Genomic DNA, 230,187 nt, shown 5'->3' on the forward strand with positions numbered 1-230,187 from the left:
CGCCGCAGGTCAGGGCGCTCAATACCATGCAAGAGCAGACGCGGCGGATGGATGGCCTGGTGAAGCAGCTGCTCACGCTCTCGCGAATCGAAGCGGCCGCGACCATCAATCTCAACGAGAAGGTCGACATTCCGCTGATGCTGCGCGTGTTGCAGCGCGAAGCGCAGACGCTGAGTCAGGACAGGCACGAGATTGTCTTTCGCGTCAATGAACAGCTGATGGNGTTCGGGAATGAAGAACAGCTGCGCAGCGCCGTCTCCAATTTGGTGTATAACGCCATCAACCACACGCCGGAAGGGACTCGGATTGAAGTCACCTGGCAGCGTACGTCTCAGGGGGCGCAATTCCAGGTCAGCGACAACGGGCCGGGCATCGCGCCGGAGCATCTGCCCCGGCTAACGGAACGCTTTTACCGCGTGGACAAGGCGCGTTCGCGTCAGACGGGAGGCAGCGGTCTGGGGTTGGCCATCGTCAAACATGCGCTTAGCCATCACGACTCTCGACTGGAAATTCTCAGCGATCTGGGAGCCGGTTCCCGGTTTTTATTCACGCTGCCTAACCGTCTGATTGTGACGTCGCCTTCTTCAGAGCCCCATTCGACGCCTTCCTCGTTGTAGCCTGTCAGGCCATCATTGTCCGATGGCCTGCTAAACGCCCCCCCTGCTTCTTTTCTCCTCTGTGCAACGCTGTTACGCGGAATGAAAACTATTCTATTGTCGTAGGGCGCAATTCATGTCAGGATGAAATCACTATAGCCGTCTGGATGTCTGGTAGGGTGCGATAGTCCACGGTCTCTCATTAACCCTGTCTGTTGCGGTCAGCCACCGCCAGCAGCGACTCAGGAGTCAAATATGACACAACCTAAACCTCCGTTCCGTGCTGATGTTGTGGGCAGTCTACTGCGCCCGGCGGCGATCAAGCAGGCGCGTCAGCAATGGCTGGCGGGTGAAATCGATGCGGCGCAGCTGTGCGAAGTGGAAGATCGCGAAATTCTGCACGCCGTCGAGCGTCAGAAAGCGGTAGGGTTGCAGGTGGTCACCGACGGCGAATTTCGCCGGTCTTGGTGGCACTTCGACTTCTTCGAAGGGCTGGAAGGGGTTGAAGGCTATGAAGCCGACCACGGTATCCAGTTCAACGGTATTCAGACCAAATCCCGCAGCATCAAGGTCACGGGGAAAGTCGGGTTTAATCCGCGCCACCCGATGCTAGACGATTTTCGCTATCTGAACAGCATTGCGGGAGACGCCGCCGCTAAAATGACGATCCCGAGCCCTAGCGTGTTGCACTTCCGGGGTGGCCGCGCCGCGATCGACAGCACCGTTTACCCGACGCTGGACGCTTATTTCGACGACCTGGCTCAGACCTGGCAGGACGCCATTCAGGCCTTTTATGATGCGGGCTGCCGTTATTTACAGTTGGACGACACCGTGTGGTCATATCTCTGCTCCGAGGATCAGAAACGCCAGATCCGCGAACGCGGTGAAGATCCTGAAGTCCTTGCCAGCACGTATGCGCGGGTGCTGAATCAGGCGCTGGCCAACAAACCGGCCGATTTGGTCATTGGTTTGCACGTGTGCCGGGGGAATTTCCGCTCCACCTGGATCGCTGAAGGCGGCTATGAGCCCGTGGCCAGCACCTTGTTTGGCGGCGTGAATGTGGATGAATTCTTCCTGGAATATGACACGGAACGGGCCGGCGGCTTCGAACCGCTGCGCTTTATTCGTCCGGGCCATCAGCAGGTCGTGCTGGGGTTGATCACGACCAAAACCGGTGAGTTGGAGGCGGTGGCCGACGTGGAGAAACGGATCGCAGAAGCCGCGCAATATGTCGCGCTGGATCAACTGTGCCTCAGCCCGCAGTGCGGTTTTGCTTCTACGGAAGAGGGGAATACCCTGTCCGAAGCAGAGCAGTGGGAGAAGCTGAAGCGGGTCGTGGAGATTGCTAAACGCGTGTGGTAACGCCGTGTGACCGTGGTTTTTTATAACGCCGATAGTGAATATCGGCGTTTTTTATATGAATAAGTTTTGTTTATGACTGCATTTAGCGCAGAGCGGCATGAAAGTGCCATATTATTGCTCTGGATGGGGCTTAAATGCACAAATCATGTGTTAGCCAATAAAGAAAAACTAATCACATTCACTAGATAATATAAATAATTTAGTTCGATATTCTGCTTTTATAATCTCGCCTTGTATTTTTTCGCTATAAACGGTTTACTTAGCCACCACAAACGCTGTGTGGAAAATAACCATTCCTATACTTCTGCGCACCATCCGAAATCAAGAGCGGATTCATACCGGCGACGACCCCGTTCCGGTCTCTTTTCAGTTCGTTTTACAGGCAACACGACATACGTTATGAATTATCGTTTAAAAACCAGAGATATCGTGGCATTAGGTTTTATGACCTTTGCCTTGTTTGTTGGCGCGGGTAACATTATTTTCCCGCCCATCGTCGGACTGGAAGCGGGTCCTCACGTCTGGATCGCCGCTCTAGGCTTCCTGATCACCGCCGTGGGTCTGCCTGTGATCACCGTCGTTGCGCTGGCGCGCGTGGGCGGCGGTATCGACGCCCTGAGTACGCCGATTGGCCGGAAAGCCGGGATCGTGCTGGCGACAGTCTGTTACCTCGCCGTGGGGCCGCTGTTTGCCACGCCGCGCACGGCGACCGTTTCCTTCGAAGCCGGTATCGCCCCGCTGGTTGGCTCCGGCGGCACGCCGCTGCTGATTTATAGCCTCGTCTACTTTGCCATCGTCATCGGCATCTCCCTGTATCCCGGCCGTCTGCTGGATACCGTTGGACATATTCTGGCGCCCGTCAAAATCATCGCGCTCGGCATCCTCGGGGTTGCTGCGCTGCTGTGGCCGGCTGGCTCGTCCATCCCGCCTGCGGAGGCTTATCGTTCCATTCCTTTCTCCAGCGGTTTTCTTAACGGCTATATCACGATGGATACGCTGGGCGCGATGGTGTTTGGTATCGTCATCGTCAATGCCGCGCGTTCTCGCGGCGTCAGCGATGCCAAGCTGCTGACGCGTTACACCATTATGGCCGGTTTGATTGCTGGTATCGGTCTTGCGCTGGTTTATCTGAGCCTGTTCCACCTGGGAGCGCATAGCGGTCAGCTGATCCCGGAAGCTCAGAACGGCGCAGAAATTCTGCATGCCTACGTGCAATACACGTTCGGCAACATGGGCAGCGCGTTCCTGGCGATACTGATTTTCGTGGCCTGTCTGGTGACGGCGGTGGGGCTGACCTGCGCCTGCGCGGAGTTCTTCGCTGAATATCTGCCGCTCTCATACCGTACGCTGGTCTTCGTGCTGGGGCTGTTTTCGATGGTGGTGTCAAACCTCGGCCTGAGCCATCTGATCCAGCTGTCTATTCCGATTCTGACCGCGATTTACCCGCCGTGTATCGTTTTGGTGATGTTGAGCTTCACCCTGCGCTGGTGGAACAACAGCAGCTACATTGTCGCGCCCACCATGCTGATCAGTCTGGTCTTCGGCGTGATTGATGGCGTAAAATCGTCGGCCTTTGCTTCCTGGTTGCCTGAGTGGGCGAACTATCTGCCGCTGAGTAAACAAGGGTTAGCTTGGTTGTTGCCGTCTCTGGCCGTGTTGCTGGTGGCTGCCGTTTACGACCGATTGATCGCTCGTCAGACGTCTGCTGCGCGCACTTAGTACGGCAAAGGGATTTTCACCACAGGCGCCTGCCTGTGGTTTTTTCGTTTGTAAAACAGGGTTGCTTTAAATATGGAACAAGAGTCCAAGCTCAAGCGTGGCTTAAGCGCGCGGCATATCCGTTTTATCGCCTTAGGTTCGGCGATAGGAACCGGTCTGTTTTATGGTTCCGCCAGCGCCATCCAGATGGCGGGCCCCAGCGTGCTGCTGGCTTATCTCATCGGCGGCGTGGCGGCGTATATCATCATGCGTGCGCTGGGAGAGATGTCGGTCAACGATCCTCAGGCCAGCTCCTTTTCCCGCTATGCTCGCGACTATCTCGGCCCGATGGCTGGCTACATCACCGGATGGACCTACTGCTTTGAAATGCTGATCGTGGCGATTGCCGACGTCACGGCGTTCGGCATCTATATGGGCGTCTGGTTCCCGGCGGTGCCGCACTGGGTGTGGGTGCTGAGCGTCGTGCTGATCATCGGGGCGATAAACCTGATGAACGTGAAAGTGTTCGGCGAGCTGGAGTTCTGGCTGTCCTTCTTCAAGGTCGCGACCATCATTCTGATGATAGCCGCGGGTATCGGCATCATTATCTGGGGGATTGGCAACGGCGGCGAACCGACCGGCATCCATAACCTCTGGACCAACGGCGGCTTCTTCAGTAATGGGGTGATGGGGATGATACTGTCGCTGCAGATGGTGATGTTCGCCTACGGCGGCGTGGAAATTATCGGTATTACCGCCGGTGAAGCGCAGGATCCGCGTAAGTCCATTCCACGCGCCATCAACTCGGTCCCCTGGCGCATTCTGGTGTTCTACGTCGGGACGCTGTTCGTCATCATGTCCATCTATCCGTGGAATCAGGTGGGTACCAGCGGCAGTCCGTTCGTGATGACCTTCCAGCACATGGGAATCAATGCCGCGGCCGGTATTTTGAATTTCGTCGTGATCACCGCGTCGCTGTCGGCGATTAACAGCGATGTGTTCGGGGTAGGGCGGATGCTGCACGGCATGGCTGAACAAGGTCATGCGCCGAAAGTTTTCATGCGCCTGTCTCGTGGCGGCATTCCTTGGGTGACGGTCGTGGTGATGATGGTGGCGCTGCTGGCGGCGGTGTATCTGAACTACATCATGCCCGAAAAAGTATTCCTGGTGATTGCGTCGCTGGCGACCTTCGCGACGGTCTGGGTATGGATTATGATCCTGTGTTCCCAAATCGCCTTCCGCCGCAAGCTCACCCGCGAACAGGCTAAAGCGCTGGCGTTCCCGGTGCCGGGCGGTGCGGTAACGTCCGCGGTAGGGATTGTTTTCCTGGCATTTATCATCGGCCTTATCGGCTACTTCCCGGATACGCGTATCTCGCTGTATGCCGGTTGCCTGTGGATTGCGCTGTTGCTGGCGGGTTACTTCGTCTTCCTGCGACGTAAAGCCGCCTGATGACCGCAGGCCGGATGACGTGACCGTGTTGCTCGGTCCGGCTTGAATCTCAGTCAATAAAAAACCCCGCGGCCATCACCGCGGGGTTTTGACGTTACAGGCCGTTGAATTACAGCTTGTTGGCGTTCTGAGACAGGTATTTGGCGACGCCGTCTGGAGACGCGCCCATGCCTTCTTCTCCCTTCACCCACTGCGCCGGACAAACTTCTCCGTGCTCTTCATGGAACTGCAGGGCATCAACCATACGCAGCATCTCGTCAACGTTACGGCCCAGCGGCAGATCGTTGACGACCTGATGGCGCACGATGCCATTTTGGTCGATCAGGAAAGAGCCGCGCAGTGCGACGCCCGCATCCGGGTGTTCGATGCCGTAGGCTTTCTGAATTTCGCGTTTGATGTCTGCCACCATCGCGTATTTCACTTCGCCAATGCCGCCTTTATCGATAGGGGTGTTACGCCAGGCGTTGTGAACGAACTCGGAGTCGAAGGAGACGCCGACGACTTCAACGCCGCGCTTCTGGAACTCTTCGTAACGATGGTCGAAGGCGATCAGCTCTGACGGGCACACGAAGGTGAAATCCATCGGCCAGAAGAAGATGACGGCCGGTTTACCGTTGATGTGCTCTTTTAGGTTGAAATTTTCAACGATCTCTCCGCTGCCTAAAACGGCGGCGGCAGTGAAATCGGGGGCGGGACGAGTGACCAGAACCATAATAACTCCCGTGGTGTTAAATGAGTAAAGCGGAGGGATATAAACCCTGTCGAGTATAGGTATTTCGCCAGGGTGAATAAAGGGATGGTCGGCCAATCAATGAGATAGGTTCTGCCTATTGCATCAATTGGTATTAGTTTACGAATCCGTCCTGTTAACGCGGGGCAGACGATGACAGTTGTCCGCTTTTGGCGCTCTCCATCATGACGGGATAAAATTGCCAGAATAGGACTTCAAGCTGATGATAGTGGCGCTCAATATCCTCGAAAGAGCCCGCCAGCGCCGCCAGTCGAGGGCGACGTTGCGCCATGCGGTACAGGACTTCGCCGATAAAAGGCAGCTCGGCATAGCGCTCTAGCCAACGTTCGGTCCACAGATAGTTGTTCAGATTGCGGAAACGCTCAGGGGTGTGCGGCAGATGAGGCTCTATTTCCCGGCGGGCGTCGGCGACGAACTGCGCCAATGTAACGTGAGGGGCCAGTCTCGACCAATGCAGAGCCAGAAAATGGTCCCACAGCACGTCGAGCGTAATCGGCGCGACGCGGCGATAATCAGGGCTGAAATAGCGGCACGCGGCACGGACTTCCGGCAGGCTGTCCGTCAGGCTGTCGATTCGGCGATGCAGCCGAATACCGGCGACGATCTCATCGGGAAAAACGCCGTCGGGGTTGCCGCGCACAAAGTCAGCCATCAGGTTTCCCAGCAGGGAGCTATCGGCCAGCGCGGCTAGATGGAGATGGGCGAGAAAATTCATCCCGGCAGTATAAGTGCAATTCCTCTTGCAGACCGCTTATTTCTTGCAGCCGGTCGTTCCCGGCTCTAGACTAGGCCGCCTCTTTTTCCCTCTGTCAGATAGCTAAGTGAATAGTCATGCGTGTTGCCGATTTTTCGTTTGAACTCCCTGAGTCCCTCATCGCTCATTATCCCCAGGCGCAGCGTAGCGGGTGCCGTCTGTTATCGCTGGATGGGCCGAGCGGCAAGACCTCACTGGGCATCTTTAGCGATTTGTTGGATAAGCTGGAGCCCGGCGACCTGCTGGTTTTCAACAATACACGCGTGATCCCAGCTCGCCTGTTCGGACGCAAAGCGAGCGGCGGTAAGCTGGAAGTCCTGGTGGAGCGGGTACTGGACGAGCATCGCGTGCTCGCGCATGTCCGCGCCTCGAAGGCGCCTAAGCCGGGCGCTGAGCTGGTGCTGGGCGAGGATGAAAGCGTGGCGGCCACGATGCTGTCCCGTCAGGACGCGCTGTTCGAAATTCGTTTCGACGATCCGCGCGACGTCCTGACTATTCTCAACGACATCGGCCATATTCCGCTGCCGCCCTATATCGACCGTCCTGATGAGGATGCCGACCGGGAACTGTATCAAACTGTCTACAGCCAGCGTCCCGGCGCGGTGGCGGCGCCGACCGCCGGTCTGCACTTCGACGAGCCGCTGCTGGCCGCGTTGCGCGACAAAGGGATTGAAATGGCCTTTGTCACCCTGCATGTGGGCGCGGGGACTTTCCAGCCGGTGCGGGTCGACAGCATCGAAGATCACGTTATGCACGCCGAGTATGCGGAAGTCCCGCAGGACGTTGTGGATGCCGTGCTGGCGTGTAAAGCCCGTGGCAACCGGGTAATCGCCGTCGGCACAACGTCCGTCCGTTCACTAGAGAGCGCCGCGCAGGCCAGTTCGGATGCCATTATTGCCCCGTTCTTCGGCGATACCCGCATCTTTATTTATCCCGGCTATCACTACCGCGTCATCGATGCGCTGGTCACCAATTTCCACCTGCCGGAGTCCACCTTGATCATGCTGGTCTCCGCTTTCGCAGGCTACCGTCACACCATGAACGCCTATCGCCAGGCTGTGGCGGAGCAGCTACGCTTTTTCAGCTACGGCGATGCGATGTTTATCACGCGCAATCCCGAGGCGGAACAGGAACATGTCGGCGAATAAACCGATGATTACCGGCGGCGAATGCCGTCGGCAGCAGTAACTTTTATAGGCAATCAACAACGACATCAGACTGTTTCTCTGGTGCTGGAGGTTAAGTGAAGTACGAATTGTATACGACGGATGGTCGTGCCCGCCGCGGACGACTGGTGTTTGAGCGTGGCGTGGTAGAGACCCCGGCTTTTATGCCGGTGGGGACTTACGGCACGGTCAAAGGCATGACGCCGGAAGAAGTGAAAGAGACGGGCGCGCAGATCATTTTGGGCAACACGTTCCACCTGTGGTTGCGGCCGGGGCAGGAGATCATGAAGCTGCACGGCGACCTGCACGACTTCATGCACTGGCAGGGGCCGATACTGACTGACTCCGGCGGCTTCCAGGTATTTAGCCTGGGCGATATCCGCAAGATCACCGAAGAAGGCGTTCATTTCCGTAACCCGATCAACGGGGATTCGATCTTCCTCAGCCCGGAAAAATCGATGGAAATTCAGCATGACCTGGGATCGGATGTCGTGATGATCTTCGACGAATGTACGCCGTATCCCGCCGACTGGGATTACGCCAAACGCTCAATGGAAATGTCGCTGCGCTGGGCGAAGCGTTGTCGTCAGCGCTTCGACGAGCTGGGTAACGGCAATGCATTGTTCGGCATCGTACAGGGCAGCGTTTACGAAGATTTACGAGATGTGTCGGTAAAAGGGCTGGTAGACATTGGTTTTGATGGGTACGCTGTGGGCGGCCTGGCGGTCGGTGAGCCGAAAGCGGATATGCATCGCATTCTGGAACACGTCTGCCCTCAGCTTCCGGAAGACAAACCCCGTTACCTGATGGGCGTTGGGAAGCCGGAAGACTTGGTGGAAGGCGTGCGACGCGGCGTAGATATGTTCGACTGTGTGATGCCGACCCGCAATGCCCGCAATGGTCACCTGTTTGTGACCGACGGCGTGGTGAAAATTCGCAACGCCAAGCATAAGGATGATACCGCGCCGCTGGATGCCGAATGTGATTGCTATACATGCCGCCATTACAGCCGTGCTTATCTGCATCATCTTGATCGCTGTAACGAAATACTCGGCGCGCGTCTCAATACCATCCATAATTTGCGCTATTATCAGCGGCTGATGGCAGGTTTACGTCAGGCTATCGAGGACGGTAAATTGGATGACTTTGTCACCGCCTTTTACCAGCGTCTTGGTAAGCCGGTTCCGCCGGCGATCGACGCAGCATAAGTCGTATAAGCAGTATGAGGGCGGCGGCGGACGTCGCTCCCTTGACGTTTTTTGGTTTGATCACTTTTTCGTTTTTATAAAGAGGAAACTTACATGAGTCTTTTCATTTCCGATGCCGTTGCAGCAACAGCGGGGGCTCCGGCGCAGGGAAGCCCTTACTCTCTGATCATCATGCTGGTTGTGTTCGGTCTGATTTTCTACTTCATGATCCTGCGTCCTCAGCAAAAGCGCGCCAAGGAACACAAAAAGTTGATGGATTCCATCAGCAAAGGGGATGAAGTGCTGACCAACGGCGGCCTGGTAGGTCGTGTGACTAAAGTCTCCGAGAATGGCTACATCGCCATCGAACTGAACGAAAACAACGAAGTCGTGATCAAACGTGATTTCGTCGCCTCCGTGCTGCCGAAGGGTACTATGAAAGCCCTGTAATTTTTGCTTCTTCCCAAAGGGAACTACCGTGTTAAACCGTTATCCTTTGTGGAAGTACATCATGCTGATCGTGGCTGTTCTTATCGGTCTGCTGTATGCGCTTCCTAACCTATATGGTGAGGATCCGGCGATTCAGATCACTGGCGCGCGCGGTGTCGCCGCCAGTGAATCTACGCTGGTCCAGGTCCAAAATGTCTTAAAAGAACAGAATCTTTCCAGCAAGTCGATTGCGCTCGAAAACGGCGCGATACTGGCTCGTTTCTCCAACCCTGACGTACAGCTCCGCGCTCGTGAAGCGCTGCTCGGCGAGCTGGGCGACAAGTTCGTCGTTGCGCTCAACCTGGCTCCCGCGACCCCGCAGTGGCTGAGAGTGCTCGGCGCTGAACCCATGAAGCTGGGGCTTGACCTGCGCGGCGGCGTGCACTTCCTGATGGAAGTGGATATGGATACCGCGCTGGGCAAGCTGCAGGAGCAAACCATGGACTCCCTGCGCAGCGACCTGCGCGAGAAAAACATTCCTTACGCGTCCGTCCGCAAGAGTGATAACTACGGCGTCGAAATTCGCTTCCGCGACGGTCAGACTCGCGATCAAGGCGTCAGCTACCTGACGTCCCGCCACCGCGACCTGGTCATTAACGCCAATGGCGACGCGACGCTGCGTGCGGTCATGAGCGATGCGCGATTGAGCGAAGCCCGCGAGTATGCGGTACAGCAGAACATCAACATTCTGCGTAACCGTGTGAACCAGCTGGGCGTCGCGGAGCCGTTAGTTCAGCGTCAGGGCGCCGACCGTATCGTCGTCGAGCTGCCGGGTATTCAGGACACGGCGCGCGCGAAAGAAATTTTGGGCGCGACGGCGACGTTGGAGTTCCGTCTGGTCAACGCTAACGCGGACTCCACGGCGGCAGCCAGCGGCCGCGTCCCGGGTGACTCGGAAGTGAAACAGATGCGCGAAGGCGGTCCTGTCGTACTGTACAAGCGCGTAATCCTGACCGGCGACCACATCACCGATTCCACGTCCAGCTCCGACGAATATAACCGTCCTCAGGTCAACATCTCTCTGGACAGCGCCGGCGGCAATATCATGTCCAACTTCACCAAGGACAACATCGGCAAGCTGATGGCGACGCTGTTCGTGGAATATAAGGACAGCGGTAAGAAAGACGCCAACGGCCGTTCAATCCTGGAGAAACAGGAAGAGGTCATCAACGTCGCGACTATTCAGTCTCGCCTGGGTAACAGCTTCCGTATCACCGGTATTAACAATCCGAACGAAGCTCGTCAGCTGTCGCTGCTGCTGCGCGCCGGTGCGTTGATTGCGCCGATTCAGATCGTCGAAGAGCGGACTATTGGCCCGACGCTGGGGATGCAGAACATCACTCAGGGGCTGGAAGCCTGCCTGTGGGGGTTGATCGCGTCCATCGTGTTCATGGTGGTCTACTACCGCAAATTCGGGATTATCGCGACCACGGCGCTTATCGCTAACCTGGTGCTGATTGTCGGGATTATGTCCCTGCTGCCCGGCGCGACGCTGACCATGCCGGGGATTGCCGGTATCGTGCTGACGCTGGCGGTGGCGGTTGATGCGAACGTGTTGATAAACGAACGTATCAAGGAAGAGCTGAAAAACGGTCGAACGGTGCAACAGGCGATTCATGAGGGTTACAAAGGCGCGTTCTCCAGTATCGTGGATGCTAACGTGACGACCCTGATCACTGCCGTGATCCTGTATGCGGTCGGTACCGGCTCGATCAAAGGCTTTGCCATCACCACGACGATCGGGGTTGCAACCTCGATGTTTACGGCGATTGTCGGTACCCGTGCCATCGTAAACCTGCTTTACGGCGGTAAACGCATTAACAAGCTGTCTATCTGAGGAGTGCGTTGTGGCACAGGAATATACTGTTGAGCAACTCAACTACGGCCGTAAAGTCATCGACTTTATGCGCTGGGACAATCTGGCGTTCCTGATCTCGGGGATTCTGCTGGTGATTTCGCTGGTGCTGATTGGCGCCCGCGGCTTCAACTGGGGACTGGATTTCACCGGTGGTACGGNGATTGAAATTCACCTGGAAAAACCGGGCGATCTGGACGAAATGCGTCAGGCGCTGGAGAAAGCCGGCTTTGCCGATCCGCTGGTTCAGAACTTCGGCAGCAGCCGTGACGTGATGGTGCGCATGTCGCCGAACGTCGGCAACTCCGGGCAGGAACTGGGCAATCAGGTGTTGAACGTGATTAACCAGAGCACCTCCCAGCACGGCGAAGTCAAACGTATCGAGTTCGTTGGACCGAGCGTCGGTAACGATCTGGCGCAGGCGGGCGGCATGGCGCTGCTGGCGGCGCTGATCTGCATCCTGATCTACGTTGGCTTCCGTTTCGAATGGCGGTTGGCGCTGGGCGCGGTTATCGCGCTGGCGCATGACGTCATCATCACGCTGGGCGTGCTGTCGCTGTTTCAGATCGAGATCGATCTGACGATTGTGGCCTCGCTGATGTCGGTCATCGGCTACTCGCTGAACGACAGCATCGTGGTCTCCGACCGTATTCGTGAGAACTTCCGTAAGATCCGCCGCGGTACGCCGTATGAGATCATGAACGTGTCGCTGACGCAGACGCTGAGCCGTACCATCATGACGTCCGCCACCACGTTGGTGGTGGTGCTGATGCTGTATATCTTCGGTGGTGCGATGCTGTCGGGCTTCTCGCTGGCGATGCTGATTGGCGTCTCCATCGGTACGGTGTCTTCGATTTACGTCGCGTCCGCACTGGCGCTGAAGCTGGGTATGAAGCGCGAGCACATGATTCAGCAGAAAGTCGAGAAAGAAGGCGCGGACCAGCCGTCGCTGTTACCGTAACGTCCTCTTTCGAACCGCAAAAAACCCGCCTGCTACGGCGGGTTTTTTTTGGCTTACGCCACGGCGGGCGGCCGAAATGCGGGGGGAACGATGCCCGCTTACCGGCGCGGCTCGTCAGCGCGCGGGCGGAGAAATGTGGTCCGTCTGTGGCGCAGGGGCGGCGACCTTCTCGATATCATACAGGCGAATAAAACCCAGCTGTTCGGGGGATAGGCCGGTCAGGCGCAGCGCGATCGCGGCCTCCCATTTAGGGAGCAGCGTTTGCGTCACCGCGAAGGATTGGGTCTGCGCGCCCTCTGTGAGCGGCTTACCCGACGCATCCAGCTCGCCCCAGTCCAGATGGGCGCGGAAATTAGGCAGTGTTCCACCGTCGAGCAATCGGATATGCAACTGGGCATACGTCCCGCTGGCTTCCTGTGACACATGGCTGAGAGAGACGCTGAGTCGGCCTATCGCGCTGTCCACCAGTGCATAATTTTTTGCTGCCGGCAGCAAGTAAACGCCTGCGTTGGAGTGTGCGTTGAGGGTGTTCTGGCGCTCGAGCGCCACGGCCTGTTCAGCCAGCGTCTGCAAGCGCTGGTTCAACTGACTAATCTCTTGCTGCACCTGGGGCAGCTGTTGCTGATGGGCGCAGCCTGCCAGCGCGATCAGGGGCGGCAGCAAGGTCAACAGACGGAAGCGGACGGTCATGAAAGAGTCTCCTTGAGGAACGGCGCGTACCTCCTGAAGGCAGGGAAGCGCCGTCGCCGGTTAAGTGTTCTGCGACAGATAATAGCGGATGTGGCACAAAAACGGGGGAAGAGAGAAGAAGGCTGCGCCCGCGGGACGGGGCGCAGCGGTTGAGAGGGTCGCTTATTGCCAGCCGTAGCGGCGAGCGAAGAAGCCTTTCATCGCCTGCGTCAGCATCATGTAGCCGCAAAGAATGGCGATGAGCCATGGGAAATAGCTCAGAGGCAGCGGCTGCAGTTCCAGGAACCCGGCCAGCGGTGAAAATACCAGCGCGATCCCCGTCGCCATAATCAGCAGCGTCATCATTGCCAATGGCCATGACGGACGGCTCTGGAGAAACGGAATTTTACGGGTACGAATCATATGCACGATCAGCGTCTGCGACAGCAGCCCTTCAATAAACCAGCCGGACTGGAACAGCGTCTGCATTTCCGGCGTGTTGGCCTGGAATACCCACCACATCAGGGCGAACGTCGCCACGTCGAAAATAGAGCTGATCGGCCCAAAGAACACCATGAAACGACCAATATCTCCAGCATTCCAGCGCTGCGGACGGCGAATCTGCTCATCGTCCACGTTATCGAACGGAATGGCGATCTGTGAAATATCGTACATCAGGTTCTGGATCAGCAGATGCAGCGGCAGCATGGGCAGGAACGGGAGAAACGCGCTGGCGATCAGAACGCTGAACACGTTGCCGAAGTTCGAGCTGGCGGTCATCTTGATGTATTTCAGCATGTTGACGAAGGTTCTACGCCCTTCGATAACCCCTTGCTCCAGCACCATCAGGCTTTTTTCCAGCAGGATGATATCGGCGGCTTCCCGGGCGATATCCACTGCGGAGTCGACGGAGATGCCAATGTCCGCCGCCCGCAGGGCAGGGGCATCGTTAATGCCGTCGCCCATGAAGCCCACGACATGGCCCTGCGCCCGCAGCAGACGCACAATCCGCTCTTTGTGCATCGGCGTCAGTCGCGCGAACAGCGTGGTGGTCTCAGCCTGAGTCGATAGTTCCTCATCGGTCATTTCGTCGAGACGGCTGCCGAGCAGCGTCTGCGAACAGTCGATGCCGACATCGCGACAGACCTTGGCGGCCACGAGTTCACTGTCCCCGGTCAGGATTTTGACCGCGATCCCACTGTTGTTCAGCGCTTTTAACGCAGGCGCGGTGCTCTCTTTCGGCGGATCGAGGAAGGCGATATAGCCTTCCAGAATCAGGTCCGACTCATCGACGCGGGAATAATCCCGCGGCTCGGCGTCGACCCCCTTGCTGGCGACGGCCNCCACGCGCAGGCCCTGGCGATTCCAATCGTCGGTGAGGTGGCGGATCCGCAGCAACCGATCCTCATCCAGCATCATGGTTTCTTCGCCGATGCGTATGGAAGAACACACGCTCAGCATTTCTTCCAGCGCGCCTTTACAAATCAGCCAATGCTCCCGGTCGTTTTCGGCGACGACGACCGACATCCGGCGGCGTTCGAAGTCGAAGGGGATCTCATCCACCTTGCGCCAGCGGGAGAGGACGTCGTGCTGCTCTTTATCGGAAATGCCTTCCAGTACGGCCTGATCGAGCAGATTGCGCAGCCCGGTTTGATGCGCGCTGTTCAACCACGCCAGACGTAGCACCTTTTGGCTGCAGCGCCCGAACGCATCGGTATGACTTTCCAGCGCAATGCGATCCTGCGTCAGCGTGCCGGTCTTATCGGTGCACAAAATATTCATCGCGCCGAAGTTCTGAATGGCGTCCAGACGTTTGACGATCACTTTCTGACGAGAGAGTTTTACCGCGCCTTTCGCCAGCGTTGAGGTGACGATCATGGGCAGCATTTCCGGCGTCAGGCCGACGGCGACCGACAGCGCGAACAGCGCCGCTTCCCACCAGTCGCCTTTGGTGTAGCCGTTGATGACCAGCACGATGGGCGTCATCACCATCATAAAGCGGATCAGCAGCCAGCTGACGCGGCTGATGCCCTGCTGAAAGGCGTTTTCCTGCTCGGGCTGATTCGTCACTCGGTCCGCCAACTGGCCGAACCAGGTGTTGGCGCCGGTGCCAATAACTATCGCCTGCGCCGTACCGCTGATCACGTTGGTGCCCATGAAGCACAGCGTGTCGCTTTCCAGCGCCGGGGCGTTTTTCGCCAAGCGACTTTGCGCGACTTTTTCGACGGGCAGCGACTCACCGGTCAGCGATGCCTGACTGATAAACAGATCGCGCGCCTGCAACACGCGCAGATCGGCCGGGATCATGTCGCCGGCCGCCAGCTTGACGATGTCGCCCGGCACCAACTGATCCATCGGGATTTCCTGATACTCGCTGCGTCCGGTCTGGTCATCGCATCGCAGTACGGTGGCGGTATTGCTGACCATCGCCTTCAGCGTATCCGCGGCTTTTCCTGAACGGGCTTCCTGAATAAAGTGCAATAGCGTCGAAATCAGCACCATCAGCCCAATTACCAGTGCCGCGGTCAGATCTTCCGTTGCGTAGGAAATTAGCGCCAGCAGCGTCAGCAACAGATTGAAAGGGTTGCGATAGCAGCGCCACAAATGCAGCCACCAGGGCGCGGCCTGTTCGCCGGGGATCTGATTTTCACCGTAGGTCAGTCGTGCCTGCCGGACTTCATTGGGCATCAGCCCTTCGGGGTGGCTGTCAAAAGCCTGATAGAGCGCTTCTTCACTTTGCCAGGCGTAGTGATGACACTGACGGGCGAGACGCTCCGGAATCGCATTCGCCTGGCCGTCCGGCATGGGTGAGCGATGAAACAAACGAGAAGGCAGATGGCGGCTAATTTGGGCGAGCCATTGCCGGGTGAGGCGTGTAAATAGCATAACAGTCCCTCCGCCACGACGGAGTGACGTCGCGGCGTGCTGACGCGCAGGGGTCATTCACCGGCGCATCGGTTTTTAACAACAGCAGGGACGATTTATGAACGTCGCTGCCTTACTGATCGGTCGGTAAGGCAGCGAGAAAAGCGCGGGCTGCCTTACCGAAGAAGTCCTGCCTGCGCAGGGTGAGGTTCGGGTTCCATTCAATTTCTCCGGTGGTCGATGCCATCCCGTACGACGCGATTGTGCGGTCGGGAGGCGAGTTTCAGCTCAGGCGAAAGCCGTAAACGGCAGGCGCCATTATGCGGAGTCACAACTTAGCAGATCAATCCTCAACCCAATCTAAACCGATGTCTGGAGGGCGCATATGGCCGCGTCGCGCCATATGGAGGCTGGGTTAGGCGCTGAATTCAGGGTAAACTATTCTCATGATAAACGGAGGGAGCGGGAAAGGTTATGCATTGCCCATTTTGTTCTGCAGTTGATACCAAAGTGATTGATTCCCGGTTAGTTAGTGAGGGAGCACAGGTACGTCGACGTCGTCAGTGTCTGGTCTGCAACGAACGTTTTACCACCTTCGAAGTGGCGGAACTCGTGATGCCTCGTATCATCAAAAGCAACGATGTGCGGGAGCCCTTCAATGAGGACAAACTGCGCAGTGGTATGCAGAAAGCGCTGGAAAAACGGCCGGTGAGCTCCGATGACGTTGAGATGGCGATTAACCATATCAAATCGCAGCTGCGCGCCACCGGAGAACGAGAAGTTACCGCCAAGATGCTGGGTAATCTGGTGATGGATGCGCTGAAAAAGCTGGATAAGGTTGCCTACATCCGTTTCGCCTCGGTTTACCGCAGTTTTGAAGATATCCGAGAGTTCGGGGAAGAGATCGCCCGTCTACAGGATTAACCCCGTCATGCCGCGCAGTCGGCGCTGAAAAGAGAGGCTGGGAATGACATTACCGTCGGATGAGTTTTATATGGCACGGGCGCTGGAACTGGCGCGCCGCGGGCGTTTCACCACCGCGCCCAATCCCAACGTAGGCTGCGTCATCGCCCGCGACGGCGAAATCGTCGGTGAAGGCTATCACCAGAAAGCGGGCGGTCCCCATGCGGAAGTTCACGCGCTGAGCATGGCCGGTGAGCGTGCGCACGGCGCAACGGCCTATGTCACGCTGGAACCCTGTAGCCATCACGGGCGGACGCCGCCCTGCGCGGATGCGCTGATCGCCGCCGGCGTCAAGCGGGTGGTGGCCGCCATGCAGGATCCTAATCCACAGGTGGCCGGGCGTGGGCTGACGCGATTGCATCAGGCCGGCATGGATGTCAGCTACGGGGTAATGGCGGCGGAAGCGGAACAGCTCAATCGCGGTTTTCTCAAACGCATGCGCACCGGACTTCCCTACGTACAGCTCAAGATGGCGGCGTCTCTGGATGGCCGCACGGCGATGGCGTCCGGAGAAAGCCAGTGGATCACGTCGCCGCAGGCGCGCCAGGACGTGCAGCGGTTTCGCGCCGAAAGTGCCGCCATCCTGAGCAGCAGCGCGACCGTGCTGGCGGATGACCCCTCTCTGACCGTGCGCTGGGAGGAGCTTGACCCGGATACGCAGCGCGCCTATCCGCAGGATCAGCTACGTCAGCCCGTACGGGTGGTCGTCGACAGTCAGGAGCGGGTCACGTTTCGTCATCGCCTGATCCAGCAGCCCGGCTCAACCTGGCTGGCGCGCCAGAAGGCCGATGCGCAGGCCTGGCCGTCGTCTGTCGAACAGTTGGCGTTGCCGTTGCAAGGCGAAGGGATCGATCTGGTGGCGCTGATGATGCTGCTGGGCAAACGCGAGATCAACTCGGTGTGGGTCGAGGCAGGCGCACGGCTGGCGGGAGCGTTGCTACGCGCCAACGTGGTGGACGAAGTGCTGCTCTATCTCGCGCCGAAGCTGCTGGGAGAGGCGGCGCGTCCTCTTTGCGTCTTGCCGGGATTGTCCCAATTGTCCCAGGCGCCGGAGTTTTCGCTGGCTCAAGTAGCGCAGGTTGGTCCCAATCTGCGTCTGACCCTTAAACCGCAGTCCTGAGGCCGCGGTACGCGCGTCGCGTTGTACAAAATATCGGCTGACAAAACCGGACACGACGCCGGAAGAATATGATAGAATCCGCCCCCCTGCGGGGCACTTAAACCAGTCAAAGGAAAGCTATGAACGTTATTGAAGGTGTTGTTGCTACTCCTAATGCCCGCGTGGCGATTGCAATTGCCCGCTTCAACCATTTCATCAACGACAGCCTGTTAGAAGGCGCCGTTGACGCTCTGAAACGCATCGGCCAGGTGAAGGAAGAGAACATCACCGTGGTCTGGGTGCCGGGAGCCTACGAACTACCGCTAGCGGTACGCGCGTTGACCAAAAGCACTCAAAACGGCGGTTACGATGCCGTGGTGGCGCTGGGAACGGTGATCCGTGGTGGAACAGCCCATTTTGAATTTGTGGCTGGCGAATGCAGCTCAGGTTTGTCGCAGGTTGCCATGAACAGCGACATTCCCGTGGCTTTCGGCGTACTGACGACGGAAAGCATTGAGCAGGCTATCGAACGCGCCGGCACCAAAGCGGGTAATAAAGGCGCAGAAGCTGCGTTGACCGCGCTTGAAATGATTAATGTATTACACGCTATCAAGTAAGCCTGATTAAGTAAGGGGTATTTCCGTGAAACCTGCTGCTCGTCGCCGCGCCCGTGAATGTGCGGTTCAAGCGCTTTATTCCTGGCAGTTATCTAAAAATGATATTGCCGATGTTGAACTAGAATTCCTGAGCGAGCAGGATGTCAAAGGCGTTGACATCACCTATTTCCGCGAGCTGTTGACCGGGGTGGCGACGCAGGCCGAGCGTATGGATGAGTTGATGATGCCATACCTGTCCCGCAAGCTGGAAGAACTGGGTCAGGTGGAAAAAGCGATTCTGCGTCTGGCGGTTTTCGAACTGAGCCGACGTGATGATGTGCCTTATAAAGTGGCCATCAACGAAGCCATCGAACTGGCTAAAGTGTTCGGCGCTGAAGACAGCCACAAATTTGTCAACGGCGTGCTGGATAAAGCGGCCCCACACCTGCGTAAGAAATAAGTTATTCGGGACCGGATTACCCGTCCCGAAAGTTTGAACTTCGGGACGGTCTGGACGAGATATGGTTGCTGGTGAATTCGATCTGATTGCCCGTTATTTTGACCGGGTGAGAACAACGCGCCGGGACGTTGAACTGGGCATCGGAGACGACTGCGCGCTGCTGACGGTGGCTGATAAAACGCAGCTGGCGGTCAGTACCGACACGCTGGTTGCCGGCGTACATTTCCTGCCGGACATCAATCCGGCGGACCTGGCCTACAAATCTTTGGCCGTCAATCTCAGCGATCTTGCCGCTATGGGCGCCGATCCGGCGTGGGTGTCCCTTGCCTTGACGTTGCCGTCTATCGACGGCGGCTGGCTGAAGGCCTATAGCGACAGCCTGTTTGAACAGATTGACTACTACGATATGCAGCTGGTCGGTGGAGACACCACCCGCGGTCCGCTGAGTATTACCATGACGATTCAGGGGCTGGTGCCCGCCGGACGTGCCTTGCGGCGCGACGGCGCGCATGTCGGCGACTGGATCTACGTCACGGGGACGCTGGGCGATAGCGCTGCGGGTCTGGCTATTTTGCAGGATCGCCTACAGGTCGAGGACGACGAACGGCGACGCTACCTGCTGCAACGTCATCTGCGGCCTCAGCCGCGCATCCTGCAAGGGCAGGCGCTACGCGGCCTGGCTCATTCCGCTATCGACTTGTCCGACGGTCTGGCTTCCGATCTCCGCCATATCCTTGCCGCCAGCCAATGCGGCGCGCACATCAATCTGGATATGCTGCCGTACTCCGAAGCGCTGCAACAGTCGGTAGATGCCGACTGCGCCAGACGCTGGGCGCTAGGCGGGGGAGAGGACTATGAGCTTTGCTTCACCGTGCCCGAGCTGAATCGGGGCGCGTTGGATATGGCGCTCAGCCACCTTGGCGTGCGCTACACCTGCATCGGACAGATGTGTCCGGCAGCCGAAGGGCTGCGTTTCTTCCAACACGACGAACCTGTCGACATCGATCTCAAAGGCTATGACCACTTTGGTGAGTGAAAATAAAGGCTCGCGTGAGGCGAAAAGCCGCCTGCGAATGCTGAACCCGTGGCATTTTCTGGCGACTGGGCTGGGAAGCGGACTCTCACCCTGGATGCCGGGAACGGCAGGGTCATTGGCGGCGATCCCGCTGTGGTATCTGATGATTTTGTTGCCGTGGCAGCTGTACTCGCTGCTGGTCATGCTCAGCATCGGCATCGGCGTTTACCTGTGTCAGCGCACCGCCAAAGACATGGGCGTTCACGATCACGGCAGTATCGTGTGGGACGAATTCGTCGGGATGTGGATTACGCTGATGGCTGTGCCGTCAATGCACTGGGGATGGGTGGTTACAGGATTCGTGCTGTTTCGGCTCCTCGATATCTGGAAGCCCTGGCCCATTCGCTGGTTCGACCGAAACGTGCATGGCGGAATGGGGATCATTGTGGACGATGTGATTGCCGGCGTTGTGGCGGCGGCCCTGATCTACCTGTTGGGCCACTCTCTGCCGTGGTAAGCGTGCGCCACCGCGCGCACACGTTCTTTTGCTCCGCCGTTTCCGATTGAGACTCCGGATATTCCCCACCTGACGCAGTGATGTCGGCGGGGAATCTGCGCTAAGTCTGAGATCAGGCCAGCCATTCCCGAATGCGTTGTTCGATGCCCGCCGCATCCAGTCCCAAGTCGGCGCGGATTTCCTGCTGCGACCCCTGAGAAATAAAGCGATCCGGCAGGCCCAGATTCAGAACCGAAACGGGGCGGCGATTCGCCATCACCCATTCGTTCACGCCGCTGCCGGCTCCGCCCATCACCGCATTTTCTTCCAGCGTCACCAGTGCGTCGTGGTTTGCCGCGAGCGTGTCCAGCAGCTCGACGTCCAGCGGTTTGACGAAACGCATATCGACCAGCGTCGCATTCAGCTTTTCCGCCGCCTGACGCGCTTCAGGCAGCAGCGTCCCGAAGTTGAGAATAGCCAGCTTTTCGCCTTCGCGGCGCATAATGCCTTTGCCGATAGCGATGGACTCCAACGGCGTCAGTTCTACGCCCAGACCGCTGCCGCGCGGATAGCGAACGGCGACCGGTCCATCCTGATAGTGATAGCCGGTGTGCAACATGAGGCGACACTCGTTCTCGTCGCTCGGCGCCATGATCACCATATTAGGGATACAGCGCAGGAATGAGAGGTCGAACGCGCCCTGATGCGTCGGCCCGTCGGCACCGACAATGCCGCCGCGGTCGATGGCGAACAGCACCGGGAGCTTTTGAATGGCGACGTCATGAATGACCTGATCGTAGGCCCGCTGCAAGAAGGTGGAGTAGATTGCGACGACCGGTTTGTAGCCGCCAATCGCCAGTCCGGCGGCAAAAGTGACGGCATGCTGTTCGGCGATCGCCACATCGAAATACTGTTTGGGATACTGACGGGAGAACTCGACCATCCCGGATCCTTCGCGCATGGCTGGCGTGATCGCCATCAGCTGACTGTCGCCCGCGGCGGTTTCCGTCAGCCACTGGCCGAAGATTTTGGAGTAGGTCGGAAGCGCTTCCTTGCTCTTCGGAAGCATCCCGCTGGCAGGATCGAACTTGGGCACGGCGTGCCAGCTGATAGGATCCTGTTCGGCGGGCGCATAGCCACGGCCTTTCTTGGTCATGATGTGCAGCAGCTGCGGCCCTTTCAGGCTACGCATGTTTTTCAGCGTCTGCGTCAGCACGTTGACGTCGTGACCGTCGATGGGACCGATGTAGTTGAAGCCGAGCTCCTCGAACAGCGTGCCGGGCACGACCATCGCCTTGAGATGTTCTTCGGTGCGGCGAACCAGCTCTTTGATGGGGGGCATGCCGGACAGCACTTTTTTGCCGCCTTCGCGCAGTGTGGAATACAGCTTGCCGGACAGCAGCTGCGCCAAATGGTTGTTCAGGGCGCCCACGTTTTCGGAGATCGACATCTCGTTGTCGTTCAGCACCACCAGCATATCCGGGTCGATATCGCCCGCATGGTTCATGGCTTCAAACGCCATCCCCGCGGTGATGGCGCCGTCGCCGATCACGCATACGGTACGCCGCCCCAATCCTTCACGGTCGGCGGCGACCGCCATACCGATCCCCGCGCTGATCGAGGTGGAGGAGTGGCCGACGCTCAGCACGTCGAACTCGCTTTCCTCACGCCAGGGGAACGGGTGCAGGCCGCCTTTCTGCCGGATGGTCGCAATACGCTCGCGTCGGCCGGTCAGGATTTTGTGCGGATAGGCCTGATGGCCCACGTCCCAGATCACGTGATCAAACGGCGTGTTGTAGACGTAGTGCAAAGCCACCGTCAGTTCTACCGTACCGAGACCGGAGGCAAAATGCCCGCTTGAACGGCTGACGCTGTCCAACAGGTATTGCCGAAGCTCATCGCACAGTTTCGGCAGACTTTCTTTGGGCAGCAGGCGCAGTTCGTCCGGGGTTTCTACCAGCGCCAGCGTGGGGTATTTCGCTATATCAAGGGTCATCGGATACTCATTAAGCGGTGTCTTATGTTGAAATTATTTATCGCGTTCAACGATGTAACTCGCCAGCGCCCGCAGCGGCGCAACGTCCAGCGTAAGGGAACTGACTTTGACCAGATCGTCCAGCGCTTCCAGAGAGTCCTGATAGAGGCGCTGCGCCTTGTCTTTCGCCTTGTCCAACCCCAACAGCCCTGGGTAGGTGCTTTTACCCAGCTGCTGATCGGCTCCCTGGCGTTTGCCGGTGGTGGCGCTGTCGCCGATGACATCCAGAATGTCATCCTGTACCTGAAAAGCTAATCCGATGGCGGCTGCGTAACGGTCGAGACAGGGCAATGCCTGTCGGCCCGCTTCGCCTGCGGCCAGAGCGCCCATCCGTATGGCGGCCCGGATCAGCGCTCCGGTTTTGTGACTGTGAATCTGTTGCAGCGAGGCTAAATCGACCTGATGCCCCTCGGCGACCAAATCCAGCGACTGGCCGCCGCACATGCCCGCGACGCCGCTGGCCTGCGCCAGCTCGGAGACCATCGCCAGACGATCGCGGTCGCTCACCTGCGGCATCGGCGCATCCGCCAGAATCGAAAACGCCAGCGTTTGCAGCGCGTCTCCAGCGAGGATCGCGCTGGCTTCGCCGAACCGAATGTGGCAGGTCGGCTGCCCGCGGCGCAGATCGTCGTTGTCCATAGCAGGCAGGTCATCGTGAATCAATGAGTAGGCGTGTATACACTCGACGGCCGCCGCTGGCGCATCCAGACTTTCCAGCGTCAGGCCGAAAAGCTGTCCGGTCGTATAGACCAGAAACGGACGTAGCCGTTTACCCCCCAGTAATGCCCCATAGCTCATGGCGTCAACCAGCGGAGTATTCTGAAATGGCAGGGCGGCGATAAACTGACTCAGCGTGGCGTCCGTGCGCTGATGGTGGGCACGCAGTTGCTCAAAGAATTCTGTCATAGCGTGACTACTCGTTGTCCGGGGTAAAAGGCGTCAAGGCCGCTTCGGGTTCATCGTTGAGCAGGATTTGCACGCGCTGTTCCGCCTGCTGCAACTTCAACTGGCCTTGACGCGCCAGCTGAATCCCTTGTTCAAACGCCTGCAGCGCCTCTTCCAACGGCAGCTCTCCCGACTCGAGACGGGCGACAATCTGTTCTAGCTCGCTCAGCGAACTTTCGAAACTCACGGGTGATTCGTTTTTTTTCGGCATAGTCGGTTTTGGGTCCTGTTCCTACGTATCGGAGCGCAAAAGGGGGCTGTAGCTCGTCGTTCCGCATGGTGCATTTGTGCGGTTAAGACACGCCGTATGCCGCAATTAAGTGATATACTCCGCGCCCTGGATGCTATTGGTAAGACCGCCGGAGCAACGTCGATATTACCGATAACGTGATTTTAGCCTTAGGGTAAAATTGTTTACGCCTTTACGATCAAGTAACGACAGCCACCATGAAGTTTATCATTAAATTGTTCCCGGAAATTACCATCAAAAGCCAATCTGTGCGGTTGCGCTTTATTAAAATCCTCACAGGGAACATCCGAAACGTTTTAAAACAGTATGATGAAACGCTGGCGGTTGTCCGTCACTGGGATCATATCGAAGTTCGTGCTCAGGACGAAAGTCAGCGCGCCATTATACGCGATGCCCTGACGCGTATCCCGGGGATTCACCACGTCCTCGAAGTGGAAGAGCACGACTATACCGATCTGCACAATATCTTCGAGCAAACGCTGGCCATGTACCGCGATCAGGTGGAAGGCAAAACTTTCTGCGTGCGGGTCAAACGTCGCGGCAAGCACGACTTCAGCTCTCAGGACGTTGAACGCTACGTGGGTGGCGGCCTGAACCAGCACATCGAGAGCGCGCGCGTCAATTTGACCTCGCCGCAGGTCACCGTGCATCTGGAAATCGAACAGGATCGCCTGCTGCTGATTAAAGGCCGCTACGAAGGGATTGGCGGCTACCCGATCGGGACGCAGGAAGATGTGCTGTCGCTGATTTCGGGCGGCTTCGACTCCGGCGTGTCCAGCTATATGCTGATGCGTCGCGGTTGCCGCGTGCACTATTGCTTCTTCAATCTGGGCGGCGCCGCGCATGAAATCGGCGTTAAGCAGGTGGCGCACTATTTGTGGAACCGCTTCGGCAGCTCGCATCGCGTTCGCTTCGTCGCCGTCGATTTTGAACCGGTGGTGGGCGAAATTCTTGAGAAAGTCGACGACGGCCAGATGGGCGTTGTGCTGAAACGCATGATGGTTCGGGCGGCCTCGAAAGTGGCCGAACGCTATGGCGTACAGGCGCTGGTGACCGGCGAAGCGTTGGGACAGGTGTCCAGCCAGACGCTCACCAATCTGCGGATGATCGACAACGCGACAGACACGCTGATTCTGCGTCCGCTGATTTCGCACGATAAAGAACACATCATCAATATGGCGCGTCAGCTGGGCACTGAAGACTTCGCCAAGACCATGCCGGAGTATTGCGGCGTGATCTCCAAGAGTCCGACGGTTAAAGCGGTCAAAGCAAAAATCGAGCACGAAGAGAGTCACTTCGACTTCGATATTCTCGATCGCGTTGTGAGCGAAGCGCGCAATCTGGATATTCGTGAAATCGCCGAGCAGACCACGCAGGAAGTGGTGGAAGTCGAAACGGTGGACGCGTTCGCCGCCAATGACATCCTGCTGGATATCCGTTCGCCGGATGAACAGGACGATCGTCCGCTGACGCTGGAACAGGTCGAGATCCGGTCGCTGCCGTTCTATAAGCTGGCGACCCAATTCGGCGATCTGGACCAGAGCAAAACCTATCTGCTCTACTGCGAACGCGGCGTGATGAGCCGTCTGCAGGCGCTTTATTTGCGCGAGCAGGGTTTTAATAATGTGAAGGTGTATCGCCCCTGATTGGGCGAAGTGATGTAGGTAAAAAAGGCGCTTCGGCGCCTTTTTTAATGCATGAAAATCAGTCCTGATAATTGTAGATGCCGGGGGGCAGCACCAGCTGAGCGGCAACCTCGGCCGCCTTTGCCTTGCCGATTAGCAGGTCAATCAGTTTCAGGGCGAAATCGATGCTGGTGCCCGGCCCCTGGCTGGTCAGCAGGTTGACGCGCGGGTCGAAGGCGACGCGTTTGTCGAGCCATTTCTCTTCAGGGATTTGCGATTTCAGCCCCGGATAGCCGGTCATATTCCCTACCGGGAATAGCTGATGATACTCCAGCACCACGGCGGGGGAGGCGCAGATCGCGGCGACGATGTTACCCTCCAGATGCGTCTGGCGCAGGCGTTCGATGAGCAGCGGGCTGTCGCGAAAGCACTCAGCTCCTTCCAGTCCGCCCGGCAAGACCACCGCATCGAAGGCGCGGTCAGCCACGGCCACCAGCGGGACTTCCGCCAGAATACGGACGCCGCGCGAGCAGATGATGTTCAGATCGCCGTCGCCGGCGACGCTGGCGGTCGTCACCTGAATCCCCGCTCTGACCAGCAGGTCAATGGTAGTGACCGCTTCGATTTCCTCGCTACCAGGGGCCAGGCAAACCAGTACCGATGCGCTCATATTCACTCTCCTTTTGCTTAATCTGTTCGAACAGGCGGCGGTTCTCCGGCAGCGTTAAGCCGTGAGCTCGTCCGCGTTTCAGCAGGTAGCCGGTAATGTAATCAATCTCGGTGTGCCGCTGCGCCAATATATCCTGCAGCATTGAGGAGGTATTGGCCGCCGTGTTGTGGATGATCTGATGGATATAGAGTAACAGGCTTTCGGTCGAGGTGTGCAGGCCCTCCCGGTCCATGACCTGCGCTATCTCCTGACACAGCGACGTCAATGCCGGCTCATGAGACGCCAGCTCACCGTTGGTGCAGCGATACAGTGCGGTCAGCGGATTGATCACGCAGTTGGCCGCCAGCTTCAGCCAGCAGGTAGCGGTGATGTTGTTATGCCAGGCCACGTCCGGCAGGGCCTGTTGCAGGATTTCCGCCAGCGAGCTCTGGTCGTCAATGGCATTGACGCCGCCGATACTGACGCGGCCGATATGGGTCGTACCTGCGGCGATATGGGTGACGGCCGTGCGATCGCGGCGTGCGGCGTGGGTGGTGATGCCGGCCAGCACCGGTTGGGTTAACGTCGGAAGTTCTTCCAGTGTTCCCATGCCGTTGTGCAACAGCAGGATCGTACAGTTCGGACGCAGACGTGGCAGGAGGGAGGAGACGGCGTCGGAGACCTGCCAGGCTTTGAGCGTCACCAGCAACAGCTCACTTTGCGCCAGATGTTCGGGATCATTAGCGGTGAGATTCAGGTTGCGGTGTTCTCCGTCGAGCGTGATCACATTCACCGGGCAGTAAGGGCGGGGGATGCGAAGCCAGCCTTGTACGTCGTGCCCTTGCTGATGAAGCGCGGCGAGCCAGAGTTGCCCGATGGCGCCGCAGCCGAGGACGGTAATATTCATGCCTCTCTCCCAGGGTAAAATGAAAATGTGATCTGCATCACTTTATACATGATAAGGCATCGCTCATCGTTTTGTCCGCCGTATTCGCCGCCTGCAGTTAGCGGTCTGTGCCATGCCGGCGTCCATTTTGCTTATGACTGGCGAGCAGGTATCATGCTCGGCAGCCTTTTTGTGTCAGGAGATAAATCATGCCATCTTTCGATATTGTTTCGGAAATTGATATGCAGGAAGTCCGCAATGCGGTGGAGAATGCGTCACGCGAGCTGAGCACCCGCTGGGATTTCCGCAACGTGCCCGCCAGCTTTGATCTGAATGAGAAAGCGCAAACCATCAAGATGGCGAGCGAGTCCGACTTCCAGGTGAAGCAACTGGTGGATATTCTGCGGGAGAAGCTGGCCAAACGCGGCATCGAAGGCAGCGCGGTAGAGGTGCCTGAAGAGTTGGAGCACAGCGGTAAAACCTACAGCGTGGAAGCCGGGCTGAAGCAGGGAATCGAGACGGCTCAGGCGAAGAAACTGGTCAAGCTGATCAAAGACAGCAAGCTGAAAGTTCAGGCGCAGATTCAGGGTGAGCAGGTGCGTGTGACTGGTAAGTCCCGTGACGATCTGCAAAGCGTGATGGCGCTGGTGCGCGGCGCAGATCTGGGTCAGCCTTTCCAGTTCAACAATTTCCGCGACTAAGCGGACTTCTCCCAGAAGCAAAAGGCCAGCTAAGCTGGCCTTTCTGTTTTAAAGCGTCATTAGACGCGTATTGCCTCCCGCCGCCGCCGAATTGGTGCAGACTGCGCGCTCAATCAGCAGGCGCTCAAGCCGAATGGCGTTGTCTCCGCTGCTCAACCCCTGCACCGACACGATCGGGCCGTGTCTGGCGGCCAACTGAGCACAGACGCTCTGTAGCGAAACGGCATTACCGTGATGAATAACCGCGTCGAAAGGCTGTTCGTAAAGCGTCGAGGCGGGCGCGATGTCGATAGCCGATTTAACGTCAGCGGGCAGCTTTTCGTAGAGCGCAATGTTCATGGAGGCGTCCGGCCACAGCATTTTGCCACCCACGCTGGCGACGGCCGCCAGTTGGATCAGCAAATCCTGTGGATTCAGCGCCAGCCCCAAAACGCGTTCTCGGGGCAGAAGCCGGTAGTCGTTATCTTCGCCGGTGGGACCGGGAAGCGCGCTAACGGTATATCCGGCGCTGTTTTCTCTAAACGTTTTGCAGCAGTGTAGCAGCTCGTTGTTTTGCTGCTGCTCCGCCCATGCTTTCAGAGCCGTAAAGGCGTTGAAGGTGCCAGGCTTCGTTGGCATGGCTTCCGGTCCGGCGACCGCGGTGTAGCGCAAGCCTTGCAGCGAGGCATCGGCGGGGCACTGGCTCAGCAGACGATACAGGTACAGCGGCCCGCCCGCCTTGGGGCCGGTGCCGGAGAGTCCCTCGCCCCCGAAGGGCTGAACGCCGACCACCGCGCCCACCACATTGCGGTTGATGTACACATTGCCCACTTTGATGTTTTCCGCCACTTTGTTAATGGTGCGGTCGATGCGGGAGTGAATGCCGAAGGTAAGGCCATATCCCAATGCGTTGATTTTATTCACCAACTCCGGCAACTGACGGCTGTCGTAACGCAGTACGTGCAGCACGGGGCCGAACACTTCTTTTTTCAAATCCTCGATCGCGTTGATTTCGATGAGCGCGGGTGTGATGAAGTAACCGTGCGCGTCGTCTGCGGCGTCGCTCATCGGGGTATGGCTGGCCTGAAACACGGGGAAGCCTTTGTCCCGCATCGCGCTGATGTGCGCGCGGATTCCGCCCATGGCTTCTTCATCGATGACCGGGCCGATATCCGTGGCGAGCTGTTCAGGGTTGCCCATCTGATATTCGACCATCGTGCCGCGCAAGGCTTCGAGCAGCGGCTCGGCGACGTCATTCTGGATACACAGCAGTCTTAACGCGGAGCAGCGTTGACCGGCGCTATCAAACGCGGAGGTCATGCAGTCGATAATGACCTGCTCCGGCAAAGCGGACGAGTCGACAACCAGGGCATTAATGCCGCCGGTCTCCGCAATCAGGGGGATCGGGCGTCCAGCGTCGTCCAGGCGTCCCGCAATTTTTTGGTTGATCGACAGGGCGACGGCGGTAGAGCCAGTAAACATCACCCCTTTAACGTTCTCGTCGGCGATCAGCGGCTCACCGACGGTTTCGCCTCGTCCCGGCAGCATCTGCAAAACGTCTTTCGGAATACCGGCTTCATACAGGATGTTCACGGCGAGGTAGGCGATAAGCGGCGTTTGCTCGGCCGGTTTGGCAATCACCGTATTGCCGGTCGCCAGCGCGGCGGCTATCTGGCCGGTGAAAATGGCCAGCGGGAAATTCCAGGGGCTGATGCAGACGACGACGCCCAGCGGTACGTGGCTGTCATTTTCGAATGTCTGCTGAACCTGCAGGGCGTAATAGTTAAGAAAATCCACGGCTTCGCGCACTTCGGCGATGGCATTGCTGTAGGTTTTTCCGGCCTCTCTGACCAGCACGCCGATGAGTTCGCCGATGCGTTGCTCCATCAATTCGGCGGCACGGATCAATATTTCCGCACGGTCCGAGGGCGCAACGGCGGACCACTGATGCGTCGCCTGTTGCGCGGCAGCCAGCGCATGGGCGACATCGATGTCGGTCGCTTCGCAGACGGTGCCTAGGATATCGCGCGGGTTCGCCGGATTGATGATATCGATCGGCGTCCCAAGTGGGGAGCCTGTCGCCGTGAGCGGCTGCGCATGGATTTTCTCCTGCGAGCTGTGCGTCAGGGTTGTGAACAGCTCGTGCAAACAGACTTCGCTATACAGGTTGAGTCCCCGTGAGTTCTCTCGGGATGCGCCGTAGATGTGTCGCGGCAACGGGATGCGGGGGTGCGGCAGTCCGAGCTGGTTCTCCGTTTTCGCCAGCGTGGAGACGACATTGATAGGGCTCGCGACCAGGCTGTCGAGAGAAACGTTCGGGTCCGCGATCTGATTCACGAACGAACTGTTGGAGCCGTTTTCGAGCAAACGTCGGACCAAATAAGGCAGCAGGGTTTCGTGCGAGCCGACCGGCGCATAGATGCGGCAGGGACGGTTCAGGCGCTCTTCGCCCACCACTTCCCGGTAGAGCGGAACGCCCATGCCATGGAGGCACTGAAACTCATACTGGTGCGGCGTAAAGGTCTCACCCGCCAGATAAAAGATGGCCGCGAGCGAGTGAGCGTTGTGCGTAGCGAACTGGGGATAGAACAACGTCGGCTCGGACAAAAGGGCCTTCGCGCAGGCCAGATAGGAGACATCGGAGTAGACCTTGCGCGTAAACACCGGGTAAGCGCTAAGCCCGGCGACCTGCGCGCGTTTGATTTCGCTATCCCAGTAAGCGCCTTTGACCAGGCGCACTCGCAGGCGGCGTTGGGTTTGGCGGGCCAAGTCTTTCAGGTAGTCGATCACGCTGAAACAGCGCTTCTGGTAGGCCTGGACGACAAAGCCGATGCCGTCCCAGGACTGCAGTTCCGGCTCTTCACACAGCCGGGTCAGTAAATCCAGCGAGATGTCCAGCCGGTCGGCCTCTTCGGCATCAATGGTGATCGGCACATCATAGGATTTGGCGAGAAGCACCAGCGACTTCAGCGTGGGATACAGTTCGCTGAACATCCGTTCATACTGGTGCAGCGTATAACGGGGGTGCAGCGCCGAGAGTTTGAGTGAAAACTCCGTGCCGTCATAAATGCCTTTTCCCCGGCTGTGCTTGCCGATGGCGTGCAGCGCGTCCTGACAGCGTTGAACGTAGTTGTCGGCGTCTCGCTGGGTCAGCGCCGCTTCCCCCAGCATATCAAAGGTGTAGGTGAACCCGGCTTTCTCGATGGGAGTGATCGACTGCAACGCCTGCGAAATGGTTTCTCCGGTGACGAAATGCTCGCTCATGACATGCATGGCGACGTCCATCGCTTTTCGGATCAGCGCGGAAGAGGCGGTAGCGATAATTGTGTTCACGCTGTTTGACAAGGCGTGTTTGTCGCCGTAACTGACGACCGACCCGGTGACGAGCAGTCCCCACGTCGCCGCGTTGATAAATAGAGACGAGTTTTTGCCCAGGTGAGACTTCCAGTTTTGTCCCGAGAGCTTGTCGCGAATCAGCAGGTCGCGGGTATCGTCATCCGGGATACGCAGCAGGGCTTCGGCCAGACACATCAGCGCTACGCCTTCCCGTGAAGACAGGGAGTACTCCTGCAACAAGTTCTGAATCATTGATTCGCGATTTTTACTGACTTTCTTTTTGCGCAACGATGAGGCCAGGGTATAGGCCAATTGATGGATCTTTTGGTCGATGTCGTCAGGTATATTGAGGGTCTCAAACAAAGAGGACACCACTTCCTGCTCAGGCTGGTCCCAGACCAGCGTGATGGCTTGTCTCTTGTGATCTCTGGAGGTCCAATGCGTAGATAATTCAGCGAACGGCGAAACTTTTTCTCTGTCCATAACATCATCTCTTACGATATCGATAGCCATAGTAAACCTCACGTTACTTAATCTTAGTCTACGGCGGGAAAGCAGCCGCTACGGTGAATTCAGCCCGTCCATCGTTCTTGGCGTTAAAGCGCGAGTGTCGTCAGTGCACTCTTCTGATTATGGAGAAATTTCACTAATCTCTCGTCCGTGGAATGCAGGATGTCATTCGGGGAGCCGACGGCGAGAATCTCGCCCTCTTCCATAAAGACGATGCGATCGGAAATTTTGAATGCGAAGGACATTTCGTGCGTCACGATCACCATCGTCATTCCCTCGTTAGCGAGGTCTTCAATGACTTTCAGCACATCGCCGACCAGCTCCGGGTCCAGCGCCGAAGTCGGTTCGTCGAACAGCATGATGGAAGGCGTCATTGCCAGCGCACGGGCGATCGCCACGCGCTGTTGCTGGCCGCCGGAGAGCTGGTGGGGGTATTTGTGCGCGTGTTCAAGCAGCCCGACTTTCTTCAGCAGCGTTAACCCCTGAGCCAGAATGTCGTCTCTGGCGCCGGTGTGATGGTAGAGCGGCGCGAACATGACATTCTCAAGCGCGGTCATGTGTGGGAAGAGATAGAACCCCTGGAAAACCATGCCGATTTTCTCTGCCTGCTGGTAATAATGTTGTGTCGGCCTGCCGTTATCCGTGGGGTGAAGGAACGGCTGGTCATCCAGCAGGATTTTCCCCGCATCGAGCGACTCCAGACCGTTCATGGTCCGGATTAACGAGGTTTTGCCTGAACCGGATGGGCCGATGATGGCGATCACTTCGCCTTTTTTAATCGCCAGATTGATGTTTTTCAGCACCGGTTTATTGCCGTAGCGTTTACAGATGCCTTCCAATGCCAGGGTCACGCGGTGCTTGTTGCTGGCATATTTGCGGGCGGACTGCGGCGCGGGAGCGGGCGGTTTCGCCTGTAGCAAGGCGAGTTCGTGATCGCTTAATCCTCGGGCTTTCCTGCTGCTGGTATCGAGCCATTTTTCCAGTGCGGTCACCAGCCGGTCGAAGACGGTCACGATGAAGATGTAGTAGCACGACACGGCGAGCAGCGTTTCGATGACTTTGAAATTCTGGGTATACAGTCGTTGTCCCACCAGAAGAATTTCCCCTAATGAAATCACGGACACCAACGACGTCAGTTTGACGATGACGATGAATTCATTCGCCAACGCGGGAAGCGCGATGCGCATCGCCTGTGGAATGATGATGCGCTTCTGTATGCCGGCGTAATTGATATTGAGGGATTTCGCTGCTTCCAATTGCCCTTTATGCACGGACATCAACCCGCCGCGATAAATCTCGGCGATAAACGCGGATTCGCATAGCACCATCGCGATCAGGCCGGAAATAAAGGGCGATGACAGAAGATCTGACGTCGACGTAAAAAATTGCGGCAGGTTGTAAATCAGGATAATCAAAACCAGGAGCGGCAAGCTTCTGAAAAACCAGATATATAACTTGGCGAGAGCGCGTAGCGGCAGGAAATGGGATTGTTTCGCCAGCGCCAGAACGAGGCCCAGAATATTGCCGCCAATCCAGGAGGCCACGCTCAGCGCAATTACGACGAGCGTGGCTTGCCAAAAATCAGAATAAGAGAACAGTTCAAAGAAATAATGAGTATCAAAATCCATAGTTTATCCTGTGAAGAAATTGACGCTGGCATTAGCGATCATGCATCTGGATGCTCACCGGAATAACACACAAGGTGAATAGCGACGCCCGTGCTTTCTGTTCGCAATGATGTGACGATGGCGAATCGGCGACGTCCTGTTCGCTACGTCGGCGAGCGCCGTAAATCCGGTCAAGGCGCAGAGGGAGCCTGACTGATGATGCTCCTTCCCACACGGTCAGACCTCTGCACGTGTGGGGAAGGGGACGGGATGATGATCTATTGCAGCGTGCCGTTTAACGCCGCCTGCACTTCGCTCGGGGAATAGGCCTTCAAATTGTATTTTTCCAACAGCTGCTGGTATTCCGGCGACTTGATGACCGTCTGGACGGCGGTATTCAGACTGCTGAATTTCTCTTGGTTGCCTTTTTTCACGCCCAGTCCAATCAGAATCGGATAGACGATGCCGCTGCTGACCGTCAGTTTTTGGGTTTTTTGGGCGACGTCGAAAGCCACCGCCGCATCGTCAAACTGAACGTCTACCGCGCGCGACAGTACAGCCTGACTGGCTTCGGGCGCGGTGGGGAATTCCCGGATATCGATAGGTTTTAGCCCTTTATCCACGCACAGCGTCTTGGAGCCCTGCGACATTTTTAACACCCACGCCGCCCCGCTGATTGAACTGACTTTTTTACCGCATAGCATGCCGAGTTCCGTCGGTTGAAACGGGTCGCCTTTTCTCGCGATCAGGACGCCGCCGGTTTTGACGTAGGGAATAAAATCTATCTGTTTGGCGCGTTCGGGCGTGATGTAAAGTGAAGAGGCGATGACGTCAAATTTGCCTGTATTCAGACCCATAATGAGGTTAGCGAAGCGTGTATCGATAAACTCGGGTTTGGTGTTGAGTTCTGTGGCCACGAGCTGGATGAACTCGGCATCGAACCCTGCGGGCTTGTGATTATCAAGATAGTTGTAGGGAGGATAGGTGAGGTCGGCGCCGACTTTCAGCGGTGCGGAAAAAGCCGGGGCGTTCGCCAGGGCGCCGAGTGCGGCGCAGAGATACAGTGCCTTTCTGAACGTGAAAAAAGCGGAGTTGAACGGTTTTTTCCCAGTCATATTGATTTCCTTATTGTGCGGTAAGCCAGCCTGCTGTGTGGGTGCGATTCCTATTTGTTAAGCATATACCGTGCCATTTTCCCGCAACGGTGCTCAGTGCGGCTCCTTTGCCTGCGATACGGCCGACGAAGAGCGACAACACAGCGCCTGTGGTTAGGGATTGTTAAGAAAAATTAATTAATCCGGTGTGCGGCGATCCTCGGTGCGTCGGGCACGCAGGGGAGAGGGAATGACGTCTCTCTCCGCCGTATCGTGCAAATGAGCTGTACTTGGAGGAAGGGGAGATGTCTCTTCGTTGTGCGTCTGCACAAAGGCAGTGCATAGGATGGTGCAACGGCTGGACAAGGAAAAGGTGCCTGAATTAACGGGTTTTTTGGCCTGATGGGGTAGGGCCGCCCCTCGATAGACGGGGGCGTTTAACGTTTAGTCGCGAGGAGGCGATGGGAGCATCGCCTTGGTCAGCACAGGGGTGTTAGACCGACGCCGAAGCCGTATCGAGCCACTGCTCCAGCGTTTTGCGGTTGGTCTGTTTGTTGTCGATTTTGACATAAGCGCTGAGCTCGTGGGGCACGATGATGACTTCGGCGACGCCCGGCAAGTCGCGCATTCTTTGCTCGAGCTGGGGGCTTTGCAGCGCTTGATCAGACAGGGTAATCCGCAGGCTGCTGAGATAAGGCGGTTCCTGCATCGTAAAGCTGAGTATCAGCCAGCCTAGCGCGATGATAGCGCCGGCGCTGAAGACCAACGCGGCGCCGTGCAGGTCGAACAGCGCGCCGCCCAGACTGCCGCCAATCGCAACGCCGATAAACTGCGTGGTGGAGTAAACCCCCATGGCGGTGCCTTTATACCCGGCTGGGGCCTCTTTACTGATGAGTGAAGGCAGCAAGGCTTCCATCACGTTGAATCCCAGCAAAAACAGTTGAATACCGATGATGATCCGCCATAGCTGGCTGGCATCCGCACTCAGCAGTACCAGTTCGGCGGCAATAAGAATGACGATGCAGAGGATGAATACCTGCTTCATGCGGCGCTTCAGCTCGGCATAAATGACAAAAGGCACGACGGCGACGAACGAAATCAGCATCGTCGCCAGATACACTTTCCAGTGATCCTGCGGCGGAAGTCCAGCTTGCTCCATTGCTCGCGGCAGCGCGACGAAGCTCGACATCAGCAGAATATGCAGGCACATGATGCCGATGTTCAGCTTTAGCAGTCGGCTATTCGCCAACACCTTTCTAACGCTGCCGCGTACAATCGCCGACTCACGATTAAGGACATGCTGGGAGGCGTTCGGGATAAACGCGATCGTGATGATTATTGCGATGACGGAAAGAATCGCGATACCCCAGAAGAGCGCATGCAGACCCAGAGCATGGGTGACGATAGGTCCGACTACCATCGCAATGGCGAAGGTGATCCCAAAGCTGACGCCGATGAATGCCATCGCTTTGGTGCGGTTCTGTTCACGCGTCAAGTCCGACAGCAAGGCCATTACCGCGGCGGAGATCGCCCCCGAGCCTTGCAGGGCTCGGCCAAGAATGATGCCCCAGATAGTGTCGCTGAGGGCGGCGATGACGCTACCGGCGGTGAACATCAGCAGGCCGCCGACGATGAGTGGTTTGCGGCCGATGCGGTCCGACATCAGCCCGAATGGGATCTGGAAAAGCGCCTGCATCAGGCCGTAGATACCGATGGCGACGCCTATCAGGAATTCGCTGGCGCCCTGCAAGGCCATACCGTAAGTGGTTAACACCGGGAGGACCATGAACATGCCCAGCATGCGAAGTGAAAAGACCGTGCCCAGTCCCCAGGTGGCCCGTAACTCGGCAGGCGTCATTCGGTTATCGTTCATCTATACCTCGGATGTTTTTCTGGCGCTATTTTAGAGCCTTGAACGCACGCGCGTAAATGTGCGTTTTGTTACCTGATTTGGCGGAGTGGGGGAGAAATAAAAAAACAGACGGCATGCCGTCTGTTTTTTTCTGATAGCAGGCGCGTCGTTAACGCAGGTAGGTCAGCATCGCGTCCTGAGCCGGGGTGATGGAGTCGATTGACATCATCACGCTCAGCGAGGTGATGGCGACAATCGAGAACACGAACAGCTTTTTGGCCCAAAGGCGATCGTCGTTCAGGTTTTTATACCCGGACAGCGCCATGCCCAGCCACCACAGGCTCACCGCCGCCGCAACGACCAGATATTTATACCCGGCGTAGCCGCCCAGGGAGAGCATCAGAGTAGCGATCATAAACGCCAGAATGTACAGCGTAATATGATGCTTCGCGACGGAGATCCCTTTCACCACCGGCAGCACTGGAATATTCGCGGCCTGATAGTCTTTAAAGCGGAAGATGGCGATAGCGTAAGAGTGGGGCATTTGCCACAGGCTGAAAATCAGCAGCAGGATCAGCGCGCCAGCGTCGAACTGGTTGCTGACGGCGCAGTAGCCGATGACCGGCGGAGCCGCGCCAGACAGGCTGCCAATCAGCGTGCCGTAGACAGAATGCCGTTTCATGTAGAGGCTATAGACGCCGACATAAACAACGAAGCCAATCACCGCCAGCCACATGGCCAGCGGATTGGCGGCGACATACAGTAAGGCAAAGCCCGCAATACCCAGCAGCGCGGCATAGGCCAACGTCACCTTCAGCGAAATCAGCCCTTTCACCAGAACGCGGTTTTTGGTCCTCTCCATTTTTTTGTCGATATCGCGGTCGATCACGTTGTTGAAAACGCAACCGGAAGCCACGACCAGCGACACGCCGAAGAGTGTCGCTATAAACAGGGGATAATCAATGCTGCCGTTGGCCGCGAGTAAAAATCCCCCGATGACAGAAATCAGGTTGCCAAAAATAATGCCCGGCTTGGTGACCTGTAGGTATTGCTTAATCATCATGGTGACGGTCCAGTTACTGAATCATCATGTTGTGATGGGTGTTCCACATAATCCATATAGAACCCCCAACTACAATCGCGATAATCAGGGCGGTAAAGACAAGCGCGACAACGTTCCAGCGCTCTTGCGACGACGTGTTCAGGTGCAGGAAGTACACCAGATGGACCAGAATCTGTACGACGGCGCAGCCGACCACGGTCAGCATAATGATGTGCGTCGCCGCGGCGCCGGTCATCACCATCGCGAAGGGGATCACGGTGAGGATGATCGACAGGATAAAGCCGGTCAGATAGGACTTGACGGTGCCGTGGCTGGCACCCGCACTGTCATGCGTAGAATGGCTCATTACATCGCCCCCATCAGGTAAACAACGGTGAAGACGCAGATCCACACCACGTCCAGGAAATGCCAGAACAGGCTGAGGCACATCAGGCGGGTTTTATTGGTCGCGGTCAGACCGCGGCGTGAGACCTGAATCATCATGATAACCAGCCAGATCAAACCGCTGGTGACATGGATACCGTGCGTGCCGACCAGAGCGAAGAAGCCGGATAGGAATGCGCTGTGATCCGGTCCGTATCCTTCCGCAATCAGGTGATGGAACTCATAAAGTTCCATACCGATGAAGATCAGACNAAACAGGAACGTCATCGCCAGCCACTGGTTAACCCGCGACTTATCGCCCTTGTTCATGGCGATCATCGCCATGCCATAGGTGATGCTGCTGAACAGCAGGGCAAAGGTTTCGACCAGTACGAACGGCAGTTCGAAGATCTCTTTGCCCGTCGGGCCGCCGGCGACGCCATCGACCAGGACGGCGTAGGTGGCGAACAGCGAGGCGAACAGGATACAGTCGCTCATCAGGTAGATCCAGAAGCCGAAAACTTTCGTCGCTCCCGCATCGTGATGCCCATGCTCTGCATGGGCGGTATTCGTGTGACTCAAAGTATCAGTGGACATTTTTCACGCCTGCCTTGCTGAGTTTCTCGAAATTTGCGTTTTCTATGCGCTCGATTTCTTCCACGGGAACGTAGTAGTCCACGTCCTGATTGAAACTGTGCACAATCCAGGTCGCTATCATGCCGACGAAACCGACAGCGGCGAGCCACCAGATGTACCAGATCATGGCGAAACCGAACACCAGGGCGAAGGCAGAGATGACCAGGCCCGCGGCAGTGTTCTTAGGCATATGAATCTCTTCATAGCCGCCGTTCGGTCGGCGATAGGCCTCGCCCTTCTCTTTCTCTTCCCAGAATGCATCACGGTCATGAACCTGCGGGACGACCGCAAAGTTGTAGAACGGGGCAGGGGAGGATGTCGCCCACTCCAGTGTACGCGCATCCCATGGGTCGCCGGTCAGATCGCGGTTCTGTTCGCGGTCGCGGATACTGACGACGAACTGAATCAGCTGGCACAGGATACCCAGCGCGATCAGTGCGGCACCGGCGGAAGCGACCAGCAATAGCGGGTGGAATTCCGGATTGATCTGCTGGCTCAGGCGGCGAGTCATGCCCATGAAGCCCAGCGCATAAAGCGGCATAAAGGCGACAAAGAAGCCGATAATCCAGCACCAGAAGGCACGCTTACCCCAGGTTTCGTTCAGGGTGAAGCCGAAGGCTTTCGGGAACCAGTAGGTGATCCCTGCGAAGCAGCCGAACACCACGCCGCCGATAATGACGTTATGGAAGTGGGCGATCAGGAACAGACTGTTGTGCAGCACGAAGTTCGCGCCCGGTACGGCCAGCAGTACCCCGGTCATCCCGCCGATAGAGAAGGTGATGATGAAGCCGATGGTCCACAGCATCGCCGAGTTAGGCTGAATACGGCCCTGATACATGGTGAACAGCCAGTTGAAGATTTTCACCCCGGTCGGGATGGAAATAATCATGGTGGCGATGCCGAAGAAGGCATTCACGTTCGCGCCAGACCCCATCGTAAAGAAGTGGTGCAGCCACACGATAAACGACAGCACGGTGATGGCGATGGTCGCCCACACCAGAGACGTATAGCCGAACAGCCGTTTACGGCAGAAGGTTGCGGTCACTTCGGAGAACACGCCGAAGACCGGCAGCACCAGGATGTACACCTCAGGATGGCCCCAGGCCCAGATGAGGTTGATATACATCATCATGTTGCCGCCCATATCGTTGGTGAAGAAATGGGTGCCCAGATAACGGTCCAACGTCAGTAACGCGATGGTGACCGTCAGGATGGGGAATGCGGCGATGATGAGAACGTTGGTGCACAGTGACGCCCAGGTGAACACCGGCATCTTCATCATGCTCATGCCGGGCGCGCGCATTTTCATGATGGTGGCGAAGAAGTTCACGCCGGTCAGCGTGGTGCCCAGCCCGGATATCTGCAGACTCCATATCCAGTAGTCGACCCCGACGCCGGGACTGTACTCCTTACCCGAAAGGGGAGGATAGGCTACCCAACCTGTCTGAGCGAATTCGCCCACGCCCAGCGAGATATTGACCAGGATGACCCCGGCGACAAACATCCAGAAGCTGAGTGAGTTTAGGAAAGGGAAGGCAACGTCACGAGCACCGATTTGCAGCGGAACGACCAGGTTCATCAGGCCGACCACGAACGGCGTCGCCACGAAGAAAATCATGATCACGCCGTGCGCGGTAAAGATCTGGTCGTAGTGGTGAGGAGGCAGGAAACCTGCTTCACCTGCCGAGGCCAGCGCCTGTTGAGTACGCATCATGATGGCGTCGGCGAAGCCACGCAGCATCATCACCAGCGCGACGATGACATACATGATGCCGATTTTTTTATGGTCAACGGACGTGAACCATTCAGTCCACAGCCATTTCCATTTACCAAAATAGGTAATCAGGGCCAGCAGCGCTAGCCCACCTAGAATGATTGCTGCCACGGTGACCATGATAATAGGTTCATGGTACGGAACCGCATCAAGAGTTAATTTTCCGAACATCGTATTATCCCTCGGCTCCTTTAATGAGAGGAGTGCTCGCTCATGTCCATGCCTTCATGAGACTGCATGCCTTCATCTTTCGGCGCGCTTTCCGCATGGTGCTGCATGTGCATTTCGTTGCCAGTAAATTTAGTAATCACCTGTCGGAACAGGTTCGGCTGTACCTGCGAGAAGTACTCGACGGGATGGTATTCACTAGGGAGTGCCAGTTTTTCAAATTCGCCCATGTTGCTCAGCGTATGGGAAGACTGACGCACCGTATTCACCCACTGGTCAAACGCCTCTTGATTCGGCGTCGCGATAGCGGTGAATTTCATGCCGGAGAAACCTTTGCCGCTGTAAGCACCGGAAATACCGTCGTATTTGCCGGGTTCATTCGCAATCAGGTGCAACTGCGTCTGCATACCGGCCATGGCGTAAATCTGCCCGCCGAGGCGAGGGATGAACAGCGAGTTCATGACGGAGTCAGAGGTGATTTTGAACGAGACGGGAACGTTGGCCGGGAAGGCAAGTTCGTTCACGCTGGCAATACCCAGATCCGGATAAATAAACAGCCATTTCCAGTCAAGCGATACGACTTCGACGTTGATAGGTTTGACGTCGGAATCCAACGGTTTGTAGGGATCAAGCTGGTGGGTTGTCTTCCAGGTGATGGTAGCGAGGATGACGATGATGATGATGGGTACCGTCCAAACAACGGCTTCGATCTTGTTGGAGTGTGACCAGTTTGGCGTGTATTTAGCCTTATCGTTGGAAGCTCTGTACTTCCTGGCAAATACGATCGTCATAATGATCACGGGGATGACAACGATCAACATCAGCCCGAGGGCAGTCAGTATTAGCGAACGTTGTTCAAGCCCAATTTGTCCTTTGGGGTTCATCAGTGCCATATCACAGCCGTTAAGGAGCAGGGTGGCTGCAAATAAAGAGAACATCCCCAAAAATTTATTGTATTTCCTGAGTCTCATCTAGCGACCTCAATGACAAGGGGCTCTATCTATTATTTCACGCGAGCGGGCATTTTACGGGAAGGTTACCACACTGTAAACATGATTAAAGTGTTGTCAGTGGCTTGTTGCTCTGATTCTCTCTTTGTGTCACCAATGTGGTAGTTTGTAAAAAAATATATTAAAAAACAGTGGGTAATAGTTTCTTCAGGGAATGGCATGTCCGTATGGAAAATGACAACGCGTCCTCAAAAATTATCGTGCCACTGTTATTAAGGTCTAGTGCGAGATGACGGTTTGTCAAAGTAAAAAGTCAGGAAAAAAGGAGATGACGACGGCCGAAAAACGACAATCATGCGAGGGCGGCTGTGGATAACCTTGGTCGTTGGATATGAGTAATAAGGAAGGAATAGGCTGCTGTGACACAGCCCATGTGTTTTGTTTACGTTCGTTTGAGCGATAGGTAATCCAAGAGACTACCCAGAGTGAGTCCGATCGCGGCCAGCGCCACGCCCACGGTCATTAACGTTTCAGCCGCGGATACGCTTTGCAGCCATCCTAGTCCGAACATACCCCAAATCGCCGCGCCGAGCGCGAAGCATGCGGCGCCGGAAAACAGCGTACGTACTGCCAGCTTATATCCGCGCGAGTATGCGCTTCGCGGCAGAAAATCTTCGTGAGTCTGGGTGTATTCCAGCGTGCGGCGGCACAGTAAGAGCAGCAGCAGACCGGGGAAAGAGATCCCGACAGAGAACAGATAGAACCAGGCCCAGCCGTAATCCTCGACGAACCAACCGGCCAGCGGACCGACATAAACTCGGCCCACGGAGGCCAGAGCGGACAACAGGGCGAACTGTGTGGCGGAGAACGACTTGTTGCACAGGGCCATCAGCAGAGCGACAAACGCCGCCGTCCCCATACCGCCGCACAGGTTTTCGATGAAAATGGCGGCGCCCATAGAGAATAAATGCTTGTCCGTGATCGCCAACAGCCAGTAGCCCGCATTGGAGACGGCCTGCAATAGCCCGAAAATCATCAGCGCCCGAAAAAGCGACCAGCGCTGCATCAGTATTCCGCCGTATAACGCGCCGACGATGGTGGCGAAGAGGCCGAGCGTTTTATTGATAAGGCCGACATCGCCAGCATCAAAGCCCACGCCGCGAATAAGGAACGTGGTGCTCAGGCTGACTGCGAAGGCATCGCCGAGCTTATAAAAAATAATCAGCAGCAGAATCAGCCAGGCGTTATTACGACCGAAGAAATCCCGCAGCGGCGCCATCACGGCCTGCTCCAGTGAGCGCGGCGCAGGCTGGGTATTGTCCGGCTCCGGGGCCAGCCAGGTCGCCAGCGTACACAGCAGCATCAGACCCGCCATCAGCCAATAGGTTGACTGCCAACCCAGCAGGCGGTCGGCAATCCACAGCGCCAGCCCGCCGGAGACCAGCATCGCCAGCCGATAGCCCAGCACGGAGACCGCAGCCCCACTGCCGCGCTCCTGTGGAGGCAATAAATCTGTTTTATAGGCGTCGAAGACAATGTCCTGGGATGCGGAGAAGAAAGCGATAACGACGGCAAGCGCCGCCAGCCACCAAAGATCCTTCGCGGGGGTTAATGTCCCGATGGCCGCGATGGCCGCCACGAGGCCCAATTGCGTGAGCAGCAGCCAGCCGCGACGTCGACCGAAGAAAGACGGCGTATAGCGATCCATCATCGGCGACCATAGGAATTTAAAGACATAGGCTTGGCCGACCAGNGAAAAGAAGCCGATGGTTTTGAGATCGACGTTTTCCACGGTCATCCAGGCTTGGAGCGTGCCGGAGGTCAATGCCAGAGGGAGGCCCGAGGCAAAACCCAGAATGAGCAGGATCAGAGAATTACGTTGCTTGAAAAGCGTGTGGAGCTGACTAGGCATGCAACATCCTTTTGCTTGCCCCGGTGACGGGGCAAGGGGAACTGCGTAAAATTAGCGTGCGTTGGTCTTGATGAATTCGTTGACGCTGGTGTCTTGCGCCATGTCGCTGATGACATCGCCTAACACCTGATTCACCGCGGTGGTGATCTTGTTGTTGGTGGCCGTCAATGCGCCTTGAACATTGTAGGTGGAACGGTAGTTTTTGACCTGCTTATTGCCGTTCGCGGCCTGCGCGATGATCGAAATATCCGCTTTGGTGGTGATGGTGTAACGCAGGTTGCCTTCAGTGACGTCCGCATAGAGCGTGTTCACCACGATCTGCAGCGCGACCGGACCGCCGGTGCCAATCATGTAGCCGCGTGCGGACATCTGCTTCTCTAACGCTTCCTGCAACAGGAAACGCAGATCGCGTGAGGGGACCAGCGTCACTAACTGACTGTCGCGGTTCACTTTGGCCAGCGCCTGATCCTGACGCTGATCGGCTCCGTTAATGCTGATTGTCACGCCCATCAGGCTAGGATCCTGAGAAGGCAACGCGATGTTAGGGTTGATATTCAGCGTATTACCTTTGCCTGCGCAGCCCGCCAGCGCCATGATGGCGAGCAGCGGAAAAATAAATTTTTTAAACATGCGAATGTTCTCAGTAATAATAAGAAAGTTAATCGTTAAAAACGCGCGATATCATACCAGTGCCTCAGGCAAGAGAAAGAGCGGAGAATCGCTCGCGTCGCAAGTTCTTCGCCTGTAGGACAACCGATTCTGTTTTTATCACAACTTCCCGAAGAAAAGATATGCCACACCCTGTCGGAGTCCCCTTCGCACCGGCATTAGCGGATTATTCTGCATGCTGTTGCCCTGTGAAAACATAGCGCGGTATCGTCGCCAGCGAGAGAAAATTCCCGTGATCGCTCACACCGGTCATGTAAAAATGGCGCCTAACTTGCCCGGTTCCCAAACTCTTATTTAAGGTTAATCCATGATCCGTGAAACCATTGAATCCAAGCTGCACGCCGGATTGGCGCCGGAATACCTTGAGGTCATCAACGAAAGCCATCGCCATCGGGTGCCCGCGGGGTCGGAGAGCCATTTCAAAGTGGTGTTGGTCAGCGATCTTTTCGAAGGTAAACGCCTGATTCAGCGCCATCGCGCGGTCTACGAGCTGCTGACTGAGGAGATGGCCGGCGCCGTGCATGCGCTCGCGCTGTACGTTTACACTCCGCAGGAGTGGCGCGATCAGCACCAAACCGCCCCTACATCACCGGCCTGCGGCGGCGCGGGAATCGACCGTTAACGCCGGTGATGGTACGGCGTAAAGCCTCCCTGAGCACATTCGAAACCGGTCATTCACCTTGCGGCAATACGCTGGTGACTCTCCTCGACTCGGTCAGCCTATGCCGCTATAATGCCGCGTCTTATTTTTCCTGAATGTATTCGGGACGCTTCTGACTACAAGGAACGGGTCTGGTTCGCGAGGCCGTCCTGGTGATGTGAGTCTGTGATCAGAAAGCTTGCCTTCGGGCGCTTTGTGAAAACGGCTTTTGAGGTTGACCGAGCACTGTGATTTTTTGAGGTAACAAGATGCAAGTTTCAGTTGAAACCACCCAAGGCCTTGGGCGCCGCGTAACGATTACCGTTGCTGCTGACAGCATCGAGAATGCTGTTAAGAGCGAGCTGGTCAACGTGGCAAAAAAAGTTCGTATCGACGGCTTCCGTAAAGGCAAAGTGCCGATGAATATCGTTGCTCAGCGTTATGGCGCTTCCGTGCGTCAGGACGTGCTGGGCGACTTGATGCAGCGTCAGTTTGTTGATGCGATCATCAAGGAAAATATCACTCCTGCTGGCGCGCCGAAGTATGTTCCGGGCGAGTACGATGCGGGATCTGATTTTACCTACAGCGTTGAGTTTGAAGTGTATCCAGAAGTAGAACTGAAAGGTCTGGATAGCATCGAAGTCGAAAAACCGCTGGTGGAAGTTAAAGACGAAGACGTCGACGCCATGCTGGACACCCTGCGTAAGCAGCAGGCGACTTGGAAAGAGGTTGAGCGCGCAGCAGAAGCTGAAGACCGCGTAACCATCGACTTCAGCGGTTCTGTCGACGGCGAAGAGTTTGAAGGCGGCAAAGCCTCTGACTTCGTGCTGGCGATGGGCCAGAACCGTATGATCCCGGGCTTCGAAGACGGNGTTGTCGGCCACAAGGCGGGTGAAGAGTTCACTATCGAAGTCACCTTCCCGGAAGACTACCACGCTGAAAACCTGAAGGGTAAAGCCGCTCAGTTCGCTATCGTACTGAAAAAAGTCGAAGAGCGTGAGCTGCCGGAACTGACTGCTGACTTCATCAAACGTTTCGGCGTTGAAGATGGTTCTGTCGCCGGTCTGCGTACCGAAGTGCGCAAAAACATGGAGCGTGAGCTGAAATCCGCTGTGCGTAACCGTGTGAAAACTCAGGTTATCGACGGTCTGGTTGACGCTAACGATATCGATGTTCCGGCTGCGCTGGTCGACGGTGAAATCGACGTACTGCGCCGTCAGGCTGCACAGCGTTTCGGTGGCGATGAAAAACAGGCTCTGGAACTGCCGCGCGAGCTGTTTGAAGCTCAGGCTAAACGTCGCGTTGTTGTCGGTCTGCTGCTGGGTGAAGTCATCAGCACCAATGAGCTGAAAGCCGATGAAGACCGCGTTACCGCGATGATCGACGAAATGGCCGCTGCCTACGAAGATCCGCAGGAAGTGGTTGAGTTCTACAAAAAGAACAAAGAAATGATGAACAACATGCGTAACGTCGCTCTGGAAGAGCAGGCGATTGAAACGCTGTTGTCTCAGGCTAAAGTGACTGAGAAAGAAGTTGGGTTCAACGATCTGATGAACCAGACTAACAACGCGTAATCGCGTTAACCTTTCGAGGTTGTCAGTCTGATAATGCCCGCAGTTTTAACGCTGCGGGCTTTTTTTTCTGCCTGATTATGTGACGGTTTCTCCTGAAATTACGACTGCTAAGCATTTATTTGCACTATCATTAATCTTAGCCGTGAACCGAATCCTCAGCGCTTCTTTCAGAGTAATGCCGGGTTAATCGAAAATAATCGGTGGTGTAAGCTTGAAAATCGACACAAGACGCCCAATTGTCCGATAATTGATGACGTATCGCTGGATATTCTGAGGGCTCGAGGTAGGGCAACCACACAGGGTCTGGACGTGGTTTTCACTTCGTATCTCAAGTAGAATCGGGCAATATGCGCCAAATGCATTTTATCTAGGAGACGTTGATGTCATACAGTGGCGAACAAGTAAAACAGGCTCCGCATATGGCCCTGGTGCCAATGGTCGTAGAGCAGACTGCACGTGGGGAGCGTTCTTACGACATCTATTCCCGCTTATTAAAAGAGCGTGTGATCTTCCTGACTGGTCAGGTCGAAGACCATATGGCGAACCTGATCACGGCCCAGATGCTGTTCCTGGAAGCTGAAAATCCTGAGAAAGACATTTATTTGTACATCAACTCGCCGGGCGGGGTGATCACTGCGGGAATGTCCATCTACGACACCATGCAGTTCATCAAGCCGGATGTAAGTACTATTTGTATGGGACAGGCGTGCTCAATGGGGGCGTTCCTGCTGACTTCCGGTGCGGAAGGCAAACGTTTCTGCCTGCCGAACTCGCGCGTTATGATTCACCAGCCGCTGGGCGGTTATCAGGGACAGGCGACGGATATTGAAATTCACGCCAAAGAAATCCTAAAAGTGAAGTCACGGATGAATGAACTGATGGCTAAACATACGGGACGGTCTCTTGAAGAAATAGAAAGAGACACGGAACGTGACCGTTTCCTCTCTGCCGATGAGGCAGTAGACTACGGATTAGTCGATTCTGTATTGACTCATCGCGACTAAATCCATTTGATGATGGTCGCTCTATATAGCTGTAGACGGTGTTCGGCCGATAGTCTTTTGTGCGAGTGTGATTGCGCTTATTGGCTATAAAATAGTGGCGTTCGCTGTGGCGCTATCGCTGTATGGTTAGCCTGCGGGCAAGAGACTAAAGAAGAGGTTTACTGATGACAGATAAGCGCAAAGACGGTTCAGGAAAGTTGCTGTACTGCTCTTTCTGCGGCAAAAGCCAGCACGAGGTTCGTAAGCTGATTGCCGGGCCGTCAGTGTATATCTGCGATGAATGTGTTGACTTGTGTAACGACATTATTCGCGAAGAGATTAAAGAAGTGGCCCCGCATCGTGAACGCAGTGCGTTGCCGACCCCGCACGAAATTCGTCATCACCTTGACGATTACGTGATTGGTCAGGAGCAGGCCAAGAAAGTTCTGGCCGTGGCCGTATACAACCACTACAAACGTTTACGCAACGGTGACAGCAGTAACGGCGTTGAGCTGGGCAAAAGCAACATCCTGCTCATCGGCCCCACCGGTAGCGGTAAAACCTTGCTGGCAGAAACACTGGCTCGATTCCTTGACGTGCCTTTCACCATGGCTGATGCCACGACGTTGACCGAAGCGGGTTACGTGGGCGAAGACGTTGAGAACATCATCCAGAAACTGCTGCAGAAATGTGATTACGACGTACAGAAAGCGCAGCGCGGCATCGTTTATATCGATGAAATCGACAAAATTTCCCGTAAGTCGGATAACCCGTCGATTACGCGTGACGTTTCTGGCGAAGGCGTGCAGCAGGCCCTGCTGAAGTTGATCGAAGGGACCATCGCCGCTGTTCCGCCTCAGGGCGGTCGTAAGCATCCGCAGCAGGAGTTCCTGCAAGTGGACACCTCGAAGATCCTGTTCATCTGCGGCGGCGCGTTCGCGGGATTGGATAAGGTTATCGAGCAGCGAACAGACACCGGTCGCGGTATTGGCTTCAATGCGACGGTAAAAGGTCTTTCGCAGAAGGTGACCGAAGGCGAGTTGCTGGGGCAGGTAGAGCCGGGCGATCTGATCAAGTTTGGTCTGATTCCTGAGTTTATCGGTCGTCTGCCGGTAGTGGCGACGCTGAAAGAGCTGGATGAAGCGGCGCTGATTCAGATTCTGCGTGAGCCGAAGAACGCGCTGACCAAGCAGTATCAAGCGCTGTTCAAACTCGAAGGCGTTGAGCTGGAGTTCCGTGACGACGCGCTGACGGCCATTGCGAAAAAAGCCATGGCGCGCAAGACCGGAGCACGTGGCCTGCGTTCCATCGTGGAAGCGGCACTGCTGGAAACTATGTACGAACTGCCTTCTCAGGACAGTGTGGATAAAGTCGTGATCGACGAATCCGTCATCGCGGGTCAATCCGAACCGCTCCTGATCTACGGCAAGCACGAAGCGCAACAAGCCTCTGGCGAATAATTCGCCTAAAAATCATCATCGAAGAACAAAATGGGGGGTGTTAGCCCCCCATTCCTTTTTCAGCGCGATCTATCGTTGAATGTAGGATATTTATCCCCATATACTCGAATACCTAGAGGCGAAACCGTGAAGAGCCTGTTTCACGAGATTCCCTTAACCTGGCGGAAATGAAACTAAGAGAGAGCTCTATGAACCCTGAGCGTTCCGAACGCATAGAAATCCCCGTATTGCCGCTGCGCGATGTGGTGGTTTATCCGCACATGGTCATTCCGTTGTTTGTTGGTCGGGAGAAGTCAATTCGGTGCCTTGAAGCCGCAATGGATCACGATAAAAAGATCATGCTGGTTGCACAGAAAGAGGCCTCAACGGATGAGCCAGGTGTTAACGATCTTTTCTCGGTTGGGACGGTAGCCTCCATTCTTCAGATGCTGAAATTGCCTGACGGTACCGTTAAGGTACTGGTCGAAGGCTTACAGCGAGCGCGTATCACCACGCTGTCTGACAGTGGAGAGCACTTTGCCGCGCAGGCTGAATATCTGGACTCGCCTGAAATTGAAGAGCCTGAGCAGGAAGTGCTCATGCGCACGGCGGTCAATCAGTTTGAAGGCTATATCAAACTGAACAAAAAAATCCCGCCTGAAGTCCTGACGTCGCTGAACAGTATCGACGACGCTGCCCGTCTGGCTGACACGATTGCCGCACACATGCCGCTGAAACTGTCCGACAAGCAGTCGGTCCTGGAAATGTTTGACGTGACGGAACGTCTGGAATACCTGATGGCGATGATGGAGTCGGAAATCGACTTGCTGCAGGTGGAAAAGCGCATCCGTAGCCGCGTCAAAAAGCAGATGGAAAAAAGCCAGCGCGAGTATTACCTGAATGAGCAAATGAAAGCCATTCAGAAAGAGCTGGGCGAGATGGATGACGCGCCGGACGAAAATGAAGCGCTGAAACGCAAGATTGAAGCGGCTAACATGCCGAAAGAAGCCCGGGAAAAAACCGAGGCTGAGCTGCAGAAGTTGCGGATGATGTCGCCGATGTCCGCGGAAGCTACCGTCGTGCGCAGCTACATCGACTGGATGGTGCAGGTTCCCTGGAACTCACGCAGTAAAGTGAAAAAGGATCTGGTCAAAGCCCAGCAGATGCTGGATAGCGACCACTATGGTCTGGATCGCGTAAAAGAGCGCATCCTTGAATATCTGGCAGTACAGAGCCGTGTCAGCAAAATCAAGGGGCCGATTCTGTGCCTGGTAGGGCCGCCGGGGGTGGGTAAAACCTCTCTGGGACAGTCCATCGCCAAAGCGACCGGACGTAAATATGTCCGTATGGCGCTGGGCGGCGTGCGTGATGAGGCGGAAATCCGCGGTCATCGTCGTACCTATATCGGTTCCATGCCGGGCAAACTGATCCAGAAGATGGCGAAGGTTGGGGTCAAAAACCCGCTTTTCCTGCTGGATGAGATCGACAAAATGTCTTCGGACATGCGAGGCGATCCGGCCTCTGCGTTGCTCGAAGTGCTCGATCCGGAACAGAACGTGGCGTTCAACGATCACTACCTGGAAGTCGATTACGATCTCTCGGACGTCATGTTCGTGGCGACGTCCAACTCCATGAACATTCCGGCCCCGCTGCTGGACCGTATGGAAGTGATTCGTCTGTCTGGCTATACCGAGGATGAAAAACTCAACATCGCGCGGGAACACCTGTTGCCGAAGCAAGTTGAGCGCAACGCCCTGAAGAAAAACGAGCTGAAGGTGGATGACAGCGCGATTATCGGCATCATCCGTTATTACACCCGCGAAGCGGGGGTACGTAGTCTGGAGCGTGAACTCTCCAAGCTGTGTCGTAAGGCGGTCAAATCGCTGCTGATGGACAAGTCCCTCAAGCACATCGAGATTAACGGCGACAATCTGAAAGAGTTCCTGGGCGTTCAGCGCTTCGACTACGGTCGTGCGGACGATGAGAACCGCATTGGTCAGGTGACCGGCCTGGCGTGGACCGAAGTCGGCGGCGAGCTGCTGACGATCGAAACCGCCTGCGTGCCGGGTAAAGGTAAGCTGACTTACACCGGTTCTTTGGGTGAAGTCATGCAGGAATCGATTCAAGCCGCATTGACCGTGGTACGCGCGCGCGCTGACTCTCTGGGTATCAACTCAGACTTCTACGAGAAGCGCGACATCCACGTTCACGTACCGGAAGGTGCGACGCCGAAAGACGGTCCGAGCGCGGGTATCGCCATGTGCACCGCTCTGGTCTCATGCCTGACGGGGAACCCGGTACGAGCCGACGTGGCGATGACCGGTGAGATTACGCTGCGGGGTCTGGTGCTGCCCATCGGCGGCCTGAAGGAGAAGCTGCTGGCGGCTCATCGCGGTGGTATCAAAACCGTGCTGATTCCAGATGAAAACAAGCGTGATCTGGAAGAGATACCGTCAAACGTGATTGCCGATCTGGAGATCCACCCGGTAAAACGTATTGAAGAAGTGCTGGAGTTGGCGCTGCAAAACTCGCCTCATGGCATGAAGGTGGTGACTGCGGCGGCGAAATAGTGACCCATCGCAAGAACCATTCATAAAATAAAGGCTGGTAAGTGTAATGATGCTTGCCAGCCTTTTTTTGTGCGGCTAAGTTAGAGCACTGTTAATCGTACGGGTAACCTCCGTGGATTTAACTGAATGTTAAAAAGCTACTGCTGCGCCAGAAAATAAGGGATGCAGCCACAGGATTTCAGAGGGGATGAAAGAGTGAACAAGTCACAATTGATCGACAAAATTGCTGCAGATGCTGATATTTCCAAAGCGGCGGCAGGACGTGTGTTGGATGCAATTATTGGGTCTGTTACTGAATCTCTGAAAGAAGGGGATGACGTTGCTTTAGTTGGGTTCGGAACATTTTCGGTACGTGAGCGCGCAGCGCGCACAGGCCGCAATCCACAGACCGGTAAGGAAATCAGTATTCCTGCCGCCAAAGTACCGGGCTTCCGCGCAGGTAAGGCGCTGAAAGACGCCGTGAATTAATTGTCTTAGGGGAGAATCTCTCCCCTAAACATTACCTGACGTCACGATGTGGGTAAGGTAAGATATGGGGCGCATCATTCAATGATGTGCCTTTTTTTACCGGAAATCCGGACTACTATCATCAGGCAGTTGCCTGAGTGCGCCCTGGCCGTTTTGCGGCTATAGCATCGCAAGGAAGCATGGCTGCGGCCTGCGCAGGGAGTTTCATCCATTCTACAGCGGAGTGTTGTCACATTATGATGGACAATTTACGCGCGGCCGCGAATAACGTCGTGCTTAAAATTATTCTGGCCCTGATCATCGGTTCATTTGTGCTGACCGGCGTAGGTGATTATTTGATTCGCGGGTCAGGTGATTACGCAGCGAAGGTCAACGGGCAGGAAATTTCCCGTTCCCAGTTGGAACAGGCTGTGCAAAACGAACGTAACCGACAGCAGCAGATGCTGGGAGAAAACTTCTCTATTCTGGCGAGTAACGAAGGCTACATGCAGCAGTTGCGTAAGCAGGCGTTGTCACAGCTGATCGATGAAACGTTGCTGGACCAGTATTCTCACACGCTGGGTTTAAGCATCAGCGACGAGCAGATTAAGCAGGCCATTTTCGCTATCCCCGAATTCCAGACCGATAACCGCTTCGATAACGAAAAATACCTGACCCAGGTGCGTCGTCTTGGCCTGAGTCCAGATACCTTTGCCCAGATGCTGCGCAAGCAGCTGACCACTCAGCAGTTGGTCCGTGGTCTCGGAGGCACCGAGTTCCTTCTGCCTCAGGAGCTTGATCGCCTTGTACAGCTGGCAGCGCAGGATCGCACCATCCGCACGGCGACCATCAATACCGCCGACCGCGCCCAGTCGCAAACGGTCAGCGATGCTGAAGTTCAGAGCTTCTACGATCAGAACAAGAGCCGCTATCTGGCGCCTGAACAGTTCAAGGTCAGCTACATCCTGCTGGATGCGGCCGCTATCATGGACAAAACCAAGGTGGATGATGCGGCTATCGCCGCCTATTACGATCAGCACAAAAACGATTTCACTCAGGGCGCACGCAAAAAATACAGCCTCATTCAGGTAAAAACAGAGGCGGAAGCCAAAGTTGCTCTGGATAAACTGCAGCACGGCACCGACTTCTCCGCGTTGGCTCAACAGATCTCAACCGACGTCGTTTCTCGCCGCAACGGCGGCGACCTGGGCTGGATGGACGACAATTCAACCGTGGACGAACTGAAGCAGGCAAAACTGACCGAAAAAGGGCAGCTTTCCGGCGTCATCAAATCCTCGGTGGGTTACTTGATTGTTCGTCTGGACGATATGCAGCCGCAGCACATCAAGCCGCTGGCTGACGTTCGCGCTGAACTGGCTGAGAAGGTGAAACACGAAAGAGCACTGGATGCGTTTTATGCGCTGCAGCAGAAAGTCAGCGAAGCGGCCAGCAACGATAATGAGTCGCTGGCTTCCGCAGAACAGGCTGCCGGCGTTAAATCAGTCCAGACCGACTGGTTTAGCCGGGATAAAGTTCCCGCCGCGCTGAATTTCCAGCCGGTTACCCAGGCCATTTTCGGCGGTTCTCTGTTAGGCGAAAATGGCGCCCCGGGCAGCAATTCGGATGTGATCAGCGTTGATGGCGACCGTGCTTTTGTCGTGCGCATCAGCGAGCACAAACCGGAAAGCACCGAAGCGCTGGATCAGGTGCGCGATCAGGTTGTTCAAACCTTGAAACGTCAAAAGGCGGATCAACAGGCGCGTCTTGAGGCTGAGAAAATCCTCGCCGATCTGAAAGAAGGGAAGATGGACAGTCTGAAAGCCGCTAATCTGACTTTCAGCGCGCCAAAAACACTTTCTTCCCTGAACCAGAACGAAGTGATGGCTGAATCGATCTTTGCTTTGCCAATCCCGCAGAAGGACAAGCCATCTTACGGCTTATCGAAGGATCAGGCGGGCAATGTGGTGATTGTGGCGTTGGACAGCATTCAGCCTCACACGCTGCAAGATCAGCAGAAACAGCAGTTTGCTAATCAGGTGAAACAGAATGGCGTCGGCTCTCTGTTTGACGTCTTGATTACCAGCCTGCGCAGTGAAGCGAAAATCAAGCTTGGGAATGCCGCTCAGCAGCAGGAATAACCCTCGCAAGAGAATGTAACGCACTGCAACAGACAAAGGCCGCTTTCGCGGCCTTTTCCACATTTGAACACCGCGCATTGTTGCTGATTTCCCCTTCAGGCAAGGTGGACGTGCTGTCAAACACAAGGAGATAACAGCATGAAAAAATCAGGAATCAAGGCAGTGTGCTTCGTCGTAGGTCTGACCCTGTCGAGCCTGCCAGCACTTGCTCAGGCCGCCACAAAAGTGGATACCAACAAAGCAGTGGCGACTTTACAGCAGGACGCGGCGGGCAAAAAGTTGGAACAGGCCATACCATCGGCCAGCGATGAAGAAAAAGTGAGTATCAACTCGGCGTCTGCGGAAGAGCTGGCCGATATTCTCAACGGTGTGGGGTTGAAAAAAGCGCAGGCTATTGTCAGTTACCGGGAGCAAAACGGTCCTTTCACGCAGGTTGATCAGCTACAGGAAGTTCCGGGGATCGGCGCTTCGCTGATTGAACGCAATCAAACCCGCTTACGACTCTGACGCTACGCTAAAACGGGACGGCCGTTATGAGGGAGGATGCTTTGGGGCAGGGGCGACGTGAGTTGAATCACGCCTTCGAAGTCGTTCTTGCCACAGGGCGGAGTTAGCGGCCGGAACGTGTTTCTGACGAGGGGAGAGTATCGGCACGGCGCTCGCTCTATCTCGCAATGAGTCTGTCCTGTGTCGGTAAGCAGAAGCTGACGGTGGTTATTCGTGCGTTCGTCGATGGATAACCACCGGTCAGCAATGCGCTTGCGACGTGGGTTACTTCAGCCCGGTTTTCTTGGCCAGAGATGCTCTGACGCTTTCGGGGTTCTGCTGATAGTGCTCTAACCCTTTTTGGCGCAGATGGCAGGCGGCGCATTGACCGCAGCCGTCGCCTTTAATGCCGTTGTAACAGGTCAGCGTGTGGTGACGAATCGTGTCTAACTGCTGGTAGTGGTCGGCCAACGCCCAGGTTTCGGCTTTGTCCAGCCACATCAGCGGCGTCACGAACCGGATATCTTTGGCCAATCCGAGCGCAACACCTTTGTTGAGTGCTTTGACAAACTCGTCGCGGCAGTCCGGATAGCCGGAAAAGTCGGTTTCGCAGACGCCGGTAATCACCGTGTCGGCACCGACCTGGTAGGCATAGATTGCGGCCAGCGTGAGAAAAAGAATGTTGCGACCGGGGACGAAGGTGCTAGGTAGACCGTCCTGGTTCTCGTCGAAGTCCGGCACGGGGATGTTGTCCCTCGTCAGGCTGCTGACGGCGAGTTCATTCAGCAAACGAACGTCCAACACTTTATGAGCGCATGCGCCTAAGCGTTGAGCCAGTTCGGCAGCTACGTCGATTTCAGCCCGATGACGCTGTCCATAATCGAACGTCACGCAGTGCACGTGATCGTATTGCTTGAGTGCCTGTATCAGGCAGGTTGTGGAATCCTGTCCACCGCTAAAAACAACTACTGCGCTTGTCATGCTGGTTCACCTTAATGAGCAGGGCCGTACATCTAGACTACGGCTTAACATGTCACGAAGGGGATATGGTAACTCAAATCTGTCCTCGCTTCAGCGCAGTAAATGACATCATGCCGGGCAGGGCGTTAGGCTGTCTTGCTGCTGTTCTGAGGCAAGCTGTCGGGTGTAAGGCGCCAGATTACCGATGTGCGCCGCTACCCACTCGGGGTTGTAATAAGTGTCCAGATAGCGCTCGCCGCTGTCGCATAGCAGCGTCACAATGGCGCCTTGACGGCCTTCGGCTTTCATTTTCTCGGCTAGTTGCAGCATGGCCCAGACATTGGTGCCGGTCGAGGGGCCGACTTTGCGGCCAAGGACGCTCTCCAGCCAGAGTAGGGTCGCCACGCTGGCGGCATCGGGCACTTTAATCATGTCGTCTATCACACTGGGAATGAAAGACGGTTCCGCGCGCGGGCGGCCAATACCTTCGATTCTGCTGCTGCAAGCGGCGGTCAGCGAACGGTCCTGCTGACGATAGCAGTCGTAAAACACGGAGTTTTCAGGGTCGGCAACCACCAGTTTCGAATCCAGGCCTTTATAGCGAATATAACGCCCGAGGGTCGCGGAGGTTCCGCCGGTGCCCGCGCTCATCACCAGATAGTCAGGAACCGGGAAAGGCTCTCTGGACATTTGGTGGTAAATACTGTCGGCGATATTGTTGTTGCCGCGCCAGTCAGTCGCACGCTCCGCGTAGGTAAACTGATCCATATAGTGGCCGTTAAGGTCGCGGGCCAGCTGCTCTGACGCCGCGTAGATCTGTCCAGACTGCTCGACAAAGTGGCAACGGCCGCCATAAAACGTAATCTGCTCGATTTTACGTTTCGCCGTGCAGGCAGGCATTACGGCAATGAAAGGCAGTCCCAGCAGGCGAGCAAAGTAAGCTTCGGAGACGGCGGTACTGCCGGAGGAGGCTTCAATGATCGTCGTGCCTTCCTTAATCCAACCGTTGCTGAGGCCATACAGAAACAGCGAGCGTGCCAGCCGGTGTTTAAGGCTCCCGGTGGGGTGGGTGCTCTCGTCCTTCAGATAAAAAAAGATGCCGGGGTAGGCGGGTAGCGTCAAGCGCATGAGGTGCGTGTCTGCGGAACGTTGAAAATCAGCTTCAATCGCGCTGACGGCATTTTTAACCCATGAGTGAGTCATAAGAGAACTTCCGTTGCATCTGAAGGATGCGCTTAGACTACCGTGGTGGCGAGGAAAAAATATTGCATAATTTTCTTTATTTGGACTAAATAGTAGAAAATTTTTCTATGGTTATCCCATATGCTAGATAAAATCGATCGCACTTTGCTCTCTCTACTACAACGTGACTGTACGCTCTCGCTGCAGGCATTGGCCGAGGCTGTCAATCTCACATCGACACCGTGTTGGAAAAGGCTGAAGCGTTTGGAGGAGTCTGGGTATATCAAGGCGCGTGTCGCCCTGCTGGATAACGAACGGCTGGGGTTGGGCTTAACGGCTTTTGTGCTCCTGAAAACTCAGCAACATAATAGCGAATGGTATCGAGACTTCTGCCGTTTCGTTTCCGATATGCCCGAAGTGTTGTCCTTTTATCGCATGGCCGGTGAGTATGACTACCTGATGCAGGTTCGAGTAGAGGATATGAAAAACTATGACAACTTCTACAAGCGTCTCGTCAAAGGTATTCCAGGTTTAGTGGACGTCACGTCCAGCTTTGCGATGGAAGAGATAAAACACACAACGGCATTGCCGATTAAGGTCTAAATTTATCCATCAGGGCAATCATGTATACTATTGTTCTGCCCGCAATAATAATGATGCTACTAGCTTTGGAATGAAGACCGCGTGAGACTTTTTGCTCAACTAGGATGGTATTTCCGCCGTGAATGGAAGCGTTATCTGGGGGCGGTGATCCTCTTAATCGTTATCGCGATACTGCAATTGCTGCCTCCGGCTCTTGTCGGGATTGTCGTCGACGGCGTAACGCAACGTGAGATGCCTGCTGCTACCGCGATGGGGTGGATTGGGCTCATGGCGCTGTCCGCGGTTCTGACCTACCTGCTGCGATATTTCTGGCGCGTTCTGCTGTTTGGCGCGTCATATCAATTGGCGGTGGAATTACGTGGCGACTTTTATCGTCAGCTGAGCCGCCAGCATCCTGCCTTTTATCTACGTCACCGCACCGGAGATTTGATCGCGAGAGCCACCAATGATGTCGACCGAGTGGTGTTTGCCGCTGGTGAAGGCGTGCTGACGTTTGTCGACTCTCTGATGATGGGGTGCGCCGTCCTAGTGGTGATGTGCACACAGCTCAGCTGGCAGCTGACGCTGCTGTCGTTGGCGCCGATGCCGATTATGGCCATCATCATCAAACATTACGGCACGCAGTTGCACCACCGCTTCAAAGCCGCTCAAGCCGCGTTTTCTATGCTGAATAACCAGACGCAGGAAAGCCTGACCAGCATCCGCATGATCAAATCGTTCGGACTGGAAGATTATCAGTCTCAGCGTTTCGCCGAAGTCGCCGCCGACACGGGGGCCAAAAATATGCGAGTGGCACGCGTGGATGCGCGGTTCGACCCAACGATTTATATTGCTGTCGCATTGTCCAATCTGCTGGCGATCGGCGGCGGGAGTTGGATGGTGATCCACGGGACGATGACGTTGGGCGAACTGACCAGCTTCGTCATGTATCTGGGCCTGATGATTTGGCCGATGCTGGCGTTGGCCTGGATGTTGAACATCGTGGAACGCGGCAGCGCTGGCTACAGCCGTATTCGTCAGCTCCTGTCCGAGAAGCCGGTGGTGATCGACGGTGCTCAGTCTTTGCCGGACGGACCCGGTACGTTGGTAGCCGATATCCAGGCATTCCACTATCCGCAGCATAGTCAAACCGTGCTGCATGACGTCAGTTTCAGTCTGCAACCCGGCAGAATGCTGGGGCTATGTGGCCCCACCGGCTCCGGGAAAAGCACGCTGATCGCTTTGTTGCTACGTTCTTTCGACGTGGAAGAAGGGCGCATTTCTTATCATGACCTCCCGCTCAAAAGTATTCGCCTGGATGACCTGAGATGCCGGTTCGCGGTCGTTGGACAAACGCCGTTCCTGTTTGCCGATACGGTCGCGGGCAATATCGCCTTGGGTCGTCCGGATGCGACGGAAGCGCAAATTCAGGAAGCGGCGCGTCTGGCTCATGTTCATGACGATATTCTGCGTTTGCCGCAGGGGTACGAGACCGAGGTGGGCGAGCGCGGCGTCATGCTATCCGGTGGGCAGAAGCAGCGTATCGCCATCGCCCGCGCGCTTCTGCTAGAGGCTGAGGTGTTGGTGCTGGATGATGCCCTGTCTGCTGTGGACGGACGCACCGAACACGAAATATTGAACAACCTGCGTGAGTGGGGTGAAAGGCGCACGCTGATCATCAGCGCACACCGGCTTTCCGCCTTGGTCAACGCGGATGAAATCCTCGTGCTGCAACAGGGCCAGGTGGCTCAGCGCGGCAATCATCAGGCGTTGTCACTCGAATCAGGTTGGTATCGGGACATGTATCGTTACCAGCAACTGGAAGCCGCATTGGACGAGCCGACGTCGATTGAGGAGGTCAAAGGTGAATAATTCACATCCGCTCTGGCCGACGCTGAAACGTCTACTGGCCTACGGCTCACCCTGGCGCAAGCCGCTGGCGGTAGGCATGGTGATGCTCTGGGTTGCGGCGGCGGCTGAAGTCGCAGGACCCATACTCATCAGTTATTTTATCGACCATCTCGTCTCAAAAGGGCACTTCCCGCTGATGTTGGCCAGCGGTTTGGCGGCAGTTTACGTGTTGCTGCAACTCCTCGCCGCATCACTGCACTACCTGCAATCGTTGACCTTTAATCGGGTTGCAGTGGGCGTCGTACAACAATTGCGCATCAATGTGATGGACGCCGCGTTACGTCAACCGCTGTCGACGTTCGATACCCAGCCTGTCGGGCAACTGATTTCCCGGGTGACGAATGATACGGAAGTGGTCCGGGATCTCTACGTGATGGTGGTGGCGACGGTGCTGCGCAGCGCGGCGCTCATCAGCGCCATGATGGTGGCGATGTTCAGCCTTGATTGGCGTATGGCGCTCGTCGCGCTGACCATTTTTCCGGCTGTGATGGTGGTGATGGTTATTTACCAGCGCTATAGCACGCCCATCGTGCGCCGTGTGCGGAGCTATCTCGCCGATATCAACGATGGCTTTAACGAAGTCATCAGTGGTATGAGCGTCATTCAGCAATTTCGTCAGCAGGCCCGGTTTGGCCAACGCCTGAGTGAAGTCAGCCAAAAGCACTATTTGGCGCGAATGCAAACGCTGCGTCTGGAGGGGTTCCTGTTACGTCCGTTGCTGAGCCTATTTTCTGCGCTGGTGTTGTGCGGGCTCCTTCTGCAGTTCGGTTTCAGCTCGGTCGGCTCGGTGGGCGTCGGCGTGTTGTACGCTTTCATCAACTACCTTGGACGGCTTAACGAACCTTTGATTGAGCTAACGACTCAGCAGTCGATGCTTCAGCAAGCCGTCGTGGCCGGCGAGCGTATTTTCGCGTTGATGGATGGCAAGCGTCAGGATTATGGCGACGATTTAGATCCCCTGACTAGCGGACGCATCGATATCGACGACGTGACCTTCTCATACCGCAGCGGCAAGCCGGTATTACGTAACATCAACCTGCAGATCCCTGATAAGGGATTTGTCGCGCTGGTGGGCCACACTGGCAGCGGCAAAAGTACGCTGGCGAACCTGCTGATGGGGTATTACACCCCCGAACACGGCGTTATTCGGCTGGATCAGCGCCCGCTGCCGACGTTGTCCCATCAGGTTCTGCGCACCAATGTGGCGATGGTTCAACAGGATCCGGTAGTCCTTGCGGACTCAGTCTATGCCAACGTCACGTTGGGCCGTGATATTGATGAAGAGAGTGTGTGGCGCGTGTTGGAGATGGTGCAACTGGCTGAGCTGGTTAGGGATATGCCCGAGGGCATCCACAGTCGTATCGGCGAACAGGGCAACAACCTTTCCGTGGGGCAAAAACAGCTGCTTGCGCTCGCCCGCGTGCTGGTGAATTCGCCGAAAGTGCTGATTCTCGATGAAGCGACCGCCAATATCGACTCCGGGACAGAGCAGGCCATCCAGAAGGCGTTACGCTTGATCCGCGCTCAAACTACGCTGGTGGTTATCGCTCACCGGTTATCGACGATTGTCGAGGCGGACAACATTCTGGTACTCAACCACGGCGAAATGGCTGAGCAGGGGACACACACGCAATTGCTGGCTCAGCAAGGGCGCTATTATCAGATGTATCAGCTACAGCTGGCAGGGCAGGCCCTTGCAGAGTCAAAACGCTACGATACCGCTGAGATGACCTCCTGAATCCCCTTGTGAACTACGCCTGATTTTCGGCACGCACCATAACCTAGCAGAGATTTTCCTGCTAAGAAGGTAAGGTGCACTGGAATCAGGCGTGGTGCACGAAAATGGTGCGCTGGTTGTGTGCGCTTTGATTCCTGATTGTCCATTCTTTATTCAAGCGCGATTTGCGCGATACGCGCATTCATCACCTTTCACCGCTTTTCCATCGTCTAATCATTTATGGCACATCAATTGCTTTCAATGATGTCGTATAGACATTTGATAGTGACGGCGCAGGCCTGAACTTAACGGGTTAGGGGGATGAGAATGAAACTGGTGACTGTGGTAATTAAACCGTTCAAGCTGGAAGATGTGCGCGAAGCCCTTTCTTCCATTGGTATTCAAGGCCTTACCGTTACAGAGGTGAAGGGGTTCGGACGCCAAAAAGGCCATGCGGAATTGTACCGCGGCGCAGAATATAGCGTGAATTTCTTGCCTAAAGTAAAAATTGATATCGCTATCGCCGACGATCAGCTCGATGAAGTTATTGATGTGATCAGCAAAGCCGCCTATACCGGCAAGATTGGCGACGGGAAGATCTTTGTCGCCGAACTACAGCGCGTCATTCGCATCCGTACCGGCGAAACAGATGAAGCTGCACTATAACAACTACCTGATTTAGCCTTATAAATAGGGATGAATGAAATGAAGAAACTATCCTTCTTGTCTGGTCTGGGTACCGCAGCCATGCTCCCGGCCTGCGCCATGGCAGACACTGCAGCACCAGTAATCGATAAAGCCGATAATGCTTTCATGATGATCTGTACCGCTTTGGTGCTTTTTATGACCATTCCTGGTATCGCGCTGTTTTACGGCGGTCTGATTCGTTCCAAAAACGTGCTGTCCGTACTGTCTCAAGTGGTTGTCGCCTTCGCGCTGGTTTGTCTGCTGTGGGTCATTTATGGCTACAGCGTTGCGTTTAGCTCCGGCAACGCATTTTTCGGCAGCCTGAGCAACTTCATGCTGAATGGTATTGATATTAACTCGCAGAGCGGCACGTTCTACCAGTACATCCATGTTGCTTTCCAGGGCTCCTTCGCGTGCATTACCGTTGGCCTTGTGATTGGTGCTCTGGCGGAGCGTATTCGCTTCTCCGCAGCGCTGATTTTTGTGGTCCTGTGGCTAACATTATCCTACCTCCCTATGACTCACATGGTATGGGGCGGCGGCTATCTGGCCGCTGACGGCGCGCTCGATTTCGCCGGGGGCACGGTAGTGCACATCAACGCCGCGGTTGCGGGGCTGGTTGGCGCAACTTTGTTGGGTAAACGCGTCGGCTTCGGCAAAGAAGCATTCAAACCCCATAATCTGCCGATGGTGTGTATCGGTACCGCTATTCTGTATATCGGCTGGTTCGGCTTCAACGCGGGTTCGGCTAGCTCAGCCAACAATATCGCGGGTCTGGCATTTTTGACGACCGTGATCGCTACGGCGGCAGCGATTCTGGCCTGGGTCGTCGGCGAATGGGTTCTGCGTGGCAAGCCTTCTTTGCTGGGCGCATGCTCCGGCTGTATCGCCGGTCTGGTTGCCATTACGCCTGCGGCAGGTACGGTTGGCGTTGGCGGTGCGATGGTTATCGGCTTTGCGGGCGGCTTCGCTGGCCTGTGGGGTGTAACCGTGTTGAAACGCTGGCTGCGCGTTGACGATCCCTGCGACGTCTTCGGCGTTCACGGCGTCTGTGGTATCGTCGGCTGCATCCTGACGGGCGTCTTCACCTCGTCTTCGCTGGGCGGCGTGGGGTACGCGGAAGGCGTCACTATGGCTCATCAGGTTTGGGTTCAGCTGTTCAGCGTGATCGTTTGTATCGTATGGTCTGGCGTGGCCGCATTCATTGCCTTCAAAATCGCTGATATGGCTGTGGGTCTGCGCGTGCCGGAAGAGCAAGAACGCGAAGGGCTGGATGTTAACAGCCACGGCGAAAACGCTTACAACCAATAATCAGTATCCTGGGGCGTGTGATACACGCCTCGACCGGAATAAAAAACCACCCGTGAGTTCGCTGCGGGTGGTTTTTTTATGGGAAATCACAAGGTAGAACGGCTAAGCGCTGTGTCGCCGAATAACGCCTTCTTGCATGCTGGAGGCGACAAGTACGCCTTCTCTGGTGTAGAACTGACCTCGAACCAACCCTCTAGCGCCGGAGGCGGATGGGCTGTCGACAGCATACAGCAGCCAGTCATCCATTCGGAATGGTCGATGGAACCACATGGCGTGATCGATCGTGGCGACCTGCATGCCGGGTTCGAGAAAACCTACGCCGTGAGGTTGGAGCGCCGTCAGCAGGCAGTTACAGTCGGAGGTATATCCCAAAAGATACTGGTGAACGCGTTCATTGTCAGGCAATTTACCGTTAGCTCGACACCAGACGTGGCGGATTGGCGGCTCAACCTCCCCTTTAAGCGGGTTATGAAATTTTACCGGCCGCATTTCGATAGGACGCTCTTTGGTGAACGTTTCTTTCAGCTGAGGCGGCAGCAAATGGGCCAGGCTCTGAGCGATGTCTTGCTCCGACGGCAAATTTTCGGGCATCGGCACTTGCGGCATCACGCTCTGGTGTTCGAACCCCGACTCGGGTTGCTGGAATGAGGCGGTCATATGGAAAATAGGGCGGTCATTCTGAATAGCATCTACGCGTAGGGTGCTGAAGCTCTTACCTTCTCGTAAGGTCGCAACCTGATAGATAATTGGCTTATGACTTTCTCCTGGCAAGAGAAAGTAACAGTGAAAAGAGTGCACGCTACGCTGTTCGGAAACCGTCTGTTTCGCCGCCGAGAGCGCCTGACCGACAACCTGGCCGCCAAAGACCTGTCTCAGCCCTAAATCCTGACTTTGACCACGAAATAAACCTTCCTCGATTTTTTCCAGATTCAGCAAATCGAGAAGCTGTTGTAATGCCTGACTCATCATTATCAGCCTTGTCGGTAGTACGCCATGTTGCGGGTCCTTGTGGCGATGACCACGTGACCCCNCTTTTTGTTTTGGTCCTTTCTGTCATCCCTTATGAAAATATCAAGATATTGAACCATAATTAAAACGCCGAGTGGTTCTTGCTACTTAGCGGTCATCGGTTTTCGCCGAAGGCCATATAAATGATAAAGGGAGACTTACCAAATGAAATTATGGCATATCTTGGGCGGTATCATGGTATCGATCGGCTTGGTTGGGTGTGCAGATAAAAGTGATAGTGGTGTAGCTCCGGATGTCAGAGGCCCTATCCCGGCAAGCGGCAGCTATCTGCCCGGCATTGCGCAGCCCTCCGTAACCGGTACGGTGAATATTCGACAAAAAATCGCACTGCCAGCGGATGCTGAATTGACGGTGACCGTATCAGATGCCTCGCTGGCCGACGCTCCGTCGAAAATCATTACCCAACGGGTGACGTTAACTCACGGAAAACAGTCGCCTTTCCACTTCGTTCTGCCCTACAACCCGAATGATATCCAACCTAACGCGCGTGTGCTTTTGAGTGCTGCGGTTACCATCAATCATCGCGTCACGTTGATTACGGAGCGCGTAGTGCCTGTGATCACCAATGGCGTTCGTTCCGCCGAGTTGACTTTGGTTCCTGTGGAGTCTGTGCCTGTACCGGCTAACCCGTCAGTACCCTTAGCGGCGGGGACGGATGTCCATAGTGGAGCGACGGTCCCCCCTGTTTCAGGTTCGGCCGTTTCCCCTATACAGTAATCAAGGGGTAACCAATGGCGAGCGATCAGATTTACGCCGTTGGTTGCCAACGAAACTGGTTGAGGTCGATTTTACCAGCCAAATTAAATCTTACTCCTTCCGCAACCAGCGCCAGCTTTTGGCGCTGGTAATGGGGCCCCGTCAAAGATAGCTCGCCCTTTCGATTAATCACACGGTGCCAGGGGAGCTTGGTTCCCTCAGGCAGATTGCGTAATATGGCGCCGACTTGGCGCGCAGCGCGGGGCGAACCGGCTAAAAGCGCGATGTCTCCGTAGGTTGCGACTTGACCACAGGGGACCGCCTCGATGACCTGGAACACGCGTTGTCGAAAATTATCTTCATGTGGCGACATAGCCGTAGGGAGTCTCCTGTTTGCCATGAGATTTATCGATAGCGCATGGTATCAAGTCAGTAGTGGGTAAGAAAACGGCGGTTAGGCCGTGTCGGCTTGCAATTGGGCAGACCATCGCTGATAATGCCCACCGCTTCGCAGTGCGGAGCCGTCAATGGAGGCCCTGTTGGTTCTCCCGCAACACTAACCTGTGGNCTCGGTCAGGTCCGGAAGGAAGCAGCCGCAGCAGGCGACGTGTGTGCCGGGATGTAGCTGGCGGGGCCTCCACCATTTCAGATGTTTCTTACCCCTTTTTGCCCTTCTTATTTTTTATTTTTGCTCCCCGGATAATCTTTGTTTAAGAATCTGGCGTCGTCTCACGTTTTATTTATTCGACGTCATCGAGTTTAAGCATTGAACGCCATTGGGGGTAAGTTTATAAAAAGACTTATCTCTATAGGTAGGGAGTTGTTTAATAAAATGGGTGTTAGGTTATTTCTGATGAATTAAGGCGGAAATATGTACATATGAGTTGTTACTGATTTTAGCATATTGCTTAATTTTTCTAATAAGACAAAGGCCGATCATGATATCGGCTCAATGTACTTTCAGCTCGACCTTAGGGATTAATACGTATTAACGTACATATTTCCATACAGCGGTAGGGACTTTGTCGTAGAGCTTATTCATGGTCAGCTCGGCCAGACGATGGTCGGCAGCGGAATAGAACATTTCTAACTCATCGTTAGAGAGTTCATACTTGTTTTTTTCAATAACGCGTTCAAGGGTGTCAATGGTTGTGCATTTGCGCAAACGCATCAAGTAATCTATTTTTTTCATAATAACCTTTATGAATTTTCCTGGGTTAAAATAAGTATAAGGCAAATAATTGCTTAAGTTCTTACTGTTGCATAGCTGCTCTTTTCTGAGAGCATTCTGAATAATTGTGACTTAGATTTTTGCCATCTCCGCAGCTCCGCATCATTAATGCCGTAATTGCTGAAAAGAATATAAGTATCGTCTAAATATTTTTCAACCCGCATGTACAACTCTTCATCATCCGGGTATTTAATTTTATAGGTGCCAATAAAGGCCGCAATATGCTCAATAAGTTCATTGAGCTGAAGATTTATTGCGGAGGTCGGATCATTCACCCAGCCGTGATTGCTGTCACCTAGTGTCGCGATACTTTCGTCGCGCAGATTCTCACACAAGAATCTGAGTTGGGCAATATCATAATGTTTAGGTGAGTACTCATCCATTTCAATCCCTCCGTTAAGCCATGGTTCAGTCTTACTTAGGGTTTACTCCTGCTGGAGCAGGTAACGTGATGAATTGCATAAGAGAGATTACACTCTGCTGTCCTCAAATAGACCAACCAAGGATAACACGGTGAATGTAAAGAATGTCCTCACGTCTTTGTAAAAATCATTCTGCATCAACTATAGCAAAGAACGCCTCGGTTCGCACAGCGCGGACATTTTCTGTAGCTATTGCTGCTATCGAACTCATCGTTCAAATTTTGTAATGTATTAATTGAATCATAAGACTATTAAACGTCTCTTTTTAAACGTCCCGCTTTTACTATGTTAATTAGTTTTTCCAGAATTGGATGTAAGCTATCCATATAAAATGTAACAAAAATAGCATCAACCAATCTGAAAGGTCTTGACCGAACGGCGGGTGGGATAGGGCAGGATGCTCCCCTATAGCGGCCAAAAGCCAGGCCGCTTTTAAAGGTGATAGAACGCAATACGCCGAATCACTAACACTCAGTGAGTTACCTAAGTGTTAAAGCCTGTTTAAATCCGAAAAGGGGAGAAAATTTCTTTCAGGCTTAATTGTTTGTTTATTGATGACGGCGTAAAGGTCCGATGAGTTATTCATTAGTATTTTTTCTTTTTCCGGCCTTGAACCGCATTAAAGCGAGGATGTGTTTTACAAATAACGTAAATTCTGCCGCGTCGTTTAACGACGATACAATCCTTGTGGCGATTTTTGGCGCTACGTAGTGAGCTTAATACCTGCATAAAGCATTTCTCCCGTCTTTAAGATTTAAGAAAATGGCCGAATCTTTTCTGAAAGCGTGCTGCGCTTCCCTCTTTTGAATACTCTTTCTGCTTGCCCGTGTAGTAGGGATGCGAGGCTGCAGAAACTTCAACGGTGACATAGGGATAAATTTTCCCCTCATATTCGTGGGTTCTTTCCGTCGCGATCGTGGATCCGACGGTATAGAACGTGTTTGCGCTGGTGTCGTGGAAAAGGACGGTGCGGTAGTGAGGATGTATATTGGGTTTCATAATACGCCTGTGCTTTATGTTATAACATAACATTATTTTGCGCTTTTTTTACTCGTCGATCAACAATGGTTTGCATGAATGGGTGAGTGGTGGGCAAAAAAATAGGCCGCTCGCGCGGCCTATTTTTGACTAAGGATGTGAATTAGTGCTGGTCTGGCTGATGTTCCGTATTCTCAGCGCTTTTCTTTTTACTGAAGCGTCGGCTGACGACGACATAAAAGACGGGCACGAAGTAGATAGCCAAAATGGTGGCGGTCAACATCCCGCCCATGACCCCAGTCCCGACTGCGTTCTGCGCGCCGGAGCCTGCGCCAGAGCTGATGACTAGCGGCACGACGCCCAAAATAAAGGCCAGGGAAGTCATCAGAATGGGGCGCAAACGCATCCGAACGGCATCGAGCGTTGCTTCCACCAAACCTTTTCCTTCTTTTTCCATCAGGTCTTTCGCAAACTCAACTATCAGAATGGCGTTTTTGGCGGATAGCCCAATAGTGGTGAGCATCCCCACCTTAAAGTACACGTCGTTTTCCAACCCGCGCATGCTGGCAGCGACCACTGCCCCCAGAATCCCGAGCGGTACAACGAGCATGACGGAGAAGGGGATAGACCAGCTCTCGTACAGTGCGGCAAGACACAAGAATACGACGATAGCGGAAATGACAATCAGCGCAGGCGCCTGATTGCCTGCCAGACGTTCCTGGTAGGACATGCCCGTCCAATCGAAGTTGACCCCTTCAGGCAGCTGCGAAGCCAGTTCTTCCATCATCGCCATGGCTTCACCCGTACTTTTTCCTGGTGCGGCTTCCCCCAGAATCTCCATAGAGGGTAACCCGTTGTAGCGTTCCAGACGGGGTGAACCATATTCCCAGTGGGCCGTACCGAAGGCGGAGAACGGAACCATCTGGCCGGCTGTACCGCGAACATACCAGTTCTGAATATCGCCGGGCAGCATACGGAACTTCGCATCCGCCTGAACGTATACTTTTTTCACCCTACCGCGGTCGATGAAGTCGTTGACGTAACTTCCCCCCAATGCGGTCGCCAGCGTCGAGTTGATTTCATCCAGCGTGACGCCCAGTGCAAGCGCTTTCTCCTGGTCGATATCCAGACGATATTGCGGTGTGTCTTCCATGCCGTTCGGACGTACGCTCACCAGTGTATCCGAATGCTGCGCGACCAACCCTAACAGCTGGTTACGAGCCTGCATCAGCTTGTCATGGCCCAAGTTGCCTTGGTCAACCAGCTGGAAGTCGAAGCCGCTGGCGGTACCTAGTTCAACGATGGCGGGAATGTTGAACGGAATGACCAGCCCTTCTTTTATCTGAGAGAAAGCGGCATAAGCTCGGCCGGCGATAGCATCGACCTTATTGGCCGCTCCGCTACGTTCATCCCAGTCTTTCAGGCTGGCAAAGGCGATCCCCATGTTCTGCCCGCGTCCGGCGAATCCAAAACCGTTGACGGTAAAGACGGAGTTCACATTGTCTTTTTCATTATTCAGGTAGTACGAATCCACTTGATCCAGCACTTTTTGGGTGCTTTCCTGCGTGGAGCCGACAGGCAGCTGCACCATGGTGAGCAGTACGCCCTGGTCTTCCTGAGGCAGGAATGAACTAGGCAGACGCAGGAACATCAGACCGAGGCCAATAACCAGCAGCAGGTAGATCACGACATAGCGACCGGTGCTGCGAAGAATGTTGGCAACGCTGTCGGTGTAGTGATGCGTACTCTTTTCGAAAAGACGGTTGAACCAGCCGAAGAAGCCCTTGGTTTTGCCGTGACCATGATTATCAACAGGTTTAAGCAGCGTGGCGCACAGGGCTGGGGTCAGGATCAATGCCACCAGGACAGACAGCACCATGGAAGATACGATGGTAACCGAGAACTGACGGTAGATGGCCCCGGTTGAACCGCCGGAGAAGGCCATCGGCACAAATACCGCGGACAGCACAAGCGCGATCCCCACCAGAGCGCCCTGAATCTGGCCCATGGATTTTCGTGTTGCTTCTTTTGGCGATAGTCCTTCTTCCGCCATGACACGTTCGACGTTTTCCACCACGACGATGGCGTCATCCACCAGAAGACCGATCGCCAACACCATGGCGAACATGGTCAGGGTATTGATGGAGTAGCCAAATGCCGAGAGGATGGCGAACGTCCCCAGCAAGACGACCGGCACCGCGATGGTCGGGATCAGCGTCGCGCGGAAGTTCTGCAGGAACAGATACATGACCAGGAACACCAGCACGATAGCTTCAATCAGCGTTTTCACCACTTCGTTAATAGAAATCTTAACGAACGGCGTGGTGTCGTATGGATAGACCACTTTCAACCCTGAAGGGAACTGCGCCTGCAGCTTAGCCAACTCGGCTTTAACGGCGTTGGCCGTATCCAGCGCATTAGCCCCGGTCGCCAGTTTGATGCCAAGACCAGACGCTGGCTGACCGTTATAACGGGCAACAACGCTGTAGTCTTCACCGCCCAGTTCGATTCGGGCGACGTCTTTCAGCCGAACCTGTGAGCCGTCCTGGTTCACGCGGATCAGGATATTGCCGAACTGTTCGGTATTGTTAAGTCTTGTCTGGGCGATAATTGACGAGTTCAATTTTTGCCCCGGCACTGGCGGCGTTCCGCCTAACTGACCGGCGGCAATCTGCGTGTTCTGAACTGTAATCGCCGAAACCACGTCTGACGTGGTCATCTGATAGTTGGTCAGTTTGTTGGGGTCAAGCCAGATACGCATGGCGTACTGCGCGCCAAACAGCTGAGTATCACCAACACCGGTAACGCGGCTGATGGGGTCTTTGACGCTGGAGCCGACGTAGTCCGCAATATCCTGCTGGGTCATGTTTTTATCATCGCTGATAAATCCGACGACCATCAGAAAGCTGCTGCTGGACTTCTGCACGCTGACGCCTTGCTGCTGAACTTCCTGCGGCAAAAGCGGCATGGCGAGCTGCAGCTTGTTCTGCACCTGTACCTGCGCGATGTCAGGGTTAGCTTTGGAGTCAAAGGTTAATGTGATCTGAGCGTTACCGGACGAGTCGCTGTTCGATGACATGTACAGCAGATTATCGATGCCGCTCATGTTCTGTTCGATGACCTGCGTGACGGTATCCTGCACCGTTTTGGCGTCTGCGCCCGGATAAGAGGCGGTCACTTCAACCGACGGCGGCGCAATGCTCGGATACTGGGCTACCGGCAACTGCGTTATCGCCAATAGCCCGGTCAGCATCACCATAATGGCAATGACCCATGCGAAGATGGGGCGATCTATAAAAAACTTAGCCATTGATTACCGGCTCCTGTTAAGACTTGGCGGGTTGGGTTTGGGGCTGCTGAGTGCTGTCAGATTTGACTTCCTGCGCTGTCACCACAATACCGGGTTTAATCTTTTGCAAGCCGGAAACAATCACGCGATCGCCGGGTTTGATACCTGAAGTCACCACCCACTTGTCGCCGATAGCCTGAGCGGTGGTGACCGAACGGACTTCAACTTTGTCGCCTTCACCCACGACGAGTGCGGAAGCATCGCCGCGCGGAGTACGGGTCACTCCTTCCTGAGGGACCAGAATCGCGTTTTGATTAACGCCAGCATCCAGACGTGCACGGACGAACATACCGGGCAGCAGGTTGTGTGAGGGGTTCGGGAAGATGGCGCGCAGAGTGATGGAACCGGTGGTTTCATCTACGGTCACGTCGGAGAACTCCAGCGTACCCTGCTGATCGTATTCGGTACCATTTTCAAGCAACAGACGGACGTTGGCTTTACCGTTGGTCGCCTGGATTGTGCCACTGTTCAAATCGTTCTTGAGCCGCAGAAAATCGTTGCTGGACTGCGTCACGTCCACATAAATGGGATCGAGCTGCTGAATTGTGGTAAGTGCAGTCGTTTGAGCGCTGGAAACCAAGGCGCCTTCGGTGACGGTGGACTTACCAATGCGGCCTGAAATCGGGGCTGTGACTTTGGTGTAATCGAGGTTGATTTGGGCGGAGTCTACGGCGGCTTTGCCGGAAACGACGGTTGCGTCGGCCTGACGGGAGGTCGCGACGGCCTGGTCGTATTCCTGCTTGCTGATGTAGTTGGTGCCTAACAGCGGTTTGTAGCGGTTGACGGTCAAACGCGCGACCTCGGCGTTTGCTTGCGCTTCCGCCAGCGAGCCTTTCGCGCTATTGAGCTGTGCCTGATAAGGCGCCGGGTCGATTTGATACAGCGATACGCCAGCCTGGACGTCGCCGCCTTCCACGAAATTACGCTTGAGGATAATGCCACCAACCTGAGGACGGACTTCCGCCACCCGGAAGGAATTAGTGCGCCCCGGCAGTTCGGTGATGATATTTAGAGGTTGTGCTTTTATGGTGACAATATCTACCGATGGCGCGTTTCCTGCCGCATTGCCTTGGCTTTCACCCTTATTATCACATCCAGTGAGGACTAAGCCGCCAGAAAGCATCAGCACCGCCGCCAGAGGCAAAAGCCTTCTGTTTTTATTCATAAAATAAACCTCAAGATTCCGATTCGAAAATGGATCAATGGATAACAAGCCCAAACCCATTGCTGCGATAATGTTCAGTTCATGCTATGTTACATACATACACGAATGTATGTAAATCACACCTTTCAGTTAAAATAATGCTATGGCACGAAAAACCAAAAAACAGGCTGAGGAAACCCGCCAGCACATTATGGAGACGGCATTACGCCTCTTCTCCGAGCACGGTGTTTCCGCGACGTCATTGTCTGACATAGCGGTCGCTGCGGGTGTAACACGAGGTGCTATTTATTGGCATTTCAAAAACAAAGCTGAACTGTTTGCTGAAATTTGGGCGCGTTCAGAAACAAAAATTGCTGATTTTGAAACTGAGTATCATGCAAAATTTCCGGATGATCCACTTCATGTTATGCGGGAAGTCCTTATTTATATGCTGAAGCAGATCGAGTGCGACGGCGATTGGCGCGCGATGATGGAGATTATTTTCCATAAATGCGAGTTTAGCGGCGAAATCCGCTCGTCCTGCCATGGACGCAAAGAAATTCACCTTGATTGTTACAATAAAGTGGATGTTTTGTTGAGCCGCTGCATTCTCTCCGGCAAGCTGCCCGAGGATATTGATGCCCATCGGGCGGCGATTGCCCTGCGAGCCTACCTGTCTGGCGTGATGGAAAATTGGTTATTTATGCCGGAAAGTTTCGGATTGAGTCATGAAGCGCCATTTTTAGTCGATGGCCTTATCGATATGCTTCGTTTCAGCCCTGCGATGCGTCAGGTCCATTGACCTGAAAAATGTTGTTAGATCGTAAATACCGTTACGTTTCCCCACGGATTCACATATCTCGGCTCGACCGAGGCATGATAAACTTGGCCTATCTCCGCTTATACGATGATGTGCCATGAGTTCCAGCTTCGCTATTTTACGCCATTTTTACGCCTCTTTTTCTCGCGTGTCGCATTCCGCCTTGCGTTCGCTGTCGGCACTTCTTCTCACGATGTGTCTGGCGCTGGCCGTATGCGCGCCAGCGTTGGCGCTTACCAATGATTTGCCGGCCCGAAGCGATATTCAAAACCGTCTCGACACGCTGAATAAACAAAAAAGCCAGTCCCCGGCCGATAAGCTGGTTATAGAGGATTACACCAAAACGCTTGACGTTCTGGACGCGATAGAACGGGTTAAGCAGGAGACCGCTCAGCTGAAACTTCAGGCGGCGCAAGCCCCGGCCAAGCTGCGGCAGACCAGCGATGATCTGGCGGCGTTGACTTCGTCGTCGGAAGTTTCACTCGCGTCACTCGAATCCTTATCGATTAAACAGTTGGAATCACGCTTAAATGATACGTTGGCTGGCCTGCAGTCGGCGCAGGAAAACCTGTCTAATTACAATAGCCAGCTCATTTCGCTGCAGACGCAGCCGGAAAGAGTGCAGAGCGCCATGCTGACGGCTTCGCAGCGCAGCCAGCAACTGCGCAACCAGCTCAATGGTTTGGAGCCGGAACAGGCGACGTTGCGGCCGAGCCAGCAAACGTTGCTGTTGACGGAACAAGCGCTGTTGAGTGCTCAGATGGAGCAGCAGCGCAAAAGTTTGGAAGTGAACACGACGTTGCAGGATCTGCTGCAAAAGCAGCGTGACTACACGGCGGCCCAGATTAATCAGCAAGAACGCATGGTGCAGGCGCTGCAAAATGTAGTCAGCCACAAACGTCTCAACCTGTCGGAGAAGACAGCCAAAGAGGCGCAGACATCCGGCGAGTTGCAGCGCATTCAGGAAAACCCACTCGTTAAGACGGAAATGGAGACCAACCGTCAGCTCAGCCAGCGGCTGATTGCCGCGACCGAAGCCGGAAATACGCTGGTGCAGCAAAGCATTCAGGTAAAAAACTGGCTAGACCGCGCCACGCAGTCCGAGCGTAATCTGAAAGAGCAGGTCACCGTACTCAAGGGCAGCCTGCTGTTGTCGCGCATCTTGTACCAACAACAGCAAAACCTCCCTTCGGCAGATGAACTGAGCGACATGAGCACGCAGATCGCCGATCTGCGCCTGGAGCAGTTCGATATCAACCAGCAGCGCGATGAGCTGTTTCGCGGCGATGAATATATTCAGAAGTTGCTGGCGCGCAGCAATACGGCCTCCGATGACGAAGTGACCGACGCGCTGGAGCAGATTTTGGACATGCGCCGGGAGTTGCTCGATCAGTTGAACAAGCAGCTCGGCAACCAGCTCATGCTCGCTATCAACCTGCAAATTAACCGACAGCAGCTCGGCAGCGTGAATGCCTCGCTGCAAAGAACGCTGACTCAGCAGATCTTCTGGGTTAACAGCAANAAGCCGATGGACTGGAGCTGGCTGAAAGAATTTCCGTCCTCGCTTAAACAACAACTGCACGGCATCCATATCGGGGTTAAATCGGAACAGTTTGTTCAGGGGGCTTTACGCTCTTTGCTTTATGTTGTTCCGGCGATGCTGCTGGTGGGGCTGATCTTCTGGCGTCGAAAATCTATCGATCATTATCTCGACACATTGTCCAAAGACGTCGGACAGCTCAAACGCGACAGCCAGCTCCATACCCCGCAGACGATTCTACTCCTGCTGATTAAGGTGCTGCCCGGCACGCTGATATTAATGTGCCTGGGACTGTGGCTGGAGCGCTCCGGGGGGCAACTGGGCGAATTTGCATGGCTGCTAAGTCAGGATCTGGCGCTGTTCTGGCTCGTCTTTGGGCTTGCCTGGCAGGGGCTGAAGCCCGAGGGAATGTTCGAACGGCATTTCAACTTAGCGCCTTCGTTAAGCGCTCACTATCGCAGGCAGACGCTACGTCTGGGATGTGCGCTGCTGCCGTTGATTTTTTGGTCTGTTATCGGCGAACAGATCCCGTTGTATCTGGTAGACGACGTGATCGGGCAGTTGGTGATCGTCCTCAACTTGGTGCTGCTGTCGGTGCTGGTCTTTCCGCTTTGCCGAGATAGCTGGCGAGACAAAGATCGTCATACGATGCGTTTGATCGTCGTTACGGCCATTGCGCTAATGCCGCCGTTTTTGATCGTGCTGATGTTTAGCGGCTACTTCTATACGACGTTGCGCCTGTCCGGGCGCTGGATCGAAAGCCTGTATCTGCTGATTATCTGGAATGTGGTCTACATGGCGACGATCCGCGGGCTGAGCGTCGCCGCCCGACGCCTGGCCTATCGCCGTGCGCTGGCCAGACGGCAGAACATGGTGAAAGAGGGCGCGGAAGGGAGCGAACCGGTGCCTGAAGCGCCGCTGGCGCTGGAACAAATCAGCCAGCAGTCATTACGATTGACCACCATGGTCCTGGTTATGATCTTCTGCGGCGCTATCTACGGGATTTGGGCGGACCTGGTGACGGTGTTTTCCTATCTCGATAGCGTCACTCTGTGGCACTACAACGCGTCCGTGGGCGGCAGCAACGTCCTGCAAGCGGTAACGCTCGGCAACCTGCTGCTATCGCTGGCGGTGATTGTGATTGCCTACGTCATGACCCGCAACTTGCCGGGGCTACTGGAAGTTCTGGTGCTTTCCCGACTGCAGTTGCGGCAGGGGACCTCCTATGCCATCACGACGATACTGACCTACCTGATTACGTCCGTCGGCGCGGTGACCGCCCTCAGCTCGCTCGGCGTATCGTGGGATAAACTACAGTGGCTGGTCGCGGCATTGTCCGTCGGGCTCGGCTTCGGTTTGCAGGAGATCTTTGCCAACTTCGTCTCCGGTCTGATCATCCTGTTCGAACGCCCCGTGCGTATCGGCGATACGATCACCATCGGTACGTTTTCGGGAACGGTCAGCAAGATCAGAATCCGAGCGACGACGATTACGGATTTTGACCGTAAAGAAGTGATCATACCCAACAAGGCTTTCGTGACGGAACGTCTGATCAACTGGTCGCTGTCGGACACGATTACGCGTGTGATCATCAGTATTGGCGTGGCCTACGGGTCCGATCTCGATAAGGTGAAATCCGTCTTGCTGCAGGCCGCGCGTGAGAACGCCCGTGTGATGACCGATCCGGAGCCGCAGGTGTTTTTCCTCGCGTTCGGCGCCAGCACCCTCAATCATGAGCTGAGGTTGTATGTGCGCGAACTACGCGATCGCAGCTACACGGTGGATGAGCTGAATCGCGCGATCGACCGACTCTGTCGGGAAAATGACATCAATATCGCTTTCAACCAGCTGGAAGTGTATTTGCATAACGAGCAGGGTAAGGAAGTGAAAGAAGTGTCGCGTCAGCTGCCGGACAATCCATCGCTCCTGTAAGTTTCGACGACGGGAATAGCCGGAACAAACGTTTGAAACGTCTGTTCCGGCCGAACAACCGCTAATCGGTTGAGAGATCGCCCTGTCCCTGGGTCTTGTGCAGATAGTCCTTACGTACAATGTCGAGTGCGGCGAGTACCACCTCAGGTTCAATCTGGTTGGTCTCAAGCAACATGATGAGATCCACCGCCAGTTTGACTTCGGGAGCTGCATTTTCCAGTGACATAGTGGGTTCACCTTCCCGTTCGCTCGGAATCAACGTGTAGATATAGCAGATATCACCGCGAGCAACGAGTTTTTAGGAACCTTGTTCCCGTCTTTCAATCTGACGTTCCAAACGGGTGAGCGCCTGTCGACAGCGCGCCAGCCGGCCTTCCAGCGCCGCCAACTCTTTCTGCAACCGCTGTTTTTCGTCAAACGCCGTTTGCTGGATAAGTAAACTTTCCCGATCCTGAATCATCGCTATCAAACGTCGTTCATAGCCCTGATGTTCGGCCAGCTTGTGGTAGAGGTCGGGCGGTGTTGGGGCAGCGGGGCTCTGCTGCCGCATTTTCCAGGTACCCAGTTCGCGCTGTAGCGCCGTAATCTGAGCCAGCAGTTTCTCTGCCATAAACGCCACCCGATCGGTGCGATTTTCGGCGACATATTGCTGCAGGTGCTGATGATTTTTTTTCACTTCGGCCAGATAGTCGCCGAAGCGTGTGCCGTAACAGCCAAACAGCTGGCGGTCGAAACGGGAGCGGGCTGTCGTCATCCCTATAACCGGCGCTATCTGCTCGGCCAGGCTGGCGATCTGATGGTCTAGCGCTTGTAACAGCGTAGAGGTGCTCATTCGGTTGCCTCAGTCATTAAGCGGTGAAACAAAGAGGCGGGCTGCCATCAAACACGGGGCTTGCCGCTATGAAATTTGAAATCGTCATCAGGCGAGACGATCAGGTTGGCCTCTATACCGGCAAAGAATGCAATCCTGGGTGAAATGTCCCGGTCGGAAATTTCACGGGCCAGCGTAAGATAGTCCTGATAGTGGCGGGCCTCAGACCTTAGCAGGGAGAGATAAAACCTCTGTAATTGCGCGCCCAGGTACGGAGCCAGTTTAGCAAAGCGCTCGCAGGAACGGGCCTCAATAAATGCGCCGATAATCAGTTTATCGACCAGCATATTCGGCTCGTGCGTTATTACGTGTTGTAGCATACCTTTGGCATATCGGCTGGCTGGCAGGCGCTGATAGACGATCCCCAGCGAACCCATAATTTCCAGCACCTGATGAAAATGGTGCAGCTCTTCTTTTATCAACAACACCATCTTGTCGATCATATCCTGCCCATAGCGGCAGCCCGCTCGGATACCTATCTGCTTCGACACGGGGCTTTTCGTCTCCAGTTCGGCCAATTCACCGCGGTCGTGGTAAGCGAAGTTTTCATACGGCGTGAGCCAGTCTACCAGTTGTCGCTGGCCGGACTCATCCACGGCGTAGCGCCGCAGGAGATGCGCCGCGTTTTGCGCCGCTTTCAGCTCGCACAGCGCGTGGTCGCGTAAAATGGTCGGTAGATTATCGGCTTTTTGTGCCTCGACAACCCATTCATCAGGCGTCTCAGCCGTCAAAAATTGATAGATTGGGGTAAGAATAGCGCGATCGATCATGAAATAAGCACGGTACAACGGTGGGTTAAACGTGACGCCATGATACCTGCTTTGACGGCATTTGCGATCCTGTTCCGCGATGGTCAAATCAGCGTTATACCCGTTACTATGTACGGGCAACGGTTTGGCGACATCTATTAGCGGGAGTGTGGTGTATGTATCGTGTGGTCTTGATCGTGTTGGGATGGATTGCCGTCGTGTTGGCAACGCTGGGCGTCGTGCTTCCGCTTTTGCCCACCACGCCGTTTCTGCTGTTGGCCGCCTGGTGCTTCGCCCGATCGTCACCGCGTTTTCACCACTGGTTGCTACATCGGTCATGGTTCGGCGGCTATTTGCGGCATTGGCAGCAGCACCGGGCTTTGCCGCCGGGCGTCAAAGTCAAAGCGCTCGTGGTGATCGTCGCCACCTTCGCCTTATCGATATGGATGGTCAATATTCCGTGGGTGAGGGGATTATTACTGGGGGTGATGGCCTGCCTGCTGATCTTCATGTGGCGGCTGCCGGTGGTTGATCGGGAGCAATAAAAGTAAGCGACCAGACGCAGCGCTGTTGCATTTGTCAGTCAGTTTGACTAGATTTGAGCGTTTTCGTGCGCGTCCCGCCTCTATTCCTTTCCCGGCGAAGGGCGCGTGATGGCCGCCAGAGCTACAGCGGGCGTCCGTTATTCACTGAACAGATTGTTTTATCAGGCACAGGATTATGACCGTAACACAGCCAGAATTAATTAAAAACAGTATCAAGAGCGTTCCCGACTACCCAAAGCCGGGCATACTGTTCCGTGACGTCACCAGCCTGTTGGAAAATCCGCAGGCCTACGCGGCCAGCATTTCCCTCCTGGCAGAGCGTTATCGTCATGCTGGCATCACCAAAGTCGTTGGAACCGAAGCGCGTGGCTTTCTGTTCGGTGCGCCGGTGGCGCTGGCGATGAACGTCGGCTTCGTACCGGTGCGCAAACCGGGAAAACTGCCGCGGAAAACGCTGAGCGAAAGCTATGAGCTGGAATACGGCACCGACACGCTGGAAATCCACGAAGACTCCATCACTGCCGGCGACAAAGTGCTGGTTATCGACGATCTGCTGGCGACCGGCGGCACCGTCGAAGCGACGGTAAAACTGATCCGTCGTTTAGGCGGCGAGGTCACTGACGCTGCCTTTGTCATCAACCTGTTTGACCTCGGTGGTCAGCAGCGCCTGGAAGCCATGGGCGTACAGTGTTTCAGCCTGGTCGACTTCCCCGGTCATTAAGCACATCGGTCTCGCCGACGGCGGCGAGACTGTGTTAGCATCACCACCTCAATAACTCAACTGTTGCGGTATTGATGAGCTATCAGGTTCTTGCCCGTAAGTGGCGCCCTCAAACCTTTGCCGATGTCGTCGGTCAGGAACATGTCCTGACCGCGCTGGCTAATGGTCTCTCGCTAGGCCGAATTCACCATGCCTATCTGTTTTCCGGCACCCGCGGGGTGGGGAAGACCACTATCGCGCGCCTGCTGGCGAAAGGACTGAACTGTGAGACCGGCATCACGGCAACGCCCTGCGGTAAATGCGAGAACTGCCTTGAGATCGAGCAAGGCCGCTTCGTCGATCTGATCGAGATCGATGCCGCTTCCCGCACCAAAGTCGAAGATACTCGCGACTTACTGGACAACGTGCAGTATGCGCCGGCGCGGGGCCGCTTCAAGGTATACCTCATCGATGAAGTGCACATGCTTTCCCGCCACAGCTTCAACGCACTACTCAAAACGCTGGAAGAGCCGCCGTCGCACGTTAAATTCCTGCTGGCGACCACTGATCCCCAAAAGCTCCCGGTGACTATTCTGTCGCGCTGCCTGCAGTTCCATCTCAAAGCCTTGGATGCGGAGCAGATCCGCGCCCATTTGCAGCACGTCTTGCAGGAAGAGCAGTTACCCGCCGAGGCGCGTGCGCTGCAACTGCTGGCGCGTGCGGCGGAAGGCAGCCTGCGTGATGCGCTCTCGCTGGCCGACCAGGCTATCGCCATTGGGCAGGGGCAGGTCACGACTGAAACGGTCAGTCAGATGCTGGGAACGCTGGACGACGAGCAGCCGCTGGCGTTGATAGAGGCGTTGGTGAAAGCCGACAGCGCGCAGGTGATGACCTTGCTGCAACAAGCAGCGTCGCGCGGCGTGGATTGGGAATCGCTGTTGGTGGAAACGCTCACCTTGCTGCACCGTGTCGCGATGGTGCAAATGCTGCCTTCGGCGCTGGGCGATGAATACAGCAGCGTAGCGCCACGCCTGCGGGATCTGGCTCGCNCCGTCCCGCCTGCTGAAGTGCAGCTCTATTATCAAACCTTGTTGATTGGCCGCAAAGAGCTGGCCTATGCGCCCGATCCGCGAATGGGCGTGGAAATGACGTTGCTTCGCGCGCTGGCGTTTCATCCCCGCCAGGTCATTGAGGCGCCCACGCCCGTTACCGTCGCTGCGCCAATAGTCGCTCCACAGGCGCCGTCAGCGCCGACGAACACCCCTGTGCCGCCGGTACGGCAGTCCTCGGCTGCGCCGTCCGACGAGGCGGCTCAAGCGTCTCCACAGCAGGCGGAGCCCCCACGGCCGCCGGAGTCCGCTCCGCAAACGGCGAGCCATTTACCGGACACAACCGCGCAGTTGTTGCAGGCGCGCAGCCAACTATTGCAGAAACAGGGAACGTCTCCGCCAAAAAAGTCTGAACCGGCAGCGTCAGGAAAAACGCGGCCGGGAACGTCAGCGCTGGAACGACTGGCCTCAGNGAGCGAGCGCGGTCAGCAGCGGATGGCGTCAAAGGCGGAAGAGAAGCGCGAACCGAAGAAGCCGGAAGCCTACCGCTGGAAGGCGCAAAATACGGTTCCACAGGAACAAAAAGCGGAAGTGGCGACGCCCAAGGCGCTGCGTTCCGCATTAGAACACGAGAAAACGCCAGAGCTGGTCGCCCGGTTGGCGGAAGAAGCCAAAGCGCGCGACGAGTGGGCGGCTGAAATCGATCATCTGACGCTGCCGAAACTGGTGCAGCAGCTGGCGCTGAACGCGTTTAGAGAGAGGCCAACGGATAGCGAGATTCATCTGCATCTGCGATCCTCTCAACGTCATCTGAACACCAGCGCAGCGCAGCAGGCGCTGGCGTCTGCGCTATCTGCGTATCACGGGCGCGATATCGCGCTGACGGTCGTGGAAGACGATAATCCGGCGGTTCGCACGCCGCTGGAGTGGCGACAGGCCATTTACGAAGAAAAACTGGCGCAGGCGCGTCAGTCGATCATGACGGATAATAATATTCAAACGCTGCGGCGATTCTTCGACGCGGAATTGGATGAAGACAGTATCCGACCCGTTTAACTGCTGCTGTAGCAGCCCGAGTGATAGAGAGAACGATATGTTTGGTAAAGGCGGTTTAGGCAATCTGATGAAGCAGGCTCAGCAGATGCAGGAAAAAATGCAGCAGGCTCAGGAAGAAATTGCCAATCTGGAAGTCACTGGGGAATCCGGTGCCGGGCTGGTTAAAGTCACCATCAACGGCGCGCACAACTGTCGTCGCGTTGAGCTGGATCCCAGCCTGCTCGAAGATGACAAAGACATGCTGGAAGACTTGATCGCGGCCGCGTTCAACGATGCGGCTCGCCGCATTGCGGAAACGCAGAAAGAGAAAATGGCGGCGGTTTCCGGNGGGATGCAGCTGCCGCCGGGCTTCAAGATGCCGTTCTGATGCAAACCAGTCCGCTTCTTGAATCACTGATGGAGTCCCTGCGCTGTTTACCCGGCGTAGGGCCGAAATCAGCCCAGCGAATGGCCTTTCATCTGCTGCAACGCGATCGGAGCGGCGGGATGAAACTGGCGCAGGCGCTGACCCGGGCCATGTCTGAAATCGGCCATTGCGAAGACTGCCGCACCTTTACCGAACAGGACGTCTGCAACATCTGTGCAAACGCCCGTCGTCAGGAAAACGGCCTCATCTGCGTAGTGGAAAGTCCGGCCGATATTCATGCCATCGAGCAAACCGGCCAGTTCGCCGGTCGCTACTTTGTCTTAATGGGACACCTTTCGCCGCTGGACGGCATTGGTCCGGATGATATTGGTCTGGGGCGACTGGAAGAGCGCCTGGAAACGGAAAGCATCCAGGAAGTGATTCTGGCGACCAATCCGACGGTCGAAGGCGACGCTACCGCGAACTACATCGCCGAGCTGTGCGCCGAGCATGGCGTGATGGCCAGCCGTATCGCCCACGGCGTGCCTGTCGGGGGCGAGTTGGAAATGGTGGACGGCACCACGCTGTCGCATTCACTGGCGGGACGCCNCCCCTTCAAGTTCTGATGCTTTGACTGCCGAAAAAATCGGCAGTCGCACCCCATTCCCCTTTTTTTCGCCCATGAGCGCCATCATCCCCCCTTGAAATCCCGGCGTCTGACCCCACCTGTTGCTTATCTGAGAATAAAACAGCCTGAATAAAACACGTTTTGAGGTAAGTCATAATGAGTATGAAAGGCCAAGAGACCCGCGGCTTCCAGTCTGAAGTGAAGCAATTACTGCACCTGATGATCCATTCATTGTATTCCAACAAGGAAGTGTTCCTGCGTGAATTGATCTCCAATGCGTCTGACGCGGCGGATAAACTGCGTTTTCGTGCGCTGTCGACGCCTGATTTATATGAAGGCTACGGGGATCTGCGTGTACGCGTCTCCACCGACAAAGAAAAGCGCACGCTGACTATCTCCGATAACGGTATCGGGATGTCTCGCGAAGACGTGATTGAAAATCTTGGTACTATCGCCAAATCCGGCACCAAAGCGTTTCTGGAATCGCTGGGTTCCGATCAGGTAAAAGACAGCCAGCTGATCGGCCAGTTCGGCGTGGGCTTTTACTCCGCGTTTATCGTCGCAGATAAAGTCACCGTGCGTACTCGCGCCGCTGGCGCCAGCGCCGATCAGGGCGTTTTCTGGGAGTCTGCCGGTGAAGGCGACTACACCATTGCCGATATCGACAAGCCGGAACGCGGTACTGAAATCACGCTGCACCTGCGTGAAGGCGAAGACGAATTCCTCGATACGTGGCGTGTACGCTCCATCATCAGCAAATACTCCGACCACATCGCCCTGCCGGTAGAAATTCAGACCGAAACGGAAAGCGAAGAAGAGGGCGGGGAAAAAACCGTTACCTGGGAAAAAATCAACAAGGCGCAGGCGCTGTGGACGCGTAATAAATCCGACATCAGCGACGAAGAGTATGTCGAGTTCTATAAACATATTTCTCACGACTTCGCCGGTCCGCTGACCTGGAGCCACAACCGCGTGGAAGGGAAGCAGGAGTACACGAGCCTGCTGTACATCCCTTCTCAGGCACCGTGGGACATGTGGAACCGTGACCATAAACACGGTCTGAAACTGTACGTTCAGCGCGTGTTCATCATGGACGACGCGGAACAGTTTATGCCGAACTACCTGCGCTTCGTTCGCGGTCTCATCGACTCCAACGATCTGCCGCTGAACGTATCGCGTGAAATCCTGCAGGACAACCGCGTCACCCACAGCCTGCGTACCGCGCTGACCAAACGCGTATTGCAAATGCTGGAACATCTGGCGAAAACCGACAGCGAAAAATATCAGACGGTTTGGCAGCAGTTCGGTCAGGTCCTGAAAGAAGGGCCGGCCGAAGACGGCGGCAACCGAGAAACTATCGCTAAACTGCTGCGCTTTGCCTCTACCCATACCGATAGCGCGGCGCAAACCGTCTCGCTGGAAGACTATGTCAGCCGTATGGTTGAAGGTCAGGACAAGATCTATTACATCACCGCCGACAGCTATGCCGCCGCCAAGAGCAGCCCGCATCTGGAACTGTTCCGTAAGAAAGGTATTGAAGTGCTGCTGCTGTCCGATCGCATCGACGAGTGGATGATGAGTTACCTGACCGAGTTCGACGGTAAATCCTTCCAGTCTGTCAGCAAGGCCGATGAAGCGCTGGATAAACTGGCGGATGATGCCGACGAAAGCCAGAAAGAAGCGGAAAAAGCGCTGGAGCCGTTCGTTGACCGCGTGAAAACGCTGCTGGGCGATCGCGTGAAAGAAGTGCGTCTGACGCATCGTCTGACCGATACCCCGGCTATCGTCACTACCGGGGCCGACGAAATGGGAACGCAAATGGCGAAGCTGTTTGCCGCCGCAGGCCAACAGGCCCCGGAAGTGAAATACATCTTCGAACTGAATCCGGAGCATGCGCTGGTCAAACGCGCTTCTGACACCACCGATGACGCCCAGTTCGGCGAGTGGGTTGAGCTGCTGCTGGATCAGGCGCTGTTCGCTGAACGCGGCACGCTGGAAGATCCTAACCAGTTCATCCGTCGTATGAACCAGCTGCTGACGGCATAATTTCTTTTCTTTCCCGCCCCGGTTCTCCGGGGCTTTTTTTTACAGGCGCGACTGCCGTTTATTTCCGTCAGGATGATGGCTGAACCGAGCCCGTTCCTTGAGGATGGCGAGACGGAATGGTATGGTTTAGCGTTTTTTCAATTTTGTTCAAATTTTCGAGGGGATCTACGCGATGCGTATTATTCTGCTGGGCGCTCCGGGCGCAGGCAAAGGCACTCAGGCTCAGTTCATCATGGAAAAGTATGGCATTCCGCAGATTTCCACGGGTGACATGCTGCGCGCTGCGGTGAAAGCCGGCAGCGAGCTGGGTAAACAGGCCAAAGAGATCATGGATGCGGGTAAACTGGTGACTGATGAATTGGTCATTGCCCTGGTCAAAGAACGCATCGCACAGGAAGATTGCCGCAATGGCTTCCTGCTCGACGGATTCCCGCGCACCATCCCTCAGGCCGATGCCATGAAAGACGCCGGCATCAACGTGGACTATGTGCTGGAATTCGCCGTACCGGACGAGCTGATCGTCGAACGCATCGTCGGTCGCCGTGTACACGCGGCATCAGGCCGTGTTTACCACGTTAAATTCAACCCGCCGCAGGTTGAAGGTAAAGACGACGTCACGGGTGAAGATCTGACGATCCGTAAAGATGATCAGGAAGATACCGTACGCAAACGTCTGGTCGAGTACCATCAGCAGACCGCGCCGCTGGTCAGCTACTATCAGAAAGAAGCCGATGCCGGGCACACTCAGTACCACAAACTGAATGGCACCCGCAGCGTGAGCGAAATCAGCGCGGAATTGGCTCGCATTCTGGGTTAAATGCCATCGCCCGTAAAGGCGATGATGAAAAAATAAAAATGCCAGACTTGCTCTGGCATTTTTTACGTCTGTCGTAGGCGTTGGACCTTGGGCTGGGGCGTCCATTTTGTCGGCATTGCTTCCGGCGATTGCTGATATCGGCACGAACCTCGCTACCGGTCCCAATTCAGACTGGTTTTTTAGCTACAATAAGCGCCTGATCCAGAATGAATGGCGGAACTTTAGCCCGCCGTCGGAATGAGGAAAGCATCAATGAAAGAAGAAAAACGCGGTGTGCTGTTGGTTAATCTGGGCACGCCTGATGCGCCCACCCCCCAGGCGGTGAAGCGCTATCTGGCCGAATTCCTCAGCGACAGGCGCGTTGTCGATGTGAATCCCTTGCTGTGGGCGCTAATCCTGCGCGGCGCTATCCTGCCGTTCCGCTCGCCGCGTGTGGCCAAACTGTATCAGTCCGTATGGATGGAGGGCGGATCGCCGCTGTTAGTCTTCAGCCGCCGTCAGGAAAAAGCATTGGCTGAGCGCCTGTCCGGCACGCCGGTGGCGCTGGGGATGAGTTATGGTTCTCCCAGTCTGCGTTCGGCGCTGGATAGCCTGATGGCGCAGGGGGTGACGTCTCTGACCGTCCTGCCGCTGTACCCGCAATACTCCTGTTCCACGACGGCCGCGGTGTGGGATGGCCTCGCTAACCTTATGAAGTCGACTCGACGGATGCCGGGCATCCGCTTTATCCGCGATTATGCCGAACATCCCGCTTATATCGCGGCGCTGAAACATAGCGTAGAAACCTCGTTTGCCCAGCATGGCGTGCCTGAACGGTTGGTCATGTCATTCCACGGTATTCCTCAGCGCTATGCTAATGAGGGCGATGACTATCCGCTACGCTGTGCCGCCACGACGGCGGCATTGACGGCGGCATTGGGATTACCTCAGGACCAGGTGATGATGACCTTCCAGTCGCGTTTCGGACGTGAGCCTTGGCTGACGCCGTATACGGATGAAACCATGCAGGCATTGGGCGCTCAGGGCGTGAAGGATATTCAAATCATGTGCCCCGGATTCGCCTCCGACTGTCTGGAGACGCTGGAGGAAATTCAGGGAGAAAACCGGGAGATCTTCCTGCATGCGGGGGGCGAGCGGTTTAACTATATTCCTGCGCTGAACGACGATCCGCTGCATATCGACCTGTTAGCTCAGCTGGTCAGCGCTCCAGAAGACGTGGAATAACCCACATAAAAATAGCCAGACTGAGTCTGGCTATTTTTTACTCTCGCCCGTGTCGGGCGGGGGCTACCGCAGCTAAATCATGTCCGTCAAATCGGACATTCCCTCGCGGGCATATCCGGGGTGATGTTCAGCATGGTAATCATGGTGTCTGCGATTTCTCTCTCTCCCATTACCACATGATCGGCGCCGTGTTCGGCGATATAGCTGACTTCATCGTCGTAGTGCGCGCGCGCGATGATTTCGAGATCCGGACGGCGTGCACGAGCGGTCGCGACGATTTCTCCGGCTTCGTAGCCGTTAGGAATGGTCAGCAGCAGCCAACGTGCGCAGTCGAGACGGGCGATGTCCATAATCTCCGGCTTGGTGGCGTTGCCCAAAACGGCTTTGATGCCCTGTTCACGCAGGGCGTCGACGCGGGCGCGGGAGGTTTCAATCACCACCATCGGTATGCCGGCCTCATGCAGCTGAGCGCCAATCAGGCTGCCGACGCGGCCATAGCCCACCAGGCAGGCGTGGTCGCACAGGTCCACCGGGATCTGTTTTTCCTCCTCGATGGCCTCTTCCACAATCTGTTCTTCGATGGTTTCGTTCTTGGCTAGATAGCGCTCCAGCAGCGAGAACATGAGCGGGTTGAGCATGATGGACAGAATAGCCCCGGCCAGCACCAGATGGCGGCCGTCTTCGGTGAGCAGCCCGAGGTAGATCCCGAGCCCCGCGAGAATAAAGGCGAACTCGCCGATTTGCGCCAGGCTGACGGAAATGGTTAGCGCCGTACGTTTCGAATGACCGAACAGTCGGACGATGGCGAAGGCCGCCAGCGATTTGCCGAAGACGACGATCAGGAGCGTACACAGGACGGCAACCGGTTCGTTTATCAGGATCATCGGGTCGAACAGCATCCCGACGGAGACGAAGAACAGCACGGCAAAGGCGTCCCGCAGGGGCAGGGTGTCATGGGCGGCGCGCTGACTCAGCTCGGATTCGTTCAACACGACGCCGGCGAAGAAGGCGCCGAGAGCAAAGGAGACATCGAACAGTTTGACTGCGCCGAAGGCGATACCCAGCGCCATAGCCAGCACGGCCAGCGTGAACAGCTCGCGGGAACCGGTACTGGCGCTTTTCGCCAGCACCCAGGGCACCAGGCGACGACCAACGACCACCATCAAGGTGATGAAGGCAACGACTTTACCCAGCGTGAAAGCCAGATCCTTGAGCAGCTTGCTGGTATTGGCCGTTTCCGAACCCAGCATATCGCTGAAGGCGGGCAATAGTACCAGCGTCAGCACCATCGCCAGGTCTTCGACTATCAGCCAACCGATGGCAATCTGACCGCGCTGACTGTCGATAAGCTGGCGCTCTTCCAGCGCGCGCAGCAGCACGACGGTGCTGGCGGTGGACAGGCACAGCCCGAACACGAGCCCGCTTTGCAGGCTCCATCCCAGCAGTGAGGAGAGCCCAAGCCCGAGCAGCGTCGCGACGACGATCTGGACGATGGCGCCGGGGATGGCGATCGATTTGACGGCCATCAAATCGCGCAGGGAGAAGTGCAACCCGACACCGAACATCAACAGAATCACGCCCAGCTCGGCGATTTCCGGCGCCAGCTTGGTGTCCGCAACGAAACCGGGGGTGAAAGGACCCAGCAGAACGCCCGCCAGCAGGTAGCCGACCAGGGGGGAAATACGCAGGCGATGAGCCAAAATACCCAAAAGAAAGGCAAGGACCAGTCCTGCGGCCATTGTGGAGATTAACGGGGTGGTATCATGCATTCCGACTCCTTTGCTAGGGTAAAGTGAGTGAGCGGATGTTCCTGAGCCTTGCTTCGTCCGGGCGGGAGCCTGCGACTCTTGAACCCTGGCGGCCCTTATTATTACGGGCTCTGCCTCTATACTTATGCGCTTGTGTGACAAACAGATAAATCAATTTATATAAATAAAGCCCGCGTGAGGCAATGGGTATTTTTGTGGAAATATCGGGCCCCGTCCTCTTATGAATCGGAATGTGCCTTTTTTTATGATAGTTAGGTTTTATATTTGATATAAAAGAATAAAAATCACGATAAAAAGCATAAATGTCGGGTTTAAGGCTAATGGGTACGGCGATCAGCCTGTTTATATTTGCCTGATGTATCTACTATGCCACAAAATAGTCACTTATGGGGGGAGACGGAGAAAATTTCATCTAAAACGTCTTTTTTGCAAAATACAAAACCGACAGGTGTCATTCCCTCAACGTCTCACCACTGACATCAACGGCTGTTATAACCGGTTTTTTCTAGGCAAATGACGGAGGTCAAAAGCCAAAAGTTAACTTATGTTAATGTATTTATCGGTTATTAGCTGTGAATAACGTCTAAATAGCGATAAGTACACTTTAGTTATAAGTATTTTTAATGTTTAAATTGTGGAGATTTGCCATGGATTTTTCTAAAAAGGCATTGGGCTGTGCGATCGCACTGACGCTGGCGCTAACATCGCCTTTTGCACAGGCATGGGAAAAAGATAAAACCTATAACATTACTATTCTGCATACCAACGATCATCATGGCCGCTTCTGGCAAAATGATGCCGGGGAGTATGGTTTGGCCGCGCAAAAAACGGCGGTGGACGCTATCCGCCGCGAAGTACAGCGGAAAGGCGGGAGCCTGCTGTTGTTGTCCGGCGGCGATATCAACACCGGCGTGCCGGAGTCCGACCTGCAAGATGCCGAGCCAGATTTTCGCGGTATGAATCTGGTAGGCTACGATGCGATGGCCATCGGCAACCATGAATTCGATAATCCGCTTTCCGTCCTGCGTCAGCAGGAAAAATGGGCGAATTTCCCGCTCCTTTCCGCCAACATTTATCAGAAAAGCACCCAGCAGCGATTGTTTACGCCTTACCGTCTGTTCAACAAACAAGGTGTGAAAATCGCGGTTATCGGCCTGACGACTGACGATACCGCCAAAATTGGCAACCCGGCGTTCTTTACCGATATGGAATTCCACAAACCGGCCGAAGAAGCCAAACAGCTGGTGGAAGAACTGCGCAGCCAAGAGAAGCCGGATGTCATTATCGCCACAACGCATATGGGCCACTACGACAACGGCGAACACGGCAACAACGCGCCCGGCGACGTTGAAATGGCGCGCAGCCTGCCAGCCGGTTATCTGGACATGATCGTTGGCGGACATTCGCAAAACCCCGTGTGCATGGCGAGCAGAAACAAGAAAAACTGGGATTATGTGCCGGGCACATCTTGCACGCCGGATCGTCAGAATGGCGTATGGATCGTGCAGGCGCATGAGTGGGGGAAATATGTGGGTCGCGCTGATTTCACTTTCCGCAACGGTAAACTGACGCTGAAACACTATCAGCTGGTCCCGATCAACCTGAAGAAGACCGTGACTCAAGATGACGGTTCGACCAAAAGTGAGTACTACACGCAGGAAATCAAGCAAAATCCTGAAATGCTGCAGCTGCTGACGCCATTCAAAGAGAAAGGCAATGCCCAACTGGAAGTGAAAGTCGGCAGTACGCTGGGGCGTCTGGAAGGGGATCGCAGCAAAGTCCGCTTTGAACAGACCGATTTGGCCCACGTGGTGCTTTCCGGCATCGCGGAGCGTACAAACGCTGATTTCGCCGTGATGAGCGGCGGCGGTATTCGTGACTCCATTGAAGCGGGAGATATCACCTATAAATCGATTCTGCAGGTGCAGCCCTTCGGCAACACGGTCGTGTATGTCGAGATGAAAGGCAGCGACGTCGAGCAATATCTGGCGACGGTGGCGAACTTCAAGGTGGATGCCGGCGCTTACGCCCAGTTTCTCAACGTCAGCCTGGAAGCTGACGGCACCAGCGTGAAAAACGTCAAGATCAAAGGGGAACCGCTGCAGGCGGACAAGGTCTATCGTATCGCGATGCTGAGCTTTAATGCGGACGGCGGGGATGGTTACCCGGTCGTGAGTAAGCGCTCTGATTTCGTGAATACCGGCTTTGTCGACGCTGAAGTGCTCAAGGAGTACATCGCGCAACACTCGCCGTTAAATCCGGCGGACTATGCGCCGAAAGGCGAGATCGTTTATCACTAAGACGGTGATGCGTGAGAAGACGGGCGACGTGGGTGAAAACCGGCGTCGCCCGTTTTGTTATGCGGGCCTATGAGGGTCAGTCGCGTTTGGCGATATCGGCGAAGTCGGCGTTGAGCAGTGAAGCCAAATCTGAGGCCGCCAGTTCAATGTCCAGTCCGCGTTTGCCGCCGGAGATAAAAATGGTGTCGAAAGGCTCCGCAGCGATGTCGATGGCCGTCGGCAGACGCTTTTTCTGCCCGAGCGGGCTGATGCCGCCGNCCAGATAGCCGGTCACGCGCTGGGCCAGCTGCGGGTCGGCCATATCCGCTTTTTTGGCGCGGAAGGCCTTAGCGACTTTTTTCAGATCCAACTGACCCGCCACTGGCGTCACCGCAACGGCCAGATTTTTAGCATCGCCGTTCAGCGCGACCAGCAGCGTTTTGTATATTTGCTGCTTATCGACCCCAAGTTTACGGGCAGCTTCTTCGCCGAAATTGGTTTCATCGGCATCGTGATGATAGCTGTGCAAAGTGAAGGTGATTTTGTGCTTCTCAAGCAGCTTGACTGCGGGTGTCATGATTTCTGTCCTTACGTACTGTCAAAATGAGTGCGCCCGCAATAGGGCGGGCAAATTATCCTCGCCAAACAGGTGCAGCGCGCCTACCGAGATCACATAGTTTCCCTCGGGTAATGCCGTCAGCTGTTGCTGCCAGCGTCGATTGCGCTGCTGCATCAATATTTCCGACATGGCATTGCTGAAACTGTCGGGCAAATTGTCCACGCGCAGGGTTTTATAATCCAGCCATCCGTTAATCATGGTTTGCAGCAGGCGAGCGTTGCTGTGCCAGTGGGTCAGGGTATCTTCCAGCAGCGGCAGTCCGCCGCGAGGCAGTTGCTGGAGGAGTTCCACCTGCGCCTGCTGGCCCTCAAGTTCAATGATGGGCACGCCCCGCTGCCGGGCGATGTTGATCAACTGGAAATCGATACCGTATTGCGGGCGCAAGCCTAGCGAGGTCGCCTGTCTGGCCTGCAACATCAATGCGATCTGCCAGGCTGGGAGGCGGTCGAGACTGTCATAGCTGAGCGCCAGTGAATGGCAACACTGTTGCAGTTGATTTAGCGCTTCGGCGTCCAGTCGCTCAGACAGCGGCGGCGCGTCTTGCACCGGAGGGAAGGGCGAGTGGCTGTCTGAAATATCCGCCTCCACGACCAGCGCCGTCGCCGTGTCCAGCTGCTTAAGCAGTGCGTCCGGCAGCGGCGACATGTCCACCGTCCCCATGTGAATACTTCCGACCAAATGATAGCGATGACCCGCGAGTTCGATATCGACCGCGGGATAGCCGTGGCTGCGCACGGAGATCAAGCCGAGGAACGTTGCGATGCGGCGTAATAAAGGCTTCATAGCGTCATCTCCGGAGATCAATACGTTATGCTAAACGCTTCGCGGGAAAAGTTGTATCGGTAATTGCGGCGACCGACGGTGTGCGGCGATAAGCTGGTATAGGCCAGCGCTCGGGTCGTTGGTCCCCGCTCTGGGCCTGTCCGAAAGAGGCGCCGGGAGCGCGGGCAAGCCAGGATGGAACGAAAGCGACCTGTACTGGCGACATGGGGTAGGCGCGAGAAACAAGCGCCATCGCCGTGGTGACGATGGCCGAGGTTTTAAAGACAGTCGTGCGGTCTCTTGTCGCACGGCGAGCCGAAGGCGACCCGTGGACAGGAAGACGGCGACACTTAACGGGTTTGCGGGCGAACGCGCAGCGTAATACCTTCTATCGCGACGATTTCGACCGGCGTTCCCGCGGGCAGGTCGCCGTCAGCCGAGACTCGCCAACTGCTATCGCCAAGGATGATGCGGCCTGACCCGTTGACGACGGGCTCGCTCAGGTTAGCCTTGCGTCCCACCAGTTGGAGTCCGCGCTGATTGAGCGTCGAAGCCGGGCCGCGCAGCGTACGCTGACGCAGCCAATACCACCACAAACACGCCGTGAGCACGGTGAGGAGCGCGAACGCTACACCTTGTGCCGGTAGCCCCAACGGCAGAAGCCAGACCAGCACGCCGACCAACAGCGCAGACACGCCGCTCCACAACAGATAACCGCCTGCGCCCAGCATTTCCGCCGCGAGCAGCAGTCCGCCGAGCGTCAGCCAGAACCAGCGTGCATAGGTCATCAGTAGATCGGTCATCATTATGCTTTCCGGCCGGACTGGCTTTCTTTTATCAGTTCGCTAATTCCGCCAATGGCGCCCATCAGGTTGCTGGCATCCAGCGGCATCATAATGACTTTACTGTTGCTAGCTGAACCGATGTTCTGCAATGCGTCGGTATATTTCTGCGCGACGAAGTAGTTGATAGCCTGAATATTCCCGGCGGCGATAGCTTCAGACNCCATCTGGGTCGCGCGGGCTTCGGCCTCGGCGGAACGTTCGCGGGCTTCCGCTTCCAAAAAGGCGGACTGACGCTGTCCTTCGGATTTCAGGATCTGCGACTGTTTTTCCCCTTCCGCTTTCAGAATCGCCGCCTGACGCACGCCTTCGGCTTCCAGAATATCGGCGCGTTTATTTCGTTCGGCTTTCATCTGCGCGTTCATGGCTTCAATTAGCTCTGCCGGCGGGCGAACGTCGCGGATCTCAATACGGGTGACCTTGATTCCCCAAGGGTTGGTGGCTTCATCCACGATGTGCAGCAGGCGAGTATTGATGCTGTCGCGTTGAGACAGCATTTCGTCCAGCTCCATCGAACCCAACACGGTACGAATGTTAGTCATGGTCAGGTTGATGATGGCCAGTTCCAGATTGCTGACTTCATAGGCAGCCTGCGCGGCGTCGATGACCTGGATAAAGCACACGGCGTCGATGGTGACGTTGGCGTTGTCTTTGGAAATGATCTCCTGCGACGGGATTTCCAGCACCTGTTCCATCATGTTGATCTTACGACCCACCCGGTCCATGAACGGCACCATCAGGTTAAGGCCGGGCATTAATGTGCGGGTGTAACGACCAAAGCGTTCTACCGTCCATTGGTAGCCCTGAGGAACGATTTTGATGCCTGACCAAACGATGATCAGCGCAACGAGAATAATGACAGAAATAAAAGTTAGCATTGAGTTCACTCTCCCTGAGGTTTTATCCGAACAGTGTAACCCATGTTGTCTGGCGATATGGGGGGATGAGGCGTGATTTTCGTCGCTTTATCACGGACCCAGTGCGGCGCTGGCCGTGGGGTGAAGCCCGTCGTTGCGATTGGGCGATAAGATGAGGTTATGGAGTGACTGTGCGTGTTTTCGAGGGGGTGAGAGGTGTAGGTATGCCGCGGTAGCTGTGCTCAGGCGGCTTTATGATAGCGCGGCGACACGCACTCATCCCTGGAGAATATTTGTCGGTCTGGCACCCTGCATCAGGAACAAAATTATCAGGAACAAAACGGGCGGACGAACGCGGGGACAAGGCCGGGAGGGCTGGTGGAGGGAAAGTGCCAGCGGCGTGAGCCGGCTGGCTAGATGTCCAACTCTACATCGCTAAGCGGTTTGCAGCAGCAGGGCAGGATTTCGCCCGGCAGAAAGAATGCCAAGGGCGTCTGCGCATAGATGACCTCGCCTTTGAGAAGGCGCATGCGACAGGCGCCGCAGTACCCGGAACGGCAGTGGAACTCCACGTTGATCCGCTGCGTTTCTAACGCCTCCAGCAGCGTGGCGTCTTCCTCTTCGCTGTACTCAAACTGCGCACCGGACGTGCGCAGGGTGATGGTGGGCGTACTCATGATTACAGCTGGAAGTCGCTCAGGTCGTCGGCATTGATTTCCGAGTCGATTTGTCCGACCAGATAGGAGCTGACTTCCACTTCCTGCGGGGCGACCTGCACGTTGTCCGACACCAGCCAGGCATTAATCCACGGAATCGGGTTGGTGCGGGTTTCAAACGGCAGCGGCAGTCCGACAGCCTGCATGCGGATATTGGTGATGTACTCAATGTACTGGCACAGAATATCTTTGTTGAGGCCGATCATGGAGCCGTCGCGGAACAGGTATTCCGCCCACTCTTTTTCCTGCTGCGCAGCCAATACGAACAGGTCGTAGCTCTGCTGCTGGCACTCTTCCGCCACCTTCGCCATTTCCGGGTCATCATGGCCTGAGCGCAGCAGATTCAGCATGTGCTGCGTTCCGGTCAGGTGCAGCGCCTCATCACGGGCGATCAGCTTGATGATTTTGGCGTTGCCTTCCATCAGTTCGCGTTCCGCGAAGGCGAAAGAGCAGGCGAAACTGACGTAGAAGCGGATCGCTTCCAAAGCGTTGACGCTCATCAGGCACAGGTACAGCTGTTTCTTCAATTGGTACAGGTTGATCTCGATGGTTTTACCGTTCACCTGATGCGTGCCTTCACCCAGCAGATGGTAGTAATTGGTCATTTCGATCAGATCGTCATAGAACCCGGAGATGTCTTTGGCGCGTTTGAGGATCTCGTCGTTGGTCACGATATCGTCGAACACCAGAGACGGATCGTTGACGATGTTTCGAATGATATGCGTGTAAGAGCGGGAGTGAATGGTTTCGGAGAATGCCCAGGTTTCCACCCAGGTCTCCAGCTCAGGAATCGAAATGAGCGGCAACAGAGCCACGTTAGGGCTGCGGCCCTGAATGGAGTCCAGCAACGTCTGATACTTCAGGTTGCTGATGAAAATGTGCTTCTCGTGATCCGGCAGCGCCTGATAATCGATGCGATCGCGAGAGACGTCGACTTCTTCCGGACGCCAGAAAAAGGAGAGCTGTTTTTCGATCAGTTTTTCGAAAATCTCGTATTTCTGCTGGTCATAACGCGCCACGTTAACCGGCTGGCCGAAGAACATCGGCTCCAGCAGCTGATTATTTTTGTTCTGTGAAAAAGTGGTATAGGCCATGGTATCTCCAAAAAAATGCCGGAGCATTTTTCAACGCCGTTTGAGGCGACCTCGGACGGAGTGCGTATCCGTCATAGAAAAATCAGAAAACTGCCGTCGGGAGGACGGCAGTTTCTATTGAGTTTACTGATAACCCGGCGATGACGAAACGATCATTCGACAGAATGAAAATCCTTTCGCGCGCGGTTTAGATTTTGCAGGCGCCGCCTTCACAGCCATCATCCTGCGCGGCGACGTCCAGCAGGTCGTCCTGCGAGTCCTCGGCGCCGTCACGGGTATTTTGATAATAGAGCGTTTTAACGCCGAGCTTATAGGCCGTCAGCAAATCTTTCAGCAGCTGTTTCATCGGCACTTTGCCTGATGGGAAACGCGACGGATCGTAGTTGGTGTTGGATGAAATCGCCTGATCGACGAATTTCTGCATCAGTCCCACCAATTGCAGATAGCCGTCGTTGTTCGGCATTTCCCACAGCAGTTCGTACTGACCTTTCAGACGCTCATACTCCGGCACGACCTGACGAAGAATCCCATCCTTCGACGCCTTCACGCTGATATGGCCGCGCGGCGGCTCGATACCGTTGGTGGCGTTGGAGATCTGCGACGACGTTTCGGACGGCATCAGCGCGGACAGCGTAGAGTTGCGCAGACCGTGGGTTTTGATGTCCTGGCGCAGCGTTTCCCAGTCGAAATGCAGCGGTTCATTGCTGATGGTGTCCAGATCGCGTTTATAGGTGTCGATCGGCAGCACGCCCTGCGAGTAGGTGGTTTCGTTGAACCACGGGCAGGCGCCCTGTTCGCGCGCCAGCACGTTAGAGGCTTTCAACAGATAGTACTGAATGGCTTCAAAGGTGCGGTGCGTCAGATTGTTGGCGCTGCCGTCGGAGTAACGGACGCCGTTTTTCGCCAGATAGTAGGCGAAGTTGATGACGCCGATGCCAAGAGTACGACGTCCCATCGCGCCACGTTCTGCGGCGGGAATAGGGTAATCCTGATAGTCCAGCAGCGCATCCAGGGCGCGTACGGCCAGCGTCGCCAGCTCTTCCAGATCGTCCAGGCTGTCGATGGCGCCGAGGTTGAACGCTGACAGCGTGCACAGCGCGATTTCGCCGTTTTCGTCATTAACGTCGTTCAGCGGTTTGGTCGGCAGCGCGATTTCCAGGCACAGGTTGGACTGGCGTACCGGCGCGATCTGCGGATCGAACGGACTGTGGGTGTTGCAGTGATCGACGTTCTGAATGTAGATACGGCCGGTGGACGCGCGCTCTTGCATCATCAGCGAGAACAGTTCGACCGCTTTGATACGCTGCTTGCGGATGCTGTCGTCTTGCTCGTACTTGACGTACAGACGTTCGAACTCTTCCTGATTGACGAAGAAGGCGTCGTACAGGCCGGGAACGTCGGACGGGCTGAACAGAGTGATGTCTTCACCCTTCAGCAGGCGCTGATACATCAGCTTGTTGAGCTGCACGCCGTAGTCCAGATGGCGTACGCGGTTGCCTTCAACGCCGCGGTTGTTTTTCAGCACCAGCAGGCTTTCAACTTCCAAATGCCACAGTGGGTAGAACAACGTCGCCGCGCCGCCGCGAACGCCGCCCTGAGAGCAGGATTTCACCGCGGTCTGGAAGTGTTTGTAGAACGGAACGCAGCCGGTGTGGAATGCTTCGCCGCCGCGGATCGGGCTGCCCAGCGCACGGATGCGCCCGGCGTTGATGCCGATGCCCGCGCGCTGAGACACGTATTTCACGATAGCGCTGGAGGTGGCATTGATGGAATCCAGGCTGTCGCCGCATTCAATCAGCACGCAGGAGCTGAACTGGCGGGTCGGGGTGCGGACGCCGGACATAATCGGAGTCGGCAGAGAAATCTTGAAGGATGACACCGCATCATAGAAACGTCTGACGTAATCCAGTCGCGTCTCACGCGGGTAGCCGGAGAACAGGCAGGCCGCCACCAGCATGTACAGGAACTGGGCGCTCTCATAGATCTCGCCAGTCACACGGTTCTGCACCAGATATTTGCCTTCCAGCTGTTTCACGGCGGCATAAGAGAAGTTCATATCGCGCCAGTGATCGATAAACTCGTTCATCTGGGCGAACTCTTCCGGCGTGTAGTCTTCCAGCAGATGGCGGTCGTATTTACCCATATCGACCATTTTTACGACGTGATCGTACAGCTTAGGCGGCTCGAACTGGCCATACGCTTTTTTGCGCAGATGGAAGATAGCCAGGCGGGCGGCCAGATATTGGTAATCCGGGCTTTCTTTGGAGATCAGGTCTGCAGCGGCCTTGATGATGGTCTCATGAATGTCGGCGGTTTTGATGCCGTCGTAAAACTGGATATGGGAGCGCAGCTCAACCTGTGAAACCGACACGTTGTGCAACCCTTCGGCGGCCCAAGTGATAACCCGGTGAATCTTATCCAGATTAATACGTTCTTTACTGCCATCGCGTTTGGTAACGAGCAGACTCTGGTTCATGTGGAGGAATACCTGTTTGAGTTCTTGGCAGCCCGATCGCCTGCATTTTTGCATGCGAAAAATAGTGTTTGATACATAAGATAAACACTATATATAGGGGGCTGGGTTGGTTTTGATAACAAGATAGTGAGAAATACATGTTAATGCAAGTAAGCGCATCGTGCAGATTTTAACCCGGACATTGAGTTGGAATGGAGTGAAACCAGCCGATCCCAGACGCGATGCGGCTTTGTTTTATGTCAACCTCTTCCGCAAAAAATAAAAAAAATTGATCGACCGCTGGATTCTTATTCGAACGTAAAAAACCAACTTTTTGATCTAGTCCCGTGTTTGGTTATTTGGCCGCCAGAGAACGCGGTTTCTCAAAGCACTTCTTTTCCTTTCCGCTCCGCTCTCCGCCGTTTCCCTGTTTCTGGCTTGCAGGAAAGTCTGTTTCCATGGCGTTGGCCGCTTTGTTGTCGGCCGTAAACGAGGGGAGAGTCTGACGCGGTGGGGCATGGGGCGTTAAAATGGGCGGATGCGAGCAAGAACCGCCGTGGCAGGAAAATGAATGGCGCGCTTAGGGTGGCACTGTCTGGTTACTGTGCGGGAATGGCATTCGGTGAACCGGTTTTTATTAAAATAATGTATTAGAAATGTTTACACATGCGCGAGTCATTAAGAAATGGGTTTTATTTTTAAAGTTAATTTCCCGGTTTGGTTGAAAGAAATAAATAAAAGATTAAATATACTTCAGGTTATATTTTATCCGCCATAAAAAGAAAACTAAGTAATAATGGTGCGTTATAACTATCTCGGTAAAAATAAATTTGAGTCATTTGTTTTAATCATATCGAGTTACATTTATTACACTATGTTTATTTTTTATATTTTCGTATTGGGTTAATGTTTAAATGGTTTTATTAAATCCATGAATAAGGAAAATTCAATATGCAATATAGAAAAGTCTCTATTTTACTGAGTTCCATTACTGGTTTGGTAATATCTATGGCGTCTTTAAGTGCCTATTCCGGCACCGACGTTATTGACTCCGCGCCTGTGAATAACGATAGCCATGTCTCAGCGGCTGGCCACCAGCCTCACTGGGTGTTGGCGTCGAGCTCTGCGAACAGCCGTAGCAACAGTCCTTCGCACGGCAGCACCAGCGGAAAGTCGTCCGGGACGACTAACAGAGGGAGCAACGACAATAGAAATGGTCGATTCTAAAAGGAGCAGGCTAATTCCCTGGGAGGAATAATTACCTTACCGGAAAGAACCACTCGTCATGTTGAATAATCCTCTGTGATAAAAACTATGGGTCATTGCCACGTTATTATGGGAATGATTTTTTTATGCGCGTCGATTAATTCGAGAGGCTACCTAACGGTGTCCATTCGTTATGGCGGTGGTGAAATTCAGGGGCGAATTTTTTCGCCCCTATGTTCTAAGGGAAACTCGTTGCAGCATTAAATAAAAAAGACTTTTAGGAATAATCTGGAAGAAATAATGAGGATATCGAAAATACTTCTACTGCGTTTATGTATTAAAAATAGTGAACATTGAAGGCGGCATCTTATTCATCTGCCGTGGACAGACATCAAGTTAGCGATCACGTTAGCGACAGTTTTGCCTTGTCCTCGACCGAATGACGGCGTCACCATCAGCCAACGAGGAGGAAGGGCAGTGTTAGCGGCAAGTTGGAAAGCAGTACCCAGGCAAGAACAGGAAGGTCGACGTGGTTTCCCCCCCTGTCATGCCGTCCTCCCGAATCAATGATGAGAGCGAATGTGATGCGGAAGGAACAAGGAGAACTCAAACGCCTGACATGGCTCGTCAGCTTATTCGGCGTTTTCACGCTGTGTATGCAGCATATAGTTGACGTCTACACTCCCACCCAGTCTGAATGTGTCGAACAGCGGATTATAGTGCAGCCCAGTGATGTGCTTTTCCCGCAATGGCGTCGAATCAAGCCATCCCAGCAGTTCGGCAGGGCGTATAAACTTTTTGATATCATGCGTTCCTCGCGGCACCATCTTCGCGACATATTCGGCGCCGACGATCATCATCAGCCACGCTTTAGCGTTACGGTTGATCGTGGAGAAAAACACCTGACCTCCGGGCCTGACCAAACGGGCGCAGGCTTCGATTATGGAACGCGGGTCGGGCACATGTTCGAGCATTTCCATGCAGGTCACCACGTCGTATTCTCCAGCGTGAGCCTCGGCATGAGCTTCTACGGTTTCCTGCACGTAATGCACGTCGACCCCGCTTTCCAGAGCATGAAGGCGCGCAACCTGCAGAGGTTCGCCCCCCATATCCAGCCCCGTGACCTTGGCGCCTTCGCGCGCCATACTTTCGGACAAAATACCGCCTCCGCAGCCGACATCCAGGATCTTCTTGCCGTACAGGCCCTCGGCGTGGCGGGAGATATATCCCAGACGCAGCGGATTAATGCGGTGTAGGGGTTTGAATTCGCCTTCCAGGTCCCACCAGCGGGAAGCGACGGCTTCGAATTTGGCGATCTCGTCGTGGTCGACGTTTTGGGTATGGGAATCAGCCTTCATGTGCATGTCTAACCTTATCGTCATTTTTCGCTGTTAGTGAGTATATCCGGCCTGCCGCGGTTGTTGTAGTTAAGCCGACCATTGGGGACGAACCTACGTCGGCGCAGGCCATAAAAATCAGTATCCTGGCCAGGCGGTAAAAACCCGGCGCGGGGTGCGGAGTTTCCCCCGAAACGCCGCTTTGTGATATACTTTTTCACCTTTTGAACTCGGGTAGATGCATTAATAGAGGGATAGCGGCTCCATGAGCGACCTTGCCAGAGAAATTACACCGGTTAACATCGAAGAGGAGCTGAAAAGCTCGTATCTGGACTATGCCATGTCTGTTATTGTCGGACGTGCGTTGCCAGATGTTCGCGATGGCCTGAAGCCGGTACACCGTCGCGTACTGTTCGCGATGAACGTACTCGGGAATGACTGGAACAAACCTTATAAAAAATCGGCCCGTGTGGTCGGGGACGTCATCGGTAAATACCACCCCCACGGTGACAGTGCGGTTTATGACACCATCGTGCGTATGGCTCAGCCATTCTCGCTGCGTTACATGCTGGTGGATGGACAGGGTAACTTTGGCTCGATCGACGGAGATTCCGCTGCCGCCATGCGTTACACCGAAGTTCGCATGTCGAAAATCGCCCATGAATTGCTGTCCGACCTGGACAAAGAAACGGTTGATTTCGTGCCGAACTACGATGGCACGGAACAGATTCCAGACGTCATGCCTACGCGCATTCCGAACCTGCTGGTCAACGGATCTTCAGGTATCGCGGTGGGGATGGCGACCAACATTCCTCCTCACAACCTGTCTGAAGTGATTGACGGCTGCCTGGCCTACATCAATGACGAAAACATCAGCCTCGAAGGGTTGATGGAGCACATCAAGGGACCCGATTTCCCTACCGCCGCCATCATCAACGGCAAGCGCGGCATCGAAGAAGCGTATCGTACAGGCCGCGGCAAGGTGTATATCCGCGCTCGCGCCGAGGTCGAAGCGGATGCGAAAACCGGCCGTGAAACCATCATCGTGCACGAAATTCCTTATCAGGTGAACAAAGCCCGCCTGATAGAAAAAATGGCCGAGTTGGTGAAAGACAAGCGTATCGAAGGCATCAGCGCACTGCGCGATGAGTCCGATAAGGACGGGATGCGCATCGTCATCGAAATCAAACGCGATGCGGTCGGGGAAGTGGTCCTGAACCACCTCTACTCCCAGACGCAGATGCAGGTGTCGTTCGGCATCAACATGGTGGCGCTGCATCAGGGCCAGCCTCGTTTGATGACGCTGAAAGAGATCCTCTCCGCATTTGTGCGCCACCGCCGCGAAGTGGTGACGCGCCGCACGATTTATGAGCTGCGTAAAGCACGCGAACGCGCCCACATTTTGGAAGGTCTGGCCATCGCGCTGGCGAACATCGATCCCATCATCGAGATGATTCGTCAGGCGCCGACGCCTGCGGAAGCGAAGGCGGCTCTGGTTTCACATGCCTGGGAACTGGGTTCCGTAGCGGCCATGCTGGAACGCGCCGGCGACGATGCCGCGCGTCCGGAGTGGCTGGAGCCGGAATTCGGTATCCGCGACGGTCGCTATTACCTGACCGAACAGCAGGCTCAGGCCATTCTGGATCTGCGTTTGCAGAAACTGACCGGTCTGGAACATGAAAAGCTGCTGGACGAATACAAGGCGTTGCTGGAGCAAATCGCCGAACTGCTGTTCATTCTGAACAGCCCGGACCGCCTGATGGAAGTCATTCGCGAAGAGCTCGAAGCGATCAAGGAACAGTACAACGATCCGCGTCGCACCGAGATCACCGCGAACAGCGCCGACATCAACATCGAAGACCTGATCAATCAGGAAGATGTTGTCGTGACGCTGTCTCATCAGGGGTACGTGAAGTATCAGCCGCTGACCGACTACGAGGCCCAGCGTCGCGGCGGCCGTGGCAAGTCCGCCGCCCGTATCAAGGAAGAGGACTTCATCGATCGTCTGCTGGTGGCGAACACCCACGACACGATCCTGTGCTTCTCCAGCCGTGGCCGTCTGTACTGGATGAAAGTCTACCAGCTGCCGGAAGCCAGCCGAGGCGCCCGTGGACGTCCTATCGTCAACCTGCTGCCGCTGGAGCCGAATGAACGCATCACCGCTATCCTGCCGGTGCGTGAATACGAAGAAGGGTTGAACATCTTTATGGCGACGGCCAGCGGTACGGTCAAGAAGACCGCGCTGACCGAGTTCAGCCGCCCGCGTAGCGCCGGCATCATCGCCGTCAACCTGAACGACGGCGACGAACTGATTGGCGTTGACCTGACGGATGGCAGCAATGAAGTGATGCTGTTCTCCGCCTCAGGGAAAGTCGTGCGCTTTTCCGAGCAGGCGGTACGTGCCATGGGTCGTACTGCGACCGGCGTGCGCGGCATCAACCTGCAGGATGACGACCGTGTGGTCTCGCTGATTGTTCCTCGCGGCGACGGCGACATCCTGACCGTCACGCAGAACGGCTTCGGTAAGCGTACTGCGGTGGGCGAATATCCGGTGAAATCTCGCGCCACCAAAGGGGTCATCTCTATCAAGGTGAGCGAGCGTAACGGACAGGTCGTTGGCGCGGTACAGGTCGATACGGCCGATCAGATCATGATGATTACCGATGCCGGAACGCTGGTGCGTACTCGTGTATCCGAGGTGAGCATCGTGGGTCGTAACACCCAGGGCGTCACGCTGATCCGTACTGCTGAAGACGAAAACGTCGTCGGCTTGCAGCGCGTCGCTGAACCAGTGGAAGACGAAGAGCTGGACGGCGTCGTTGAAGGTATCGTCGACGGTGAGATCTTGGAAGAGGAAGGCGATGAGCACGAATCTGACAACGACGACGATGAAGCCGTAGACGACGAATAATCCGCGGGAGCTCCTTCGGATGTGATAACTAAGCCAGCGCGTGATGCGCTGGCTTTTTTTATGCGGGATCGGTACTGTGGTAGCCGCCGGTTCGGCGGCAGTTCTCTATCCCATAACCTGACGGTATTCCCTTGAAATTTGTAGCTTCATTTCAGACCACACTGAAATTCTCCCGGTATCTGTTCCGGGCGCTGGCTCTGGCGCTATGGCTCCTGGGGGCGTTGATTTCCTTGTTTTATCTCAGTAAAGCACTGAATGAACGCGAGTCTCAGCTGAGGCATCTGTTTACCCTGAATGCCGACCAATCTTTGGGATATATTCGCCGAGCCACCGATGTGGCGCGCGAGTTGAAATACATGGCGACCAATCGGCTGAGCGCAACCAATGCCGGCCGGGAGCATCTTACCGAGGTGCAGGAGAAGGCCTATTCGATTTACGGTATGTCGTCGTCGGTCAATTGCGCTGCGGAGTACGAGAAAAATTCCTCCCAGCTGACGCCGCTCATCCACTTCTTTGAGCAGTGGCACCACGATTTCTCTTCCGTCTACGATCTAAACCGTATCTTCTTTGTCGACCGACGCCAGCAGTGCCTGGTGGATTTCGGCATCCGTAACCAGTCGCTGGACAGCGAGAGTCTGGTGAGAAACGTGCAGGAACGCCTGCAGGGGCAGCGCAACAGCAAACTGTCGACCCGCCGCGACGACAGCCTGTTCTGGGTCAGCTCCGGCCTGACGTCCGAAACCGGCTACTTCTATGCATTGATGCCGATCTATGTGGAGAACCAACTGGTGGCGGTGATGGGAATCGAACAGCCCATACGTCTGGATGATTTCATGCTGAGCAGCGATCTGCCGTTTAGCGTCAAATTGCTCGACCAAAACAATCGCACGCTGATGCAGTTCAGCGATGCGGCGCGCAATAATATCAATGGACCTTACCCCGACGTCAGCGCCTATTTCGGCTATATCAATAACTACAATGCCCTGATTCTGAAGAAGGCGTTGCTGCCGACGACGCTGAGCGTCGTGTACGCATTGCCGCTGGAAGTCATTCTGGCGGCGCTCAACTCCCTGATCATGAATATGGCGTTGCTAAATTTGCTGTCGGCCATCGCGTTATTTGTGATTACCCGGGTGCTGGAGCAGCGCATGTTTTTGCCCGCGGAACGAAACGCGTTTCAGCTGGAGGAGAACGAACAGTTCAACCGCAAAATCGTGGCCTCCGCGCCGGTGGGGATCTGTATCCTGCGGATTAGCGACGGCGCCAATATTCTGAGTAACGAGCTGGCCCACAACTATCTCAGCCTGCTGACCTACGAAGATCGTATCCGCGTGACCAAGATTATCTGCGAGCAGCAGTCTAAATCCGTGGATGTGCTGACCAGCCGTAACCATCATCTGCAAATCAGCTTCGTGCATTCACGCTATCGCAACGAGAACGTAGCGATCTGCGTCCTGCTGGACGTTAGCGCCCGCGTCAGAATGGAAGAGTCTCTGCAGGAAATGGCGAACGCGGCTGAGCAGGCCAGCCAGTCCAAATCCATGTTCCTGGCGACGGTCAGTCATGAATTGCGCACGCCTTTGTACGGCATTATCGGCAACCTGGATCTGCTGCAGACGAAGACGCTGCCGAAAGACGCTAACCGGCTGGTGACGGCCATGCACAATTCGTCTGAGCTGCTGTTGAAAATCATCAGCGATATCCTCGACTTCTCTAAAATCGAGTCCGAGCAGTTGAAGATCGAAAACTGCCAGTTTATCCCGCGCGAAGTGATCAGCCATGTGGTGAGCAACTACCTGCCGCTGGTGGTCAAGAAGCGCCTGACGCTCTATTGCTTTATCGAACCCAAAGTGCCGGTAAGTCTTTCAGGCGATCCGGTGCGTCTACAGCAGGTGCTGTCCAACCTGCTGAGTAACGCCATCAAGTTTACCGACACCGGCTGCATCGTCTTTCAGGTCCGCTGTCGCGATGGGTATATCGAGTTTTTGGTGCGGGATACCGGAGTGGGGATCAATACGCGCGAAGTGATGAAACTGTTCGATCCCTTCTTCCAGGCGGGAACCGGCGTGCAGCGGCATTTTCAGGGCACTGGTTTGGGGCTGGCGATTTGTGAAAAGCTGGTCAATCTGATGGACGGCGACATTACGATCGAGTCGGCCCCGGGGCTGGGCAGCCAGTTCGGCATTCGCATTCCGCTGTATCAGGCTCAGTATCCGCTGACGGTGATCAATCCGCTATTACAGGGGAAAAACGCCTGGCTGCGCATTCGCAACGCCTATATGGGAAATTACCTGTGCGCGTTCCTGCAGGAGCATGGCCTGAATGTGCAGGACTATAGCGGGCAGGCTGTGGCGGCCGATGAGATTGTCATCAGCGACTATCCGTTGAGTCAGAGCCTGGGGGCGCGTGCGCACATTCTGATCAGCGGTTCGCATACGGGGTCGGCACAGGAAGTATCGCCGGGATGCTGGGAGCACAGTACCTCAGCCCCGCAGGATCTGCCGCTGCTGCTGCAACGCATTTATCGCGGTAAAGACGCGCTGCCGGCGTCGGCGTCGGCCGCTCCGGCTTCGGCGAGCTACAGCTGCGACAATGACGATATCCACATTCTGGTTGTGGACGATCACCCGATTAACCGCCGTCTGCTGGCGGACCAGTTGGGATCGCTAGGATACGAGGTGGTCACGGCCAACGATGGGTTAGACGCTCTCGACGTGCTGAGTAAACATGAGGTCGATATCGTGCTGACCGACGTCAACATGCCGAATCTGGATGGGTATGGTTTCACTCGGCGGATGCGGCAGATGGCGTTGACGCTGCCGGTGATAGGCGTGACCGCAAATGCGTTGGCGGAAGAACGGCAGCGCTGTTTAGAAGCCGGTATGGATAACTGCCTGTCGAAGCCGGTAACGCTGGATACGCTGCAACAGTCTCTGGCGTATTACGCCAATCTGGTGCGCCAGAGCAACGCCGAGCAGTCCAAGGATAGCTGACAGACGTCCTCGCCTCGGTACGCGCTTGTTGCAAGTCTGGCTTGCGATGAGAACAGGGGAGGGAAACGAAAAAAGGCTCTGAGGAGAGCCTGAGCGTTGAGTGCCCGCCGAGGTCATCGGCGGGAGAAGGCTTTACTCTTTTTCTGTCGACGCCACGCCGACGGAGGAGAGGTAGTTCAGCAACGCGATATCGTTATCGACGCCAAGTTTGGTCATGGCCGATTTTTTCTGGCTGCTGATGGTCTTGATGCTGCGGTTAAGCTTTCTGGCAATCTCTGTCACCAGGAAACCTTCCGCGAACAGGCGCAGCACTTCGCTTTCCTTCGGCGACAGGCGTTTATCGCCGTAGCCGCTGGCACTGATTTTTTCCAACACCTTGCTCACGCTTTCCGGCGTGAATTTCTTGCCTTTCTGCAGCGCAGCCAGAGCCTTAGGCAGATCCGTCGGCGCGCCTTGTTTGAGTACGATCCCTTCGATGTCCAGCTCCAGTACGGCGCTGAGAATCGCTGGGTTGTTGTTCATGGTCAGAACAATAATTGACAGCTGCGGAAAGTGACGCTTGATATATTTGATCAGCGTAATTCCGTCGCCGTATTTATCCCCTGGCATGGATAAATCAGTAATAAGAACGTTGGCGTTGAGCTTTGGTAAATTATTGATTAATGCTGTTGAGTCTTCAAATTCCCCAACGACGTTCACCCATTCGATTTGCTCCAGCGATTTTCTGATGCCGAAAAGAACGATTGGATGGTCGTCTGCAATAATTACATTAATGTTGTTCATTGTTGTTTACTCATATTGTTGGCCACCTTGCTGTAGTAATGCACTGACAAAACGTTCAATCTGTTGAAGGTTATCCTTTATCTGCACACTATCCTGCGAGGTTATTAGTTGTTCCAGGACTTCACACAATTGTTTGCCCGGATGCAGATTCAGCATGGCAAACACGCCTTTGAGCCGGTGGGCTGTCTGAGCCAGTGACACAAAATCGCCACCTTGGATTTCAGTATACAGCCTGTTCATATCCTCCGGTACTGTCTCTACGAACAGTGAAAAGTAATCGCTGCTGCGCAGTTGGCGAGCGTAAAAACCGATGTCGTCATCCGTTGCCGGACGGCTGTCGTCGGTGGACGTTTCCAACTGCTGTTCGATCAGTGTTAGCAGAGCATCCAGCATCAGCGGGCTGATGTTGTAGCTGGNGCGCAGCCGCCGTTTGCCCAGAGAAACGCATTGGGTATCTTCTCCGGTCACCAACAGCGTGTCGTCTGCGACTTTTCCTGCGTTGTCCGTAATCGTGAGGTCCGCTTCCTGATTAATCAGTCGTTCATCATAAATGACGAAGTCCGCACCCCACTGGCTGACCATGCGGCTAACTATCTGCCGTACTTCATCCGAGGTGATATCCAGTAACACCGTAATGCCATCCAGCAGCTTTTCCTCTTCCTCCTCCGGAAGCTCGACGGGGTCCATTTTCAGCGTCAGCGTATATTGCGTGCCTAAATCCGGCAGTCGGTTGATTTGCAATTGACCGCCCAGTTTGTGGCAAAGCTGCTGACATAAAAATAAGGTTAATCCGGAATTTTGGCTGAATCGATCAGAAAGCGCCGGCGCGGCGAACGGATGCTGTACATTATCGAGTTCTTCGACGGAAACATCCGTACCCGTATCGTTAATTTGTATGACGAAATGTCCCGATGACTTTCCAGGATGTTTTAGCGTCAGCGTGATTTTGCCGTAGTCCGTATTGGTAACGGTATAATCCATTAATAACGAGAGCGTTTTCTTTAATAACTCTCCGTCGCCGAGATAGGTCTGTCGAATATCCAGCTGGTAATGATTAAACAGGCTGATTCCTTTTTGCTGTATGCGAGGCAATAAGGTCAGCAGTATATCGTCGACGATCGCGAGCGGCGAAAAAGGCGCGTGCGCCACTTCCCACTCGTCTGTTTCCAGCTGAGCCTGCAGAGCGATATTTTCCATCAGGCTCAGGGCGCAGGCGGCCTCGCTAATCAGCAGTTGCAGCGACTGCTGCCGTTCGTCCTGCGTCTGCTCGTTGCGCAGCGTCAGCGCCAGCTGATGCACCGCGTTGAGCGGCTGTTTGAACTCCTGGCTCAGGTTGTGGAACAACTGCTTACGCACGGCGATGTTCTTATCAAACTCCTGCTGCGCCAGCTGTAGTTTCTTGTTGATGACGATTTCCTGCTCTTGTTCGCGTAGTAAGAACAGGCAGTAGTCCGGCACGAACAGGCTGTAGAACAGCCTCACTTCATACATCTCATTATCGACGGTCGCCTGAATCACGCCCTGATGTTCTTCCGCCAGCGTTGCAATTTTCTTCAGGCTAAGATGCGGATACAGTCGTTCCGCCAGCGCGTTCGCTACCACCACTTTATTGGCGCTGAAGTCGTAGACCAGCACGCCCACCGGTAGGTGGCCGATGATTTCGGTGTACATGTTCTGCTGCTTCTTCAGCCGATACGACAGGTCTTCCCGGGGACGGGAAAAGTGGCGTCGAAAAGCGTAAAAGCCCATCAACGCGATGAGCAGCAGCGCCAGATTGAGCAATATCATCCAGATATTGGTGCGCAGCATGTCTGTTATCAGACGGTCCAGAGGGATGCTGTACACCATTTTCAGCGGCGCGTTAGTCAATTGGGCGGACACTTCCACCATCGTGCCTTCTAGGCGGACATCGGTCGGCGTTTCGTTATCGGTGCCGGTTTCCATACTCATCGGCAGCGTTTGCTGACGCAGCATGAGATTCTCTCGCTCCATGTTGCGCGGGATGAGATCGTTGATCGACAGGTCGAAGGCAATCACGGTCGCGAGATGCCCCGGCTGGTTGAAGGTGGTGCGCAGGGTGAAATAGTAGTTGTTATAAAAGCGCAGCTTGCGCAACGGCGAGAAGCTTTCACGTTCGTCCAGCGCATTCGCCTGCTGCAGCATTTCCGCCTTGCGGGCTTCAATCAGCGCGGCGATATAGCTGCCGCGAAACTGGGAAGAGACGTCTTTCAGCGGCTGGGTGGAGATCATCGTCAGGCTGTTATCGGTGCCGTTGAGGTAGTACATCGAAAACACGTCGGTCTTCGCGCCCCACAGAATGTCCAGGTACTGCGAAATTTTGTGCATGGAGTAGAGCGTACTCTTCTCGTGCTGCCCGAAAATCAGCGTATCGGTTTTCTGACCGCGCTGCTCGACGTAAAACACGTTCGGCACCAGCGTAATGACGTTCACCGCGCCTTCGGTCGGGGGCGGGGCGTCCACGAGCAGGTTTTTATAAATCTGGTCGGTAAAAAAGCGATAAGTGTCGATCCGCTTCTGCATGCTTTCGGCGATATCGGTGAGAGCATACTTCTTCTCCGTCATCCAGCCGTTGATGTAGTTGTAGCTGAACGCCCCGAACACCAGCAGTAGCAGTAAAACAAACAGAGAGAAATAACGCATGATGATGGCGGGCATGTCAATCAATCTCCAGACGAACGGATGATGGCGCGAGAGCTGGCGCAGACTGCCAGCAACAGCATAACGATAACGCCCAGCGCCAGCGACAGGCTGCTGATCTGGGCCACAAATCCTAACAACGTCGGACCGAGCAGAGAACCGGCATAGCCCATCGTGGTGATGGATGCGAGAGCCAGATGCGGCGGCATAATCGTCTGATTACCGGCGGTAGTAAACAGGATGGGCACCACGTTGGCCGCGCCAAGACCGACTAACGCAAAGCCGCCGATGGCGGTGAAGGGATTGTCGATGGTAATCGTCATCAGCAGTCCCGCAGCGGCGCACAGGCTTCCGCCGGCGATGACGGCAAAGCGGCCAAGACGGTTGACCACCCGATCGCCATAGAGCCGCCCCAGCGTCATCGTAATGGAAAAGGCGGCGAAGCCGATACCGGCCTGACGCGCATCGATGCCGCGAAACGCGGTCAGATACAGCGCGCCCCAGTCCAGAACGGCGCCCTCAGCCAGAAACATAATGAAGCACAAAATGCCGATGAACAGCACCCATCCTCGCGGTATCGCCAGCAAAGGCCCCCCGTTGGCGCGCGACGTGGCGCGCACCATATGGCGCTGCGACCAGAACAGCAGGAGCCAGATCAGCAACGCCATCGCCACCGTCGCCAGCAAGGGAGACAGTCCCAGCCACAGCAGCAGGCTGATGCAGCCAGCGCCGACGATCCCGCCAACGCTATAAAAGCCGTGAAAGCTGGACATCAGGGCCCGTTGACAGGCGCGCTCCACCTCGACGGCTTGGACATTGATGGCGACATCCATCAATCCCAGCATCGCGCCCAGCATACCCAGCGTCAGCGCCATCAACGGAAACGTTTCAGGCAAAGTCAACATCGGCAGCAGCACGCACAGCACCGTGCCGGAGGCGAAAATGACCCGTCGGCAGCTAAACCGGGCCGTCAGAAATCCGGCCATCGGCATGGAGATCAATGAGCCGATGCCAATGCACAGCAGCAGCACGCCGAGCGTGGCGTCGTTGATATGCAGCCGGTGCTTGGTGTAAGGCACCAGCGGCGCCCAACAGGATATGGCGGTGCCGGAGATCAAAAAACCAACTCGTGTGGCGACCTGAACGGCTTTATCCGCCAGGGGAGAGTCGAGGGAAATGGGCTTGGTGCCGACGGTTGAATGCATGAGAGACAGAGACCACGTCTGGAATCAGAGATATGGGTTACTTTTACCATAACTCGGGCCTTTTATCGAAAGGGGATCTGCTTTTCCTCTCCGCTACGTCGTCTTTTTCAGGCGGTGATTACGTGCCTAAATGGGTTCAACGGCAGCCTGCCTCAGGGGGACGCCAGGGCGGGAAAAACGGGCGAGCAGGGCACAATCTTCGTCCAAAAGTCTCCCGGCGTTTTTTTTCCAGAACTGCGCCCGTATAATCCCACACTTTCAGTTAGGATACCGGGGGCGACGTGAAGCAACTTTCAGGCCTGTTGCAGCGTATGGAACGGGCGCTCGGAGCGCCGTTGCCAGATGACGCGGGCTTTCGCACTTTCACGCTGTCGGCGGAGAGAGGGGAAGGGGCGGAACTGACGGCCTGGCTGGCCGCTCAGACGTTGTATCCTCAGTTTTACTGGCAGCACCGGCGAGATCCGGAAGAGGCCGCCGCATGCGGCGCTGTATGTACCTTTGCTTCCGCCTCTGAAGCTGAAGCCTTTCTGCAACGCGAGGATCTCGACGATGACGTGCGGCTGTGGGGGTTGAACGCCTTCGGTTATCCCACGCTGGCTCAGGCGGAGCCTCTCGACGGCTACCTGTTTTTACCGCGGATCACGCTGTTGCGTCAGAGCGAACGAGTCGTGCTGCGTGTCAACCTTTTCAGCGCCGTCTCGCTGCGTCAGGATGCTGAAAACGCGTTGAAGGCACTGCGTCAGCTGGCAACGGCGCATCCGTTGCCGCCGTTAGCGGCGACCGTCAGGCTCACGGCGCACCATCCCGAAAAAACGCAATGGACCGACCTTATCGCGCAGGCGTTGGCGGAGATTAAGGCCGGTGCTTTACAAAAGGNGGTGTTGGCGAGGACGACCCGGTTGACGCTCGATCGTCCGCTGGCGGCGGCCCCCCTGATGGCGGCCAGCCGTGCGGCCAATCATGACTGCTACCACTTCATGCTGGCTTTCACGCCGGATCGCGCCTTTCTAGGCTCCAGCCCCGAGCGACTCTACCGCCGGGAGGGAAACCGTCTGGAGACCGAAGCGTTGGCCGGAACCGTCGCCAACGATCTCGACGATCGGCGTGCCGACGAGCTGGCGCAGTGGCTTATGCAGGACGTCAAGAATCAGAACGAGAACCAGCTGGTGGNGGACGATATCCGTCAGCGTTTGTCTCAGGCCGCGACGGAGTTGGAAGTCCTGCCGCTGGAAACCCTCCGTTTGCGCAAGGTGCAACATCTGCGTCGGGCGATCCGCGCGGAACTGCTTGAGGCTAAAGACCGTGCTTGCTTGCAGCTGTTACAGCCGACGGCGGCGGTGGCGGGGCTGCCTCGCGCCNCCNCCCGAGACTATTTGGCCTGCTATGAACCGTTCGACCGCGGCTGGTACGCCGGATCGGCCGGTTACCTGTCGCGTCAAATGTCCGAGTTCTGCGTTTCCCTGCGTTCGGCGGATGTCGAAGGGGAGCGCCTGACGTTATACGCCGGCGCGGGAATTGTCGCCGGTTCGGATCCACAGCAAGAGTGGCAGGAGCTGGAAACCAAGGCGGCCGGCCTCAAATCGCTGCTGGACAGCGACATGTCATAGTTTTGTTTTATGTTTGTTGTACCTGCTAAGGGTTTACATCAAAGTTGGCGATATAAAACAAAATATAATTATTGCTACAACCCGCAACCAGAGTTGTTGAGTCGACCATGTCCACGAATGTATTTAATCGCCGCTGGGCGGCAGTTCTGCTGGAAACGCTAACCCGGCATGGCGTAGGCCATGTCTGCATCGCCCCCGGCTCCCGCTCGACGCCGCTCACGCTCGCCGCGGCGGAGCACCCGGCGCTCACCTGCCATACCCACTTCGATGAACGTGGGCTTGGGCATCTGGCGTTGGGGCTGGCCAAGGCCACCAGACAGGCGGTTGCGGTGATCGTGACGTCGGGAACGGCGGCGGCGAACCTGTATCCGGCGATCATCGAAGCCGGTCTGACCGGCGAAAAACTGGTGGTGCTCACGGCCGATCGTCCGCCGGAGCTCATCGACTGCGGCGCGAATCAGGCTATCCGCCAACCCGGCATGTTTGCCTCTCATCCTACGCTTACGCTGGCGCTTCCCCGACCGACCCCGGATATTCCGGCACGCTGGCTGGTCTCCGCCGTTGATGATGTGGNGGGACGGTTGACGCATGGCGCGCTGCATATCAATTGTCCTTTCGCCGAGCCGTTGTACGGCGCGGATGACCCGGAGGCCTATCAAATCTGGCTGCAGACATTGGGAGCATGGTGGCGTGAATCATCGCCGTGGCTGCTGACGGATCAATCTGCGCCGCGCTGCGAGGCGCAGCCCGACTGGTCGGCGTGGCGTCGAAAACGCGGCGTGGTCATCGCCGGTCGCGTACCGGCCGAGAGCGGAGAGGCCATCGCCCGCTGGGCTGAACAACTGGGCTGGCCATTGCTTGGCGATGTACTCTCCCAAACTGGTCAACCGTTGCCCCATGCGGATCTGTGGCTGGCGCNCCCCGAGGCCGATCGCCTGCTGCAGGCCGAGATTGTCATCCAGTTCGGCGCCGGTTTGACCGGTAAGCGGCTCTTGCAGTGGCAGTCGGCGATTCAGCCCCAGGAGTATTGGCTGGTGGACATGTTGCCCGGCCGTCTGGACCCGGCCCATCATAGCGGGCGTCGGCTGGTCGCGCCAATCGCCGATTGGCTGGCCGCGCATCCTCCGGAGGCAGAGCCGCCCCAGCCGTGGGCGGACACCTTGCCTGAGTGTGTTGAACGTGTCGGCGCGCAGGTCGCCGCACGACTGGAAGAAGGGTTTGGCGAAGCGCAGCTGGCGCATCGCCTGCCTGCGCTGTTGCCGGAGGCGGGACAGCTTTTTCTGGGCAACAGTCTGACCATCCGTTTGGTGGATGCGTTGGCCCGGCTGCCTGCGGGCTATCCGGTGTACGCCAATCGTGGCGCCAGCGGCATCGACGGTCTGGTGTCCACGCTAGCGGGCGTGCAGCGCGCTAACGGCCGTCCTATGCTGGCGGTCATTGGCGATCTGTCCGCGCTCTATGACGTCAACGCCCTGGCGCTCCTGCGCCATCCTCCCGCGCCTCTGGTGTTGATCGTCGTCAATAACAACGGCGGCCAGATATTCTCTTTATTGCCGACGCCAGAGCAGGCGCGGGAAACATTCTACTGTATGCCGCAGCAGGTGGAATTCAGTCATGCCGCCGCGCTATTCGGCCTGCGCTATGCCCGAGCGACGAATTGGCGCGAAGTGGTCGATGCCGCATCCGACGGGTTTGAACAGCCGGCGACGACGCTGCTGGAAGTGGCGGTGTCGCCGAAAGCGGGCGCGGAGTGCCTGCAACGGCTCCTGGACGAGGTCGCCTCATGGTGATGCGTGCGCGCTGCGTCCAGCAAGGCGAGCCGGCGCTGCCGTGGCTGGTGTTACTCCACGGTTTGCTGGGCAGCGGAGAAGACTGGCTGCCCCTCCTTCCTTTTCTGAGCGATCGCCCTTTGTTGTTGGTAGACCTGCCGGGACACGGTGACGCCCGTCATCAGTCCGCCGAGGGTTTTGAAGATGTCAGCCGTCAGCTCACCGCGCTGCTGGCGGAGAAGGGCGTGAGCGACTACTGGCTGCTGGGCTATTCGCTCGGCGGTCGTATCGCCATGTTTCATGCCTGTCACGGCGAGACGCAGGGGCTGCGCGGTTTGCTGGTGGAAGGCGGCCATCCGGGGCTGGCGACGGCGGACGAGCGGGAGGCGCGACGGCGGCACGATGCCCGCTGGGCGCATCGCTTTGCGCATGAGCCGCTGGGGCAGGTCTTGACGGACTGGTATCGGCAGCCGGTCTTCGCAGACCTGACCACCGCCCAGCGGCAGGCGTTGACACAGCGGCGCAGCCATAACGACGGCGCGGCGGTGGCCAGAATGCTAACCGCGACATCGCTGGCGCGTCAGCCGAACCTGACCGCGTCGCTGCGACGGCTGTCGGTGCCGTTTGGCTATCTGTGCGGCGAGCGCGACACGAAATTTCAGACGTTGGCGCGGCAGGCTGCTCTGCCGCTGCTAAGCGTGGCCGACGGCGGCCATAATGCCCATCAGGCGAATCCGGCCGACTATGCGGCGCGGATCCGTTCATTAATTTCCCACCCCGTAAAGGAATAAACCCTATGCTGTATCCGAGTGAAGAACTGCTGTACGCCCCCACAGAATGGCACGACTGCAGCGGTGATTTTGTCGATATCCTCTACCACAAATCGGCTGACGGCATTGCCAAAATCACCATCAACCGTCCCCAGGTACGTAACGCCTTCCGCCCGCTGACGGTCAAGGAGATGCTTCAGGCGCTGGACAATGCGCGCCATGACGACGGCATCGGCGTGATCATCCTGACGGGCGCAGGCGACAAGGCTTTCTGCTCCGGCGGCGACCAAAAGGTCCGCGGCGACTACGGCGGCTATCAGGACGACAGCGGCGTTCATCACCTGAATGTACTCGACTTCCAGCGCCAGATCCGGACCTGTCCGAAACCGGTGGTCGCGATGGTGGCGGGTTACTCCATCGGCGGCGGTCACGTGCTGCATATGATGTGCGACCTGACCGTGGCGGCGGAAAATGCCATCTTCGGTCAGACCGGTCCGCGCGTCGGCTCCTTCGACGGCGGCTGGGGCGCATCCTACATGGCGCGCATCGTCGGTCAGAAAAAGGCGCGCGAAATCTGGTTCCTGTGCCGCCAATACGATGCGCAGCAGGCGCTGGACATGGGGCTGGTGAATACCGTCGTCCCGCTGGCGGATCTGGAAAAAGAGACGGTGCGCTGGTGCCGCGAAATGCTGCAGAACAGCCCGATGGCGCTGCGCTGCCTGAAAGCGGCGCTTAACGCTGACTGCGACGGTCAGGCGGGATTGCAGGAGCTGGCGGGTAACGCCACCATGCTGTTCTACATGACCGACGAAGGGCAGGAAGGACGCAATGCCTTCAATGAAAAACGTCAGCCTGACTTCAGCAAATTCCGGCGGAATCCGTAATGCGCCGGGCGAAGCTCTACCGTTACAGCGTTCCAATGGATGCTGGGGTGGTGCTGCGCAATCAGCGGCTCAAAACTCGCGACGGTCTGATCGTACAGCTGTGCGACGGCGAACGGGTGGGGTGGGGCGAGATCGCCCCGCTGCCGCAGTTCAGCGTTGAAACGCTGGGCGACGCGGAGACCGCCGTCCGTGAGTCATTGCGGCGCTGGCTGAACGGTGACGCGCTGGAGGAAACCGGCGTGCCGTCGGTCGACTTCGGCCTGAGCTTCGCCGACGCGGAGCTCTCTGGATCGCTGCCACAGGACGCCGACTACCGCAAAGCGCCGCTGTGCAGCGGCGATCCGGATGAGCTGTTCGCGATGTTGCAAGGGCTGCCGAATCCGGTGGCGAAAGTGAAGGTCGGGCTGTACGAAGCCGTGCGGGACGGCATGATCGTCAACCTGCTGCTGGATGCCCTGCCGCAGCTCTCCCTGCGTCTGGACGCCAACCGCAGCTGGACGCGGGCCAAAGCCGACGGCTTTGCGCGCTATGTCGATCCGGCCGTGCGATCCCGCATCGCCTTTTTGGAAGAACCGTGCAAAACCCGCGAGGAGTCTCGGGCGTTCGCGCGCGACACCGGCATCGCTATCGCCTGGGACGAGAGCGTGCGTGAGCCGGACTTCCGCGTGGAAGCTGAGCCGGGCGTGAGCGCCATCGTCATCAAACCTACGCTCGTCGGCAGCCTGAATCGCTGTCGACAACTAGTCGCAGAGACGCATCGGGCGGGTCTGACGGCCGTCATCAGCTCCAGTATCGAATCTAGTCTTGGCCTGACGCAGCTGGCGCGACTGGCGCATTGGCTAACGCCAGACGCGATCCCCGGCTTGGATACGCTGGATCTGATGCAGGCGCAGGTATTACGAGCGTGGCCGGACAGCCCCTTGCCGTTGCTCAACGCCGAACAGTTGGACGCGCTATGGCGTTCGTGAACGACTGGCCGTGGCGATACTGGGCGCGACAGCAGCCGCACGCGACGGCGTTCATCCGCGACGATGAAGGCTGGAGCTGGCGCAAGCTGGCCGATGACGTCGACACGCGCGCCAGCGCGTTCATTCGTCAGGGCGTCACGGAGGGGAGCGGCGTGGCGCTGCGCGGGCGCAATAGCGGCGAGATGCTGCTGAGCTATCTTGCATTGCTACAGNGCGGCGCGCGTTTGCTGCCGCTCAATCCGCAGTTGCCCGAGACACAGACGGATGTGCTGTTGCCATCGCTGGATATTCGCTTTGGCCTGTGCTTCAGCGATGCCCGTTGGCCCGGCGAAATCGTCTCGCTCTCCGCCGGGGATGACGATGCCGCGGATACCGTACCGCGCACTCCGTGGGATCGGGAGCGACTGGCGACGATGACGCTGACTTCCGGCTCCAGCGGCCTGCCAAAAGCGGCGGTGCATACCTTCGCCGCGCATCTGGCGAGCGCGGAGGGCGTACGCGGACTCATGCCCTACGCGCAGGGTGACAGCTGGCTACTCTCGTTACCGCTGTTTCATGTCTCCGGGCAGGGCATCGTCTGGCGCTGGCTGGCGGCGGGCGCGACGCTGGTGGTGCGCCCGAGCCATACGCTGGATGTCGCGCTGCGGGGCTGTACACATGCCTCGCTGGTGCCAACGCAGCTGTGGCGGCTGCTATCGCACGGGGACGTGCCGACCTCGCTGACCTCTGTGCTGCTGGGCGGCGCGATGATCCCGCTGACGTTGACGCAGCAGGCCGAAGCGATCGGCATTCGCTGCTGGTGCGGCTACGGACTGACGGAGTTAGCCTCGACCGTGTGCGCCAAGCGCGCGGACGGACGCCCCGGCGTCGGTATGCCGCTCGCCGGACGGCATATCAAAGCCGTGGATGAGGAAATCTGGCTGCGCGGCAATAGCCTGGCGGCCGGTTACTGGCGCGACGGCGCGCTGTACCCGTTGACCGACGATCAGGGCTGGTTTCATACCCGCGATCGCGGCTGCTGGGACGGCAGCGAGTGGCGCATTATGGGGCGGTTGGATAATCAGTTTTTCAGCGGTGGCGAAGGCGTGCAGCCGGAAGATGTGGAAGCGGTTTTACTGCAGCATCCGGCGGTCGAATTTGCCTGTGTCGTGCCGGTGGATGACGTGGAGTTCGGGCAGCGCCCGGTTGTGGTGGTGGAAATGGCGGGGGAGTGCGATCTGACGACGCTTCGCGATTGGCTCGCTCCGCAGCTGGCGGGATATCAGCGTCCCGTGGCGTTCTATCATCTGCCCGGGACGCTGAAAAACGGCGGGATAAAAATTTCCCGTCAGCAGGTTGCCGCCTGGGTGCGGCGGCAGCGCGGCTGACTCCTCTGCGGGCGGTGAGTCCGGACAAAAGACTCGCCGTCCGCAAGTGGGAAATTAACGGCCCAGCGCTTTGGCGACGCCCGCGCCGTAGGCCGGATCGACCAGATTGAACAGCGCGATCTGGCGGTCCTGAATAAACTCAGGCACCTGAGACAGCTCGCCGGCGATTCGCTGGAACATCCGCTGATGCTCTTCTTCGCTCAACAGCTGGAACAGCGCGCGCGGCTGGCTGAAGTAATCGTCGTCTTCGCGGTGGTTCCAGTGGTCGGCGGCGCCTTCCAGCGACAGTGGCGGCTCGCTGAAATCAGGCTGTTCCTGGAAGACGTTGAAGCTGTTCGGCTCATACGTTGCGCCGTTTCCGCTGTTGCCGTCTACGCGCATGGCGCCGTCACGGTGATAGCTATGGAACGGGCAGCGCGGTTTGTTGACCGGGATCTGATGGTGGTTAACGCCCAAACGGTAACGCTCGGCATCGCCATAAGAGAACAGACGGCCCTGCAGCATTCTGTCCGGTGAGAAGCTGACGCCAGGGACGACGTTCGCCGGGCTGAAAGCGGACTGTTCTACTTCGGCAAAGTAGTTTTCCGGGTTGCGGTTGAGTTCGAAATAACCGACATCGATCAGCGGATAGTCGCCGTGCGGCCAGACTTTGGTCAGGTCGAACGGGTTGTACGGCACCTGAGAGGCTTCCGCTTCCGGCATGATCTGCACCTGCAGGTTCCAGCGCGGGAAGTCGCCGCGGTCGATGGCGTCGAACAGATCGCGCTGAGAACTTTCACGGTCTTTACCGATCAGCTGTTCCGCTTCGTCGTCCATCAGGTTTTCGATGCCCTGCTGGCAACGGAAGTGGAACTTCACCCAGAAACGCTCGTTATCGGCGTTAATAAAGCTGTAAGTGTGGCTACCAAAACCGTGGATGTGGCGATAGGATTTCGGCAGTCCGCGGTCGCTGAAGTCGATGGTTAACTGATGCAGCGCTTCCGGCAACTGGGAGAAGAAGTCCCATTTGTAGACCGGGTTACGCAGGTTGGTGCGCGGATCGCGTTTCACTACGTGGTTCAGGTCCGGGAATTTCAGCGGGTCGCGCAGATAGAAGACCGGCGTGTTGTTGCCGACCAGATCCCAGTTCCCTTCTTCGGTGTAGAATTTCATAGCGAAACCACGAATATCGCGCTCGGCGTCGGCGCCGCCGCGCTCACCGGCTACGGTGGAGAAGCGCAGGAACATATCGGTCTGCTTACCGACTTCGGAGAAGATTTTAGCGCGGGTGTAGCGGGTGATATCGTGGGTAACGGTGAAAGTACCGTAAGCGCCGGAGCCTTTGGCGTGCATACGTCGCTCAGGGATCACTTCACGGTCAAAATGAGCCAGCTTTTCCAGGAACCAGACGTCCTGCAGCAGCATTGGGCCTCGGGGGCCCGCGGTCATGACGTTGTTATTGCTGACGACCGGCGCGCCGGAGGCGGTGGTCAGCTTTTGTTTTTCATTGCTCATGTTTACTTCCTTACGGTTTGACTCGACTGAAGATAACTATCAGTCAGAGCCGGTAAATAGGCAAATCGGCGGCGCTTATCATTGATATCGCCAGCACTGAAAAATGCGAATTTGTCGCATTTCGTCGGATGAAACCCGGATTTTTAGCCCTATTCTGGCTCCCACCGCCGCAAACATGACGTAGAATCATTCCGTTTTTACAACGTCTATATTGACTGCGAGCCCGACAACGGGCAGGGGTTGATATAACTACACTGCGATTTAAGGACGATAACGATGAAAAAATTGATGACTGCGTGCCTGGGCAGCCTTTTGCTGGCCTCGGCGGGCGCTCAAGCTGTCGGCATTTCGGCGGAAGCGGGAAATGACTATGTCGGCGGCGGCGCCAGCATTGGCTTGCCATTCCCGGGGTTGTCCGCCAACGCGGGTTGGGGTCACGATAATGACAATAATAATGACGCCTACACTCTGGGGGTCGATTATGGCTTTAGCCTCGGCCGCGCCGCCGTCAAAGCGGGCGTCAAAGGCGTTTATCTGCAGCCCGATCACGGCGACGACGGCTATGGGCTTGCCGTGGGCGGTGGCGTACAGTTCCCGCTGACGTCCTCTTTCTCGCTGTTCGGGGAAGGCTACTATTCACCGGATGCGTTCACCAGCCATCTGGATCGTTACGTTGAAGCGAAAGGCGGCGTGCGTTGGCAGCCGCTGCGTCCGCTCTCCGTGGACGTAGGCTACCGCTACATCACGATGGGCTCGTCCAACGACGATCGCAGAATTGCCGACGGTTTCTATTTGGGCGCAGGGCTAAGCTTCTAACGCCTGCCACAGGGCGCGGTTTTCCGCGCCTTCGTCTCTGGATCTTCAATCCCACGTTTACCCGCAGCGTCATTCCTTTATTATCTAGGTATCATAAATTGTGATGACTTCGTGCCGACAGGCGCTGTATCGCTCATCGCCCACGGGTGACCCCCCCTTAACGACCGAGCGGCTGACAAGGTGCGCTAAGAGCAATCAGACGATGGCTCGACGATTCACGAATGGAGAATGTAAACATGCTTAGGGTTGAGATGCTTTGCACCGGTGATGAGGTGCTGCACGGCCAGATTGTTGACACCAATGCGGCCTGGCTGGCGGATTATCTGTTTCAGCAAGGCGCGCCGATGGCCAGCCGTATGACGGTTGGCGATGAGCTTGACGCGCTGGTAACGGCACTGATCGAGCGCAGTCACGTCGCGGACATCCTGATCGTTAACGGCGGACTGGGGCCGACCAGCGACGATTTAAGTTCACTCGCTGCGGCGACGGCGGCGGGCGTGCCGCTGGTGGAGCATGCGGAGTGGCTGGCGAAGATGACGGCCTATTTCGCCGATCGCGGGCGTCCCATGTCGGCGCTGAACCGGAAGCAGGCGCTGATCCCGGACGGCGCGGAGATCCTCGACAACCCGGTTGGCACCGCCTGTGGCTTCGCGCTGAAGCTGAACCGTTGCATGCTGTTTTTCACCCCCGGCGTGCCGTCTGAATTCAAGGTGATGGTCGAGCAGCAGATTATGCCGCGTTTACGTCAGCGTTTTACGCTTGGCGAAGCGCCGCTCTGTCTGCGTCTGACGACCTTCGGTCGTGGAGAAAGCGATCTGGCGAGCGCGCTGGCGCCGCTTACCCTGCCGCCGGGCGTGGTGCTGGGATACCGCTGTGCCGTGCCCATCGTCGAGATCAAACTGACCGGCCCCGCATCGCAGCAGGACGCCATGCATGCGTTATGGCGACAGGTGAAGGCGATCGTCGCCGACAGTACGGTGTTTGAAGGGACCGCGGGTCTGCCTGCGCAACTGGCGCAGGCGCTGTCTGAACGCCAACTGCGGTTGGCGATCGCCGAAGCGTTCACCGCCGGGCTGGTTCACTGGCAACTGCGCGGCGCCGATGCGCCGTTGGCCGGGGGCGATCTGTTGACGGCGAAATCCAGTGCCCTGACGACGGTGGCGCAACAGGCGCGCGAACTGGCGCAGCGATGCTCGGCGCAGGTGGCTCTGGTGGTTGGCGGATTGAGCGAGGGTAGGTTGTCTCTGGCGTTGCATACACCTTCGCAAACGCTGGCTCAGACTCTCCAGTTCAATGCGGCGCGCTACGCGTTGTCAACGCAACAGGAAATCGTCGCTATGGCGGCGTTGAATATGCTGCGGCGTTGGTTGAGCGGGGTCTCGCCTTACGGCGGAAACGGCTGGATTGAAACGGTCGAAACCTGCTAGCGGGACAGAACGACGACGGGCCGGGGCGGCCCGTCGGAAAGCGCGGTAATCAGTAAAGCAGGGCGTAGAGCTGGCGACGATAGCGCGCGGCCAATGCGTCGCCGGTGCCCAGCGCGGACATGATGTCCATCATCGTTTTGCGCGCGCTGCCGTTGGCGGCCGCCAGATCTTTCTTCAGCATGCCGATCAGCAATTCCAACGCCTCTTCGTTACGGCCGACCTGATGCAGTTTCAGGCTCAGCTTCACCGCCAGATCCGCATTGTCCGGGTCCGCGTCCAGCTCCTGTTGCAGCTGTTTGATTTCCGGGGTATCGGCGGCCTGTTTCAGCAATTCGATCTGCGCCACCAGACCGTGGTAGCGGCTGTCCTGATCCTGAATCGGAATGGCGCTCAGCACGGCTTCGGCGTCTTCCGCGCGATTCAGCTCGATCTGCACTTCAGCCAGCAACAGGGCGATGTCGCTCCGTTTGCTATCCAACTGCCAGGCCTCTTTCAACAGCGGCAGGGCATCCTGCAGTTTGCCGTCCTGAATCAAACGCTCGGCTTCCGCCGTTTTGAGATCTTCTGCCTTGGGCAGAATGCGCTGCAAAAGTTCGCGGATCGCCTCTTCCGGCTGAGGCCCTTGGAAGCCGTCTAACGGCTGGCCGTCTTTGAACAGATAGACGGTTGGGATCGCGCGCAGGCCGAACTGTGCGGCGACGCGCTGCTCGGCGTCGCAGTCTACTTTCGCCAGCAAGAACTGCCCCGCGTATTCGGCGGCCAGCCGGTCTAGTACCGGGCCTAATTCCTGACAGTGCTGGCTGCGCTCCGACCAGAAGTAGATCAGCACCGGGGCGGTCATCGACTGCTCCAGCACCTGCTGCAAATTCGTTTCGTTAATGTCAATCACATTGGCGTGTTGTTCTAGCATGGGATTCTCTCTTATCCGTTTCAGCGAGTTATGGGGGCAAATTCCCTTTGCTTCAACCCCTGTCAGGAGCGAGTGCGTAATAAGCCGTCGAGTGCGCGTCCGGGAAGCAGACGGCGAAGTATCGACAGCGCATGAGTCATCAGCGTGACCGGATAGCGTAATTTGGGGCGCGGGCTCTCCAGAGCATGGCGCAATTTGGGCAATATTGCCTCTGGCGTCAGTGTGAATCGCTTGGCGATGCCGGGATTTGTGACGGGGCGATCGTGCTGCGTTTGGTTCACGTTGGCGGAAAACTGCGTGCTAATTGGTCCAGGTTCTATCAACGAAACGTGTATCCCGCTGCCGTGCAGCTCCATGCGCAGCGCGTCCGACCAGGCTTCCAGGGCATATTTGCTGGCGGCATAGGCGCCGCGTCCCGGCGTGACGACCAGCCCCATGACGGAGCTGGTCTGGATGATACGTCCTTCGCCGTGCGCAAGCATGGCGGGCAGCAGTCGCTGCGTCAGTTGATGGGTGCCGAACAGATTACTGGAGAACTGTTGCTCCAACTGCTGGCGAGAGATCGTATTCAACGGGCCGTATACGCCGTAGCCGGCGTTGTTGAAGAGCCCGTACAGACGGTTGCCGGTGAGCGAAATGACGCGGTCGGCGGCGCGATCCACACTGTCGCTGTCGTCCAGATCCAGCGCGATGCCTTCCAGCCCCAAGGCGTGCATTCTTTCCACATCTTCCGCACGTCGGCAGGCCGCCAACACCCGGTAGCCGCGCTGTTTAAGATCTTGCGCGGCGATCAGGCCGATACCGCTGGAACAGCCGGTGATTAAAATCGCTTTTTGCATAACTTTACCTAACTATAAAGCCCTGAATATCAAGAGTCGTGATTAACTAGAGGGCCGAGTTTTTGCGCCATCCAGTCGGCGATAAACGGCTGGGCGTCGCGGTTCGGATGGATGCCGTCATCCTGCATCCACTCGGGTTTGAGATAGACCTGCTCCATAAAAAACGGCAGCAGTGGAATAGCGAACTGCGAGGCCAGCTTCGGATACACGGCCGCGAAGGTTTCAGTATAGCGCCGGCCGTAGTTGGTCGGCAGCCGGATCTGCATTAGCAGCGGCTGTGCGCCGGCATCTTTGACCTGAGAGATGATTTTTGTCAGATCCTGTTCCAGACTGGACGGTGGAAAACCGCGCAGCCCATCGTTGCCGCCCAGTTCGATCAGCACCCAGCGCGGCCGGTGCTGTTGCAGTAAAACAGGAATACGGGCCAACCCCTGAGCGGCGGTGTCGCCGCTGATGCTGCCATTGACGACGTTAACGCCGCCGGGGGCTGACTGCCAGCGGCTATTCAGCAAGGCAGGCCAGGCCTGCGTTGCCGACATGCGATAGCCCGCGCTCAGACTGTCGCCCAGCACCAGCAGCGTATCCGCTGCGATAGCACGTAAACTTACTATTCCCAGCAGTAAAAGGACCAGAAAATGCCAGCGGAAAACATTCTTGAAGTTCATCATCTTAGTAAACACGTTGGTCAAGGGGAACATGAACTGTCCATCCTTACCGGAGTTGAGCTGGTTGTCAAACCGGCCCAGACTTTGGCGTTAATCGGCGAGTCCGGGTCGGGCAAGTCGACGTTGCTGGGCATTCTGGCCGGACTGGACGACGGCAGCAGCGGCGAAGTCGCGCTGTTGGGGGAGCCGCTCAATCGGTTGGATGAGGAGGGGCGCGCGGCGCTGCGAGCGCGCGACGTCGGCTTTGTGTTTCAGTCTTTTATGCTGGTGCCAACGTTAAATGCGTTGGAAAACGTCCAGTTACCTGCGCTGCTGCGGGGTGAAAGCGACCGCGAGAGCCGCCAACAGGCCGAACAACTGCTGCAACAGCTCGGGCTTGGCGCGCGGTTACAGCATTTGCCGGCCCAACTGTCCGGCGGCGAACAGCAGCGCGTGGCGCTGGCGCGTGCGTTCAGCGGTCGTCCTAAAGTTTTGTTTGCCGATGAGCCGACCGGCAATCTCGATCGGCAGACCGGCGAACGCATCGTGGACCTGCTGTTTGCGATGAATCGCGACTATGCCACGACGTTGATTCTGGTCACCCATGACGAACAGCTTGCGGCACGCTGCGAGCGGCGTTTACGTCTGCGTGACGGTAAACTGTGGGAGGAGTCATGATCTGGCGCTGGTTTTGGCGCGAATGGCGCTCCCCTTCGTTGCTGATCGTCTGGCTGGCGCTGACGCTGGCCGTGGCCTGCGTGCTGGCGCTCGGCACTATTAGCGATCGTATGGAACAGGGACTGAGTCAGCAGAGCCGCGACTTTTTAGCTGGCGACCGGGTGCTGCGCGCCTCGAGGCCGGTAGATGAAGCCTGGTTGCAACGGGCGGAACAAGACAGGTTGACCGTCAGTCGACAGGTGTCGTTTATGACGATGACCTACGCCGGGGAAAATGCGCAGCTGGCGCAGGTTAAAGCCGCTGACGATCGCTATCCGCTGTATGGGAATTTACAGACCCGGCCTGCGCAGCTCCGCGCCGCGCCGGGCACGATCCTAGTCGCCCCGCGGCTGCTGGCATTATTGGGCGCGCGAGTCGGAGATCAACTCGATATCGGCGATACCACGCTGCGCATCGCGGGCGAGCTGATTCAGGAGCCGGATAACGGCTTCAATCCCTTTGAAACCGCGCCGCGCGTGTTGATGAATATGGCCGATGTCGCCCGTACCGGCGCGATTCAGCCCGGCGGCCGCATCACCTGGCGCTACATGTTCGCGGGAGAATCTCAAGACATCTCGCAGTATGGCGACTGGATCAAACCCCAGTTGAAGGCGGATCAGCGCTGGTACGGTATGGAGGATTCTCCGGGCGCGTTGAGCAAATCGCTTCAACGTTCACAGCAGTTCCTCCTGCTGTCCGCGTTGCTGACGCTGCTGCTGGCCATTGCGGCGGTGACGGTTGCGATGAGTCATTACTGCCGCACGCGCTATGACCTGGTCGCCGTACTGAAAACGTTGGGTGCCGGTCGTGGCGCGCTGCGCCGACTGATTGTCGGTCAGTGGCTATCGGTGCTGGCGCTGGCGGCTGTGGCGGGGAGCGTACTGGGATTGGGCTTCGAAGCGGTATTGATGCGTGCGCTGGCGCCGGTACTGCCCGCCACGCTGCCGCCCGCCGGGCTCTGGCCCTGGGCTTGGGCGCTCGGCACGTTGGTGTTGATTTCGCTGTTGGTCGGTCTGCGGCCGTATCGCCTTCTGCTGGCGACCCAGCCATTGCGCGTGCTACGGCGTGACGTGACGGCTAACGTCTGGCCGCTGCGCTACTACCTGCCGGCCGTCGCGGTGGTCGTGATCGGGCTGTTATTCGTGCTGTCCGGCGGCGGCTCGCTGTTGTGGTCGTTGCTGGGGGGAATGGTCGTCTTGGCGCTGCTGCTGGGAACGATAGGCTGGGGCAGCCTGCTGGTGCTGCGACGCCTCACGTTGAAACGGTTATCCCTGCGTCTGGCGATCAACCGTCTCCTGCGTCAGCCGTGGTCAACCATCGGCCAGCTGGCGGCGTTTGCGCTGTCGTTTATGCTGCTGGCGCTGTTGCTGCTCTTACGCGGCGACCTGCTGGATCGCTGGCAGCAGCAGCTGCCGCCGGATAGCCCGAACTACTTCGTGCTGAATATCACCGGCGATCAGATCCCTGCGGTGAAAGATTTCCTGATCCAGCACCAAGTGCAGCCGGATCTCTTTTATCCGATCGTCCGCGCGCGACTGACGGAGATCAATGGGCGCGTCGCCACGGAGCTGATCCCCGAGGATGCGCCGGGGGGCGGCACGGTAAACCGCGAGCTGAATCTGACCTGGCTGGCGGACCTGCCGTCGCACAACGTGCTGGTGTCCGGACCGTGGCCGCCGAAACAGGGCGAGGTCTCGATAGAGCAGGGCGTGGCGGAGCGTCTCGGGGTTTCGCTGGGCGACACGCTGACATTCACCGGCGACACTCAGCCGTTCAGCGCCAAAGTCACCAGCTTCCGTCAGGTGGACTGGGAAAGTTTGCGGCCGAACTTCTTCTTTATCTTCCCCCCCGGCGCGCTTGAGCATCAGCCGCAGTCGTGGCTGACCAGCTTCCGACACACCGGGCAGGACAACGTGATCACCCAGCTTAACCGCCAGTTCCCCACGCTGAGCGTGCTGGATATCGGCACAATCCTCAAACAAGTCGGACAGGTGCTGCAACAGGTCAGTCGCGCGCTCGAAGTGATGGTGGTTCTGGTCATCTTCTGCGGCGTATTACTGCTGCTGGCGCAGATCCAGGTCGGGATGGGGCAGCGTCGTCAGGAATTGATGGTTTATCGGACGCTGGGAGCCAGCAAGAAGCTGCTGCGGACCACGCTTTGGTGCGAGTTCGCCGTGATGGGGCTCGCCGCCGGGCTGGCGGCGGCTCTGGGCGCTGAGGCGGCGCTGTGGATGCTGCAGCGCAAAGTGTTCGACTTCCCGTGGGAACCTAACTGGCCGTTGTGGATTGGCCTGCCGCCGCTGAGTGCCCTGCTGCTTTCCCTCTGCGGAGGGTGGTTAGGGTTGCGTTTGCTGCGTGGCAGGGCGCTGTTCCGGCGGTACGACGCTTAACGTTGCCGAAAGGTCATCCAGCGCGAGATCGCGGGCAGATTAAGCGTTAAAAAGCGAGGAAAAAGCAAAGCGCGCGCGTCCTGCTCTCAAAAGGGCGCGCGGCTTGACTCATTAGACGCTCCCCTTACTGGGGCGCGCGATATGCGACGGCGAGGGGGAGAAGAGACAAGATTTCCGCTTAGCCCGCTTCCCGCCGCTGATCCACTTAATAGTGTCATGCGCAGAATTTTATTTTCCTCAGCATGTTTTGACTATTCTAAATAGCGATGCCCGTCCTTCGAAAATAGCCGTCTCGATAATAAGCCGCTGAGGCCGAAAATTCATGGCGGGGAGGCGGGTGTGTAGTCCTGAATATTGACTACACGCTCCTCATATTATTTTGTCAATTTCCCTTAGGTTGGGATTAATTTGGTATTTAAGCCATATTTTATTTTTAATGCCTCGATATAACCTTTAATCGAGGCTTCATAAACAAACCCTATCACCACGAAATACCAATGCTACATCAAGTCCTTTATTTCAGACGTGACTTCAGTGGAGGAGGCATAAATATGACGTCGTATTACCCCTGGAGTGTCGTGAGGTTTTTGGTATTGGGAGTTGTACGAGGATCTTATTTTGGGTGACTCTAGTTTTCGTGCAAAGGCATGAATGAAAGCCAGCAGGTTTGATCATGACGTGAATAATGGTGTTGGATACGCCTTGTTCAGCATTCGTCAGTGAACCCCCGCCGCTGGGAACGAGAGCGCCTGGAAAACAGGCGGCGCGGGTGCGGCAAAATACGCATTGCCTGGGCGGCAATGCGTATCGATCACCGGGTGATATCCGCTTCGGGAGAAGGGGCGCTGCTGGGCTTTTTGTGTCTGGACAGATACTTCTGCTGAAAAATGCACATCCGAATGGCGTTGCGATACTCCCCGTTGATGAAGAATTCGTGGATCAACTCACCTTCCACATCGAACCCTAGCTTGCTGTAGATGTGGATCGCCTTCTGGTTCTCTTTGTCCACAATCAGATAGAGTTTGTTGAGGTTGAGAATGGCGAAGCCGTAGTCCATCGCCAGCTGTGCGGCGGCACTCGCATAGCCGTAGCCCTGATGCGCGGGGTCGATGATGATTTGAAACTCGGCCCGGCGATGGATGTGGTTGATGTCTACCAGTTCCACCAGTCCGACTTTGACTCGCTCGTGTTCGATGATAAAGCGGCGTTCACTTTGGTCATGAATGTGTTTGTCATACAGATCGCTCAATTCCACGAAGGCTTCATAGGGTTCTTCGAACCAGTAGCGCATCACGCTGGCGTTGTTATCCAATTGATGAACGAAGGGTAAATCATCTCGTTCCAGTGGCCTCAGGCGAACGATGTGGTTCGAGCCAGACATAGTAAATCCTCTATTATCAGTATCTTATCGGGAGTTTTTGCTTTCTTGTCGTTCTTTATAGTGCCCGATATTCGCTATTTGGCGAACGATTTTCGCGTCTCATTGAAGTCTAATCAGTGTAATACACTATTTAAAATAATATTTTCTACTGGAAATAAGGCATTTTTATTTTAATAAAAGATGAGAATCTGTTTTATATTATTTGCTCCCGCAAAGAACATTTATTCTCTTTGGTTTCATCGTTGGTGTCGCGGTTTGTTTTTTGTTCAAATAACCTTTAGCTATACGAACAATAGGCGACAGATATATCCTTTGTTCTTTTTATTAATCTATTTTTTATTTGGTATTGAATTATCGATGGTGTTGTTGATTATTTAATCATTAATGCCTGAGTCATATTTTCGGGAAACAGGGGCGAGCTCAGATAGGGCGGTGCCTGGGCCTCTGTATTAAATGTCATTATGGCTAAAAAGAAGAAATACCTGCAGTTTGTGGATGTTTTATTAATGCGTTAGACAGGTGTTCTGGTAATTAAAACTAAAAGTAAATAATATTCACTGACTTCGAACTGCGAAGTTTTTTTCATTTTAAGTAAAGGGATTACACACCATGAATAAAAAATTCAAATTAGCCGCAGCGGCGTTTGCGGTATCTCTGTTGGCGGGCTGTTCCTCTTATAATACCAGCCAGCCGACAGCAGGTCTGGAAGCGCGTGTTGAATCTTCCGTTAAAGCGGACATCACCGTGGGCGAGAAAATCAGCGGCGAAGCGTCTGCAAACGTCCTGTTCGGTGTGATCAAATGGGGTGAAGGCGACAAATACATCGACGGCGTAAACTACGGTACCGGCGGCGCGCTGTCATTTATTGACCTGGCGGGTTCTGTGAAGTCTGCTGCAGCCTACAACGCGGTTAAAGCTTCTGGCGCTGACCTGATCGTGGCTCCGCGTTACGAAGTGACCACCAAAGACTACGGCGTGTTCAAACAGCTGCACGTGGTTGTTACGGGTTATAAAGGCACCATCGCCAGCGTTAAATAATAACGTTACCTACTTGCCTGGCGCTTAGCGCCGGGCAATTTCCCCTCAAAACGCAACGTGACCTTTTCCTTCCATCAATATCCAACCCCTTTCCCAATACCCAAACCCCATGCACGCCCAAACCGCCAACGGGCAGAAGATGATGCTGAAACGCGGCAGGAATAAATCGAAGGGAAAAAGCACTGCCCCGTTTCCGGAGCAGTGACGGCAGAGAAGAAATTAGAAGTCTACGCTGGCGCGCAGCACCACTTCCCGAGGTTCGCCAACGGACACGCGCAGATTGCTGCCGCTGGAAGGGTAGTAAGTCTTATCAAACAGGTTTTTCACGTTGAGCTGCCATTTCACCGCATAGCCATTGATGGGCAGACTGTAAGAGACAAAGGCATCGGCGACGGTGTAGTCGTCCAGCGTGAAGCTGTTAGCGGCATCGCCCGCTCTGCGGCCGACGTAGCGCGCGCCAGCGCCGACGCGCAGGTTGTCGCCCGCGTGCAGTCCGAGGTTGCCGAAGTCCTGCGTCAGGAACAGGGATGCGGTGTGACGCGCCGCGTTGGGCATCCGGTTGCCGTTGTTGTCCGGGTCCGAAGTGACGCGCGCGTCGGTAAAGGCATAGGAGCCAATCAGGCTGAGCGAGTCCGTCAGCTTGCCGGCCATATCCAGTTCAACCCCTTGCGAACGGACCTTGCCAGCGGTGCGCGTGACGGTTTCGCCGCCCACGTCTTCGCTGACCATCACGTTGCTTTTGTGAATATCAAATAGCGCAATGTTGGCGGTGATGCGATTCGGCAAATCCAGTTTGGCGCCGATTTCATACGATTTGCCCAGTTCTGGCGGCAGCGCGCCGATCTGAGTCGCAATCGACGTGTTGGGCTTGAAGGACTCGCTATAGCTGGCGTACAGCGACGAGTAGGACGTCAGGTTGTAAACGACGCCGGCACGCGGCACGAGACGACCGTAAGAGCCGTCGGTATTCGTGACGAAGGGACGTCCCTTGCCGGACATCACGTCGAAGTGGTCGTAGCGCAATCCGCCGAGCAGCATCCAGTTGGCGTTAAGGCGGATGGCGTCCTGCATAAATACGCCGGTGCTGTCGACGTTTTCACGCTGGTCGCTGTCCGCGGCGCTGACGGAGGTTGAAGCGGGAAGCAGGCCGTAAACCGGATTATAGACGTTGAAGTTGGTGACGGCGGTGCCGCGGATCATATCCCCGCGGTAAGTCCGGTCGGCTTCATGATCGACGCCGAACAGCAGCTGATGGTTGGTCTGTCCCCAGTCGATATCGCCATTCAGCGTTAGCTGTACGGCCTGCGACTGACTGTGCGCGTAGCCGGTCGAGTCGGCCTGACGGGTCAGATCGCCGGTCGTGGCGTTGTATTTAGTGGCGCGCGCCTGATTATCGTTGTAGCGGTTGCGGCTATAGGCATAAGTCAGACTGGTTTTCCAGCGGTCGGACAGGTTGTGGTCCGCCTGGAAGGTCAGGGTGTCCTGATCGCCGCGGGTGGCGTTGTAAGTTTCATCGAAGCGGCGGTCGCGCGGCACATCAACCGGTTTGCCGGTACGACTGTCAATCACCGTGCCCCGATCAAACGGCGTCAGATACTCCTGGTGCTCGTAGGCGACGCGCAATGTTGTGTCCTCGCCATACCACATCAGCGATGGCGCGATGGTCGTTTGGCGGTTGCGGCCAAAGTTGCGCCAGTAGTCGGTTTCGTCGTGATCGACGATCATGCGATAGGCGAGTCCGGAGTCGCTGATCGGTCCGGTGACGTCTAGCTGACCGCCGCCGCCGTTGAAGCTGCTGTTCCAGCCTTCGATATGCGTTTTCTGCACCAGCTCGGGTTTTTTGGTGATGACGTTAATCACGCCGCCGGGTTCGCCCATGCCGAACAGCATGGAGGCCGGTCCTTTCAGCACTTCGACGCGTTCGCTGGTCGGCGTAAAGTTACGCGCCTGAATAGAACGCACGCCGTCGTGGAAAATCGAGCCGTCGCGGTTATCCCCGAAGCCGCGCTTGATCAACGCATCCTGCGTCCCGCCCAGCGTGTTGGACTGGGTGATACCGCTGACATTGTAGAGCGCTTCGTCGATGTTGGTCGCCGACCAGTCCTGCAGCACTTGCTGAGGGACGACGTTAACGGCCTGAGGCACGTCCAGCAGGCGGCTTTCGGTACGCGTACCCGTTACCGTCTTGTGAGGCTGATAGCCGGTCTCCTTGGCGCTGGAGGCGGCAGGCGTCGTGTCGCGATTAACCACCAGCGTTTCTTCCTGCTGTGCTTGTTGCGTCGCCGCGTGTGTGGTGAAAGGCATGACGGCCAACAACGGCCAGCCTTTGCGCCATAAATGATTATTCATGTGATAACTGACTCCAATAGGTCCCTGAAAAATCGATCGGTAAAAACTGCTGATAGAGTTGTTGTAAGGTGTGTTGCGGGTCGATATCGCTAAACAGCGACGGGTAGAGCGCCCTGGCGAACATTTCCACCATCACGACGTGATAAGGGCTGAGGTAAAAGTTGTGCCACATGCTCCAGGCTCTGCCGGATTGCACCGCGGTCAGATGAGACAACAGCGGCTGTTGCCGCAACAGCGTGTTAAAGCTGTCGTTCGCCTCTTGCGGCGTGACGTCTGGGCCGAGCATTAGGTTGGAGACGCGTTTTCCTTCCGGTCCGGCCATCCCGGTGGCGATGTACACGTCCGGCCTGGCGGCCAGCGCCTGTTCCGGGTTGAGTTCGCCATAAACGCTGTGGATGGCGCCTTTGGCGATGTTGTCCCCGCCGGCGAAGTCCAGCAGCTCGCCCAAATTACCGTTAACGGCGGTGGTGCAGCAGGTGTCGCGTCGCCCCAAGTGCAGGTGCAGCATGACGGTGGTTTTTTTGCCCTGATAGCGGCTGAGACGGTCGCGGATGACGTCCATATGCTGCTGATAAAACGCGCTGAAGGCGGCCGCGCGCTCGGGACGATTCAGGACCTCTCCCAGTAACTTGAGACTGGGCAGGGTGTTTTTGATCAGTTCGATGCGCAGATCGACATAGATGTAGGGAATACCCGCTTCCGTCAAAATGTGCTGCAAGCGCTGCTCGTTATCCGAGCCTTTCGCCAGACGCGGCAGGATCACCAGATCGGGTTTCAGCGGCAGCAGCATTTCGGCATTGATCGTGTTGAGGTTGCCGTTGCCCAGAATCGGGATTTGCCTGATGGCTGGGAATTTTTGGGTGTACTGATGCCAGCTCTGGGCATCGTAGCGAGCGAGATCGTTGGGCCAGCCCACGACGCGCTGCGCGGGATTACCGGGTTCCAGCAGCGCGAGCGTGTACAGCATGCGGCTTTCGCCCAGTACGATGCGCTGGGGATTATCCGGGATGCTCACCTGGCGTCCCAGGATGTCGGTGACGGTTTTTGCAGGAGAAAGCGTACTGAACAAGCTGCAAATCAGCAAAGCGATGTAAGGAAATACCGGGCGCATGTAAAGTATCCGTGTCAATCAAGCAGCGAAAGATAATAATTATTATTGGGATTTTCAATACATAGAATGCAAGGGTATCGGGATAGAAATAAAAAACCTTCTATCTCAAAGACATTTAGCGTGTTTCGTAAATAAATAAAATGTGCTCAGGTGCGAGAGCTAGGCATTAGGAAGGGAGATTTAGGGGATAGCATCCGTTTCGCCTTGAGCGAAGCGAAACGCTATCGGATGAGTGCGGCGGCTCGCCGAGGGCCGGTGGAAGAGCGAGCGGCCCTCGGCGAACGTACTCAGGAGGCGTCTTTGCGATCGTGGCGTTCGTAGCCGCGTGCGAAATGACGCTCAAGGCGGGTCTGCAACAGCTCCAGTACCATCGACATCAGCCAATAGATCGCGGCGGCGGAGGTCAGCATTTCCATGTAGTGATAGGTGCTTCGGCCGTAAGATTGCGCCAAAAAGTTCAACTCCCAAAGCCCCATCAGAGAGACCAGCGATGAATCTTTGATCATGGAAATAAACTGCGAACCCGCGGGCGGGATAATGATGCGCAACGCCTGCGGGGTGATGACGTGCGTGGTGATGGTCCAGCGCGATAGCCCTAGCGCCATCGCGGCCTCTTTCTGACCACGCGGCACCGACAACACGCCGCTGCGAATGGTTTCGGCCAGATAGGCGCCATAGTTGAGCGACAGCGCGATAATGCCTGAGGTAAAGGCGCCCATCACGATACCGACCTGCGGCAAAGCGAGGTAAATGATGAGTACCTGCACCAGCAGCGGCGTTCCGCGGAATAACGACACGTAGAACGTGGCGCAGCCGAAAGCCAGCGCGCTTGAGGAGAGGCGGCCGATAGCGGTCAGCACGGCGAGCAGGATGCAAAACAGCATCGAGATGACGGTGATGACAATGCTGAGCACCGCGCCCTGAATGAAGCCGTCTGGCGACAAATGCAGCCCTAACATGGACGGCAGTTTCTGACGTATCAGGTCAGTATCCAGGTGCATGCTGGCAAACAGCCAGAAGAGCAGTCCGATCAGCAGTAGCCAGGTCAGTCCGGCCCGGACGCGGAACCCCATACGATTATCCCGGCTCCGCGCCGGTGCCCCCATCGTATTGCGAGACGAGGAAGACGGTGTGTGCTGAGTCATTATTGGGAAATCTCGGTGATGTCTTCGCCAAACCACTGCTGGGAGATTCGCGACATCGTCCCGTCGGCGCGCAGGGCGTTAAGGGTTTCCGCCAGCTTCGCGGTCCATTCGGGGTCGCCTTTGTCGGTGGCGATCCAGTTAGGTTCGGAGTAGAGCGTTGAGACGACGCGCAGCTGCGTCATGCGTGCCAGACGCGGCTTGGCGGTGATGCGATCGGAGATCACGGCATCTAAGCGTTTGCCGGGACCGAGCGCCAGATTCTGGAAGGCGATGGCCTCGTCTGTCGGGATCGCCTGAACGTTCTGGAAGGGGAAGTTGATCGGTTTGCCGCCCGGAATAACGAGGCTTTTATTCAGGTAGCTTTCATAGCTGGATCCGAGGCCCAAACCCACGCGCTTGTTGCTGAGGTCCGCCGCCGACTGAATCTGTTTTTCGTCTTTGTGCACGATCAGCACGGCGAAGGTGCTGTAATACGGCGTAGCGAAATCGAGGACTTTCGAGCGCTCGGGGTTCGGCGTCATGGAACAAACGCACAGATCCCAACGCCCCTGCCAGCGTCCGCCGACGATGGCCTCCCAACCTGGCGTCGCCAACTGCAGTTTGACACCGAGCTTCTGTGCGATGGCCTTAGCGACATCCACGTCAAAACCGACCAGCTGATTATTGTCATCGATGTAGCTGAACGGAGGATAGTCGTTAAACAAGACATTGCGCAGAACGCCGGTCTGGTTGACCCGGTCGAGAGTAGTTCCGGCCTGAGAGGGGATGCTGGCGGCGCACATCGTCAAGCCGAGCATCATCAATGTGAAAAGTTTTTTCATTTGTTTTCCCTATTAATCAGGATGCTAACTCTAAAATCCCTTTTACAGAATGGCGGCTCTCAGCGGAAAAAGCACGCTCAAAAGAAGTATCTTATAAATAGCAGGCGTGTCCTGTCAGCTATTACTCGTGCCGAATGACGACTCGCCGAACCTTGCGGCCCCGGCTTCAGGATCGTAAACGGGTAAAAAGCGGGGGAGAATACTCATGATAGGCCCCGGCGGCAAGTGCCATCGGGGCAAAAGATGATTTAGTCGGCGGCGTAGCCCTGCGGCGGGATGCGAATACCGTCCAGCCAGGCTTCGTTATCTTTCATTTTCAAACGGCCTTCCAGAAACCAATTGACCGCCAGCGGATAGATGGTGTGCTCCTGCGTCTGCACTCTCGCCTTCACATCCTGCTCTTCGTCGTCGTCAAAAATAGGAACGCGCGCCTGCAGCACAATCGGTCCGCCGTCCAGCGCTTCTGTGACGAAATGCACCGAGGCGCCGTGCAGCCGGTCGCGGTTTTTCATCGCCTGACGGTGCGTATGCAGACCGGGGTATTTCGGCAGCAGGGAAGGATGAATGTTGAGTGTTTTTCCCTCGAATCGAGAGACGAACTCTGCGCTCAGTATGCGCATAAAGCCCGCGAGCACGATGACGTCGGGCTGATACTTCTCTATTTCGTCCGCCAGCGCCGCGTCATAAGCGACGCGGTCGACTTCTTCACTTGGGGATAACACGTGCGTCGGAATGTCAGCGTCCTGCGCACGGGCCAATCCCCCCGCTTCGGGATTGTTGCTGAATACGGCGACGATCTTGCCTTTGACGCGGCTGCGTTCACAGGCAGAGATCAGCGTTTGCAGGTTAGTTCCTTCACCTGAAATCAGCACAACGATATTTTTCATGCGTTAATAACCACGGTTTCTCCGGTATCGGTGCGGTTAATGTTACCGATTTTCCAAGCTTTTTCACCGTTGGCGTTCAGCAGGGCAATCGCGTCTTCTACCTGTTCGGCCGGGAGGGCGACGATCATGCCCACGCCGCAGTTGAAGGTGCGGTACATTTCATGACGGCTGACGTTGCCGGCTTTTTGCAGCCAGTTGAATACGGACGGCCATTGCCAGCTGGATTCATCGAGGGTGGCCTGCATGCCTTCCGGCAGTACGCGCGGAATATTTTCCCAGAAGCCGCCGCCGGTCAGGTGGCAGATGGCGTGCGCGTCCATTTTCTCAATCAGCGACAGGATGGATTTCACGTAGATTTTGGTCGGCGCCAGCAGGTGATCGGCCAACGGTACGCCATCCAACTGCTCGGTGGCTGGGTCCGTGTTGCTGAATTCCAGAATTTTGCGCNCCAGCGAATAGCCGTTGGAGTGCGGACCGCTGGAGGCTAATGCGATCAGTGCGTCGCCTTCTTTTACTTTGCTGCCGTCGATAATTTCTGATTTTTCGACCACGCCGACGCAGAAACCGGCGACGTCATAATCTTCACCGTGGTACATCCCCGGCATTTCCGCCGTTTCGCCGCCGACCAGGGCGCAGCCGGACTGTTTGCAGCCTTCGGCGATACCGGTGATGACGCTGGCGGCGGTGTCTACGTCCAGCTTGCCGGTGGCATAGTAGTCGAGGAAAAACAGCGGCTCGGCGCCAGCGACGACCAAATCATTAACGCACATGGCCACCAAGTCGATGCCGATGGTGTCGTGACGTTTCAGATCCATCGCCAGACGCAGTTTGGTGCCCACGCCGTCGGTGCCGGAGACCAGCACGGGCTCACGATATTTATGCGGCAGGGCGCACAGGGCGCCGAACCCTCCCAGACCTCCCATGACTTCCGGGCGTCGAGTTTGTTTCACTACGCCTTTGATACGTCCAACCAATGCATTGCCTGCATCAATATCCACGCCTGCGTCTTTATAGCTGAGAGAGGTTTTATCGGTCACTGCGGAGTCCCCACGGAGGTTACGTTTGGTGATTGGAAAATGGAGCGGGGCAATTCTAACAGCGTAAGCAAACGTTTGCGAGCGGCGCGTGACGGCGCGGTCTTTTAGGAAATCGGACGTCTAATTCGCTGAGCGGCTTGATCTGGATCAGCCGCCGCCGTATGTTCCCGCTTGCAAAAGCGGTATAATCCGGCGATTTTTTTGCCGTCCGTAGCCGAAGGGGAGAAGAAAAATGAAGATTGTAGAGGTTAAGCACCCGCTAGTCAGACACAAACTGGGCCTGTTGCGCGAGCAGGATATCAGCACTAAACGTTTTCGTGAGCTGGCGTCGGAAATCGGGAGCCTGCTGACGTATGTCGCCACGGCAGATTTGGTCATGGAGAAAGTCACTATCGAAGGGTGGTGCGGACCGGTTGAAATCGATCAAATCAAGGGCAAAAAAATTACGGTCGTGCCGATTCTGCGCGCCGGTCTGGGCATGATGGAAGGGGTACTGGAAAATCTCCCCAGCGCGCGTATCAGCGTTGTGGGGATGTACCGNGACGAAGAAACGCTGGAGCCGGTGCCGTATTTCCAGAAACTGGCGTCCAATATCGATGAGCGTATGGCGCTGGTGGTAGACCCGATGCTGGCGACCGGCGGTTCCATGATCGCCACCATCGACCTGTTAAAGAAAGCCGGCTGCAAGCGTATCAAGCTGCTGGTACTGGTCGCGGCCCCGGAAGGGATCGCCGCGCTGGAGAAAGCCCATCCGGATGTTGAGCTGTATACCGCATCCATCGATAAGGGGCTGAACGAACACGGTTACATTATGCCGGGCCTGGGTGATGCCGGCGACAAGCTGTTCGGTACCAAATAAGCAGATACGATGAGCCGGCTGAAGAGCCGGTTTTTTTTGGGCTTATTTTGCGGGTTGAGCCGTCTGCGCCGGCGACGTCGCGGCGGGTCCGCCCGGAGAGATGTCGTATTGAAGCGGATACGACCGCTTTGCTGATTGTTTTTCAACACCTGAGAGAAAGGAATAACAAGATGACTCGTCGCGCCATCGGCGTCAGTGAACGACCACCGTTGTTACAAACCCTCCCGTTAAGCCTGCAGCACCTGTTCGCCATGTTCGGCGCGACGGTGCTGGTCCCGATTCTGTTTAAAATCAATCCCGCCACCGTATTGCTGTTCAACGGTATCGGGACGCTGATGTATTTGCTGATCTGCAAAGGGAAAATACCGGCCTATCTGGGGTCCAGTTTTGCGTTCATTTCTCCGGTGCTGTTGCTGCTACCGCTGGGCTATGAGCTGGCATTGGGCGGATTCATTATCTGCGGCGTCCTGTTCTGTCTGGTGGCGTTGATTGTCAAAAAAGCCGGGACCGCCTGGCTTTCGGTCATGTTTCCCCCCGCGGCAATGGGCGCAATCGTGGCGGTGATCGGTCTGGAACTGGCCAGCGNAGCGGCCGGGATGGCCGGACTATTACCCGCTAACGGCGCGAGCGTCGATACCAACGCCGTGATCGTTTCGCTGGCGACGCTGGCTGTGACAATTCTGGGGTCGGTGATGTTTCGCGGCTTTCTGGCCATCATCCCTATCCTGGTCGGCGTATTGGCGGGTTACGCGCTATCCTTCTTTATGGGCATGGTGGATCTGACGCCGGTCGCACAGGCCCACTGGTTTGCTCTGCCGACATTCTACAAGCCGCGTTTTGAGTGGTTCGCCGTACTGTCCATTCTTCCCGCCGCGCTGGTGGTGATAGCCGAACACATCGGACATTTGGTGGTAACAGCCAATATCGTCAAGAAAGATTTGATGCGTGATCCCGGACTGCATCGTTCACTGTTCGCCAATGGGATCTCCACCGTTTTTTCCGGCTGTTTCGGTTCCACGCCGAACACGACCTATGGCGAGAACATCGGTGTATTAGCGTTGACCAAGGTCTACAGCACCTGGGTGATCGGCGGCGCGGCGGTGCTGGCTATCCTGCTGTCCTGCGTGGGTAAGCTGGCGGCGGCGATCCAAGCGGTCCCCGTGCCGGTGATGGGCGGCGTATCGCTGTTGCTGTACGGGGTGATTGCTGCGTCAGGTATCCGGGTGTTGATCGAATCGAAGGTGAATTACGACAAAGCGCAGAACCTGATCCTGACGGCGGTGATTCTGATCATCGGGGTCAGCGGCGCGAAAGTGCACCTCGGTGCCGTCGAACTAAAAGGGATGGCGCTGGCGACGGTGGTGGGGATTTTCCTAAGCCTGCTGTTCCGCGTGATTTCTCTGCTGCGCAAGGAAGAAGTCGTGCTTGATCCGGCAGATGAGGCAGAGCGTTCCCATTAATGTCGTGAAGAATGTCGCCGCCGTCGCGAGCCGACGGCGGGGACCGGCCCCGGCGGCAGGTGTGCTGCCGGTTCAACAGGGGAAAGTTTCTGTGATAGACTTGCCCCGTTTTCCTGCCCGTTAGGTTTGAGGTGCTTCTGAACACGCCGGCACAGCTTTCATTACCGCTCTATTTACCGGATGACGAAACGTTTGACAGTTTCTATCCCGGAGAAAACGCTTCGCTGCTGGCGGCGCTTCATTCGGCATTGACTCAGCGGCACGGCAGCTACATCTATTTCTGGTCGCGCCACGGCGGAGGCCGGAGCCATCTGCTGCATGCGGCCTGCGCCGAACTCTCCCGCAAAGACGAAGCCGTCGGCTATGTGCCGCTGGATAAGCGCGCCTATTTTGTGCCTGAGGTGTTGGACGGGATGGAGCAGCTGGCGCTGGTCTGCATCGACAACATCGAGGCCATTGCGGGCGACGAAGAGTGGGAAATGGCGATGTTCAATCTCTATAACCGCATTCAGGAAGGCGGTCGCACGCGGTTGTTGATCACCGGCGATCGTCCGCCTCGCCAGCTTAATCTGCAGTTGCCTGACCTTGCGTCCCGGCTGGACTGGGGACAAATTTATCGCTTACAGCCGCTGTCCGACGATGAAAAAGGCGAAGCTTTGCAACTGCGGGCCAGACTGCGCGGATTTGAGCTGCCGGAGGATGTCAGCCGCTTCTTGCTGAAACGGCTGGACCGTGAGATGCGAACGCTGTTCGTGACGTTGGACCAGCTCGACCACGCCTCGATCGCGGCGCAGCGCAAGCTGACCATCCCCTTCGTCAAAGAGGCCCTCGACCTCTAGCGCCGGCTATTTCTGCGGCAGGATCGCCAGGACGTTCTCCGGCGGCCGTCCAAGCCGCGCCTGACCGTCAGCCACGACGATAGGACGCTCGATCAATTTGGGATGGGTCGCCATCGCCTCAATCAGCTGCGCTTCGCTCAGCGTCTCATCCCCCAGATTCAACGCCTTGTAGAGCGCTTCGTTGCGGCGCATGAGATCCCGCGCGTGGGTAAAACCAAGCATATGAAGAAGTGAGCCTAGCGTCTTGGCATCGGGCGGGGTATCCAGATAGCGGAGGATCTGCGGCTCGACNCCCTGCTGTTGCAGCAGCGCCAGCGTTTCCCGGCTCTTGGAGCAGCGTGGATTGTGATATATCACCACTCGATCGTTCATTGCATTATTCCCTTGGGTCATCAGGATTTATCGTATTGCTGGAAGCGTTTTTGCAGCGTGCGCAGCTGATCGATGCGGGCATCGTAGCGCGCCTGATCCAGGCTGCCGAGTTGGCTCTGGGCGCTGGCGTTGCTCAGCAGGCGGATGGCCTGATCCAGTTTGTCGTTCAGCGCCAGACTTTCTGCCCGCGCCGCCAGTTCTTCGCTGCGATTACCCTGGTCTGCCGCCGCATGGGCGAGAAGCTCCCAGCCATTGGGATCGCTGGGATTGGCGTAGGTGTACTTATGCAGGAGCCGGCTGGCGGCCGCGGCCTGATTGCCTTCCACATAGGCGTTCGCCAGATTGAGCTGCAGCACCGGGTTGATCTGGGCGTCCGGAATTTTCTGCAGGCGGGCGATGGCCTGGGACGCGCGCTGCTGCCCAATGTCGATATCGGTCATCAGGTCCAGAAACCACGGATCGGCGGGCGATTTGTCGAGCAAGGGCTGGAGAGCCGCGCGAGCGCTATCGTATTTCTTGGTCTGGTATGCCTGAATGGCTCGGCCATACTGCGCCGCCTCTCGCTCGCGGACATTGCCTTTTTCCCAGATGCCTAGCAGCGTGGCGGCGATCGGGTTGTCGTCCGACGCGTACATCGTCAATACGCGAATACGCGCTAACAGGAAATCCTGCGACGAATGGACCGGCGTCGAGCGCATCTGGTTGGCGCGGTTTCGCGAGTCGGACAGCCGACTTTCCGGCAATGGGTGAGTGAGCAGCATTTCCGGCGGCGTGGTGGCATAGCGCGTCTGATCGGCCAGGCGCTGAAGGAAATTAGGCATCGCCTGCGGATCGAATCCCGCGCGTTGCAGTACCTGAATGCCGATGCGGTCGGCTTCCTGTTCATTCGCCTGCGTGAAACTGATCACGCCTTGCTGAGCGCCCGCCAGCGTTCCGCTGAGCGCCGCCATCCCCATCTGAGGATTCGCCATCGCCAGTAGGATCGAACCCAGCGCGCCCGCCCAGGTCAGCGGCGCGCTGCTTCTCTGTGACTCGATAGCGCGCGCCAGATGGCGTTGGGTGACGTGGGAGATTTCATGCGCCAGCACTGAGGCTAGCTCGCTTTCGTTCTCTACATAGCGAAACAGACCGGAGTGGATCACGACGTTGCCGCCAAAAAAGGCGAAGGCGTTGATCTCGTCGTTGTTGACCAGGAAGAAGTGAAACGGCGTCCGCACGGAGTCGGCGGATTTGACCAGCCGGTTACCTAGCTGGTTGATGTACTGTAAAAGCAGGGGATCGTTGACCAGCGGCGCGCCGGCACGCAGTTTGCGCAGATAGAAATCCCCCATTTCCAGTTCCTGATTGATGCTAAGCGTAGCGCCTGCCGTCGTGCCGATATCCGGCAGACGATCCTGAACGTCGGCGCTGACGGCGACCGGGCTGCCGGCAAGCAGCGTTGTCGCCAGCATCGCCATCACCGTCTGGTGAAGTCGGTTAGCCATTGTGCATACCACCTTGTGAACGGGGCGAAATCGTTATCATGGTCTTCATCTTAGCCAGAGGTCGCCTGCAAAGGAAATCCCAGGTATCAAAAGACAGAATGAAAGCAAGCGCGGAAGGTGTGAGAAGGGAAGATGGCCGGTACGAAGCACGCGTACCGGCAGGCCTTGCAACCTCAGAAGACGATTATTCGCCTTTCAGATAGCTCAGCACGATGTCATGGTGATTGCTGGTTTTGAAATTATCGAAGACTTTTTCTACCTTGCCTTCCGCGTCGATCAGGAAGCTGATGCGGTGGATGCCATCATAGGTTTTCCCCATGAAGGATTTCTCGCCCCAGACGCCGAATTGAGCGGCGACCTGATGGTCTTCATCCGCCAGCAGCGTAAAGTTCAGCAACTCTTTTTCTACGAAGCGGGACAGCTTTTCGGGTTTGTCCGTGCTAATGCCGAGGACTTCAACGCCGTAGTGCTTCAGGTCGTCCATATTGTCGCGCAGACCGCAGGCTTGCACGGTGCAACCCGGCGTCATGGCTTTGGGATAGAAGTAAATCAAGACTTTCTGTCCCTGGAAATCGGTTAAGTTAACAGGTTCGCCATCCTGATCGGGCAGGCTAAATTTGGGTGCGATATCGCCGGCTTTCAGTGTGGTCATCACTACTCTCCATCTCTCTTTGCGTGCTGTGGATAGTTCACCACGCTAATACTGCCTTGTGCTTGCAGTTCTGTACATAGCTGATGAAAGGCTGGCTCGATAATTGAGCCGTCCAGCGCGGCCGGACTGTGCGCGGTGATTTGAATGTACAGCTTCGGCAGGGCGTCTCCGATGGCTGGCTGAGTTTTGGAAACCAGTTCGGCGATGTTCATCTGGTGGGAGTCGAACAGGTCGGTAAAACGCTCGATAATATGCGGGGAGTCCACCACTTCCACCTTGACCCAGACCGTGGCGGGCATCGGCGGACGTGCATGCGATTCCGTGCGTTTCATGACGATCAGCAGCTCCAGCTCGGCGCCGATGATCGGCAGCGTGGACTCGATCCGGGCGATGGCGTTCCAGCTGCCGGAAAGCAGCATGATAAAGGTGAACTCTTTGCCCAACATGGCAAGACGGCTATCTTCAATGTTACAGCCGCTGCTGCTGACATGGCGCGTAATCGTATTGACGATGCCGTTGCGATCGGCCCCCAGCGCGGTGATGACCAGATAGTGTTCTTGAGGGCTAGGCAAAATGGCGCTTCCTGTTCAATGTGTTGAGATCTACATGGTACACATAAAAAAAACCGGCTGCCAAGCGCAGACAACGGCGCTTGCACGCTTGCTTTTGCATGGATGTCAAAAGTACCATGAGGCACTTGTTTTGGGAGGGGATGGCCAATGTTTACGGGAAGTAGTGTTGCTCTGATTACACCGATGGACGCCAAAGGCGCGGTCGATCGTGCGGCTTTAAAAAAATTAATCGATTTTCACGTCGAAAGCGGAACATCGACGATTGTTTCGGTAGGGACCACCGGAGAGTCCGCCACGCTAAGCCATGACGAGCATGGGGACGTGGTGATGTTGACGCTGGACCTGTGCGACGGACGCATCCCTGTTATCGCCGGCACTGGCGCCAACTCCACGGCGGAAGCCATCTCCCTGACCCAACGTTTCAACGACAGCGGCATCGCAGGTTGTCTGACGGTGACGCCGTACTACAACCGACCGACTCAGGAAGGGCTGTTCCAGCACTTTAAAGCGATTGCCGAACATACCGACCTGCCTCAAATCCTCTATAATGTGCCCTCCCGTACCGGCTGCGACCTGCTGCCGGAAACCGTCGCTCGCCTTGCCGCCATCAAAAATATTGTCGGAATTAAAGAGGCGACGGGGAACTTAAGCCGGGTGACTCAGATCCAAGCACTGGTTGATGACAGCTTCGTGTTGCTGAGCGGCAACGACGACGTTGGTCTGGACTTCATGCAGCTAGGCGGTCACGGGGTGATTTCCGTTACGGCGAACGTCGCCCCTCGTGAAATGGCGGAAATGTGCTCGCTGGCCGCGCGAGGCAACTTTGTTGAAGCCCGTCGTCTTAACCAACGGCTGATGCCGCTTCATCAGAAACTGTTTGTAGAACCCAATCCGATTCCGGTGAAGTGGGCCTGTAAGGCATTGGGATTGATAGCGACCGACACGCTGCGTCTGCCGATGACGCCTCTGACCGAAAGTGGTCGTGAGGCGGTAGGGCAGGCGTTGAAGCAGTCTGGTTTGCTGTAATCGTTAGGGAGATTGAATGAGTTCTTCATTGCAAAAGTCAATGGTGGCAACCGTGGTCAGCCTTTCGCTGATCACGCTGCTGACAGCCTGTACCAACGATCAACGCTACAAGCGTCAGGTCAACGGTGATGAGTCCTACCTGCAGACGCCGGAGCACCGTGCGCTGAATGTCCCGTCCGGCATGATTCTGCCGTTGCAGAACGGTGACTACGATGTCCCGCCGATTAATCAAAACGGTCTGGTGGGTAAAAATCTGGATATTCGTCCGCCGATGCAATCGCTGGCATTGCTGAACGGATCACGCGGTCAGGTGAGTGGAAATACGGCGACTTTGCTGCTGGAAAACAGCGCTCAGAACAGCCAGCTGTGGTCCCAGCTCACTCAGGTGATGCAGTCCAAAGGCTACACCATCGACAGTCGTCAGGATGCCAGCCAGACGCTGACTACCGGGTGGATCAGCTGGAGTTCCGAAGAAGAAAAAGAACCGCCTTATCAGGCGCGTTATGAAGTGTCGTTGAAGCCTCAGGGCTATCAGCTGGCGCTGGGCGTGAAACTCCTCGCCCTGCAGCAGAACAACGCAACGCTGAATGATGCCTTCCTGACGCAACGCTACACGAGCCAGATGATGAACTCGTTGTCCGATGGCTTGGAGAAGGCGGTGTCCGCCCGTGAAAATGCGCAGTCTCATCGCGGAACTCAGTCTCTGGATGTTCAGAGCGCCGCCGACGATGCCGGCCTGCCGTTGATCGTGGTGCGCGGAAGCTATGTTCAGGTCTGGGACCGTCTGCCGAAGGCGCTGGAAAATAGCGGGATGACGGTGAACGATCGCAGCCGTCCTCAGGGTACGGTCTCTGTGACCTACCGCTCGCCGAGCCGCGACCATTGGGATTCGCTGGGTGCGAAAGATCCGCAGCTGACGAACGGAGATTATAAGTTGCAGGNCGGCGATCTCGGCAACCGCAGCAGCCTGCAGTTCATCGACTCGAAAGGTCATACGCTCACCCAGTCGCAAAACGACGCGTTGGTGGCGGTGTTCCAGGCAGCGTTTAATCGATAAGTGTTCAGGGCCGGATAATCCGGCCCTTTTTAATTATATTGTCAACGCGTTAACTATCACGGGCCATGCGCGGATGGCCCTCACTGTGTGGAGTAATAAAGATGCAAAAGCTAGCTGAGTTGTATCGCGGAAAAGCGAAAACGGTTTACACCACGGAAGATCCCGATCTGCTGGTGCTGCAGTTTCGCAATGATACGTCAGCGTTAGATGGTCAGCGCATTGAGCAGTTTGATCGTAAAGGAATGGTGAACAACAAGTTCAACCACTTCGTCATGAGCAAGCTGGAAGAAGCGGGTATTCCGACTCAGATGGAGCGTCTGCTGTCCGATACCGAAGTGCTGGTAAAAAAACTGGATATGGTGCCGGTTGAATGCGTAATCCGTAACCGTGCCGCTGGCTCGCTGGTGAAACGCCTTGGCATCAAAGAGGGCGAAATTCTGAATCCGCCGCTGTTTGACCTGTTCCTGAAAAACGACGCCATGCACGACCCTATGGTCAACGAGTCTTACTGCGAGACCTTTGGCTGGGTAAGCGAGAAGCATTTGGCGCGCATGAAAGCCTTGAGCTATCAGGCGAATGACGTTCTCAGCAAGCTGTTTGACGATGCCGGACTGATTCTGGTGGACTTCAAACTGGAGTTTGGTCTGTTCAAGGGCGAAGTGGTGCTGGGCGATGAGTTCTCGCCGGATGGCAGCCGTCTGTGGGACAAAAACACGCTGGATAAGATGGATAAAGACCGTTTCCGTCAGAGCCTGGGCGGTGTGATTGAAGCCTATGAAGAAGTTGCCCGCCGTATCGGCGTTTCTTTAGACTAAAAAAGCAATCGTTTCCGTTCCGCCGTCAGGGACTCAAAACCTGACGGCGCTCCCAACGTTCGACTATACCGCCACTCCGCCTGAGATTGAACGCCGGTCCTATCACGATCGGTGGTATTATTGCCCGCCGTATTTTCTGTTTTTCCCCGCAAGGAATTTTCATGGCCTATTTAGACCCGACGCTACTCATTCTACTGGCGCTGGCCGCGCTCGGCATCATCAGCCACAACATGACCGTCACGCTGGCCATTCTGGCGCTGCTGGCGGTACGCATCACGCCGTTGAACCACTATTTCCCCTGGGTGGAGAAATACGGCCTGACTATTGGCGTACTGGTGTTGACGATAGGGGTGATGGCGCCCATCGCCAGCGGAAAAATCAGCGCGGGAGAGGTCATGCATTCGTTCCTGCATTGGAAATCGCTGCTGGCGGTGCTGATCGGCGTGATGGTTTCCTGGCTGGGGGGCCGCGGCGTAGCGCTGATGACGAGCCAACCTTCCGTCGTAGCTGGCTTGTTGGTGGGCACGGTGATGGGCGTCGCGTTATTCCGCGGTGTCCCGGTCGGTCCGCTGATTGCCGCCGGGTTGCTGTCGTTGCTGGTCGGTAAAGGCGGCTGACGTTTTGTCGAAGTCAGCTCTCGACGCGATTGTCGCCGCGCAAGCGGCGCTGACACAGGCGGGTATTCGCCGTGTGCTGACGATCAGCGGCGAACGTGAATGGGGGATGAAACAGGCCCACGCATTGCGCCAGGCGCTGCCCGGTGACTGGCCGTGGGTCGGCAAGACCGGACCGGGAGCAGTGCTGGCGCCGTCTCAACTGAAAGGGAAGTTGGGGCAGGAGTTCCTGCACGGCGTCTTTGACGCCTACGATGGATTAGATGCAGAGGCGTTGGCGATCCTGGCGGGCACCCTCAAGGCTGGGAGCTGGCTGCTGCTATTAGTCCCCGAGTGGGAAGCTTGGCCAAGCAGCCCGGATGCGGACAGCTTACGCTGGAGCGAGAGTGCGGAAGCGATCGCCACGCCCGCGTTCATCCGCCGTTTGCGTTCGGCCCTGCTGTCTGACGGCGAAGCTGCGCTTTGGCGGCAGTCGATGCCGTTTAACCTGACGCCGATTCGCACCCGGCCTGCGTGGCATGCGCCGGACGGCAGACCCACGCAAGGTCAGCAGGATATCCTGCTGCAGCTACAGGCCGCTCGTCACGCGGCTTATGTCATTACCGCTCCGAGAGGACGCGGAAAATCCACGGTGGCGGGGCTGTTCGCGCAGCAATGTCGCGAACGCTGTTGGGTAGTTGCGCCTTCCCGTGCGGCCAGCGATGTCTTGCTGCGTCAGTCGGGCGACGCGCCCTCGTTCTGGTCGCCAGATAGCCTGTTGGCGCACTGTCGCCAGCACGGCGGTGGTGCCGAGTGGCTGTTGGTCGACGAAGCGGCGGCGCTCCCGTCTTCGGTCCTCGATGAATTAGTGTCCTATTTTCCCCATGTGCTGATGACGACCACCGTGCTGGGCTACGAAGGCACCGGACGCGGTTTCTGGCTTAAATTTTGTGCCGGATTGTCAGATTGCCGAATGCTGGAGCTCAGTGAACCGCTGCGCTGGGCCACCGACGATCCGCTGGAGCGTTTGCTGGATCACATCATGCTGTTTCAGGCTGAGAACCGGCTGGAGGGACAGCCTTTAACCGCGCCTGTCACACTGGTCCACGACGAAACCACCGATTGGAACCGCTTTCCGGCTCGCCTGGAACAGTGCTACGGCCTGCTGTGCAGCGCGCACTACCGAACTTCGCCCTTGGACTTACGCCGTTTGCTGGATGCCCCCGGTATGCACCTTGCCGCGGCCCGTAGCGGCGAAAGCCTGTACGGCGTCATCTGGTCGGTGGATGAGGGCGGGCTTGATGCCGGACTGGCCCGCGATGTGTGGGCTGGACGTCGACGTCCACGCGGAAATCTGGTCGCGCAGTCGCTGGCGGCCCACGGCAATTTGTGGACAGCGCCGCAACTGCGCTCCCGACGTATCAGTCGTATTGCCGTCCTGCCCCCGGCGAGACGGAAAGGGATTGGGCTGGCGCTGGTGCGGGAACAACAACGGCAGGGCGCGCTAGAGGGCATGGACTTTCTGTCGGTCAGCTTCGGCTATGAGCCAGAGCTGTGGCGTTTCTGGCAGCGCTGCGGCTTTTGTCTGGCGCGGATAGGCAGTCATATCGAAGCTAGCAGCGGCTGTTACAGCGCGATGGCGTTATTCCCCTTGAGCGAGGCCGGTAAGACGCTGGCGCGAGAGGCCGCACGCCAACTGGCTCGCGATTGGCGCTGGTTACGACGGGATATTAAGCTGGCGCTGCCTATCGACCTGGACGACGATAATGCGCTGGATGAGGCCGACTGGCTCAATCTGTACGGATTCGCTTACGCTCATCGCTCTCCTCAGGCGAGTCTGGGTTCGTTGTGCCGACTCCTGGCTCATACTCCGCTGGCGTTGCCAGCGCTGAGGCTATGGCTGGACGAGGGGGCGCAAGAGCGCCAATGCGTCGAGCGGTTGGGGCTGTGCGGCAAAAAAGCCTTGCTGCGCCGCTGGCGTGAAGAAACGGCGCAGGCCCTGTCACATTGCCATAACGACGCTCTCCAATACGCGCGGCGGTGGCTGGCGTAATTTCTCTCCGCGGTTGACGTCTCTGCGCGTCAACACGACGCCGTGCAGGATTATGCAACAACTCCTTCAATAAACCTCAATATTGGGCGATTGGCGCCGGGCGTATAGTGACTCCATAGACGCGAATAACAGCCCGAAGGAGAGAACTCATGAAACATGAACACGTTGTGGTACAGCAGCCTTCCGCTCCCCGGCAGTTATTCCTCATTTTTCATGGCGTCGGGGATAACCCGGCGTCGATGGCCGAAATCGGCCGCTATTTCGCCAACGCATTCAGCGAGGCGCTGGTGATCAGCGTGGGTAGCCCGAAAGGCGAGAATGGCAGCCGCTGCTGGTTCTCGGTGCAGGATATTACTGAGGAGAATCGTCCCGAACGCGTTCAGCGCGTCCTGCCTGGCTTTATCGAGACCATTCGCTATTGGCAGAAACAGAGCGGTATCAATGCGAGTCATACCGCGTTGGTGGGATTTTCGCAGGGCGGCATCATGATCCTGGAAGCCCTGAAGGCCGAGCGTCAGTTGGCCGGACGATCGGTGGTCTTCAGTGGTCGTTACGCCACGTTGCCAGAACAACCGTTATCGGATGATAGCGTGGTGCATTTACTGCATGGCGAGAACGATCCGGTGATCTCATCCGAGTACGCGTCTTTGGCGGCCCAACGGCTGCAAATATTGGGGACGGACTTTACCTTGGATAGGGTGCCGGAATTAGGGCATGCCATTGATATGCGCATGATGGACTTCGCGTTAGATCGCCTGCGGTACTACATTCCTCAGCGATACTGGGACGAGGCTGTGCAGGGCAAGCGCGGGGAGCTTATCGCCTTTCGCTAAGCGCTGCGCCTTTTTCGCCAAAGGGGGGCAGCGCGTTTCGGCGGCAAGTGGACGCGTCAGCGGAGTGGGGAAGCGAGGCGCATTGCGGTCGGCTCCGCGCCTGCGGATTTCGCGGTTACCGCGAAAGACGGTCAAACAGGATGGAAAGACTATTTTTCGTCCTGTTTTTTATCTTGTTTCTTATCTTTCGGCCAATCATCCTCCTCATCCCACTGCGCATTATTGTCGCGGTGAGGCGGTAGCTCGGGCTTGTCTTTCAGGAACCGTTTGTAATCTACGCGACGTAAATCCTTGATCCCATTAATTAACATTCCCACCAGGATCAGCAGAATGATCCACCAGTAATCAGCCAGCCATGCCATATTATGCCTCATCGACAGCGTGTATAAATCGGGTGAACAGCGTGGGGAGGTCGGGTTTCAGCCAGTCATAACCTGCGACGTCTTCTCCTTCCCAGGCCTCAAGAATGATGTCCGGCGACAGCAACGCCATAGCCTCGCGGGCCAGCGGCAGATAGCTAATGTGCCAGGGTTCAACGGCGACGCCGCCTTTGTCATGGGCATAGGGGCGATAAAAGTCGTACGCCCCCATGTGCTCCGTCAGCCATTGGTTCAGTTCGGAAAAGTAACCGCCGGATTCATATTCCCACGGTTCGAGCTGCAAGGATTGCCCCGACGGCAGCCGATCGGGATCGTACACATCCAGATCGGTGCCCCAATGGTGGCGGCTTCCCCCGGGCAGTGCGGACCACCTTAAGATCGTCTCGCAGCGTTCCGGGACGTCCATCGACAGGGCGTCCACCGGTTGGCTGTCATGCGATAACAGCGGGCGCTGCCCGGTGAATTTGCCGTTCCATATCAGCCGTTGACGTTCAAAGTCGCGAAAGGTGCTGGCGGGCTGGAGATTAAATCCCGCCCGTCTTGCTTGCCGCTGTAACGCCTGAAAGGCGCCTACCGCACCGGGCTGCAGGCGATGCTGACCCGTCAGCGTCGTCAGATGCTGGTCACTCTTTCCGGTCAGCATGGCATGGGTGATCATGCGATCAATTGCTCCATAATCCGTTGATACATACGGCTCAGCAGCTGTAAATCGGCTGCGTTGACGCACTCGTCCACTTTATGAATGGTGGCGTTCACAGGACCTAACTCCACCACCTGCGCGCCCATTCGGGAGATAAAGCGGCCATCTGAGGTGCCGCCGGTGGTCAGCAGTTGCGGGGTGATTTCGCTGTAGTGCTCGACCGCGTTGACGACGGCATCCACTAACGCGCCGCGTGCGGTCAGAAATGGCTGACCCGATAACCACCAGTCCAAAGTATAGTTCAGCTGATGTCGGTCCAGCAGCTCGGCGACGCGCTGTTTGATGGTTTCGTCCGTCAGCTCTGTACTAAAACGGAAATTGAACTGAACCTGCAGTTCGCCGGGGATCACGTTGTTGCTTCCCGTGCCGGCTTTGATATTGGCGATCTGCATACTCGTAGGCGGGAAGAACTCGTTGCCTTCATCCCATACGGTGGAGACCAGTTCGTTTAACGCCGGCAGCGCACGGTGGACCGGATTGTCGGCCAGATGAGGATAGGCGACATGTCCTTGAATACCGTGGATCCGCAGGTTGGCGGTAATCGAGCCGCGACGGCCATTCTTGACGACGTCGCCCGCCCGGCTGGTGCTGGAGGGTTCGCCGACCAGACAGTAGTCCAGACGCTCCTGACGCGCCATCAGCGCTTCCACCACCTTGACGGTGCCGTGCGTCGCGTCGGCCTCTTCGTCTGAGGTGATCAAAAAGGCAAGTCGGCCTTGATGCTGAGGGTTCGCGGCGACGAAGCGCTCAGCGGCGACGACCATCGCCGCCAGCGATCCTTTCATATCCGCCGCGCCACGGCCATACAGCATACCGTCGCTAATCGTGGGTTCGAAGGGAGGATGTTGCCATTGGCTGGCGTCTCCGCTCGGAACCACGTCGGTGTGTCCGGCAAAGGCCAGCGTTTCGCCAGTTCCGCGCCAGGCCCAAAAGTTCTGCGTTTCACCGAAATTCATCTTTTCGACGGTAAAGCCGATGGCCTCCAGGCGTTCAATCATGAGCGTTTGGCAGCCGGCGTCGTCCGGGCTGAGGGAAGGGCGTTTAATTAACTGCTGAGCGAGTTCGATGACGGGGCAGGACACGTTATTTCTCCTCCGCAAAAAATTGCTGGTAGCTGTCGTCGCTGAAGCCGAGCAGCGTTTTCCCATCCTTGTTAATCAGTAAAGGACGTTTGATGAGTGCCGGTTGCTCCAGCATAACAGCTTTTGCCGCAGCGGAATTATCGATCGCCTCTCGTCGGGTTTCGTCCAGTTTGCGCCAGGTGGTACCGCGCTTGTTCAGCAGCGGTTCCCAGCCCAGGCTATCGATAAACGATTGCAGCAGAGTATCGTCCAGTCCATCCGCCCGGTAATCATGAAAACGATAGTCAATCTGGTGGGCCTCCAGCCAACGGCGGGCCTTTTTGATGGTGTCACAGTTCTTGATACCGTACATGGTCGTCATGGCTAATAAACCCTTTGTTTTTTATTAGGAATTAGTATGCAAATCATACCGTTTAATGTAGGTCCGATACCATACCAATCTATGGGCGTTTTTTCATGTCAACCTGGGTGCGGCTCGGGAACCTGGTGGTTTTTCGCCACGTTAAAACAGGTGCGGATGGGGCGGTTGCTGAAGAAATGAGGAAACTTGAGTAAATAAAAGAGGCTATTATTTGATGCCTATTTATTTGGCCTACCATTTCGGACGTCGGGGTTTTGTCGAGGAGGCGTTGTATGAAATTTGCGCTTCATCTTTAGCTAAAAATGTGTTATCGCCGCGGACGGTCTTTCCCAACCTGTTTTTCTTTATCCCAAAAATTGAATAAAAAATGGCGTTAGTTAGTTGTAAAAAGCATATTGCGGGCGAATGCAGGTCATAAAAGGCGCTGGTCGAATTTTTTAACGCTTTTTATTGCATTTCGTCGATGTTCAGCTGGACAAATGCTTCATCTATTGCTGTACTGTGCATGACACAGAGTTTGTGTCTTTCATTCATGTTAAAGGTAAGTTTGATGTCTAAGATTACAGGTAGCGTTAAGTGGTTTAATGAGTCCAAAGGATTCGGTTTCATTACTCCTGAAGATGGTAGCAAAGACGTGTTCGTACACTTCTCTGCCATCCAGAGCAATGGCTTCAAAACTCTGGCTGAAGGTCAGCGTGTAGAGTTTGAAATCACTAGCGGTGCAAAAGGTCCTTCTGCTGCTAACGTTATCGCTATTTAATTATACCGATTTCTAAAAAAACCCGCCCATTGGCGGGTTTTTATTTTTCAGTGAGCCGCCAGCCAGCTGACGAGAGAAAAAGCGAGAGCTGCTAGCGCCAGCGAACCGACGAAGCTCAATACCATATAGATCCCCGCCGTTAACCACTGTCCTTCTTGAATCATCCCAAGCATTTCCACTGAGAACGTAGAGAACGTCGTCAAGCCGCCGCAGAAACCTGTCGTCACCACCAGCTTCCAGTGCGAAGGCAAGTCCGGCAAACGGATAAAATAGCTTGCCGCAGCCCCAATGATTGCCGCGCCAATCAGGTTGGCCATCAGCGTTCCGGTAGGTATTCCCGGTGCGCCGCTGTTAAAACGCAGACTCAGCAGCCAGCGTGCGACGCAGCCAATACCACCACCGAAAAAAACAGCGAATAAATTAGCGTACATGGACATCTTTTATTTCCACAGCAAGTTGGGCTAATCTCGAAACGATGGGCGTACGCGACGTCTGGGTCCGAGAAGGCGTAGACATCATCAGCCAAAAGGCGGTTATGGAGGAATGTCATCTCCGTTGCAAACATCCAAAGTTTACCCGTTAGCACCGCGTTTTTGTAGGTAAGCGCATCGGGTGCCGGTTCATCATGGTCTATGACTCACCGAGTGAGGGAGTGCTATGAAAGTTGCGCTGGGTCAGTTTGCCGTACAACGGCAGTGGCAGGATAACGCGAATACGTGCATTAGGCTGATGCATGAGGCAACGGTCGCGGGAGCCCGCCTGCTAGTGCTGCCGGAGGCGGTGCTGGCGCGAGATAACGCCGATGCTGAGTGGGGAATCAATCACGCGCAGCCTTTGAACGGGCCTTTTGTGAGCCAGCTCCTCTCGGCCAGCGAATCATCATCCCTCACCGTCGTCTTCACCCTGCATACCCCTGCGGAAGAGGGGCGCGTGTATAACACGCTGTTGGTTTTGCGTGAGGGGGAGGTGTTGGCACATTATCACAAGCTCCATCTCTACGATGCCTTCTCCTGGCAGGAGTCTAAACGGGTCACTCCGGGGGGGATGCTTCCTCCGGTGATCGACATCGACGGGGTTAAGGTCGGCATGATGGTCTGTTACGACCTGCGTTTTCCGGATATGGCGCGAATGCTGGCGAATAAAGGCGCCGATGCACTGGTGCTTCCCGCCGCTTGGGTGAAAGGCGCGCATAAAGAGATGCATTGGGAGCTTTTGAATCGAGCCCGTGCGCTGGAAAATACCTGTTACCTGATCGCCGTGGGCGAGTGCGGCGTGAAGAATATTGGCAATAGCATGGTGGTCGATCCGATGGGGGTTGTTGTCGCACAGGCGACGGAAGAACCCGCGCTGCTCTTTGCCGATCTGAGTTTGGAGCGAATTCAACGTGTGCGCCGTCAATTACCTGTTCTGAATCATAGCCGCTTCGAACCGCCTGTATTACGCTGTAAAGGTAACTTCGGCTAATGGATTGCGTCGAGGTACGGGAGTGCCGGTCTTATTTTGTTACAGATGACCGTTGTATTATGATGAAGGCCGTCTTAAAACGGGACGAGGCACAAGTGCTGGCTGTCCCAGCGTATAAAATCAGGTAGGTATTTATGGAAGGTATCAGCATTGCCAAACTGTTGGTGATTGGCGCATTGATCGTTCTGCTTTTCGGCACCAACAAACTGCGTAGCCTGGGTGGCGACCTGGGAGCGGCGATCAAGGGCTTCAAAAAAGCCATGAACGACGATCAGACTACGGCTAAAACACAGACTCCGGAAGAACCTGCTGCGCTCAACGACGTGCGCAACAAGGAATAATCATTTTTCAATGATGCCGGGCGTGCAGCGGACGGGATCCCGTCCGCTCAGTCTTGGTTCCTCACCGGCAAACTGTAATCATTTATTGCCGGATAGACGGATTATTTGACCTCTTCACCCTTCGCCTGCAGGTCGGCGTGGTAAGACGATCGCACGAAAGGCCCGCAAGCGGCGTGAGTGAATCCCATCGCCAGCGCTTCCTGTTTCATCTCATCAAACTCTTCCGGCGGCACATAGCGTTTCACTGCAAGATGGTGGCGGCTGGGTTGCAGATATTGACCTAACGTCAGCATCGTCACGCCGTGACGGCGCAGGTCGCGCATCACTTCCACAATCTCTTCGTTGGTTTCACCCAGTCCTACCATCAGACCAGATTTCGTCGGGATGTCCGGATGCACGGCCTTGAAGTTTTCCAGCAGTTTGAGCGACCACTCGTAGTTGGCGCCGGGACGGACCTGACGATATAGCCGTGGTACGTTTTCCAGGTTGTGGTTGAAGACGTCCGGCGGGCTGGCATTGAGAATCTCCAACGCGCGATCCATTCGGCCGCGGAAGTCTGGCACCAGCGTTTCGATCTTAATCTGCGGACTTTTACGGCGGATAGCGCTGATGCAGTCGGCGAAGTGCTGAGCGCCGCCGTCACGCAGATCATCACGGTCTACCGATGTGATAACGACATAACGCAGACCCATGTCGTGGATCGTCTGCGCCAGCTTTTCCGGTTCGTTGGCGTCGGGCGCGATCGGTCGGCCATGCGCAACATCGCAGAAGGGGCAGCGGCGGGTGCAGATTGCGCCAAGGATCATAAAGGTGGCCGTACCGTGGTTGAAACATTCAGCCAGGTTAGGGCAGGAGGCTTCTTCACAAACCGAATGCAGTCCATTGCGGCGCATGGCATCTTTAATTCCCTTGATCCGGCTTGAGTCGGCAGGGAGTTTAATCTTCATCCATTCGGGTTTGCGCAGCATATCCTGGCGTTCAACGGCAACGGTCCGTACAGGAATCAAGGCCAGTTTATCGGCGTCGCGGTATTTTACGCCACGTTCGATCTGAATCGGTTTACTCATGTTTGCGTAAGTTCCAGTTCTGAATCGCTGTCATGAATTAACGACTAATTCATGAATCGCGTGAGTCGTTAAACTTTTTTTTAAAAAACTCACAAAATTATATCATCTTTGCCCGGTGACAATCAGCCCTTGAGCAGGCAAAAAGCATCATTAGTGTAAATGAAATGTAATGATTATGCCGGGCGGCCGGGTGAAAAATACGCTGTCGGCAGCGGTTCTCCCCGTTGTTCCCACGCCCAATCTATCCATTCGCTCTCTGTGTAGCCGAGTAGCCGCATAAAGGCGGCGGTCAGGACGGGGGCCGTCTTTTCAATGGTCGCGCCGGGTATGAGATCGCGGATCTGCGTCATTTGCATACCCGCATAACCGCACGGATTGATGCGCTGGAAAGGCGACAAATCCATCGCAATATTAAGCGCCAGACCATGAAAAGAGCAGCCATGCCGAATACGCAAACCAAGCGAGCAGATTTTTTTATCGCCGACATACACACCAGGGGCGTCCGGGCGAGCGTGAGCTTCGATCTCGAAATGCGCCAACGTATCGACGACGGTATGTTCAATCGCGCTGACCAACTGACGGACACCGACTTTGCGGCGTTTAATGTCAATCATGGCATACATCACCTGCTGGCCCGGGCCATGATAGGTGACCTGTCCCCCGCGGTCGCTCTGGATGACCGGGATATCTCCCGGCATCAGCACGTGTTCCGCCTTGCCCGCCTGTCCCTGCGTGAACACCGGGGAGTGCTGAACCAGCCAGAGCTCGTCAGCGCTGTCGCCATCGCGTTGTTCGGTGAAGTGGTGCATCGCCAAGGACACTTGCTCGTAAGGGAGCAAGCCTAGCTGACGTATGATGATCTTGTTTGGTTCCACTGGCGTCATCTTCAGAGTCGGGAATGAATGGCGGTCAGTATACTGGATACCGCCGTGGGGACGAATAGCGTCTGCTGTCTGCGTCGGCCTTCCGGTGGTGGAAACAGTCGACGAGATTAAAGCACCATACGTACGATGTCGATTTTGCCCAGCTCTTCGTACAACGTTTCAACCTGCTCGACGTGCGTAGCGTTAATCGTGATGGAAACCGAGTGGTAGTTGCCCTTCGCGCTGGGTTTAATTTGCGGCGTGTAGTCACCCGGCGCATGGCGCTGTACGACTTCAACCACCTGATCGACGAGCTCCGGCTGCGCCAGACCCATCACCTTGTAGGTGAAGGAGCAGGGGAATTCAAGCAGTTCGTTGAGTTTGGTTTTCATTAAGATACTCCAGAGTGGTTTTCTAACGGTAAGACAATAAAAAGTATAACTCCCGCCGAGGCGGGAGTGTGGTTATCCATGTGATATGGGGGCTTTATGCCCGAAAACAAGCGGGGATCAGCTGAACCAGCGGTGGAACATGAGCTTCACATAGTCCATCAGACGGCTGAAAATGCCGCCTTCTTTCACTTCGTTCATCACCACCAGCGGGCGCTGTTCAATGGTTTTTCCATCCAACTGGAAGTTGATGGTGCCAACGACCTGGTTTTTGCTCAGCGGCGCGTGCAGCTCGGTGTTGTTCAACACATAGCTGGCTTTCAGATCTTTCATGCGACCGCGCGGGATGGTGATGTAGACATCTTTTTCTACGCTCAACGCGACGCGATCGCTGTCACCGAACCAGACCGGTTCCGAAGCGAACTCTTTGCCGGATTTCAGCGGCGCCACGGTTTCGAAGAAACGGAAGCCCCAGGTCAGCAGTTTTTTGCTTTCCGTTTCACGGCCTTTGAATGTCCGACCGCCAAGCACGGCGGAAATCAGGCGTGTCTGACCTTCGGTCGCCGAAGCGACAAGATTATAGCCAGCGGAAGAGGTATGGCCGGTTTTGATTCCGTCTACGGTCAGGCTGGAATCCCACAGCAGTCCATTACGGTTGGTCTGACGAATGTTGTTGAACGTGAACTCTTTCTCTTTATAGGTCGCGTACTCGTCCGGCACGTCGCGGATCAGCGCCTGCCCGATAAGCGCCATATCCCGAGCTGAACTGTACTGCCCTTCGGCATCCAGTCCGTGTACGGTTTTGAACTGCGTATTTTGCAGGCCCAGCGCGTTAACGTAGTTGTTCATCAGGTTGACGAACGAGTCCTGACTGCCGGCGACATAGTCCGCCATGGCGACGCAGGCGTCGTTGCCCGACTGCAGAATAATCCCTTTGTTAAGCAGAGAGACGCTGACGCGATCTCCAGGCTTCAGAAACATCAGAGAAGACCCCTGAAACTCCGGGTTGCCGGTCGCCCAGGCATCTTTACCGATGGTCACAACGTCGTTAGGGGTGATTTTCCCCGCCTTGATGGCTTGGCCGATGACATAACTGGTCATCATTTTAGTCAGACTGGCCGGATTACGACGGGTGTCGGCGTTCATTTCCGCCAGGACTTTACCCGAGTTGTAATCAATCAGAATATAAGCTTCGGCGTCGATCTGAGGCACGCCGGGGATCATGGTCTTAAGGTTGACGTCGTCGGCGTGGGCGAAGGTCGATGCACAGAGTGCCAGTAGTGAGCCCAGCACGATGCGTGGCATAAAACGAGTTGCGGTTTCTGTATTCATGATGGAACAACAACATCCATGGGTATGAGTTAAAAACGAGTCACACTATAGCAGATGAAGATCCTGGGCGGCATCAGATAATACGTTACGCAATTTTGCCGAAGGGTCCCGCCGGGCGACGTCTTGACGGGGAAAAACGATGTCACTTTCGCTTCCCCGGTGGGTATCGGCCTACAGCGTTGTGATAAAAGNCTGCTGCTGCGCTTCGCTTGCCAGCCGCTGCTGTAGCTCTAGCGCCTGCTGTCGGCTGGTGAACGGACCTAACTGAACGCGATACAGACCATTGTTCTGCGTGACGTTGCCGTTGACGTTAAAACGGTTTTTCAGACTGCTCAGCCAGGCGTCGGCGCGTTGTGAGTCCTTGAGCGCACCGACCTGAACCACCACGTTGCCGCCAGCGGCGGGCGATGTCGCTACCGCGGGAGCGGCCGTTGAAGCCACCGTCGGTTGCGATGTTTCCAGAACGCCGCTGCGCAGCGGCTGAGGCGCGCCAAGGAATCCGCCGCTTGGGGTTGAATTGGCGGTTGGAGATGCAGTTGAGGCGGCAGTGTCCGCGGCCGTATCGGCGACGGGCGGTGCCGTGACGGTGGTGGTTGCCGGGGACATGACCGGCGCGCTCATTCCGCTGGCACTGAGGTTAGGACGTTCGGGCAGGGCGAAGCTCTGCTTGGCCACCCGCGTGCCGACAGTGCCCGGCCCTGACAGCGTACCGTCGGGCGCCACGCTGATGAAGTCGACCTTGACGCGGGTATTGTTGGATATATTCAGTCGCTCACCTGCGGCGCGCGTCAAATCAATGATTCTACCCGGCGTGAACGGTCCGCGATCGTTGACCCGGACCACCAGTTGACGCCCATTGCTGAGGTTGGTCACGCGCACATAGCTGGGGATGGGGAGAGTCGGGTGCGCGGCGGCCAGCGCATTGGGATCGAACTCTTCGCCAATGGATGTGCGGTTGCCCGAGAGTTCTTCGCCGTACCAGGTCGCCAAACCGGTCTGGCTGAAGTTCTGCGGATTTTTGACGATTTTATAGCTTCGGCCGTTGACGGTGTAATCCTGCATTGTGGAAGGATTAAATGGTTCATAGCGCGGCTCCGCGCCGCCGATCTCTTCCACCGGGCCGTTGTAAACCGCCGGCGCGGCGGGCGCGGNCCTCGCCTGTTCCGTCTCGGTGCTACAGCCAGACAACAGCAGACCGAGCGCTACAATCCCTAGCCAATTCTTACGCATTGCCCACCTCTATAAGCTTTTGGATAACATTTTGCGGTGAGTATGTATCGACATGACGATACCGAATCCCGCCATCAAGACCACCAGGGCCGATCCGCCATAGCTGACCAGTGGCAGCGGTACACCGACCACGGGCAGAATACCACTGACCATGCCGATGTTGACGAAAACGTAGACAAAGAAGATTAGCATCAAACCGCCGACCATGACGCGGCCGAAGGAGTTCTGCGCGTTGGCGGCGATCACCAGACCGCGCATAATCAGGAACAGATAAAGCGTGAGCAGAATCAGTACGCCGATCAGGCCAAGCTCTTCCGCCAAAACGGCGAAGATGAAGTCGGTATGGCGTTCCGGCAGGAACTCCAGCTGCGACTGCGTGCCCTGTAACCAGCCTTTGCCGGAGAGGCCGCCAGAACCGATGGCGATTTTGGACTGGATAATATGATAACCCGCTCCCAAAGGGTCGCTCTCCGGGTCGAGCAGCATCATCACCCTGTCTCGCTGATAGTCGTGCATCAGGAAGAACCAAAGAATGGGAATGAAGGCGGCCAGCAGCAGCGCGGCGAAGCCAATCAGTCGCCAGCTCATCCCTGCGAGAAAGAGAACGAACAGGCCTGATGCGCAGATCAGAATCGACGTCCCTAGATCAGGCTGCGCCGCCACCAGCAGCGTAGGCACGAAAATCAGGGCTAGCGCAATGGCGGTATTTTTCAGGGAAGGAGGACACATATCGCGGTTGATATAGCGAGATACCATCAATGGAACCGCGATTTTGGCGATCTCGGATGGCTGGAAGCGGACCACGCCCAGATCCAACCAGCGCTGTGCGCCTTTACTAATCTGGCCGAACACGTCCACTAATACCAACAGGATCACGCACACGACATACAAGTAGGGCGCCCAGCCTTCGTACACACGGGGCGGGATCTGCGCCATGATGATCATTACAATCAGGCCGAGCACGCATTGAGCGACTTTGCGCTCCATCATATCAATGTTCTGCCCGCTGGCGCTCCACATGACAATCAGGCTGTAGGAGAGCAGTGCCAGTACGCAGAGGAGAAACGGGAGATCAATATGGATCTTGGTCCAGATTGATCCTTTTTGTTGGCTGTCGGTCATGAATTTGCCTACTCAGTTTCACTGCCCGGAGGCGCGGGGGGCGCGACCGGGAGATTGACGTTGTTGTCGCCCAAAATAATATGGTCGAGGATCTGACGCACGATAGTCCCGACTGCGGGTCCGGCGCCGCCGTTTTCCAAAATAATGGTCATGGCCACTTTCGGGTCATTGTACGGGGCGAAGGCAACCATGAGCTTGTGGTCGCGCAGCCGTTCAGCAATTTTATGAGCGTTATAGGTCTCGTTTTCCTTCAGGCCGAATACCTGCGCCGTACCGGACTTGGCCGCGATTTTGTACGGCGAGTCCGCAAAGCTTTTGTGCGCAGTGCCGTTGGCGCGGTTGGCTACGCCATACATGCCGTCTTTGACCAGTTCCCAATAGCCCGAGTGAATATCGCCAATCTGCGTATGCTCTCGCTGAGCGAAAGGCACTTTGACGCCATGCTCCTGCGTACTGGCGAGGAGATGTGGCGTTTTAACCTGACCGTCGTTGATCAGTGTCGTCAGCGCTTTCAGCATTTGGATGGGCGTGGCGGTCCAGTAGCCCTGACCGATACCTACCGGGATGGTATCGCCCTGATACCACGGTTTTTTATATCGCCGCATTTTCCAGTCGCGCGTCGGCATGATCCCGGCGCGCTCTTCAGACAAATCGATACCGGTATAGTCGCCGTAACCGAATTTCGTCATCCATTCAGACAGGCGATCGATGCCCATATCGTAGGCGACCTGGTAGAAATAGGTATCCGCCGACTCTTCCAGCGCTTTGGTCAGATTAAGCCGTCCGTGTCCCCATTTCTTCCAGTCGCGGAAGCGTTTTTCCGAACCTGGAAGCTGCCACCAACCCGGGTCGAACAGCGAAGTATTGGGCGTAATGACGCCCGCCGTCAGCGCGGAAACCGCGATATAGGGTTTTACGGTAGAAGCCGGCGGATAGACGCCTTGCGTGGCTCGGTTGATGAGCGGACGGTTGGGGTCGTTGAGCAGCGTGCGATAATCTTTGCCTGAAATGCCGTCGACAAACAGGTTCGGGTTGTAGCTGGGCGTGGACACCATCGCCAAAAGACCGCCGTCGCGCGGATCGGTGACGATGACCGCAGCGCGACTGCCTTCCAGCAGTTTTTCGATGTAAATCTGCAGATTCAGATCCAACGTCAGATAGATATCTTTCCCGGCCTGCGGCGGCTGTTCGTGCAGCTGGCGAATGACACGACCGCGGTTATTGACTTCAACCTCTTCATAGCCCGGTTTGCCGTGCAGCAGGTCTTCGTAGTAGCGCTCAATGCCGAGTTTGCCGATATCGTGCGTTGCCGCGTAGTCCGCCAGTTTGTCCTCTTTCGCCAGCCGGTCGAGATCCCGGTCGTTGATTTTGGATACGTAGCCGATGACGTGGGTCAGCGCAGAACCGTAGGGATAGTAGCGGCGCTGGTAGCCTTTGACTTCAACGCCGGGGAAGCGATATTGGTTGACCGCGAAGCGAGCGACCTGCACGTCGGACAGGCCGGTTTTCACCGCGATTGAGGNGAAACGGCGCGAACGCTTGCGCTCTTTGCGGAAAGCATCCAGGTCTTCGTCGGTGAGATCGGCGATGGGCTTCAGCGCGTCCAGCGTAGCTTCGAGGTTATTGACCTTTTCGGGGATCAGCTCTAGCTGGTAAATGGTCCGATTCAGGGCCAGCGGCGTGCCGTTGCGGTCATAGATAATGCCACGGCTGGGCGCGATTGGGACCAGCTTGATGCGGTTTTCGTTGGAACGGGTGCGGTAGTCGTCAAAGCGTGAAATCTGTAGATGGTACAGATTGACAACGAGGATGCCGATCAGCAGCAGAATGCCCAAAAACGCCACCAGCGCGCGGCGTACAAACAGGGCCGACTCAGCCGTATAATCACGAAAAGGTTTACGCTCTATGTTCATCCGGCAGGATCAGTTCTGATAGTTCATGGTATCGCCTTACTCCCGGTGGTAAGGATGGTTAGCCGTAATGCTCCAGGCGCGGTACAGGCTCTCTGCCACCAGTACGCGCACCAGCGGGTGGGGCAGCGTCAATGGGGACAGTGACCAGCTCTGTTCGGCCGCCGCTTTACACTGCGGCGACAGGCCTTCCGGCCCGCCAATCAGCAAACTCACGTTGCGCCCGTCCAGTTTCCAACGTTCCAGCTGTTGGGCCAGCTGCGGGGTTTCCCACGGTGAGCCGGGAATATCCAGCGTCACAATCAGGTTGCCTTTCCCCACGGCGGCCAGCATTTGTTCGCCTTCTCGCTCAAGAATGCGGCGAATATCGGCATTTTTGCCCCGTTTTCCGGCAGGAATCTCCACCAGTTCCAGTGGCATATCCTTCGGAAAACGGTGCAGATAATCGCTAAATCCGGTCTGCACCCAGTCGGGCATTTTGGTGCCCACGGCGACCAGTTGCAGTTTCATATCAACTCCAGAGCTTTTCCAGTTCGTACAGCTGACGGCTGTCTTCCTGCATGACATGGACAATCACGTCGCCCAGGTCGACAACAACCCAGTCAGCCAGCGCTTCGCCCTCTACGCCCAGCGGGAGCAGACCGGCGGCGCGGGACTCCTGCACGACATGGTCGGCGATGGACGCGACGTGACGGCTGGAAGTTCCGGTACAGATGATCATGCAGTCTGTGATGCTGGACTTATTGGTGACGTCCAACGCCACGATGTCCTGACCTTTCAGGTCGTCGATTTTATCAATAACGAAGTCTTGGAGTGCTTGGCCTTGCAAATGTTCCCCCTGGGGTAATGTTAATCAGCCTGAGCTTGATGGGCGGAGCGATGTCGCTTTCAGCATGCGCGCAAAAGCGTGGCGAGTCTGCCGCGGCAGGCCGGTTGCCTGCCGTTTGAACCAGCGGCGGAGTATACCATGCAGTCATGTTGAGTGGTATAAAGCCGTCGCTATCGGTACAGCCCGTGTGTATCTATATAATTCAGCACGGGGGCGGGCAAAAGGTCGCTGCAGTCGCGCCCCTGTTGCCTGCGCTGACGGATTTCAGTCGCGGAAATGGGGAGCAGCGGAGTGTTCGCCAGATAGATTAACCCGTGCGGATGCTGATGCAACTGGCTAACCTCGGTAGTGTGATGGGACGTCAGCCATTGCTGTAATTCAGGGGTTTCCAGCGTGCGGCTGTAGCCTGGTCGGGCGCATACCAGCAGGTGGCAATAGCACAGGATTTCCTGCCAGCGGTGCCAGTGATGCAGCGTGAGCAGCGAGTCCTGACCGATGATAAACGCCAGCGGTGCCGTCGGACCGGCTTCCTGTCTTAACGCTTCCAATGTCTCAATCGTGTACGAAGGCGTTTCCCGCCGCAGTTCGCGGTCATCGATGCGGAAAAGCGGGGTATTCGCGATCGCCAGCGCAGCCATGTCTTTACGCTGGTGGGCGTTGGCTTCAGGTTGTTCGCGGTGAGGGGGGACATTATTGGGCAGCAGGACGACCTGCTGCAGTCCGACTTCGGCCGCCAGCGCGGCGACGGGGCGCAGGTGACCAAAGTGAATCGGGTCGAACGTACCGCCAAAGTAGGCGGTCAGTTCGCTAGTTGTATCCGGGATCGGCAAATCAGTAGACCTCAATCAGACTATCGGGCAGGGCTTTTCCACACAAGATCATCGCCAGTGTCTCCAATTCTGCCCAAATAGGCTGGCCGTAATTCTGTTTCAGGGTGATTTCCAGTCTGGCGAGCAGGGTGATGGCCTGCTGTAGCTGTTCCAACGACAGGCGCTGCAAGGCCTGCGTTATCAGGGGACGGCGGTTTTGCCAGATTTTATGTTGGTCGAACAAGGTGCGTAGCGGGGTGGCGACCATCTGCCGTTTCAACTGCAACAGCAGCAAAAGTTCACGCTGCACGGTTCTCAGCAGAATGACGGGCTCGCACTCTTCCAGACGTAGCTGGTGCAGGATGTGCCAGGCGCGTTTGCTTTTCCCCGCCAGGAGCGCGTCCAGCCAATGAAACGGCGAAAAATGCGCGGCATCGCTGACGGCCTGTTCAACGCGGGGCAGCGGCAGTTTGCCGTCGGGGTAGAGCAAAGACAGACGTTCCAGTGCTTGGGACAACGCCAGCAGGTTGCCTTCATAGCAGTAGCAGAGCAACTGGCAGGCTGGTTCATCCAGTTCCAGCTTCATACTCTTGGCGCGTTGCATGACCCAGCGCGGAAGCTGTTCCTGTTCGGGCGTCATGCAGGGCACGTAGATGCTTTTCTGCGACAACGCTTTGAACCAGGCGCTGTTCTCCTGGGCGCGGGTGAGCTTGGCGCCGCGCAAAATCAGCAGAACGTCAGAATGGAGTAGCCCGGCGAGTTTCACCAGCTGTTCGCCTATCGGCGCGCCGGGACCGGAGTCTGGCAGCGTCAGCGACAATATCTGTCGTGATGAGAATAAGCTCAGCGCCTGACAGGCGCCGAAGATGGCGTCCCAGTCAGTCGTGTTATCCAGTGTAAACCGGAATTGTTCGTCAAAATCTTGCTGTTGAGCGGTATGGCAGATGTGATCCTGACTTTCCTGCAGCAGCAGCGGATCGTTGCCGAATAGCAGATAACAACCGCGCAGCCCCTCTCGGAGCTGCGCGGCGAGTTGCTCAGGATAAATCCGGGTCATGAACGTGCGGGAGCGGCTGGAGCAGAATGGGGTGTCTCTTTGTTCTGCTCGGCGTTTTTGCTTCCCTTCACGGTCAGCAGGCTACGCACCAGCTGTTGTGCGGCCTGCTCGCGCATTTCCTGGAGGATAATATCCTGCTCGGCGTCTTTGGCGAGCGCCGTGAGCGGGTTATCAAAGAAAGTGCGGAAGACTTTGACGCTCAGCGGGTAGATATCATCACCCGGCATAAGTACCTGAGCGTTCAGCTCCAGGACAAACTGATACTCGGCGGCTTTACCATCCTGGAAAACGGACGCGGTACTGCGTGTTTGCGAAGCCCCCAGCACGCGCAGGGACGGAATGTCCTGACGTTTGGAATTCTCAACAATGTTCACATTGTTGAGACGAAGCTGCTCGCGCACCGCGCGCGTCATCGGCCCATATGGGTCCGAGCTATCCAGAATCAGGTTATGCAACTGATGCGGCACCTGAGTCGTGCCGCGCAGATGAAAACCGCAACCGGCGGTGATGAGTACCGCCAGTCCCAGCAACAACGTCATTAGTGGGTGTCGCACAAGTTCCTCCTCGCCTTAACCCACAACCAGGTTAAGCAGTTTTCCAGGGACGTAAATCACTTTCCGCACGGTTACGCCATCAAGATACTTGGCCACCAGCGGTTCTTCTGCAGCGCGTTCACGAACTTGCTGCTCGTTGGCGTCGGCCGCAACGGTAATTTTGCCGCGGACTTTGCCGTTGACCTGAATCACGACCAGCTTCGAGTCTTCAACCATAGCCTGTTCATCCGCGACCGGCCACGGCGCGTTATCGATATCGCTTTCGCCGTGCAGCTCTTGCCACAGCGTGAAGCAGATATGCGGGGTGAACGGATACAGCATGCGGACGACGGCCTGCAGCGTTTCCTGAGTCAGGGCGCGATCTTGCTCGCTTTCCTGAGAAGCCTTCGCCAGCTTGTTCATCAGTTCCATGATAGCGGCAATGGCGGTATTGAACGTCTGACGACGACCAATATCGTCGGTGACCTTGGCGATGGTTTTGTGCAGGTCGCGGCGCAGCGCTTTCTGATCGTCCGTCAGTTTCGCGACGTCCAGCGGCTGAACAGCGCCTTTAGCGGTATGATCCAACACCTGTTTCCAAACGCGTTTCAGGAAGCGGTTGGCTCCTTCCACGCCGGATTCCTGCCACTCCAGCGTCATTTCCGCCGGGGAAGCGAACATCATAAACAGACGTACGGTATCCGCGCCGTATTTTTCCACCATGACCTGCGGGTCGATGCCGTTGTTTTTCGACTTCGACATTTTGCTCATGCCGGCATAAATCACCTCGCGGCCTTCGGCGTCGAACGCTTTCACGATACGGCCTTTCTCATCGCGCTCAACGGTCACGTCGGCCGGAGAGATCCACACGCGCTCGCCGTTTTGGCCGACGTAGTAGAACGCGTCTGCCAGCACCATTCCCTGACACAGCAGGCGTTTCGCAGGTTCGTCGGAGTTGACCAGACCGGCGTCGCGCAGCAGTTTGTGGAAGAAACGGAAATACATCAGATGCATGATGGCGTGTTCGATGCCGCCAACATACTGGTCGACCGGCAGCCAGTAGTTGGCCGCGGCGGGATCCAGCATGCCTTCGTCGAACTGCGGGCAGGTGTAGCGCGCATAGTACCAGGACGATTCCATGAAGGTATCGAAGGTATCGGTTTCACGCAGCGCTGGCTGGCCGTTGACCGTGGTTTTCGCCCATTCAGGATCGGCTTTGATCGGGCTGGTGATGCCGTCCATGACCACATCTTCAGGCAGTTTGACCGGCAGCTGATCTTCAGGCGTCGGAATGACCGTGCCGTCTTCCAGCGTAACCATCGGGATCGGCGCGCCCCAGTAACGCTGACGGGAAACGCCCCAGTCGCGTAGTCGGTAGTTGACCTTGCGCTGACCAACGCCTTTCTCAACCAGCGTGTCGGCGATGGCCTTGAAGGCTTCTTCGTAATCAAGACCGTCGAATTCGCCGGAGTTGAACAGGCGTCCTTTCTCCGTCAGCGCCTGAGCGGACAGGTCGACGTCTTGGCCTTCCGCGGCCTGAATAACCTGTTTGATCGGCAGCCCGTATTTGGTGGCGAACTCCCAGTCGCGTTGGTCGTGAGCCGGTACGGCCATGACCGCGCCGGTGCCGTATTCCATCAGCACAAAGTTTGCGATCCATACCGGTACTTTTTCGCCGTTCAGCGGATGGATGGCGTACAGACCGGTCGCCATGCCTTTTTTCTCCATCGTCGCCATGTCGGCTTCGGCCACTTTGGTATTGCGGCACTCTTCGATGAAGTCATTCAGCGCAGGATTTTTTTCTGCGGCCAGCAGAGACAGAGGATGCCCTGCAGCGACGGCGACATAGGTCACGCCCATGAAGGTATCGGGGCGCGTCGTGTAAACCGTCATCTGGCGATCGCTGTCCGCGATGTCGAAGGTAATTTCGACGCCTTCGGAACGGCCGATCCAGTTGCGCTGCATGGTTTTGACCTGCTCCGGCCAGCTTTCCAGCGTATCCAGGTCGTTCAGCAACTGGTCCGCGTAGTCCGTGATCTTGATGAACCACTGCGGGATTTCTTTGCGTTCCACTTTGCTGTCACAACGCCAGCAGCAGCCGTCGATGACCTGTTCGTTGGCCAGTACGGTCTGGTCGTTCGGACACCAGTTGACGGCGGAGGTTTTCTTGTAGACCAGGCCTTTTTCGTACAGCTTGGTGAAGAACCACTGTTCCCAGCGATAGTAGTCAGGTTTGCAGGTGGCGATCTCGCGATCCCAATCGTAGCCGAAGCCCAGCAGTTTTAGCTGGTTCTTCATGTATTCGATATTGTCGTAGGTCCAGGGGGCGGGAGCAGTTTTATTCTTGACCGCCGCGCCTTCCGCCGGCAGACCAAAGGCGTCCCAGCCGATAGGCTGTAGCACGTTTTTACCGAGCATGCGCTGATAGCGTGAGATGACATCGCCGATGGTGTAGTTACGGACGTGTCCCATATGGAGTCGGCCAGAAGGGTAAGGCAGCATGGAAAGGCAATAGTATTTTTCCTTGCTGGAGTCTTCGGTCACTTTGAAGGTTTGTTTTTCTTGCCAGTGAAGCTGGACTTGCGCTTCTATTTCATCTGGGCGGTATTGCTCGTGCATGGCTGCCAGTGGTCCTTTGGGTAGTGATAATGGCTACGTTTGTAGCCCATTGTGCATACTAAAAGATCCGCATAGCATAGCTGATAAGCGTCTTGGGCAACAACACCTTGAGGTCGTCCGGGACGGATTTCTGCCTTGCCTGTTCATCAGCGACGGCCCGCTCGTGCTTCTGATTGCGACAAAACGACGGGGAAGTGCGGAGTGCGACACCGCCTGCGGTTTGAACATGAAAATCATCTACACTGAAGTCATCCTATGTGCAGATGTCAGCATGGTGTCGTCCGGCGACGAGAATCGTAGCGCACGCATCATCCCACCCGGTTTGTTGAGGAGTCGCAATGAATAAAGTAGGCCGTTACTACCAGACGTTAATGTCGGATATCACCGCGCGTTTGCACGGGGGAGAGCGTGATGTGGCGAAGCTTATCGATCATGCGCGCCGCCATATTGCAGAGGATAATGCTTTGACGCAGCAGGAAGGCGAACAGATCCTGCAGGCCATCCGGCGCGATCTCGCTGAGTTCGCACGTAGCTATGAGGAAAGCCGCGACGAAATCACCGACAGCATTTTTATGCGCGTCATCAAGGAAAGCCTGTGGCAGGAGCTGGCGGACATCACGGACAAAACGCAGTTGGAGTGGCGGGAGATGTTTCAGGACGTCAACCACCACGGCGTCTATCATAGCGGGGAGGTGGTCGGGCTGGGCAATCTGGTGTGCGAAAACTGCCACTACCATCTGACTTTTTATACCCCGGAGGTCCTGCCGCGCTGCCCGAAATGTTCGCACGACCAATTTCATCGCCAGCCCTTCCAGCCCTAGCGAGAACGTCACGCACACGAGGTTTCCGGCGTTCATTCCCACGGTCGCCATAGATGTAAAAAAATCCCGGCATCGGCTGCCGGGATTTTTTGGGTCAGAGCGCTGACGTTATGTAGTGATGCACTGCGCTGAACTCGTGTATTAGTGCAGGATTTTCGCCAGAAAGTCTTTAGCGCGTTCGGACTTGGGATTGGTGAAGAAGTCCTCTTTGCGGGTGTCTTCGACAATCTTGCCCTCGTCCATAAAGATGACCCGGTGCGCCACTTTGCGGGCAAAGCCCATTTCGTGGGTCACGACCATCATGGTCATCCCTTCCTGCGCCAGTTCGACCATCACGTCCAGCACTTCATTAATCATTTCCGGGTCAAGCGCGGAGGTCGGTTCGTCGAACAGCATCGCGATGGGGTCCATGCACAGCGCACGGGCGATAGCCACACGCTGCTGCTGGCCGCCGGAAAGCTGTCCCGGATATTTGTCCGCGTGCGCGGAGAGACCGACGCGATCCAGCAGTTTCCTGGCCTTTTCACGCGAAGGTTCACGCTCACGTTTGAGCACCTTGACCTGCGCCAGGGTGAGGTTGTCGATGATCGACAGATGCGGAAACAGCTCAAAATGCTGGAATACCATGCCGACTTTAGAGCGAAGCTGGGCCAGATTAGTGCGTTTGTCGTTGACGGCGATGCCATTAACTTCAATCTGCCCTTCCTGAATGGGTTCAAGTCCATTAACGGTTTTGATGAGGGTCGATTTACCGGAGCCGGAAGGGCCGCAAACGACGACTACCTCACCTTTTTTGACTTCTGTGGAGCAGTCGGTAAGTACCTGAAATTGACCGTACCACTTAGAAACATTTTTCAGGGAAATCATCAAACCGTCCTTTTCTTCAGATAATTAACCAGCATTGATGCGCAGATGCTGATAATAAAATAAACAAACCCGGCAAACAGAATCATCTCAACCTGCGTTCCGTCGCGCTCGCCAATGCTGGAGGCGGTGCGGAAGAAATCGGCCAGACTGAGCACGTACACCAGAGAGGTGTCCTGAAACAGAACAATACCCTGAGTCAGCAGTAGCGGAACCATTGCCCGGAAAGCTTGAGGCAGAATCACCAGTCTCATGGACTGCCAGTGCGTCATGCCCAGCGCCAATGCGGCGGAAGCCTGGCCGCGCGCGATACTCTGAATCCCGGCGCGAATGATTTCAGAGTAGTAGGCCGCCTCAAACAGGGAGAAGGCTACCATAGCCGAAACTAGCCGAATATCGGTTTTCGGCGACAGCCCAAGCACATTTTGTAAAAAGCTTGGCACAATCAGGTAAAACCACAGCAGCACCATGACTAACGGTACGGAACGGAACAAGTTTACGTACAGTTTGGCAAACCAGCTGATGGGTTTGAACGAAGACAGCCGCATGACGGCGAGAAGGGTTCCCCAGAGAATACCGAAAATGACGGCAATCACCGTAATTTTAATCGTGACGCCAAGGCCTTGCAGCAGGTAAGGCAGGCTGGGAGCGATCGAGCTCCAGTCAAATTCATACATTCTTATTTGCTCCCCATATTGCCCGGCAAACGGGTTTTTCGTTCAACGACCTGCATCAGCAACATGATGATGGCGTTGATGGCGATATAGGCCAGCGTAATCGCCGTGAAAGACTCATAGGCATGCGCGGAATAGTCGAGCAGCTTGCCCGCCTGCGCGGCCATGTCGACCAGGCCGATCGTCGAGGCTATCGCGGAGTTTTTGACCAGGTTGAGCATCTCTGACGTCAATGGCGGAACGATGACGCGATAGGCGTTGGGCAACAGCACGTAGCGGTAGGTCTGCGGCAGCGTTAGGCCAATCGCCAGACCGGCGGCTTTCTGGCCGCGGGGCAGAGACTGAATGCCGGCGCGAACCTGTTCGCAGACGCGTGCGGCCGTGAACATGCCGAGGCAGATCATGGACGACAGGAAGAACTGAATATTCGGGTCCAGCTCCGCTTTAAACCACATGCCAAGTTCGACCGGCAGCAGTTCGGGAACCACGAGATACCAGATAAAGAACTGAACGATGAGCGGGACGTTACGAAACAGCTCCACGTAACAGGTGCCGATGCCTGAAATGAAACGGTTGGGCGCGGTACGCATAATTCCCAGCAGCGAACCCAGCAGGAATGCGATGACCCAGGCGCACAGGGATAGTGAGACGGTCACCTGTAGGCCGGAAATAATCCATCCAAGGTAAGTGGTATTACCGAATGGAGCGGATTGCAGGAAAATACCCCAATTCCAATCTGTTGACATAAAAAACTCCGGTAAAAAGGGTAGCCGTCTAGGCTACCCGAAGACTTGTGAACGGTCTGGAGCTCAGGACAGGGAGCGACTGACCCGAGCCCGCCAGCATGTTCGCAAATCAGCAATCGAAATGCCTGAACCGATTATCTTGTGATGTATGCAGCTTAAAAGGCTTTGTCGTTAGGTGCTTTGAACAAGGCTTTCATATCGTCAGACAGTTCGAAGTTCAGGTTCAGATTGCGCGGCGGAATAGGCTGCTTGAACCAGGTATCAAACCATTTTTCGGCTTCACCTGACGTCTGGATCTGGGCGATGGTTTCGTCGACCAGCGCTTTGAATTGCGGATCGTCTTTACGCATCATGCAGCCATAGGCCTCTTTGGACTGCGGTTGTCCAAGAATGACCCACTGATTTTGATTTTTTGACTTGGCGCGTTCGCCCGCCAGCAGAGCATCATCCATCATAAAGGCTACCGCTCGACCGCTTTCCAGAGTGCGGAAGGAGTCGCCGTGGTCTTTCGCGCTGATGATGCGCATTTTCATTTTCTTCTCGTCGTTCATCTTGTTCAGCAGGACTTCAGAGGTGGTTCCAGAAGTCACCACGACGGTTTTACCGGCCAAGTCCGGGAAATCCTTGATGCCGGAATCCACTTTGGTCATCAGACGGGTGCCGATGATGAAGATGGTGTTGGAGAAGTCGGCCTGTTTCTGACGCTCCAGGTTATTGGTGGTGGAACCGCACTCCAGGTCGTAAGTGCCGTTTTGCAGCAGCGGGATGCGGTTCTGCGCGGTGATAGGAAGCAGTTTGACCTGAAGGTTTGGCGCACCAATTTTCTTTTTGACGGCTTCAACGATCTTGTCTGAATAGGCTTCGGAATAGCCAACGACTTTCTGCTGGTTGTCGTAATAAGAGAAAGGAACGGAAGATTCGCGGTGTCCGATAACGATGACCCCGTTGTCTTTCACTTTCTTCAATGTGCCGGTCAGCTCTTCCGCATGAGCCAGACTGCCTGCCGCCGTACCTGCCAGAAGTAGTGAAAGTGCCAGTTTACGCAATTGCATGTGCTAACTCCTTTGCTGTTGTGATGGCGCTAATCAATGAGTGGCGCTTTGCGGGTGCACCGCGAAAGCGCAAATAAACAGCTACATCGTTAAAAAAAGCCAACTGTTAACAATCTGAGGCCGCTATGTCTCTTTTTTGAGAGTTGATCTGCACTAAATTGCAGCACTTGGTCGGCTTGGCACTACTTTGGTGCTATCGCTGCCCCGAATCCGTGCTGCGTAGGATCAGACACTCTTAAAAGACGCCAGGTTGGCCGCGTCGCATAGGTTTTAGCAATTAATATGCCAGGAGTTAAAAAGGGCATGCTAAGCATGCCCTTTCTTATTCACGATGTCCGATGACGGGAGGAGGGTCAGCGGCGGCGGATGAGGGGAGAGAAAATGGCGCAGAAGCCGAACAGCAGCGTCAGCGTCCACAACGGCCATGATCCCCAACGCGCGTAAGGCGTCATGCCGGTCGCCGGGGTGACGGAGGTTTCCAGCACATCACGCGTGAACTGCGGCAGCGAGGCGCTGACGTCGCCGTTCGGCGTGACGACGGCCGTAATGCCGTTGTTCGTGCTGCGCAGCAAGGGACGCCCCAGCTCCAGCGCGCGCATTCTCGCCATCTGGAAGTGCTGCCACGGACCGATCGAGTGACCGAACCACGCATCGTTGGAGATGGTGAGCAGCATGTCGGTGTTTTCGTGGAAGTTGTCCCGTACCTGCTGACCCAGGATGATTTCGTAGCAAATCGTGGCGGTGAGCCGGTAGCCGCTGACTTCCAGCTGCGGTTGCACATAGCTGCCGCGACTGAATGACGACATCGGCAGATCGAACAGCGGCGCTAACGGGCGTAGCAGGGTTTCCAGCGGCACAAACTCGCCAAAAGGCACCAAGTGGTGCTTGTTGTAGCGGTTGCCGGTGGGGTAGCGATAAGGCTGCTTGTCACCCAGAACGATGATGCTGTTGTAATAGTCTGCGTCGTTGTCTTTGGGGCGGACGTCGACGATGCCGGTGATCAGGCTGCTATGGCGCTCAAGCAGTGCGCGATCGACCAAATGCAAATACGCCTGCTGGCGGGATTCAATGTCGGGGATCGCCGNCTCCGGCCAAATGATGATCGGCGCTTTTCCCATCGCGGGCAGGCTGCTGTCCAGATAGATTTTTAGCGTGTTCAGCAGCTCATCGGGGTCCCATTTCAGGGACTGCGGGATATTACCTTGCACCAGTGCGACATTGACGGTGCGGTCGGGTTCCAGCTTGAACCAGTCGATACCTCGCAGCGGCCATACCAGCATCAGGACCGCGGCTCCGACGACGGCCGGCTGCCAGCGGCGAGTAGACAATGCCAGCGCCAGAAGGCCGCTGATGAGTACCAGCACGAATGTAATGGCGTCCACGCCGAGAATCGGCGCCAGACCTTTGAGCGGGCCATCGATTTGGCTATAGCCGAACTGTAGCCACGGAAAGCCTGTCAGCACCCAGCCACGCAGAAACTCGGTCAACTGCCAGAGCGCGGGCGCAGCGACGGCGACACGCAGCAGATTTGTTTTAGGCCAGAGACGGGTCAGTATCCCGGCAAACATCATGGGATACAGCGCGAGATAAAGCGCCAGGAGAATGACCAGACCCACGTTAATGGGGCCGGGCATCCCGCCGAAGTTAGCGATGCTGACATACACCCACTGTACGCCGCTGATGAACAGCCCGAAGCCCCACGCAAAGCCAACGGCGGCAGACTGGCGGACGCTGCGGCCCAGCGTCAGCGCCTGTAAACCGAACAGGGAGACCAGCGCGGCGGGCCAGATATCAAAAGGGGAAAATGCCAGCGTGCCGCTGGCGCCGAATAAAAGCGCCAGCAGAATCCGGCTCTGCTGGCGTTGTAACAGGGAAGCAACAGTCATAGCTGACTAGTTTTCCAATATGGGTTGCGGAGCGTGGTCAGGTATTCTGACGTGGACTTGAATGATCCGGCGGCTGTCTGCCATAGCGACTTTGAATTGGTAGCCGNCCAGCTCGATGGTTTCCCCCCGAGCCGGCAGATGACCGAATGCCTGCATAATCAGGCCGCCGATGGTGTCTACCTCTTCGTCGCTGAATTGGGTAGAGAAGGACTCGTTGAAGTCTTCAATCGGTGTCAGCGCCCGGACGGTATACGTCTGGCGGGTCAGATGGCGGATGTCGCGATCTTCTTCATCATCGTATTCGTCTTCGATCTCGCCGACGATGAGTTCCAGGATGTCTTCAATCGTGACCAGCCCGGAAACACCGCCGAATTCGTCGATGACGATAGCCATGTGATAGCGCAACGAGCGGAATTCATTCAGCATGCGGTCGACGCGTTTACTTTCCGGTACGACGACCGCAGGGCGCAGGACTTTGTCCATACTGAACGGTTCGGAATCGCTGCGCATGAACGGCAGCAAATCCTTGGCCATCAAAATCCCTTCGATGTGATCTTTATCTTCGCTGATGACCGGGAAGCGGGAGTGGGCGGACTCGATAATCACGTCCAGGCACTCTTCAAGCGTTTGGTTGTGCTTCAGGGTAATCATCTGCGAACGCGGGATCATGATGTCCCGTACCCGCTGTTCAGCGATATCCATTACCCCTTCCAGCATGTCGCGGGTTTCCGGATCGATCAGATCGTTTTGTTCCGAATCACGAATCAGCGTGAGCAGGTCGTTACGATCTTTGGGTTCACCGTGGAAAAGCTGGTTGAGAATAAGAGAAAAGAAGCCCTTTTTGGGGCTGGGGTTATCGCTGTTGGAAGAATGGTCGTCGCTCATGGCGTATCTGTTAACGTCTCTCAGTTTAGGGTAAGAAAACCAGCGGGGGAACGGTCGTGTTCAGCCGCCGCTGGCATATAGCTGTGTAAGATACCGAATTTAACGCAACTCGGTAACCGTTTATTTTTCTGCCAGATAAGGATCGGCGTATCCCATCCCTTGCATGATCTCAGTTTCCAGCGATTCCATCTCTTCGGCCTCGCTGTCTTCAATGTGATCATAGCCCAGAAGATGCAGGCAGCCGTGTACCACCATATGCGCCCAGTGCTCTTCCAATGTTTTTTCCTGCTCGGCCGCTTCCTGCTCCACTACCTGACGGCAAATGATGAGGTCGCCCAGCAGAGGGAGTTCAACTTCCGGTGGTGCTTCGAACGGGAAGGAGAGCACGTTGGTGGGCTTGTCTTTGCCGCGGTAGGTGTGGTTCAGCTCATGGCTTTCCGCCTCATCGACGATGCGGATAGTCACCTCCGACTCCGCCTGAAACTGCGGCAGCACCGTATCCAGCCAGCGCTGAAAGTGAGCCTCTGAGGGCAGACCCTCGCTGTTTTCACAGGCGATCTGCAGATCGAGAATGACCTGACTCATTTGTGCTCCTGCCCGGCGGCTTGCAGCGCTTCGCGTTTACGCTGTTCGGCCAGCGCGTCTTTGCGCTTTTGCTCCGCCGTTTCCCAGGCTTCATAGGCGTTGACGATACGAGCGACCACAGGATGGCGCACCACATCTTCGCTGTGGAAGAAGTTGAAACTGATTTCTTCGACGTCTGACAGCACTTCAATTGCGTGCCGCAGCCCGGATTTCTGGTTGCGTGGCAGGTCGATCTGCGTCACGTCGCCGGTGATGACGGCTTTAGAATTGAAGCCGATACGCGTCAGGAACATCTTCATTTGTTCGATCGTAGTGTTCTGACTTTCATCCAGAATGATGAAGGCGTCATTGAGCGTGCGGCCGCGCATATAAGCGAGCGGAGCGACTTCAATCACATTGCGTTCAATCAGTTTCTCGACTTTTTCGAAGCCCAGCATTTCGAAAAGCGCGTCATACAGCGGGCGCAGATACGGGTCGACTTTCTGGCTTAAGTCACCCGGCAGGAAGCCCAGTTTTTCACCGGCCTCTACCGCCGGACGGGTCAGCAGAATTCGGCGAATTTCCTGGCGCTCCAGCGCATCGACGGCGGCGGCCACCGCCAGATAGGTTTTCCCGGTACCGGCCGGTCCGACGCCGAATGAAATGTCGTGATCGAGAATATGGGCGACGTACTGCGCCTGATTGGGCGTACGTGGTTTGATGACGCCGCGTTTGGTACGAATGTTCACCGCTTTGCCGAATTCAGGCACGCTGTCGGCGGATTGCTCCAAAACGCCGGACTCTTTGATTGCCAGATGGATCTGTTCTGGGTCGATATCCTGGCTCGCGCCCTTCATCGGCGCGGTATCAACATACAGATGCAGCAGGATATCGGCGGCCGCCTTAACGCAAAGTTCGGTACCGACTAATTTGAATTGATTATCGCGTCGGTTGATTTCAATGCCCAGGCGTCGTTCCAACTGTTTGATATTGTCGTCAAACGGGCCGCACAGGCTGAGTAAACGTTTATTGTCCGCGGGTTCGAGGGTTATCTCTTTGGTCGTTACGTTCAAATTATTCCTCTTGGTATTTAACCGGAAAATGGACGGATTGAGACGGGAGTCCCGTCGACTGGCGATCGCCAGCTATGCATGAATAACCATGATTATTTATCGCTAACCCGAAAAGGCGCAAGTCGCACTACCGATATTGGGGGCAGTTTCATAAAAACAAGGCAGGATTATCGGGATGGGAACTCGGGCAGCCAAGGCTGCCCGTTGTTGCGAGAGTATCAGGGNTGATAAATGCCAACGCCAATCTCATTTTCTTTGCGGGTACGGGCGATGACCGCCGCCGGCGATTCAATTACGCGTAGCCCCATTTGATCTTCGGTGCGGACCAGTATGCCGCGCAGCGAGTTCGGGTAAACGTCGACGATTTCCACGTCCACAAACTTGCCGATCATCTCAGGCGACCCTTCGAAGTTGACGACACGGTTGTTTTCGGTGCGGCCGGAAAGCTCCATGACGTTCTTGCGGGAAGTCCCTTCGACCAGCACGCGCTGTACGGTCCCCATCATCTGTCGACTGAAGCGCATTGCCTGCTGGGTAATGCGTTCCTGCAGGAGATACAGACGCTGTTTTTTCTCGTCTTCGCTGACGTCGTCCACCATATCGGCCGCTGGGGTGCCGGGGCGTGGTGAATAGATGAAGCTGAAGCTCATGTCGAAATTGACGTCGGCAATCAGGTTCATGGTCTGCTCAAAATCGTCTTTAGTCTCGCCGGGGAAGCCGACGATGAAGTCGGAACTGATTTGAATGCCCGGACGCGCTTTATGCAACTTGCGGATAATCGCTTTGTATTCCAGCGCGGTATGACGACGCTTCATCATCGTCAGCACGCGGTCGGAGCCGCTCTGCACCGGCAGATGCAGGAAGCTGACCAGCTCCGGCGTATCTTCATACACGCTGATGATATCGTCGGTGAATTCGATCGGATGGCTGGTGGTGAAACGGATGCGGTCGATGCCGTCAATGGCGGCCACCAAACGAATCAGTTCGGCGAAGGTGCAGATGTTGCCGTCATAGGTTTCGCCGCGATAGGCGTTAACGTTCTGGCCCAGCAAGTTAACTTCGCGCACGCCCTGTTCGGCCAGCTGCGCCACTTCAAACAGCACATCGTCGCAGGGACGGCTGACTTCTTCGCCGCGGGTATAGGGGACCACGCAGAAGGTACAATATTTATTGCAGCCTTCCATGATGGAGACGAAGGCGGTCGGGCCTTCGGCGCGCGGTTCCGGCAGACGGTCGAATTTCTCGATTTCGGGGAAGCTCACGTCAACGATCGGGCTGTGCGTGCCGTTCACGTGATTAATCATTTCCGGCAGGCGGTGCAGTGTTTGCGGCCCGAAAATGACGTCTACGTAGTGGGCGCGTTCGCGAATGTGCGCGCCTTCCTGGGAAGCGACGCAGCCGCCGACGCCAATGATCAGGTTTGGATTGCTATCTTTCAGCGCTTTCCAGCGGCCAAGCTGATGGAAGACTTTTTCCTGCGCCTTTTCACGGATCGAACAGGTGTTCAGCAGCAGAATGTCCGCTTCTTCTGCGATTTCGGTCAGCTCATAACCGTGAGTGCTTTCCAGTAAGCCGGCTATCTTGGATGAATCGTATTCGTTCATCTGACAGCCCCAGGTTTTTATATGCAGTTTTTTTGTCATTGTCATCGACTTGCCATTACTCAGTTCGGGTGAACACGCTTTACCTTGATGCGGGCGCGTATTGTAATCGTTTGGCGCCGCTGTGACCAGCATGCGCCAATCTTCGCTTTTCTGATAAAAGCGGCTGAAATCCAGTAAACTGTGCTTAATTCTCTTCCTGTCATGCACGGGACTCTCATCGCGAATAGTGGGGCACGTATGCACTTTGACGCAGTCATTGTCGGCGGGGGTATGGTGGGCGCCGCCGCCGCATTAGGATTGGCGCAAAATGGTTTTCAGGTGGCGTTAGTGGAGCAGGAAGCGCCGCCGGCGTTTGATGCCGAAAGCCCGCCGGATTTGCGGCTATCCGCCATCGGCTATGCTTCCGTGGCGCTGTTACGCCAGCTAGGAGCGTGGGCGAACGTGGAACAGATGCGCAGCGCGCCCTATCGGCGGCTGGAAACCTGGGAATGGGACAGCGCCCGAGTCGCGTTCGACGCCAGCGAGTTGAACTTGCCGGAATTGGGTTACATGGTCGAAAACCGGGTATTGCAACTGGCGCTGTGGCAGTCGCTGGAAAAGACTCAGGGAGTGACGTTTCTCTGCCCGCGGCATCTTAAACAGTTGGATTACGATGCGCCGGTCTGGCGACTGACGCTGGATGACGACGCCGTCGTCGAAACGACGCTGGTAGTGGGCGCGGATGGCGCGCAGTCGCGGGTTCGCCAGTGGGCGGGAATCGGCGTCAGCGGTTGGCAGTATCGCCAGTCTTGTATGTTAATCAGCGTTCGTACGGAAGGGGCGCAGCAGGATGTGACCTGGCAGCAGTTCACGCCGGATGGCCCGCGTGCCTTTTTGCCTTTGTTCGATCAGTGGGGATCGCTGGTGTGGTACGACAGCCCGCAGCGCATTCGCCAGTTGCAAAGCTTGTCGATGGCGCAGATGGACGACGCAATCGCAGAAACTTTTCCTGCGCGTACCGGGCGGGTCAATGCCGTGGCGGCGGGCGCCTTCCCGTTAATTCGTCGGCATGCCCAGTGCTACGTGGCACCGGGATTGGCGCTGCTGGGGGATGCGGCGCACACTATCAACCCACTGGCGGGGCAGGGCGTGAATCTGGGTTACCGTGATGTCGCAGCCTTGCTGGCGGTTGTCTCTCAAGCGCGAGACCGCGGCGAGTGCTGGTATGAGGCGTCGGTCCTTCAGCGTTATCAGCAACAGCGCAGGACAGACAATCTGCTGATGCAAAGTGGGATGGATTTATTCTACGGGGCTTTCAGCAACCGCCTCGCTCCACTGACGCTGGCAAGGAATGTGGCGCTGATGGCGGCTCAACGTGCGGGTAAACTGAAACAGCAGGCGCTGAAGTACGCGCTGGGGCTTTAGTTCAGGCGGCCGGTCTAGGCCGCGTTTAATCATGGCGCGGTACAGTGCGCCGTACTGCGCTGAACATCGCGTTTATCCAACAAAAATGTGTGTGAAAAGAATGATGACATATCTATATCTATTTTTAGCGATCGTCGCTGAAGTGATCGCCACTACGGCGCTTAAGCTATCGGATAGCTTCACCCGTTTGGTGCCCAGCATCGTTACCCTGGTGTTTTATGCGGTGGCCTTCTACTGCCTGACCATTACGATGCGCACGCTCCCGACAGGCGTCATCTATGCCATCTGGTCCGGTGCGGGAATTGTATTAATTGCTGGCGTTAGCTGGGCGATCTATGGTCAGCGTCTGGATTTACCCGCTGTGCTGGGCATGGGGCTGATTATTGCCGGTGTGATAGTGATTAACGTCTTTTCCAAATCCGTCGCGCATTAATACCGATAGAGAAAGAAGGGATAAGCGTTGGCGAAATGCCGACTGATGTAACGGTCGCAGCGTCGAAAATGTTGGGTGGGTGATTACCGCATTGCGACTGGAATGAGTCAACGCGATTTAGGACGAATTACCAGCAACAAAAAAGCCTGCATAAGCAGGCTTTTTTGTATTCGTGGCTGGGGTACCAGGATTCGAACCTGGGAATGCCGGAATCAGAATCCGGTGCCTTACCGCTTGGCGATACCCCAATAATATGGTGGCTACGACGGGATTCGAACCTGTGACCCCAGCATTATGAGTGCTGTGCTCTAACCAGCTGAGCTACGTAGCCTTTGTACTGCTATTTGTCAGAAGAAAGTTTCTTCGTGACGAATGTTTGGCTGGGGTACCAGGATTCGAACCTGGGAATGCCGGAATCAGAATCCGGTGCCTTACCGCTTGGCGATACCCCAACGGGTTGCACTTCTAATGAAGTGTCTCACTAAAATTGGCTGGGGTACCAGGATTCGAACCTGGGAATGCTGGGATCAAAACCCAGTGCCTTACCGCTTGGCGATACCCCAATAAAACGTTGCTTGACCTAGAAGATTACATGGTGCGGGAGGCGAGACTTGAACTCGCACACCTTGCGGCGCCAGAACCTAAATCTGGTGCGTCTACCAATTTCGCCACTCCCGCAAAAAAGATGGTGGCTACGACGGGAATCGAACCTGTGACCCCAGCATTATGAGTGCTGTGCTCTAACCAGCTGAGCTACGTAGCCATCTTTTCCGCGTCACCTTCATCGGCGTTGCGGGGCGCATTATGCGTAGTTGACTTTGAACCGTCAACACATTTTTTCCCGAAAATGGCCTGTCGGCGGCCGTTTGTCTGGGTTATGAACAGTATGAACAGAAAAGCGTCAAAAGGCCGTTTTTTTTGCCATCATCGATAAGAAAAACGGGCCTCTGGAGGCCCGTTTAGTGTGAGAACCGTGAAATCGACGGTTAGTAGGCTGACTGGTGCACGCCTACGGCGCGACCAGACGGATCGTCCATCTTTTTGAAGGATTCGTCCCACTCAATCGCCTTGGCGGAAGAGCAGGCGACGGACGGTCCTCCGGGAACGCATTCTGCAGCGCTGGGAACCGGGAACAGCTCTTCAAAGATCTCACGGTACAGGTAGCCTTCTTTAGACGTCGGCGTGTTGTACGGGAAACGGAAGTGCGCGGTTTCCATCTGCTGGTCGGAAATTTGCTCCGCAGCGATCTCTTTCAGAGAATCAATCCAGCTATAACCGACCCCGTCGGAGAACTGCTCTTTCTGGCGCCATGCCACGTCGTGCGGCAGGTATGACTCAAAGCACTCGCGCAGGATGTGTTTTTCCATTTTGCCGTTGCCGCACATCTTGTCTTTCGGGTTAACGCGCATCGCCACGTCGAGGAACGCCTTATCCAGGAAAGGAACGCGGGCTTCAACACCCCATGCGGACATCGCTTTGTTGGCGCGGGCGCAGTCGTACTGATGCAGCGCCAGCAGTTTACGCACGGTTTCTTCGTGGAACTCTTTGGCGTTAGGCGCTTTATGGAAGTAAAGGTAGCCGCCAAACACTTCGTCGGCGCCTTCGCCGGACAACACCATTTTGATTCCCATCGCTTTAATTTTACGGGACATCAGATACATCGGCGTGGACGCGCGAATGGTCGTTACGTCGTAAGTTTCGATGTGGTAAATCACATCGCGGATGGCATCCAGGCCTTCCTGCACCGTAAAGTTGATCTCGTGGTGCACGGTGCCCAGATGGTCAGCCACCTGCTTGGCCGCCTTCAAATCCGGCGCGCCTTTAAGACCGACGGCGAAAGAGTGTAACTGCGGCCACCAGGCTTCGCTGCGCGCATCATCTTCCACACGGCGAGCCGCATATTTTTTGGTGATGGCGGAAATAATAGAGGAATCCAGTCCGCCGGACAGCAGAACGCCGTAAGGAACATCAGACATTAAATGACTTTTAACCGACTCTTCCAGCGCGTCGCGCAGTTGTTCTTTATCCGTCACGTTGTCTTTAACGTTTTCGTAGTCAAACCAATCGCGGCGGTAGTACTCGCGAACTTCACCTTCTTGGCTCCACAGGTAGCTGCCAGCCGGGAATTCTTTGATCGTGCGGCATACAGGCACCAGCGATTTCATTTCGGACGCGACATAGAAGTTGCCGTGTTCGTCGTAGCCCATATACAGCGGGATAATGCCCAGATGGTCGCGGCCGATCAGGTAAGCATCTTTTTCGCTGTCGTACAGCGCGAAGGCGAACATGCCGTACAGCTCGTCAAGGAATTCCGGTCCTTTTTCCTGATAGAGAGCCAGAATGACTTCACAGTCGGAACCGGTCTGGAATTCGTAACGGTCGGCGTATTTCTCACGCAGTTCCTGATGGTTATAAATTTCGCCGTTGACGGCCAGAACGTGGGTGCGTGACTTGTTGTACAGCGGCTGAGCGCCGGTGTTGACATCAACGATAGAAAGACGCTCATGCGCCAGAATCGCTTTATCGCTGGCATAGACGCCGGACCAATCCGGGCCGCGGTGGCGCATCAGGCGGGACAGCTCCAGCGCTTTTTTACGCAGTTCAACCGGGTCGGTTTTCAGATCAAGCACACCAAAAATAGAACACATAAAATGAAGCTCCTTGATTCGCCGATCTCGCGAGTGGTCGCGAGTCAAATAAATGAGGTGTTGCCAGCAGTGGATGGAGCGATGTTTCTATGCCGAATGACCGCGCTGTGTGTACCGCTGCTGTGTCAGTAACGAAGATTTAGCATCAAAATGGCACTTGAGTTCAATAACCTTTAATGAAAAAAGCATTCATGATGAGGAATACTTAATATTTAGCGCAATATAATAAACATTCCATAAAATGCATTTACGGGATGCGCCTTTTTTTGGTGATTCCATAATTCGGCCTTATGGCCTTAATCGGCGCTTACTCTTTTTCCAGCAGCCGGATCAGCAACGTACCGTTAAGCATCGCCCGTTTGACCAGCGCGAAGGCGCCGATGGCGGACAGATGATGCAGTTCGGAAACCACGACGGGCAGGTTATTGCGAAAGTCCTTCAATACCTGCGTATTGATGCAGCGCTGGATAGCCGGCAGCAAAATTTTCGCCGCTTCGGTCACTTCCCCGGCGATCACGACCTGCTGCGGGTTGAATAGGTTGACCGTCAGAGCGATAGCCTTGCCCAGATACAATCCTGCATGTTCAATCACTTCATGCGCGAGCGCATCGCCACGGTTGGCGGCCAGACAGATCGGCGCGATCTGGCTGGTTTCCTCGGTGAGCTTGCTGGGGTAACCCTGTTTCAGCAGATGCAGAACGCGCTGCTCAATGGCGGAGTTGGATACCACGGTTTCCAGACAGCCAAAATTGCCGCAGTGGCAGTGATCCCCTAGCGGATCGATCTGAATATGACCGATTTCGCCGACGTTGCCGTTGCTGCCGAGAAAAATCTGCCCATTGACGATGATCCCCGCGCCGGTGCCGCGATGCACCCGAATCAAGATGGAGTCCTGACATTGGCGGCTTGCGCCGAAATAGTGTTCGGCCAGCGCCAGGCTGCGAATGTCGTGGCCGATAAAGCAGTTGACCTCGAAGCGCTCTTGCAAATGTTCCACCAGCGGCCAGTTGTCGACGTTGATATGCGGCATGTAGCGGACCAGACCGGCGGTAGGGTCAACCAGTCCCGGCAGCACCACGGAAATAGCGATCAGTTCGCGAATGCGGTTTTGATGCTGACTGATGAAGTGATCTATCGCTTTGAAGAGTGCGGTTTCTACCGTCTCCTGCGTCTTCTCCGGCAGGGTATAGTGCGTTTCCGCCAGCTGTCGCCCTTCCAGATTGTAGAGCGCGATGGTAGCGTCGTGGCGTCCGAGGCGGACCGCGATGGTATGAAAAGGGCGGGTCTCCGACACAATCGAAATTGCCCGGCGACCCCCGGTGGAGGCTTGCTGATCGACTTCTTTAATCAGCCCGCGCTCCAGCAGTTGGCGAGTGATTTTCGTGACGCTGGCGGGCGCAAGCTGGCTCTGTTCGGCGACTTGTATCCGGGAGATCGGACCTTGCTGGTCGATGAGCCGGTACACTACCGCGCTGTTTAACTGCTTTACCAGATCGATATTACCTATCTTCGCCTGTTCGCCTGTGGTCATGAAAAGTTGCCCGACTTAGTTCAATACTTCCTCGCCGTTGACAAAAGTATTGATGACATGGAAATCACGGGTGAACGCCGTCAGATTCGCGACTTTGCCGCACTCGATACTGCCCAGTCGGTGGTCGATGCCGATGGCGCGGGCAGGGTAGAGGGTGGCCATTCGGAGCGCTTCATCCAGGGCGATCCCCGCCTGTTCTACGCAGTTGCGTACCGCATCGATCATGGTGAGCGCCGACCCGCTGAGGGTGCCGTTCTCATCCACACAGATGCCGTCGCGGTAGTATATGGGTTTGCCGGCAAAAATGAACTGGTCAATTTCGGCGCCGGCGGGCGCTGTGGCGTCGGTGACCAAGACCAGTCGGTCGCCCTTAATGCGTTTACTGTTGCGGATGTTGGCCCAGCTGACGTGATGGCCGTCGGCGATGATGCCGCTATAGATTTCCGGCGCGTCGTAAATCGCGCCGACCAGCCCCGGTTCGCGTCCGGCAATGACCGGCATGGCGTTGAAAAGATGCGTGGCGCAGCGGATACCAGCGGCGAAGCCGCGTTTGGCCTCTTCCCAGGTTGCATTGGAGTGGCCTGCGGAAACGATAATGCCGGCGCGGGTCAATCGCTGGATGACGTCGGCGGCAACCTGCTCTGGCGCCAGTGTGATTTGGGTGATGACATCTGCGTTAGCGCACAAAAATTCGACTAACGCCTCGTCCGGTTGGCGGATCAGCGTGATGTCATGGGTGCCTTTCTTGATGGGATTCAGCCATGGACCTTCTATGTGCAGTCCCAACGCCTGGTGGTTGTTCTGCGCCAGATAGGCGCGCATGACTTCCACGCCGCGCCGGATGAAGTCGTCAGAAGCGGTGATCAGCGTCGGCAGGAAACTGGTGCAGCCGGATTTTTCATTGGCCTGCTGCATGATTTCCAGCGTTTTGACCGAGATATTGTCCAGCGTGTCGTTAAACTGCACGCCGCCACAGCCGTTCAACTGAAGGTCGATAAATCCCGGAGCGAGCAGGGCGCCGTTGAGGTCGCGTGTTTCAATATCGGCCGGTAATTCGTTTACCGGACAAACACGGTCTATCAGGCCGTCGGCTATGACAACGGCGTGACCGTCGAGAATTTGATGGCCGGTAAAAATGCGGCCATGAGTTAAAGCGTACATCGTGAGCTCCCGGCTAACCGATTAGAAATGTGTGAGGTTCTCAGCTTCCAGTTCGCGAAAATATTTAACGGTTTTCACCTTCAGTTCCATCGTCGACGGTTCGTCGCAGACCATCATCGATTTGGCATGCAGCTGTAGACAGCTGATGGTCCACAGATGATTGACGTTGCCTTCAACCGCGGCCTGCAGCGCCTGCGCCTTGTTCCGACCGGTGACCAGAATCATGATCTCTTCCGCATCGAGCAGCGTTCCGACCCCTACGGTCAGCGCATATTTGGGAACCAGGCTGACGTCGCCACCGAAAAAGCGCGAGTTGGCGACGCGGGTTTCTTCGGTCAGGGTTTTGATGCGCGTGCGCGACACCAGAGATGACGCCGGTTCGTTGAAAGCGATATGACCATCGCTGCCTACGCCGCCCATGAACAGGTGAATTTTGCCGTAAGCGCGGATTTTGTCCTCATAACGCTGGCACTCCGCGGTGATATCCTTCGCGTTTCCGTTCAACAGATTAATGTTTTCATGTGGGATATCAATGTGATTAAAGAAATTCTGGAACATGAAGGTTCGATAGCTCTCCGGATGATCNGGAGGAAGCCCGACATATTCGTCCATATTGAAGGTAACGACGTGCCGGAAACTGACTTTTCCCGCCTTGTGTAGCGCAATCAGAGCCTTGTAGGCTTCCAGCGGCGTGCTGCCGGTGGGAAGCCCCAGCACGAAAGGTCTTTCGGGCGTAGGATTAAAGTCGTTAATGCGCTCTGCGATATAACGTGCGGCCCATTTGCCGACTTCCTCGGCGGTGTTGAGCGGGATCAGTCTCATTGGCGTTCTCCTGAAGCGTCAGCAATCGCTTGAAATTTAGGTCTATAGTCGAATGTCACGGCGATATTCCATCATCGTGCTACGAAATGTAGTCTAGCGCGTTTTTTTTTATCTTGAAATAAGTGGTGTGATCGCTCTACCCATAAACTTTTTATATGAGATTTTTAGGTGAGGTTTATCACATAATCAGTGATGTTATTTCGCAATAAAAATTATTTTTCTTACACTCAAAACTTATCCGCAGGATGGGGCTAAAACGAATACATCGACTGGCTGTTTCATTGTTCGCAAGGGGAGAGAGGAAAGTGAGTATACTCGGTTATCTACAGAATATAGGCCGGGCGCTGATGGTGCCTGTCGCCACGTTGCCTGCCGCCGCCATTTTGATGGGGGTAGGATATTGGATCGACCCTACGGGATGGGGCAGCCAGAACGCACTGGCCGCGCTGTTGCTCAAATCTGGCGCGGCCATCATTGAACACATGTCGGTGTTGTTCGCCATCGGCGTCGCGTACGGGATGTCGAAGGACAAAGATGGTTCCGCGGCGTTGAACGGGTTCGTGGGCTATCTCGTTCTGACCACTTTGTGCTCGCCGGCGGCGGTCGCCATGATTCAGCAAATCCCGCTGGACCAGGTTCCGGCAGCGTTCAGTAAAATTGAAAACCAGTTCGTCGGTATCCTGGTCGGGGTGATTTCGGCGGAACTCTATAACCGTTTCAGCGGCGTGGAACTGCCGCGGGCTCTCTCTTTCTTCAGCGGCCGCCGTCTGGTGCCGATCCTCACCTCTATGCTCATGATCGTGGTCGCCGCTATTCTCATGTACGTTTGGCCGATGATTTACGGTGGCTTGGTCTCCTTCGGTGAACACATCCAGCGGCTTGGCTCCGTCGGCGCAGGTATTTACGCTTTCTTCAACCGTATGCTGATCCCTGTCGGGTTGCATCATGCGTTGAACTCGGTCTTTTGGTTCGACGTCGCGGGGATCAACGATATTCCTAATTTCCTGAGCGGGCAGCAGGCGATTGATGCGGGTAAAGCCATCCCCGGCATCACCGGTCGTTATCAGGCGGGCTTCTTCCCTATTATGATGTTCGGCGTGCCGGGCGCGGCGTTGGCGATTTACCACTGTGCCCGCCCTGAGAATCGCAGCCGGGTGGCCGGAATTATGATAGCCGGCGCTTTTGCCGCGTTCTTTACCGGGATCACGGAGCCGCTGGAGTTCTCCTTCATGTTTGTAGCGCCGGTGCTCTATTTTCTGCATGCGCTGCTGACCGGGCTGTCGGTCTACATCGCCGCCAGCATGCATTGGATTGCCGGTTTCGGTTTCAGCGCGGGTCTGGTGGATATGGTGCTCTCGTCCCGTAACCCGCTGGCGACGCAGTGGTATATGTTGATCCCGCAGGGGCTGGCCTTCTTCGTCATCTACTACGTTGTGTTCCGTTTCACCATCCAGCGTTTCAATCTCCTGACGCCGGGACGCGAAGCGTCCGCAGCCCCGTCGACGGCGGCTTCGTCTCCAGACAAGCTGGAAACGGTGGCCGAGGGATATTTACGCGCCGTCGGGGGGAAAGAGAACCTGACCGGCATCGACGCCTGCATTACGCGTCTGCGCTTAAATGTGAAAGACGCCGGGCGGGTGGATGAAGCGTTAGCCAAGCAGCTGGGTGCTTCCGGCATCATTCGTCTGAACGCGCAAAGCGTGCAGATTGTGGTAGGAACGCAGGCTGAAAGTATTGCGTCCGCTTTGCGGCAGGCTTCGCAAAAAACAGGCTAAACTTTATTTGTCTGGTGAAAACAGGTGACCCCTCCGGGCGATCCCGTCATTGGAAGATTCATAACGGGGTGAAGATAAAACTTCACCCCGTTTTTTATGCCGTTCACTTCCATGCAATTTAGGTGAAACAAACGGTTGTTTCCCGGCGTGGCTTGTTGGATCATTAGCGGTTATGTGTTGTTTTTCGTTTTTAAGGAATCAAGCATGAGTGAGGCAGAAGCCCGCCCAACGAATTTTATTCGCCAGATCATCGATGAAGACCTGTCATCGGGTAAGCATGATCATATTCAGACGCGTTTCCCGCCGGAGCCTAATGGTTATCTGCATATCGGTCATGCAAAGTCGATTTGCCTGAATTTCGGTATCGCTGAAGATTATCAGGGTCAGTGCAATTTGCGCTTTGACGATACCAATCCGGTAAAAGAAGACATTGAATTTGTCGACTCCATCAAACACGACGTTCAATGGCTGGGCTTCTCCTGGAGCGGCGAAGTCCGTTATTCGTCCAACTATTTCGACCAACTGCACCAGTACGCCATTGAGCTGATTAATAAAGGTTTGGCGTATGTCGATGAGTTGACGCCGGAGCAGATCCGCGAGTACCGCGGTACGCTGACCTCCCCAGGTAAAAACAGTCCTTACCGCGATCGTGACGTTCAGGAAAACCTGGCGTTGTTCGAAAAAATGCGCAGCGGCGGATTCGCCGAAGGTACTGCGTGCCTGCGTGCCAAAATCGATATGGCGTCGCCTTTCATGGTGATGCGCGATCCGGTGTTGTATCGGATCAAATTCGCCGATCATCACCAGACCGGCAACAAGTGGTGCATCTACCCGATGTATGACTTTACCCACTGCATCTCCGATGCGCTGGAAGGGGTGACTCACTCCCTGTGTACGCTGGAGTTCCAGGACAACCGTCGTCTGTACGACTGGGTGCTGGACAATATTTCTATCCCCGCGCATCCCCATCAGTACGAATTTTCTCGTCTGAATCTCGAATATGCGGTGATGTCCAAGCGCAAGCTGAATCAGTTAGTGACGGAAAAGTTCGTGGAAGGCTGGGACGATCCGCGTATGCCGACAATCTCTGGTTTGCGTCGTCGTGGTTATACCGCGGCTTCCATTCGCGAGTTTTGCCGTCGTATCGGGGTGACCAAGCAAGACAACACGGTAGAAATGGCGTCGTTGGAATCCTGCATTCGCGATGATTTGAACGAAAATGCCCCGCGCGCCATGGCCGTGCTGGATCCGGTGAAAGTCATTATCGAGAATCTGCCGGAAGGTCACGAAGAGTGGGTGACGATGCCGAACCATCCCAACAAACCGGAAATGGGAACGCGTCAGGTAGGTTTCAGCCGCGAGCTGTACATCGACCGCGCCGACTTCCGTGAAGCCGCCAACAAGCAATACAAGCGTTTGGTGCTGGGAAAAGAAGTACGTCTCCGCAACGCCTATGTGATCAAAGCCGATCGCGTTGAGAAAGATGAGCAGGGCGAGATCGCTACGATTTACTGCAGCTACGATCCGGACACGCTGAGCAAAGATCCCGCCGATGGCCGTAAGGTGAAAGGCGTCATCCATTGGGTTTCCGTTGCGCACGGCATTCCGGCCGAATTCCGCCTGTATGACCGTCTGTTCAGCGTAGCGAACCCGGGGGCTGCGGAAGATTTTCTGTCGACCATCAACCCTGAATCGCTGCAGATTGCTAACGGATTTGTTGAAGCCAGCATGGCGGATGCGGTAGTAGAGAAGGCGTACCAGTTCGAACGTGAAGGGTACTTCTGTGCAGACCGCGTGTACTCCAGCGCTGACCATTTGGTCTTCAACCGCACGACGGGTTTGCGAGACACCTGGGTCGGTTAATTTAACCGGGCCTGAATAAAGAAAAAAGAAAACCGCCGCGGCGGTTTTCTTTTTTTATAAATCAGTTTTTGTTAATTAAAACAGGGATTAATTCCCTTCGTGCAGTTTTTCGTCTTCACGGCAGTTGCCGGAGCTGCAGTGGCCGTACAGGTACAGACTGTGGTTGGTCAGTTTGATACCGTGGCGCTCTGAAATCTCACGCTGGCGAGCTTCAATAGATTCATCGCTGAATTCAATGACACGTCCACAGTCCAGACAAATCAGGTGATCGTGATGCTGTTGCTGAGTCAGTTCGAAAACTGATTTGCCGCCTTCAAAGTTGTGGCGGGTAACGATACCGGCGTCGTCAAACTGGTTCAGCACGCGATAAACGGTGGCCAGACCAATTTCCTCTCCCATATCAATCAGCTTTTTATACAAATCTTCCGCACTGACGTGATGGCAAGTTGGGTCCTGCAGTACTTCCAAGATTTTAAGACGAGGAAGGGTTACTTTCAGGCCGGCCTTCTTTAATGCGGTGTTGTTGTCAGTCATGCGGATTTAGTCCTGTTACTCTACTTTCATCAAGGGAGGCTAACTAGCCTAATATCATCGGTCGGCTCAAACATGTTTATTCGTCTCAATTATAGAACTGCACAGGCGAAATGAAAACCGCAGAACCGTAACCATATCAGGCTTACCCATCGGTAAGGGGGACGGCGCAACGCCGTTTTAAAAGCGAAAAATGGTGAGAAACCAGCTAACCGAAGGGGGTATTGTACCGCGCAAAGCGGAAAAGTTAAAAAAATGTATCTATCTTTACGACAGATTTTACCTATTGATACGGCTCCGACACAAATTTGCGCCGGGCCGCAATGGGGAGAACTGTTCCAAAAGCTTACAAATCCAGCTCTGCGCTGATTTGTTTCACCCATGCGCTCACGCGCTCGTCGGTCAGTTCCGGCTGACGATCTTCATCAATCGCCAAACCGATGAAGTGCGAGTCGTCCGCCAGACCTTTAGAGGCTTCGAAGTAGTAGCCTTCGGTTGACCAGTTACCGACGATGGTCGCGCCGCGCGGTTCGATAATGTCACGCAATGTGCCCATGGCATCACAGAAATACTCGGCATAGTCTTCCTGATCGCCGCAGCCAAAGAGCGCTACGCGCTTGCCGGTGAAATCGATGTCTTCCAGCGTCGGGAAGAAGTCGTCCCAGTCACACTGTGCTTCGCCGTAGTACCAGGTTGGGATGCCCAGCAACAGAATGTCGAAACGCTCAAGATCTTCTTTGCTGCTTTTGGCGATGTCATGCACTTCTGCGACATCGGTGCCCAGCTGCTGTTGGATTGCCTTGGCAATGTTTTCGGTATTGCCAGTATCACTGCCGAAGAAAATACCTATAAGTGCCATGGATAATATAACCTCTTGATTCCTATTGAAATGGTGCCAGAGCTACCACAGATCGGGTAATGATAGCAGACCCTTTCTGAGGGAGAAACTTGTATCTGCCGATGCCTGGGTTCTCTCCGCCTTCACGTTGATTTTTCATGTCTTAAATATTTTTATAACTTTTTTAATCTACTATCTTATTGAAAGGTTTTAACTAAATATTATTTCAGGTTTTTTTCTCAGTTTTGCGAGGTCTGTCCTCTAAATTTTTGGCCGATATTGACGATGGTGAACACTGAGCGCTTTGTCAGTGACGCCCAGTCAGCACCGTGCTTTCCCTTAACAACGGCGCTTCAGCCAATTTTAGCTACACCAAACTTTAATCTTTTGCTTCGGCGGGGAGTTTAGATATGCAATTGCTGAGAAATATTGCTATCCGTACGGCATTACTATGGGTATTAGGCACTTTCTGCGTGCTATGGGGCGCTGTCTCTGCTTACACCTTCTATTCATTCCATGCGATGACCCAAACATCACACACCAGCACCCTGTTGGTAAAAAATATGAACCTGGTCAACATGGGCAACGATCAGTATTTTCGTATGGTCACTCGACTGGCCAGATCGGTGGACTATCGTCGATCTGGCGATATTGCCAACGCGGACAAAGAGCAGCAGTCCGCGGCGGAAGCGCTCAATAATATGAAAGAGGATTTGGTGGCTTTCAAAGAGATCGACCACGGCGGCATGGATGGATCTTTGGCCGATGCGGTCAGCAACGACTGGACGAATCTCATTCAAAATGGCGTAGAGCCGATGTTCCAACGTGCCGCTTCCTCCGCGCTTGACGAGTATCAGAGCTATGCCAAAACGACCGTCCCTGCATTGAGCCGTCAGTTCGGCATTTCAGTGACGGCCTTCAACAAAGCGGGCGCAGAGAAGTTTAGCGCGGCCGGCGAGCGCTTCAACCGACTGACCTTCATCGGCCAGACCATCCTGGTCGCGGGACTGATCGCGGGCATATTAATGCTGCTGTTCACCGACCGTTATCTGGTCAAATATTTGATGCGTCCTCTTAACGAACTGCGCGACTACTTCCAGATCATTGCCGCCGGGCGGTTGGGAAAACCGATTGCGGACTTCGGCAACAACTGCGTGGGCAAACTGTTCCCTCTGCTGCGTGATATGCAGAGCAGCCTGGCGAATACGGTCAGCACCATCCGTAGCAGCGCGGAATCCATTTACCAGGGCGTTGCGGAAATCGCCGCGGGTAACAACGACCTCTCGGCGCGTACGGAGTCTCAGGCCTCCGCGCTGGAAGAGAGCGCGGCCAGTATGGAGGAGTTAACCTCGACGGTGAAACAGAACGCCGAAAACGCCGGACATGCGCGTCAGCTGGCGCAGCAGGCGTCGACGACGGCGCACAAAGGTGGAGAACTGGTCGATAACGTGGTGAAAACCATGTCTGAAATCGCCAGCAGTTCCAAGAAGATCGCTGAAATCACCACGGTCATCAATGGGATTGCGTTCCAGACCAACATTCTGGCGCTGAACGCCGCGGTGGAAGCGGCTCGCGCCGGAGAACAGGGACGTGGCTTCGCCGTCGTCGCGGGAGAAGTGCGTAATCTGGCTCAGCGAAGCGCGCAGGCGGCTAAGGAGATCGAGCATCTGATTTCCGATTCGGTGCGCAGCGTCGATTCCGGCTCCTCTCAGGTCGCGGACGCCGGCACCACCATGAGTGAAATTGTCCGCTCCGTCTCGAACGTTACCGATATCATGGCGGAGATTGCCACGGCGTCCGAGGAACAAAGTAAAGGGATCGCTCAGGCAGGGCAGGCGATTGCGGAAATGGATGGCGTGACGCAGCAGAACGCCGCGTTGGTTGAAGAAGCTTCCGCTGCCGCGCGCTCGCTGGAAGAGCAGGCGGCTTTGCTGACGCAGGCCGTGTCGGTCTTCCGCCTGACGGAATCGTCGGCTAAAGACGCGCCCGTAGCCCGTAGTCGTGAAGTCAAACCCGCCGCCGCCGCTCCTGCGTTAAAAGCGCTGCCTTCCAGGAAGTCGACGGATAATTGGGAAAAATTCTAAGAAGCGGCACGGTTTCAAATGTCATCTGACATGCTCGTCCACCTTATCGTCGCAGCGAGGAGCGCGATGATAAGGGAGGATGAAGGTTGGGTAGGGGAATAGCAGGCAGAGTGGGGAAGCCAGCGAACATCGTTACGACCCCCTCGAATTCAGAGCGTCTTGAACGACATTCTAAGTGAAATCAACGTTTAGCCCCGGCCAGCTGAGACAGCAAAATTTGCTCGATAAGCTCACTGCGGCTGATATTTTTCTCCTCCGCCAATGCGTTAAGAATATCGACCGCTTCCGCGTTAATTTTCAGCTCAACTCGCCGTAGCCCACGATTCTTGTCTCGTCGCAGCTGATTGCGCTTATTAATCCTCAGCTGTTCATCTCGTGAAAGCGGATTGGTTTTCGGACGGCCCGGACGACGCTCATCAGCGAACAGATCCGGTGTGGTGCGATCCGTTTGTTCTTTTGCCATAGGTAGTGGTACTGCAAAGATTCGGACCAAAACGCGCATGTCATTCGCGACATTTTGGTGATGTGGTTAACAATGCCAGTGGCTAGACAGCCGACCCTTAAGTGCGTAAAGCGGGCGACATGATACCCCAGCGGAACCAGCCGCGACAATGGTTTACGGCGTCGCGGCGAACGGTTGGGCTAACTCTGCGCCATAAAACGGTGTATCGCCCGCAGCACGGCCTCAGGTTTTTCCGCATGCACCCAATGCCCCGCGCCCGCAATGGCATAAGCCGTCGCGCCGGGAAACTGACGCAGCAGCGCGTCGCGATAGCGGCGATCCAGATAAGGCGAATTCTCGCCGCGAATAAACAAAATGGGATGCGCCCAGACGGGGACGTCCTGCCAGCCTGAAATGACGTCGTATTGATCCCATAAAACCGGCACGTTGAATCGCCACTCTCCCTGAGAAAATGACTTCAGCAGGAACTGAATCACGCCTTCCTCGGCGATGCTTTCGCGCATCAATTCCGCCGCGGCAGTACGTTGTGTGATCCCGGCGGCGCTGACGGCTCTTAGCGCGGCAAAGATGTCGTCGTGTCGTCGGCTGTGGTAATGCACCGGCGCGATATCAATCGCGACAATACGATCAATGCGATCCGGGATCAGCGCGCTCAGCGCCATGGCGACTTTACCGCCCATGGAGTGGCCGATCACAATGACACGATCCAGCGCCAGTTCGTCCAGCAGATCCACGACATCTTGCGCCATATCCTGATACTGCATGGAAGGATCGCGCGGGGACAACCCGTGGTTGCGCAGATCGATCTGTAAAATATCGTGTTGATTTTGNAGATCGCGGGCCAATACGCCAAGATTATCAAGGTTACCGAACAGGCCGTGAATGAGAATAACCGGAAGCTGCTGCTGAGGCAGTTGCGCGTTTTGCCAGCGATAATTCAATTTCATAGTGAAGTTCATTCAGGGAGACGTTTGCTTAGGGTATCATGAGTTTATCCTGCGATCTCGCGGTGCCATGAACGATCGCCTCTGGCGACCCTCCATGCGCAAAGGCATCACTCAGCCTAATCTGACTTTATGCGGATACCCGCGTTTGCTGCTGTTCGCGGGAGAAAGGTAACTTTATACTCCCTGATGATTGAAGAAATAAAACCGTACTGGATAAAGATGAAAACTATTGAGGTCGACGAAGAGCTTTATCGTTATATCGCCAGCCATACCCAGCATATTGGCGAAAGCGCATCCGACATTTTACGGCGCATGCTGAAATTCAGCGCCGGACAGGTTGTACAGACAGCTCCGTCCAAAGCGGCGGCGGCGGAACAGCCGGCGACGACGATTCAGCACAGCCCGCGTGACCGGGNGAGAGCGCTCCGCGAGCTGCTGTTATCAGACGAATACGCTGAGAAGAATAAAGCGATCAACCGCTTCATGTTGATATTGTCCGTGCTGTATGAGCTGTCACCTGCGGAATTCGGCGCGGCGACCGAGTCGCTCCACGGCCGGACCCGCGTCTACTTTGCCGGTGACGAGCACACGCTGCTGCAAAATGGCACGCACACTAAACCCAAACATATCCAGGGCACGCCATACTGGGTTATCACTAACACCAATACGGGTCGTAAACGAAGCATGATTGAGCACATCATGCAGTCGATGCAGTTCCCGCCGGAGCTGATCGAGAAAGTCTGCGGCACCATCTAAATCACGCGTCAGGAAAACAAGGCAATGGCTAATCACCCGAGAGCTGGACAACCTACCCGGCAGAGCGACTTGATTAACGTCGCACAGTTGACGTCACAGTATTACGTGTTGCAACCGGACCCCGCTAACCCGGCCCATGCCGTTAAATTCGGCACCTCCGGTCATCGCGGCAGCGCCGCGCGTCACAGTTTTAATGAAGCGCATATTCTGGCTATTGCTCAGGCCATCGCCGAAGAGCGCAGTCGCCAGGGGATTAGCGGCCCTTGTTACGTGGGGAAAGACACGCATGCGTTGTCTGAACCCGCGTTTATTTCCGTTCTGGAAGTGCTGACGGCAAACGGGGTGGATGTGATTATCCAGCAGGATAATGGTTTCACCCCAACACCGGCAGTCTCCAACGCGATTTTGACGCATAACCGCAATGGCGGCGCCTTGGCGGATGGCATTGTCATTACGCCGTCGCACAACCCGCCGGAAGACGGCGGCATCAAGTATAACCCCCCCAATGGCGGACCTGCAGACACCAATCTGACCAGCGTGATTGAAAAGCGCGCCAACGCGTTGCTGGCCGAATCGCTGCGCGGCGTTCAGCGTCAGACCATGGACGCGGCCAAACAGGGCGGTCATCTTCACGAACAGGATCTGGTGCAGGCCTATGTGGAAGGGCTGGGCGACGTCGTCGATATGGCGGCCATTCAGCGCGCCGGGCTGAAGCTGGGCGTCGATCCTCTGGGCGGTTCCGGTATCGCCTACTGGCAGCGGATCGCCGAACACTACAAGCTGGATCTGACGATGGTTAACGACGAAGTTGACCAGACGTTCCGCTTTATGACGCTGGATCATGATGGCGTCATCCGTATGGACTGTTCATCTGAATTCGCCATGGCGGGACTGCTGGCGCTGCGCGACAAGTTCGATCTGGCCTTCGCCAACGATCCAGACTACGACCGCCACGGCATCGTGACCCCCGCAGGGCTGATGAACCCGAACCACTATCTCGCCGTCGCTATCAACTACCTGTTCCAACATCGTCCGCAGTGGAGCGACAGCGTCGCGGTCGGCAAAACGCTGGTTTCCAGCGCGATGATTGACCGGGTCGTCAACGATCTGGGCCGCAAATTGGTGGAAGTGCCGGTCGGCTTCAAATGGTTTGTCGATGGGTTGTTCGACGGCAGTCTGGGCTTCGGCGGCGAGGAAAGCGCGGGCGCGTCCTTCCTGCGCTTTGACACTCAGCCGTGGTCAACCGACAAAGACGGCATCATCATGTGTCTGCTGGCGGCGGAGATCACGGCCGTGACCGGTAAGAACCCGCAGCAGCACTACGATGAATTGGCGAAACGCTTCGGCGCGCCTAGCTATAACCGTATTCAGGCTCCGGCCACGCATGCGCAAAAAGCCGCGTTGTCCAAGCTGTCGCCGGAACAGGTCTCCGCCAGTACGCTGGCGGGCGATCCGATCACCGCGCGTCTGACCACTGCGCCGGGCAATGGCGCGTCCATCGGTGGGCTGAAGGTGATTACGGACAACGGCTGGTTTNCCGCGCGTCCTTCCGGCACGGAAGAAGCCTACAAAATCTACTGTGAAAGTTTCCTCGGCGATGACCATCTGCGGAAAATTGAAAAAGAAGCGGTAGAGATTGTCAGCGAAGTGCTGAACAACGCGAAATAACGCTCGCGGCAACGCGAAATCCCAAAAGGCACCGAAGAGGGTGCCTTTTTGTTATTCGACGCAGCCTCAACGACGGGGAGCGTTGCCCGTCATTTGGGGCGGACGCAGTATCAACGATTATGCGAATGTCTCGTCCGGACGAATCTGTCCGCCTGCCGCGTTGCAGAGGGGGGCGAGCGTCCCCGTTTCTTATGTCGGGGGGACGGCCCGCTATGACGAACAGACCGATGTCATCAAACAACGGGCCGCTTGCCGTTATCCCAATGCGATCAGCAGCGCGCCGGCTGAGATCAGCGCGACGCCCACGCCCGCCAGCAGAGATATCTTTTCCCCCAGCAGGATCACCGCCAAAATCACGGCAAAGACGACGCTCAGTTTATCGATCGGGGCGACCTGCGCGACTGAGCCATTTTTGAGCGCCATGAAGTAGAACAGCCACGACATGGCCCCGGCGACGCCGCTGAGTACAATAAACAGCATGGCTTTATGCTGTGTCAGAATCGAGCCTACCAGGCCCAGTTTACCTTGAGCGACGACAACGCCGACCAGGAACAGGGCCATGATGACGGCGCGCACCGCGGTCGCCGTATTGGCGTCCAACTGTTGTAGTCCCACTTTACCGAATATCGCTACCAGCGCGGCGCACAGCGCGGATAGCAGTGCATAGATCAACCAGCTACTCATGACTCTTTTCCCGCTCAGAAATAAGCGTGAATGCTACTCCTGCCTCATGGGAAAGGCTATCTTCAGGGGATGAAGCGATAGCCGACGGCGGTCTCCGTAACCAGGTGCCGAGGGCGGGCGGGGTCCAGCTCCAGTTTCTGGCGCAGGTGTCCCATATAGATGCGCAGGTAGTGGCTGTTTTCCACCGCGTTGGGGCCCCAGACGTCGTTTAGCAATTGGCGCTGCGTCAAGACTTTGCCGGGATTGGCGACCAGCAGGGACAATAGGCGGAACTCGGTGGGCGTGAGATGCAGCGTTTCGCCGTTGCGGATCACCTGACGGTCGAGCAGATCGACACTGACGTCGCCGAACGTCACCTTCGGGCTCTCCTGACGCGACAGGGTAAACCGGCGCTGTGCGACCCGCAGCCGGGCCAGCAGTTCTCCAATGCCAAAGGGTTTTGTCAGAAAATCGTCGGCGCCAGCATCCAGCGCCGCGATTTTATCCTGTTCATCGCTGCGGGCGGACAGGACGATAATCGGGATGCTGCTCCACTGGCGCAGGTCGTGAATATAATCGATGCCGTTGCCGTCCGGCAGTCCCAGATCGAGGATAATCAGCGACGGCTTGCGGGTGGCGGCCTCAAGCAGGCCGCGCTGTAGCGTATCGGCCTCAAAGACATGACACCCTTCCGCTTCGAGCGCTTGCCGCACGAAGCGCCGTATCTCTTTTTCATCTTCTACGATCAATACGTTGGTAAGCACCTGCGTGGTGACTCCTCTTATTCAGGTTCCAGATCCGGCGGGGTTATCAGCGGCAGTGTGAAGTGAAACACGGCGCCGCTGCCTTCGGCATTCGTCGCCCAGATTTTTCCGCCGTGAATGGCGACGATGGCCCGACAGATAGCCAGTCCCAAGCCTACACCAGGAATGGCGGACTCCGGATGTCCGCGGGCGAATTTATCGAAAATCATCTGCGCCTTGTCGGGGTCGATGCTCGGTCCGTTGTCCTGCACACGCACTTCGACGTCGCGTTCGCCGGTTGCCGTGACGATCGGCAGAGCGGAGAGCGTGATGGCCGCCCGGTTGCCCGCGTACTTGACGGCATTCTCCAAAAGGTTAATCAGCACCCGTTCTATCAGGGTGGCATCGCAGTAGACCAGCATCAGTTCTTGCGGCAGCGCCAGCGTCACGTCTGGCGCGTCTTCGCCATTTTCTAGATGGCGCAGTGCGCTGTCCGCCAGCTCCTGAAGGGACTGCCAGGCTTTGCGGGGATGGAAACCGTCCGACTGGAGACGAGCCATATCCAGCAGATTATTGACCAGCCGCGTCGTGTTCTGGATCTGCCGTCCGATCTGGCCGGCCTGAGAAGCATAAGGGGACGCCTGTGCGCTCAGATTACGCGTCAGAATTTCCGTCTGGCCGGACAGCACCGTCAACGGCGTTCTCAGATCGTGGGACAGCGCGGACAGCAACGAGTTGCGCAGTTGCTCGCGCTCGGTGTCGAGACGTGCTTTCTCGGCGCTTTGGATGAGATGCAGCCGTTCCAGCGCATTGGCGATCAAGACAGTGCAGGTCTCCAGCATGCGCTGCTGTTCAGGGATCATCAGTTGGCGCGCATGCAGCGGCTCAAGCGCGATGACGCCGAACGTCAGCTGCGGCGTCGACAGCGGCTGAATCTGGTAGGGAACGCCGGGCAGGGTACGTGTTCCGTAGCCCGCCGGCGCATGATGGTCGAAGCTCCAGCGTGCGATAGCCGGGNCGACGATAAGCGGTTCCGGCGTTTGCGCCGAGACGGGCTTCAGTTCGGCCGTCGGCGAGGACGGCGTATCCGCCAGCCAGATCGCGGCGCGAGCCTGAAACGTCGAGCCAAGATAGTGACGGCTGGCGGCGGCGATATCTTCCACGGTCAGGCTGCGGTTAAGCGCATTGGACATCTCGTACAGATGGCGCATGCGCTGTTCACGGTAGTGGGCGACGCGCGCCTGATAGCGCACGCCAGCGGTCAGGCTGCCCACCAGAATGCCGACGCTGAGCATCACGATAAACGTGACCAGATACTGTGCATCGGCCACGGCCAGTTTACCGCGCGGCGCGACGAAGCAGAGATCAAAGGCGACGACGTTGATCAGCGCGGCAAAAACCGAGGGCCAACGTCCGAAAAACAGCGCGACGATCGCCACGCCAAGCAGGTAAATCATCACCAGATTCACCGGTTCGAGCACGGAAAATGGAGACCACAGCGCCAGCAGCGTGATTGCGGCGCACAGGGCAATCGCCAGCGCGCAGCCATACAACTGACGCCGCCATTTTTCGGTGAGACTCCGGTTATCTTCCGGTTTGACCTGCGGGGTGGCGGGCTCATCCTGAACGGAAACCACCACGAGATCGAGATCGGGTCCCAAAAGCCCCAGCTTCTCGGCGAAACGCGCCCGCCGCCAGCGATGCCAACGGCGATCCGTGTGACGACCAATCACGATTTTGCCGAGATTATGTTCGCGCGCGTAACGGAGGATGGCGTTTTCCACGGAGGGATCGGACAAGGTGGCCGTTTCTGCTCCCAAATCCTGCGCCAGCTTCAATGCGCGCAGGATGGCCCGGCGTCGGGATTCTGGCAGTCGGTGTAACCGGGGCGTTTCCACGTATACCGCATGCCAGATGCTGCCCAACCGCGCCGCCAGCCGGGCGGCGGTCCGCACCAGTTTTTCATTACCCTCGTCCTGACCGATGCAGAGCAGAATCGCATCGCGGGTATGCCATACGCGCTCGTCGCCCTGCAGGTCGCGCATCGCCCGCACCTGATCGTCCACGCGGTCAGCCAGCCGACGCAGGGCCAGCTCACGCAGCGCAACGAGATTGCCCTTGCGGAAGAAATGTTCGATGGCGCGTTCTGCCTGCTGCGGAAGATAAACCTTGCCTTCATGCAGGCGTTGGCGCAGGTCGTCCGGCGGCAAATCCACCAGCACGACTTCGTCCGCGTCGTCAAAGAACGGATCGGGCAGGGTTTCGCGTACGCGTATACCGGTGATCCCGCCCACCACATCGTTAAGGCTTTCCAGATGTTGCACGTTGACCGTTGTGAAGACATCGATCCCGGCTTCCAAGAGCTCCTGCACATCCTGCCAGCGTTTAGGATGACGACTTCCACGCAGATTACTGTGGGCCAGTTCGTCTACGAGGATCAGCGCAGGCGCCCGCATCAGCGCAGCGTCCAGGTCAAATTCCTCGTGATCTCTGCCCGCCGCGCCGATCTTTTTCCCCGGCAGTTGCGGCAACCCGTCTAACTGCGCGAGGGTCTCCACGCGCCCGTGGGTTTCCACCACGCCGACCAGCACATCCAGCCCCTGCTCCTTGAGACGGCGCGCTTCTTGCAGCATCGCGTAGGTTTTCCCGACGCCCGCGCTGGCACCGAAAAAAATCTTCAGTTTTCCCCGCGGGGATTCTCCAAGCTGGGACAGCAATGTATCCGGGTCGGGACGACGCGGTTCCTCATTGGTCATGAACAGTCCTTATCGCCTGGGCTCAGTGAATCATGGGTTGGATCTAACAGTAATACATAAGCGGCGGCGTTTCCGCCAGAGCCAGGCATCTCCGGCGTTTTATTCGCGGGTGGCAAAAGTCAGCTTTTTTATCATCGTCAGGCCGGTCCCTTCATCAATTTTTAGGATAAATACGGCCTGGTTTTCTGGTCGGATGAGTAGCTAACCGGGCGCAAAGGAGGTAGAGTTTTAACCTGTTGCAGTGACGCGTTCATCACCTGCGGGAGTGCCTCCCGCGCATTGTATGACTCGGAGGATGGCCATGTCTTACGCTTACCCGTTCCACCGTATTGTTCTGCGCCGCAGCGCGGTTGTGATCATTGGTCTGCTGGCTTTGCCAGTGATGTTGTTCCGTCGCGATCGCGCCCGTTTCTACAGTTATTTGCATCGAGTATGGTTAAAAACCAGCGACGAACCGGTGTGGCACATGCAGTCAGAGCACGCCGCCGGCCACTTTTATTAAGCGCAGGCCCGACGGGCCGCGTTCTTCCCGCCTCCTTCGCGTCTGAAATCGTCAGGCGCGACGGCATGATTTTCCTCATCTTTCTCATGAGTTGCCTGTAAATCCGCTATGCTAGTGAGATAGCAATTTCTTTTGATGAGGCACCTCATGTCGAACTCGTTAATTCCCGTTGGCATAAGCGCCTGCCTGCTGGGAAATCAGGTCCGTTTTGACGGCGGACACAAGCGTTTTGGGTTTGCTGCGGACCAACTCACTTCCTATTTCAGCTTTGAGCCGATATGCCCTGAAATCGCGGTCGGGCTGCCGACGCCGCGTCCGGCTTTGCGGCTGGTCAAGAACGAACACGACGAAACCGTGTTGCGCGCCAGCAATGGCAGCGATCTGGACGTGACCGAGGAAATGCACGCTTTCTCGGCAAGCAAGGTGAGCGAACTGAGTCATCTGTGCGGCTACATCGTCTGCGCCAAATCCCCCAGCTGTGGGATGGAGCGTGTACGCGTGTATGACGCCGACCAGAAAAACGCGCGGCGAAGCGGCGTTGGTCTCTTTACCGAACACCTGATGGCCGCCATGCCGTGGTTGCCTGTAGAAGAGAACGGCCGCCTGAACGACGCGGTGCTCCGCGAGAACTTCATCGAGCGGGTTTTCGCGCTGCATGAGCTAAATCAGCTGTGGCAGCAGGGGCTGACCCGCGGGCGGCTGATGGCGTTTCACAGCCGTTACAAGCTGCTGTTGCTGGCCCNCTCTCAGCCGGAATACCGCACGCTGGGACGTTTTGTCGCCACGATGGACGAGTGGGAGTCTCTGGAAGCCTTCGCCACGGAATACCGGCTGCGCTTGATGTCGCTGCTCTCGAATCCGGCGACCCGCCGCAATCACACCAACGTTCTCATGCATGTGCAGGGCTATTTCCGCAACCAGCTGAATGCCTCACAGCGTCAGGAGCTGACCCAGCTTATCGATCGTTATCGTCAAGGGGTCCAGCCGCTGCTCGCTCCCATTACGCTCCTGCGCCACTATCTGTCCGAATATCCGGACGACTATCTCGAGCAGCAGCGCTATTTCGCGCCGTATCCCGAAGCGTTGCGCTTGCGGTACGGCTACTAGTTTGTTGTCACAAGGACTCGCTATGGCTACGCACTTGGTCTGGTTTCGCAACGATTTACGCATGAGCGATAATCTCGCGCTCCACGCCGCCTGTCAGGATAAAAAAGCCCGTGTGATCGGGCTATTCATCGCCACGCCCCGGCAGTGGGCTAATCATGACATGTCTGAGCGTCAGGCCGCCTTGATGTTCGATAACCTGCAACGGCTGCAGCAGTCTCTGCACGATAAGGGCATTCCGCTTTTTTATCAGCAGTGCGGCGACTTTAACGACAGCATTGATGCACTGGTCGAATTTTGCCAGCGCGAGCAGGTCACGAACCTGTTCTACAACTATCAGTACGAGCTGAATGAACGCCAGCGCGACAGAAAAATGGAGCAGGCGCTGGACGGAAAAGTCGTCTGTCAGGGCTTTGACGACAGCTTACTGCTGCCGCCCGGCAGCGTGATGACGGGCGATGGCAAGATGTATCGCGTCTTCACGCCGTTCAGCAAAGCGTTCGTCAAACGGCTGCAGCAGAGCGAAACCGTCTGCGTGCCAGCCCCCGCCTCGCGCGGCAAGTTGACGGACGATGTGCCGCCAGTGAAGCCGTTCGACTATCCGTCGATCTCTGTTTCCGACGACTTTCCGGCCGGCGAAGAGGCTGCGCAGCAGCGGCTGCGTCAGTTTTGTCGTCAGAAGGCCGACGGCTACGCCTCTCAGCGCGACCTTCCCGCCGCGCCTGGCACCAGCCAGCTGTCCCCTTATCTGGCGCTCGGCGTCATCTCGCCGCGGCAGTGTCTCGAAGGGCTGCTCGCGGAGTCTCCCGAGGCGCTGAACCAGCCTGACGGCGGCGCTTTCGTTTGGTTTAACGAGCTGGTTTGGCGAGAGTTTTACCGTCATCTGATGGTCTTTAGCCCTGAGCTGTGTCGCCATCAGCCATTTATGCCCTGGACGAAGCAGATTGAGTGGCGGGACGATCCCAAAGGGCTTAAAGCCTGGCAGGAAGGCCGCACCGGCTTTCCCATCGTGGATGCGGGCATGCGGCAGCTTAATCACACAGGCTGGATGCATAACCGGCTGCGCATGATCTGCGCCAGCTTCCTTATTAAGGATCTGCTGATTGACTGGCATGAGGGCGAGCGGTATTTCATGAGCCAACTGGTGGACGGCGATCTGGCCGCCAACAACGGTGGCTGGCAGTGGGCCGCGTCGACCGGGACAGACTCTGCGCCCTACTTCCGCATCTTTAACCCGACCACGCAGGGGGAGCGCTTCGACCCGGACGGCGACTTTATCCGGCGCTGGGTGCCGGAGCTATCGAAGGTGCCCGGCAAAGCGATTCATCATCCTCTGCGTTGGGCGGAACAGCAGGGGCAAAAGCTCGACTACCCCGCGCCGATCGTAGACCATAAACAGGCGAGAACCCGCACGTTGGCGGCGTTCGAGGCCGCTAAGAACAAGCAATAATTTATCAGGGAGCCGTTGTACCTATGCGTAATACCGAACTGGAAACCGTCATTGACCGATTTCTGAATGTGTCCGCTTTTTCCGACTATGCCCCGAATGGGCTACAGGTCGAAGGCCGTAGCGATGTGAAACGTATCGTTACCGGGGTGACGGCCTGTCAGGCGTTGCTGGATGCCGCCGTGGCGCAGCAGGCCGATGCGGTGCTGGTGCATCACGGTTACTTCTGGAAAAGCGAACCCGCCGTTATTCGCGGAATGAAACGTCGGCGTCTGAAAACGCTATTGGCTAACGACATCAATCTGTACGGCTATCACCTGCCGCTGGATGCGCACCCTGAGATCGGCAACAACGCCTGTCTGGCGGACATGCTGAATATCACGACGCTGGGCGAGATCGACTCGCTGCTGCCATATGGCGAGCTTCGGCAGCCGCAGAGCGGCGATGAGCTGCGCCACCAGTTGGAAGAGGGATTGGGGCGCTCGGTGCTGCACTGCGGCGATCATGCTCCGGCGATGATCAAGCGCGTGGCATGGTGTACCGGCGGAGGGCAGGGATTTATCGATCAGGCCGCCGATTTCGGCGTGGATGCTTTTATTACCGGCGAAGTATCCGAAAAGACGGTGCATACCGCACGAGAAATGGGGCTTCACTTTTATGCGGCCGGGCATCACGCCACGGAGCGAGCGGGGATCCGCGCGCTGGGCGAATGGCTGGCGCAGCAGCATGGCTTTGACGTGACCTTTATCGACATTCCCAACCCGGCCTAATTGACCGTCGTCGCTGGGGATGAAACTGGACGACGGTGATACGGCGTCGCAGCGGAGGTTTTCAGGGGAGGTAAGGATGCAACAGGTTCGCTGTTATCTGCTGGGAGAGCGCGCGGCGGTGCTTGAGCTGGCGCCGCCGGCGGCGCTGCAAAGTCAGCAACGTATCTGGGCGCTGGCGGAGCGTTTGCGCGGGGAAAGCGGGGTAGAAGAGGTCATTCCCGGAATGAATAATCTGACCGTCATTCTGGCCCAGCCGGTGTTCGCGCCGACGGCGGTGTTAGCTCAGCTTCGCCATGCCTGGGATGAGATCTCGGCGAAGCCTCAGGCTTCTCGGGAAGTCGATATTCCGGTGATCTACGGCGGGGCGCATGGGCCGGATTTAGCGCATGTCGCGGCGCACTGCGGCATGACGCCGCGTCAGGTCGTCGAATGTCACGCCGCCACGCGCTATGTCGTTTACTTCATCGGCTTTCAACCCGGCTTTGCCTATCTGGGCGATCTGGATGCGCGGCTGCATACCCCGCGACGCGCAGAACCCCGTTTGCAGGTGCCTGCCGGTTCCGTCGGCATCGGCGGCCATCAGACCGGTATTTATCCTCTATCGACTCCCGGCGGTTGGCAGCTGATAGGACGTACAGAACTTTCGCTGTTCACGCCTGAATCGACTCCGCCGACGCTGCTGCGTCCGGGCGATCGGGTTCGCTTCGTTCCACAGCGGGAGGGACTATGCTGAATATTATTCGGGCGGGTTTGCAAACCACGGTTCAGGACCTGGGCCGCTTTAACCATCGCCAGTTTGGCATTGGTCAATGCGGGGCGTTGGATGTGCCCGCGCTGAGCATCGCCAACCTGCTGGTGGGGAATGAGGCCGACACGGCCGCTCTGGAGATCACGCTCGGTCAGTTTACGGCCAAATTCACCCGCCGCAGCTGGATAGCGCTGAGCGGGGCGGACGCGCGGGCGGAGCTGGATGGTCAAACGCTGTGGACCGGATGGCGTTACCCGGTCGAGCCGGGGCAGACGCTGCATCTGGGCATGCCGCGACACGGCATGCGCAGCTATCTGGCGATTTCCGGCGGCATCGACGTGCCGGAAGNGTTGGGGTCGCGAAGCACCGATCTTAAAGCCGCCTTCGGCGGATTGTCAGGACGTCCGCTGGCGGATGGCGATAGCCTGCCACTCGGCGCACCTAGACGGCAACTGAGCAAGCCGATCGGCATAAAACAGCTTCTGTTTCATAACCGGGTTCGGGTTTTAACCGGGCCGGAGTATCAGGAATTCAGCGAAGTCGCGCACGACGAGTTCTGGCGCACCGGCTGGCAGTTGAGCCCGCAGAGCAACCGAATGGGATATCGGCTGCAAGGACCGGCGCTGGAGCGCGTTTCCCACCGGGAGATACTGTCTCACGGCGTATTACCGGGGGTGATTCAGGTGCCGCACAACGGTAAACCGATCGTCCTGATGGCGGATGCTCAGACGACCGGCGGCTATCCGTGCATCGCCAGCGTGATCGCCGCCGATCTTTATCATCTGGCCCAGATCCGTCTGGGGGAGTCGGTACACTTCGTTCACTGTTCGCTGCCAGAGGCTCGGCAGGCATGGCTGACTCAGCGGCACTATCTGGAACAACTGGCTTGGAGGCTACATGGTGATTGACTTGAACGCGGATCTGGGAGAAGGCGGGAAACATGACGAGGCGCTGTTGCCGTTGATCAGCTCCGCCAACATCGCCTGCGGTTTTCATGCCGGCGATGCGCAGACGATGCATCGTTCGGTGCGCTCGGCTATCAAATTCGGCGTCACCATCGGCGCGCATCCGGGCTATCCCGACCGGGAACATTTCGGCCGCCGGGCGTTGCAGCTTTCGCCCGAGGCGGTCTTTGCTCAGGTGGTTTACCAGGTCGGCGCGCTGGCGGCGTTAGTCAAAGCGGAGGGCGCGCGGATGTTCCACGTGAAGCCCCACGGCATGCTTTACAATCAGGCCGCCAAAGATCCGCAGCTGGCGGACGCGATCGCCAGAGCGGTCAAAGCGGTCGATCCCTCGCTGCACCTGGTCGGTCTGGCGGGGAGCGAGCTGATTGAAGCCGGAAAACGACACGGGCTGAAGACGCGCGAAGAAGTGTTCGCCGATCGCAGCTATCAGGCCGACGGCACGCTGGTGCCGCGCGATCAAGTCAGCGCGCTCATCACCAGCGATGAACTGGCGCTGGCGCAAACGCTGGAAATGATCCAGCGTCAGCGGGTGCGCGCCACCGATGGCAGTTGGGTTCCGGTGAAAGCCGATACGGTGTGCCTGCACGGCGACGGCGACCATGCGTTGCAGTTCGCCAACAAGCTGCATCACAGTTTTGCGCAGTACGGCATTCACATCGCCGCCTGCTGAAGAAATACCGTTAACGGGAGCGGGGTTATGCCGGAAGGCCCTGAAATACGTCGCGCGGCCGATGCGCTGTCGGCGGCTATCGTCGGGAAAACGCTGACCGCCGCCTGGTTCGCGTTTCCCGCATTGAAAATCTATGAACAACCTCTGACGGGGTCGCAGGTGACGCGGATTGTGACCCGTGGCAAGGCCCTGCTGACCTATTTTTCCAACGATTTAGTGCTGTACAGCCACAATCAGCTGTATGGCGTTTGGCGCGTGGGGTTGCCCGAAACGTTGCCCGAGACCAAACGCGACCTGCGCGTTCGGCTGACGGCGGCAGACACCGCCGTGTCTCTTTACAGCGCTTCCGATATCGACATGCTGACGATCGACCAACTGGCCACGCATCCTTTCTTGCAACGCATTGGTCCGGATGTGCTGGATATGACGGTGACGGCGGATCAAGTGCAGGCGCGATTGCTGCTGCCTCGTTTTCGTCGTCGCCAGTTCAGCGGGCTATTGCTGGATCAGGCTTTCCTGGCCGGATTGGGCAACTACCTCCGGGCGGAGATTTTGTGGCAGGCCGAGCTGGCGCCCCGGCACCGCGCCGCGGACTTGTCGCCAGAGCAACTGGCGGCCCTGAGTCAGGCCCTGCTGGACATTCCTCGTTTATCTTATCGGACTCGCGGCGAAGGAAGTGAGCGACGGCACCACGGCGCCGTGTTCCGCTTTCGTGTTTTCCATCGCGCGGGTAAACCCTGCGAACGCTGTGGTCACCTCATTGAGCGCACTGTGTCGTCGTCGCGCCCGTTTTACGGCTGTCCCCACTGCCAGCGTTAGGCTGAGCAGGACGCATAGTGGCGCTGGAATAGATGTGCGTGACATTTGTTCCAGAAAGGGGGGAGACAGTAGGGGCGTTCAGATGGGGCGACGGGGAGGTCGACGGTATAGCTCCGGACCGGACCTATCCGGCCCGGAGCGACGTTTCATTAATGCTCTTTCACCTCAGGTTCGAAGTCGCGTCGTTCGTAGCCGGTATAAAGCTGGCGCGGACGTGCGATCTTAAGGCCTTCGCCGTGCATCTCACTCCAGTGGGCAATCCATCCGACCGTGCGCGCCATCGCAAAGATGACGGTGAACATCGATGACGGGATCCCCATCGCTTTGAGGATAATGCCGGAGTAGAAGTCCACATTCGGGTAGAGTTTGCGCTCAATGAAGTAGGGATCGTTCAAGGCGATGTGCTCCAGTTCCATGGCGACTTCCAGCAGATCGTCCTTGGTTTTCAATTCTTTCAGCACTTCGTGACAGGTTTTGCGCATAACGGTGGCGCGCGGGTCGTAATTCTTGTACACGCGGTGGCCGAATCCCATCAGGCGGAACGAATCGTTTTTGTCTTTTGCGCGCTCAATAAATTCCGGGATGTGTTTGACCGAACTGATCTCTTCCAGCATTCGCAAACAGGCTTCGTTTGCGCCGCCGTGGGCGGGGCCCCACAGCGATGCGATACCGGCGGCGATACAGGCGAACGGATTGGCTCCGGACGAACCGGCGGTGCGCACGGTCGACGTGGAGGCGTTCTGTTCATGGTCCGCATGCAGGATCAGAATTTTATCCATGGCGCGTTCCAGCACGGGATTGACTACATAGTCTTCGCACGGCGTGGCGAACATCATGTGCAGGAAGTTGCCTGCATAGGAGAGGTCGTTACGCGGGTAGATGAAGGGCTGACCCAGCGAATATTTGTAGCACATGGCGGCCACGGTCGGCATTTTCGACAGCAGACGATAGGCCGCAATCTCGCGGTGCCGCTCATTACTGATATCCAGCGAGTCGTGATAGAAGGCGGCCAGCGCGCCGGTCACGCCGCACAGCACCGCCATCGGATGCGAGTCGCGGCGGAAACCATGAAACAGGCGGGTAATTTGCTCATGGATCATGGTGTGGCGGGTCACGATGGTTTTGAATTCGTCGTACTGCGCCTGCGAAGGCGCTTCTCCGAACAGCAGCAGATAACAGACTTCCAGATAGTTGGACTTTTCGGCCAGCTGATCGATCGGGTAACCCCGATGCAGCAGAATGCCTTGTTCGCCGTCGATGAAGGTAATTTTGGACTCGCAGGAGGCCGTAGACGTAAAACCAGGATCGAACGTGAAATAACCTTTTGCACCGAGGCTGCGGATATCGATCTCATCGTAACCGAGCGTACCGGACAGGACATCAAGCGCGATGGGCTCTTGACCGTCGATGGTAATCGTTGCGTGTTTATCAGCCATTTACATTCTCCTTAGCGTTTTAGTTGACGACATTACTCACCGTGACAGCGAGTCACCCTACCCGGGAGAGGCGGCCGGAAGCCGGCTGGCATGACTCGGTAAAAAACCGGTTGTTCGGGACGGGCAGGCGGCCGGTTTTTGTCGCAGCGCCCAGGCGGTTTACACCCTGCGCTGCCGGTAATCCGGCGCGTCGTCCTGAATTCATTGTAGTCATACCGATGACTTTTACGTGGACTCTTTCGACACTGTTACATAACCCGCTGCGATCGAAAAGCACCGTGTATCGCCTTTGATATCAGCCACAAGCATGAAAAATCAGTTGTAAAATTAATGTTTAATAATTGTCTACGCCACTGATTTATTTTTAATAAATTGTTAAATGCGTGATCTAATTCACCATTCACAGCAAATTCCCTCAAACTCTATGTGTGCTATTTGTAATGATATTGTGAAGCACCTATACTTTTTTCAGGTCTCCGGAACACCCTGCAGTAGGAGCACCCAGCGTGATAGGTTGCGCCGCCCAGGCTTGAAATTGGCTGACGGAGCGTGCGGCGAAACAAGGAGATGGCCGACTTATCTTCCTTTCTGCAACCTCTCATGCTGTCTGACCCCCACAACAGGTCCGGAGTAAGAAAATAATAAAAGTTGTGTGGGCGAACCTGTGAAAAAACAAAGACCTGTCAATCTGGATCTGCAAACGATCCACTTTCCCGCTACCGCGGTAGCATCCATTCTCCATCGCGTTTCCGGCGTTATCACCTTTGTTTCAATCGGTATCCTGCTCTGGCTGCTGGGTCTTTCTCTGTCTTCCGAAGATGGCTTCATGCAGGCGTCGGCCATAATGGATAGCGTCATCGCCAAATTGATCGTCTGGGGCATTCTCACCGCGCTGGCCTACCATGCCGTGGGTGGTTTGCGTCATCTGCTAATGGATTTTGGCGGCATAGAGGAAACTTTTGCCTCGGGTGAACGCTCCGCATGGATCGCTTTTGTTATTACTGTCGTGCTTTCAATCTTGTCTGGAGTCCTTGTATGGTAAGCAATGCTTCTGCACTCGGGCGTAATGGAGTACACGATTGGTTATTACTTCGCGCTGCTGCCATCGTCATCGTGCTGTACGTTTTGTATCTGGTGGGTTTTTACGTCACTTCGCCCGAACTCACCTATCCCCTCTGGCGTGATTTCTTCGCCCTGCGTCTCACTAAAGTGCTCACCCTGCTGGCTCTGCTTTCGATTCTGGTGCATGCCTGGATCGGCCTGTGGCAGGTGTTGACCGACTACATCAAACCGCTGGCCGTTCGGCTCACGTTACAGTTGGCGATTGTGGTCGTGCTGATGGTGTATGTCATTTATGGAACGATTGTGGTGTGGGGGGCGTAATGAATCTGCCAGTCAGAGAGTTTGATGCAGTTGTGGTTGGCGCGGGCGGCGCGGGTATGCGCGCCGCGTTGCAAATTTCCCAGATGGGGTTGTCCTGCGCCCTCATTTCCAAGGTATTTCCGACGCGTTCGCATACCGTCTCCGCTCAGGGCGGCATTACGGTTGCGCTGGGGAATACCCACGAAGATAACTGGCAGTGGCATATGTACGACACGGTAAAAGGGTCGGACTATATCGGCGATCAAAATGCCATTGAGTACATGTGCAAGACCGGGCCGGAAGCCGTGCTGGAGCTGGAACACATGGGGCTGCCTTTTTCACGGCTGGATGATGGGCGTATTTATCAGCGTCCGTTCGGCGGTCAGTCGAAAAACTTCGGCGGCGAGCAGGCCGCGCGAACCGCGGCGGCGGCCGACCGCACGGGACACGCGTTGCTGCACACGCTGTATCAGCAAAACCTGAAAAATCACACCACCATTTTTTCCGAGTGGTACGCGCTGGATCTGGTGAAAAATCAGGACGGCGCGGTGGTGGGCTGTACCGCAATTTGTATCGAAACCGGCGAAGTCGTCTATTTCAAAGCCCGCGCGACGGTGCTGGCGACCGGCGGCGCGGGGCGCATCTATCAGTCCACGACCAATGCGCACATCAATACCGGCGACGGGGTGGGCATGGCGCTGCGCGCTGGCGTTCCGGTCCAAGACATGGAGATGTGGCAGTTCCACCCGACGGGGATCGCGGGGGCTGGGGTTCTGGTCACTGAAGGCTGCCGCGGCGAGGGCGGCTATCTACTGAATAAAGACGGCGAACGCTTCATGGAACGCTACGCCCCGAACGCGAAAGACTTGGCGGGCCGCGACGTTGTCGCGCGCTCCATCATGATTGAAATCCGCGAAGGCCGTGGGTGCGATGGTCCGTGGGGGCCGCACGTTAAGCTGAAGCTCGACCNCCTCGGTAAAGAAGTGCTGGAATCCCGTCTGCCGGGCATTCTGGAACTTTCCCGCACCTTCGCTCACGTCGACCCGGTCAAGGAACCGATTCCGGTGATCCCGACCTGTCACTACATGATGGGCGGCATCCCGACCAAAATCACCGGTCAGGCGCTGACCGTCAATTCACAAGGCGAAGACGTCGTTATCCCCGGCTTGTTTGCGGTGGGGGAAATCGCCTGTGTGTCCGTCCATGGCGCTAATCGCCTCGGCGGCAATTCACTGCTCGACCTGGTGGTGTTCGGGCGCGCCGTGGGGATGCATTTGGAAGCGTCTTTGTCGGAGCAGGGCGCCAGCCGCGATGCCAGCGAGTCGGATATCGAGGCGTCCCTTGCCCGTCTCAACCGCTGGAACAACAACCGCGATGGGGAAAGTCCCGTGGAGATCCGCCGGGCATTACAGGAGTGTATGCAGCATAACTTCTCCGTCTTCCGTGAAGCCGATGCGATGGCTCAGGGGCTGGAGGAGCTGAAAACAATCCGCGAGCGGTTGCAACACGCCCGTTTAGACGACACGTCGCAGGAGTTCAACACCCAGCGCATCGAGTGTCTGGAACTGGATAATCTGATGGATACCGCGTTCGCCACCGCGCTGGCTGCGAATTACCGCACGGAAAGCCGTGGCGCGCATAGCCGCTCCGACCATCCCGATCGCGATGATGAACACTGGCTTTGCCACACGCTGTATCTGCCGGAGACCGAAAGCATGACGCGCCGTGAGGTGAACATGCAGCCGACGCTACGCGAGGCATTCCCGCCGAAAGTGCGCACCTATTAGAAGACGGAGAGACGGCGATGAAACTTGAATTTTCGATTTATCGTTACAACCCGGATATGGATAACGCTCCGCGGATGCAGGATTACCAGCTGGAAGCCGACGAAGGGACGGACATGATGTTGCTGGACGCATTAATCCAGCTCAAGGAGCAAGACCCGACGCTCACTTTTCGTCGCTCTTGCCGCGAGGGCGTATGCGGTTCGGACGGGGTGAATATCAACGGTAAAAACGGTCTGGCATGCATCACACCGGTGTCCAGCCTGCGTCGCGGCAACCACAAAATCGTGATTCGACCGCTGCCGGGATTGCCGGTGGTACGCGATTTGGTGGTAGACATGGGACAATTCTATGCCCAATATGAGAAAGTTAAACCTTACCTGTTGAATAATGGGAAGAATCCTCCGGCGCGTGAAAATTTGCAGTCGCCGCAGGACAGGGCGAAGCTGGATGGACTGTATGAATGCATCATGTGCGCCTGCTGTTCCACCTCTTGTCCCTCTTTCTGGTGGAATCCGGATAAATTCATCGGGCCTGCCGGGTTGCTGACGGCGTACCGATTCCTGATCGACAGCCGTGATTCGGAAACCAAGCCGCGTCTTGATGGGCTTGACGACGCTTTCAGCGTGTTCCGCTGTCACAGCATCATGAACTGCGTCAGCGTGTGCCCGAAGGGATTGAATCCGACGCGAGCCATCGGCCATATCAAGTCGATGTTGTTGCAGCGCGGCGCCTGATGGGCGCATCGAACGGAGGGCCTCCGCCGTCGGACGGAGGTTACCGGGAACGTGGTTTTATCCCGCGTTCGGGCGAGATAAATCCTGGCTCCCGGGGACTATTGGCAAGCCGTCTTTCCCTCGACAGGTTCACTGTTGGTATGCGGAGTGAACCGTTCATCCGGCAACGCCGCTTTCATACGGCGCGACAAATAATGTTAACCACGGCGAAAACTGAAGCACATCAGCTTAAGGGATCACAATGCAGAATGGTGCAATGAAGGCCTGGTTGGATTCCTCCTATCTGGCGGGGGCGAACCAGTCCTACATAGAGCAGCTCTATGAAGATTATTTAACCGATCCGGCCTCTATCGACACCAGTTGGCAAACGCTTTTCCAGCAAATGGTGGCGACGGGAGTCAAACCCGATCAACTGCACTCACAAACCCGAGACTATTTTCGTCGTCTGGCGAAGGACAGTTCACGGTACACCTCCTCTATTCACGACCCGGACAGCGACGCCAAACAGGTCAAAGTGCTGCAGCTCATTAATGCGTTTCGCTTTCGCGGCCATCAGCATGCCAACCTCGACCCGCTGGATCTCTGGAAACAAGAGGCCGTTCCTGACCTTGACCTTGCTTATCACAATCTGACCGAAGCTGATTTGGACGATACCTTTAATGTAGGTTCGTTCGCTATCGGCAAAGAGACCATGAAGCTGCGGGATTTGTACGCGGTGTTGCGACAGACCTACTGCGGCCCCATCGGCGCGGAATATATGCATATTACCAATACGGAAGAGAAACGCTGGATTCAGCAGCGCATCGAATCCGTAGTCGGTCAGCCGTCGTTCAGTGTCGATGAGCGTAAGCGTTTTCTGAAAGAGTTGACGGCGGCGGAAGGGCTGGAGCGCTATTTGGGCGCGAAATTCCCCGGCGCCAAACGTTTCTCTCTGGAAGGCGGGGACGCGCTAATCCCGATGCTGAAAGAAATCGTGCGGCATGCCGGTAAAAACGGCACGCGCGAGGTGGTATTGGGGATGGCGCACCGTGGACGTCTGAATGTGCTGGTCAACGTCCTGGGCAAAAAGCCGCAGGATCTGTTCGACGAGTTCATCGGCAAGCACAAGGAGCATCTTGGCACGGGCGATGTGAAATATCATCAGGGCTTCTCTTCGGATGTCGACACCGAAGGCGGCAGGGTGCACCTTGCGCTGGCCTTCAACCCCTCGCATCTGGAGATCGTCAGCCCGGTCGTCATCGGCTCGGTGCGGGCGCGCCTGGACCGTCTGGATAATCCCAGCAGCGCGCTGGTCCTGCCCATCACCATTCACGGCGATGCGGCCATGACCGGTCAGGGCGTGGTGCAGGAAACGCTGAACATGTCCAAAGCGCGCGGTTACGACGTCGGCGGTACAATCCGCATCGTCATCAATAACCAGATAGGATTCACGACCTCTAATCCGCGTGACGCCCGCTCGACCGAATACTGTACCGACATCGGCAAAATGGTACAGGCGCCCATTTTCCACGTGAATGCGGACGACCCGGAGGCTGTGGCCTTCGTAACCCAACTGGCGCTCGACTTCCGCAACACCTTCAAGCGTGATGTGTTCATTGACATGGTGTGTTACCGCCGTCACGGCCACAACGAGGCCGATGAACCGAGCGCCACGCAGCCCCTGATGTATCACAAAATCAAAAAGCACCCGACGCCGCGTAAAATCTACGCGGACCGTCTGGAGCAGCAACAGCTGATTCAGCTGGAAGACGCCACCGAGATGGTCAATCTGTACCGCGATGCGCTCGATGCGGGCGAATGCGTGGTGGAAGAGTGGCTGCCGATGGATATGCAGGCGCTGGCGTGGATGCCCTATCTTAATCACGACTGGGACGAAGACTACCCGTATCAGGTCGACATGAAGCGCCTGCAGGAGCTGGCCCGCCGGATCAGCACCATCCCCCCGGCGATAGAAATGCAATCCCGAGTAGCCAAGATCTACAACGACCGTGCAGAGATGGCGGAGGGCGCCAAACCGTTCGACTGGGGCGGCGCTGAAACGCTGGCCTATGCCACGCTTGTGGATGAAGGCATTCCTATCCGGCTGTCGGGCGAGGATACCGGCCGCGGCACCTTCTTCCACCGCCACGCGGTGGTACACAATCAGAAAAACGGGTCGACCTATACGCCGCTGGCCCATGTGCATAATGCGCAGGGAGAGTTTAGGGTATGGGACTCCGTGCTGTCGGAAGAGGCGGTGCTGGCTTTCGAGTACGGCTATGCCACGGCCGAGCCGCGCACGCTGACCATCTGGGAGGCGCAGTTCGGCGATTTCGCCAACGGCGCACAGGTGGTGATCGATCAGTTCATCAGCTCCGGCGAGCAGAAATGGGGACGGATGTGCGGCCTGGTGATGCTGCTGCCTCACGGCTATGAAGGGCAGGGACCCGAACACTCCTCGGCCCGCCTGGAACGCTATCTGCAACTGTGCGCTGAACAGAATATGCAGGTCTGCATTCCCTCCACCCCGGGGCAGGTTTACCACATGCTGAGACGTCAGGCGCTACGCGGAATGCGGCGTCCGTTAGTGGTGATGTCGCCGAAGTCGCTGCTGCGTCATCCGTTGGCGACGTCGACGCTGGATGAGCTGGCCTCCGGCAAATTCCAGCCCGCGATCGGCGAGGCCGACGATATCGATCCGCGTGAGGTGAAGCGCGTCGTGATGTGTGCCGGCAAGGTCTACTACGACCTGCTGGAAAAACGACGCAAGAATGAGCAGAAAAATGTAGCGATTGTCCGCATCGAGCAGCTGTATCCCTTCCCTCAGCAATATGTGCAGTCTGTGCTGGAACCGTACGCTCACGTTCTCGATTTCGTCTGGTGTCAGGAAGAGCCGCTGAATCAAGGCGCCTGGTACTGCAGCCAGCATCATCTGCGCGAGGCGATCCCCTTCGGCGCTTCCCTGCGTTATGCCGGCAGACCGGCATCTGCATCGCCCGCCGTGGGTTACATGTCCGTCCACCAAAAGCAGCAGCAAGATCTTGTTGATGACGCGCTGAACGTTAATTGAATCAAAAGGATAAATAATGAGTAGCGTAGATATTCTTGTTCCCGACCTGCCCGAATCCGTCGCCGACGCCACCGTGGCGACCTGGCGCAAGCAGCCGGGCGACAGCGTCCAGCGTGATGATGTGCTGGTAGAGATTGAAACCGACAAGGTGGTGCTGGAGGTGCCAGCCTCAGAGGCCGGCGTTCTGGAAACGGTGCTGGAGGAAGAAGGCGCGACGGTCGTCTCGCGCCAGATCCTCGGGCGTCTGCGACCCGGCGACAGCAGAGGCAAGGAGTCCAGCGAAAAACCCACCAGCGCGGAATCCACCCCGGCCCAGCGCTACACGGCCGGGCTGGAAGAAGAGAATAACGACGCGCTGAGCCCGGCGATACGCCGACTGATCGCCGAGCATGATTTGGACGCGTCGGCGATGGTGGGCAGCGGCGTAGGCGGACGCATTACCCGGGAAGATGTCGAAAAACAGCTTGCCCGGCAGCGCGATGCCGCCGTAGTTGCTCCGGCGGGCGCGGAAGAGGCTGCGGCAGTACCGGCTTCTGACTCCTCGCTGGATCGTCGCAGTGAAAAAAGGGTGCCGATGACGCGCCTGCGCAAGCGGGTGGCCGAGCGACTGCTCGAAGCCAAAAACAGCACGGCCATGCTGACGACGTTTAACGAAGTCAATATGAAACCTGTGATGGATCTACGTAAGCAGTACGGTGAAGCGTTTGAAAAGCGGCACAGCGTACGCTTGGGCTTTATGTCGTTCTACATCAAAGCCGTGGTCGAGGCGCTCAAACGTTATCCCGAAGTCAATGCCTCGTTGGATGGCGAAGATGTGGTGTACCACAACTACTTCGACGTCAGTATCGCCGTCTCTACACCGCGTGGTCTGGTGACGCCGGTGTTGAAAGATGTCGATTTGCTGAGCATGGCGGATATCGAGAAAAAGATTAAGGAACTGGCAATTAAGGGGCGTGATGGCAAACTAACCGTGGATGAGTTGACGGGCGGAAACTTCACCATCACCAACGGCGGCGTGTTTGGTTCATTAATGTCGACACCGATCATCAATCCCCCGCAAAGCGCGATTCTGGGGATGCACGCCATTAAGGATCGCCCAATGGCCGTTGAAGGTCAGGTGGTCATTTTGCCCATGATGTATTTGGCGCTTTCCTACGACCACCGGCTCATCGATGGTCGCGAGTCAGTCAGTTTCCTGGTGACGATTAAAGACATGCTGGAAGATCCGGCGCGTCTGTTGCTGGACGTTTGAGGCAGAGATTCAAGACAGGGTAGGGCGGCCTGACGCCGCCCCTTCGTCACCCAGGCTGTCTGTGCTCCGCTACTCATGAAATCGCGGATTTATCTTCAAATATAAAATGGATTGAACACCATGAATTTACACGAATATCAGGCAAAACAGCTCTTTGCTCGGTATGGCATACCGGCTCCAGAGGGCTATGCCTGCAAGACGCCACGCGAGGCGGAAGAGGCCGCCGAGAAAATCGGCGCAGGCCCGTGGGTCGTCAAGTGCCAGGTGCATGCCGGGGGACGAGGTAAGTCAGGCGGCGTAAAAGTCGCGAAAAGCAAAGAAGAAATTCGCGCCTTCGCGGAAAACTGGTTGGGTAAGCAACTGGTCACTTACCAGACTGACGCCCACGGGCAGCCGGTGCAGCAGGTGCTGGTTGAAACGGCGACCGACATTGCCAGCGAACTGTACCTCGGGGCCGTTGTCGATCGCGGCAGTCGTCGCGTCGTGTTTATGGCGTCCACGGAAGGCGGCGTAGAGATTGAAAAAGTCGCGCAAGACACGCCTCATCTTATCCACAAAACGGCGCTGGACCCCTTGACCGGACCGTTGCCATATCAGGGCCGTGAGCTTGCATTCAAACTGGGCCTTAGCGGTAAACAGGTTGCCCAGTTCACCCAGATTTTCATGGGGTTGGCCAAGCTGTTTCTGGAGCGCGATTTGGCGTTGGTTGAGATCAATCCGCTGGTCATCACCGGGCAGGGCGAACTGCTCTGTCTGGACGGCAAGTTGGCGGTGGACGGTAATGCGCTGTTCCGTCAGCCCGAGCTGCGCAAAATGCACGATCCGAGTCAGGTCGATGAGCGTGAGGAACACGCGGCGCAGTGGGAGCTGAACTATGTCGCGCTGGACGGCAATATTGGCTGTATGGTCAACGGCGCAGGGTTGGCGATGGGCACGATGGATATCGTGAAGCTGCACGGCGGCGCGCCGGCCAACTTTTTGGATGTGGGCGGCGGCGCGACCAAAGAGCGCGTGACCGAAGCTTTTAAAATCATTCTGTCAGACAGCAAGGTCAAAGCGGTGCTGGTCAACATTTTCGGCGGCATCGTACGCTGTGACCTGATCGCGGATGGCGTTATCGGCGCCGTGGCGGAAGTGGGGGTCAACGTACCGGTGGTGGTGCGTCTGGAAGGTAACAATGCGGATCTTGGCGCGCAGAAGCTGGCGGAGAGCGGTCTGAATATCATTGCTGCAACCGGTTTGGCGGATGCGGCTCGGCAGGTGGTCGCTGCCGTGGAGGGAAATTAATGTCTATTCTGATCGATAAAAATACCAAAGTGATCTGCCAGGGTTTCACCGGGAGTCAGGGAACGTTCCACTCCGACCAGGCGATTGCCTATGGGACTCAGATGGTGGGTGGGGTCACGCCGGGCAAGGGCGGCACCCAACACTTGGGTTTACCTGTGTTCAACACGGTACGCGACGCCGTTGCGGCGACTGGCGCGACGGCCTCGGTCATCTATGTTCCGGCGCCTTTCTGCAAAGATTCCATTCTGGAAGCAATTGATGCGGGCATCGAGCTGATTATCTGCATTACCGAAGGTATCCCAACGCTGGACATGCTGACGGTGAAAGCCAAGCTGGAGCAGACCGGGGCGAGGATGATCGGCCCGAACTGTCCGGGCGTGATTACGCCGGGCGAATGTAAAATCGGCATTATGCCGGGTCATATTCATCTGCCGGGAAATGTCGGCATCGTATCGCGCTCCGGTACGTTGACCTATGAAGCGGTCAAGCAGACGACGGACGTCGGTCTGGGCCAGTCTACCTGCGTCGGCATCGGCGGCGACCCCATCCCCGGCTCTAATTTCATCGATATTCTGTCACTGTTCGAGCAAGATCCGCTCACGAAAGCGATTGTGATGATTGGTGAAATCGGCGGTACGGCGGAAGAAGAAGCCGCGGCCTTCATCAAAGATCACGTGACCAAACCCGTTGTCGCCTATATTGCCGGCGTCACGGCGCCAAAAGGGAAGCGGATGGGCCATGCGGGCGCCATCATCGCTGGCGGAAAAGGAACGGCTGACGAGAAATTCGCTGCGCTTGAAGCGGCCGGTGTGAAGACGGTGCGTAGCCTGGCGGATATCGGCGAGGCGGTAAAAAGTATCATTAGCCGCTAATGGCGCGGAGCGATCGATTTCGCGGATAGCTAAAGCGTCATAACCATCATAGAGACCATCTTCGGATGGTCTTTTTTATGTTTGCGATAGGCGAATATTTAAGTGGGAATGACTCTCATTTCTAAAAATAACAGCGCGGCAACAATATAAACCCATAAATATAAAAACCAGTCATCATATAGACACAAAAAAGCAGTAATTACCCTGATCGACAAGTCGACAAATATTAATTATTGAAACGTTGCGGTCACGTCAAATTAACAATATCGGCCTAATGAAAATGGAATGTGTCCCGTTGTTAACATGAGGGGCCGATATTGCGCCAAATCAAAAAATGCAGGCTGGATATCTTCGTCAAAATACGCTTAAATTGCGCCCGATCAATTATCTGCCAAAGGTATGTGATTGTGAGAGCGGGGTTAAATCAAAACCCTAACCGGCGTCACGTAAAAACCTATTTATTACAGGGGATTGTAGGCGTAATATACCGGTCACTTCATTTTAGGTGCGATATTGGTAATTTTTATAACCTTTCTTAGGCTTATTTTAATTAGACAGCATGTCGTGGTGTGATTTTCGTCATGCGATGTTTAAGCCTGTGTACAGCAATTAGTTGTGTTCTTTTAGGGTATTGCAGCCGTTATTCAACGGATTGCCTCTACTGCGAGCGAAACCTTCCTGCGAGGAGCAAGGAGTCAAGATGTTTGATATAGTCGAACTGTCACGTTTACAGTTTGCCTTGACAGCAATGTACCATTTCCTGTTTGTGCCACTAACGCTGGGGATGGCGTTCCTGCTGGCAATCATGGAAACGGTCTACGTCCTGTCTGGCAAACAAATTTATAAAGATATGACCAAGTTCTGGGGCAAGCTGTTTGCGATCAACTTCGCACTCGGCGTGGCTACCGGGCTGACCATGGAATTCCAGTTTGGGACCAACTGGTCTTACTTCTCTCACTATGTCGGTGATATCTTCGGGGCTCCTCTGGCTATCGAAGGCCTGATGGCGTTCTTCCTGGAGTCCACCTTCGTCGGCTTGTTCTTCTTCGGCTGGGATCGCCTGAGCAAGGTACAGCATATGGCGGTCACCTGGCTGGTCGCTTTGGGGTCCAACTTCTCCGCGCTGTGGATTCTGATCGCCAACGGCTGGATGCAAAACCCGATCGCTTCCGACTTCAACTTCGAAACCATGCGCATGGAGATGGTGAGTTTCGCGACTCTGGTCTTCAACCCCGTCGCACAGGTGAAATTCGTGCACACGGTTGCCGCTGGCTACTGTACGGGCGCCATGTTCATTCTGGGTATCAGCTCTTACTATCTGCTGAAAGGCCGCGATATCGCGTTCGCCAAGCGTTCATTCGCTATCGCCGCCAGCTTCGGAATGGCTTCCGTGCTGTCCGTTATCGTACTGGGTGACGAATCCGGTTACGAAATGGGCGACGTTCAGAAAACCAAGCTGGCAGCAATTGAAGCCGAATGGGAAACACAGCCTGCTCCGGCTGCGTTCACGCTGTTCGGCCTGCCGGACCAGGAAGCCAGAGAAAACAAATATGCGATTCAGGTTCCTTATGTTCTGGGCCTGATCGCGACGCGTTCGACGGATAAAACCGTGACCGGCCTGAAAGAGCTGATGGAGCAGCACGAAGTGCGCATCCGTAACGGGATGAACGCCTATCATCTGCTTGAGCAGCTGCGCGCAGGCAACACTGACCCCGCGGTTCGTGAAGCCTTCAACGCCAGCAAGCAGGACCTGGGTTACGGCATGCTGCTGAAACGCTATACGCCGCAGGTGTCCGATGCATCCGAAGCACAGATCCAAATGGCCGTGAAAGACTCTATTCCTCACGTAGCGCCGCTGTACTTCTCGTTCCGCATCATGGTGGCCTGTGGGATCCTGATGCTGATCATCATCGGTCTCTCTTTCTGGACCGTGCTTCGCAACAAGATCGGCCAGCGTAAATGGCTGCATCGTGCCGCACTGTACGGTATTCCTTTACCGTGGATCGCGGTGGAAGCCGGATGGTTCGTCGCGGAATATGGTCGTCAGCCTTGGGCCATTGGTGAAGTGCTGCCGACCTCTGTCGCCAACTCATCGCTGACAGCAGGCGATCTGCTGTTCTCCATGGGATTGATTTGCGGTCTGTACACGTTGTTCCTCGTCGCAGAAATGTACCTGATGTTCAAGTATGCGCGTCTGGGTCCAAGCAGCCTGAAAACGGGCGCATATCACTTTGAACAGCCGACCGCCGCTGCGCCGGAAGCACGGTAACAGGAGTCCACTATGTTTGAGTATGAAGTATTGCGTTTTGTCTGGTGGGCGCTAATCGGCGTACTGCTGATTGGTTTCGCCATCACCGATGGCTTCGATATGGGCGTCGGGATGTTGGTCCGTCTGATGGGCCGCAGCGACGTTGAACGTCGCGTTATGATTAACTCCATCGCGCCTCACTGGGACGGCAACCAGGTCTGGCTGATCACGGCGGGGGGCGCGCTGTTCGCCGCTTGGCCGATGGTCTACGCCGCCGCGTTCTCCGGCTTCTATGTCGCCATGATCCTAGTACTGGCGTCGCTATTCTTCCGTCCGGTCGGTTTCGACTACCGTTCGAAGATTGAAGACGCGCGCTGGCGCAACATGTGGGACTGGGGCATTTTCATTGGTAGCTTCGTGCCCCCTCTCGTTATCGGCGTTGCCTTCGGCAACCTGCTGCAGGGCGTTCCTTTCCACATCGACGCCTATCTGCGACTGTACTACACCGGTAATTTCTTCCAGCTGCTGAACCCGTTTGGTCTGCTGGCGGGCGTGGTCAGCGTGAGCATGATTCTGGCTCAGGGCGGGACCTACCTGATGATGCGTACCAACGGCGAACTGCACCTGCGCGCTAAGGGCGTCGCGCAGCTGGCGTCGCTGGTTCTGTTCATCACCTTCGCCTTGGCTGGCGTCTGGGTCGTCTACGGCATTGACGGTTACACCGTGACATCGGTGATCAATACCGCCGCGGAATCTAACCCGTTGCGCAAAGAAGTGGTCCATCAGGCGGGTGCCTGGTTAGTCAACTTTAACCACTATCCTGCTCTGTGGGCTATTCCGTTGTTAGGTGTGGTGTTCCCGCTGTTCACGGTGTTGATGGCTCGAGTGGAAAAAGGCGCGCTGGCGTTCCTGTTCTCCTCCCTGAGCATCGCCTGCGTCATCCTGACGGCCGGTATCACGATGTTCCCGTTTGTTATGCCGTCGATCACGATGCCGAACGCCAGTCTGACCATGTGGGATGCCACATCCAGTCTGCTGACGCTAAAAGTGATGACCTGCGTGGCGATCGTCTTCGTCCCGATCATTCTGTGCTACACCACCTGGTGCTACTACAAAATGTTCGGTCGCATCACCAAAGAGCATGTCGAGCAGAACTCGCATTCCCTGTACTAAGTAAGGAGCTTATTTTATGTGGTATTTTGCCTGGATACTCGGAACGCTTCTTGCCTGCTCGCTGGGCGTGATTACCGCGTTGGCGATAGAGCACGTTGAAGATGCCAAAGCGGGAAAAGACGACGCGTGATGAGTCAGCTTATCCATCGTCTTTACTGCATCATGGACAAGGGCCCGTTACGGGCCCTTTCCCTGATCATGGCCCTGCTGCTGGCGGGATGCGTTTTTTGGGACCCGTCACGTTTCGCGGCGAAAACCAGCACTTTGGCCGTGTGGCAGGCTTTCGTCCTGATGTGGGCGGTCTGCGCGGGGGTCATTCACGGGACCGGATTTAGACCGCAGCGCTTGCGCTGGAAAGCCTTTTTCTCACCCTTGCCCGCGGCAATCATTTTGGCCGCTGGCTTGTACTATTTTTTCCGGTAATCTTCGCGCTCAATCCCTTGTCATGTGGGCCGTTTCTGGCTCACATTTATTTACCAGCCTGTACATTCTCCCCATTCCAAACCACAATTCTCTTGCGTATAGTAGCCTAAGTTTTATTGCATCAATTGCTGGGATATAAAGTGAGTAATCAAGTGTTCCGCTGGCCTGTTCGCATCTATTATGAAGATACTGATGCTGGCGGCGTGGTTTATTACGCACGCTATGCTGCGTTTTATGAAAGAGCTCGCACGGAAATGCTGCGTGAGCACGGTGTTCATCAACAACAGCTAATGGAGCAGAGGCTCGCCTTTGTCGTACGTAAGATGACTGTGGAGTACTTCTCTCCGGCGCGCCTTGATGATTTGCTGGAAGTGCAAAGCGAGATCGTTTCGCTTCGACGTGCGTCCATGACGTTTGTACAGCGTATCCTCAATCCCCAGGGCGAAGTGATGAGCCAGGCCGAATTTTTGATCGCATGCATCGACCCACACCAAATGAAGCCGATTGCGCTTCCTAAGTCTTTTGTCGCGGAGTTTAAGCAGTGACTGACATGAATATTCTTGATTTGTTTCTGAAGGCCAGCCTTCTTGTGAAGCTAATCATGCTGGTTTTAATCGGTTTTTCCATTGCGTCTTGGGCAATAATTATACAGCGTACCCGCATCCTCAACGCGGCGACCCGTGATGCTGAAGCGTTTGAAGATAAATTCTGGTCGGGTATCGAACTCTCTCGTCTGTACCAGGAGAGCCAGACGCGACGTGAAACCCTATCTGGGACCGAGCAGATCTTCTATGCCGGGTTTAAAGAATTCGCCCGATTGCACCGGGCCAATCATCATGCGCCCGAGGCGGCGGTTGAAGGCTCCTCGCGGGCAATGCGTATTTCGATGAATCGTGAACTCGAAACGCTGGAAACCCACATTCCTTTTCTTGGAACCGTCGGTTCTATCAGCCCTTACATCGGCCTGTTCGGCACGGTGTGGGGGATCATGCACGCCTTTATCGCGTTAGGTGCCGTCAAGCAGGCGACTTTGCAGATGGTCGCTCCGGGTATTGCTGAAGCGCTGATTGCTACGGCGATCGGTCTGTTCGCCGCGATTCCTGCCGTCATGGCCTACAACCGCCTGAACCAACGCGTCAACAAGCTGGAACAGAACTACGATAACTTCACGGAAGAATTTGTTGCCATCCTGCATCGCCAGGCATTCTCCAGCGATAGCAACCGTTAATCAGGAGGGAGCATGGCACGTGTACGTCGAGGTCGTCGGGAACTGAAGTCCGAGATCAATATCGTCCCTTTGCTGGATGTGCTGTTGGTGCTGCTGCTGATTTTCATGGCGACGGCGCCGATTATCACGCAAAGCGTCGAGGTTGATCTGCCGGATGCCACGGATTCCAAAACCGTTTCCAGCGATGATAATCCGCCTGTGATTGTCGAGGTTTCCGGTGTCGGCCGCTATAGCCTGGTGGTCGATCATAATCGTATGGAACAATTGCCGGCAGAGCAGGTGGTAGCCGAAGCCCAATCTCGCCTTGGCGCCAATCCGAAAACGGTATTCCTGATCGGCGGCGCCAAAGAGGTTCCTTACGACGAAATTATTAAAGCGCTTAATTTACTCCACCAGGCCGGCGTGAAATCCGTGGGTCTGATGACGCAACCGATTTGAGCCGGTAAACAGAGTATGAGTGATCTATTTGGCCACACTGTATTTGGGAATGACTTGTGCTAAAGGGAAACGGACAAAACGATAAGCTAAAACGGGCTTTGATTATCTCAGCCGTTTTGCACGTCATTTTGATTGCGCTGCTAATTGTGAGCTCCTTGCACCAGTCAACGGACGCCAGCAATGGCGGCGGAGGCGGGTCTGCTATCGATGCCGTGATGGTCGATCCCGGCGCAGTTGCGGAACAATACAATCGTCAGCAGCAGCAACAAAGCGACGCGCAGCGCGCCGCACAGCTGCGTCAGAAGCAAGCTGACCAGCAGGCGAAAGAGCTACAGGAAAAGCAGGCTGCGGAACAGCAGCGCTTGAAGGAGCTGGAAAAAGAGCGTTTGCAGGCGCAGGAAGAAGCAAAGAATCAGGCGCAGGCGCAAGAACAACAGCGTAAGCAGGCTGAAGAAGCGGCGCAGCAGGCAAAAGAACAGCAGAAACAGGCCGAGGCCGCGGCGGCGAAAGCAAAAGCTGACGCCGAGCAACAGGCTAAAGCTGCCGCTGAAGCCAAAGCTAAAGCAGAGGCGGAGCAGCAGGCTAAAGCCGCCGCCGCCAAAAAACAGGCGGAAGAAGAAGCCAAAAAACAGGCTGCTGCAGACGCGAAGAAAAAAGCTGAACAGGAAGCAAAGGCTAAAGCGGCAGAGGTGGCTAAAGAGAAAGCTGAGGCGGACGCCAAGGCAAAAGCCGCGGCTGACGCTAAAGCCAAGGCCGCCGCCGATGCCGCCAAGAAAGCGGAAGCCGCAGCCGCCAAAAAAGCTGCTGACGACAAGAAAAAGGCCGCAGCGGCTGAAGCCGCCAAACAGGACAGCGAAGTGGACGATCTACTCGGTGGACTGACGTCGGATAAAAATGCGCCCAAATCAGGCTCTGCGGCAAGCAGCGGCGGCGCGGCTGGCGTAGGCAAAAATAAGAAGAGCGGGGCGTCAGGGGCTGCGTTGGATAGCTATGGCAGTCAGATCAGAACCGCGATTCAGAGTAAGTTTTACGATTGGGAGTCCTACAAAGGCCGGACGTGTAAGCTACGCGTCAAGTTGGCGCCGGACGGTCTGCTGATCGATGTCACCACCGAAGGTGGCGATCCTGCCCTGTGCCAAGCTGCTATCGCTGCAGCTAAGCAGGCCAGAATTCCTACACCGCCGAGCAGTGAGGTCTATGAAGCATTCAAGAATGCCCCGATAGACTTTAAGCCGCAGTAAAGCAGCCTAAAGTCGGGCGAGGGATTTAAGATTATGACTATGGTCGACAGACCTGGTAATCGTGTTTTGTTGACGTTGGTTTTGTTCACATTCTGCTAATTTATCGCGGGTTAAGCGCCTGGATAAGGGAGATGAAATGAAGCAGGCATTTAAAGTTGCATTAGGTTTTTTGATGCTGTGGGCGGCAGTCCTCCACGCAGAAGTGCGTATCGAAATCACCCAAGGGGTTGATTCCGCTCGCCCGATCGGCGTCGTTCCGTTCAAATGGTCGGGCCCCGGCGCAGCGCCGGAAGAAATTGCGGGTATCGTTGGCGCGGATTTGCGCAACAGCGGCAAGTTCAACCCTATTGATCCTTCTCGTATGCCGCAGCAACCGGGCAGCGTGGCGGAAGTGACGCCTGCGGCCTGGACGGCGTTGGGCATCGATGCCGTCGTCATCGGGCAGGTTCAGCCCAGCGCCGATGGTTATGTGATTTCTTATCAACTGGTAGACACCTCGGGCAACCCCGGCAGCGTGCTGGCGCAGAATCAATTCAAGGTTACCAAACAGTGGCTTCGCTACGCGGCGCATACCGCCAGCGATGAAGTTTTTGAAAAACTGACCGGGATTAAAGGCGCATTCCGTACACGCATCGCCTATGTGGTTCAAACCAACGGCGGCCAATACCCATACGAACTGCGCGTGGCGGATTATGACGGCTACAACCAGCTCCCTGTGCACCGTTCACCGCAGCCGCTGATGTCACCCGCATGGTCTGCCGACGGCAGCAAACTGGCGTACGTGACCTTTGAAAGCGGCCGTTCCGCGCTGGTTGTTCAGACGTTGGCCAACGGCGCGATCAAGCAGGTTGCCTCATTCCCACGTCACAACGGCGCACCGTCCTTCTCTCCGGACGGCAGCAAACTCGCGTTTGCGTTGTCCAAGAGCGGCAGCCTGAATCTCTATGTGATGAACCTGGGTTCTGGACAGATGACTCAGATAACCGACGGACGCAGCAACAACACGGAGCCGACCTGGTTCCCGGATAGTCAGACCCTCGCCTATACTTCTGATCAGGCAGGGCGTCCGCAGGTGTACAAAATCAATGTCAACGGCGGTGCGCCTCAGCGCCTGACCTGGGAAGGTGCCCAGAATCAGGATGCGGATGTCAGCAGCGACGGTAAATTTCTGGTGATGGTGAGCTCTAATAGCGGAGTGCAGCATATCGCCAAACAAGATCTGGTAACGGGTGCCGTTCAAGTATTGACGGACACGTTCCTGGACGAAACGCCAAGCGTTGCGCCTAACGGCACCATGGTAATCTACAGTTCCAAACAGGGGATGGGATCCGTGCTGCAGCTGGTTTCGACTGATGGTCGTTTCAAAGCGCGTCTTCCGGCAACTGATGGTCAGGTAAAATTCCCTGCCTGGTCGCCGTATCTCTAAATGCAAATATCTATGATAACCTTTTGAAAGGACATAAAAATGCAATTCAATAAAGTGCTGAAAGGCCTGATGTTGGCTCTGCCGGTGCTGGCTGTTGCCGCGTGTAGCTCTAACAAACATGCTAACAACGACCAATCTTCTGAGAATGGCGTCGGCGTTGGCAGCGGTATGGAAAACGGCGGCAACATGTCTTCCTCTGAGCAGGCGCGCCTGCAGATGCAGGAACTGCAGCGTAACAACATCGTTTACTTCGATCTGGACAAGTATGACATCCGTTCAGATTTCGCTCAGATGCTGGATTCTCATGCCGCATTCCTGCGTAGCAACCCGTCTTACAAAGTGACCATTGAAGGTCATGCGGATGAACGTGGTACGCCGGAGTACAACATCGCCCTGGGCGAGCGTCGTGCGAATTCCGTGCAGATGTACCTGCAGGGCAAAGGGGTTTCCTCTGACCAGATCTCTATCGTTTCTTACGGTAAAGAAAAACCTGCGGTTCTGGGTCATGACGAAGCTGCTTACGCTAAAAACCGTCGCGCCGTTCTGGTCTACTAAGAGTATTGCATGAACAGTAACTTCAGACCTTACCTTCTCAGTCTGTCGTTACTGGTTGGCGTAGCGGCCCCTTGGGTCGCTACCGCCCAAGCGCCAATCAGTAATGCCGGCTCAGGCTCGGTGGAAGATCGAGTCACTCAACTGGAGCGAATCTCAAACGCTCACAGTCAGCTTTTAACCCAACTTCAGCAGCAGCTCTCCGACAACCAGCGTGATATCGACAGCCTGCGTGGTCAGATTCAGGAAAGTCAGTATCAGCTCAATCAAGTTGTAGAGCGTCAGAAACAGATCTACCAGCAGATAGACAGCCTGAGCTCTCAGGGCGCTCAAACGCCTGCTCCTGCGGCCTCAGACGCTAACCCTCCCTCTGCGGCAAGTAACGCTGCTCCGAACGCGCCAGCCAGCACAGGAGACGCGAACAGCGATTACAATGCTGCCGTGGCGCTAGTGCTTGAAAAAAAGCAGTATGATCAGGCTATTGTTGCATTACAAAACTTCGTCAAAAAATATCCTGATTCCACTTATCAGCCCAACGCCAACTATTGGCTGGGGCAGTTGAACTACAACAAGGGTAAGAAAGACGACGCGGCCTACTATTTCGCCAATGTCGTAAAAAATTACCCTAAATCTCCGAAAGCGTCCGAAGCCTTGTACAAGGTTGGGGTCATCATGCAGGAGAAAGGCCAGACTGATAAAGCCCAAGCGGTATATCGTCAGGTGGTCAAGATGTACCCAAATACCGAAAGCGCTAAATTGGCGCAAAAATCTTTGTCTCACTCTTAATTTCTACGATAAGGCGCAAAACTTGCTCGATATGAGCGAGCTTTGCGTCTATTTGCTTGAGTTGTAAGCAGTTAAACGTTTTTTTTATAAAATAGGTTGCTTGGAAAAATTATCACAGTAATATATGCCGCCGTTGCCAAGGCGATAATGAATCGCTGAAGTGATGTGGAAATTGGGTCGTTAGCTCAGTTGGTAGAGCAGTTGACTTTTAATCAATTGGTCGCAGGTTCGAATCCTGCACGACCCACCATTTTCCAGCGATAGATTTTGAAGTGCTCCGCAGTGCGGGTCGTTAGCTCAGTTGGTAGAGCAGTTGACTTTTAATCAATTGGTCGCAGGTTCGAATCCTGCACGACCCACCATTTCCGGCGCTAGATCTTGAAGTACTCCGCAGAGCGGGTCGTTAGCTCAGTTGGTAGAGCAGTTGACTTTTAATCAATTGGTCGCAGGTTCGAATCCTGCACGACCCACCATTCTAAGTTTTTTTTCCGAATTCTAATCAACACATCAAAACTCACAGTTCGCACGCGTCGTGCGGGTGAGAAGCTGCGTTCAGGTTCGAGCCGAGCGAAGCGAGACAACAACGCGTAGCGTTGGCCCGAAGGGCGAGGCCAAAGGCCGAGTACATCCTGCACGACCCACCATTCTAAGTTTGTTTTCCGAATGCTAATCAAGACATCAAAACTCACAGTTCGCACGTGTCGTGCGGGTGAGAAGCTGCGTTCAGGTTCGAGCCGAGCGAAGCGAGACAACAACGCGTAGCGTTGGCCCGAAGGGCGAGGCCAGAGGCCGAGTACATCCTGCACGACCCACCATTCTAAGTTTGTTTTCCGAATTCTAATCAAGACATCAAAACTCACAGTTCGCACGTGTCGTGCGGGTGAGAAGCTGCGTTCAGGTTCGAGCCGAGCGAAGCGAGACAACAACGCGTAGCGTTGGCCCGAAGGGCGAGGCCAGAGGCCGAGTACATCCTGCACGACCCACCATTCTAAGTTTGTTTTCCGAATTCTAATCAAGACATCAAAACTCACAGTTCGCACGCGTCGTGCGGGTGAG

The 230,187-nt window shown here is 56.1% G+C and carries 201 protein-coding genes, 9 tRNA genes, 4 other RNA genes and 1 riboswitch (1 of these 215 only partly in view); of the genes, 109 read left to right on the top strand and 105 right to left on the bottom strand.

All coding sequences use genetic code 11. The features are described 5' to 3' along the window. The 4 genes from phoR to proY all read left to right on the top strand — a co-directional run. On the top strand, positions 1-617 hold the final stretch of the coding sequence (phoR, locus tag SB13_RS02310) for a phosphate regulon sensor histidine kinase PhoR (RefSeq protein WP_026738797.1). It extends 709 nt beyond the left edge of the window; only the last 617 of its 1,326 coding nucleotides appear in the window; its start codon lies beyond the left edge, outside the window; its stop codon occupies positions 615-617. Between the two features lie 234 nt (positions 618-851). After that, positions 852-1,958, top strand: a complete 1,107-nt coding sequence (locus tag SB13_RS02315; RefSeq protein ID WP_026738798.1) for a cobalamin-independent methionine synthase II family protein — start codon at positions 852-854, stop codon at positions 1,956-1,958. A 399-nt stretch (positions 1,959-2,357) separates the two neighbouring features. Continuing rightward, positions 2,358-3,677 (top strand): branched-chain amino acid transport system II carrier protein, encoded by a 1,320-nt coding sequence (gene brnQ, locus SB13_RS02320; RefSeq protein WP_026738799.1) that lies wholly within the window; start codon positions 2,358-2,360, stop codon positions 3,675-3,677. 72 nt (positions 3,678-3,749) lie between these two features. Further along, positions 3,750-5,108, top strand: a complete 1,359-nt coding sequence (gene proY / locus SB13_RS02325; RefSeq protein ID WP_026738800.1) for a proline-specific permease ProY — start codon at positions 3,750-3,752, stop codon at positions 5,106-5,108. 109 nt (positions 5,109-5,217) lie between these two features. Here proY and SB13_RS02330 read toward each other — a convergent pair whose 3' ends face one another. Together SB13_RS02330 and SB13_RS02335 are read right to left on the bottom strand one after the other, a co-directional pair. After that, positions 5,218-5,820, bottom strand: coding sequence for a peroxiredoxin C (locus SB13_RS02330; RefSeq protein ID WP_026738801.1), 603 nt, complete (start codon positions 5,818-5,820; stop codon positions 5,218-5,220). A 154-nt stretch (positions 5,821-5,974) separates the two neighbouring features. Next, positions 5,975-6,574: an acyl carrier protein phosphodiesterase gene (locus SB13_RS02335; protein WP_026738802.1), complete on the bottom strand. Its 600-nt coding sequence runs from the start codon at positions 6,572-6,574 to the stop codon at positions 5,975-5,977. Positions 6,575-6,690: 116 nt separating this feature from the next. Between SB13_RS02335 and queA the strand changes: the two genes are divergently transcribed. The 5 genes from queA to secF all read left to right on the top strand — a co-directional run bounded on the left by queA (position 6,691) and on the right by secF (position 12,271). After that, complete coding sequence (gene queA / locus SB13_RS02340) at positions 6,691-7,761, top strand: tRNA preQ1(34) S-adenosylmethionine ribosyltransferase-isomerase QueA (protein WP_026738803.1); 1,071 nt, start codon at positions 6,691-6,693, stop codon at positions 7,759-7,761. Positions 7,762-7,856: 95 nt separating this feature from the next. After that, the gene (tgt, locus tag SB13_RS02345) at positions 7,857-8,987 is read left to right on the top strand and encodes a tRNA guanosine(34) transglycosylase Tgt (protein ID WP_026738804.1); all 1,131 of its coding nucleotides are present in this window, start codon (positions 7,857-7,859) and stop codon (positions 8,985-8,987) included. A gap of 93 nt (positions 8,988-9,080) precedes the next feature. Next, positions 9,081-9,416 (top strand): preprotein translocase subunit YajC, encoded by a 336-nt coding sequence (gene yajC, locus SB13_RS02350; protein WP_026738805.1) that lies wholly within the window; start codon positions 9,081-9,083, stop codon positions 9,414-9,416. Positions 9,417-9,444: 28 nt separating this feature from the next. Beyond that, positions 9,445-11,292 carry a protein translocase subunit SecD gene (gene secD, locus SB13_RS02355; RefSeq protein WP_026738806.1) on the top strand — a complete coding sequence of 616 codons (1,848 nt, stop codon included), beginning with the start codon at positions 9,445-9,447 and terminating at the stop codon, positions 11,290-11,292. A 10-nt stretch (positions 11,293-11,302) separates the two neighbouring features. Next, positions 11,303-12,271 carry a protein translocase subunit SecF gene (gene secF, locus SB13_RS02360; protein WP_026738807.1) on the top strand — a complete coding sequence of 323 codons (969 nt, stop codon included), beginning with the start codon at positions 11,303-11,305 and terminating at the stop codon, positions 12,269-12,271. 114 nt (positions 12,272-12,385) lie between these two features. Here the strand turns inward: secF and SB13_RS02365 are convergent, their stop codons facing one another. Together SB13_RS02365 and mgtA are read right to left on the bottom strand one after the other, a co-directional pair. Continuing rightward, complete coding sequence (locus tag SB13_RS02365) at positions 12,386-12,961, bottom strand: DUF3251 domain-containing protein (RefSeq protein ID WP_026738808.1); 576 nt, start codon at positions 12,959-12,961, stop codon at positions 12,386-12,388. A 162-nt stretch (positions 12,962-13,123) separates the two neighbouring features. Further along, positions 13,124-15,826 (bottom strand): magnesium-translocating P-type ATPase, encoded by a 2,703-nt coding sequence (mgtA, locus tag SB13_RS02370; protein WP_026738809.1) that lies wholly within the window; start codon positions 15,824-15,826, stop codon positions 13,124-13,126. A gap of 453 nt (positions 15,827-16,279) precedes the next feature. On the opposite strand from mgtA, the gene nrdR reads away from it, so the two are divergent. The 6 genes from nrdR to pgpA all read left to right on the top strand — a co-directional run bounded on the left by nrdR (position 16,280) and on the right by pgpA (position 20,455). Continuing rightward, positions 16,280-16,729 carry a transcriptional regulator NrdR gene (nrdR, locus tag SB13_RS02375; RefSeq protein WP_026738810.1) on the top strand — a complete coding sequence of 150 codons (450 nt, stop codon included), beginning with the start codon at positions 16,280-16,282 and terminating at the stop codon, positions 16,727-16,729. 43 nt (positions 16,730-16,772) lie between these two features. Further along, the gene (ribD, locus tag SB13_RS02380) at positions 16,773-17,888 is read left to right on the top strand and encodes a bifunctional diaminohydroxyphosphoribosylaminopyrimidine deaminase/5-amino-6-(5-phosphoribosylamino)uracil reductase RibD (RefSeq protein WP_026738811.1); all 1,116 of its coding nucleotides are present in this window, start codon (positions 16,773-16,775) and stop codon (positions 17,886-17,888) included. A gap of 119 nt (positions 17,889-18,007) precedes the next feature. Then, a complete protein-coding gene (gene ribH / locus SB13_RS02385; RefSeq protein WP_026738812.1) occupies positions 18,008-18,484 on the top strand; it encodes a 6,7-dimethyl-8-ribityllumazine synthase in 477 nt (158 codons plus the stop codon). A gap of 25 nt (positions 18,485-18,509) precedes the next feature. Continuing rightward, positions 18,510-18,923 (top strand): transcription antitermination factor NusB, encoded by a 414-nt coding sequence (gene nusB / locus SB13_RS02390; protein ID WP_026738813.1) that lies wholly within the window; start codon positions 18,510-18,512, stop codon positions 18,921-18,923. Between the two features lie 61 nt (positions 18,924-18,984). Beyond that, positions 18,985-19,959: a thiamine-phosphate kinase gene (thiL, locus tag SB13_RS02395; RefSeq protein WP_026738814.1), complete on the top strand. Its 975-nt coding sequence runs from the start codon at positions 18,985-18,987 to the stop codon at positions 19,957-19,959. Next, positions 19,940-20,455, top strand: a complete 516-nt coding sequence (gene pgpA / locus SB13_RS02400) for a phosphatidylglycerophosphatase A (RefSeq protein WP_026738815.1) — start codon at positions 19,940-19,942, stop codon at positions 20,453-20,455. The genes thiL and pgpA overlap by 20 nt, the downstream gene beginning before the upstream one ends. A 112-nt stretch (positions 20,456-20,567) precedes the next feature. Here the strand turns inward: pgpA and dxs are convergent, their stop codons facing one another. From dxs to xseB, 3 genes are read right to left on the bottom strand one after another with little or no spacing between them, the layout of a single operon-like run. Next, complete coding sequence (gene dxs / locus SB13_RS02405; RefSeq protein ID WP_026738816.1) at positions 20,568-22,430, bottom strand: 1-deoxy-D-xylulose-5-phosphate synthase; 1,863 nt, start codon at positions 22,428-22,430, stop codon at positions 20,568-20,570. 33 nt (positions 22,431-22,463) lie between these two features. Next, positions 22,464-23,375, bottom strand: coding sequence for a (2E,6E)-farnesyl diphosphate synthase (ispA, locus tag SB13_RS02410; protein WP_026738817.1), 912 nt, complete (start codon positions 23,373-23,375; stop codon positions 22,464-22,466). Between the two features lie 7 nt (positions 23,376-23,382). Then, the gene (gene xseB, locus SB13_RS02415; protein WP_026738818.1) at positions 23,383-23,625 is read right to left on the bottom strand and encodes an exodeoxyribonuclease VII small subunit; all 243 of its coding nucleotides are present in this window, start codon (positions 23,623-23,625) and stop codon (positions 23,383-23,385) included. Positions 23,626-23,861: 236 nt separating this feature from the next. Here xseB and thiI point away from each other — a divergent pair, with 236 nt between their 5' ends. Next, positions 23,862-25,310: a tRNA uracil 4-sulfurtransferase ThiI gene (gene thiI, locus SB13_RS02420; RefSeq protein WP_026738819.1), complete on the top strand. Its 1,449-nt coding sequence runs from the start codon at positions 23,862-23,864 to the stop codon at positions 25,308-25,310. A 58-nt stretch (positions 25,311-25,368) separates the two neighbouring features. Here thiI and yajL read toward each other — a convergent pair whose 3' ends face one another. Together yajL and panE are read right to left on the bottom strand one after the other, a co-directional pair. After that, complete coding sequence (gene yajL / locus SB13_RS02425) at positions 25,369-25,959, bottom strand: protein deglycase YajL (protein ID WP_026738820.1); 591 nt, start codon at positions 25,957-25,959, stop codon at positions 25,369-25,371. After that, on the bottom strand, positions 25,922-26,845 hold the full coding sequence (gene panE, locus SB13_RS02430; RefSeq protein WP_026738821.1) for a 2-dehydropantoate 2-reductase: 924 nt from the start codon (positions 26,843-26,845) through the stop codon (positions 25,922-25,924). Before panE ends, yajL begins: the two co-directional genes overlap by 38 nt. 188 nt (positions 26,846-27,033) lie before the next feature. Here panE and SB13_RS02435 point away from each other — a divergent pair, with 188 nt between their 5' ends. After that, a complete protein-coding gene (locus tag SB13_RS02435) occupies positions 27,034-27,525 on the top strand; it encodes a YajQ family cyclic di-GMP-binding protein (RefSeq protein WP_026738822.1) in 492 nt (163 codons plus the stop codon). 48 nt (positions 27,526-27,573) lie between these two features. Here the strand turns inward: SB13_RS02435 and putA are convergent, their stop codons facing one another. The 11 genes from putA to SB13_RS02490 form a co-directional block, all read right to left on the bottom strand. After that, positions 27,574-31,353 carry a trifunctional transcriptional regulator/proline dehydrogenase/L-glutamate gamma-semialdehyde dehydrogenase gene (putA, locus tag SB13_RS02440; protein WP_051616307.1) on the bottom strand — a complete coding sequence of 1,260 codons (3,780 nt, stop codon included), beginning with the start codon at positions 31,351-31,353 and terminating at the stop codon, positions 27,574-27,576. 83 nt (positions 31,354-31,436) lie between these two features. Beyond that, on the bottom strand, positions 31,437-32,978 hold the full coding sequence (locus SB13_RS18105) for an amino acid ABC transporter permease/ATP-binding protein (RefSeq protein WP_026738824.1): 1,542 nt from the start codon (positions 32,976-32,978) through the stop codon (positions 31,437-31,439). Positions 32,979-33,235: 257 nt separating this feature from the next. Beyond that, positions 33,236-34,072, bottom strand: a complete 837-nt coding sequence (locus tag SB13_RS02450; protein WP_081821815.1) for an ABC transporter substrate-binding protein — start codon at positions 34,070-34,072, stop codon at positions 33,236-33,238. Positions 34,073-34,544: 472 nt separating this feature from the next. Continuing rightward, complete coding sequence (locus tag SB13_RS02455) at positions 34,545-35,924, bottom strand: MFS transporter (protein WP_026738825.1); 1,380 nt, start codon at positions 35,922-35,924, stop codon at positions 34,545-34,547. A 148-nt stretch (positions 35,925-36,072) separates the two neighbouring features. Next, positions 36,073-36,963 (bottom strand): heme o synthase, encoded by an 891-nt coding sequence (cyoE, locus tag SB13_RS02460; protein WP_026738826.1) that lies wholly within the window; start codon positions 36,961-36,963, stop codon positions 36,073-36,075. 16 nt (positions 36,964-36,979) lie between these two features. After that, positions 36,980-37,312, bottom strand: coding sequence for a cytochrome o ubiquinol oxidase subunit IV (locus tag SB13_RS02465; protein ID WP_026738827.1), 333 nt, complete (start codon positions 37,310-37,312; stop codon positions 36,980-36,982). After that, complete coding sequence (locus tag SB13_RS02470; RefSeq protein ID WP_026738828.1) at positions 37,312-37,926, bottom strand: cytochrome o ubiquinol oxidase subunit III; 615 nt, start codon at positions 37,924-37,926, stop codon at positions 37,312-37,314. The genes SB13_RS02465 and SB13_RS02470 overlap by 1 nt, the downstream gene beginning before the upstream one ends. Beyond that, positions 37,916-39,910: a cytochrome o ubiquinol oxidase subunit I gene (cyoB, locus tag SB13_RS02475; RefSeq protein WP_026738829.1), complete on the bottom strand. Its 1,995-nt coding sequence runs from the start codon at positions 39,908-39,910 to the stop codon at positions 37,916-37,918. Before cyoB ends, SB13_RS02470 begins: the two co-directional genes overlap by 11 nt. Before the next feature lie 20 nt (positions 39,911-39,930). Further along, the gene (cyoA, locus tag SB13_RS02480) at positions 39,931-40,878 is read right to left on the bottom strand and encodes a cytochrome o ubiquinol oxidase subunit II (RefSeq protein WP_026738830.1); all 948 of its coding nucleotides are present in this window, start codon (positions 40,876-40,878) and stop codon (positions 39,931-39,933) included. A 421-nt stretch (positions 40,879-41,299) separates the two neighbouring features. Continuing rightward, positions 41,300-42,769 carry a muropeptide MFS transporter AmpG gene (ampG, locus tag SB13_RS02485; protein WP_026738831.1) on the bottom strand — a complete coding sequence of 490 codons (1,470 nt, stop codon included), beginning with the start codon at positions 42,767-42,769 and terminating at the stop codon, positions 41,300-41,302. Between the two features lie 51 nt (positions 42,770-42,820). Beyond that, positions 42,821-43,399 carry a lipoprotein gene (locus SB13_RS02490; protein WP_026738832.1) on the bottom strand — a complete coding sequence of 193 codons (579 nt, stop codon included), beginning with the start codon at positions 43,397-43,399 and terminating at the stop codon, positions 42,821-42,823. A gap of 346 nt (positions 43,400-43,745) precedes the next feature. Here SB13_RS02490 and bolA point away from each other — a divergent pair, with 346 nt between their 5' ends. The 8 genes from bolA to SB13_RS02530 all read left to right on the top strand — a co-directional run bounded on the left by bolA (position 43,746) and on the right by SB13_RS02530 (position 53,736). Next, positions 43,746-44,060 (top strand): transcriptional regulator BolA, encoded by a 315-nt coding sequence (gene bolA, locus SB13_RS02495; protein WP_026738833.1) that lies wholly within the window; start codon positions 43,746-43,748, stop codon positions 44,058-44,060. Positions 44,061-44,347: 287 nt separating this feature from the next. Further along, on the top strand, positions 44,348-45,652 hold the full coding sequence (gene tig, locus SB13_RS02500) for a trigger factor (RefSeq protein WP_026738834.1): 1,305 nt from the start codon (positions 44,348-44,350) through the stop codon (positions 45,650-45,652). A gap of 380 nt (positions 45,653-46,032) precedes the next feature. Then, positions 46,033-46,656, top strand: a complete 624-nt coding sequence (clpP, locus tag SB13_RS02505; protein ID WP_026738835.1) for an ATP-dependent Clp endopeptidase proteolytic subunit ClpP — start codon at positions 46,033-46,035, stop codon at positions 46,654-46,656. Between the two features lie 164 nt (positions 46,657-46,820). After that, positions 46,821-48,095, top strand: coding sequence for an ATP-dependent protease ATP-binding subunit ClpX (gene clpX, locus SB13_RS02510; RefSeq protein ID WP_026738836.1), 1,275 nt, complete (start codon positions 46,821-46,823; stop codon positions 48,093-48,095). 188 nt (positions 48,096-48,283) lie between these two features. Then, the gene (gene lon / locus SB13_RS02515; RefSeq protein ID WP_026738837.1) at positions 48,284-50,644 is read left to right on the top strand and encodes an endopeptidase La; all 2,361 of its coding nucleotides are present in this window, start codon (positions 48,284-48,286) and stop codon (positions 50,642-50,644) included. A gap of 195 nt (positions 50,645-50,839) precedes the next feature. Further along, a complete protein-coding gene (hupB, locus tag SB13_RS02520; protein ID WP_026738838.1) occupies positions 50,840-51,112 on the top strand; it encodes a nucleoid-associated protein HU-beta in 273 nt (90 codons plus the stop codon). Positions 51,113-51,348: 236 nt separating this feature from the next. Continuing rightward, the gene (ppiD, locus tag SB13_RS02525) at positions 51,349-53,229 is read left to right on the top strand and encodes a peptidylprolyl isomerase (RefSeq protein WP_026738839.1); all 1,881 of its coding nucleotides are present in this window, start codon (positions 51,349-51,351) and stop codon (positions 53,227-53,229) included. Between the two features lie 138 nt (positions 53,230-53,367). Next, positions 53,368-53,736, top strand: coding sequence for a ComEA family DNA-binding protein (locus SB13_RS02530; RefSeq protein ID WP_026738840.1), 369 nt, complete (start codon positions 53,368-53,370; stop codon positions 53,734-53,736). Positions 53,737-54,000: 264 nt separating this feature from the next. On the opposite strand, the gene queC is transcribed toward SB13_RS02530, so the two are convergent. Next, entirely contained in the window at positions 54,001-54,696 is a 696-nt protein-coding gene (gene queC, locus SB13_RS02535) for a 7-cyano-7-deazaguanine synthase QueC (protein WP_026738841.1), read from the bottom strand. A 108-nt stretch (positions 54,697-54,804) separates the two neighbouring features. Beyond that, positions 54,805-55,878, bottom strand: a complete 1,074-nt coding sequence (locus SB13_RS02540; RefSeq protein ID WP_026738842.1) for a PLP-dependent cysteine synthase family protein — start codon at positions 55,876-55,878, stop codon at positions 54,805-54,807. Positions 55,879-55,998: 120 nt separating this feature from the next. Here SB13_RS02540 and SB13_RS02545 point away from each other — a divergent pair, with 120 nt between their 5' ends. The 5 genes from SB13_RS02545 to amtB all read left to right on the top strand — a co-directional run bounded on the left by SB13_RS02545 (position 55,999) and on the right by amtB (position 62,065). Further along, on the top strand, positions 55,999-56,460 hold the full coding sequence (locus SB13_RS02545) for an Lrp/AsnC family transcriptional regulator (RefSeq protein ID WP_026738843.1): 462 nt from the start codon (positions 55,999-56,001) through the stop codon (positions 56,458-56,460). Positions 56,461-56,541: 81 nt separating this feature from the next. Further along, on the top strand, positions 56,542-58,311 hold the full coding sequence (locus SB13_RS02550; protein ID WP_026738844.1) for a SmdA family multidrug ABC transporter permease/ATP-binding protein: 1,770 nt from the start codon (positions 56,542-56,544) through the stop codon (positions 58,309-58,311). Then, on the top strand, positions 58,304-60,088 hold the full coding sequence (locus SB13_RS02555; RefSeq protein ID WP_026738845.1) for a SmdB family multidrug efflux ABC transporter permease/ATP-binding protein: 1,785 nt from the start codon (positions 58,304-58,306) through the stop codon (positions 60,086-60,088). Before SB13_RS02550 ends, SB13_RS02555 begins: the two co-directional genes overlap by 8 nt. A gap of 306 nt (positions 60,089-60,394) precedes the next feature. After that, positions 60,395-60,733 (top strand): P-II family nitrogen regulator, encoded by a 339-nt coding sequence (glnK, locus tag SB13_RS02560; RefSeq protein WP_009114005.1) that lies wholly within the window; start codon positions 60,395-60,397, stop codon positions 60,731-60,733. A 39-nt stretch (positions 60,734-60,772) separates the two neighbouring features. Beyond that, positions 60,773-62,065: an ammonium transporter AmtB gene (amtB, locus tag SB13_RS02565; RefSeq protein WP_026738846.1), complete on the top strand. Its 1,293-nt coding sequence runs from the start codon at positions 60,773-60,775 to the stop codon at positions 62,063-62,065. A 102-nt stretch (positions 62,066-62,167) separates the two neighbouring features. On the opposite strand, the gene tesB is transcribed toward amtB, so the two are convergent. Next, positions 62,168-63,031, bottom strand: a complete 864-nt coding sequence (gene tesB, locus SB13_RS02570) for an acyl-CoA thioesterase II (RefSeq protein ID WP_026738847.1) — start codon at positions 63,029-63,031, stop codon at positions 62,168-62,170. Between the two features lie 207 nt (positions 63,032-63,238). On the opposite strand from tesB, the gene SB13_RS02575 reads away from it, so the two are divergent. Then, positions 63,239-63,811: a YbaY family lipoprotein gene (locus SB13_RS02575; RefSeq protein ID WP_072000190.1), complete on the top strand. Its 573-nt coding sequence runs from the start codon at positions 63,239-63,241 to the stop codon at positions 63,809-63,811. Positions 63,812-63,842: 31 nt separating this feature from the next. On the opposite strand, the gene SB13_RS02580 is transcribed toward SB13_RS02575, so the two are convergent. Further along, positions 63,843-64,163, bottom strand: a complete 321-nt coding sequence (locus tag SB13_RS02580) for an MGMT family protein (protein WP_026738848.1) — start codon at positions 64,161-64,163, stop codon at positions 63,843-63,845. Positions 64,164-64,327: 164 nt separating this feature from the next. Here SB13_RS02580 and ffs point away from each other — a divergent pair. Continuing rightward, positions 64,328-64,424, top strand: an RNA gene (ffs, locus tag SB13_RS17130) — signal recognition particle sRNA small type. A 354-nt stretch (positions 64,425-64,778) separates the two neighbouring features. Here ffs and SB13_RS02585 read toward each other — a convergent pair. The 6 genes from SB13_RS02585 to SB13_RS02605 form a co-directional block, all read right to left on the bottom strand. Further along, positions 64,779-64,982, bottom strand: a complete 204-nt coding sequence (locus SB13_RS02585; RefSeq protein ID WP_009114000.1) for an HHA domain-containing protein — start codon at positions 64,980-64,982, stop codon at positions 64,779-64,781. A 53-nt stretch (positions 64,983-65,035) separates the two neighbouring features. Further along, positions 65,036-65,404 (bottom strand): Hha toxicity modulator TomB, encoded by a 369-nt coding sequence (gene tomB, locus SB13_RS02590; protein WP_026738849.1) that lies wholly within the window; start codon positions 65,402-65,404, stop codon positions 65,036-65,038. 624 nt (positions 65,405-66,028) lie between these two features. Continuing rightward, positions 66,029-66,172: a type B 50S ribosomal protein L36 gene (ykgO, locus tag SB13_RS17135; RefSeq protein WP_072000191.1), complete on the bottom strand. Its 144-nt coding sequence runs from the start codon at positions 66,170-66,172 to the stop codon at positions 66,029-66,031. An 18-nt stretch (positions 66,173-66,190) separates the two neighbouring features. Continuing rightward, a complete protein-coding gene (locus tag SB13_RS02595; RefSeq protein ID WP_026738850.1) occupies positions 66,191-66,442 on the bottom strand; it encodes a type B 50S ribosomal protein L31 in 252 nt (83 codons plus the stop codon). A 142-nt stretch (positions 66,443-66,584) separates the two neighbouring features. Next, the gene (locus SB13_RS02600; RefSeq protein WP_026738851.1) at positions 66,585-69,731 is read right to left on the bottom strand and encodes an efflux RND transporter permease subunit; all 3,147 of its coding nucleotides are present in this window, start codon (positions 69,729-69,731) and stop codon (positions 66,585-66,587) included. A gap of 16 nt (positions 69,732-69,747) precedes the next feature. Continuing rightward, complete coding sequence (locus tag SB13_RS02605; RefSeq protein ID WP_026738852.1) at positions 69,748-70,935, bottom strand: efflux RND transporter periplasmic adaptor subunit; 1,188 nt, start codon at positions 70,933-70,935, stop codon at positions 69,748-69,750. Between the two features lie 142 nt (positions 70,936-71,077). On the opposite strand from SB13_RS02605, the gene acrR reads away from it, so the two are divergent. After that, a complete protein-coding gene (gene acrR / locus SB13_RS02610; protein WP_026738853.1) occupies positions 71,078-71,716 on the top strand; it encodes a multidrug efflux transporter transcriptional repressor AcrR in 639 nt (212 codons plus the stop codon). Positions 71,717-71,927: 211 nt separating this feature from the next. Continuing rightward, positions 71,928-75,206 carry a mechanosensitive channel MscK gene (mscK, locus tag SB13_RS02615; RefSeq protein WP_026738854.1) on the top strand — a complete coding sequence of 1,093 codons (3,279 nt, stop codon included), beginning with the start codon at positions 71,928-71,930 and terminating at the stop codon, positions 75,204-75,206. A gap of 61 nt (positions 75,207-75,267) precedes the next feature. Here the strand turns inward: mscK and rsmS are convergent, their stop codons facing one another. The 3 genes from rsmS to miaE all read right to left on the bottom strand — a co-directional run bounded on the left by rsmS (position 75,268) and on the right by miaE (position 76,847). Beyond that, positions 75,268-75,432, bottom strand: coding sequence for a pleiotropic regulatory protein RsmS (rsmS, locus tag SB13_RS17140; protein ID WP_072000193.1), 165 nt, complete (start codon positions 75,430-75,432; stop codon positions 75,268-75,270). Positions 75,433-75,504: 72 nt separating this feature from the next. Beyond that, a complete protein-coding gene (gene priC, locus SB13_RS02620; RefSeq protein WP_026738855.1) occupies positions 75,505-76,038 on the bottom strand; it encodes a primosomal replication protein PriC in 534 nt (177 codons plus the stop codon). Between the two features lie 47 nt (positions 76,039-76,085). Then, positions 76,086-76,847: a tRNA isopentenyl-2-thiomethyl-A-37 hydroxylase MiaE gene (miaE, locus tag SB13_RS02625; protein ID WP_026738856.1), complete on the bottom strand. Its 762-nt coding sequence runs from the start codon at positions 76,845-76,847 to the stop codon at positions 76,086-76,088. Positions 76,848-77,002: 155 nt separating this feature from the next. Here miaE and SB13_RS02630 point away from each other — a divergent pair, with 155 nt between their 5' ends. The 8 genes from SB13_RS02630 (at position 77,003) to hemH (ending at position 85,237) form a co-directional block, all read left to right on the top strand. After that, positions 77,003-77,371, top strand: coding sequence for a DUF454 family protein (locus tag SB13_RS02630; protein WP_026738857.1), 369 nt, complete (start codon positions 77,003-77,005; stop codon positions 77,369-77,371). 175 nt (positions 77,372-77,546) lie between these two features. Continuing rightward, on the top strand, positions 77,547-78,092 hold the full coding sequence (gene apt, locus SB13_RS02635; protein ID WP_026738858.1) for an adenine phosphoribosyltransferase: 546 nt from the start codon (positions 77,547-77,549) through the stop codon (positions 78,090-78,092). Positions 78,093-78,166: 74 nt separating this feature from the next. Continuing rightward, a complete protein-coding gene (dnaX, locus tag SB13_RS02640; RefSeq protein ID WP_026738859.1) occupies positions 78,167-80,176 on the top strand; it encodes a DNA polymerase III subunit gamma/tau in 2,010 nt (669 codons plus the stop codon). Between the two features lie 37 nt (positions 80,177-80,213). Further along, on the top strand, positions 80,214-80,543 hold the full coding sequence (locus tag SB13_RS02645) for a YbaB/EbfC family nucleoid-associated protein (protein WP_026738860.1): 330 nt from the start codon (positions 80,214-80,216) through the stop codon (positions 80,541-80,543). Further along, on the top strand, positions 80,543-81,148 hold the full coding sequence (gene recR / locus SB13_RS02650; protein ID WP_026738861.1) for a recombination mediator RecR: 606 nt from the start codon (positions 80,543-80,545) through the stop codon (positions 81,146-81,148). Before SB13_RS02645 ends, recR begins: the two co-directional genes overlap by 1 nt. Positions 81,149-81,312: 164 nt before the next feature. Next, entirely contained in the window at positions 81,313-83,196 is a 1,884-nt protein-coding gene (htpG, locus tag SB13_RS02655) for a molecular chaperone HtpG (protein ID WP_026738862.1), read from the top strand. A gap of 172 nt (positions 83,197-83,368) precedes the next feature. Beyond that, entirely contained in the window at positions 83,369-84,013 is a 645-nt protein-coding gene (gene adk / locus SB13_RS02660) for an adenylate kinase (RefSeq protein WP_026738863.1), read from the top strand. Between the two features lie 252 nt (positions 84,014-84,265). Next, positions 84,266-85,237, top strand: a complete 972-nt coding sequence (gene hemH / locus SB13_RS02665) for a ferrochelatase (protein WP_026738864.1) — start codon at positions 84,266-84,268, stop codon at positions 85,235-85,237. Between the two features lie 86 nt (positions 85,238-85,323). Here hemH and ybaL read toward each other — a convergent pair whose 3' ends face one another. After that, positions 85,324-87,006 (bottom strand): YbaL family putative K(+) efflux transporter, encoded by a 1,683-nt coding sequence (gene ybaL / locus SB13_RS02670; RefSeq protein ID WP_026738865.1) that lies wholly within the window; start codon positions 87,004-87,006, stop codon positions 85,324-85,326. Between the two features lie 647 nt (positions 87,007-87,653). Here ybaL and ushA point away from each other — a divergent pair. Next, positions 87,654-89,306, top strand: coding sequence for a bifunctional UDP-sugar hydrolase/5'-nucleotidase UshA (gene ushA / locus SB13_RS02675; RefSeq protein ID WP_026738866.1), 1,653 nt, complete (start codon positions 87,654-87,656; stop codon positions 89,304-89,306). A gap of 76 nt (positions 89,307-89,382) precedes the next feature. Here the strand turns inward: ushA and ybaK are convergent, their stop codons facing one another. From ybaK to ubiG, 8 genes are all read right to left on the bottom strand, one after another. Beyond that, positions 89,383-89,862, bottom strand: coding sequence for a Cys-tRNA(Pro)/Cys-tRNA(Cys) deacylase YbaK (ybaK, locus tag SB13_RS02680; protein ID WP_026738867.1), 480 nt, complete (start codon positions 89,860-89,862; stop codon positions 89,383-89,385). A 21-nt stretch (positions 89,863-89,883) separates the two neighbouring features. Further along, positions 89,884-90,687, bottom strand: a complete 804-nt coding sequence (locus SB13_RS02685) for a TraB/GumN family protein (RefSeq protein WP_026738868.1) — start codon at positions 90,685-90,687, stop codon at positions 89,884-89,886. Between the two features lie 329 nt (positions 90,688-91,016). Beyond that, positions 91,017-91,472, bottom strand: a complete 456-nt coding sequence (locus tag SB13_RS02690) for an NfeD family protein (protein WP_026738869.1) — start codon at positions 91,470-91,472, stop codon at positions 91,017-91,019. Beyond that, entirely contained in the window at positions 91,472-92,386 is a 915-nt protein-coding gene (locus tag SB13_RS02695) for an SPFH domain-containing protein (RefSeq protein ID WP_026738870.1), read from the bottom strand. The genes SB13_RS02690 and SB13_RS02695 overlap by 1 nt, the downstream gene beginning before the upstream one ends. Positions 92,387-92,778: 392 nt before the next feature. Next, on the bottom strand, positions 92,779-93,042 hold the full coding sequence (gene yfaE, locus SB13_RS02700; RefSeq protein ID WP_026738871.1) for a class I ribonucleotide reductase maintenance protein YfaE: 264 nt from the start codon (positions 93,040-93,042) through the stop codon (positions 92,779-92,781). A gap of 2 nt (positions 93,043-93,044) precedes the next feature. Then, positions 93,045-94,175, bottom strand: a complete 1,131-nt coding sequence (nrdB, locus tag SB13_RS02705; RefSeq protein WP_026738872.1) for a class Ia ribonucleoside-diphosphate reductase subunit beta — start codon at positions 94,173-94,175, stop codon at positions 93,045-93,047. Between the two features lie 187 nt (positions 94,176-94,362). Then, positions 94,363-96,651 carry a class 1a ribonucleoside-diphosphate reductase subunit alpha gene (nrdA, locus tag SB13_RS02710; RefSeq protein ID WP_026738873.1) on the bottom strand — a complete coding sequence of 763 codons (2,289 nt, stop codon included), beginning with the start codon at positions 96,649-96,651 and terminating at the stop codon, positions 94,363-94,365. 1,817 nt (positions 96,652-98,468) lie between these two features. Next, entirely contained in the window at positions 98,469-99,194 is a 726-nt protein-coding gene (ubiG, locus tag SB13_RS02715; RefSeq protein WP_026738874.1) for a bifunctional 2-polyprenyl-6-hydroxyphenol methylase/3-demethylubiquinol 3-O-methyltransferase UbiG, read from the bottom strand. Between the two features lie 244 nt (positions 99,195-99,438). Here ubiG and gyrA point away from each other — a divergent pair, with 244 nt between their 5' ends. Both gyrA and rcsC read left to right on the top strand, forming a co-directional pair. Further along, positions 99,439-102,084, top strand: coding sequence for a DNA topoisomerase (ATP-hydrolyzing) subunit A (gene gyrA, locus SB13_RS02720; RefSeq protein WP_026738875.1), 2,646 nt, complete (start codon positions 99,439-99,441; stop codon positions 102,082-102,084). A 131-nt stretch (positions 102,085-102,215) separates the two neighbouring features. Further along, complete coding sequence (gene rcsC / locus SB13_RS02725; protein ID WP_036150022.1) at positions 102,216-105,077, top strand: two-component system sensor histidine kinase RcsC; 2,862 nt, start codon at positions 102,216-102,218, stop codon at positions 105,075-105,077. 132 nt (positions 105,078-105,209) lie between these two features. On the opposite strand, the gene rcsB is transcribed toward rcsC, so the two are convergent. From rcsB to SB13_RS02740, 3 genes are all read right to left on the bottom strand, one after another. Next, entirely contained in the window at positions 105,210-105,860 is a 651-nt protein-coding gene (rcsB, locus tag SB13_RS02730; RefSeq protein ID WP_026738877.1) for a response regulator transcription factor RcsB, read from the bottom strand. A gap of 6 nt (positions 105,861-105,866) precedes the next feature. Continuing rightward, positions 105,867-108,536 carry a phosphotransferase RcsD gene (gene rcsD / locus SB13_RS02735; protein ID WP_026738878.1) on the bottom strand — a complete coding sequence of 890 codons (2,670 nt, stop codon included), beginning with the start codon at positions 108,534-108,536 and terminating at the stop codon, positions 105,867-105,869. Between the two features lie 5 nt (positions 108,537-108,541). Further along, positions 108,542-109,723, bottom strand: a complete 1,182-nt coding sequence (locus tag SB13_RS02740) for an MFS transporter (RefSeq protein ID WP_036150023.1) — start codon at positions 109,721-109,723, stop codon at positions 108,542-108,544. 281 nt (positions 109,724-110,004) lie between these two features. On the opposite strand from SB13_RS02740, the gene menF reads away from it, so the two are divergent. The 6 genes from menF (at position 110,005) to menE (ending at position 117,088) form a co-directional block, all read left to right on the top strand. Next, positions 110,005-111,330: an isochorismate synthase MenF gene (gene menF, locus SB13_RS02745; RefSeq protein ID WP_026738880.1), complete on the top strand. Its 1,326-nt coding sequence runs from the start codon at positions 110,005-110,007 to the stop codon at positions 111,328-111,330. Between the two features lie 107 nt (positions 111,331-111,437). After that, the gene (gene menD / locus SB13_RS02750; RefSeq protein WP_026738881.1) at positions 111,438-113,120 is read left to right on the top strand and encodes a 2-succinyl-5-enolpyruvyl-6-hydroxy-3-cyclohexene-1-carboxylic-acid synthase; all 1,683 of its coding nucleotides are present in this window, start codon (positions 111,438-111,440) and stop codon (positions 113,118-113,120) included. Then, on the top strand, positions 113,120-113,890 hold the full coding sequence (gene menH, locus SB13_RS02755; RefSeq protein ID WP_026738882.1) for a 2-succinyl-6-hydroxy-2,4-cyclohexadiene-1-carboxylate synthase: 771 nt from the start codon (positions 113,120-113,122) through the stop codon (positions 113,888-113,890). Before menD ends, menH begins: the two co-directional genes overlap by 1 nt. A 5-nt stretch (positions 113,891-113,895) precedes the next feature. After that, entirely contained in the window at positions 113,896-114,753 is an 858-nt protein-coding gene (gene menB, locus SB13_RS02760; protein WP_026738883.1) for a 1,4-dihydroxy-2-naphthoyl-CoA synthase, read from the top strand. After that, entirely contained in the window at positions 114,753-115,721 is a 969-nt protein-coding gene (gene menC / locus SB13_RS02765; RefSeq protein WP_026738884.1) for an o-succinylbenzoate synthase, read from the top strand. Before menB ends, menC begins: the two co-directional genes overlap by 1 nt. Continuing rightward, on the top strand, positions 115,709-117,088 hold the full coding sequence (gene menE / locus SB13_RS02770; RefSeq protein ID WP_026738885.1) for an o-succinylbenzoate--CoA ligase: 1,380 nt from the start codon (positions 115,709-115,711) through the stop codon (positions 117,086-117,088). The genes menC and menE overlap by 13 nt, the downstream gene beginning before the upstream one ends. A 54-nt stretch (positions 117,089-117,142) precedes the next feature. On the opposite strand, the gene katA is transcribed toward menE, so the two are convergent. After that, positions 117,143-118,582, bottom strand: coding sequence for a catalase KatA (gene katA / locus SB13_RS02775; protein ID WP_026738886.1), 1,440 nt, complete (start codon positions 118,580-118,582; stop codon positions 117,143-117,145). Positions 118,583-118,858: 276 nt separating this feature from the next. Between katA and SB13_RS02780 the strand changes: the two genes are divergently transcribed. Both SB13_RS02780 and SB13_RS02785 read left to right on the top strand, forming a co-directional pair. Then, entirely contained in the window at positions 118,859-119,398 is a 540-nt protein-coding gene (locus SB13_RS02780; RefSeq protein ID WP_026738887.1) for a YfaZ family outer membrane protein, read from the top strand. A gap of 236 nt (positions 119,399-119,634) precedes the next feature. Next, positions 119,635-120,825, top strand: a complete 1,191-nt coding sequence (locus SB13_RS02785) for a nicotinamide mononucleotide deamidase-related protein YfaY (protein WP_026738888.1) — start codon at positions 119,635-119,637, stop codon at positions 120,823-120,825. A 49-nt stretch (positions 120,826-120,874) separates the two neighbouring features. Here SB13_RS02785 and SB13_RS02790 read toward each other — a convergent pair whose 3' ends face one another. The 3 genes from SB13_RS02790 to tesA all read right to left on the bottom strand — a co-directional run bounded on the left by SB13_RS02790 (position 120,875) and on the right by tesA (position 123,242). Further along, positions 120,875-121,735 (bottom strand): co-chaperone YbbN, encoded by an 861-nt coding sequence (locus tag SB13_RS02790; RefSeq protein WP_026738889.1) that lies wholly within the window; start codon positions 121,733-121,735, stop codon positions 120,875-120,877. A gap of 62 nt (positions 121,736-121,797) precedes the next feature. Beyond that, positions 121,798-122,574, bottom strand: a complete 777-nt coding sequence (locus tag SB13_RS02795) for an SDR family oxidoreductase (RefSeq protein ID WP_026738890.1) — start codon at positions 122,572-122,574, stop codon at positions 121,798-121,800. Positions 122,575-122,603: 29 nt separating this feature from the next. Continuing rightward, a complete protein-coding gene (gene tesA / locus SB13_RS02800) occupies positions 122,604-123,242 on the bottom strand; it encodes a multifunctional acyl-CoA thioesterase I/protease I/lysophospholipase L1 (RefSeq protein WP_152545779.1) in 639 nt (212 codons plus the stop codon). Between tesA and ybbA the strand changes: the two genes are divergently transcribed. After that, positions 123,210-123,896, top strand: coding sequence for a putative ABC transporter ATP-binding protein YbbA (ybbA, locus tag SB13_RS02805; protein ID WP_026738892.1), 687 nt, complete (start codon positions 123,210-123,212; stop codon positions 123,894-123,896). The two genes, tesA and ybbA, sit on opposite strands and share 33 nt — an antisense overlap. After that, positions 123,893-126,325, top strand: coding sequence for a putative ABC transporter permease subunit YbbP (gene ybbP / locus SB13_RS02810; protein WP_026738893.1), 2,433 nt, complete (start codon positions 123,893-123,895; stop codon positions 126,323-126,325). Before ybbA ends, ybbP begins: the two co-directional genes overlap by 4 nt. Positions 126,326-127,136: 811 nt before the next feature. Here ybbP and speG read toward each other — a convergent pair. Then, positions 127,137-127,706: a spermidine N1-acetyltransferase gene (gene speG / locus SB13_RS02815; protein ID WP_026738894.1), complete on the bottom strand. Its 570-nt coding sequence runs from the start codon at positions 127,704-127,706 to the stop codon at positions 127,137-127,139. 609 nt (positions 127,707-128,315) lie between these two features. Here speG and SB13_RS02820 point away from each other — a divergent pair. Continuing rightward, entirely contained in the window at positions 128,316-128,744 is a 429-nt protein-coding gene (locus tag SB13_RS02820; RefSeq protein ID WP_026738895.1) for a hypothetical protein, read from the top strand. A 219-nt stretch (positions 128,745-128,963) separates the two neighbouring features. On the opposite strand, the gene SB13_RS02825 is transcribed toward SB13_RS02820, so the two are convergent. From SB13_RS02825 to purM, 6 genes are all read right to left on the bottom strand, one after another. Next, positions 128,964-131,093, bottom strand: a complete 2,130-nt coding sequence (locus SB13_RS02825; RefSeq protein WP_026738896.1) for a TonB-dependent siderophore receptor — start codon at positions 131,091-131,093, stop codon at positions 128,964-128,966. Beyond that, on the bottom strand, positions 131,086-132,204 hold the full coding sequence (locus SB13_RS02830) for an ABC transporter substrate-binding protein (protein ID WP_026738897.1): 1,119 nt from the start codon (positions 132,202-132,204) through the stop codon (positions 131,086-131,088). Before SB13_RS02830 ends, SB13_RS02825 begins: the two co-directional genes overlap by 8 nt. A 287-nt stretch (positions 132,205-132,491) precedes the next feature. Next, positions 132,492-133,277 (bottom strand): amino acid ABC transporter permease, encoded by a 786-nt coding sequence (locus tag SB13_RS02835; protein ID WP_026738898.1) that lies wholly within the window; start codon positions 133,275-133,277, stop codon positions 132,492-132,494. Positions 133,278-133,348: 71 nt separating this feature from the next. Continuing rightward, positions 133,349-134,170 carry an ABC transporter substrate-binding protein gene (locus SB13_RS02840; protein WP_026738899.1) on the bottom strand — a complete coding sequence of 274 codons (822 nt, stop codon included), beginning with the start codon at positions 134,168-134,170 and terminating at the stop codon, positions 133,349-133,351. 248 nt (positions 134,171-134,418) lie between these two features. Next, the gene (gene purN / locus SB13_RS02845; protein ID WP_026738900.1) at positions 134,419-135,057 is read right to left on the bottom strand and encodes a phosphoribosylglycinamide formyltransferase; all 639 of its coding nucleotides are present in this window, start codon (positions 135,055-135,057) and stop codon (positions 134,419-134,421) included. Then, on the bottom strand, positions 135,054-136,094 hold the full coding sequence (gene purM, locus SB13_RS02850; protein WP_026738901.1) for a phosphoribosylformylglycinamidine cyclo-ligase: 1,041 nt from the start codon (positions 136,092-136,094) through the stop codon (positions 135,054-135,056). Before purM ends, purN begins: the two co-directional genes overlap by 4 nt. 232 nt (positions 136,095-136,326) lie before the next feature. Between purM and upp the strand changes: the two genes are divergently transcribed. From upp to hda, 3 genes are all read left to right on the top strand, one after another. Then, the gene (gene upp, locus SB13_RS02855) at positions 136,327-136,953 is read left to right on the top strand and encodes a uracil phosphoribosyltransferase (RefSeq protein ID WP_026738902.1); all 627 of its coding nucleotides are present in this window, start codon (positions 136,327-136,329) and stop codon (positions 136,951-136,953) included. Between the two features lie 170 nt (positions 136,954-137,123). Further along, positions 137,124-138,413 carry a uracil permease gene (gene uraA, locus SB13_RS02860; protein WP_026738903.1) on the top strand — a complete coding sequence of 430 codons (1,290 nt, stop codon included), beginning with the start codon at positions 137,124-137,126 and terminating at the stop codon, positions 138,411-138,413. Between the two features lie 131 nt (positions 138,414-138,544). Next, complete coding sequence (gene hda / locus SB13_RS02865; RefSeq protein ID WP_026738904.1) at positions 138,545-139,252, top strand: DnaA inactivator Hda; 708 nt, start codon at positions 138,545-138,547, stop codon at positions 139,250-139,252. Between the two features lie 6 nt (positions 139,253-139,258). Here hda and arsC read toward each other — a convergent pair whose 3' ends face one another. The 4 genes from arsC to SB13_RS02885 form a co-directional block, all read right to left on the bottom strand. Then, positions 139,259-139,624: an arsenate reductase (glutaredoxin) gene (arsC, locus tag SB13_RS02870; protein WP_026738905.1), complete on the bottom strand. Its 366-nt coding sequence runs from the start codon at positions 139,622-139,624 to the stop codon at positions 139,259-139,261. A gap of 20 nt (positions 139,625-139,644) precedes the next feature. Further along, entirely contained in the window at positions 139,645-141,108 is a 1,464-nt protein-coding gene (gene bepA / locus SB13_RS02875; RefSeq protein WP_026738906.1) for a beta-barrel assembly-enhancing protease, read from the bottom strand. A 184-nt stretch (positions 141,109-141,292) separates the two neighbouring features. Further along, complete coding sequence (gene bcp / locus SB13_RS02880; RefSeq protein WP_026738907.1) at positions 141,293-141,760, bottom strand: thioredoxin-dependent thiol peroxidase; 468 nt, start codon at positions 141,758-141,760, stop codon at positions 141,293-141,295. A 2-nt stretch (positions 141,761-141,762) separates the two neighbouring features. Then, complete coding sequence (locus tag SB13_RS02885; protein ID WP_026738908.1) at positions 141,763-142,332, bottom strand: glycine cleavage system transcriptional repressor; 570 nt, start codon at positions 142,330-142,332, stop codon at positions 141,763-141,765. A gap of 147 nt (positions 142,333-142,479) precedes the next feature. Between SB13_RS02885 and dapA the strand changes: the two genes are divergently transcribed. From dapA to ypfH, 6 genes are all read left to right on the top strand, one after another. Then, positions 142,480-143,358 carry a 4-hydroxy-tetrahydrodipicolinate synthase gene (dapA, locus tag SB13_RS02890; protein WP_026738909.1) on the top strand — a complete coding sequence of 293 codons (879 nt, stop codon included), beginning with the start codon at positions 142,480-142,482 and terminating at the stop codon, positions 143,356-143,358. Between the two features lie 16 nt (positions 143,359-143,374). Then, entirely contained in the window at positions 143,375-144,415 is a 1,041-nt protein-coding gene (bamC, locus tag SB13_RS02895; RefSeq protein ID WP_026738910.1) for an outer membrane protein assembly factor BamC, read from the top strand. Positions 144,416-144,516: 101 nt separating this feature from the next. Then, on the top strand, positions 144,517-145,230 hold the full coding sequence (gene purC / locus SB13_RS02900) for a phosphoribosylaminoimidazolesuccinocarboxamide synthase (protein WP_026738911.1): 714 nt from the start codon (positions 144,517-144,519) through the stop codon (positions 145,228-145,230). A 161-nt stretch (positions 145,231-145,391) separates the two neighbouring features. Beyond that, positions 145,392-145,847: a DUF441 domain-containing protein gene (locus tag SB13_RS02905; protein WP_026738912.1), complete on the top strand. Its 456-nt coding sequence runs from the start codon at positions 145,392-145,394 to the stop codon at positions 145,845-145,847. Between the two features lie 4 nt (positions 145,848-145,851). Next, complete coding sequence (locus SB13_RS02910; protein WP_051616310.1) at positions 145,852-147,876, top strand: tRNA(Met) cytidine acetyltransferase TmcA; 2,025 nt, start codon at positions 145,852-145,854, stop codon at positions 147,874-147,876. Positions 147,877-148,025: 149 nt separating this feature from the next. Beyond that, on the top strand, positions 148,026-148,709 hold the full coding sequence (ypfH, locus tag SB13_RS02915) for an esterase (protein ID WP_036150026.1): 684 nt from the start codon (positions 148,026-148,028) through the stop codon (positions 148,707-148,709). A 149-nt stretch (positions 148,710-148,858) separates the two neighbouring features. Here ypfH and SB13_RS02920 read toward each other — a convergent pair whose 3' ends face one another. From SB13_RS02920 to SB13_RS02935, 4 genes are read right to left on the bottom strand one after another with little or no spacing between them, the layout of a single operon-like run. Beyond that, on the bottom strand, positions 148,859-149,071 hold the full coding sequence (locus tag SB13_RS02920) for a YpfN family protein (protein ID WP_026738915.1): 213 nt from the start codon (positions 149,069-149,071) through the stop codon (positions 148,859-148,861). A 1-nt stretch (position 149,072) separates the two neighbouring features. Then, positions 149,073-149,747: a M15 family metallopeptidase gene (locus SB13_RS02925; protein WP_026738916.1), complete on the bottom strand. Its 675-nt coding sequence runs from the start codon at positions 149,745-149,747 to the stop codon at positions 149,073-149,075. Next, on the bottom strand, positions 149,744-150,871 hold the full coding sequence (gene dapE, locus SB13_RS02930; RefSeq protein ID WP_026738917.1) for a succinyl-diaminopimelate desuccinylase: 1,128 nt from the start codon (positions 150,869-150,871) through the stop codon (positions 149,744-149,746). Before dapE ends, SB13_RS02925 begins: the two co-directional genes overlap by 4 nt. Before the next feature lies 1 nt (position 150,872). Continuing rightward, positions 150,873-151,232 (bottom strand): ArsC family reductase, encoded by a 360-nt coding sequence (locus SB13_RS02935; protein ID WP_026738918.1) that lies wholly within the window; start codon positions 151,230-151,232, stop codon positions 150,873-150,875. 550 nt (positions 151,233-151,782) lie between these two features. Between SB13_RS02935 and cspE the strand changes: the two genes are divergently transcribed. Then, complete coding sequence (gene cspE, locus SB13_RS02940; protein ID WP_026738919.1) at positions 151,783-151,992, top strand: transcription antiterminator/RNA stability regulator CspE; 210 nt, start codon at positions 151,783-151,785, stop codon at positions 151,990-151,992. A gap of 47 nt (positions 151,993-152,039) precedes the next feature. On the opposite strand, the gene crcB is transcribed toward cspE, so the two are convergent. After that, a complete protein-coding gene (crcB, locus tag SB13_RS02945) occupies positions 152,040-152,423 on the bottom strand; it encodes a fluoride efflux transporter CrcB (RefSeq protein ID WP_026738920.1) in 384 nt (127 codons plus the stop codon). A gap of 71 nt (positions 152,424-152,494) precedes the next feature. After that, positions 152,495-152,555: riboswitch (Fluoride riboswitch) on the bottom strand. A 94-nt stretch (positions 152,556-152,649) separates the two neighbouring features. On the opposite strand from crcB, the gene SB13_RS02950 reads away from it, so the two are divergent. Next, positions 152,650-153,456 carry a deaminated glutathione amidase gene (locus SB13_RS02950; RefSeq protein ID WP_026738921.1) on the top strand — a complete coding sequence of 269 codons (807 nt, stop codon included), beginning with the start codon at positions 152,650-152,652 and terminating at the stop codon, positions 153,454-153,456. A 134-nt stretch (positions 153,457-153,590) separates the two neighbouring features. Beyond that, entirely contained in the window at positions 153,591-153,797 is a 207-nt protein-coding gene (gene tatE / locus SB13_RS02955) for a twin-arginine translocase subunit TatE (RefSeq protein ID WP_026738922.1), read from the top strand. Positions 153,798-153,898: 101 nt separating this feature from the next. Here tatE and lipA read toward each other — a convergent pair whose 3' ends face one another. The 13 genes from lipA to leuS all read right to left on the bottom strand — a co-directional run bounded on the left by lipA (position 153,899) and on the right by leuS (position 167,557). Then, positions 153,899-154,864, bottom strand: coding sequence for a lipoyl synthase (lipA, locus tag SB13_RS02960; protein ID WP_026738923.1), 966 nt, complete (start codon positions 154,862-154,864; stop codon positions 153,899-153,901). Positions 154,865-155,037: 173 nt separating this feature from the next. After that, positions 155,038-155,748 carry a lipoyl(octanoyl) transferase LipB gene (gene lipB / locus SB13_RS02965; protein ID WP_026738924.1) on the bottom strand — a complete coding sequence of 237 codons (711 nt, stop codon included), beginning with the start codon at positions 155,746-155,748 and terminating at the stop codon, positions 155,038-155,040. A 107-nt stretch (positions 155,749-155,855) separates the two neighbouring features. Beyond that, entirely contained in the window at positions 155,856-156,119 is a 264-nt protein-coding gene (ybeD, locus tag SB13_RS02970; protein WP_026738925.1) for a DUF493 family protein YbeD, read from the bottom strand. Positions 156,120-156,236: 117 nt separating this feature from the next. Further along, positions 156,237-157,448 (bottom strand): D-alanyl-D-alanine carboxypeptidase DacA, encoded by a 1,212-nt coding sequence (gene dacA / locus SB13_RS02975; RefSeq protein WP_026738926.1) that lies wholly within the window; start codon positions 157,446-157,448, stop codon positions 156,237-156,239. 171 nt (positions 157,449-157,619) lie between these two features. Further along, the gene (gene rlpA, locus SB13_RS02980) at positions 157,620-158,678 is read right to left on the bottom strand and encodes an endolytic peptidoglycan transglycosylase RlpA (RefSeq protein WP_026738927.1); all 1,059 of its coding nucleotides are present in this window, start codon (positions 158,676-158,678) and stop codon (positions 157,620-157,622) included. Between the two features lie 9 nt (positions 158,679-158,687). After that, the gene (mrdB, locus tag SB13_RS02985) at positions 158,688-159,800 is read right to left on the bottom strand and encodes a peptidoglycan glycosyltransferase MrdB (protein ID WP_026738928.1); all 1,113 of its coding nucleotides are present in this window, start codon (positions 159,798-159,800) and stop codon (positions 158,688-158,690) included. Positions 159,801-159,808: 8 nt separating this feature from the next. Further along, positions 159,809-161,713, bottom strand: a complete 1,905-nt coding sequence (mrdA, locus tag SB13_RS02990) for a peptidoglycan DD-transpeptidase MrdA (RefSeq protein WP_026738929.1) — start codon at positions 161,711-161,713, stop codon at positions 159,809-159,811. Positions 161,714-161,749: 36 nt separating this feature from the next. Further along, positions 161,750-162,220 (bottom strand): 23S rRNA (pseudouridine(1915)-N(3))-methyltransferase RlmH, encoded by a 471-nt coding sequence (rlmH, locus tag SB13_RS02995; RefSeq protein WP_026738930.1) that lies wholly within the window; start codon positions 162,218-162,220, stop codon positions 161,750-161,752. A gap of 1 nt (position 162,221) precedes the next feature. Then, complete coding sequence (gene rsfS / locus SB13_RS03000; RefSeq protein WP_026738931.1) at positions 162,222-162,539, bottom strand: ribosome silencing factor; 318 nt, start codon at positions 162,537-162,539, stop codon at positions 162,222-162,224. A 170-nt stretch (positions 162,540-162,709) separates the two neighbouring features. Next, a complete protein-coding gene (gene nadD, locus SB13_RS03005) occupies positions 162,710-163,384 on the bottom strand; it encodes a nicotinate-nucleotide adenylyltransferase (protein WP_072000194.1) in 675 nt (224 codons plus the stop codon). Beyond that, complete coding sequence (gene holA, locus SB13_RS03010) at positions 163,371-164,405, bottom strand: DNA polymerase III subunit delta (protein WP_026738933.1); 1,035 nt, start codon at positions 164,403-164,405, stop codon at positions 163,371-163,373. Before holA ends, nadD begins: the two co-directional genes overlap by 14 nt. Further along, positions 164,402-164,959: an LPS assembly lipoprotein LptE gene (lptE, locus tag SB13_RS03015; RefSeq protein WP_026738934.1), complete on the bottom strand. Its 558-nt coding sequence runs from the start codon at positions 164,957-164,959 to the stop codon at positions 164,402-164,404. Before lptE ends, holA begins: the two co-directional genes overlap by 4 nt. A 15-nt stretch (positions 164,960-164,974) precedes the next feature. After that, positions 164,975-167,557 carry a leucine--tRNA ligase gene (gene leuS, locus SB13_RS03020; RefSeq protein WP_026738935.1) on the bottom strand — a complete coding sequence of 861 codons (2,583 nt, stop codon included), beginning with the start codon at positions 167,555-167,557 and terminating at the stop codon, positions 164,975-164,977. A 338-nt stretch (positions 167,558-167,895) separates the two neighbouring features. Here leuS and SB13_RS03030 point away from each other — a divergent pair, with 338 nt between their 5' ends. Next, positions 167,896-168,378 (top strand): zinc ribbon-containing protein, encoded by a 483-nt coding sequence (locus tag SB13_RS03030; RefSeq protein ID WP_026738937.1) that lies wholly within the window; start codon positions 167,896-167,898, stop codon positions 168,376-168,378. Positions 168,379-168,519: 141 nt separating this feature from the next. Here SB13_RS03030 and SB13_RS03035 read toward each other — a convergent pair whose 3' ends face one another. The 9 genes from SB13_RS03035 to miaB form a co-directional block, all read right to left on the bottom strand. Continuing rightward, positions 168,520-169,245, bottom strand: a complete 726-nt coding sequence (locus tag SB13_RS03035; protein ID WP_026738938.1) for an amino acid ABC transporter ATP-binding protein — start codon at positions 169,243-169,245, stop codon at positions 168,520-168,522. Then, positions 169,245-169,919, bottom strand: coding sequence for a glutamate/aspartate ABC transporter permease GltK (gltK, locus tag SB13_RS03040; protein ID WP_026738939.1), 675 nt, complete (start codon positions 169,917-169,919; stop codon positions 169,245-169,247). Before gltK ends, SB13_RS03035 begins: the two co-directional genes overlap by 1 nt. A gap of 2 nt (positions 169,920-169,921) precedes the next feature. Continuing rightward, positions 169,922-170,662, bottom strand: coding sequence for an amino acid ABC transporter permease (locus tag SB13_RS03045; protein WP_026738940.1), 741 nt, complete (start codon positions 170,660-170,662; stop codon positions 169,922-169,924). 155 nt (positions 170,663-170,817) lie between these two features. Beyond that, entirely contained in the window at positions 170,818-171,714 is an 897-nt protein-coding gene (locus SB13_RS03050; RefSeq protein ID WP_026738941.1) for a glutamate/aspartate ABC transporter substrate-binding protein, read from the bottom strand. Between the two features lie 353 nt (positions 171,715-172,067). After that, a complete protein-coding gene (lnt, locus tag SB13_RS03055) occupies positions 172,068-173,600 on the bottom strand; it encodes an apolipoprotein N-acyltransferase (RefSeq protein WP_026738942.1) in 1,533 nt (510 codons plus the stop codon). A gap of 6 nt (positions 173,601-173,606) precedes the next feature. Then, complete coding sequence (corC, locus tag SB13_RS03060) at positions 173,607-174,485, bottom strand: CNNM family magnesium/cobalt transport protein CorC (RefSeq protein ID WP_026738943.1); 879 nt, start codon at positions 174,483-174,485, stop codon at positions 173,607-173,609. 120 nt (positions 174,486-174,605) lie between these two features. Next, complete coding sequence (gene ybeY / locus SB13_RS03065; protein ID WP_026738944.1) at positions 174,606-175,070, bottom strand: rRNA maturation RNase YbeY; 465 nt, start codon at positions 175,068-175,070, stop codon at positions 174,606-174,608. After that, positions 175,067-176,122, bottom strand: a complete 1,056-nt coding sequence (locus tag SB13_RS03070; protein ID WP_026738945.1) for a PhoH family protein — start codon at positions 176,120-176,122, stop codon at positions 175,067-175,069. The genes ybeY and SB13_RS03070 overlap by 4 nt, the downstream gene beginning before the upstream one ends. 218 nt (positions 176,123-176,340) lie before the next feature. Then, positions 176,341-177,765: a tRNA (N6-isopentenyl adenosine(37)-C2)-methylthiotransferase MiaB gene (gene miaB / locus SB13_RS03075; protein ID WP_026738946.1), complete on the bottom strand. Its 1,425-nt coding sequence runs from the start codon at positions 177,763-177,765 to the stop codon at positions 176,341-176,343. 198 nt (positions 177,766-177,963) lie between these two features. Between miaB and ubiF the strand changes: the two genes are divergently transcribed. After that, a complete protein-coding gene (gene ubiF / locus SB13_RS03080) occupies positions 177,964-179,130 on the top strand; it encodes a 3-demethoxyubiquinol 3-hydroxylase (RefSeq protein WP_026738947.1) in 1,167 nt (388 codons plus the stop codon). A gap of 100 nt (positions 179,131-179,230) precedes the next feature. Continuing rightward, a complete protein-coding gene (locus tag SB13_RS03085; RefSeq protein WP_072000195.1) occupies positions 179,231-179,563 on the top strand; it encodes an SMR family transporter in 333 nt (110 codons plus the stop codon). A 173-nt stretch (positions 179,564-179,736) separates the two neighbouring features. On the opposite strand, the gene SB13_RS03090 is transcribed toward SB13_RS03085, so the two are convergent. The 10 genes from SB13_RS03090 to nagB form a co-directional block, all read right to left on the bottom strand. Next, a tRNA-Gln gene (locus SB13_RS03090) sits at positions 179,737-179,811 on the bottom strand. Between the two features lie 6 nt (positions 179,812-179,817). Further along, positions 179,818-179,894, bottom strand: a tRNA-Met gene (locus SB13_RS03095). Between the two features lie 46 nt (positions 179,895-179,940). Further along, positions 179,941-180,015: transfer RNA gene (locus tag SB13_RS03100), tRNA-Gln, on the bottom strand. Positions 180,016-180,051: 36 nt separating this feature from the next. After that, positions 180,052-180,126: transfer RNA gene (locus SB13_RS03105), tRNA-Gln, on the bottom strand. A 30-nt stretch (positions 180,127-180,156) separates the two neighbouring features. Then, a tRNA-Leu gene (locus tag SB13_RS03110) sits at positions 180,157-180,241 on the bottom strand. Between the two features lie 8 nt (positions 180,242-180,249). Then, positions 180,250-180,326 (bottom strand) — tRNA-Met (locus tag SB13_RS03115). 223 nt (positions 180,327-180,549) lie between these two features. Continuing rightward, a complete protein-coding gene (asnB, locus tag SB13_RS03120; protein ID WP_026738949.1) occupies positions 180,550-182,211 on the bottom strand; it encodes an asparagine synthase B in 1,662 nt (553 codons plus the stop codon). Positions 182,212-182,518: 307 nt separating this feature from the next. Continuing rightward, positions 182,519-183,742: a DNA-binding transcriptional regulator NagC gene (gene nagC, locus SB13_RS03125; RefSeq protein WP_026738950.1), complete on the bottom strand. Its 1,224-nt coding sequence runs from the start codon at positions 183,740-183,742 to the stop codon at positions 182,519-182,521. A 15-nt stretch (positions 183,743-183,757) separates the two neighbouring features. Beyond that, positions 183,758-184,903: an N-acetylglucosamine-6-phosphate deacetylase gene (nagA, locus tag SB13_RS03130; protein WP_026738951.1), complete on the bottom strand. Its 1,146-nt coding sequence runs from the start codon at positions 184,901-184,903 to the stop codon at positions 183,758-183,760. 21 nt (positions 184,904-184,924) lie between these two features. After that, positions 184,925-185,725 carry a glucosamine-6-phosphate deaminase gene (nagB, locus tag SB13_RS03135; protein ID WP_026738952.1) on the bottom strand — a complete coding sequence of 267 codons (801 nt, stop codon included), beginning with the start codon at positions 185,723-185,725 and terminating at the stop codon, positions 184,925-184,927. Between the two features lie 305 nt (positions 185,726-186,030). On the opposite strand from nagB, the gene nagE reads away from it, so the two are divergent. Next, positions 186,031-187,500, top strand: a complete 1,470-nt coding sequence (gene nagE, locus SB13_RS03140) for an N-acetylglucosamine-specific PTS transporter subunit IIBC (RefSeq protein WP_026738953.1) — start codon at positions 186,031-186,033, stop codon at positions 187,498-187,500. A 204-nt stretch (positions 187,501-187,704) separates the two neighbouring features. Beyond that, positions 187,705-189,363, top strand: a complete 1,659-nt coding sequence (gene glnS / locus SB13_RS03145) for a glutamine--tRNA ligase (RefSeq protein ID WP_026738954.1) — start codon at positions 187,705-187,707, stop codon at positions 189,361-189,363. Between the two features lie 87 nt (positions 189,364-189,450). On the opposite strand, the gene fur is transcribed toward glnS, so the two are convergent. After that, positions 189,451-189,897 (bottom strand): ferric iron uptake transcriptional regulator, encoded by a 447-nt coding sequence (fur, locus tag SB13_RS03150; RefSeq protein ID WP_026738955.1) that lies wholly within the window; start codon positions 189,895-189,897, stop codon positions 189,451-189,453. Positions 189,898-190,240: 343 nt separating this feature from the next. Beyond that, positions 190,241-190,753 carry a flavodoxin FldA gene (fldA, locus tag SB13_RS03155; RefSeq protein ID WP_026738956.1) on the bottom strand — a complete coding sequence of 171 codons (513 nt, stop codon included), beginning with the start codon at positions 190,751-190,753 and terminating at the stop codon, positions 190,241-190,243. Positions 190,754-191,142: 389 nt separating this feature from the next. On the opposite strand from fldA, the gene SB13_RS03160 reads away from it, so the two are divergent. Further along, entirely contained in the window at positions 191,143-192,816 is a 1,674-nt protein-coding gene (locus SB13_RS03160) for a methyl-accepting chemotaxis protein (RefSeq protein ID WP_026738957.1), read from the top strand. A gap of 181 nt (positions 192,817-192,997) precedes the next feature. Here SB13_RS03160 and ybfE read toward each other — a convergent pair whose 3' ends face one another. Continuing rightward, positions 192,998-193,279 carry a LexA regulated protein gene (gene ybfE / locus SB13_RS03165; protein WP_026738958.1) on the bottom strand — a complete coding sequence of 94 codons (282 nt, stop codon included), beginning with the start codon at positions 193,277-193,279 and terminating at the stop codon, positions 192,998-193,000. A gap of 179 nt (positions 193,280-193,458) precedes the next feature. Next, on the bottom strand, positions 193,459-194,226 hold the full coding sequence (gene ybfF, locus SB13_RS03170) for an esterase (RefSeq protein ID WP_026738959.1): 768 nt from the start codon (positions 194,224-194,226) through the stop codon (positions 193,459-193,461). 219 nt (positions 194,227-194,445) lie between these two features. Here ybfF and seqA point away from each other — a divergent pair, with 219 nt between their 5' ends. Then, positions 194,446-194,982 carry a replication initiation negative regulator SeqA gene (seqA, locus tag SB13_RS03175; RefSeq protein ID WP_026738960.1) on the top strand — a complete coding sequence of 179 codons (537 nt, stop codon included), beginning with the start codon at positions 194,446-194,448 and terminating at the stop codon, positions 194,980-194,982. A gap of 24 nt (positions 194,983-195,006) precedes the next feature. Beyond that, positions 195,007-196,650, top strand: coding sequence for a phosphoglucomutase (alpha-D-glucose-1,6-bisphosphate-dependent) (gene pgm, locus SB13_RS03180; RefSeq protein WP_026738961.1), 1,644 nt, complete (start codon positions 195,007-195,009; stop codon positions 196,648-196,650). Positions 196,651-196,905: 255 nt separating this feature from the next. Here the strand turns inward: pgm and SB13_RS03185 are convergent, their stop codons facing one another. From SB13_RS03185 to kdpD, 3 genes are all read right to left on the bottom strand, one after another. Then, a complete protein-coding gene (locus tag SB13_RS03185) occupies positions 196,906-197,334 on the bottom strand; it encodes an EamA family transporter (protein WP_026738962.1) in 429 nt (142 codons plus the stop codon). Between the two features lie 62 nt (positions 197,335-197,396). Further along, positions 197,397-198,077 (bottom strand): two-component system response regulator KdpE, encoded by a 681-nt coding sequence (kdpE, locus tag SB13_RS03190; protein WP_026738963.1) that lies wholly within the window; start codon positions 198,075-198,077, stop codon positions 197,397-197,399. Between the two features lie 17 nt (positions 198,078-198,094). After that, positions 198,095-200,812 carry a two-component system sensor histidine kinase KdpD gene (gene kdpD / locus SB13_RS03195; protein ID WP_026738964.1) on the bottom strand — a complete coding sequence of 906 codons (2,718 nt, stop codon included), beginning with the start codon at positions 200,810-200,812 and terminating at the stop codon, positions 198,095-198,097. A gap of 295 nt (positions 200,813-201,107) precedes the next feature. Between kdpD and SB13_RS03200 the strand changes: the two genes are divergently transcribed. From SB13_RS03200 to nei, 8 genes are all read left to right on the top strand, one after another. Continuing rightward, positions 201,108-201,314, top strand: coding sequence for a YbfA family protein (locus SB13_RS03200; protein ID WP_026738965.1), 207 nt, complete (start codon positions 201,108-201,110; stop codon positions 201,312-201,314). Between the two features lie 147 nt (positions 201,315-201,461). Continuing rightward, positions 201,462-202,421 (top strand): YbgA family protein, encoded by a 960-nt coding sequence (locus SB13_RS03205; RefSeq protein ID WP_026738966.1) that lies wholly within the window; start codon positions 201,462-201,464, stop codon positions 202,419-202,421. Between the two features lie 22 nt (positions 202,422-202,443). Continuing rightward, positions 202,444-203,868, top strand: a complete 1,425-nt coding sequence (gene phrB, locus SB13_RS03210) for a deoxyribodipyrimidine photo-lyase (RefSeq protein WP_026738967.1) — start codon at positions 202,444-202,446, stop codon at positions 203,866-203,868. Positions 203,869-203,891: 23 nt separating this feature from the next. Then, positions 203,892-204,635: a type 2 GTP cyclohydrolase I gene (locus tag SB13_RS03215; protein WP_026738968.1), complete on the top strand. Its 744-nt coding sequence runs from the start codon at positions 203,892-203,894 to the stop codon at positions 204,633-204,635. A 76-nt stretch (positions 204,636-204,711) separates the two neighbouring features. After that, positions 204,712-205,368, top strand: a complete 657-nt coding sequence (gene pxpB / locus SB13_RS03220) for a 5-oxoprolinase subunit PxpB (protein ID WP_026738969.1) — start codon at positions 204,712-204,714, stop codon at positions 205,366-205,368. Then, positions 205,362-206,291 carry a 5-oxoprolinase subunit PxpC gene (gene pxpC, locus SB13_RS03225; RefSeq protein WP_026738970.1) on the top strand — a complete coding sequence of 310 codons (930 nt, stop codon included), beginning with the start codon at positions 205,362-205,364 and terminating at the stop codon, positions 206,289-206,291. Before pxpB ends, pxpC begins: the two co-directional genes overlap by 7 nt. Next, positions 206,281-207,018, top strand: coding sequence for a 5-oxoprolinase subunit PxpA (pxpA, locus tag SB13_RS03230; RefSeq protein ID WP_026738991.1), 738 nt, complete (start codon positions 206,281-206,283; stop codon positions 207,016-207,018). Before pxpC ends, pxpA begins: the two co-directional genes overlap by 11 nt. A gap of 27 nt (positions 207,019-207,045) precedes the next feature. Further along, the gene (gene nei / locus SB13_RS03235) at positions 207,046-207,837 is read left to right on the top strand and encodes an endonuclease VIII (RefSeq protein WP_026738971.1); all 792 of its coding nucleotides are present in this window, start codon (positions 207,046-207,048) and stop codon (positions 207,835-207,837) included. A gap of 149 nt (positions 207,838-207,986) precedes the next feature. On the opposite strand, the gene SB13_RS03240 is transcribed toward nei, so the two are convergent. After that, the gene (locus SB13_RS03240; RefSeq protein WP_026738972.1) at positions 207,987-209,273 is read right to left on the bottom strand and encodes a citrate synthase; all 1,287 of its coding nucleotides are present in this window, start codon (positions 209,271-209,273) and stop codon (positions 207,987-207,989) included. 652 nt (positions 209,274-209,925) lie between these two features. Between SB13_RS03240 and sdhC the strand changes: the two genes are divergently transcribed. From sdhC to SB13_RS17160, 25 genes are all read left to right on the top strand, one after another. Further along, positions 209,926-210,315, top strand: a complete 390-nt coding sequence (gene sdhC, locus SB13_RS03245; protein WP_026738973.1) for a succinate dehydrogenase cytochrome b556 subunit — start codon at positions 209,926-209,928, stop codon at positions 210,313-210,315. Further along, positions 210,309-210,656 (top strand): succinate dehydrogenase membrane anchor subunit, encoded by a 348-nt coding sequence (gene sdhD / locus SB13_RS03250; RefSeq protein WP_026738974.1) that lies wholly within the window; start codon positions 210,309-210,311, stop codon positions 210,654-210,656. The genes sdhC and sdhD overlap by 7 nt, the downstream gene beginning before the upstream one ends. Continuing rightward, the gene (gene sdhA, locus SB13_RS03255; protein ID WP_026738975.1) at positions 210,656-212,422 is read left to right on the top strand and encodes a succinate dehydrogenase flavoprotein subunit; all 1,767 of its coding nucleotides are present in this window, start codon (positions 210,656-210,658) and stop codon (positions 212,420-212,422) included. Before sdhD ends, sdhA begins: the two co-directional genes overlap by 1 nt. 17 nt (positions 212,423-212,439) lie before the next feature. Then, positions 212,440-213,156, top strand: coding sequence for a succinate dehydrogenase iron-sulfur subunit (locus tag SB13_RS03260; protein WP_026738976.1), 717 nt, complete (start codon positions 212,440-212,442; stop codon positions 213,154-213,156). Positions 213,157-213,397: 241 nt separating this feature from the next. Next, positions 213,398-216,205 carry a 2-oxoglutarate dehydrogenase E1 component gene (sucA, locus tag SB13_RS03265; RefSeq protein WP_026738977.1) on the top strand — a complete coding sequence of 936 codons (2,808 nt, stop codon included), beginning with the start codon at positions 213,398-213,400 and terminating at the stop codon, positions 216,203-216,205. A 16-nt stretch (positions 216,206-216,221) separates the two neighbouring features. Next, on the top strand, positions 216,222-217,457 hold the full coding sequence (gene odhB, locus SB13_RS03270; protein WP_026738978.1) for a 2-oxoglutarate dehydrogenase complex dihydrolipoyllysine-residue succinyltransferase: 1,236 nt from the start codon (positions 216,222-216,224) through the stop codon (positions 217,455-217,457). A gap of 120 nt (positions 217,458-217,577) precedes the next feature. Next, complete coding sequence (sucC, locus tag SB13_RS03275; protein ID WP_026738979.1) at positions 217,578-218,744, top strand: ADP-forming succinate--CoA ligase subunit beta; 1,167 nt, start codon at positions 217,578-217,580, stop codon at positions 218,742-218,744. Beyond that, positions 218,744-219,616: a succinate--CoA ligase subunit alpha gene (gene sucD, locus SB13_RS03280; RefSeq protein WP_026738980.1), complete on the top strand. Its 873-nt coding sequence runs from the start codon at positions 218,744-218,746 to the stop codon at positions 219,614-219,616. Before sucC ends, sucD begins: the two co-directional genes overlap by 1 nt. A 700-nt stretch (positions 219,617-220,316) precedes the next feature. Then, positions 220,317-221,885, top strand: a complete 1,569-nt coding sequence (gene cydA / locus SB13_RS03285) for a cytochrome ubiquinol oxidase subunit I (RefSeq protein ID WP_026738981.1) — start codon at positions 220,317-220,319, stop codon at positions 221,883-221,885. 12 nt (positions 221,886-221,897) lie between these two features. Beyond that, positions 221,898-223,037: a cytochrome d ubiquinol oxidase subunit II gene (gene cydB, locus SB13_RS03290; protein WP_026738982.1), complete on the top strand. Its 1,140-nt coding sequence runs from the start codon at positions 221,898-221,900 to the stop codon at positions 223,035-223,037. Positions 223,038-223,053: 16 nt separating this feature from the next. Further along, complete coding sequence (cydX, locus tag SB13_RS17145; protein WP_071999786.1) at positions 223,054-223,167, top strand: cytochrome bd-I oxidase subunit CydX; 114 nt, start codon at positions 223,054-223,056, stop codon at positions 223,165-223,167. After that, on the top strand, positions 223,167-223,460 hold the full coding sequence (gene ybgE / locus SB13_RS03295) for a cyd operon protein YbgE (protein ID WP_026738983.1): 294 nt from the start codon (positions 223,167-223,169) through the stop codon (positions 223,458-223,460). Before cydX ends, ybgE begins: the two co-directional genes overlap by 1 nt. Before the next feature lie 140 nt (positions 223,461-223,600). Then, the gene (ybgC, locus tag SB13_RS03300; protein WP_026738984.1) at positions 223,601-224,005 is read left to right on the top strand and encodes a tol-pal system-associated acyl-CoA thioesterase; all 405 of its coding nucleotides are present in this window, start codon (positions 223,601-223,603) and stop codon (positions 224,003-224,005) included. Then, positions 224,002-224,688 (top strand): Tol-Pal system protein TolQ, encoded by a 687-nt coding sequence (gene tolQ / locus SB13_RS03305; protein WP_026738985.1) that lies wholly within the window; start codon positions 224,002-224,004, stop codon positions 224,686-224,688. Before ybgC ends, tolQ begins: the two co-directional genes overlap by 4 nt. A gap of 12 nt (positions 224,689-224,700) precedes the next feature. After that, positions 224,701-225,126: a colicin uptake protein TolR gene (gene tolR / locus SB13_RS03310; RefSeq protein WP_026738986.1), complete on the top strand. Its 426-nt coding sequence runs from the start codon at positions 224,701-224,703 to the stop codon at positions 225,124-225,126. A 56-nt stretch (positions 225,127-225,182) separates the two neighbouring features. Then, complete coding sequence (gene tolA, locus SB13_RS03315) at positions 225,183-226,367, top strand: cell envelope integrity protein TolA (RefSeq protein WP_026738987.1); 1,185 nt, start codon at positions 225,183-225,185, stop codon at positions 226,365-226,367. A 136-nt stretch (positions 226,368-226,503) separates the two neighbouring features. Next, positions 226,504-227,793 (top strand): Tol-Pal system beta propeller repeat protein TolB, encoded by a 1,290-nt coding sequence (gene tolB, locus SB13_RS03320; protein ID WP_026738988.1) that lies wholly within the window; start codon positions 226,504-226,506, stop codon positions 227,791-227,793. 39 nt (positions 227,794-227,832) lie between these two features. Further along, complete coding sequence (gene pal / locus SB13_RS03325) at positions 227,833-228,348, top strand: peptidoglycan-associated lipoprotein Pal (protein WP_026738989.1); 516 nt, start codon at positions 227,833-227,835, stop codon at positions 228,346-228,348. A 9-nt stretch (positions 228,349-228,357) separates the two neighbouring features. After that, positions 228,358-229,131 carry a cell division protein CpoB gene (gene cpoB / locus SB13_RS03330; RefSeq protein WP_026738990.1) on the top strand — a complete coding sequence of 258 codons (774 nt, stop codon included), beginning with the start codon at positions 228,358-228,360 and terminating at the stop codon, positions 229,129-229,131. Between the two features lie 174 nt (positions 229,132-229,305). Beyond that, positions 229,306-229,381, top strand: a tRNA-Lys gene (locus tag SB13_RS03335). A 36-nt stretch (positions 229,382-229,417) separates the two neighbouring features. Then, a tRNA-Lys gene (locus SB13_RS03340) sits at positions 229,418-229,493 on the top strand. 35 nt (positions 229,494-229,528) lie between these two features. Continuing rightward, positions 229,529-229,604: transfer RNA gene (locus SB13_RS03345), tRNA-Lys, on the top strand. Positions 229,605-229,649: 45 nt separating this feature from the next. After that, positions 229,650-229,775, top strand: a non-coding RNA gene (locus tag SB13_RS17150) — RtT sRNA. 45 nt (positions 229,776-229,820) lie between these two features. Continuing rightward, positions 229,821-229,946, top strand: a non-coding RNA gene (locus tag SB13_RS17155) — RtT sRNA. A gap of 45 nt (positions 229,947-229,991) precedes the next feature. After that, positions 229,992-230,117: non-coding RNA, RtT sRNA (locus tag SB13_RS17160), on the top strand. The last annotated feature ends 70 nt before the right edge of the window (positions 230,118-230,187 follow it).

The sequence above is a fragment of the Lonsdalea quercina subsp. quercina genome (assembly GCF_000688695.1).
GTDB lineage: Bacteria > Pseudomonadota > Gammaproteobacteria > Enterobacterales > Enterobacteriaceae > Lonsdalea > Lonsdalea quercina_D.

Excerpts from the sequence above, each read along its gene's own strand:
- ybaL (WP_026738865.1), bottom strand. The coding sequence starts at position 87,006 with ATGCATGATACCACCCCGTTAATCTCCACAATGGCCGCAGGACTGGTC.
- pxpA (WP_026738991.1), top strand. The coding sequence starts at position 206,281 with ATGGTGATTGACTTGAACGCGGATCTGGGAGAAGGCGGGAAACATGAC.
- ybeY (WP_026738944.1), bottom strand. The coding sequence starts at position 175,070 with ATGAGTCAGGTCATTCTCGATCTGCAGATCGCCTGTGAAAACAGCGAG.
- SB13_RS02820 (WP_026738895.1), top strand. The coding sequence starts at position 128,316 with ATGAATAAAAAATTCAAATTAGCCGCAGCGGCGTTTGCGGTATCTCTG.
- dapA (WP_026738909.1), top strand. The coding sequence starts at position 142,480 with ATGTTTACGGGAAGTAGTGTTGCTCTGATTACACCGATGGACGCCAAA.
- crcB (WP_026738920.1), bottom strand. The coding sequence starts at position 152,423 with ATGTACGCTAATTTATTCGCTGTTTTTTTCGGTGGTGGTATTGGCTGC.
- ribH (WP_026738812.1), top strand. The coding sequence starts at position 18,008 with ATGAACGTTATTGAAGGTGTTGTTGCTACTCCTAATGCCCGCGTGGCG.
- bolA (WP_026738833.1), top strand. The coding sequence starts at position 43,746 with ATGATCCGTGAAACCATTGAATCCAAGCTGCACGCCGGATTGGCGCCG.
- sucA (WP_026738977.1), top strand. The coding sequence starts at position 213,398 with ATGCAGAATGGTGCAATGAAGGCCTGGTTGGATTCCTCCTATCTGGCG.
- ykgO (WP_072000191.1), bottom strand. The coding sequence starts at position 66,172 with ATGCAGGTATTAAGCTCACTACGTAGCGCCAAAAATCGCCACAAGGAT.
- rcsB (WP_026738877.1), bottom strand. The coding sequence starts at position 105,860 with ATGAACAACATTAATGTAATTATTGCAGACGACCATCCAATCGTTCTT.
- acrR (WP_026738853.1), top strand. The coding sequence starts at position 71,078 with ATGGCACGAAAAACCAAAAAACAGGCTGAGGAAACCCGCCAGCACATT.
- SB13_RS02530 (WP_026738840.1), top strand. The coding sequence starts at position 53,368 with ATGAAAAAATCAGGAATCAAGGCAGTGTGCTTCGTCGTAGGTCTGACC.
- cpoB (WP_026738990.1), top strand. The coding sequence starts at position 228,358 with ATGAACAGTAACTTCAGACCTTACCTTCTCAGTCTGTCGTTACTGGTT.
- nrdR (WP_026738810.1), top strand. The coding sequence starts at position 16,280 with ATGCATTGCCCATTTTGTTCTGCAGTTGATACCAAAGTGATTGATTCC.
- ribD (WP_026738811.1), top strand. The coding sequence starts at position 16,773 with ATGACATTACCGTCGGATGAGTTTTATATGGCACGGGCGCTGGAACTG.
- proY (WP_026738800.1), top strand. The coding sequence starts at position 3,750 with ATGGAACAAGAGTCCAAGCTCAAGCGTGGCTTAAGCGCGCGGCATATC.
- sdhD (WP_026738974.1), top strand. The coding sequence starts at position 210,309 with ATGGTAAGCAATGCTTCTGCACTCGGGCGTAATGGAGTACACGATTGG.
- SB13_RS02315 (WP_026738798.1), top strand. The coding sequence starts at position 852 with ATGACACAACCTAAACCTCCGTTCCGTGCTGATGTTGTGGGCAGTCTA.
- SB13_RS02740 (WP_036150023.1), bottom strand. The coding sequence starts at position 109,723 with ATGCATTCAACCGTCGGCACCAAGCCCATTTCCCTCGACTCTCCCCTG.
- SB13_RS02335 (WP_026738802.1), bottom strand. The coding sequence starts at position 6,574 with ATGAATTTTCTCGCCCATCTCCATCTAGCCGCGCTGGCCGATAGCTCC.
- pgpA (WP_026738815.1), top strand. The coding sequence starts at position 19,940 with ATGACCACTTTGGTGAGTGAAAATAAAGGCTCGCGTGAGGCGAAAAGC.
- SB13_RS03200 (WP_026738965.1), top strand. The coding sequence starts at position 201,108 with ATGGCCATGTCTTACGCTTACCCGTTCCACCGTATTGTTCTGCGCCGC.
- adk (WP_026738863.1), top strand. The coding sequence starts at position 83,369 with ATGCGTATTATTCTGCTGGGCGCTCCGGGCGCAGGCAAAGGCACTCAG.
- queA (WP_026738803.1), top strand. The coding sequence starts at position 6,691 with ATGCGTGTTGCCGATTTTTCGTTTGAACTCCCTGAGTCCCTCATCGCT.
- ubiF (WP_026738947.1), top strand. The coding sequence starts at position 177,964 with ATGCACTTTGACGCAGTCATTGTCGGCGGGGGTATGGTGGGCGCCGCC.
- dxs (WP_026738816.1), bottom strand. The coding sequence starts at position 22,430 with ATGACCCTTGATATAGCGAAATACCCCACGCTGGCGCTGGTAGAAACC.
- holA (WP_026738933.1), bottom strand. The coding sequence starts at position 164,405 with ATGACCCGGATTTATCCTGAGCAACTCGCCGCGCAGCTCCGAGAGGGG.
- ybbP (WP_026738893.1), top strand. The coding sequence starts at position 123,893 with ATGATCTGGCGCTGGTTTTGGCGCGAATGGCGCTCCCCTTCGTTGCTG.
- SB13_RS03085 (WP_072000195.1), top strand. The coding sequence starts at position 179,231 with ATGATGACATATCTATATCTATTTTTAGCGATCGTCGCTGAAGTGATC.
- purC (WP_026738911.1), top strand. The coding sequence starts at position 144,517 with ATGCAAAAGCTAGCTGAGTTGTATCGCGGAAAAGCGAAAACGGTTTAC.
- SB13_RS02630 (WP_026738857.1), top strand. The coding sequence starts at position 77,003 with ATGTATCGTGTGGTCTTGATCGTGTTGGGATGGATTGCCGTCGTGTTG.
- sucC (WP_026738979.1), top strand. The coding sequence starts at position 217,578 with ATGAATTTACACGAATATCAGGCAAAACAGCTCTTTGCTCGGTATGGC.
- leuS (WP_026738935.1), bottom strand. The coding sequence starts at position 167,557 with ATGCACGAGCAATACCGCCCAGATGAAATAGAAGCGCAAGTCCAGCTT.
- fldA (WP_026738956.1), bottom strand. The coding sequence starts at position 190,753 with ATGGCACTTATAGGTATTTTCTTCGGCAGTGATACTGGCAATACCGAA.
- SB13_RS03215 (WP_026738968.1), top strand. The coding sequence starts at position 203,892 with ATGCGTAATACCGAACTGGAAACCGTCATTGACCGATTTCTGAATGTG.
- glnK (WP_009114005.1), top strand. The coding sequence starts at position 60,395 with ATGAAACTGGTGACTGTGGTAATTAAACCGTTCAAGCTGGAAGATGTG.
- dacA (WP_026738926.1), bottom strand. The coding sequence starts at position 157,448 with ATGAATACAGAAACCGCAACTCGTTTTATGCCACGCATCGTGCTGGGC.
- lipB (WP_026738924.1), bottom strand. The coding sequence starts at position 155,748 with ATGACGCCAGTGGAACCAAACAAGATCATCATACGTCAGCTAGGCTTG.
- SB13_RS02580 (WP_026738848.1), bottom strand. The coding sequence starts at position 64,163 with ATGTCGCCACATGAAGATAATTTTCGACAACGCGTGTTCCAGGTCATC.
- mrdB (WP_026738928.1), bottom strand. The coding sequence starts at position 159,800 with ATGACCGACAGCCAACAAAAAGGATCAATCTGGACCAAGATCCATATT.
- yfaE (WP_026738871.1), bottom strand. The coding sequence starts at position 93,042 with ATGAGTACGCCCACCATCACCCTGCGCACGTCCGGTGCGCAGTTTGAG.
- SB13_RS02585 (WP_009114000.1), bottom strand. The coding sequence starts at position 64,982 with ATGAAAAAAATAGATTACTTGATGCGTTTGCGCAAATGCACAACCATT.
- SB13_RS02825 (WP_026738896.1), bottom strand. The coding sequence starts at position 131,093 with ATGAATAATCATTTATGGCGCAAAGGCTGGCCGTTGTTGGCCGTCATG.
- pxpB (WP_026738969.1), top strand. The coding sequence starts at position 204,712 with ATGCAACAGGTTCGCTGTTATCTGCTGGGAGAGCGCGCGGCGGTGCTT.
- SB13_RS18105 (WP_026738824.1), bottom strand. The coding sequence starts at position 32,978 with ATGGATTTTGATACTCATTATTTCTTTGAACTGTTCTCTTATTCTGAT.
- menC (WP_026738884.1), top strand. The coding sequence starts at position 114,753 with ATGCGCCGGGCGAAGCTCTACCGTTACAGCGTTCCAATGGATGCTGGG.
- fur (WP_026738955.1), bottom strand. The coding sequence starts at position 189,897 with ATGACTGACAACAACACCGCATTAAAGAAGGCCGGCCTGAAAGTAACC.
- SB13_RS02795 (WP_026738890.1), bottom strand. The coding sequence starts at position 122,574 with ATGCAAAAAGCGATTTTAATCACCGGCTGTTCCAGCGGTATCGGCCTG.
- ubiG (WP_026738874.1), bottom strand. The coding sequence starts at position 99,194 with ATGAAGGCTGATTCCCATACCCAAAACGTCGACCACGACGAGATCGCC.
- queC (WP_026738841.1), bottom strand. The coding sequence starts at position 54,696 with ATGACAAGCGCAGTAGTTGTTTTTAGCGGTGGACAGGATTCCACAACC.
- clpP (WP_026738835.1), top strand. The coding sequence starts at position 46,033 with ATGTCATACAGTGGCGAACAAGTAAAACAGGCTCCGCATATGGCCCTG.
- glnS (WP_026738954.1), top strand. The coding sequence starts at position 187,705 with ATGAGTGAGGCAGAAGCCCGCCCAACGAATTTTATTCGCCAGATCATC.
- SB13_RS02545 (WP_026738843.1), top strand. The coding sequence starts at position 55,999 with ATGCTAGATAAAATCGATCGCACTTTGCTCTCTCTACTACAACGTGAC.
- asnB (WP_026738949.1), bottom strand. The coding sequence starts at position 182,211 with ATGTGTTCTATTTTTGGTGTGCTTGATCTGAAAACCGACCCGGTTGAA.
- SB13_RS02830 (WP_026738897.1), bottom strand. The coding sequence starts at position 132,204 with ATGCGCCCGGTATTTCCTTACATCGCTTTGCTGATTTGCAGCTTGTTC.
- purN (WP_026738900.1), bottom strand. The coding sequence starts at position 135,057 with ATGAAAAATATCGTTGTGCTGATTTCAGGTGAAGGAACTAACCTGCAA.
- SB13_RS02790 (WP_026738889.1), bottom strand. The coding sequence starts at position 121,735 with ATGCTAGAACAACACGCCAATGTGATTGACATTAACGAAACGAATTTG.
- SB13_RS02600 (WP_026738851.1), bottom strand. The coding sequence starts at position 69,731 with ATGGCTAAGTTTTTTATAGATCGCCCCATCTTCGCATGGGTCATTGCC.
- gltK (WP_026738939.1), bottom strand. The coding sequence starts at position 169,919 with ATGTATGAATTTGACTGGAGCTCGATCGCTCCCAGCCTGCCTTACCTG.
- SB13_RS02690 (WP_026738869.1), bottom strand. The coding sequence starts at position 91,472 with ATGATGACCGATCTACTGATGACCTATGCACGCTGGTTCTGGCTGACG.
- ybfE (WP_026738958.1), bottom strand. The coding sequence starts at position 193,279 with ATGGCAAAAGAACAAACGGATCGCACCACACCGGATCTGTTCGCTGAT.
- SB13_RS02925 (WP_026738916.1), bottom strand. The coding sequence starts at position 149,747 with ATGATCACCCATGCCATGCTGACCGGAAAGAGTGACCAGCATCTGACG.
- SB13_RS02605 (WP_026738852.1), bottom strand. The coding sequence starts at position 70,935 with ATGAATAAAAACAGAAGGCTTTTGCCTCTGGCGGCGGTGCTGATGCTT.
- apt (WP_026738858.1), top strand. The coding sequence starts at position 77,547 with ATGACCGTAACACAGCCAGAATTAATTAAAAACAGTATCAAGAGCGTT.
- SB13_RS03260 (WP_026738976.1), top strand. The coding sequence starts at position 212,440 with ATGAAACTTGAATTTTCGATTTATCGTTACAACCCGGATATGGATAAC.
- SB13_RS02595 (WP_026738850.1), bottom strand. The coding sequence starts at position 66,442 with ATGAAACCCAATATACATCCTCACTACCGCACCGTCCTTTTCCACGAC.
- tomB (WP_026738849.1), bottom strand. The coding sequence starts at position 65,404 with ATGGATGAGTACTCACCTAAACATTATGATATTGCCCAACTCAGATTC.
- SB13_RS03045 (WP_026738940.1), bottom strand. The coding sequence starts at position 170,662 with ATGTCAACAGATTGGAATTGGGGTATTTTCCTGCAATCCGCTCCATTC.
- SB13_RS02835 (WP_026738898.1), bottom strand. The coding sequence starts at position 133,277 with ATGGGGTTCCGCGTCCGGGCCGGACTGACCTGGCTACTGCTGATCGGA.
- odhB (WP_026738978.1), top strand. The coding sequence starts at position 216,222 with ATGAGTAGCGTAGATATTCTTGTTCCCGACCTGCCCGAATCCGTCGCC.
- phrB (WP_026738967.1), top strand. The coding sequence starts at position 202,444 with ATGGCTACGCACTTGGTCTGGTTTCGCAACGATTTACGCATGAGCGAT.
- ushA (WP_026738866.1), top strand. The coding sequence starts at position 87,654 with ATGGATTTTTCTAAAAAGGCATTGGGCTGTGCGATCGCACTGACGCTG.
- lon (WP_026738837.1), top strand. The coding sequence starts at position 48,284 with ATGAACCCTGAGCGTTCCGAACGCATAGAAATCCCCGTATTGCCGCTG.
- putA (WP_051616307.1), bottom strand. The coding sequence starts at position 31,353 with ATGGCTATCGATATCGTAAGAGATGATGTTATGGACAGAGAAAAAGTT.
- tatE (WP_026738922.1), top strand. The coding sequence starts at position 153,591 with ATGGAAGGTATCAGCATTGCCAAACTGTTGGTGATTGGCGCATTGATC.
- tesB (WP_026738847.1), bottom strand. The coding sequence starts at position 63,031 with ATGAGTCAGGCATTACAACAGCTTCTCGATTTGCTGAATCTGGAAAAA.
- nrdB (WP_026738872.1), bottom strand. The coding sequence starts at position 94,175 with ATGGCCTATACCACTTTTTCACAGAACAAAAATAATCAGCTGCTGGAG.
- SB13_RS03160 (WP_026738957.1), top strand. The coding sequence starts at position 191,143 with ATGCAATTGCTGAGAAATATTGCTATCCGTACGGCATTACTATGGGTA.
- gyrA (WP_026738875.1), top strand. The coding sequence starts at position 99,439 with ATGAGCGACCTTGCCAGAGAAATTACACCGGTTAACATCGAAGAGGAG.
- cydA (WP_026738981.1), top strand. The coding sequence starts at position 220,317 with ATGTTTGATATAGTCGAACTGTCACGTTTACAGTTTGCCTTGACAGCA.
- SB13_RS02950 (WP_026738921.1), top strand. The coding sequence starts at position 152,650 with ATGAAAGTTGCGCTGGGTCAGTTTGCCGTACAACGGCAGTGGCAGGAT.
- tolB (WP_026738988.1), top strand. The coding sequence starts at position 226,504 with ATGAAGCAGGCATTTAAAGTTGCATTAGGTTTTTTGATGCTGTGGGCG.
- ybbA (WP_026738892.1), top strand. The coding sequence starts at position 123,210 with ATGCCAGCGGAAAACATTCTTGAAGTTCATCATCTTAGTAAACACGTT.
- SB13_RS02450 (WP_081821815.1), bottom strand. The coding sequence starts at position 34,072 with ATGACTGGGAAAAAACCGTTCAACTCCGCTTTTTTCACGTTCAGAAAG.
- hemH (WP_026738864.1), top strand. The coding sequence starts at position 84,266 with ATGAAAGAAGAAAAACGCGGTGTGCTGTTGGTTAATCTGGGCACGCCT.
- SB13_RS02785 (WP_026738888.1), top strand. The coding sequence starts at position 119,635 with ATGCTTAGGGTTGAGATGCTTTGCACCGGTGATGAGGTGCTGCACGGC.
- SB13_RS03185 (WP_026738962.1), bottom strand. The coding sequence starts at position 197,334 with ATGAGTAGCTGGTTGATCTATGCACTGCTATCCGCGCTGTGCGCCGCG.
- pal (WP_026738989.1), top strand. The coding sequence starts at position 227,833 with ATGCAATTCAATAAAGTGCTGAAAGGCCTGATGTTGGCTCTGCCGGTG.
- priC (WP_026738855.1), bottom strand. The coding sequence starts at position 76,038 with ATGAGCACCTCTACGCTGTTACAAGCGCTAGACCATCAGATCGCCAGC.
- clpX (WP_026738836.1), top strand. The coding sequence starts at position 46,821 with ATGACAGATAAGCGCAAAGACGGTTCAGGAAAGTTGCTGTACTGCTCT.
- SB13_RS03050 (WP_026738941.1), bottom strand. The coding sequence starts at position 171,714 with ATGCAATTGCGTAAACTGGCACTTTCACTACTTCTGGCAGGTACGGCG.
- htpG (WP_026738862.1), top strand. The coding sequence starts at position 81,313 with ATGAAAGGCCAAGAGACCCGCGGCTTCCAGTCTGAAGTGAAGCAATTA.
- cyoE (WP_026738826.1), bottom strand. The coding sequence starts at position 36,963 with ATGATTAAGCAATACCTACAGGTCACCAAGCCGGGCATTATTTTTGGC.
- nagC (WP_026738950.1), bottom strand. The coding sequence starts at position 183,742 with ATGACCACAGGCGAACAGGCGAAGATAGGTAATATCGATCTGGTAAAG.
- bepA (WP_026738906.1), bottom strand. The coding sequence starts at position 141,108 with ATGGCTAACCGACTTCACCAGACGGTGATGGCGATGCTGGCGACAACG.
- xseB (WP_026738818.1), bottom strand. The coding sequence starts at position 23,625 with ATGCCGAAAAAAAACGAATCACCCGTGAGTTTCGAAAGTTCGCTGAGC.
- katA (WP_026738886.1), bottom strand. The coding sequence starts at position 118,582 with ATGAGCAATGAAAAACAAAAGCTGACCACCGCCTCCGGCGCGCCGGTC.
- cyoA (WP_026738830.1), bottom strand. The coding sequence starts at position 40,878 with ATGAGACTCAGGAAATACAATAAATTTTTGGGGATGTTCTCTTTATTT.
- bcp (WP_026738907.1), bottom strand. The coding sequence starts at position 141,760 with ATGACCACACTGAAAGCCGGCGATATCGCACCCAAATTTAGCCTGCCC.
- SB13_RS02465 (WP_026738827.1), bottom strand. The coding sequence starts at position 37,312 with ATGAGCCATTCTACGCATGACAGTGCGGGTGCCAGCCACGGCACCGTC.
- SB13_RS02365 (WP_026738808.1), bottom strand. The coding sequence starts at position 12,961 with ATGACCGTCCGCTTCCGTCTGTTGACCTTGCTGCCGCCCCTGATCGCG.
- thiI (WP_026738819.1), top strand. The coding sequence starts at position 23,862 with ATGAAGTTTATCATTAAATTGTTCCCGGAAATTACCATCAAAAGCCAA.
- SB13_RS02840 (WP_026738899.1), bottom strand. The coding sequence starts at position 134,170 with ATGAAAAAACTTTTCACATTGATGATGCTCGGCTTGACGATGTGCGCC.
- SB13_RS02540 (WP_026738842.1), bottom strand. The coding sequence starts at position 55,878 with ATGACTCACTCATGGGTTAAAAATGCCGTCAGCGCGATTGAAGCTGAT.
- SB13_RS02920 (WP_026738915.1), bottom strand. The coding sequence starts at position 149,071 with ATGGCATGGCTGGCTGATTACTGGTGGATCATTCTGCTGATCCTGGTG.
- SB13_RS02575 (WP_072000190.1), top strand. The coding sequence starts at position 63,239 with ATGAAATTATGGCATATCTTGGGCGGTATCATGGTATCGATCGGCTTG.
- tesA (WP_152545779.1), bottom strand. The coding sequence starts at position 123,242 with ATGATGAACTTCAAGAATGTTTTCCGCTGGCATTTTCTGGTCCTTTTA.
- menH (WP_026738882.1), top strand. The coding sequence starts at position 113,120 with ATGCGTGCGCGCTGCGTCCAGCAAGGCGAGCCGGCGCTGCCGTGGCTG.
- SB13_RS02685 (WP_026738868.1), bottom strand. The coding sequence starts at position 90,687 with ATGAAGCCTTTATTACGCCGCATCGCAACGTTCCTCGGCTTGATCTCC.
- speG (WP_026738894.1), bottom strand. The coding sequence starts at position 127,706 with ATGTCTGGCTCGAACCACATCGTTCGCCTGAGGCCACTGGAACGAGAT.
- ybgE (WP_026738983.1), top strand. The coding sequence starts at position 223,167 with ATGAGTCAGCTTATCCATCGTCTTTACTGCATCATGGACAAGGGCCCG.
- SB13_RS02935 (WP_026738918.1), bottom strand. The coding sequence starts at position 151,232 with ATGACGACCATGTACGGTATCAAGAACTGTGACACCATCAAAAAGGCC.
- sucD (WP_026738980.1), top strand. The coding sequence starts at position 218,744 with ATGTCTATTCTGATCGATAAAAATACCAAAGTGATCTGCCAGGGTTTC.
- rlmH (WP_026738930.1), bottom strand. The coding sequence starts at position 162,220 with ATGAAACTGCAACTGGTCGCCGTGGGCACCAAAATGCCCGACTGGGTG.
- nagA (WP_026738951.1), bottom strand. The coding sequence starts at position 184,903 with ATGTACGCTTTAACTCATGGCCGCATTTTTACCGGCCATCAAATTCTC.
- ybeD (WP_026738925.1), bottom strand. The coding sequence starts at position 156,119 with ATGAAAACCAAACTCAACGAACTGCTTGAATTCCCCTGCTCCTTCACC.
- brnQ (WP_026738799.1), top strand. The coding sequence starts at position 2,358 with ATGAATTATCGTTTAAAAACCAGAGATATCGTGGCATTAGGTTTTATG.
- SB13_RS02330 (WP_026738801.1), bottom strand. The coding sequence starts at position 5,820 with ATGGTTCTGGTCACTCGTCCCGCCCCCGATTTCACTGCCGCCGCCGTT.
- amtB (WP_026738846.1), top strand. The coding sequence starts at position 60,773 with ATGAAGAAACTATCCTTCTTGTCTGGTCTGGGTACCGCAGCCATGCTC.
- ispA (WP_026738817.1), bottom strand. The coding sequence starts at position 23,375 with ATGACAGAATTCTTTGAGCAACTGCGTGCCCACCATCAGCGCACGGAC.
- yajL (WP_026738820.1), bottom strand. The coding sequence starts at position 25,959 with ATGAGCGCATCGGTACTGGTTTGCCTGGCCCCTGGTAGCGAGGAAATC.
- SB13_RS03030 (WP_026738937.1), top strand. The coding sequence starts at position 167,896 with ATGAATAAAGTAGGCCGTTACTACCAGACGTTAATGTCGGATATCACC.
- SB13_RS02490 (WP_026738832.1), bottom strand. The coding sequence starts at position 43,399 with ATGTTTAAAAAATTTATTTTTCCGCTGCTCGCCATCATGGCGCTGGCG.
- nrdA (WP_026738873.1), bottom strand. The coding sequence starts at position 96,651 with ATGAACCAGAGTCTGCTCGTTACCAAACGCGATGGCAGTAAAGAACGT.
- cspE (WP_026738919.1), top strand. The coding sequence starts at position 151,783 with ATGTCTAAGATTACAGGTAGCGTTAAGTGGTTTAATGAGTCCAAAGGA.
- cydB (WP_026738982.1), top strand. The coding sequence starts at position 221,898 with ATGTTTGAGTATGAAGTATTGCGTTTTGTCTGGTGGGCGCTAATCGGC.
- rsmS (WP_072000193.1), bottom strand. The coding sequence starts at position 75,432 with ATGTCACTGGAAAATGCAGCTCCCGAAGTCAAACTGGCGGTGGATCTC.
- tolR (WP_026738986.1), top strand. The coding sequence starts at position 224,701 with ATGGCACGTGTACGTCGAGGTCGTCGGGAACTGAAGTCCGAGATCAAT.
- SB13_RS03240 (WP_026738972.1), bottom strand. The coding sequence starts at position 209,273 with ATGGCTGATAAACACGCAACGATTACCATCGACGGTCAAGAGCCCATC.
- panE (WP_026738821.1), bottom strand. The coding sequence starts at position 26,845 with ATGAATATTACCGTCCTCGGCTGCGGCGCCATCGGGCAACTCTGGCTC.
- SB13_RS03035 (WP_026738938.1), bottom strand. The coding sequence starts at position 169,245 with ATGATTTCCCTGAAAAATGTTTCTAAGTGGTACGGTCAATTTCAGGTA.
- ypfH (WP_036150026.1), top strand. The coding sequence starts at position 148,026 with ATGAAACATGAACACGTTGTGGTACAGCAGCCTTCCGCTCCCCGGCAG.
- SB13_RS02780 (WP_026738887.1), top strand. The coding sequence starts at position 118,859 with ATGAAAAAATTGATGACTGCGTGCCTGGGCAGCCTTTTGCTGGCCTCG.
- menB (WP_026738883.1), top strand. The coding sequence starts at position 113,896 with ATGCTGTATCCGAGTGAAGAACTGCTGTACGCCCCCACAGAATGGCAC.
- miaE (WP_026738856.1), bottom strand. The coding sequence starts at position 76,847 with ATGATCGATCGCGCTATTCTTACCCCAATCTATCAATTTTTGACGGCT.
- SB13_RS02905 (WP_026738912.1), top strand. The coding sequence starts at position 145,392 with ATGGCCTATTTAGACCCGACGCTACTCATTCTACTGGCGCTGGCCGCG.
- cyoB (WP_026738829.1), bottom strand. The coding sequence starts at position 39,910 with ATGTTCGGAAAATTAACTCTTGATGCGGTTCCGTACCATGAACCTATT.
- yajC (WP_026738805.1), top strand. The coding sequence starts at position 9,081 with ATGAGTCTTTTCATTTCCGATGCCGTTGCAGCAACAGCGGGGGCTCCG.
- SB13_RS02455 (WP_026738825.1), bottom strand. The coding sequence starts at position 35,924 with ATGAACGATAACCGAATGACGCCTGCCGAGTTACGGGCCACCTGGGGA.
- ppiD (WP_026738839.1), top strand. The coding sequence starts at position 51,349 with ATGATGGACAATTTACGCGCGGCCGCGAATAACGTCGTGCTTAAAATT.
- SB13_RS02435 (WP_026738822.1), top strand. The coding sequence starts at position 27,034 with ATGCCATCTTTCGATATTGTTTCGGAAATTGATATGCAGGAAGTCCGC.
- lipA (WP_026738923.1), bottom strand. The coding sequence starts at position 154,864 with ATGAGTAAACCGATTCAGATCGAACGTGGCGTAAAATACCGCGACGCC.
- nei (WP_026738971.1), top strand. The coding sequence starts at position 207,046 with ATGCCGGAAGGCCCTGAAATACGTCGCGCGGCCGATGCGCTGTCGGCG.
- cydX (WP_071999786.1), top strand. The coding sequence starts at position 223,054 with ATGTGGTATTTTGCCTGGATACTCGGAACGCTTCTTGCCTGCTCGCTG.
- thiL (WP_026738814.1), top strand. The coding sequence starts at position 18,985 with ATGGTTGCTGGTGAATTCGATCTGATTGCCCGTTATTTTGACCGGGTG.